Origin of the sequence: Tenacibaculum larymnensis, assembly GCF_028829235.1 — a bacterium.
Classification (GTDB): Bacteria; Bacteroidota; Bacteroidia; order Flavobacteriales; family Flavobacteriaceae; genus Polaribacter; species Polaribacter larymnensis.
On the sequence record NZ_JAIWJY010000002.1, the window covers coordinates 57,279 to 287,964 of the forward strand.

214 protein-coding genes, 4 tRNA genes and 1 riboswitch (2 of these 219 only partly in view) are annotated in these 230,686 nt (G+C 31.8%); of the genes, 108 read left to right on the plus strand and 110 right to left on the minus strand.

Annotated elements, in window-relative coordinates; translation table 11 throughout:
- On the minus strand, nucleotides 1-1,310 hold the 5' portion of the coding sequence (locus tag LCI24_RS03075) for a sensor histidine kinase (RefSeq protein WP_274639119.1). The gene continues 283 nt to the left of window position 1, outside the view; the window shows 1,310 of its 1,593 coding nt (coding positions 1-1,310); it begins with the start codon at nucleotides 1,308-1,310; the stop codon falls past the left edge of the window.
- Between the two features lie 121 nt (nucleotides 1,311-1,431).
- On the opposite strand from LCI24_RS03075, the gene LCI24_RS03080 reads away from it, so the two are divergent.
- Both LCI24_RS03080 and LCI24_RS03085 read left to right on the plus strand, forming a co-directional pair.
- Nucleotides 1,432-2,265, plus strand: a complete 834-nt coding sequence (locus LCI24_RS03080) for a GLPGLI family protein (RefSeq protein ID WP_274639120.1) — start codon at nucleotides 1,432-1,434, stop codon at nucleotides 2,263-2,265.
- Nucleotides 2,266-2,353: 88 nt separating this feature from the next.
- Nucleotides 2,354-5,140 (plus strand): carboxypeptidase-like regulatory domain-containing protein, encoded by a 2,787-nt coding sequence (locus LCI24_RS03085; protein WP_274639121.1) that lies wholly within the window; start codon nucleotides 2,354-2,356, stop codon nucleotides 5,138-5,140.
- A gap of 55 nt (nucleotides 5,141-5,195) precedes the next feature.
- Here LCI24_RS03085 and LCI24_RS03090 read toward each other — a convergent pair whose 3' ends face one another.
- Nucleotides 5,196-8,138 (minus strand): reprolysin-like metallopeptidase, encoded by a 2,943-nt coding sequence (locus tag LCI24_RS03090; RefSeq protein WP_274639122.1) that lies wholly within the window; start codon nucleotides 8,136-8,138, stop codon nucleotides 5,196-5,198.
- An 86-nt stretch (nucleotides 8,139-8,224) separates the two neighbouring features.
- Between LCI24_RS03090 and lipB the strand changes: the two genes are divergently transcribed.
- Entirely contained in the window at nucleotides 8,225-8,929 is a 705-nt protein-coding gene (lipB, locus tag LCI24_RS03095; protein WP_274639123.1) for a lipoyl(octanoyl) transferase LipB, read from the plus strand.
- Between the two features lie 49 nt (nucleotides 8,930-8,978).
- On the opposite strand, the gene LCI24_RS03100 is transcribed toward lipB, so the two are convergent.
- The 12 genes from LCI24_RS03100 to trxA all read right to left on the minus strand — a co-directional run bounded on the left by LCI24_RS03100 (nucleotide 8,979) and on the right by trxA (nucleotide 17,754).
- Nucleotides 8,979-9,623: a YceI family protein gene (locus LCI24_RS03100; RefSeq protein ID WP_274639124.1), complete on the minus strand. Its 645-nt coding sequence runs from the start codon at nucleotides 9,621-9,623 to the stop codon at nucleotides 8,979-8,981.
- A 65-nt stretch (nucleotides 9,624-9,688) separates the two neighbouring features.
- Nucleotides 9,689-10,141: a D-aminoacyl-tRNA deacylase gene (gene dtd, locus LCI24_RS03105; protein WP_274639125.1), complete on the minus strand. Its 453-nt coding sequence runs from the start codon at nucleotides 10,139-10,141 to the stop codon at nucleotides 9,689-9,691.
- Between the two features lie 54 nt (nucleotides 10,142-10,195).
- Nucleotides 10,196-11,137 carry a ribosome small subunit-dependent GTPase A gene (gene rsgA / locus LCI24_RS03110; RefSeq protein WP_121146160.1) on the minus strand — a complete coding sequence of 314 codons (942 nt, stop codon included), beginning with the start codon at nucleotides 11,135-11,137 and terminating at the stop codon, nucleotides 10,196-10,198.
- 41 nt (nucleotides 11,138-11,178) lie between these two features.
- Nucleotides 11,179-11,931 (minus strand): DUF5995 family protein, encoded by a 753-nt coding sequence (locus tag LCI24_RS03115; protein ID WP_274639126.1) that lies wholly within the window; start codon nucleotides 11,929-11,931, stop codon nucleotides 11,179-11,181.
- 78 nt (nucleotides 11,932-12,009) lie between these two features.
- Nucleotides 12,010-13,092: a bifunctional 3-deoxy-7-phosphoheptulonate synthase/chorismate mutase type II gene (locus LCI24_RS03120; protein ID WP_274639127.1), complete on the minus strand. Its 1,083-nt coding sequence runs from the start codon at nucleotides 13,090-13,092 to the stop codon at nucleotides 12,010-12,012.
- A gap of 8 nt (nucleotides 13,093-13,100) precedes the next feature.
- A complete protein-coding gene (locus LCI24_RS03125) occupies nucleotides 13,101-13,967 on the minus strand; it encodes a prephenate dehydrogenase (RefSeq protein WP_274639128.1) in 867 nt (288 codons plus the stop codon).
- Nucleotides 13,967-15,109, minus strand: coding sequence for a pyridoxal phosphate-dependent aminotransferase (locus LCI24_RS03130; RefSeq protein ID WP_274639129.1), 1,143 nt, complete (start codon nucleotides 15,107-15,109; stop codon nucleotides 13,967-13,969). The genes LCI24_RS03125 and LCI24_RS03130 overlap by 1 nt, the downstream gene beginning before the upstream one ends.
- A complete protein-coding gene (locus LCI24_RS03135) occupies nucleotides 15,106-15,930 on the minus strand; it encodes a prephenate dehydratase (RefSeq protein WP_274639130.1) in 825 nt (274 codons plus the stop codon). The genes LCI24_RS03130 and LCI24_RS03135 overlap by 4 nt, the downstream gene beginning before the upstream one ends.
- A 261-nt stretch (nucleotides 15,931-16,191) precedes the next feature.
- Nucleotides 16,192-16,265, minus strand: a tRNA-Asp gene (locus tag LCI24_RS03140).
- A 43-nt stretch (nucleotides 16,266-16,308) separates the two neighbouring features.
- Nucleotides 16,309-16,382 (minus strand) — tRNA-Asp (locus LCI24_RS03145).
- A 55-nt stretch (nucleotides 16,383-16,437) separates the two neighbouring features.
- Complete coding sequence (locus LCI24_RS03150; RefSeq protein WP_274639131.1) at nucleotides 16,438-17,358, minus strand: DUF58 domain-containing protein; 921 nt, start codon at nucleotides 17,356-17,358, stop codon at nucleotides 16,438-16,440.
- 78 nt (nucleotides 17,359-17,436) lie between these two features.
- Nucleotides 17,437-17,754: a thioredoxin gene (trxA, locus tag LCI24_RS03155; protein WP_028892415.1), complete on the minus strand. Its 318-nt coding sequence runs from the start codon at nucleotides 17,752-17,754 to the stop codon at nucleotides 17,437-17,439.
- A gap of 318 nt (nucleotides 17,755-18,072) precedes the next feature.
- On the opposite strand from trxA, the gene metK reads away from it, so the two are divergent.
- Nucleotides 18,073-19,326 carry a methionine adenosyltransferase gene (gene metK / locus LCI24_RS03160; protein ID WP_274639132.1) on the plus strand — a complete coding sequence of 418 codons (1,254 nt, stop codon included), beginning with the start codon at nucleotides 18,073-18,075 and terminating at the stop codon, nucleotides 19,324-19,326.
- Nucleotides 19,327-19,569: 243 nt separating this feature from the next.
- On the plus strand, nucleotides 19,570-20,334 hold the full coding sequence (locus tag LCI24_RS03165; protein ID WP_274639133.1) for a hypothetical protein: 765 nt from the start codon (nucleotides 19,570-19,572) through the stop codon (nucleotides 20,332-20,334).
- A 52-nt stretch (nucleotides 20,335-20,386) separates the two neighbouring features.
- Here LCI24_RS03165 and sppA read toward each other — a convergent pair whose 3' ends face one another.
- A complete protein-coding gene (gene sppA, locus LCI24_RS03170; protein WP_274639134.1) occupies nucleotides 20,387-22,132 on the minus strand; it encodes a signal peptide peptidase SppA in 1,746 nt (581 codons plus the stop codon).
- Between the two features lie 67 nt (nucleotides 22,133-22,199).
- Nucleotides 22,200-22,634: a DUF6146 family protein gene (locus LCI24_RS03175; RefSeq protein ID WP_274639135.1), complete on the minus strand. Its 435-nt coding sequence runs from the start codon at nucleotides 22,632-22,634 to the stop codon at nucleotides 22,200-22,202.
- Between the two features lie 99 nt (nucleotides 22,635-22,733).
- Between LCI24_RS03175 and LCI24_RS03180 the strand changes: the two genes are divergently transcribed.
- The 3 genes from LCI24_RS03180 to LCI24_RS03190 all read left to right on the plus strand — a co-directional run bounded on the left by LCI24_RS03180 (nucleotide 22,734) and on the right by LCI24_RS03190 (nucleotide 26,383).
- Complete coding sequence (locus LCI24_RS03180) at nucleotides 22,734-23,294, plus strand: DNA-3-methyladenine glycosylase I (protein WP_274639136.1); 561 nt, start codon at nucleotides 22,734-22,736, stop codon at nucleotides 23,292-23,294.
- Nucleotides 23,295-23,340: 46 nt separating this feature from the next.
- On the plus strand, nucleotides 23,341-25,374 hold the full coding sequence (locus LCI24_RS03185) for a dipeptidyl-peptidase 3 family protein (protein ID WP_274639137.1): 2,034 nt from the start codon (nucleotides 23,341-23,343) through the stop codon (nucleotides 25,372-25,374).
- A gap of 88 nt (nucleotides 25,375-25,462) precedes the next feature.
- Nucleotides 25,463-26,383, plus strand: a complete 921-nt coding sequence (locus LCI24_RS03190; RefSeq protein WP_274639138.1) for an ion channel — start codon at nucleotides 25,463-25,465, stop codon at nucleotides 26,381-26,383.
- Between the two features lie 2 nt (nucleotides 26,384-26,385).
- Here LCI24_RS03190 and LCI24_RS03195 read toward each other — a convergent pair whose 3' ends face one another.
- Nucleotides 26,386-26,598 carry a hypothetical protein gene (locus LCI24_RS03195; RefSeq protein ID WP_237270910.1) on the minus strand — a complete coding sequence of 71 codons (213 nt, stop codon included), beginning with the start codon at nucleotides 26,596-26,598 and terminating at the stop codon, nucleotides 26,386-26,388.
- A gap of 39 nt (nucleotides 26,599-26,637) precedes the next feature.
- Between LCI24_RS03195 and LCI24_RS03200 the strand changes: the two genes are divergently transcribed.
- Genes LCI24_RS03200 through LCI24_RS03210 form a run of 3 tightly spaced genes read left to right on the plus strand, consistent with a single transcriptional unit; the run spans nucleotide 26,638 to nucleotide 28,446 of the window.
- The gene (locus LCI24_RS03200) at nucleotides 26,638-27,369 is read left to right on the plus strand and encodes an SDR family NAD(P)-dependent oxidoreductase (protein WP_274639139.1); all 732 of its coding nucleotides are present in this window, start codon (nucleotides 26,638-26,640) and stop codon (nucleotides 27,367-27,369) included.
- Nucleotides 27,369-28,049, plus strand: coding sequence for an HAD family hydrolase (locus LCI24_RS03205; RefSeq protein ID WP_274639140.1), 681 nt, complete (start codon nucleotides 27,369-27,371; stop codon nucleotides 28,047-28,049). The genes LCI24_RS03200 and LCI24_RS03205 overlap by 1 nt, the downstream gene beginning before the upstream one ends.
- A gap of 10 nt (nucleotides 28,050-28,059) precedes the next feature.
- Nucleotides 28,060-28,446, plus strand: coding sequence for a pyrophosphohydrolase domain-containing protein (locus LCI24_RS03210; protein WP_028892423.1), 387 nt, complete (start codon nucleotides 28,060-28,062; stop codon nucleotides 28,444-28,446).
- Between the two features lie 45 nt (nucleotides 28,447-28,491).
- Here LCI24_RS03210 and LCI24_RS03215 read toward each other — a convergent pair whose 3' ends face one another.
- The gene (locus LCI24_RS03215) at nucleotides 28,492-29,394 is read right to left on the minus strand and encodes a TlpA family protein disulfide reductase (RefSeq protein ID WP_274639141.1); all 903 of its coding nucleotides are present in this window, start codon (nucleotides 29,392-29,394) and stop codon (nucleotides 28,492-28,494) included.
- Between the two features lie 67 nt (nucleotides 29,395-29,461).
- Nucleotides 29,462-30,511: a branched-chain amino acid aminotransferase gene (locus LCI24_RS03220; RefSeq protein ID WP_274639142.1), complete on the minus strand. Its 1,050-nt coding sequence runs from the start codon at nucleotides 30,509-30,511 to the stop codon at nucleotides 29,462-29,464.
- Nucleotides 30,512-30,631: 120 nt separating this feature from the next.
- Here LCI24_RS03220 and LCI24_RS03225 point away from each other — a divergent pair, with 120 nt between their 5' ends.
- The 5 genes from LCI24_RS03225 to LCI24_RS03245 all read left to right on the plus strand — a co-directional run bounded on the left by LCI24_RS03225 (nucleotide 30,632) and on the right by LCI24_RS03245 (nucleotide 33,167).
- Entirely contained in the window at nucleotides 30,632-31,144 is a 513-nt protein-coding gene (locus LCI24_RS03225) for a DUF4920 domain-containing protein (protein ID WP_274639143.1), read from the plus strand.
- The gene (locus LCI24_RS03230) at nucleotides 31,144-31,563 is read left to right on the plus strand and encodes a hypothetical protein (protein ID WP_274639144.1); all 420 of its coding nucleotides are present in this window, start codon (nucleotides 31,144-31,146) and stop codon (nucleotides 31,561-31,563) included. Before LCI24_RS03225 ends, LCI24_RS03230 begins: the two co-directional genes overlap by 1 nt.
- A gap of 7 nt (nucleotides 31,564-31,570) precedes the next feature.
- Entirely contained in the window at nucleotides 31,571-32,230 is a 660-nt protein-coding gene (gene mnmC2, locus LCI24_RS03235; protein WP_274639422.1) for a tRNA (5-methylaminomethyl-2-thiouridine)(34)-methyltransferase MnmC2, read from the plus strand.
- Between the two features lie 85 nt (nucleotides 32,231-32,315).
- Nucleotides 32,316-32,447, plus strand: a complete 132-nt coding sequence (locus LCI24_RS03240; RefSeq protein ID WP_274639145.1) for a hypothetical protein — start codon at nucleotides 32,316-32,318, stop codon at nucleotides 32,445-32,447.
- Nucleotides 32,448-33,167 carry a tRNA1(Val) (adenine(37)-N6)-methyltransferase gene (locus tag LCI24_RS03245; RefSeq protein ID WP_274639146.1) on the plus strand — a complete coding sequence of 240 codons (720 nt, stop codon included), beginning with the start codon at nucleotides 32,448-32,450 and terminating at the stop codon, nucleotides 33,165-33,167.
- Nucleotides 33,168-33,188: 21 nt separating this feature from the next.
- Here LCI24_RS03245 and LCI24_RS03250 read toward each other — a convergent pair whose 3' ends face one another.
- The 6 genes from LCI24_RS03250 to LCI24_RS03275 all read right to left on the minus strand — a co-directional run bounded on the left by LCI24_RS03250 (nucleotide 33,189) and on the right by LCI24_RS03275 (nucleotide 40,662).
- A complete protein-coding gene (locus LCI24_RS03250) occupies nucleotides 33,189-33,617 on the minus strand; it encodes an acyl-CoA thioesterase (protein ID WP_274639147.1) in 429 nt (142 codons plus the stop codon).
- A gap of 62 nt (nucleotides 33,618-33,679) precedes the next feature.
- Complete coding sequence (gene metE, locus LCI24_RS03255; RefSeq protein WP_274639148.1) at nucleotides 33,680-36,007, minus strand: 5-methyltetrahydropteroyltriglutamate--homocysteine S-methyltransferase; 2,328 nt, start codon at nucleotides 36,005-36,007, stop codon at nucleotides 33,680-33,682.
- 185 nt (nucleotides 36,008-36,192) lie between these two features.
- A riboswitch (cobalamin riboswitch) is annotated at nucleotides 36,193-36,379 on the minus strand.
- Between the two features lie 109 nt (nucleotides 36,380-36,488).
- Nucleotides 36,489-37,244, minus strand: a complete 756-nt coding sequence (locus tag LCI24_RS03260; RefSeq protein WP_274639149.1) for a DJ-1/PfpI family protein — start codon at nucleotides 37,242-37,244, stop codon at nucleotides 36,489-36,491.
- A gap of 7 nt (nucleotides 37,245-37,251) precedes the next feature.
- Nucleotides 37,252-38,526 (minus strand): NAD(P)/FAD-dependent oxidoreductase, encoded by a 1,275-nt coding sequence (locus LCI24_RS03265; protein ID WP_274639150.1) that lies wholly within the window; start codon nucleotides 38,524-38,526, stop codon nucleotides 37,252-37,254.
- A gap of 82 nt (nucleotides 38,527-38,608) precedes the next feature.
- Nucleotides 38,609-39,178 (minus strand): Crp/Fnr family transcriptional regulator, encoded by a 570-nt coding sequence (locus LCI24_RS03270; RefSeq protein ID WP_274639151.1) that lies wholly within the window; start codon nucleotides 39,176-39,178, stop codon nucleotides 38,609-38,611.
- A 113-nt stretch (nucleotides 39,179-39,291) separates the two neighbouring features.
- Nucleotides 39,292-40,662, minus strand: coding sequence for a saccharopine dehydrogenase family protein (locus LCI24_RS03275; protein WP_274639152.1), 1,371 nt, complete (start codon nucleotides 40,660-40,662; stop codon nucleotides 39,292-39,294).
- A gap of 80 nt (nucleotides 40,663-40,742) precedes the next feature.
- On the opposite strand from LCI24_RS03275, the gene LCI24_RS03280 reads away from it, so the two are divergent.
- The 15 genes from LCI24_RS03280 (at nucleotide 40,743) to LCI24_RS03350 (ending at nucleotide 55,161) form a co-directional block, all read left to right on the plus strand.
- Nucleotides 40,743-41,123: a DUF423 domain-containing protein gene (locus LCI24_RS03280; protein ID WP_274639153.1), complete on the plus strand. Its 381-nt coding sequence runs from the start codon at nucleotides 40,743-40,745 to the stop codon at nucleotides 41,121-41,123.
- Nucleotides 41,124-41,209: 86 nt separating this feature from the next.
- Complete coding sequence (gene pckA, locus LCI24_RS03285; RefSeq protein WP_274639154.1) at nucleotides 41,210-42,802, plus strand: phosphoenolpyruvate carboxykinase (ATP); 1,593 nt, start codon at nucleotides 41,210-41,212, stop codon at nucleotides 42,800-42,802.
- A 90-nt stretch (nucleotides 42,803-42,892) separates the two neighbouring features.
- On the plus strand, nucleotides 42,893-44,515 hold the full coding sequence (gene ade, locus LCI24_RS03290; protein ID WP_274639155.1) for an adenine deaminase: 1,623 nt from the start codon (nucleotides 42,893-42,895) through the stop codon (nucleotides 44,513-44,515).
- An 8-nt stretch (nucleotides 44,516-44,523) separates the two neighbouring features.
- Complete coding sequence (gene ruvC, locus LCI24_RS03295; RefSeq protein ID WP_274639156.1) at nucleotides 44,524-45,075, plus strand: crossover junction endodeoxyribonuclease RuvC; 552 nt, start codon at nucleotides 44,524-44,526, stop codon at nucleotides 45,073-45,075.
- A 2-nt stretch (nucleotides 45,076-45,077) separates the two neighbouring features.
- Complete coding sequence (locus LCI24_RS03300) at nucleotides 45,078-45,755, plus strand: hypothetical protein (protein WP_274639157.1); 678 nt, start codon at nucleotides 45,078-45,080, stop codon at nucleotides 45,753-45,755.
- 1 nt (nucleotide 45,756) lies between these two features.
- Nucleotides 45,757-46,917 (plus strand): radical SAM family heme chaperone HemW, encoded by a 1,161-nt coding sequence (gene hemW, locus LCI24_RS03305; RefSeq protein ID WP_274639158.1) that lies wholly within the window; start codon nucleotides 45,757-45,759, stop codon nucleotides 46,915-46,917.
- Nucleotides 46,918-46,929: 12 nt separating this feature from the next.
- A complete protein-coding gene (locus LCI24_RS03310; RefSeq protein ID WP_274639159.1) occupies nucleotides 46,930-47,679 on the plus strand; it encodes a cyclase family protein in 750 nt (249 codons plus the stop codon).
- A 504-nt stretch (nucleotides 47,680-48,183) separates the two neighbouring features.
- Nucleotides 48,184-49,395 carry an MDR family MFS transporter gene (locus LCI24_RS03315; protein WP_274639160.1) on the plus strand — a complete coding sequence of 404 codons (1,212 nt, stop codon included), beginning with the start codon at nucleotides 48,184-48,186 and terminating at the stop codon, nucleotides 49,393-49,395.
- On the plus strand, nucleotides 49,392-49,769 hold the full coding sequence (locus tag LCI24_RS03320; protein WP_274639161.1) for a VOC family protein: 378 nt from the start codon (nucleotides 49,392-49,394) through the stop codon (nucleotides 49,767-49,769). Before LCI24_RS03315 ends, LCI24_RS03320 begins: the two co-directional genes overlap by 4 nt.
- Nucleotides 49,770-49,816: 47 nt before the next feature.
- Complete coding sequence (locus tag LCI24_RS03325) at nucleotides 49,817-50,143, plus strand: nucleotide pyrophosphohydrolase (protein ID WP_073182681.1); 327 nt, start codon at nucleotides 49,817-49,819, stop codon at nucleotides 50,141-50,143.
- Nucleotides 50,144-50,392 (plus strand): hypothetical protein, encoded by a 249-nt coding sequence (locus tag LCI24_RS03330; protein ID WP_274639162.1) that lies wholly within the window; start codon nucleotides 50,144-50,146, stop codon nucleotides 50,390-50,392.
- Between the two features lie 6 nt (nucleotides 50,393-50,398).
- On the plus strand, nucleotides 50,399-51,628 hold the full coding sequence (locus LCI24_RS03335; protein ID WP_274639163.1) for a 3-phosphoshikimate 1-carboxyvinyltransferase: 1,230 nt from the start codon (nucleotides 50,399-50,401) through the stop codon (nucleotides 51,626-51,628).
- Nucleotides 51,629-51,695: 67 nt separating this feature from the next.
- A complete protein-coding gene (queA, locus tag LCI24_RS03340; RefSeq protein ID WP_274639164.1) occupies nucleotides 51,696-52,745 on the plus strand; it encodes a tRNA preQ1(34) S-adenosylmethionine ribosyltransferase-isomerase QueA in 1,050 nt (349 codons plus the stop codon).
- 68 nt (nucleotides 52,746-52,813) lie between these two features.
- Entirely contained in the window at nucleotides 52,814-53,854 is a 1,041-nt protein-coding gene (gene rlmN, locus LCI24_RS03345; protein ID WP_274639165.1) for a dual-specificity RNA methyltransferase RlmN, read from the plus strand.
- Nucleotides 53,855-54,183: 329 nt separating this feature from the next.
- Nucleotides 54,184-55,161, plus strand: coding sequence for a polyprenyl synthetase family protein (locus LCI24_RS03350; RefSeq protein ID WP_274639166.1), 978 nt, complete (start codon nucleotides 54,184-54,186; stop codon nucleotides 55,159-55,161).
- Nucleotides 55,162-55,223: 62 nt separating this feature from the next.
- Here the strand turns inward: LCI24_RS03350 and LCI24_RS03355 are convergent, their stop codons facing one another.
- The 8 genes from LCI24_RS03355 to miaB all read right to left on the minus strand — a co-directional run bounded on the left by LCI24_RS03355 (nucleotide 55,224) and on the right by miaB (nucleotide 63,014).
- Complete coding sequence (locus LCI24_RS03355) at nucleotides 55,224-56,204, minus strand: alpha/beta hydrolase family protein (protein WP_274639167.1); 981 nt, start codon at nucleotides 56,202-56,204, stop codon at nucleotides 55,224-55,226.
- A 226-nt stretch (nucleotides 56,205-56,430) separates the two neighbouring features.
- Complete coding sequence (gene groL, locus LCI24_RS03360) at nucleotides 56,431-58,068, minus strand: chaperonin GroEL (protein WP_274639168.1); 1,638 nt, start codon at nucleotides 58,066-58,068, stop codon at nucleotides 56,431-56,433.
- A gap of 98 nt (nucleotides 58,069-58,166) precedes the next feature.
- The gene (locus LCI24_RS03365; RefSeq protein WP_274639169.1) at nucleotides 58,167-58,442 is read right to left on the minus strand and encodes a co-chaperone GroES; all 276 of its coding nucleotides are present in this window, start codon (nucleotides 58,440-58,442) and stop codon (nucleotides 58,167-58,169) included.
- A gap of 164 nt (nucleotides 58,443-58,606) precedes the next feature.
- Nucleotides 58,607-58,951 (minus strand): preprotein translocase subunit SecG, encoded by a 345-nt coding sequence (secG, locus tag LCI24_RS03370; RefSeq protein WP_047788559.1) that lies wholly within the window; start codon nucleotides 58,949-58,951, stop codon nucleotides 58,607-58,609.
- Entirely contained in the window at nucleotides 58,952-59,698 is a 747-nt protein-coding gene (locus LCI24_RS03375; RefSeq protein WP_274639170.1) for a hypothetical protein, read from the minus strand.
- A gap of 3 nt (nucleotides 59,699-59,701) precedes the next feature.
- Nucleotides 59,702-60,208 carry an LptE family protein gene (locus tag LCI24_RS03380; RefSeq protein ID WP_274639171.1) on the minus strand — a complete coding sequence of 169 codons (507 nt, stop codon included), beginning with the start codon at nucleotides 60,206-60,208 and terminating at the stop codon, nucleotides 59,702-59,704.
- Nucleotides 60,209-60,244: 36 nt separating this feature from the next.
- Nucleotides 60,245-61,477, minus strand: coding sequence for a sigma-54 interaction domain-containing protein (locus tag LCI24_RS03385; RefSeq protein ID WP_274639172.1), 1,233 nt, complete (start codon nucleotides 61,475-61,477; stop codon nucleotides 60,245-60,247).
- 82 nt (nucleotides 61,478-61,559) lie between these two features.
- Nucleotides 61,560-63,014 (minus strand): tRNA (N6-isopentenyl adenosine(37)-C2)-methylthiotransferase MiaB, encoded by a 1,455-nt coding sequence (gene miaB / locus LCI24_RS03390; RefSeq protein WP_274639173.1) that lies wholly within the window; start codon nucleotides 63,012-63,014, stop codon nucleotides 61,560-61,562.
- Nucleotides 63,015-63,213: 199 nt separating this feature from the next.
- Here miaB and topA point away from each other — a divergent pair, with 199 nt between their 5' ends.
- The 7 genes from topA to LCI24_RS03425 all read left to right on the plus strand — a co-directional run bounded on the left by topA (nucleotide 63,214) and on the right by LCI24_RS03425 (nucleotide 72,670).
- Nucleotides 63,214-65,700, plus strand: a complete 2,487-nt coding sequence (gene topA, locus LCI24_RS03395; RefSeq protein ID WP_274639174.1) for a type I DNA topoisomerase — start codon at nucleotides 63,214-63,216, stop codon at nucleotides 65,698-65,700.
- 58 nt (nucleotides 65,701-65,758) lie between these two features.
- Nucleotides 65,759-66,919, plus strand: a complete 1,161-nt coding sequence (locus LCI24_RS03400; protein WP_274639175.1) for a formimidoylglutamase — start codon at nucleotides 65,759-65,761, stop codon at nucleotides 66,917-66,919.
- Nucleotides 66,920-67,015: 96 nt separating this feature from the next.
- The gene (porK, locus tag LCI24_RS03405; RefSeq protein WP_274639176.1) at nucleotides 67,016-68,395 is read left to right on the plus strand and encodes a T9SS ring complex lipoprotein PorK/GldK; all 1,380 of its coding nucleotides are present in this window, start codon (nucleotides 67,016-67,018) and stop codon (nucleotides 68,393-68,395) included.
- 50 nt (nucleotides 68,396-68,445) lie between these two features.
- On the plus strand, nucleotides 68,446-69,087 hold the full coding sequence (gene porL / locus LCI24_RS03410; protein ID WP_274639177.1) for a type IX secretion system motor protein PorL/GldL: 642 nt from the start codon (nucleotides 68,446-68,448) through the stop codon (nucleotides 69,085-69,087).
- A 43-nt stretch (nucleotides 69,088-69,130) separates the two neighbouring features.
- Nucleotides 69,131-70,666: a type IX secretion system motor protein PorM/GldM gene (gene porM, locus LCI24_RS03415; RefSeq protein WP_274639178.1), complete on the plus strand. Its 1,536-nt coding sequence runs from the start codon at nucleotides 69,131-69,133 to the stop codon at nucleotides 70,664-70,666.
- Nucleotides 70,667-70,684: 18 nt separating this feature from the next.
- The gene (gene porN, locus LCI24_RS03420) at nucleotides 70,685-71,545 is read left to right on the plus strand and encodes a type IX secretion system ring subunit PorN/GldN (protein WP_274639179.1); all 861 of its coding nucleotides are present in this window, start codon (nucleotides 70,685-70,687) and stop codon (nucleotides 71,543-71,545) included.
- Between the two features lie 75 nt (nucleotides 71,546-71,620).
- The gene (locus LCI24_RS03425) at nucleotides 71,621-72,670 is read left to right on the plus strand and encodes an NAD(P)/FAD-dependent oxidoreductase (protein ID WP_274639180.1); all 1,050 of its coding nucleotides are present in this window, start codon (nucleotides 71,621-71,623) and stop codon (nucleotides 72,668-72,670) included.
- Nucleotides 72,671-72,725: 55 nt separating this feature from the next.
- Here the strand turns inward: LCI24_RS03425 and LCI24_RS03430 are convergent, their stop codons facing one another.
- A complete protein-coding gene (locus tag LCI24_RS03430) occupies nucleotides 72,726-73,121 on the minus strand; it encodes a DUF983 domain-containing protein (RefSeq protein WP_274639181.1) in 396 nt (131 codons plus the stop codon).
- A 119-nt stretch (nucleotides 73,122-73,240) separates the two neighbouring features.
- On the opposite strand from LCI24_RS03430, the gene LCI24_RS03435 reads away from it, so the two are divergent.
- Nucleotides 73,241-75,157: an ABC-F family ATP-binding cassette domain-containing protein gene (locus LCI24_RS03435; RefSeq protein WP_274639182.1), complete on the plus strand. Its 1,917-nt coding sequence runs from the start codon at nucleotides 73,241-73,243 to the stop codon at nucleotides 75,155-75,157.
- 83 nt (nucleotides 75,158-75,240) lie between these two features.
- Here the strand turns inward: LCI24_RS03435 and LCI24_RS03440 are convergent, their stop codons facing one another.
- Nucleotides 75,241-75,648, minus strand: a complete 408-nt coding sequence (locus LCI24_RS03440; protein ID WP_274639183.1) for a hypothetical protein — start codon at nucleotides 75,646-75,648, stop codon at nucleotides 75,241-75,243.
- 141 nt (nucleotides 75,649-75,789) lie between these two features.
- A complete protein-coding gene (locus LCI24_RS03445) occupies nucleotides 75,790-76,182 on the minus strand; it encodes an SMI1/KNR4 family protein (RefSeq protein ID WP_121146120.1) in 393 nt (130 codons plus the stop codon).
- Between the two features lie 365 nt (nucleotides 76,183-76,547).
- Between LCI24_RS03445 and LCI24_RS03450 the strand changes: the two genes are divergently transcribed.
- From LCI24_RS03450 to LCI24_RS03460, 3 genes are read left to right on the plus strand one after another with little or no spacing between them, the layout of a single operon-like run.
- Nucleotides 76,548-77,411 (plus strand): winged helix-turn-helix domain-containing protein, encoded by an 864-nt coding sequence (locus LCI24_RS03450; protein WP_274639184.1) that lies wholly within the window; start codon nucleotides 76,548-76,550, stop codon nucleotides 77,409-77,411.
- Between the two features lie 31 nt (nucleotides 77,412-77,442).
- The gene (locus LCI24_RS03455; RefSeq protein WP_274639185.1) at nucleotides 77,443-78,384 is read left to right on the plus strand and encodes a 1-aminocyclopropane-1-carboxylate deaminase/D-cysteine desulfhydrase; all 942 of its coding nucleotides are present in this window, start codon (nucleotides 77,443-77,445) and stop codon (nucleotides 78,382-78,384) included.
- Nucleotides 78,384-79,178, plus strand: a complete 795-nt coding sequence (locus LCI24_RS03460) for a glucosaminidase domain-containing protein (RefSeq protein ID WP_274639186.1) — start codon at nucleotides 78,384-78,386, stop codon at nucleotides 79,176-79,178. Before LCI24_RS03455 ends, LCI24_RS03460 begins: the two co-directional genes overlap by 1 nt.
- Nucleotides 79,179-79,353: 175 nt before the next feature.
- On the opposite strand, the gene LCI24_RS03465 is transcribed toward LCI24_RS03460, so the two are convergent.
- On the minus strand, nucleotides 79,354-80,484 hold the full coding sequence (locus tag LCI24_RS03465) for a vWA domain-containing protein (protein ID WP_274639187.1): 1,131 nt from the start codon (nucleotides 80,482-80,484) through the stop codon (nucleotides 79,354-79,356).
- A gap of 244 nt (nucleotides 80,485-80,728) precedes the next feature.
- On the opposite strand from LCI24_RS03465, the gene LCI24_RS03470 reads away from it, so the two are divergent.
- The 4 genes from LCI24_RS03470 to LCI24_RS03485 are packed head-to-tail and all read left to right on the plus strand — an operon-like array spanning nucleotide 80,729 to nucleotide 84,884.
- Nucleotides 80,729-81,442, plus strand: a complete 714-nt coding sequence (locus LCI24_RS03470; RefSeq protein ID WP_274639188.1) for a hypothetical protein — start codon at nucleotides 80,729-80,731, stop codon at nucleotides 81,440-81,442.
- Nucleotides 81,435-83,627 (plus strand): tetratricopeptide repeat-containing sensor histidine kinase, encoded by a 2,193-nt coding sequence (locus LCI24_RS03475; RefSeq protein WP_274639189.1) that lies wholly within the window; start codon nucleotides 81,435-81,437, stop codon nucleotides 83,625-83,627. The genes LCI24_RS03470 and LCI24_RS03475 overlap by 8 nt, the downstream gene beginning before the upstream one ends.
- Nucleotides 83,628-83,629: 2 nt before the next feature.
- Nucleotides 83,630-84,364 carry a LytR/AlgR family response regulator transcription factor gene (locus LCI24_RS03480; RefSeq protein ID WP_274639190.1) on the plus strand — a complete coding sequence of 245 codons (735 nt, stop codon included), beginning with the start codon at nucleotides 83,630-83,632 and terminating at the stop codon, nucleotides 84,362-84,364.
- Nucleotides 84,365-84,368: 4 nt separating this feature from the next.
- Entirely contained in the window at nucleotides 84,369-84,884 is a 516-nt protein-coding gene (locus tag LCI24_RS03485; RefSeq protein WP_274639191.1) for a gamma carbonic anhydrase family protein, read from the plus strand.
- An 80-nt stretch (nucleotides 84,885-84,964) separates the two neighbouring features.
- Here LCI24_RS03485 and LCI24_RS03490 read toward each other — a convergent pair whose 3' ends face one another.
- Nucleotides 84,965-85,429: a Spy/CpxP family protein refolding chaperone gene (locus LCI24_RS03490; RefSeq protein ID WP_274639192.1), complete on the minus strand. Its 465-nt coding sequence runs from the start codon at nucleotides 85,427-85,429 to the stop codon at nucleotides 84,965-84,967.
- A 102-nt stretch (nucleotides 85,430-85,531) separates the two neighbouring features.
- Here LCI24_RS03490 and LCI24_RS03495 point away from each other — a divergent pair, with 102 nt between their 5' ends.
- The gene (locus LCI24_RS03495; protein ID WP_274639193.1) at nucleotides 85,532-86,509 is read left to right on the plus strand and encodes an endonuclease/exonuclease/phosphatase family protein; all 978 of its coding nucleotides are present in this window, start codon (nucleotides 85,532-85,534) and stop codon (nucleotides 86,507-86,509) included.
- A 79-nt stretch (nucleotides 86,510-86,588) separates the two neighbouring features.
- On the opposite strand, the gene LCI24_RS03500 is transcribed toward LCI24_RS03495, so the two are convergent.
- Nucleotides 86,589-86,661, minus strand: a tRNA-Phe gene (locus LCI24_RS03500).
- A gap of 64 nt (nucleotides 86,662-86,725) precedes the next feature.
- A tRNA-Phe gene (locus LCI24_RS03505) sits at nucleotides 86,726-86,798 on the minus strand.
- Between the two features lie 109 nt (nucleotides 86,799-86,907).
- Between LCI24_RS03505 and LCI24_RS03510 the strand changes: the two genes are divergently transcribed.
- From LCI24_RS03510 to LCI24_RS03540, 7 genes are all read left to right on the plus strand, one after another.
- Complete coding sequence (locus tag LCI24_RS03510) at nucleotides 86,908-87,639, plus strand: type III pantothenate kinase (RefSeq protein ID WP_274639194.1); 732 nt, start codon at nucleotides 86,908-86,910, stop codon at nucleotides 87,637-87,639.
- The gene (gene bamG / locus LCI24_RS03515) at nucleotides 87,632-88,900 is read left to right on the plus strand and encodes a BamG family beta-barrel-assembly machinery protein (RefSeq protein WP_274639195.1); all 1,269 of its coding nucleotides are present in this window, start codon (nucleotides 87,632-87,634) and stop codon (nucleotides 88,898-88,900) included. Before LCI24_RS03510 ends, bamG begins: the two co-directional genes overlap by 8 nt.
- Nucleotides 88,901-88,915: 15 nt before the next feature.
- Nucleotides 88,916-90,226 carry a tetratricopeptide repeat protein gene (locus tag LCI24_RS03520; protein ID WP_274639196.1) on the plus strand — a complete coding sequence of 437 codons (1,311 nt, stop codon included), beginning with the start codon at nucleotides 88,916-88,918 and terminating at the stop codon, nucleotides 90,224-90,226.
- A 9-nt stretch (nucleotides 90,227-90,235) separates the two neighbouring features.
- On the plus strand, nucleotides 90,236-90,808 hold the full coding sequence (gene lptC / locus LCI24_RS03525; protein WP_274639197.1) for an LPS export ABC transporter periplasmic protein LptC: 573 nt from the start codon (nucleotides 90,236-90,238) through the stop codon (nucleotides 90,806-90,808).
- A complete protein-coding gene (locus LCI24_RS03530) occupies nucleotides 90,808-91,005 on the plus strand; it encodes a hypothetical protein (protein WP_274639198.1) in 198 nt (65 codons plus the stop codon). The genes lptC and LCI24_RS03530 overlap by 1 nt, the downstream gene beginning before the upstream one ends.
- Nucleotides 91,005-92,297, plus strand: coding sequence for a hemolysin family protein (locus LCI24_RS03535; protein ID WP_274639199.1), 1,293 nt, complete (start codon nucleotides 91,005-91,007; stop codon nucleotides 92,295-92,297). The genes LCI24_RS03530 and LCI24_RS03535 overlap by 1 nt, the downstream gene beginning before the upstream one ends.
- A gap of 105 nt (nucleotides 92,298-92,402) precedes the next feature.
- A complete protein-coding gene (locus LCI24_RS03540) occupies nucleotides 92,403-94,520 on the plus strand; it encodes a peptidylprolyl isomerase (protein WP_274639200.1) in 2,118 nt (705 codons plus the stop codon).
- 54 nt (nucleotides 94,521-94,574) lie between these two features.
- Here LCI24_RS03540 and LCI24_RS03545 read toward each other — a convergent pair whose 3' ends face one another.
- A complete protein-coding gene (locus LCI24_RS03545) occupies nucleotides 94,575-95,207 on the minus strand; it encodes a hypothetical protein (RefSeq protein ID WP_274639201.1) in 633 nt (210 codons plus the stop codon).
- 97 nt (nucleotides 95,208-95,304) lie between these two features.
- On the minus strand, nucleotides 95,305-96,705 hold the full coding sequence (lpdA, locus tag LCI24_RS03550) for a dihydrolipoyl dehydrogenase (protein WP_274639202.1): 1,401 nt from the start codon (nucleotides 96,703-96,705) through the stop codon (nucleotides 95,305-95,307).
- 97 nt (nucleotides 96,706-96,802) lie between these two features.
- Here lpdA and LCI24_RS03555 point away from each other — a divergent pair, with 97 nt between their 5' ends.
- Nucleotides 96,803-97,273 (plus strand): heme-binding domain-containing protein, encoded by a 471-nt coding sequence (locus tag LCI24_RS03555; protein WP_274639203.1) that lies wholly within the window; start codon nucleotides 96,803-96,805, stop codon nucleotides 97,271-97,273.
- Nucleotides 97,274-97,277: 4 nt separating this feature from the next.
- Nucleotides 97,278-98,507: a glycosyltransferase gene (locus LCI24_RS03560; RefSeq protein ID WP_274639204.1), complete on the plus strand. Its 1,230-nt coding sequence runs from the start codon at nucleotides 97,278-97,280 to the stop codon at nucleotides 98,505-98,507.
- A gap of 3 nt (nucleotides 98,508-98,510) precedes the next feature.
- Here the strand turns inward: LCI24_RS03560 and LCI24_RS03565 are convergent, their stop codons facing one another.
- From LCI24_RS03565 to LCI24_RS03600, 8 genes are all read right to left on the minus strand, one after another.
- On the minus strand, nucleotides 98,511-98,984 hold the full coding sequence (locus LCI24_RS03565; RefSeq protein ID WP_274639205.1) for a DUF4625 domain-containing protein: 474 nt from the start codon (nucleotides 98,982-98,984) through the stop codon (nucleotides 98,511-98,513).
- Between the two features lie 55 nt (nucleotides 98,985-99,039).
- Entirely contained in the window at nucleotides 99,040-99,864 is an 825-nt protein-coding gene (locus LCI24_RS03570) for a hypothetical protein (protein WP_274639206.1), read from the minus strand.
- A 19-nt stretch (nucleotides 99,865-99,883) separates the two neighbouring features.
- Nucleotides 99,884-102,244, minus strand: coding sequence for a TonB-dependent receptor (locus LCI24_RS03575; protein ID WP_274639207.1), 2,361 nt, complete (start codon nucleotides 102,242-102,244; stop codon nucleotides 99,884-99,886).
- A 183-nt stretch (nucleotides 102,245-102,427) separates the two neighbouring features.
- Nucleotides 102,428-102,766, minus strand: a complete 339-nt coding sequence (locus tag LCI24_RS03580) for a hypothetical protein (RefSeq protein WP_274639208.1) — start codon at nucleotides 102,764-102,766, stop codon at nucleotides 102,428-102,430.
- Nucleotides 102,767-102,900: 134 nt separating this feature from the next.
- Nucleotides 102,901-104,934: a M3 family metallopeptidase gene (locus LCI24_RS03585; protein WP_274639209.1), complete on the minus strand. Its 2,034-nt coding sequence runs from the start codon at nucleotides 104,932-104,934 to the stop codon at nucleotides 102,901-102,903.
- An 82-nt stretch (nucleotides 104,935-105,016) separates the two neighbouring features.
- A complete protein-coding gene (gene purE / locus LCI24_RS03590; protein WP_274639210.1) occupies nucleotides 105,017-105,496 on the minus strand; it encodes a 5-(carboxyamino)imidazole ribonucleotide mutase in 480 nt (159 codons plus the stop codon).
- A gap of 38 nt (nucleotides 105,497-105,534) precedes the next feature.
- Entirely contained in the window at nucleotides 105,535-106,692 is a 1,158-nt protein-coding gene (locus tag LCI24_RS03595; protein ID WP_274639211.1) for a 5-(carboxyamino)imidazole ribonucleotide synthase, read from the minus strand.
- Nucleotides 106,693-106,758: 66 nt separating this feature from the next.
- Nucleotides 106,759-107,169: a Rieske (2Fe-2S) protein gene (locus tag LCI24_RS03600; protein ID WP_121146101.1), complete on the minus strand. Its 411-nt coding sequence runs from the start codon at nucleotides 107,167-107,169 to the stop codon at nucleotides 106,759-106,761.
- 194 nt (nucleotides 107,170-107,363) lie between these two features.
- Between LCI24_RS03600 and greA the strand changes: the two genes are divergently transcribed.
- The 3 genes from greA (at nucleotide 107,364) to LCI24_RS03615 (ending at nucleotide 109,280) form a co-directional block, all read left to right on the plus strand.
- Entirely contained in the window at nucleotides 107,364-107,837 is a 474-nt protein-coding gene (greA, locus tag LCI24_RS03605) for a transcription elongation factor GreA (protein ID WP_099215937.1), read from the plus strand.
- A gap of 101 nt (nucleotides 107,838-107,938) precedes the next feature.
- Nucleotides 107,939-108,331, plus strand: a complete 393-nt coding sequence (locus LCI24_RS03610) for an HIT family protein (RefSeq protein ID WP_274639212.1) — start codon at nucleotides 107,939-107,941, stop codon at nucleotides 108,329-108,331.
- 67 nt (nucleotides 108,332-108,398) lie between these two features.
- A complete protein-coding gene (locus LCI24_RS03615; RefSeq protein ID WP_274639213.1) occupies nucleotides 108,399-109,280 on the plus strand; it encodes a hypothetical protein in 882 nt (293 codons plus the stop codon).
- A gap of 29 nt (nucleotides 109,281-109,309) precedes the next feature.
- On the opposite strand, the gene LCI24_RS03620 is transcribed toward LCI24_RS03615, so the two are convergent.
- Nucleotides 109,310-110,458: a sensor histidine kinase gene (locus LCI24_RS03620; protein WP_274639214.1), complete on the minus strand. Its 1,149-nt coding sequence runs from the start codon at nucleotides 110,456-110,458 to the stop codon at nucleotides 109,310-109,312.
- A gap of 75 nt (nucleotides 110,459-110,533) precedes the next feature.
- On the opposite strand from LCI24_RS03620, the gene LCI24_RS03625 reads away from it, so the two are divergent.
- Together LCI24_RS03625 and LCI24_RS03630 are read left to right on the plus strand one after the other, a co-directional pair.
- Entirely contained in the window at nucleotides 110,534-111,394 is an 861-nt protein-coding gene (locus tag LCI24_RS03625) for a flavin reductase family protein (RefSeq protein ID WP_274639215.1), read from the plus strand.
- Between the two features lie 7 nt (nucleotides 111,395-111,401).
- Nucleotides 111,402-111,767 carry a DUF3127 domain-containing protein gene (locus LCI24_RS03630; protein WP_125068815.1) on the plus strand — a complete coding sequence of 122 codons (366 nt, stop codon included), beginning with the start codon at nucleotides 111,402-111,404 and terminating at the stop codon, nucleotides 111,765-111,767.
- Between the two features lie 235 nt (nucleotides 111,768-112,002).
- On the opposite strand, the gene LCI24_RS03635 is transcribed toward LCI24_RS03630, so the two are convergent.
- From LCI24_RS03635 to LCI24_RS03645, 3 genes are all read right to left on the minus strand, one after another.
- Nucleotides 112,003-112,251 (minus strand): DUF1456 family protein, encoded by a 249-nt coding sequence (locus LCI24_RS03635; RefSeq protein WP_274639216.1) that lies wholly within the window; start codon nucleotides 112,249-112,251, stop codon nucleotides 112,003-112,005.
- Between the two features lie 12 nt (nucleotides 112,252-112,263).
- Nucleotides 112,264-112,899, minus strand: a complete 636-nt coding sequence (locus LCI24_RS03640; RefSeq protein WP_121146097.1) for a YqaA family protein — start codon at nucleotides 112,897-112,899, stop codon at nucleotides 112,264-112,266.
- An 80-nt stretch (nucleotides 112,900-112,979) separates the two neighbouring features.
- A complete protein-coding gene (locus LCI24_RS03645; protein WP_274639217.1) occupies nucleotides 112,980-114,536 on the minus strand; it encodes an NAD(P)/FAD-dependent oxidoreductase in 1,557 nt (518 codons plus the stop codon).
- 65 nt (nucleotides 114,537-114,601) lie between these two features.
- Between LCI24_RS03645 and LCI24_RS03650 the strand changes: the two genes are divergently transcribed.
- The gene (locus tag LCI24_RS03650) at nucleotides 114,602-115,981 is read left to right on the plus strand and encodes a short-chain fatty acid transporter (protein WP_274639218.1); all 1,380 of its coding nucleotides are present in this window, start codon (nucleotides 114,602-114,604) and stop codon (nucleotides 115,979-115,981) included.
- Between the two features lie 199 nt (nucleotides 115,982-116,180).
- Nucleotides 116,181-116,804 carry a leucyl/phenylalanyl-tRNA--protein transferase gene (aat, locus tag LCI24_RS03655; protein ID WP_274639219.1) on the plus strand — a complete coding sequence of 208 codons (624 nt, stop codon included), beginning with the start codon at nucleotides 116,181-116,183 and terminating at the stop codon, nucleotides 116,802-116,804.
- A gap of 86 nt (nucleotides 116,805-116,890) precedes the next feature.
- Here the strand turns inward: aat and LCI24_RS03660 are convergent, their stop codons facing one another.
- The 6 genes from LCI24_RS03660 to LCI24_RS03685 form a co-directional block, all read right to left on the minus strand.
- Nucleotides 116,891-117,256 (minus strand): hypothetical protein, encoded by a 366-nt coding sequence (locus LCI24_RS03660; RefSeq protein WP_274639220.1) that lies wholly within the window; start codon nucleotides 117,254-117,256, stop codon nucleotides 116,891-116,893.
- A gap of 98 nt (nucleotides 117,257-117,354) precedes the next feature.
- Complete coding sequence (locus tag LCI24_RS03665) at nucleotides 117,355-118,164, minus strand: DUF5677 domain-containing protein (protein ID WP_274639221.1); 810 nt, start codon at nucleotides 118,162-118,164, stop codon at nucleotides 117,355-117,357.
- Between the two features lie 244 nt (nucleotides 118,165-118,408).
- Nucleotides 118,409-119,041 carry a LysE family translocator gene (locus tag LCI24_RS03670; RefSeq protein WP_274639222.1) on the minus strand — a complete coding sequence of 211 codons (633 nt, stop codon included), beginning with the start codon at nucleotides 119,039-119,041 and terminating at the stop codon, nucleotides 118,409-118,411.
- Between the two features lie 22 nt (nucleotides 119,042-119,063).
- Nucleotides 119,064-120,662 carry an alpha/beta hydrolase gene (locus tag LCI24_RS03675; RefSeq protein ID WP_274639223.1) on the minus strand — a complete coding sequence of 533 codons (1,599 nt, stop codon included), beginning with the start codon at nucleotides 120,660-120,662 and terminating at the stop codon, nucleotides 119,064-119,066.
- 164 nt (nucleotides 120,663-120,826) lie between these two features.
- Nucleotides 120,827-122,845 (minus strand): NHL repeat-containing protein, encoded by a 2,019-nt coding sequence (locus LCI24_RS03680; protein ID WP_274639224.1) that lies wholly within the window; start codon nucleotides 122,843-122,845, stop codon nucleotides 120,827-120,829.
- 226 nt (nucleotides 122,846-123,071) lie between these two features.
- The gene (locus LCI24_RS03685) at nucleotides 123,072-123,416 is read right to left on the minus strand and encodes a winged helix-turn-helix transcriptional regulator (protein WP_121146088.1); all 345 of its coding nucleotides are present in this window, start codon (nucleotides 123,414-123,416) and stop codon (nucleotides 123,072-123,074) included.
- 100 nt (nucleotides 123,417-123,516) lie between these two features.
- Between LCI24_RS03685 and LCI24_RS03690 the strand changes: the two genes are divergently transcribed.
- Nucleotides 123,517-124,254 carry an SDR family oxidoreductase gene (locus LCI24_RS03690; protein ID WP_274639225.1) on the plus strand — a complete coding sequence of 246 codons (738 nt, stop codon included), beginning with the start codon at nucleotides 123,517-123,519 and terminating at the stop codon, nucleotides 124,252-124,254.
- Nucleotides 124,255-124,348: 94 nt separating this feature from the next.
- On the opposite strand, the gene LCI24_RS03695 is transcribed toward LCI24_RS03690, so the two are convergent.
- The 8 genes from LCI24_RS03695 to LCI24_RS03730 all read right to left on the minus strand — a co-directional run bounded on the left by LCI24_RS03695 (nucleotide 124,349) and on the right by LCI24_RS03730 (nucleotide 133,560).
- Nucleotides 124,349-125,008 (minus strand): VOC family protein, encoded by a 660-nt coding sequence (locus LCI24_RS03695; protein WP_274639226.1) that lies wholly within the window; start codon nucleotides 125,006-125,008, stop codon nucleotides 124,349-124,351.
- A 53-nt stretch (nucleotides 125,009-125,061) separates the two neighbouring features.
- On the minus strand, nucleotides 125,062-125,721 hold the full coding sequence (locus tag LCI24_RS03700) for an SDR family NAD(P)-dependent oxidoreductase (protein WP_274639227.1): 660 nt from the start codon (nucleotides 125,719-125,721) through the stop codon (nucleotides 125,062-125,064).
- Between the two features lie 120 nt (nucleotides 125,722-125,841).
- Nucleotides 125,842-126,522 (minus strand): aspartate/glutamate racemase family protein, encoded by a 681-nt coding sequence (locus LCI24_RS03705; RefSeq protein WP_274639228.1) that lies wholly within the window; start codon nucleotides 126,520-126,522, stop codon nucleotides 125,842-125,844.
- A gap of 18 nt (nucleotides 126,523-126,540) precedes the next feature.
- Nucleotides 126,541-127,350: an META domain-containing protein gene (locus tag LCI24_RS03710; RefSeq protein WP_274639229.1), complete on the minus strand. Its 810-nt coding sequence runs from the start codon at nucleotides 127,348-127,350 to the stop codon at nucleotides 126,541-126,543.
- Nucleotides 127,351-127,473: 123 nt separating this feature from the next.
- Entirely contained in the window at nucleotides 127,474-128,271 is a 798-nt protein-coding gene (locus LCI24_RS03715; RefSeq protein WP_274639230.1) for a hypothetical protein, read from the minus strand.
- A gap of 128 nt (nucleotides 128,272-128,399) precedes the next feature.
- Nucleotides 128,400-130,322, minus strand: a complete 1,923-nt coding sequence (locus tag LCI24_RS03720) for a CocE/NonD family hydrolase (RefSeq protein WP_274639231.1) — start codon at nucleotides 130,320-130,322, stop codon at nucleotides 128,400-128,402.
- Nucleotides 130,323-130,399: 77 nt separating this feature from the next.
- Nucleotides 130,400-132,898, minus strand: a complete 2,499-nt coding sequence (locus tag LCI24_RS03725; protein ID WP_274639232.1) for a zinc-dependent metalloprotease — start codon at nucleotides 132,896-132,898, stop codon at nucleotides 130,400-130,402.
- Between the two features lie 104 nt (nucleotides 132,899-133,002).
- Nucleotides 133,003-133,560, minus strand: coding sequence for a hypothetical protein (locus LCI24_RS03730; RefSeq protein ID WP_121146080.1), 558 nt, complete (start codon nucleotides 133,558-133,560; stop codon nucleotides 133,003-133,005).
- Nucleotides 133,561-133,703: 143 nt separating this feature from the next.
- Here LCI24_RS03730 and LCI24_RS03735 point away from each other — a divergent pair, with 143 nt between their 5' ends.
- On the plus strand, nucleotides 133,704-135,656 hold the full coding sequence (locus LCI24_RS03735; RefSeq protein ID WP_274639233.1) for a YgiQ family radical SAM protein: 1,953 nt from the start codon (nucleotides 133,704-133,706) through the stop codon (nucleotides 135,654-135,656).
- Between the two features lie 30 nt (nucleotides 135,657-135,686).
- Here the strand turns inward: LCI24_RS03735 and LCI24_RS03740 are convergent, their stop codons facing one another.
- The 15 genes from LCI24_RS03740 to LCI24_RS03810 form a co-directional block, all read right to left on the minus strand.
- Nucleotides 135,687-135,941, minus strand: coding sequence for a hypothetical protein (locus LCI24_RS03740; RefSeq protein WP_274639234.1), 255 nt, complete (start codon nucleotides 135,939-135,941; stop codon nucleotides 135,687-135,689).
- Nucleotides 135,942-136,081: 140 nt separating this feature from the next.
- Nucleotides 136,082-137,554: a nicotinate phosphoribosyltransferase gene (locus tag LCI24_RS03745; protein WP_274639235.1), complete on the minus strand. Its 1,473-nt coding sequence runs from the start codon at nucleotides 137,552-137,554 to the stop codon at nucleotides 136,082-136,084.
- A 71-nt stretch (nucleotides 137,555-137,625) separates the two neighbouring features.
- Entirely contained in the window at nucleotides 137,626-138,351 is a 726-nt protein-coding gene (locus LCI24_RS03750; protein WP_274639236.1) for a metallophosphoesterase, read from the minus strand.
- A gap of 7 nt (nucleotides 138,352-138,358) precedes the next feature.
- Complete coding sequence (locus tag LCI24_RS03755; protein ID WP_274639237.1) at nucleotides 138,359-138,910, minus strand: RNA 2'-phosphotransferase; 552 nt, start codon at nucleotides 138,908-138,910, stop codon at nucleotides 138,359-138,361.
- 52 nt (nucleotides 138,911-138,962) lie between these two features.
- Nucleotides 138,963-139,931: an ADP-ribosylglycohydrolase family protein gene (locus LCI24_RS03760; RefSeq protein WP_274639238.1), complete on the minus strand. Its 969-nt coding sequence runs from the start codon at nucleotides 139,929-139,931 to the stop codon at nucleotides 138,963-138,965.
- Nucleotides 139,932-139,947: 16 nt separating this feature from the next.
- Nucleotides 139,948-140,784 (minus strand): ribose-phosphate diphosphokinase, encoded by an 837-nt coding sequence (prs, locus tag LCI24_RS03765; RefSeq protein ID WP_274639239.1) that lies wholly within the window; start codon nucleotides 140,782-140,784, stop codon nucleotides 139,948-139,950.
- Nucleotides 140,785-140,848: 64 nt separating this feature from the next.
- A complete protein-coding gene (locus tag LCI24_RS03770) occupies nucleotides 140,849-141,532 on the minus strand; it encodes an NUDIX hydrolase (protein ID WP_274639240.1) in 684 nt (227 codons plus the stop codon).
- 47 nt (nucleotides 141,533-141,579) lie between these two features.
- Nucleotides 141,580-141,957, minus strand: a complete 378-nt coding sequence (locus tag LCI24_RS03775; protein WP_274639241.1) for a potassium channel family protein — start codon at nucleotides 141,955-141,957, stop codon at nucleotides 141,580-141,582.
- 40 nt (nucleotides 141,958-141,997) lie between these two features.
- On the minus strand, nucleotides 141,998-142,537 hold the full coding sequence (locus LCI24_RS03780) for a sigma-70 family RNA polymerase sigma factor (protein WP_274639242.1): 540 nt from the start codon (nucleotides 142,535-142,537) through the stop codon (nucleotides 141,998-142,000).
- 255 nt (nucleotides 142,538-142,792) lie between these two features.
- On the minus strand, nucleotides 142,793-143,149 hold the full coding sequence (locus LCI24_RS03785; protein WP_274639243.1) for a DUF3703 domain-containing protein: 357 nt from the start codon (nucleotides 143,147-143,149) through the stop codon (nucleotides 142,793-142,795).
- Between the two features lie 51 nt (nucleotides 143,150-143,200).
- A complete protein-coding gene (locus tag LCI24_RS03790) occupies nucleotides 143,201-144,814 on the minus strand; it encodes an amidohydrolase (protein WP_274639244.1) in 1,614 nt (537 codons plus the stop codon).
- Complete coding sequence (locus tag LCI24_RS03795; RefSeq protein WP_274639245.1) at nucleotides 144,814-145,173, minus strand: DoxX family protein; 360 nt, start codon at nucleotides 145,171-145,173, stop codon at nucleotides 144,814-144,816. Before LCI24_RS03795 ends, LCI24_RS03790 begins: the two co-directional genes overlap by 1 nt.
- A 3-nt stretch (nucleotides 145,174-145,176) precedes the next feature.
- Nucleotides 145,177-146,616 (minus strand): M20/M25/M40 family metallo-hydrolase, encoded by a 1,440-nt coding sequence (locus tag LCI24_RS03800; protein WP_274639246.1) that lies wholly within the window; start codon nucleotides 146,614-146,616, stop codon nucleotides 145,177-145,179.
- Nucleotides 146,617-146,666: 50 nt separating this feature from the next.
- Nucleotides 146,667-148,448 carry a TonB-dependent receptor gene (locus tag LCI24_RS03805; RefSeq protein WP_274639247.1) on the minus strand — a complete coding sequence of 594 codons (1,782 nt, stop codon included), beginning with the start codon at nucleotides 148,446-148,448 and terminating at the stop codon, nucleotides 146,667-146,669.
- Between the two features lie 39 nt (nucleotides 148,449-148,487).
- Nucleotides 148,488-151,508: a tetratricopeptide repeat protein gene (locus tag LCI24_RS03810; RefSeq protein ID WP_274639248.1), complete on the minus strand. Its 3,021-nt coding sequence runs from the start codon at nucleotides 151,506-151,508 to the stop codon at nucleotides 148,488-148,490.
- Between the two features lie 124 nt (nucleotides 151,509-151,632).
- Between LCI24_RS03810 and LCI24_RS03815 the strand changes: the two genes are divergently transcribed.
- On the plus strand, nucleotides 151,633-152,316 hold the full coding sequence (locus tag LCI24_RS03815) for a cell division ATP-binding protein FtsE (protein ID WP_274639249.1): 684 nt from the start codon (nucleotides 151,633-151,635) through the stop codon (nucleotides 152,314-152,316).
- Nucleotides 152,317-152,522: 206 nt separating this feature from the next.
- Here LCI24_RS03815 and mdh read toward each other — a convergent pair whose 3' ends face one another.
- The 4 genes from mdh to gyrB form a co-directional block, all read right to left on the minus strand.
- Nucleotides 152,523-153,449, minus strand: a complete 927-nt coding sequence (gene mdh, locus LCI24_RS03820; RefSeq protein ID WP_274639250.1) for a malate dehydrogenase — start codon at nucleotides 153,447-153,449, stop codon at nucleotides 152,523-152,525.
- 134 nt (nucleotides 153,450-153,583) lie between these two features.
- Entirely contained in the window at nucleotides 153,584-154,339 is a 756-nt protein-coding gene (locus tag LCI24_RS03825; protein WP_274639251.1) for a hypothetical protein, read from the minus strand.
- Nucleotides 154,340-154,460: 121 nt separating this feature from the next.
- The gene (locus LCI24_RS03830) at nucleotides 154,461-155,483 is read right to left on the minus strand and encodes a DUF6588 family protein (protein ID WP_274639252.1); all 1,023 of its coding nucleotides are present in this window, start codon (nucleotides 155,481-155,483) and stop codon (nucleotides 154,461-154,463) included.
- 91 nt (nucleotides 155,484-155,574) lie between these two features.
- Nucleotides 155,575-157,512, minus strand: a complete 1,938-nt coding sequence (gene gyrB, locus LCI24_RS03835; RefSeq protein WP_274639253.1) for a DNA topoisomerase (ATP-hydrolyzing) subunit B — start codon at nucleotides 157,510-157,512, stop codon at nucleotides 155,575-155,577.
- 428 nt (nucleotides 157,513-157,940) lie between these two features.
- Between gyrB and LCI24_RS03840 the strand changes: the two genes are divergently transcribed.
- Nucleotides 157,941-159,119 (plus strand): DUF3103 family protein, encoded by a 1,179-nt coding sequence (locus LCI24_RS03840; RefSeq protein WP_274639254.1) that lies wholly within the window; start codon nucleotides 157,941-157,943, stop codon nucleotides 159,117-159,119.
- Nucleotides 159,120-159,191: 72 nt separating this feature from the next.
- Here the strand turns inward: LCI24_RS03840 and LCI24_RS03845 are convergent, their stop codons facing one another.
- From LCI24_RS03845 to asnB, 3 genes are all read right to left on the minus strand, one after another.
- Nucleotides 159,192-160,274 (minus strand): helix-turn-helix domain-containing protein, encoded by a 1,083-nt coding sequence (locus tag LCI24_RS03845; RefSeq protein WP_274639255.1) that lies wholly within the window; start codon nucleotides 160,272-160,274, stop codon nucleotides 159,192-159,194.
- Between the two features lie 159 nt (nucleotides 160,275-160,433).
- The gene (locus tag LCI24_RS03850; protein WP_274639256.1) at nucleotides 160,434-160,964 is read right to left on the minus strand and encodes a hypothetical protein; all 531 of its coding nucleotides are present in this window, start codon (nucleotides 160,962-160,964) and stop codon (nucleotides 160,434-160,436) included.
- 235 nt (nucleotides 160,965-161,199) lie between these two features.
- Nucleotides 161,200-162,861 (minus strand): asparagine synthase B, encoded by a 1,662-nt coding sequence (gene asnB, locus LCI24_RS03855; RefSeq protein WP_274639257.1) that lies wholly within the window; start codon nucleotides 162,859-162,861, stop codon nucleotides 161,200-161,202.
- A gap of 379 nt (nucleotides 162,862-163,240) precedes the next feature.
- Between asnB and LCI24_RS03860 the strand changes: the two genes are divergently transcribed.
- From LCI24_RS03860 to LCI24_RS03895, 8 genes are all read left to right on the plus strand, one after another.
- The gene (locus LCI24_RS03860; protein WP_274639258.1) at nucleotides 163,241-164,632 is read left to right on the plus strand and encodes an anthranilate synthase component I family protein; all 1,392 of its coding nucleotides are present in this window, start codon (nucleotides 163,241-163,243) and stop codon (nucleotides 164,630-164,632) included.
- Between the two features lies 1 nt (nucleotide 164,633).
- The gene (locus LCI24_RS03865) at nucleotides 164,634-165,212 is read left to right on the plus strand and encodes an anthranilate synthase component II (RefSeq protein WP_274639259.1); all 579 of its coding nucleotides are present in this window, start codon (nucleotides 164,634-164,636) and stop codon (nucleotides 165,210-165,212) included.
- 69 nt (nucleotides 165,213-165,281) lie between these two features.
- On the plus strand, nucleotides 165,282-166,268 hold the full coding sequence (gene trpD / locus LCI24_RS03870) for an anthranilate phosphoribosyltransferase (RefSeq protein ID WP_274639260.1): 987 nt from the start codon (nucleotides 165,282-165,284) through the stop codon (nucleotides 166,266-166,268).
- 139 nt (nucleotides 166,269-166,407) lie between these two features.
- Nucleotides 166,408-167,196 carry an indole-3-glycerol phosphate synthase TrpC gene (gene trpC, locus LCI24_RS03875; protein ID WP_274639261.1) on the plus strand — a complete coding sequence of 263 codons (789 nt, stop codon included), beginning with the start codon at nucleotides 166,408-166,410 and terminating at the stop codon, nucleotides 167,194-167,196.
- Nucleotide 167,197: 1 nt separating this feature from the next.
- Entirely contained in the window at nucleotides 167,198-167,839 is a 642-nt protein-coding gene (locus tag LCI24_RS03880; RefSeq protein WP_274639262.1) for a phosphoribosylanthranilate isomerase, read from the plus strand.
- A gap of 4 nt (nucleotides 167,840-167,843) precedes the next feature.
- Nucleotides 167,844-169,019 (plus strand): tryptophan synthase subunit beta, encoded by a 1,176-nt coding sequence (trpB, locus tag LCI24_RS03885; protein WP_274639263.1) that lies wholly within the window; start codon nucleotides 167,844-167,846, stop codon nucleotides 169,017-169,019.
- Between the two features lie 33 nt (nucleotides 169,020-169,052).
- Nucleotides 169,053-169,823, plus strand: coding sequence for a tryptophan synthase subunit alpha (gene trpA / locus LCI24_RS03890; protein WP_274639264.1), 771 nt, complete (start codon nucleotides 169,053-169,055; stop codon nucleotides 169,821-169,823).
- Between the two features lie 68 nt (nucleotides 169,824-169,891).
- Nucleotides 169,892-173,059, plus strand: coding sequence for a S41 family peptidase (locus LCI24_RS03895; RefSeq protein WP_274639265.1), 3,168 nt, complete (start codon nucleotides 169,892-169,894; stop codon nucleotides 173,057-173,059).
- 84 nt (nucleotides 173,060-173,143) lie between these two features.
- On the opposite strand, the gene LCI24_RS03900 is transcribed toward LCI24_RS03895, so the two are convergent.
- Nucleotides 173,144-173,752 (minus strand): TonB-dependent receptor plug domain-containing protein, encoded by a 609-nt coding sequence (locus LCI24_RS03900; protein ID WP_274639266.1) that lies wholly within the window; start codon nucleotides 173,750-173,752, stop codon nucleotides 173,144-173,146.
- 139 nt (nucleotides 173,753-173,891) lie between these two features.
- Here LCI24_RS03900 and recQ point away from each other — a divergent pair, with 139 nt between their 5' ends.
- The gene (gene recQ / locus LCI24_RS03905) at nucleotides 173,892-175,997 is read left to right on the plus strand and encodes a DNA helicase RecQ (RefSeq protein WP_420802978.1); all 2,106 of its coding nucleotides are present in this window, start codon (nucleotides 173,892-173,894) and stop codon (nucleotides 175,995-175,997) included.
- A gap of 11 nt (nucleotides 175,998-176,008) precedes the next feature.
- Nucleotides 176,009-176,728 (plus strand): hypothetical protein, encoded by a 720-nt coding sequence (locus LCI24_RS03910; RefSeq protein ID WP_274639267.1) that lies wholly within the window; start codon nucleotides 176,009-176,011, stop codon nucleotides 176,726-176,728.
- 38 nt (nucleotides 176,729-176,766) lie between these two features.
- On the opposite strand, the gene LCI24_RS03915 is transcribed toward LCI24_RS03910, so the two are convergent.
- The 7 genes from LCI24_RS03915 to LCI24_RS03945 all read right to left on the minus strand — a co-directional run bounded on the left by LCI24_RS03915 (nucleotide 176,767) and on the right by LCI24_RS03945 (nucleotide 185,248).
- A complete protein-coding gene (locus LCI24_RS03915) occupies nucleotides 176,767-177,387 on the minus strand; it encodes a hypothetical protein (protein WP_099215996.1) in 621 nt (206 codons plus the stop codon).
- Nucleotides 177,371-177,853 carry an RNA polymerase sigma factor gene (locus LCI24_RS03920; RefSeq protein ID WP_274639268.1) on the minus strand — a complete coding sequence of 161 codons (483 nt, stop codon included), beginning with the start codon at nucleotides 177,851-177,853 and terminating at the stop codon, nucleotides 177,371-177,373. Before LCI24_RS03920 ends, LCI24_RS03915 begins: the two co-directional genes overlap by 17 nt.
- Before the next feature lie 130 nt (nucleotides 177,854-177,983).
- A complete protein-coding gene (locus LCI24_RS03925) occupies nucleotides 177,984-178,358 on the minus strand; it encodes a hypothetical protein (RefSeq protein ID WP_273694834.1) in 375 nt (124 codons plus the stop codon).
- Nucleotides 178,359-178,519: 161 nt separating this feature from the next.
- Nucleotides 178,520-179,179: a PQLLE family protein gene (locus LCI24_RS03930; RefSeq protein ID WP_274639269.1), complete on the minus strand. Its 660-nt coding sequence runs from the start codon at nucleotides 179,177-179,179 to the stop codon at nucleotides 178,520-178,522.
- A 211-nt stretch (nucleotides 179,180-179,390) separates the two neighbouring features.
- Nucleotides 179,391-181,109 (minus strand): reverse transcriptase domain-containing protein, encoded by a 1,719-nt coding sequence (locus LCI24_RS03935; protein WP_274639270.1) that lies wholly within the window; start codon nucleotides 181,107-181,109, stop codon nucleotides 179,391-179,393.
- Between the two features lie 304 nt (nucleotides 181,110-181,413).
- Nucleotides 181,414-184,854 (minus strand): methylmalonyl-CoA mutase family protein, encoded by a 3,441-nt coding sequence (locus LCI24_RS03940; protein ID WP_274639271.1) that lies wholly within the window; start codon nucleotides 184,852-184,854, stop codon nucleotides 181,414-181,416.
- 70 nt (nucleotides 184,855-184,924) lie between these two features.
- The gene (locus LCI24_RS03945) at nucleotides 184,925-185,248 is read right to left on the minus strand and encodes a hypothetical protein (RefSeq protein ID WP_274639272.1); all 324 of its coding nucleotides are present in this window, start codon (nucleotides 185,246-185,248) and stop codon (nucleotides 184,925-184,927) included.
- Between the two features lie 297 nt (nucleotides 185,249-185,545).
- On the opposite strand from LCI24_RS03945, the gene LCI24_RS03950 reads away from it, so the two are divergent.
- From LCI24_RS03950 to LCI24_RS03970, 5 genes are all read left to right on the plus strand, one after another.
- Nucleotides 185,546-187,540, plus strand: coding sequence for a urocanate hydratase (locus tag LCI24_RS03950; protein WP_274639273.1), 1,995 nt, complete (start codon nucleotides 185,546-185,548; stop codon nucleotides 187,538-187,540).
- Between the two features lie 11 nt (nucleotides 187,541-187,551).
- Complete coding sequence (locus LCI24_RS03955; protein WP_120186427.1) at nucleotides 187,552-188,079, plus strand: DUF4136 domain-containing protein; 528 nt, start codon at nucleotides 187,552-187,554, stop codon at nucleotides 188,077-188,079.
- Between the two features lie 83 nt (nucleotides 188,080-188,162).
- Nucleotides 188,163-188,327 carry a C1orf53 family protein gene (locus LCI24_RS03960; protein WP_159432107.1) on the plus strand — a complete coding sequence of 55 codons (165 nt, stop codon included), beginning with the start codon at nucleotides 188,163-188,165 and terminating at the stop codon, nucleotides 188,325-188,327.
- A gap of 57 nt (nucleotides 188,328-188,384) precedes the next feature.
- Nucleotides 188,385-189,092 carry a DUF4197 domain-containing protein gene (locus tag LCI24_RS03965; protein WP_099216008.1) on the plus strand — a complete coding sequence of 236 codons (708 nt, stop codon included), beginning with the start codon at nucleotides 188,385-188,387 and terminating at the stop codon, nucleotides 189,090-189,092.
- Nucleotides 189,093-189,227: 135 nt separating this feature from the next.
- Nucleotides 189,228-189,443, plus strand: coding sequence for a hypothetical protein (locus LCI24_RS03970; RefSeq protein WP_237270925.1), 216 nt, complete (start codon nucleotides 189,228-189,230; stop codon nucleotides 189,441-189,443).
- Here the strand turns inward: LCI24_RS03970 and LCI24_RS03975 are convergent.
- The gene (locus LCI24_RS03975) at nucleotides 189,426-190,184 is read right to left on the minus strand and encodes an ABC transporter substrate-binding protein (protein ID WP_274639274.1); all 759 of its coding nucleotides are present in this window, start codon (nucleotides 190,182-190,184) and stop codon (nucleotides 189,426-189,428) included. The two genes, LCI24_RS03970 and LCI24_RS03975, sit on opposite strands and share 18 nt — an antisense overlap.
- Before the next feature lie 35 nt (nucleotides 190,185-190,219).
- The gene (locus LCI24_RS03980) at nucleotides 190,220-190,990 is read right to left on the minus strand and encodes a LytR/AlgR family response regulator transcription factor (protein WP_274639275.1); all 771 of its coding nucleotides are present in this window, start codon (nucleotides 190,988-190,990) and stop codon (nucleotides 190,220-190,222) included.
- A gap of 455 nt (nucleotides 190,991-191,445) precedes the next feature.
- On the opposite strand from LCI24_RS03980, the gene LCI24_RS03985 reads away from it, so the two are divergent.
- From LCI24_RS03985 to LCI24_RS04000, 4 genes are all read left to right on the plus strand, one after another.
- Complete coding sequence (locus tag LCI24_RS03985) at nucleotides 191,446-194,601, plus strand: SusC/RagA family TonB-linked outer membrane protein (RefSeq protein WP_274639276.1); 3,156 nt, start codon at nucleotides 191,446-191,448, stop codon at nucleotides 194,599-194,601.
- An 11-nt stretch (nucleotides 194,602-194,612) separates the two neighbouring features.
- The gene (locus tag LCI24_RS03990) at nucleotides 194,613-196,106 is read left to right on the plus strand and encodes a RagB/SusD family nutrient uptake outer membrane protein (protein WP_274639277.1); all 1,494 of its coding nucleotides are present in this window, start codon (nucleotides 194,613-194,615) and stop codon (nucleotides 196,104-196,106) included.
- A gap of 484 nt (nucleotides 196,107-196,590) precedes the next feature.
- Nucleotides 196,591-199,677 carry a SusC/RagA family TonB-linked outer membrane protein gene (locus LCI24_RS03995; RefSeq protein ID WP_274639278.1) on the plus strand — a complete coding sequence of 1,029 codons (3,087 nt, stop codon included), beginning with the start codon at nucleotides 196,591-196,593 and terminating at the stop codon, nucleotides 199,675-199,677.
- A 13-nt stretch (nucleotides 199,678-199,690) separates the two neighbouring features.
- Nucleotides 199,691-201,355, plus strand: a complete 1,665-nt coding sequence (locus LCI24_RS04000) for a RagB/SusD family nutrient uptake outer membrane protein (RefSeq protein ID WP_274639279.1) — start codon at nucleotides 199,691-199,693, stop codon at nucleotides 201,353-201,355.
- Between the two features lie 108 nt (nucleotides 201,356-201,463).
- Here the strand turns inward: LCI24_RS04000 and pyrF are convergent, their stop codons facing one another.
- Nucleotides 201,464-202,276: an orotidine-5'-phosphate decarboxylase gene (gene pyrF, locus LCI24_RS04005; protein ID WP_274639280.1), complete on the minus strand. Its 813-nt coding sequence runs from the start codon at nucleotides 202,274-202,276 to the stop codon at nucleotides 201,464-201,466.
- Between the two features lie 63 nt (nucleotides 202,277-202,339).
- Between pyrF and LCI24_RS04010 the strand changes: the two genes are divergently transcribed.
- The 9 genes from LCI24_RS04010 to LCI24_RS04050 all read left to right on the plus strand — a co-directional run bounded on the left by LCI24_RS04010 (nucleotide 202,340) and on the right by LCI24_RS04050 (nucleotide 207,814).
- Nucleotides 202,340-203,416 (plus strand): ABC transporter permease, encoded by a 1,077-nt coding sequence (locus LCI24_RS04010; RefSeq protein WP_274639281.1) that lies wholly within the window; start codon nucleotides 202,340-202,342, stop codon nucleotides 203,414-203,416.
- Nucleotides 203,417-203,899 (plus strand): TlpA family protein disulfide reductase, encoded by a 483-nt coding sequence (locus LCI24_RS04015; RefSeq protein ID WP_274639282.1) that lies wholly within the window; start codon nucleotides 203,417-203,419, stop codon nucleotides 203,897-203,899. It abuts the gene before it with no gap.
- 1 nt (nucleotide 203,900) lies between these two features.
- Nucleotides 203,901-204,395, plus strand: coding sequence for a TlpA family protein disulfide reductase (locus tag LCI24_RS04020; protein WP_274639283.1), 495 nt, complete (start codon nucleotides 203,901-203,903; stop codon nucleotides 204,393-204,395).
- 41 nt (nucleotides 204,396-204,436) lie between these two features.
- On the plus strand, nucleotides 204,437-205,195 hold the full coding sequence (gene tpiA / locus LCI24_RS04025; RefSeq protein WP_274639284.1) for a triose-phosphate isomerase: 759 nt from the start codon (nucleotides 204,437-204,439) through the stop codon (nucleotides 205,193-205,195).
- Complete coding sequence (prmA, locus tag LCI24_RS04030; protein WP_274639285.1) at nucleotides 205,195-206,028, plus strand: 50S ribosomal protein L11 methyltransferase; 834 nt, start codon at nucleotides 205,195-205,197, stop codon at nucleotides 206,026-206,028. The genes tpiA and prmA overlap by 1 nt, the downstream gene beginning before the upstream one ends.
- A gap of 5 nt (nucleotides 206,029-206,033) precedes the next feature.
- A complete protein-coding gene (locus tag LCI24_RS04035; RefSeq protein ID WP_121146033.1) occupies nucleotides 206,034-206,309 on the plus strand; it encodes an ATP-dependent Clp protease adaptor ClpS in 276 nt (91 codons plus the stop codon).
- A gap of 2 nt (nucleotides 206,310-206,311) precedes the next feature.
- Complete coding sequence (locus LCI24_RS04040; RefSeq protein WP_274639286.1) at nucleotides 206,312-206,584, plus strand: hypothetical protein; 273 nt, start codon at nucleotides 206,312-206,314, stop codon at nucleotides 206,582-206,584.
- Between the two features lie 472 nt (nucleotides 206,585-207,056).
- Nucleotides 207,057-207,386: a hypothetical protein gene (locus LCI24_RS04045; protein ID WP_274639287.1), complete on the plus strand. Its 330-nt coding sequence runs from the start codon at nucleotides 207,057-207,059 to the stop codon at nucleotides 207,384-207,386.
- Between the two features lie 2 nt (nucleotides 207,387-207,388).
- The gene (locus tag LCI24_RS04050; RefSeq protein WP_121146030.1) at nucleotides 207,389-207,814 is read left to right on the plus strand and encodes a tellurite resistance TerB family protein; all 426 of its coding nucleotides are present in this window, start codon (nucleotides 207,389-207,391) and stop codon (nucleotides 207,812-207,814) included.
- 39 nt (nucleotides 207,815-207,853) lie between these two features.
- Here LCI24_RS04050 and LCI24_RS04055 read toward each other — a convergent pair whose 3' ends face one another.
- The 7 genes from LCI24_RS04055 to LCI24_RS04085 form a co-directional block, all read right to left on the minus strand.
- Nucleotides 207,854-208,114 carry a hypothetical protein gene (locus LCI24_RS04055; protein ID WP_274639288.1) on the minus strand — a complete coding sequence of 87 codons (261 nt, stop codon included), beginning with the start codon at nucleotides 208,112-208,114 and terminating at the stop codon, nucleotides 207,854-207,856.
- A gap of 21 nt (nucleotides 208,115-208,135) precedes the next feature.
- Nucleotides 208,136-208,417, minus strand: a complete 282-nt coding sequence (locus LCI24_RS04060; protein ID WP_274639289.1) for a hypothetical protein — start codon at nucleotides 208,415-208,417, stop codon at nucleotides 208,136-208,138.
- A 4-nt stretch (nucleotides 208,418-208,421) separates the two neighbouring features.
- The gene (locus tag LCI24_RS04065; RefSeq protein WP_274639290.1) at nucleotides 208,422-209,390 is read right to left on the minus strand and encodes a deoxyhypusine synthase family protein; all 969 of its coding nucleotides are present in this window, start codon (nucleotides 209,388-209,390) and stop codon (nucleotides 208,422-208,424) included.
- A gap of 12 nt (nucleotides 209,391-209,402) precedes the next feature.
- Nucleotides 209,403-210,182 carry an RMD1 family protein gene (locus LCI24_RS04070; RefSeq protein ID WP_274639291.1) on the minus strand — a complete coding sequence of 260 codons (780 nt, stop codon included), beginning with the start codon at nucleotides 210,180-210,182 and terminating at the stop codon, nucleotides 209,403-209,405.
- A 1-nt stretch (nucleotide 210,183) separates the two neighbouring features.
- Nucleotides 210,184-211,122 carry an agmatinase gene (gene speB, locus LCI24_RS04075; protein ID WP_274639292.1) on the minus strand — a complete coding sequence of 313 codons (939 nt, stop codon included), beginning with the start codon at nucleotides 211,120-211,122 and terminating at the stop codon, nucleotides 210,184-210,186.
- A 15-nt stretch (nucleotides 211,123-211,137) separates the two neighbouring features.
- Nucleotides 211,138-212,529 (minus strand): arginine decarboxylase, encoded by a 1,392-nt coding sequence (locus tag LCI24_RS04080; protein WP_121146296.1) that lies wholly within the window; start codon nucleotides 212,527-212,529, stop codon nucleotides 211,138-211,140.
- A gap of 405 nt (nucleotides 212,530-212,934) precedes the next feature.
- Nucleotides 212,935-213,462, minus strand: coding sequence for a mechanosensitive ion channel domain-containing protein (locus LCI24_RS04085; RefSeq protein WP_274639293.1), 528 nt, complete (start codon nucleotides 213,460-213,462; stop codon nucleotides 212,935-212,937).
- 95 nt (nucleotides 213,463-213,557) lie between these two features.
- Between LCI24_RS04085 and LCI24_RS04090 the strand changes: the two genes are divergently transcribed.
- The 10 genes from LCI24_RS04090 to LCI24_RS04135 all read left to right on the plus strand — a co-directional run bounded on the left by LCI24_RS04090 (nucleotide 213,558) and on the right by LCI24_RS04135 (nucleotide 228,097).
- Nucleotides 213,558-214,391, plus strand: coding sequence for a universal stress protein (locus LCI24_RS04090; protein ID WP_274639294.1), 834 nt, complete (start codon nucleotides 213,558-213,560; stop codon nucleotides 214,389-214,391).
- 2 nt (nucleotides 214,392-214,393) lie between these two features.
- Nucleotides 214,394-214,771, plus strand: coding sequence for a hypothetical protein (locus LCI24_RS04095; protein ID WP_274639295.1), 378 nt, complete (start codon nucleotides 214,394-214,396; stop codon nucleotides 214,769-214,771).
- 8 nt (nucleotides 214,772-214,779) lie between these two features.
- The gene (corA, locus tag LCI24_RS04100; RefSeq protein ID WP_274639296.1) at nucleotides 214,780-215,844 is read left to right on the plus strand and encodes a magnesium/cobalt transporter CorA; all 1,065 of its coding nucleotides are present in this window, start codon (nucleotides 214,780-214,782) and stop codon (nucleotides 215,842-215,844) included.
- Nucleotides 215,845-215,894: 50 nt separating this feature from the next.
- Nucleotides 215,895-216,314, plus strand: coding sequence for an HYC_CC_PP family protein (locus LCI24_RS04105; protein WP_274639297.1), 420 nt, complete (start codon nucleotides 215,895-215,897; stop codon nucleotides 216,312-216,314).
- A 103-nt stretch (nucleotides 216,315-216,417) separates the two neighbouring features.
- Complete coding sequence (locus LCI24_RS04110) at nucleotides 216,418-220,179, plus strand: efflux RND transporter permease subunit (RefSeq protein ID WP_274639298.1); 3,762 nt, start codon at nucleotides 216,418-216,420, stop codon at nucleotides 220,177-220,179.
- A complete protein-coding gene (locus LCI24_RS04115) occupies nucleotides 220,169-221,404 on the plus strand; it encodes a TolC family protein (RefSeq protein WP_420802979.1) in 1,236 nt (411 codons plus the stop codon). The genes LCI24_RS04110 and LCI24_RS04115 overlap by 11 nt, the downstream gene beginning before the upstream one ends.
- A gap of 10 nt (nucleotides 221,405-221,414) precedes the next feature.
- Nucleotides 221,415-222,125 (plus strand): PepSY domain-containing protein, encoded by a 711-nt coding sequence (locus tag LCI24_RS04120; RefSeq protein ID WP_274639299.1) that lies wholly within the window; start codon nucleotides 221,415-221,417, stop codon nucleotides 222,123-222,125.
- Between the two features lie 2 nt (nucleotides 222,126-222,127).
- Nucleotides 222,128-223,828: an efflux RND transporter periplasmic adaptor subunit gene (locus tag LCI24_RS04125; protein ID WP_274639300.1), complete on the plus strand. Its 1,701-nt coding sequence runs from the start codon at nucleotides 222,128-222,130 to the stop codon at nucleotides 223,826-223,828.
- A gap of 13 nt (nucleotides 223,829-223,841) precedes the next feature.
- Entirely contained in the window at nucleotides 223,842-224,288 is a 447-nt protein-coding gene (locus LCI24_RS04130) for a heavy-metal-associated domain-containing protein (RefSeq protein WP_274639301.1), read from the plus strand.
- Between the two features lie 161 nt (nucleotides 224,289-224,449).
- Nucleotides 224,450-228,097, plus strand: coding sequence for a YobI family P-loop NTPase (locus LCI24_RS04135; RefSeq protein ID WP_274639302.1), 3,648 nt, complete (start codon nucleotides 224,450-224,452; stop codon nucleotides 228,095-228,097).
- 88 nt (nucleotides 228,098-228,185) lie between these two features.
- On the opposite strand, the gene LCI24_RS04140 is transcribed toward LCI24_RS04135, so the two are convergent.
- Nucleotides 228,186-228,593 carry a VOC family protein gene (locus tag LCI24_RS04140; RefSeq protein WP_274639303.1) on the minus strand — a complete coding sequence of 136 codons (408 nt, stop codon included), beginning with the start codon at nucleotides 228,591-228,593 and terminating at the stop codon, nucleotides 228,186-228,188.
- Nucleotides 228,594-228,602: 9 nt separating this feature from the next.
- Complete coding sequence (locus LCI24_RS04145) at nucleotides 228,603-229,013, minus strand: SRPBCC family protein (RefSeq protein WP_274639304.1); 411 nt, start codon at nucleotides 229,011-229,013, stop codon at nucleotides 228,603-228,605.
- Nucleotides 229,014-229,126: 113 nt separating this feature from the next.
- On the opposite strand from LCI24_RS04145, the gene LCI24_RS04150 reads away from it, so the two are divergent.
- The 3 genes from LCI24_RS04150 to LCI24_RS04160 form a co-directional block, all read left to right on the plus strand.
- Nucleotides 229,127-230,098 (plus strand): GlxA family transcriptional regulator, encoded by a 972-nt coding sequence (locus LCI24_RS04150; RefSeq protein WP_274639305.1) that lies wholly within the window; start codon nucleotides 229,127-229,129, stop codon nucleotides 230,096-230,098.
- A 118-nt stretch (nucleotides 230,099-230,216) separates the two neighbouring features.
- Nucleotides 230,217-230,540, plus strand: a complete 324-nt coding sequence (locus LCI24_RS04155; RefSeq protein WP_274639306.1) for an ArsR/SmtB family transcription factor — start codon at nucleotides 230,217-230,219, stop codon at nucleotides 230,538-230,540.
- Nucleotides 230,541-230,543: 3 nt separating this feature from the next.
- On the plus strand, nucleotides 230,544-230,686 hold the beginning of the coding sequence (locus LCI24_RS04160) for an SRPBCC domain-containing protein (RefSeq protein WP_274639307.1). 328 nt of this gene lie beyond the right edge of the window; only the first 143 of its 471 coding nucleotides appear in the window; its start codon is at nucleotides 230,544-230,546; its stop codon lies off the right edge, out of view.

Below are 230,686 nucleotides of genomic sequence, written 5' to 3' on the forward strand. Positions count from 1 at the left end.
TTATCCAATAAGTTTGAAATAGCATTTTCAAAATGAAATATATCAATATCTGTGATTATTTCAGGTTTGTTTGAAGAGAATTGAATTGTTTTTTTTGAGTTGCTAAACTGATGCTTTTTAGCATTGTTTTCTATCAGTTCAACTAAATTAATAGACTCCTTTTTTAAGAGTAATTTTTCACTATCAAGAGTAGCGGTTTCTAATAATTTTTCAACCATTAAATGTAATTTCTCTATCTGTACAGATGAAATAGAAATGTATTTTTTTGTTTTTTCTTTGTCATTTATAGCATTAAAATTATTAATAGCTTCTAATGCGGTTGAAACAGTAGTTATAGGTGTTTTAAATTCGTGAGTAATATTGCTAATTAAATCATTTTTAATCTCAGCTAGTTCTTTTTGTTGATTGATAACTTTTAATAGGTAAAATAGGCTTGTTACAACTGCCAGTGAAAGTAAAAGAGATAGTATAATTCCTGTTGAGCTCCTTTTAAGAATTTCATTTGAAGGATTATCGTATAAAAGGGTTAGTTTTTCGTCACTTTTAACATAAGTAGACTTAGCATTGCTTTGTAGGTCTAGAGTAGGTGTTCCTTCTTTTTTTGAAGAGTAAAATAGCGTATCATGTTTAAAATGGTTTAAGTAGAAAGGAGTTGAAATGCCTTTAGTTGTTAGTTGCTTTTTTATAATTGAATCCAATTTTACATGATCTAAAGAGTCATTTTGAACAGAAATATAAATGGTTTGTAGTCCTTTTATTAATTTAAGACTGTCTGTAGCTTTTTTACCTTTAAAAACTTTTACCTCTTTATTTTCTGAAGAATCAAGATGGATACCAGATGTATGGTCTTTATTAAATTGAGTAATCTGGGTAATTTTAGAATACTTTTTAGTAGTGGAGTCATTAATCTCATGATTCACGTCATTAAGAAGCGAGTCAACAAAATAGGAGTTCATTTTCTTAAACTCTTTTGGGTTGTCAGTTTTAATATCAAAAGAAGAAATTTTAAATTGTATACTATCCTTTTTCTTATCAATCTGGGAAGAGAAAACTTCTCTCCAAATGTTTTTGTCACTCAAATTATTTTTAGAAGTTGTTTCATTAGATTCCACTATTGCAAAAAAGTTTTGCTTGGTTAAAGCAGCATAATACTCTTCAACAGCATTGTCTAAACTCAATTGAATTTCATTTATAACACGTTGCTTGTTTTGTTGGTAATTTTTGAAGTTCCAGTAAAACTGTATCAAAATTGTAACAACAATTGTAGCGCTAATTAAATATAATATCCAGCGGTGTTTTTTTGTATTCATGTTTCAAAGATAAAGTGTTATAGTGAATAAAAAGTATCGGTTAACACTCGTTAACACTCATTAACTCAAAAAGATAATATCACTAAGCATATTTGTAGTGTTGAATATAAAAACTAAAGAAATGAGAAATATCACATTATTAATATTGTTGCTAAGTGCATCAATGTTTTCACAAAACTTCCAAGGAAAAGCTATTTATAAGACACATCAAAAGATTGATCTTAAAATAGATAATGGTAAAGGAGCTTCAAATTCTGAAATGCAAAAAAAATTACAAGCACAATTAATGAAGCAATTGCAGCAAACATATACGTTAAACTTCGATAAGTCAACATCTACATACAAACAAAATAAAAAGCTTTCATCACCACAAGCTCAAGTAGCAGGGATACAAATTCAAGTGATGGGTAGTGGAGGTGGAACTGATGTTTTGTATAAAAATATAAAGGATAAAAGTTACATAAACAAAACGGAGATTAGTGGTAAACGTTTTTTAATAAAAGATAAGTTAGAGAATTTTGATTGGAAAATGACAGAGGAAACTAAGAACATTGGAAATTATACTTGCTATAAAGCTACTAAAACTAGAAAAGAGACCAGAACTTCAATGTCTATGACAGATGGAGAAACAGAAGAGAAAAAAGAAGAAGTAACTATTGAAACCGTAGCATGGTATACACCTGAAATACCTATTAGCAATGGCCCAGGGCAGTTTTGGGGATTGCCAGGATTGATTTTAGAAGTACAAGACGGAAAACAAACGATTGCCTGCACAGAAATTGTTTTAAATCCGTCAGAAAAAGTAGAAATAAAAGAGCCTAAAAAGGGGAAGAAAGTTACTCAAAAAGAGTTCGATAATATAATGGATGAACATACTAAGGATATGATGGAACGCTTTAAAAACAGACGAAAAAGTAAAGACGGAAACTCTTTTCAAATAGAAATACAGGGGTAGTCTTCCTGTATTAAATTTAAATTCTAGCTCTTATTTACTGTAGGGTTATAGTTTTAAAAGACAACCTACTTAATAATAAAATCAAGTAATGAAAAAAATATTGTTCATAGCTATATTCATAGCTACATGGGTTACTAATGCCCAAGTTACACTGAAAGGAGTTGTGAAAGATAGTATTGGAACTCCACTAGAAATGGCGAATGTAATTGCTATTAATAAAACTACTAAAAAACTAGACTCTTATGGTTTTACAGATGCTAAAGGAAATTATAAGTTAAATCTAGCTCAAAATACTACCTATAGCATAAAGGTGAGTTATATAGGTTTGAAAACGGAAGAAGTTGATGTAGAAACAAAAGACAACAATTTATTTAAAGACCTTGTTTTAGAAGAAGATAACAGTTTAGATGAAGTAAATATTACTTATAAAATGCCTGTAACTGTTAAAGGGGATACAATAGTATATGATGCAGATAGTTTTAAAAGTGGAACGGAAAAAAAACTAGGGGATGTACTTCAAAAGTTACCCGGAGTTGAGGTAAACGACGATGGTGAAATTGAAGTAGAGGGGAAAACTGTAAAAAAGGTAATGGTGGAAGGAAAAGACTTTTTTGACGGAGATTCTAAATTAGCTACTAAAAACATTCCTGCAAATGCAGTAGATAAAGTCCAAGTACTCAAAAACCATAGTGAAGTAGGGCAAATGAGTCGTGTTACCGATAATGAGGATAACGTAGTTATAAATATTAAGTTAAAAGAAGGAAAAAAGAACTTTTGGTTTGGTGAAGTTTCGGCTGGTTTGGGATTGGCTATGGAAGATAGTCGATATATAGCTCACCCAAAGTTGTTTTATTATAGTCCGAAGTACAGTTTAAATATTATAACCGATGTAAATAATATTGGAGAAGTACCTTTTACAATGAGAGACTATTTTAAGTTTACTGGAGGCTTTAGGCAATTTGGAGATAATAACGGAACAAACTTTAATGTAGGCTCTAATGATATTGCTTTCTTAACTTTAAGAAATAATAGAGCGAAAGAAATTGAATCAAAATTTGGAGCCTTAAACTTTAGCTATTCTCCAAAAAAAACTTGGGATATTAGTGGGTTTGCCATCTACTCAGGAAATGAAACAGATATGGAAGAAACCACCCAGCGTTTATATTCCAATGCAGGGATTGATAAAAATAGTATATCTGAATATGATCAAAACAATCCATCTTCAATAAAATATATTAATACAGAAAAAACAAAGGATCAAATAAATCAAACAAGTGATTTAGGATTGTTTAAGTTGAGTTCTAGTTATAAGCCTAATGCAAATCATCAATTAGATTACGATATTTTTGCAAAAGCATCTAAACAAGAACAATTGCAATCAACAATGTCATCAAGAACATATTTAAATGCAGATGATGAAATTGTACCAATTAATCAAATTTCAGAGCAAGGTCCTTTTTCTATCAATCAAAATTTAAACTACTATTATACGCTAAACGATAAAAATATTTTTGCTTTTGAAGCACAGCATTTATGGCAAAATGAAGATCCGTTTTATAATGCTGAACTAGAAAAGTTGTCTTTTTATAACTTGTTGTCATTAACCAATGTTAATCCAAACCCAGGAGACCATAATTTATTTAATGTAGGTCAGAATAAAAGAATAAAAACAAATAAACTGGATGCAAAACTAGATTACTATTATGTGTTAAACTTAAAAAGTAATTTAAATGTTACACTAGGATCTACTTTGAGCAATCAGCAATTTAACTCTACCATTTTTGAGGTTTTAGATGGTAATAAAAATGAAGTTTTAGAACCATCAACAATAAATAACGTTGATTTTTCTTTTGATGATTTGTATGTTGGTTTACATTATAAGTTTATTACTGGAATCTTTACCTTTAATCAAGGTTTTACATTACATAACTATGCGTCAAAAAACACTCAGTTAGGGTCGGTTTATGAAAATAGTTTCACTAAATTTTTGCCAGATGCTTCTGTGAAAATTAACTTAAAAAAATCTGAAACACTACGTTTAAACTATGCTATGCAAACTAGTTTTACTGATGTAAATAAGTTAGCAGAAGGTTATGTTTTTAATAATTACAATAGCTTATATTCAGGAAATAGAACTCTTGAAAACTCATTATACCATAATATAAATTTGAATTATTTTAGTTTTAATATGTTTAATTACACCAATGTTTTTGGGTCAATTAACTATAGTAAACGTATTAAAGAAATTAAGAGTAATACAGAGTTTATTGATGTTAATCAAGTAAGAACTTCGGTAAACTCTGCTTTTCCTGATGAGTCTATTTCAGCAAGAGCAAACTTTCAAAAGAGCTTTAGAAAGTTTAAGCTGCGATTAGGAGGAAATGTATCTTATGGAAAATCGAATAGTTTAATTACTGATCGTCAAACGAATGAAACAAGAAATCGATTAGCTAAAACATTTTCACAAACATATATCTCAAAATTTAGTACAAACTTTAAAGAAGCTCCGAATTTTGATGTAGGTTATAATGTGTCTATCAATAACTCAGATATTGGAGGGGTAGAAAATACTTTTACAACACATAGTCCATATATAAATTTCGATGCTTTTTTCTTAAAAGAATTTATTTTTACATCAAAATATACATATAACAGAGTACTTAATAATGGAGAAACAATTGATAATTATAGTTTTTTAAGAGCAGATTTAACATATCAAAAGAAAGATAGTAAATGGGAGTATAAAGTAGGGATAACAAATCTATTAAATTCAACAGGGCTAAATCAGAATAGTAGTAATGATATTTATGTAAGTAATTCTTCGTACGTAATTCAGCCTAGAATAGCCATGTTTACAGTAAAGTATAACTTGTAATACAATAAAAAAAGCAGTCAAATTTGACTGCTTTTTTTATTTAGTTTTTAAAAAATTATCTAATAGCTATTTTTCTAGTTACTAGCTTTCCTGCATTTTCAATTTGTAAAAGATATAGTCCACTAGCAGCTTTTGTTAGTTGTACTATTTCATTAAACTGACTAGAAATAGTTGAGAACTTTTGTGTTTCAATCAATCTACCTCTAAAATCAAAAAGTCTAATAACAGTTAACTCTTTATCTTTTACTTTGAAACTTACTGTAAATTCTCCGTTTGAAGGGATAGGATATGTAAGTAAATCATCAAATAAAGTATTATCGGTGGCAAAACTCTCTTCAACTGTTACAGTATAATCTTCTACTTCACCATTAATATTAGATTCACAAGCATTAGGTGATGAGTTAAGTTTGGTAGAAACTCTTAAAGTTGTTGAGCCTAAAGGAGCATTTTCTGGGACCCTTATAGAAACACTGTTAGATATCACTTCATATGTTTCATTAGTATCAAAAACACAGTTTTGATTCCAGTCTACCCAAGCAAAAGTTTTAATATTACTATTGCCATCTGTATTAATTATAGTTGACAAATCATAAGTTATACCTCTTGCAACTAATGTATTTTCATTTGTAAAGTCAGAATACCCTGTTGTTTTATCAGAGTCATTGTTGATGTTGTTAAAAGTCACATTATTAATGCTGATTTGAGACTCTGTTGTTCCAGTGGATTTACAAATGTTGTTGTTTTTGTTTATGTTAAGGTTTAGTGATTTTGTTATTGAACCAGATGAAGCTATAACATCAATTACATAATCTCCAGTAGGGATATTGTTAATATTATCAATAGTAATTATGATTTTAGAATTAGTATTAACAGTTTTTTTGTCAAAAGAAATAGTTGAATTTTCTGGAGCACCTGAAGCTGAAAAGGTAACATCTTCATTAAATCCGTTAGAGGTTATATAATCTAATTCAAATTTAATATCATTAGAAGCTGTTCCGCAAATTGAAATGTCTCCGTTTAAGTTAGATATAGCAAAATCAGGAGTAGTGTCTATTTTGAATTGTGGTGTAATATTATAAAAGATATTGTCTGCAGCTTCAATCATTAATATAGCATTGTTTGTTGTAGCTATACCTGGAAGAGTTATTGTTTCCGTTCCATCATTAGGAGTGTTTTCAATAAGTACTACATCAAAAGAATCTCCTCCATTTGTAGATAATTTGATGTTTACATTTTGACAATTAATAGGTGAAATATTTGTTTCTCCAACTAACCATTTAATTTCTCTTGTTGTATTAGGTGCCCAAGTAGGCTGGTTATTAACAACAAAAGGTTGAGAATCGATAATGCTAATTTTTACATCATCTCTATCCGAACTACCACCACCAGAATTATTATCTCTTACCGTTAATGCAAAGTCTAGCTCTCTTGCCACAGAAGGTAAAACTTCCCATGTTGTAGAAGTATTACCGCTCAATACGGTAGAAAGTGCAGGCATGTATCTGTCAGGAGATGAAGAAGGAGGTAATGACCTGAACATTGGTCCACCAGTATTAGTAGATAATGGAGACATTGTTGCTGTTTCATTGTCGATTTGCTCCCAAGAGTACGTTAATGAAGATGTTCCGTCAGCATCTGTAGCTTGTCCTTTCAAAATAAATGGAGTAGATTTAGGAATACTTACATTGTTTCCTGCATTAGCAGTAGGAGCATTATTTCCTGTACTTGTTGAAGTAGCACAACTTCCTGATCCTTGCACGTGATTCCACATTTGAGCTATACTAACAGCGTGAAAATAATCATCACTTACATTTTGTATGTTAGGTGAGCAAATACCGGCATAAGCCATAATTGTAGAACCACTCCCAGGTTCAACAGCTGTATTAGTACTTCTATTTCCATCACAAGAATTGTTAAATGTATGAGTTGCTCCAAATTGATGTCCAACTTCATGTGCAACATAATCTATATCAAAGGTGTCACCAATTGGCTGACTTCTACCTGTAACCCCTTGAGCCTTGAAGTTTGTAACACAAACAGAATTTAATTGAGCTAGTCCTCCAGCACCAGTACTAAATGTATGCCCAATATCGTAATTAGAATCTCCAATAATATTATCGCATTTTACCTGACTTTCGTCAATTAAAGTATTAGCATCATCATTGGTTAATTCATCTGTGTCAGCATCTAAAAAAATTAAGGAATCATTATTGTCTACGATAATCATTCTTACTGCTAAATCTCTTTCATAAACACTATTTACACGAGTCATAGTGGTATTCATAGCAGATAACACAGCTGCTTTTTTTTCTGCGTTACTAGCTGTTGATGATACTACTTGATTGTTTATATGGAATTGAGCATATTCACCAGTACAAGCTATCGCCATTCTATAAGTTCTTAAGTTACCATCATTAGCGTTCCTTCTTTGGCGTGGTGATATATTTTCGTTTTGTATAGCGTCTTCAACTTTACACAAAAATTCATCTTTAGAAGGAGATAAGCTACTTTTCTTGTAAACAATATACTCTCTATAATCTTTTGTATAAGGGTTTATGTATGAAGTGCCTTCATTTGCAGAAAAAATAATAGCATGAACCCCGTCTTTTCCAATACTTACTTTAGCAGAAGAAGAAGGATTGTCAATACCTTGAGCAGAAAAAGACTTAATCATTGGGAATTTTTCAGCCAACCCTGAAGCTAAATAAGAGGTTTCTTTTATAGAAAATCTTTCTAATTTTCCATTAGCATTAGGAAGTTGAATGATTTTTGAATTAGAGGTGTTTTTAGATAATGAGTTTGGCAATATGTTTTTAAAGCCATCTAAATCTAAACTCATCAAAATGTATTGCTTAGGTAAAGAATTAGTATTAAAAACTTCTTTTTTCTGCTGAGTAATAGCATCTTTTTGAATTCTTGTCCATAGTTGTTGAGAAAACAAATTAGCTATTGATAAATAGAAAGCAAATAAAAAAGGAAGGGTACTTTTTTTAAACATGATTTTTGTAATTGATATACGTTTAGTTTATAACAGTAAAACTCTAAATTTCCCTACCTTTGTAAGGTAGTTTAGCGGTACAATTTATGAATAAAAAAATAAGAATTAGTGATCTAGGAAGAAAAGATTACAAAGAAACATGGGATTATCAAACTAACCTTTTAGATGAAATAGTATCATTAAAAAGAGAAAGAAGAAATGGAGATAGTGAAATTGTAACTCCTAATTACTTTCTATTTGTTGAACATCCACATGTTTATACCCTAGGTAAATCAGGAGATATTAATAATTTATTATTGAATGAAGAGAAGCTTAAAGAAAAAGAAGCAACTTTTTATAAAATTAATAGAGGAGGAGATATAACTTATCACGGTCCAGGACAAATTGTAGGCTATCCAATTTTAGATTTAGAAAACTTTTTCACTGATATTCATAAGTATTTACGTTTGTTAGAAGAATCAATTATTTTAACAATTGCTGAATATGGGTTGAAAGGAGAAAGAAGTGAAGGAGAAACTGGTGTTTGGCTAGGTGTAGGTACACCATTTGCAAGAAAAATTTGCGCTATGGGAATTAGAGCAAGTAGGTGGGTTACTATGCATGGTTTTGCTTTGAATGTAAATGCCAATTTAGGTTATTTTGATAATATTATTCCTTGTGGAATACGTGGTAAGGCTGTGACTTCAATGGAAGCAGAATTAGGTGAAAAGGTTTCAGAGGAAGAAGTGAAAGAAAAAATTCTAAAACACTTTAAAGAATTATTTGAAGTGGAAGAATTTATAAAATCATAAAAAAAGGGTTGACAATTGTCAACCCTTTTTTAGATCTTAAAAACTAAAATTATTTTTTAGCTTTAACTTCAAAAGAAATTTCCATTAAGTCGTTGATAAACTTATCTTTTAAAGCAGCGTCAATTTTCTTAGACTTGTATGTAACACCAAAGTCAGTTCTGTCAATAGAAAAAATATCACTTTTAAAAGTTACCATATCGTCAGCTTCTGTAACAGTAGCAGGAATAGTAATGCTCTTAGTAACATCTTTAAGAGTTAAGTTTCCTGTAACGTGTACTTTTCCGTCTTTTAATTCAGAACTTGCTACTTCAAATTTAGCAGTTGGGAATTTCTCAACATCAAAGAAATCACCTGCTTTTAAGTGACCTTCTAATTTTTCTTTACCATTTCCAGCTTCTAAATCTTCACAAACAATAGTAGTCATGTCGATAACAAACTCACCAGATTTTACGTTTCCGTTTTCAACCTCTAAAGTTCCTTTTTCTAAACTTACTACACCGTTGTGAGAACCAGTAGGCTTGCTTCCTTTCCAAGTTACAGTTGATTCTGCAACATTAGCTTTATAAGTATTGATGATGTTTTCTGTTTTTGCAACTTCTTTAACTTCGTCGCTAACAGCAGCTTTATTTTTTTCTGTCTTACAAGAAACTGCTCCAATTGCAATAAAAGCAATAGCTAAAATTGTTTTTTTCATTTTTGTGTTTTTAATAATGATTATTAATCAGGTACAAATATAATTAAAAATAATTCCCATGGAAATTATTTTTTATCTTTGGAATCGATAATGATAGTTACAGGACCATCATTTAGTAATTCCACTTTCATGTCAGCTCCAAATTGACCAGTTTGTATTTTTTTTCCTAAATCAGCTTCAACCTGTTGAACAAATTTTTCATATAAAGGAATAGCAATATCAGGTTTAGCAGCTTTAATATAACTAGGACGATTTCCTTTTTTAGTAGAAGCATGTAGAGTGAATTGACTTACAGCAATTATATCTCCATTAATATCTTTAATCGATTTATTCATAACACCTTCATCATCATTGAAAATACGGAGGTTAGTTATTTTGTTTGATAACCACTTAATATCTTCTTGAGTATCTTCATTAACAATTCCAAGTAAAATTAAAAGACCGCTTTGTATTTCGGCTACTTTTTTATTTTCAATGGTAACGCTAGCTTTTGAAACGCGTTGAATTACAATTTTCATTTTATATAGATTGTTGGGGGGCGTAAATTTTTGTAAATGGTAGACTAATTTATATTATTCCCAAATATCAGTTCTGTAGTGTTCATCTTCTCCTTCTAAAATTTGTAGGTAACTTTTATAACGAGACCAAGCAATCTCTTCATTTTCTAAAGCTTCTTTAACAGCACACTGTGGTTCGTTTACATGAATACAATTATTGAATTTACAGTTTTGTTTTAAAGCAAAAAACTCAGGAAAATAATCGCCTAATTCATCTTTATCCATGTCAACTACACCAAAACCTTTAATTCCGGGAGTATCTATAATACGAGCATCAAAACTTAAATCGAACATTTCTGCAAATGTTGTAGTATGTTGTCCTTGCTTGTGTTGTTCAGATATTTCTTTTGTTTTTAGATCTAAGGAAGGTTCAATAGCATTTACTAAGGTAGTTTTTCCAACACCAGAATGACCAGCAAACATACTTACTTTACCAGTCATTAATGCTTTGATTTTATCTATATTGATGTTTTGAGTAGCAGAAACTTCTATACATTCGTAACCAATAGCTTCATAAATGTCTTTTAGATACATTATTTCTGCTCGTTGCTCAATTTCGTATGAATCAATTTTATTAAACACTAAAATTGTTTTGATAGAATAAGCTTCAGCAGTAACTAAAAAACGATCGATAAATGTGGTAAAAGTAGGAGGGTTATCAATAGTAATCAATAAAAATACTTGATCAATATTAGAAGCAATTACATGAGTTTGCTTTGACAGGTTTACTGATTTACGAACAATATAATTTTTTCGTTCATGAATATTGGTAATTAAACCTGTTTCTTCATCATTTTTGGTTTCTAAAGAAAAATCAACAATATCTCCTACCGAAATAGGATTAGTACTTTTAATCCCTTTGATACGAAATTTTCCTTTGATGCGGCATTTGTATAATTCGCCTTCAGACTTTACCCAATACCAACTTCCTGTAGATTTATAAACCGTTCCTGTCATAGAACAAAGATGAGAATAAAAATTGAATGTTTAGGTGTTGTTTAATCTGTTAAATCGTTAATTTTCTGAGCTACTGTTCCTTTTTCTGAAACTCTAATAAATAAAAAAATTAATTGAGGAATAAAGCCTGGAGAAATAACTAAACCTGCTTTTTCGGCTACTTTTGTATCTCTTGCTTGTATAGCCTTGTCAAAATCACTTGCTGGTGTGTTGGCTAATTCTACAGCAAAATCCCAAGCACCATTTCTAGCTAATTCCATGCTAAAATCAACTAAAAAGTCGTCAACATCTTTAGTCCAGATAAGAATTTTCTTTAAAAAAGGATATACTTTGGCTAAATCATCTTGAACATCATTAACTAAAGAGGATAAAATTTCATTAATCTTATTAAAGTCACCATGTAAGTTTTGGATGTTTTGCCCTTTGGAAACTTCTGCTGCTGCTATTCCTAAATCTAAATTAATATGTGCGTTCATGCCAACTAATAAGTGTTGTAAGACTATATACCAATACTTATTAGCTATGCTAAAAGCTTTTTCCCAAGAGGAAGTGATAGGAGTATTGTTTTTGTGATTGTAATAGGCATCTATGTATCTTTTAGCAAAAATTATATCGAGTTTTTCCATTCGTTGGTTATCATCAAAATAGTCGCTTTGTATGCCTTCTTTTACTTTTATTGTTACTTTTTGGTATAAAGCAGCAAAATAGCCTAATGGACTTTTGTTTTCTATAGATTCATTAATGATGTCTTGTAATATGTTTATTACATCATCAATAGTATGGATAGGTTTCATTCTTTTAAGTTTGGTCGGATGAAAATACAATAAATAGAATAAAAAAGACCGCTATTTTGTTAGCGGTCTTTTGGATATTTAACTGTTAATAATTTTCTCTTGGTGATTGATGCTTTCTTGGTGTATTGCTTTGAACATTTTAAGTACAAACTCTTCACTTAAGCCACGCTCATCACCTTCTAAAATCATTTTGCCTAGTATTTCATTCCATCGCTTGGTTTGTAAAATAGCAACGTTTTTCTCTTTTTTCAATTTACCAATTGAATCTGCTATTTTCATACGTTTACCTAACATTTCAATTAATTGATGATCAACTACATCAATTTGAGTACGTAGGGTGTTTAAAGCGTTTCTGTACTCAGTTTCAGTATCGGTAGCTTTTCTAACTTTTAAATCAATCATCATTTGAATTAATGATTTAGGTGTAATTTGTTGTGCGGCATCGCTCCAAGCATTATCAGGATCGTAATGAGTCTCAACCATTAAACCATCAAAGTTTAAATCAAGAGCAGTTTGACAAACATCAAAAATAATATCACGACGACCGGCTATGTGTGAAGGATCACAAATTAGTGGTAAATCTGGAAAGCGATTTTGTAATTCAATAGGAATTTGCCATTCAGGGTTGTTACGGTATCTAGTTTTTTCATATGTAGAGAATCCTCTATGAATAACCCCTAATTTTTTAATGTTTTTAGCATATAAACGTTCAATAGCACCTAACCATAATGGTAAATCTGGGTTTACAGGGTTTTTTACTAATACAATTTTATCAGTTCCTTCTAAAGCATCTGCAATTTCTTGAACGATAAATGGGCTTACGGTGGTACGAGCACCAATCCATAAAATATCTACATCGTGTTCTAAAGCTAGCTTTACGTGGTCTTTGTTTGCAACTTCAGTGGCAATTAACATTCCCGTTTCTTGTTTGGCTTTTTGTAACCATTTTAACCCTAAAGCGCCTACACCTTCAAAATTTCCAGGCCTGGTACGAGGTTTCCAAATACCAGCTCTTAATACAGTAGCATCAGTATTTTTTAATTCGTGTGCAATTTGTAATACTTGTTCTTCAGTTTCAGCGCTACAAGGCCCTGCAATTACTAGTGGGTGTCCTAATCCGAAGGCATCTAACCACGTTCTTAATTCTTTTGTATTCTCCATTTGAGTTTCTATTGTTGAGGTATTCCCTCTAAAATTCCGTTTAAAATCTGTTTTATATAATTTGTGTTTTCCATTTCTGTGTAGATTTCTGGAAAATTCTTTTCTTCTAATAAGGTTTTGAATTGTTGTAAGTTATGAATATATTCATTTAAAGACTCAATAACATTTTCTTTGTTTTGTTCAAAAATAGGAGTCCACATTGCTGGTGAACTTTTAGCTAATCGTACTGTTGAGGCAAACCCACTACCAGCCATATCAAAAATATCACGTTCGTTTTTCTCTTTTTCGATGACAGTTTTACCTAACATAAAAGAACTGATATGTGATAAATGTGATACATATGCAATATGTTTATCGTGCGATTTTGGATCCATATATCGAATACGCATTCCTAATTTTGAAAAAATTTCTAAGGCTTTTTCTTGTAATTTGAATGCAGTTTTTTCTACCTCACAAATAATATTAGTCTTGTTTCTAAATAAATTTATCAAAGCTGCATTGGGGCCTGAAAACTCTGTTCCAGCAATCGGATGCGTAGCTAAAAAATTTCTTCTCTTCGGGTGATTTTTAATAACATTACAAATTTGTTCTTTAGTCGAACCTGCATCAAACACCAAACAATCATCTGAAATAATATCCAATGTTTTCAAAATTACTTCTTGTGAAACATCTACAGGAATGGCGATAATAACAATGTCTGCATTTGATAATTCTGAAAATACCGCTTTTTGATGGATGATCCCTCTTTCTAAAGAAAGATTACCATGTTCTTCATTGGAGTCAATTCCGTAGATAGTTGCATTTTTAAATGCTTGCTGAATATCTAGGGCAAAACTTCCGCCGACTAATCCTAAACCTATGATAAATACATTCATTATATTCTGTTGATTGCTTCTTTTATTTTTTCTTCTGGTACGCATAATGAAAAACGGATGTATCCTTCACCTTGGCTGCCAAAGATGGTTCCTGGAGCCGCAAAAATGTGCTTGTTATATAATAACTCATCAATCATTTCTTCAGACGTTTTTCCTTCAGGAAGTTTACACCAAACAAACATTCCTGAGGTATTTTTATCGTAGGTGCATCCTAGTTTTTCTGCTAATTCAAATACTAGTTTTTGTCTCTTTTTATAGGTGTTGTTTAATTGTACAAACCAATTCTTGTCTAACTCTAAAGCTTTTGTTGCTCCTTTTTGGATTCCGTAAAACATCCCTGAATCCATTTGAGTTTTTACTTTTAAAATTTCAGTTAAGAATTCAGGTTTTCCAAGTAACATTCCAACACGCCATCCCGCCATATTGAATGATTTACTAACCGAATTTAATTCAATAGCAATGTCTTTAGCTCCTTCAATGTGTAAAATACTTTGAGGGTGTTCATTCAGTATAAAGCTATATGGATTGTCATTTACAATAACAATATTGTGCTTCTTTCCAAAGTCAATTAACTTTTGAAAAGTTTCTTTGGTTGCATCTGCACCAGTTGGCATATGCGGATAATTTACCCACATTAATTTTATTTTTGAAGTGTCTAGTTTTTCTAAGGCATCAAAGTTAGGTTGCCAATTAGTAACTTCTTCCAAATCGTAAAAAATAGGTTCTCCTCCCAATAAATTGGTTACAGAACTGTAGGTTGGATATCCTGGGTTAGGAATCAATACCTGATCTCCTTCGTTTAAAAAGGCTAATGAAATATGCATAATTCCTTCTTTGCTTCCCATTAAAGGAAGTACTTCATTGTTAGGATTTATGGAAACTTTATAGTTATTCTGATAAAAGTTAGCAACAGCTTGTCTGAATTCTGGTAAACCTTGATAACTCTGATAGCTATGCGCTCCAGTATCTTGTAAACTATCTTGGATAGCTTTTAATACTGATGTTGGAGGTTGTAAATCAGGGCTACCAATACCAATGTTTATAATTGGTTTACCTTCTGAAATTAATTGACGTACTTCTTGTAATTTTTTTGAGAAGTAGTACTCTTGTACGGTTTGTAATCGATTAGCAAACTGTATCATGATCTTCCGTTTTTATATTCACCTAATATTTTAAATTCTTCTGCCATAATTTGAATTACAGCCTTTGCTTTTTCATAATCTTCGTATTTGTCAAAGGTTACATCAACAAAAAAAGCATATTTCCATGGTGTTTCAATTTTTGGTAATGATTGTATTTTGGTAAGGTTTAATTTACAATCACTCATTACGTTTAACATTGCTGCTAAACTTCCTCTTTTATGGTCTAATTCAAATTTTAATGAAGCTTTGTTAATTTCATTTTTACCGTTTTTAGGAAGGCTTGTTTGAAGAAATACAAAGCGAGTTGCGTTATTTTTAATAGTTTGAATTTCATCTTCAATAATTGATAAACCAAAAATATTAGCTGCCATTTTTGGTGCAATTGCAGCAACACCTTTTAATTGATTTTCTGCAATTCTTTTTGCGACTGCAGAGGTGTCAACGTCTTCAACAAGTTTTATATGTTTATGCTGTTTGAAAAACTCTTTACATTGTAGTAAAGCCATTGGGTGTGAGCAAACTTCAGTAATATCTTCAATTTTTTGGTTAGGTAGCGCCATCAAATGATGATGTATAGGTAGATAATACTCTCCAGAAATATGTAAATCATGTTTATCAATTAAAGCATAATTTGGTATGATTGAACCTGCAATAGTGTTCTCTAACGCCATAACTGCTTGCTCACTTTTTAAGCTTAAAAGACTATCAACTAATATATCAAAAGATAAACATTCGTGTAGGTTGATGTTTTCTCCGTAGTAGTTGTTCGCAACAATATGGTGGTTGCTTCCTTGTATTCCTTGAATGGCTATTTCTTTCATTTTTAATCAAAAAAAAAGCCTCGATAAATTCGAGACTTTGATTGGGTATATGTTTTTTTGTTAGGTTAACAATATGATACAAAGTCTCGTCTCTTACTAAAAAAGTAAAAGTAAAAATAGAAACCTTGCCATACGTTTTGTAACATCATTGTATTTGTGTTCTTTGTACAGGACAAATCTTAGAAATAAATTTAACTAAACCAAACTTTTTTTTGAAAAAATGTAAAAAATAAAAGCTCCTCTAAAAAGAGAAGCTTTTTGCGGTCTGGACGGGACTCGAACCCGCGACCCCATGCGTGACAGGCATGTATTCTAACCAACTGAACTACCAGACCGTTGCTTGAAGCAATATATTGTATGTTTTTAGAGAAACTTTAGCGGTCTGGACGGGACTCGAACCCGCGACCCCATGCGTGACAGGCATGTATTCTAACCAGCTGAACTACCAGACCGTTGCTCTAAGCGGATGCAAATATATAACCTTTTTTTAAATAAAAAAGAGTTATTTTATAAAAAATTCTGTCTACTGATAAGATAAGAGGTAAGTATTTTATCATATCCCTCATTTATGTCTACAGGAACATAATCTATCTTGTATTGTAAGCATTTGTTTTTTAGGTTGTTGAAAAAACCGCTACTCAATTCTTGATATTTTTGCTGTACATTTTCAGCATATAAATTTATTTCTTCTCCTGTTTCAACATCTAAAAATTTTTTTGGTGTATTGTCGAAATCAAACAAGAATTCTGTTTTTTTATCATAGGTATGAAACAAGACAACTTCGTGTTTGTTAAATTTAAGGTGTCGTAACGCGTCAAAAAGCTCTTCTTCATTTTTACTAGTTTGAAACATGTCTGTAAATAAGAAAATCAAAGACCTTCTATGAATTTTTTCAGCTATTTCATGTAAGTATTGGTAGGTTTCTGTAGAAGAGGTAGATTCAGACGACAGTAATTGCTCTAATTGGTGTAATAACATCTTACGGTGACGTTCACTTCCTTTTTCAGGAGCATAATACTCATAAGTGTTTGAGTAAATACTTAACCCAACAGCATCGCGTTGTCTTTTTAAAATATCCATTAAAGCAGCAGCTGCAACTGTAGAAAAACCAATTTTATTCAAATTATCAACTGATTGATTTTTGCTGATAGGATAATGCATAGAAGCTGAGTTATCGATAATTAAATGACACCTAAGATTCGTTTCTTCTTCATATTTTTTAGTGTATAGTTTTTCAGTTTTAGCAAACAACTTCCAATCAATATGCCGAGTGCTTTCTCCTTTATTATAAAGTTTGTGTTCAGAAAATTCAACCGAAAATCCATGAAACGGACTTTTGTGCATACCTGTTATAAAACCTTCTACTACTTGTTTAGCCAATAATTCGAGGTTTTTTAGTTCAGAAGTCGTGTTTTTAAGATCAATCATATAATTTCGAAGATAAAAAAAAGGTTTAGCAATTGCTAAACCTTTTCTATAATATCAAATTAAAATACTATTTATATATTATAAAGCAGCATCAATTTTATCAGTATATGCTTTTTTAGGAGCGGCACCTACTTGTTTGTCAACAACTTCACCATTCTTGAAAATTAATACAGTAGGGATGTTTCTTACACCGTATTTAGCAGCAAACTCTTGATTTGCATCTACATCTACCTTACCAACTACAGCTTTACCGTCGTATTCATTACTAATTTCATCAACGATAGGAGATACCATTCTACAAGGTCCACACCAAGCTGCCCAAAAATCTACTAATACTGGTTTGTCAGATTTTAATACTACTTCTTCAAAAGAAGCATCTGTAATTTCTAATGCCATTTTATTTATGTTTTTATCTAAGTTACTTTCTTATTTGTACAGTACAAATGTAAACAAATATTTTACCAATACAATTTTACAAAAATTACTTTTTATTATCATAATATCAATACTTTCTATTTACTTGTAAGTTTGTTTTTAAGTGTGTAAAATAATCTATAACTTTGCCGAATATTTTTGAGGAAAAATTTGACTGATTGCAACCTCATGGAACAAGAGTTCAGAATAAAAAATGCTAAAGCAGTAATTTTCTACTCCTTTTAGCGACTCAGCAATCCAAGTTTTTTCTTTATAGTTAAATTTTAAAAAGAAGTATTTATGTCATATTTTTTTACTTCGGAAAGTGTTTCTGAAGGACATCCAGATAAGGTAGCAGATCAAATATCTGATGCTTTAATAGACAATTTTTTAGCTTTTGATTCAGATTCTAAAGTAGCATGTGAAACATTGGTAACAACAGGACAAGTAGTATTAGCTGGGGAGGTGAAGTCTTCTACTTACTTAGATGTTCAAAAAATTGCTCGTGAAGTAATTAACAAAATTGGATATACTAAAGGTGAATATATGTTCGATGGAAATTCTTGTGGAGTGTTATCTGCAATTCATGAACAGTCAGATGATATTAGTCGTGGAGTAGATAGAGCATCTAGAGAAGAGCAAGGTGCTGGAGACCAAGGGATGATGTTTGGGTATGCGACAAACGAAACTGAGCATTATATGCCATTAGCGTTAGACTTATCACATATAATTTTAAAGGAATTAGCAGCGATACGTAGAGAAAATAAGGAAATTACTTATTTACGTCCAGATGCTAAGAGTCAGGTAACAATTGAATATTCTGATGATAATGTTCCGCAACGTATTGAAGCAATCGTTGTTTCTACACAGCACGATGATTTTGCTGATGACGAAACAATGTTAGTAAAAATTAGAAAAGATATTGTTGAGGTTTTAATTCCTAGAGTTAAAGCACAATTAACTCCAGAAATTCAAGCGTTGTTTAATGATGATATTAAATATCATATTAATCCAACAGGAAAGTTTGTAATTGGAGGACCGCACGGAGATACTGGATTAACAGGTCGTAAAATCATTGTAGACACTTACGGAGGGAAAGGAGCACATGGTGGTGGAGCTTTCTCAGGAAAGGACCCTAGTAAAGTTGACCGTTCTGCTGCGTATGCAACACGCCATATAGCTAAGAATTTAGTGGCTGCAGGAGTGGCTGATGAAGTATTAGTACAAGTGTCATATGCAATTGGGGTAGTAGAGCCAATGGGAGTTTTTGTGGATACTTACGGAACATCAAAAGTTGATTTAACCGATGGAGAAATAGCTCAAAAGGTTTCAGAAATTTTTGACATGCGTCCACACGCTATTGAAGATCGTTTAAAGTTACGTAACCCAATGTATAGTGAAACAGCAGCTTATGGACATATGGGAAGAACTAATGAAGTAGTTTCTAAAACGTTCACGCAGCCGAATGGTGAAAGTGTAACCTTAGATGTTGAATTGTTTACTTGGGAAAAGTTAGATTATGTAGACAAGGTAAAAGAAAGTTTCGGATTGTAAGAAATTAAAAAAAATAATTTAAAATACCTGTAATTTTTATTGCAGGTATTTTTTTATACAGCTATTTTTGTTACGAAATTAAAAACAATATTAACCGAACTTGTTTTTATATTTTTCAAATTGCTAAAAATTGCTGTTATCTCTTTTATTCTTCTGTAATTTATTTCAAGTATTTTACGTTAGAGGAGGTGTTTAATTTTTACTTGAATAATAAAAATAAGTTCATTTAAAAATTACAAAAAAATGAAAAAATTAAAGTATGTTTTTGCTATTGGATTAGGAATAACCTTGCTAACAGCTTGCAGTAGCACTGCATCTGATGATTTTGATGAAATCAATGGGGAAGCTAAAAAGAAAAGATTAAAAAGTATTGCTGCTACTAACCAAGAAAGCGAAACAATTACTACTCAGTTTATGTATAATGCTGAAAAGGAATTAGTAAGTGTTTCTGGAACAAACGGAACAGATGCTACTTTAATAAACTATAACAATGATGGGAGTACTATCAAAGTAACTGCAGATAACGATCCTTCAGAAAGTCTTTCAATAGAGGAGTTGTATCAATCACCATATAATATTTATGACACAGGAATAACATTAGAATATGATTCTAACAAAAATCCTAGTAAAGTTTTATTTCAAGTAGAGGTTTATGACTGGGAAACTGAAATGAATGTTATTGAAAGTTATACAGCTGAAATGTTTTATGACAATAAGCCAAATATGTATTTTTCTACTTTAGAGGCCGCAGGAGTTATAGAGATTTTAGATGGGGTTGATGTTAGTTTCGGTGTAAACCCTCAAGCTTCAGAAATAATAAAAGCTAGGAAATTATTACCATTAAATAATGTAACGAAAATTATTTATAAAGATGCAGATGATAAAGTTGTAGGTACCTTAACAATAGATTATACTTACGATTCAGATGGTTACCCATTAACGGGAAAAGGATTAGCAGTTGGAGGAGAGGAGTCAATTGCTATAAACACAACTTATAGTTATGAGTAAATTAAACTATTAAAACTAAAAAGCCTCGACATCGTCGAGGCTTTTTTATTTTTTACTTCACTTGAAATATAAAGGGTATTCTAGCTTGAATTCCTTTTAGGTTTTTCATTTTGTGAATATTATAGTATAACTGATAGTTCTCATCACCCAAAGTTTCTTTAAGTATTTCTTCTTTTGAAGCTTTCATAAATGGAGAAAACTTTAGAGCTTCTTTTAAATCAGTCTTGTAATTAGGATAATTACGAACTTTGTAGTTTTCAAGTTCTGCTAATTCAGCAGCAGCTTTAATTGCGTCATTTAATCCCCCTAATTGATCTATTAAGCCATTTTTAATAGCTTCTTTACCAGTCCAAACTCTTCCTTGTGCTATTTCATTAACTTGTTCAAAGGTCATATTACGTCCAGCTGAAACACGGTTTACAAATGTAGTGTACATCTCCTCAATTCCTTCTTTTGTAACATCGTAAAACTTCTTATTCATTGGTTCAAAAACACTGTAAGAAGGACTGTTGTTGGTTGAAACTTGTTCTGCGTTAATACCTATTTTATCTGTAAATTGACTAAAGTTAGGAATGGCTCCAAAAACTCCAATAGATCCAGTAATTGTAGTTGGTTCTGCAAAAATTTTGTTTGCGTTACAAGCAATATAATAACCTCCAGAAGCAGCATAATTCCCCATAGAAACAACTATAGGTTTTTCTTTTTTAGTAAGTTCTAATTCGCGCCATATTAGTTCAGAAGCTAATGCATTACCTCCAGGAGAGTTTACACGTAGTACGATAGCTTTTACATTAGTATCTTTTCTAGCTTTTCTAATGGCTTTATTAATAATTCCTTGACCGATAAAATCTTTGCTACCTTCCCCGTAAATAATATCTCCTTGTGCATAGATTACGGCAATTTTATCTTTAGCGGTTGAAGAAATCCTTCCTTTACCAGAGCTAATATAGTCTTCAATAGAAATTGTATTTACTTTTTTATCAGAACCCATAGCCAACTTTTCTTTGTACTCATCTTCGTAAATAGAAGCATCAATTAAGTTGTTTTCTTTAGCTACGGTAACGTTTCTTCCATTATAATTATCGGCAATAAGGTTTAGTTTTTCAATAGAAATGTTTCTACTTTTACTAATATCATCTGTAATTTCTGACCAAATAGATTTTAAAAATGAAGTAGTTTGTTCACGATTAGCTTCACTCATTTCATTTTCTAAAAATGGCTCTACAGCACTTTTATATTTTCCGTGGCGAACAACTTCCATTTTAATTCCATACTTATCTTCAAAATCTTTAAAATATAAAATTTCGGTAGATAAACCTCTAAAATCAATAACACCAATAGGGTTTAAAAATAAACTATCAGCAACAGAACTTAGGTAGTAATTTTTTTGAGTATAAATATCATTGTAGGCATATACAAATTTACCACTCTCTTTAAACTCTTCAGTTTTGTTTCTTATAGCTTGTATTTGTGCAATACCAGCATTTATAAAAGGTGTTTTAATACTTATTCCTTTTATTTTATCATCTGTTTTTGCATTCTCAATAGCATTTATAATCTTGTTTAAAGCTAATTTTTCATCTGTTAATTCTAAAGCTTCTGCAATAGGGTTGTTTTCTTTTGGGGCATAATCTTTAATAGGAGTTGATAAATCTAATTCTAAAACCGAGTTTGATTTTACAACAACTTTTTCTTCAGCTCCAACGATAGAAGCTATTGCAAAAAAGAATACAAAAAGTAAAAAAATGGCAATAAAAAAGCCAAGAATAGAGGCAAGTAAATTTCTTAAAAACTTCATGTTGTATGGTTAATTTTTTTGAGCAAATATACAGTTTTTAGAAAGACGCCTTTTTACTAAGATTTTGCTAGTTCCAGCGATTTATTCCTACACCTAAATTCATGCGATATTTTCGTTGTGCGAACTCAAAATAATTAAAAAGTTTATAGTTTACATCATAACCATAATCAACGTGTGGACTATAATCAATTATATTTTCATAAATGTTTGAATTAAATTGTAGAGGATTTCTAGCTCGATAATTCCATGTATTTACATAAAGACGGTTTTTATTTTCGAGATATTGTTGTGAATAAAAGCCTTCTGGTTTAGCGATGCTGTTTAAATAGGTAGTAAAACCAGGGTCTATAATTATAATTTCATATTCTAAACTATCATTAGCAATTACAACAGGTTCCTCTTTTTGTTGAGTGTTTGAAGCATTTTTTATAGGAGTAGAACTACAAGACCATAACAAAACTCCGATAATACTAAGAAATATAATGCGTTGTAAGGTTTTCATAATCAGTATGATTTGTAATTATAAAAGTGCAAAAATTATTCCGTTTTTAATTGATTTTTAACTTGTTTAACAGTAATTTTCAGCATTAAATAATAGAAAATGAAGAAAAGGTGTTTTTGGGTTAGTGATGACCCATTATATATTGAGTATCATGATAATGAATGGGGAGTGCCCGTATATGATGATGATAAATTGTTTGAGTTTTTAATATTAGAAACCTTTCAAGCAGGCTTAAGTTGGATTACGATTTTAAAGAAAAGAGAAAATTTTAGAAAGGCGTTTGATAATTTCGACTACAAAAAAATAGCAAAATACTCTGAAGATAAATATGAAGAGTTGCTTCAAGATGCAGGGATTATAAGGAATAAACTAAAGATAAAAGCTACAATAACTAATGCACAATTGTTTATAAAAGTGCAAGAGGAGTTTGGGTCGTTCTCAAAATATATTTGGGATTTTACAAACGGTAAACCAATAACGAATAAGTTTGAAAAGAAAGAAGAGGTTCCGGCTACCACAGAGCTTTCCGATGCTATTTCAAAAGATTTAAAAAAGCGAGGATTTAAGTTTGTTGGCTCAACTGTAATTTATGCGCACATGCAAGCAACAGGAATGGTAAATGACCATACAACGGACTGTTTTAGATACCATGAAGTTTAAATTTCGTAATTTTAGCATTCAAAAAAATAAATTAAAAACTATATAAATGAAACTAAAACAAATGCTTTGTGTGTTTGCAGCAGCAGGAGTATTAACTTCTTGTGGTGTAGATGCAAAAAAAGAGCCTAAAGTAGTAGAAAAAAAGGCAAAAGAGTTTGAGTATGTTGTTGAGCAATTTGCTGATATAAAAGTATTACGCTATCAAATTCCAGGGTTTGATGAGTTAACACTAAAAGAAAAGAAGTTAGTGTACTATTTAACTCAGGCTGGTTTATCTGGACGTGATATTATGTGGGATCAAAACTACCGTCATAATCTTGAAATTAGAGCAGCTTTAGAAAATATCAATAACAACTTTAAAGGAGATAAAGAAAGTGAAGATTTTAAAGCGTTTACAACTTATTTAAAAAGAGTATGGTTTTCAAACGGAATCCATCATCATTACTCTAACGATAAGTTAAAGCCTACGTTTTCTAAAGAATACTTAGAAACGTTATTAAAAGAAACTAATACTGAGTTATCTGCTGAAGCATTAGACGTTATTTTCAATGATAAAGATGTTAAAAAAGTAAACAAAAAAGCAGGAGTAGATAATGTATTAGCATCTGCAGTAAATTTTTACGGAGCTGATATTACTAGTAAAGATGTAGAAGAGTTTTATGCGAAAGCAGATAAAGGACCAGAAGGACAACCAATTGAGGCTGGATTAAATTCTAAATTAGTTCGTGAAGATGGAAAGCTAGTTGAAAAAGTGTGGAAGTCTGGAGGAATGTATGGACAAGCAATCGATAAAATTATTTATTGGTTAGAAAAAGCTAAAGAAGTAGCAGAAAACGAAAAGCAAGCCAGAACATTAGAGTTGTTAATCGAATACTATAAAACAGGAGATTTACATACTTGGGATGAATATGCAATTGCTTGGGTAGAATCTACCGAAGGAAACATTGATTGGATTAATGGTTTTATTGAAGTTTATAATGATCCTAAAGGGTACAGAGGTTCGTACGAAACAATCGTACAAATCAAAGACTTTGATATGTCTAAAAAAATGAAAGTATTATCAGACAATGCACAGTGGTTTGAAGATAATTCTCCGTTAGATCCAAGTCACAAAAAGAAAGATGTTGTAGGAGTTTCATATAAAACAGTAAATGTTGCAGGTGAAGCAGGAGACGCGTCGCCAAGTACTCCAATTGGAGTGAATTTACCAAACAATAACTGGATTCGTCAACAACACGGTTCTAAATCAGTATCGTTAGGAAATATTATAGGTTCATATAATAATGCTGGAGGAACTGGACGCTTAAAAGAATTTGCTAACGATCAAGAAGAAATCGATTTAGAGATTAAGTATGGTAAGTTAGCAGATAAATTACACACAGCATTACATGAGGTAATCGGACATGCTTCAGGTGTAATTAATGAAGGAATTGGGCAGCCAAAAGAAACTTTAAAAAATTATGCTTCTACAATGGAAGAGGGTAGAGCAGATTTAGTTGGGCTGTATTATTTAATGGATCCTAAATTACAAGAATTAGGATTAGTTGATGACTGGCAAAAAGTTGGTAAAGCTGCTTATGACGGGTATATCAGAAATGGATTAATGACTCAGTTAATCAGAATTAACTTAGGAGATGATATTGAAGAAGACCACATGGTAAACCGTCAATGGGTTTCAGCTTGGGCTTTTGAACAAGGAGCAAAAGATAATGTAATTGAAAAAGTTACTAAAGATGGTAAGACATATTATAATATTAATGATTATGAGAAACTTCGTGAGATATTTGGACGTTTATTAAAAGAAGCGCAAAGAATTAAATCAGAAGGAGATTTTGAAGCGGCAAAAGCATTAGTAGAAGGTTACGGAGTAAAAGTAGATCAAGATATTCATAAAGAAGTTTTAGATCGTAATGCACAGTTTACATCTGCTCCTTACAGCGGATTTGTAAATCCTGTATTAGAGCCAGTAACAGATGCTGATGGAAACATCACTGATATTAAGATCAAGCAACCAGAAACTTTTGAAGAGCAAATGAACTTCTATGCTAAAAACTATAATTTCTTACCAGTAAAAAACTAAGAAATTAAGTTTTAAAATAGTTGAAAATATCAAAACCGATTCTGATTAGAATCGGTTTTGTATTTTTAGAGGGATTAATAAAAGATAAATGGCAAAAAAAGTAAAAGATCCTGGTTTAGGTTATAGCTCCAGTAGTAATGCTCAAAGAATAATAAATGCAGATGGTAGTTCTAATGTTGTTCATGCAAACAGAAGATTTGGAGCTGATGACTTGTATGCTTTTTTTATAGAATTACCGTGGTGGCAATTTTTTGTATTTATCCTCATTGGGTATTCTCTATTGAATATTCTTTTTGCATTTGTATATGTGTTTATTGGGATAGAACAAATAACACCTTCAAAAGACAATTTTTTTGACGATCTTTTAAATGGATTTTTCTTTAGTGCACAAACCCTAACAACAGTAGGGTATGGAGGAATCGCTCCTAAAGGTATTGCAGCAAATGTTATTGCAGCTTTTGAGGCAATGATTGGATTGTTGAGTTTTTCTTTTATTACAGGATTGTTATATGGGCGTTTTTCAAAAGCAAAAGCATCTATCCGTTTTAGTGAAATTTTAATTTTAAGAGACTTTAAAGAAGGAAGAGCATTAATGTTTAGGTTAATGAATCGTCGTAAAACAGTAATGATAGAGCCAGAAATAACTGTAACATTATCCCTTTCAGAAAAAAAAATGAATGGAGAATACAAACGACAATTTTATGAGCTCAAACTGGAAAGAAGTAAAATTATGTATTTGCCTACCGTATGGACAGTTGTACATGAAATAGATGAGAAAAGTCCGTTACATAAATATTCAAACAAAGAAATAAGTGAATTAAACGGAGTTCTTTATGTTTTAATGCAATATCATGAAGAATCTTTTGGGCAAAAAGTATATCAAATTACTTCGTACAATTTCTCTTCTCTTGAAGTAGATGTTAAGTATACATCATCATTTTATTTTGATGAAGAAGGTAATACTGTATTAGATCACTCAAAATTAAGTGAAATATCAAAAATGAATTAGAATTACCTTGTTAGTAGTTTTGATAAGAATAATAATGCAATTACTACTGCAATTCCTATTGCCACATAAATAGCTGCATTTTGATAATATTTTTTATTGTTTTTAGCATCCTTTTTGTAGCTAAAAAACATCAAAATAATAAAAGCTATTACAAATAAACTAGCAAAAATGATTCTGCCCGTAGTAAACATTTTAGCAGCAATAAGTATAAACATAAAATTGTATTTTTAGCAAAGTTAAAGAATGATTTTAGAATGGAGAAAACTAAAACAGCAATTATTTTTGGAGGTACTTCAGGTATTGGAAAAGGGCTTGTAGAAAAACTAATACAAGAAAATTATATTGTAGCGGTAACAGGTAGAAGGTTCGAAAAACTAGAAGAACTGAAGAAAAAACATCCAAGTCAAGTACTCATTAAGCAAAATGATATACAGCAAGTAGATGAGGTTGAAAAAGTGTTTAATGAGATAGTAGAAGAATTAGGAGAAGTTCATTTAGTGATACAATCTTCAGGAGTTGGTTTTGTAAATCCAAAGTTGAACTGGGATAAACAAGAACAAACCATAAACACGAATGTTTTAGGAGTAACAAAACTATATGCTTTAGCTTATAAATTATTTAAAAAACAAGGTTTTGGTCATTTAGTGGGAATCTCATCTATAGCATCTATTAGAGGAAATAGAGCAGCTCCAGATTATTTCTCTTCTAAAGCATATCAAAAAGCATATTTAGAGAGCCTGTATATTAAAACAAAATCCATCAAAACAAAGAAAGTTTTTATTACGGATGTACGTCCAGGATTTGTGGATACAGCAATGGCGTTAGGCGATGGTATTTTTTGGATGGTACCTCTAGAAAAAGCGGTTAATCAAATATATTCAGCAATAAAACGAAAAAAACGAGTAGCTTATATCTCAAAAAGATGGAGCTTGATAGCTTGGGTGCTAAAAGTTGTGCCAGCAAGAGTTTTAAAAATGGCAACATAATGAAGAAAGAAAACTTAATAGTGTTTGATATTGATGATACATTAACTAAAAGTGAAAACCATCATCAAGAAGCATATGTAGAAGCAATGAAAAGTTTTGGGATAACTAAGGTTAATCAAGACTGGAAAAGCTATGAGAATGTGACTGATAGTTATATTTTAAAAAAGAATTACGAAGTTAATTTTAATTCAACGTTTAATTTTTCTTTCATTCCTGAGTTTGAGGAAAAAATGACAGAATTATTATTGTCCTTCACAAAAACAGAAGAGATACAAGGAGCGGGAGAAATAGTTGATTTCTTTATGAAAGAAACCGATTATGCTATTTGTTTTGCAACGGGATCTTTATTAAAACCAGCGCTGATTAAATTAGAACAAGCAAATATAAACTTTGTACCAAAGTTAGTAGAATCCTCAAATAATTTGTTTACAAGAGAAGAAATAGTAAACTCAGCAATAAACAAAGCAAAAAACTATTTTCAAGTTCAGGAATTTAAAAATATTATTTCGGTTGGGGATGGTATTTGGGATTTAAGAACAGCAAAAAACTTAGGAGTAAATTTCCTAGGAATTAGAAATAAAAATCTATCAGACTTTAAACAAGAAGGAATTAAGAGTCATATTGAAGATTGGACAAGATTTAATTTTCAAAAAGTAAAAACAGAGTTACAAATCATATAAGTTATAAAAAATGAAAAAAAGAATTGAAGCAGTGCATGAATTTCATTCAGCATTTGGGTTAGGAATAAAAAATGAGCCAACAGCGAATATTGGAGAAGAACGAAACTTACTTCGTTTTAATTTAATGAAAGAAGAAAATGAAGAGTATTTAGAGGCTGCTCAAAATAATGATTTGGTTGAGGTAGCAGATGCTTTAGGAGATATGCTGTATATTTTATGTGGAACTATAATAGAACATGGAATGCAGCATAAAATTGAAGAAGTATTCAATGAAATTCAACGAAGTAATATGAGCAAGTTAGGTGAAGATGGTAAGCCTATTTATCGTGAAGATGGAAAAGTGTTGAAAGGACCTAATTACTTTAAGCCAAACATTAAAGAAATTTTAGATAAATAAAAAAAGCTCCTCATTGAGGAGCTTTTTTACATTTTGTTTTTCTATTTATTTACCCATAATTCTTTCTAATTCTGATGTTAATGTTTTTACATTACTAACCATTTTAATAATAATACCATTAGCATCTACAATTAAATGAGTAGGATATTGTTTTACTTTTAGTTTTTTAGCCATATAATCCTTTTGTTCAGGAATAGTTGGGTATTTAAACTCTTTGGTTTCTAAAAACTCAACAAGCTCATCTTTTTTATCAAAAGCCAAACTAACAAACTCTATTTTATCATCTTTGTACTTGTCTACAAGTTCATTTAATTCAGGAAACTCTTCAACACATACTTTACAAGTAATAAACCAACATTTAATTACTAACAATTTTCCTTTTGTATCCGCTTTATTGTGTGCTTTACCTTTTAAATCAACAAAATTGTAATCAGGAAGTTTTTTACCCTCCATTTTAAAATATTGATGTGCTATTGAAGCTTTACTAACAATTGATTTTTTAATTTTTTCGTCTGCAGAATTATCAATACCTGTAAGTTGATATTGTACTTTACCATCTTTTTCAGATTTAACAGGGATGTAAGCACCAGTACGAAGCAAGGTTAAAAAGATTCCTTTTTCCATAACAGCTTCCTCATCATCTAAAGGAATAAAAGTAGACATTAAATCAATGTTTTCCTTTGTGTAAGATTCCCAGTTGTCAAAACTTTTCTGAATATTTTCAGTGTCAATAGAACCTGAGTTAGCTGAAGATTCATTAACAGTTGAGTTTTCTTCAGGAGCTTCCTCTCCTTCCTCAGAAGAAGTTTCCACAGGAGCAGTAACCTCACTACTTTGAGCTATGATATTATTTTCATTTTCTAATGAATCAGAATAAAAATCTAATCCAAAAAATGAAATAGCAAAACCAACTCCTATCGATAATAAAGCAGGTATAATATTTCTCATTTCTTTAGAATTTTTTGTTAAAATAACCTAATTCTGTTTACTAATATAGCTTTTTTAAATGAAATGATTAAATTTTAACTCTCCAGTTATGCTTGTCCTCTAATTTGTTATACTGAATATTAAGTAGTTTTTCTTTAAAGAAAGAAGCATAAGAATCACTTATTTCAGGTAATTCAAAAGAATCATTTTGATGTTTAAAACCTTTTATAGGGTTAATTACAGCAGCAGTACCAGAACCAAAAATTTCTTTTAGCTCCCCTTTTTTTGCTGCTTCTTTAATTTCAGCAACCGACACTCTTCTTACTTCAGTGTCTATATCATAATCTTTAGCAAGCTGAATGATTGATTTACGAGTAACTCCATCTAAAATACGATCATTAGTTGGGGCAGTTACAAGTTTGTCTCCTATTCTAAAAAAGATATTCATAGTACCAGCTTCTTCAAGATACTCATGTGTATTAGCATCTGTCCAAACAATTTGTTGATACCCTTCTTTATGTGCTAAACTGGTAGGATAAAACTGTGCTGCATAGTTACCAGCAGCTTTTGCGAATCCAACACCTCCATCAGCAGAACGACTATATTTTTCAGCAAAAAGAACACGAACCTCACCAGCGTAATATGCTTGAGCAGGCGAACAAATAATAATAAACTTGTATTCTTCAGCAGGAGAAGCAGCGATTGCACCTTCAGAAGCAATAATAAATGGACGGATATATAATGAGTTTCCAATACCCTTTTTAATCCAAGCATTGTCTAACTCAAGAAGTTTTTTTAACCCTTCAAAAAATACATTTTCAGGAACAGGAGGCATCGCTAAGCGAGCACCAGATTTATTAATTCTATGAAAGTTTTCATCTGGACGAAATAAAAACACATCATCATTATCATCTTTGTAAGCTTTCATGCCTTCAAAAACAGCTTGTCCGTAATGAAAAACTCTAGCCGAAGGTTCGAAAGATAAAGGTCCGTAAGGCATAATTTTAGGTGTTTTCCATTCTCCGTCGGCAAAATCACAGACTAACATATGGTCAGTAAAAGTGCGACCAAATGCTAAGTTGTTAAAATCTACCTTATCTATTTTTGACTCTTTTATAAGCTCAATATCAATATTCATTGTGTTGTTGTTTTTAGAAGTGCCACGAAGATACGAAATCTAGTGGTATATTTTAAGTTTAGCATCTTGCTAGAAGAAATATAAGTATATTTGTTGAATGTTAATTTTAAAATTTTGAAAATGAAAAGACTACTAGTTTTTGCTATGGTTTTGAGCATAGCATTTATTTCTTGTAAGGTTGAAAAAAAGAATGAAACACCTGATGTAAACAATGCTAAAGAACAAAAAGTAGAATATGCATCATTTGGAGAAGAAATTTCAGACGGAGAAGCTATTTCTGCTAAAGAAATGCGAGCTAAATTCAAAAATTTAAAAAAAGGAGATACCCTAAACATAAAATTCGCTTCAACAATTAATGAGGTATGTAAGAAAAAGGGATGTTGGATGAAGTTAGATTTGGGCGAAGAACAAGAATCAATGGTACGTTTTAAAGATTATGGTTTTTTTATGCCTTTAAATGCAGATAATAAAGAGGTGATAGTAAATGGTAAAGCTTTTGTTACTGAGATTTCTGTAGATGAATTACAACATTATGCTAAAGACGCAGGAAAATCGGAAGAAGAGATAGCAAAAATTACAGAACCAAAATATACTTATGCTTTTGAGGCAGATGGAGTATTAATGAAGAAATAATGAAACAATTAATTATTGTTTTATTGATGTCTTTGGCGCTTTTTTCTTGTAAAGAGAAAAAGGAAGAACAAAAAGAAGAACTTATTATGTATCAATCTTCAGAAATGGCAGCTTTAATGAATGCTATGTATGAAGGAAATATGACAATTAAGAATAAGATTCTAGAAGGAGAATCAATAGGTGAATTTCCTGAAAATTACTTGAATATTCACTCTGCAGTTTTAACTGATCCAGCAGATAGGAATGTAAGTTTTGAAGCTTTTTCAAAACAGTATATTCAAAATTTACAGCAAGTGTATTCGGGATCAAAAGATTCTTTAAAACAAAATTTTAACCAAGCAGTAAATAGTTGTATTGCTTGTCATAAAACAACTTGCACAGGGCCAATACCAAGAATTAAAAAGTTACTGATTAAATAGTTTAGTTATAAAACGAGAAATTATCATAACGTCCGATGGTTCTACAACCATTCATTTACCAGATTGGAATGAGCAATATCATTCTAAGCATGGCGCAATACAAGAAGCATATCATGTATTTATTAGAAATGGACTAAAGTATGTAGATACTAAAAGTGTTTCTATTTTAGAAATAGGTTTTGGTACAGGACTCAATTGTTTTATTACGCTTTTAGAAGCAGATAGAAATATTGATTACGTTGGTGTTGAAGCTTATCCAGTAGCCAAGGAAGAAGTAGAGAAACTGAATTATGTTTCAGAGTTAGAGGCAGGTGACAAACAAGACCTTTTTGATAAAATTCACGAAGTTTCTTGGGAAGAAAAGCACAATATTACTCCCAATTTTTCATTGACTAAGCGTAAACAGTTTTTTGCTGAAGTTACTGATGAAAATCAATTTGATTTGATTTATTTTGATGCCTTTGGAGCAAGAGTACAACCTGACTTGTGGACAGAAGATATTTTTAGAATTATGTTTGCTGCGTTAAAACCAGAAGGGGTTTTAGTAACTTACTCAGCTAAAGGAAGTGTACGACGAGCAATGCAAGCAGTAGGGTTTGATGTAGAGCGCTTACTTGGGCCTCCAGGAAAAAGAGAAATGTTACGAGCTACGAAAGTAGGCGAGTAATATTCAGCGTAGCTAAATGCTTTGTAGAACTAAAGTTAGGAAGTAATACTTTAAGTAATCGGGGTAAAAATTAGAAAACAAACAGATGGAGTTTAAAAGACGTTTCGGTAATCGAAAAAGAGGAAATCCTAAAAGAGGATTATTCTTAGGAATTTTATTAATTATTGTATTGTATTTGTTTTTCAATGCAGAAAAAATCCTTGGAAGATTTTTATAAATGAAACCATTTCAATTTAAAGAGTTTGCGGTACATCAAGATAAAACGGCAATGAAAGTTGGTACCGATGCAGTATTGTTAGGTGCATGGTGTAATTTAGGAGATTATCCAGATACAATGCTAGATGTTGGTTCTGGTACAGGTGTTATTTCATTAATGTTAGCACAACGAAGTGACGCCATGACGATTGATGCGGTAGAGGTGGATGGAGATGCTTATGAACAAACTGTAGAGAATTTTGAGCAATCAGATTGGGGGGATAGGCTCTTTTGTTACAATGCTTCTTTTGTAGAATTTGCAGAAGAAATGTCTGAGGAAGAAGAAGAGTATGATATAATTGTATCCAACCCACCATTTTATACCGATAACTACGAAACAGAAGATGTTGCGAGAAATAAAGCACGATTTACGAGTTCGTTGTCTTTTGAAGACTTATTAAAAGGAGTGAGTGAAATATTGTCCGAAAATGGAAGATTTTCAACCATTATACCATTCAAAGAAGAAGAAAGCTTTATTGAACTAGCTAAAAAGTATAAATTATACTTAAACAGAGTTTGTCGAGTAAAAGGAACTCCTACTACTGAAGTCAAACGTAGTTTATTAGAGCTATCGTTTACTGAAAGTTCGATACAAGAAGAAGAATTAATTATAGAAATACAAAGGCACCAGTATACTGATGCCTATATTAATCTTACAAAAGATTTTTATTTGAAAATGTAATTTTTAGCGATTAATTTAATGTTAACTAAACTCTTGTTGTGAATAGTGTAGTTCTTCTTTATCTGTTTTTATAACAGCAATAGGGTTTTTATTTTCGTCAATAGCAACAAAAGTAAATTCACCTTCAATGGCTTTTTCTCTATGTTGAGAGTACATCTGTTCAGTGAAAATTTTAACGGTAACTTTTAAACTTTTGTTACCTATGTAACTCACTTTTCCTACTAATTCAATAATAGTTCCAGCAGGAATAGGTTTTTTAAAATCAATTTTATCACTACTTACGGTTACAACTTTTTGTCTGCAAAATCGTGTTGCAGTAATAAAAGCAACTTCATCCATTAATTGCATGGCAGTTCCTCCGAACAGTGTATCATAATGATTGGTTGTATTTGGAAATACGGCTTTGAAAATTCGTGTTTCCGATTGTGTTATTTTTTCTTCAGTGGTCATTTTTTATTTCTTTAGTATGATTAGTGCCCGAACATGATAGTATTCAGGCACTTTTTAAACCATTATTGATTTACAGTTTCTAAGGTGTTATTATTGTAGCTTAATGAAGCTTCTTTTGCGGATGAAACCATAGCAAGTAATGCTTTTTCAGTTTCGTCCCAATGTCTAGTTTTAAGACCGCAATCTGGATTTACCCAAAGTTGAGAAGCTGGAATAACTTTTTGAGCTTTGTGTAGTAACTCAACCATTTCTTTGGTAGAAGGAACTCTAGGTGAATGAATGTCATAAACTCCTGGACCAATTTCATTTGGATATTTAAAATCAGCGAAAGCATTTAATAGCTCCATTTGAGATCGCGAACATTCAATTGTAATCACGTCAGCATCCATATCAGCAATGTTCTGAATAATGTCGTTAAACTCTGAATAACACATGTGTGTATGTATTTGTGTGGAATCATCTACACCACATGATGAAATTTTAAAAGCTTCAACAGCCCATCTTAAATAATTTTCCCACTCTGATTTTCGTAAAGGAAGTCCTTCTCTTATAGCTGGTTCATCAATTTGGATAATTCGGATACCTGCTTTTTCAAGATCAGCAACTTCATCGCGAATAGCTAACGCAATTTGTTTGCAAGTAACTGAGCGAGGTTGATCATCACGAACAAACGACCATTGTAAAATAGTAACTGGGCCAGTTAACATACCTTTAACCCATTTGTCAGTTAAAGATTGAGCATATTGCGACCAATAAACAGTCATTGGATGAGGTCTGTAAACATCGCCATAAATAATAGGAGGTTTTACACAACGACTACCATAACTCTGAACCCAACCTTTTTGGGTAAAGCTTACCCCAGCAAGTTGTTCACCAAAATACTCTACCATGTCGTTTCGTTCATATTCACCATGAACTAATACATCAAGATCTATTTTTTCTTGCCATTGAATGGTCTTTTGAGTTTCCTTTTTAAGTAAATATCTATATTCCTCACTACTTAAATTTCCCTTTTTATACTGAGCTCTCCAGCTTCTTACCTCTTTGGTTTGAGGGAATGAACCAATAGTTGTGGTAGGGAATAATGGTAAGTTCAATACTTTTTCTTGCGCTTCTTTACGAATTGAAAACTTATTTTTTCTTTGAGAATCTAATTTAGTAACAGCTTTAACACGCTGTTTTACATCATTGTGATGAATTAATGTAGAGGATTTTCTACTAGCTATAGCTTTTTTGTTTTCTTCAAAAGCAGTTAAAACAGTTTCATCAGTCGTACTTTCTGATAACGTTTTTAACAAACTCACCTCTGTAAGTTTTTGTTTAGCGAAGGCAAGCCATTGTTTAATTTGGCTGTCTAAAGATGTCTCTAAATCTAAATCACATGGGGAATGTAATAAGGAACAAGATGGAGCTATAAAAACTCTGTCAGAACCTAATTTATCAGTAGCTTTTTGGATATGTTGCAACGATTTTTCAAAATCATTCTTCCAAATATTTCTACCATCTACAATACCTAATGATAGGGTTTTATTTTCAGGAAGTGTATTCAATACATCATCTAATTGTTCTTCACAACGAACTAAATCGATGTGTAAAGCGTCTATAGGTAGTGTGTTAGCTAATAAGAGATTGTCTTTTAGGCCTTCAAAGTAGGTAGTGACTATAAACTTTAGTTTAGGAAACTTTTTTCTAATCTCATTATAGACAAATTGATATGTTTCTTTGGCTTTTTCGTTTAAATCTAATGCTAAAAAAGGTTCGTCAAATTGAATCCATTCAGCGCCTTGTACTTGAAGCTCTTGTAAAATTTCAATATAAACAGGAAGTAGTTTTGAGGTTAAATCTAATTTATCAAAACCTTCCTCTTTTTCTTTACCTAAAAGAAGGTAACTAACTAAACCGATAATTACAGGTTTGGCATTGATGCCTGCTTGTTTAGCTCCAACAAACTCATTAATAATTTTGTTAGAAAATAGTTTAAATTCCTGATTTTTATAAAACTCTGGAACGATATAATGATAATTAGTGTCAAACCACTTAGTCATTTCCATAGCAGTGATATCAAGTTCATCCTTCTGATACCCTCTTGCCATGGCAAAGTAAAGGTCCAATTCAGAGTTTGAAGTTTTTAAAGCTACTTCATTGTAACGTTTAGGAATTGCACCAACAGTAAGTGTCATATCTAATACCTGATCGTAATAAGAAAAATCATTACAAGGAATAAGGTCTATTCCTGCTTCTTGTTGTGTTTTCCAGTTTTGTTGACAGATGTTTCTTCCTGTTTCAAGAAGTTCCTGTAAACTAGTTTTGCCCGACCAATATTGCTCGCAGGCTTTTTTGAGTTCTCTGTTGCTACCAATACGCGGGTAACCAAGAATGTGCGTTTGCATTTCTTTTAACTTTTATAATTAAACATTAATTTTAAAAGCTCTTTTAGATGCTTCGCAATGCTAAAAAACGATGTGATGTTTGAGGAAAAATAATGACATACCAAAAAAGCACAGCATTTCATAGAAGAAAGTGTGCGTTAAAATATATCATCGGTATGACCCAAAAGCTTCAAATCGCGAAAGCATTGTCAATATCCGAATAGGCAGGTCTCCTGACTTATAACAGTTTTTATCATCCTTCCCGCTTATGGCAGTGGATATACTAGGATAAAAACCTTTGGTGTGTTACTTACAGTTGCGCGACAGTTCGTGATTTGCACACGATTCCCTATTAATCTACAGCTAAGTAAAACCTTTCCGGTTGATGAAGTATGTAAAGAACTTATCGGGGTAAATGTATGTATTATTTTTTTAGAATAGAGAATAAAAAAAGCACCAGTATACTGATGCTTCTTGAGTTTTAACAAGATTTTAAATTTTGTTATTTTTCCCAGTTTTTAAGTTGATCCAGATATAAGTAGCTTTCAATAAATTTTCTATGTTCAGTATTTGTCATGATTTCGAGTAGTTCTAAAGCTGAAATATAACTTGCTAAATTTCCGTTTGAAGATAAAAATTTACCATCTTTAATAAAAGTTACCAAGCTGTCGTTTTGAACTTTTAAATTAGGGTAATCTTTTTGTAGTTGCTCACCACCACCAATCCATGTTACAATTTTATGACCATCAGCTATACCAGATTTACCAATTAAATTAGCACCAGCACAATTACTAACAGTGTATTGGGTCTCTTGATTTTTTGTTTTTATAAAATCTACAACTTTATTGTTGTGTACTTGTGCGTACATGTCGTAAGCGCTTGGTACAAATAAAGCTGCTAGTTTAGGACAATTATCAAAAGTATAGTCAGGAACAAAATGCATTCCTTCTTCAGTAGTAATTGGTTTAGCTGTTTCAGCTATAGTAACTACATTAAAAAGTTGTTTGCCTTTTTTGTCTACTTTACCAAAAACATCAGACGTTGCTATAACTTCTCCTTGTAAAACTCCGTTAAACATTAAAAGTCCAATAGTTGGTAGATCAGGATTAAATGGTTTTAGGTGTTTAGTTAGTGTATCAGTTGGATATAGAACTTGTTCAACTTTTTCAGCTTTGTTATCTGTTTTCGATTTTTCTGAATTACAACTAACAGTAATAATTGTAAAAATTAGTAGTGTGATAATACTTAAATTTTTCATGCGTACTTTATTTAGTATCTCTTTGAGTAGGTTTAATAATCATTCTAAAATATTGGTCTTTGTATATGTAGTAGCCTAACCAGTTGTATAGAGTTCTTACTTTGTTTTTAAAATTTACAAGCCCCATGATATGTACAAAAATCCAAATTAGCCAAGCAACAAAACCTTTTAAGGATTGTTTTTGACCAGGGAAGTCAAGTACAGCCTTATTTCGTCCAATGATAGCTAAAGATCCTTTGTCGTTGTACTGGAAAGTTTTCCATTTGCCATCTTTCCTTTTAAGGTTTTTAGCTAAGTTCTTTGCCTGCTGTAATGCCGGTTGCGCTAATTGTGGGTGTCCGTTAGGATAGTTGTTGTCACCTAAGATTAAGGCGCAGTCACCTAAAGCATAGATGTTATCATATGAGTGTACAAGGTTAAACTGATTTGTTTTTAGTCTTCTACCAGGACCAAAACTTTCTTTTGAAAAGCCATCAAATGTTTTTGCAGATACACCAGCTGCCCATATAAGGTTTTTAGTATGTATTTCTTCTCCGTTTGATAAATACACGGTTTCGCCATCAAAGTCATTAACCATTGTATTCATTGTTAGCTTAACACCTAGTTCACTTAATTTTTTAGAAGTGTATTCTTGTGCTTTTTTAGACATTGGAGCTAAAACAGAATTTTGGCCATCAATAAGATGTATTTCTCCAAAGTCATTTTTGTCTAGTTCGGGGTAATCTTTTATGATGATAGAAGTTTTTATTTCAGACAAAATTCCTGAAAGTTCAACTCCAGTAGGTCCAGCTCCTGCAATTACAAAAGTTAAACACTTTTTTCTTTCCTCTGGATTATGGATTCTAGTAGCACGGTCAAATCGAGTTAAAATTACATTTCTAAGAGATAAGGCATCACTAATAGTTTTCATAGGTAAACTATACTTTTGAATGCTTTTATTTCCAAAAAAATTAGTCTCTGTACCGGTAGCCATTACTAAGATATCATACTCTATATCTCCATTACTTACCACAATTTTGTTTTCTTCTGGGACAACTTTTTCAAGGGTGCCAAGTCGAAAACGGGCGTTTTTAAATTTTCTTAAAATTTTTCTGAATGGATAGCTAATTGCAGATGGCTCCATAAAACCTGTGGATACTTGGTAGATTAAAGGAGGAAAGAAATTGTAGTTGTTACTATCTACTAGAATAATCTGATAATTTTCTGAATTTCCTAATCCTTTTATAAGTTCTAATCCAGCAAAACCGCCGCCAACAACGACGATTTTTTTCATATTTTTCATAATGCTATTATGCCCTTAAATTAATATAAGTACAAAGGTAGTTAAGAAGATTTCAGTAAAAAATAAACTAGCTTAAGAAATGTTACTTTCTTTTAATTTCACTTAAGTATTCAGGGGTTAACCCTAAAAAGCTGGCTAATGAATATTGAGGAACTCGTTGTACAAACTCTGGGAAGTCTTCTCTAAATCTAAAAAACATTTCTTCCTTAGAGTAGCTGTTTATGTATTTTAAGCGCATTAAAGCAGCTCCGTAAGCTGTTTCATAGATGCTTCTAAAATATTTTTCTAGTAATGGGAATTTGCTTAACAATTCATTGTATTTCGAAAAGGAGATTGATAAAATTATAGAGTTTTCAACTGCCTCTATAGTAAAGTTAGAGCGTTTTTGATTTTGAAAAGCTAAAAAGTCAGTTAGCCACCAACTCTCCAAAGCAAATTGTGTAGTTTTTTTGTGACCTAAATCATCAATAAAATATAATTGTAAACAACCTTTAGCAACAAAAAATAGTTTATCACAACGGTTACTTGTTGGTAATAAAGTTTCTTTTTTCTTGTAGGATTGACAGTCAAAAAAAGAAAGTACTTCAGTTAATTCTTCTTCTGAAAGATTTGTGTAACTTTTAATATGATTTTTTAAAATGCTTTCAGCCATATCCTAGTGTAGTATTTAAAGGTAAAAATACTAACTTTATAAAGACTCTATTTAGTCTTAAAAGAAAAAGGCACCAAATACATTGATGCCTTTTGTGTTAGTTTAGAAAGGTTTTACCCTTTTATGCTTTCAGGGTTATATCCTAAGTAAGGCACTTTTTTTTCAACAAAATTAATTCCGTAATCTTCCAGCTCTTTTAAAATTGGTTCGTACACTTCTTTGTTGATTGGTAATTGTACACCAGGAGTTGTAATATCACCATTTAAAATACGCACGGTAGCCATGGCTACAGGTAAACCAACCGTTTTTGCCATTGCAGTATAGGTTTGATCATCACCTTTAATAACCATACTACTTTCTATTTGGAACTTGTCTTCTTTGTATTGGTATCCAAAAATATGGTGCATTACAATCATGTCTTTATCTTCGGCTTCAAGGGTCCAAGAATCCATCAATATTTTTTGTAAAATTTCAGCAGGAGTTGCATTTTTCAATCCTACTTTTTTATTTGGATTGAAGATGTCTAACTCTAAAAATTTATCCCACATTAAATCATCTTGATCAATCTTTGCATACGAACGGAATTTTAACTCTACAGAATCAGAAGGAGAATAAGCTAAGAAAAGATTTGTGAAATCGCGATAGCTCATATTCTCAGAGTCTTCAATAGTATACGTGTCATCAGTCATTCCTAATTGTACAAATACGTTCCAAGCACGAGAAAAACCAACTTTACGAATAGTTCCACGATACATGGTTTTAATATCTTCTAAACCATAAATGCTTCTATACTTTAAAGAGTCTCGGTTAGCATAGGCTTCAAATTTTCCACTACCATTAATAGTTAAAAATTCAGTTCTTCTAAATAACTTTTGGTATGGAATATACTTATAGGTTCCTTCTTGAATAAACATTGAAGCACCACCTTGACCTGCTAATACAACGTTTCTAGGATTCCAAGTAAATTTATAGTTCCATAAATTAGTATCACTTTCAGGAGCAACTAATCCACCACAAAAAGATTCAAATAATAACATTTTTCCTCCTTGTTCCTTTATACGATCAATAACTTGCATAGCACTCATATGGTCAATTCCTGGGTCAAGACCAATTTCATTCATAAACACTAACCCTTTAGCTTTAGCTTGTTCATCTAAAGCTTTCATTTCATCAGAAATATATGAGGCAGTAACCATGTGTTTACCATAAGTAATGCAATCTTTAGCTACTTCAATATGAAAACGAGCGGGTAACATTGAAATAACAATGTCTGCTTTTTGAATTGCATTTGAGCGTTCTTCTGCATTAAAAACATCTAATTGAATTGCTGTAGCGTTTGAATGATTGTTAACTTTAGATTGAGCACTTTCTAATGAAACATCACCAATAGTTATATGTAGGTTCTCTTCTGAAGATTTATCTAATAAATATTTTATAAGTGAAGAGCTTGACCTACCAGCACCAATTATCAATATATTTCTCATTATAATGTATTTTTGTTATCAATAAATTTTGAGGCGACAATATCGCTAAAAAAGTTTAAATTTAAACAAAAACTATAAAAATGTATAAAAATTTAACAACAGCAGGGGTTTTAGGAGTCGTTGCTGTTATTTTAGGAGCTTTTGGAGCCCACGCTTTAAAAACGAAATTAACACCAGAAGCTTTAGAGAGTTTTGAAACCGCTGTACGCTATCAGTTTTTTCATGTACTATTATTACTTTTTGTAAACATGTTTACTGAGTTTACAAACAAAGAAAAGAACAGAATTAGTTATTTCTTGATAGCAGGGATTTTATTGTTTTCAGGATCGATATATTTAATTTACTTAGCTAATGTTCCTGCAAAAGCAATTTGGTTTATAACACCTTTAGGAGGAATACTATTAATTGTGGGTTGGAGCCTATTAACATATAGCTTTTTAAAAAAAGTTATTAAAAGTTAAAGTTGATAAAATCTTTGTATCATTCATCTTTTTAATCAAAAAGAACTATTTTTGTCCAAAATTAAACACAACTAAAATCTTTTAAGATGACAAATCTTGATACGAAAACGATATCGTTAGATAACTTAGGCATAAAAGACGCTACGGTTCGTTATCAATTAACTTCAGACGAGTTACACGACATCACTATTGAAAAAGAACAAGGAGTAGAAACTAGTTTTGGAGCATTGGCTGTTAAAACAGGTGAGTTTACAGGTCGTTCTCCAATGGATCGTTTTATCGTTAAAGACGATATAACTAAAGACCAAGTTTGGTGGGGAGATATAAACATCCCTTTCGATTCAGAAAAATTTGACAAGCTATACGATAAAGTAACAAACTATTTATCAAATAAAGAGGTATTTGTACGTGATAGTTATGCATGTGCAGATGAAGATTACAAACTAAATATTCGTGTTGTAAACGAATATCCTTGGAGTAACATGTTTGCACACAACATGTTTTTACGTCCTACAGCAGAGGAGTTAAAAAACTTTTCTCCAGAATGGACAGTAGTAAACGCTCCAGGTTTTATGGCTGATCCAGAAGTAGATGGGACACGCCAACACAACTTTGCTATCTTAAACTTTACTAGAAAAGTAGCATTAATTGGAGGTACAGGGTATACAGGAGAAATTAAAAAAGGAATTTTCTCTGCGTTAAACTTTATTTTACCAGTATTTAAAAACACGTTACCAATGCACTGTTCTGCAAACGTTGGTAAAGATGGTGATACTGCTATCTTCTTCGGGTTATCAGGTACAGGTAAAACTACTTTATCTACGGATCCAAATCGTAGTTTAATTGGTGATGATGAGCATGGTTGGACTGCTGAAAACACAATCTTTAACTTTGAAGGTGGTTGTTATGCAAAAGTAATCGACTTATCTCAAGAGAAAGAACCAGAAATTTACGGAGCAATTAAAAGAGGAGCAATCCTTGAAAATATTGTGATGGATGATAAAGGAAATGTGGATTTTGCTGATACATCAATTACACAAAATACACGTGTAAGTTATCCAATTTATCACATTGAAAATATTCAAACACCATCTAAAGGTGCAAACCCAAAGAACATCTTCTTCTTAACAGCAGATGCTTTTGGAGTATTGCCTCCAATATCTAAATTAACACCAGGTCAAGCAGCATATCACTTTATTTCTGGATACACAGCAAAAGTAGCAGGTACTGAGGCTGGAATTAACGAGCCATTACCAAGTTTTTCAGCTTGTTTTGGAGCTCCATTTATGCCATTACACCCAACACGTTACGCTGAAATGTTAAGCAAGAAAATGCAAGAAGCAGGAGTAAACGTTTGGTTAATTAATACTGGATGGACAGGTGGTGCTTACGGTACCGGTAGCAGAATGAAATTAAAGTACACTCGTGCTATGATTACAGAAGCTTTACAAGGTAATTTAGAAAATGTTGAGTTTGTACAACACCCAATTTTTGGATTATCAATGCCAACTACTTGTGAAAATGTTCCTGATGAAGTGTTAAATCCAAAGCAAACATGGGCAGATAAAGATGCTTATGATGCAAAAGCTATGGAGTTAGCTAATTCATTCAGAAAGAACTTTGCTCAGTTTGAAGAAATGGCAAGTGAGGAAATTATTAAAGGTGGACCAATAGCGTAACCTTTAAAACATAAATACTAAGAAAGCATCCACTATGGATGCTTTTTTTATGAAAAATACTCAGTATTTTAGCAATAAATAAATTTTAGCATGTTTGTACAGGGAAATATAGTCGATATACAAAATAAACGAATCTTTAAAGGGGAGGTTGAGGTTAAAGAAGGAAAGATTATACAAATTAGAGAAGTAGAAAACACTTCGGATAACTATATTTTACCTGGATTTATAGATGCACATATTCATATTGAAAGCTCGATGTTAGTACCATCAGAGTTTGCAAAAATAGCGGTAACTCACGGTACCGTAGCTACGGTATCTGATCCACATGAAATAGCCAATGTGCTAGGAGTGAAAGGAGTTGACTTTATGGTTGAAAACGGAAAGAAAGTTCCGTTAAAATTCAATTTTGGAGCACCATCTTGTGTGCCAGCGACTTCTTTTGAAAGTGCAGGAGCTGTGATTGATTCAGAAGATATCAAAAAAATGATGCAGAACCCTGATATCAAATATTTAGCTGAGATGATGAATTATCCTGGAGTAATTTATCAAGATGAAGAAGTTTTGAAAAAAATAGCTTGGGCAAAACATTATAACAAACCAGTAGATGGACATGCACCAGGATTAAGAGGAGAGGATCTAGATAAATACATAGCAGCAGGAATTTATACCGATCATGAATGTTTTACCTATGAAGAAGGTTTAGAAAAGCTTCAAAAAGGAATGAAAGTCATCATTAGAGAAGGAAGCGCAGCGAAAAACTTTGAAGCGCTGATTGATTTACTTCCTAAATATTATGAGAACATGATGTTTTGTTCTGATGATAAGCACCCAGATGATTTGTTATTAGGACATATCAACCAATTATGTGAGCGTGCAGTAGCGAAAGGAATAGATGTTTTTAAAGTATTACATGCTGCTTGTATCAATCCGGTAAAACATTATAATTTGGATGTAGGAACTTTAAACGAAGGAGATGATGCTGATTTTATAGTAGTAAAAGACTTACAAAAGTTTAAGGTGTTACAAACCTATATCAATGGGGAATTAGTAGCCGAAAAAGGAGAATCATTCGTACAACATGTAGACTTTGAAGTACTAAATAATTTTGATACTGATAAAAAAAATATTGCTGATTTTGAGTTTCATTCAGCATCTGAAAAAATTCGAGTGATTGAAGCCTTAGATGGAGAATTAGTGACGAATGAAATAGAGGCGGATTCTTTAATAAAAGATGGAAATTTAGTTTCAGATGTAGAGAATGATGTGTTAAAAATGACCGTAGTAAATCGTTATCAAAATACGGAACCTTCAATAGCTTTTATTAAAAATTTCGGATTAAAAGAAGGGGCGATAGCGAGTTCTGTTGGTCATGATTCACATAATATTATTGCAGTAGGAGTATCTGATGAATTGCTTTGCAAAGCAGTTAATTTATTAATAGAAAATAAAGGAGGTGTTTGCGCGGTAACTGCATCCGAAGAAAAAGTAGTTCCTCTCCCAGTAGCAGGAATTATGTCAGATAAGTCAGCTATTGAAATAGGGAAAGCTTATGCAGAGTTAGATGTCATGGCAAAGAAGCAAGGAAGTAAATTACGAGCTCCATACATGACCTTATCTTTTATGGCATTGTTGGTAATTCCATCTTTAAAGCTATCAGACAAAGGACTGTTTGATGGAAACACATTTAAATTTACCTCTTTAGAGGTTAAATAACCTGAAGTTTGAAGACAGAAAAAATTATATTAGGGATTGACCCAGGAACTTCCATTATGGGATTTGGAATTATAAAGGTAGTAGGGAAAAAGATGGAGTTTGTCCAGATGAATGAACTACTCTTAAAAAAGTATGACGATCATTATTTAAAACTCAAAATTATTTTTGAACGTACTATTGAGTTGATTGACACCTATCATCCAGATGAAATAGCTTTAGAAGCTCCTTTTTTTGGTAAAAATGTACAATCAATGTTAAAATTAGGACGTGCGCAAGGTGTTGCCATGGCAGCAGGATTGTCAAGACAAATTCCTGTAACCGAATACGCACCTAAGAAAATTAAAATGGCAATTACAGGAAAAGGGACAGCGAGTAAAGAACAAGTAGCCCTAATGTTAAAGTCGTTATTGAACTTAAAAGAACTCCCTAAAAACTTAGATGCAACAGATGGATTAGCAGCAGCGGTGTGCCATTTCTATAATTCAGGAACTAAAGTAGGAGGTAAGAACTATACAGGTTGGGCAGCGTTTGTAAAGCAGAACCCGAAAAAAATTAGTTAATTATGAAAGAAGTTTTAGAGATTTTTTTGCAGAACCCAATCTTATTTTTGTTAGGTTTAGTTTTGATAGGAAGCTATTTCTTTTTCAAGAAAAAATTTGAAAACTTAGCAGATAAAGATGATATTTCTGATTTGACTAGAGAGGTGGAGAATGTAAAAAAAGAATTTAATGAAGATTTAGAAAAATTAAAAGTAAATTTAGAGATATTGAAGTCTCATAAAGTTAACCTAGTTAATGAAAAGAGAAAAACTATTTATGACTTTTGGAGCAGTATGAATTTGTTGACAGAGAAGTCTATAAATATATTTAACTATAATATTGATGATTTTGACAGTTACAACCATTTTAAAGGAGATATTAATAAATCATATGAGAACTTTACTTTAAATAGATATTCTTTTGAATTAAAACTTCATGAGTTTATAGATGAGGAGTTTAAGAGAATAATTGGAGACTTTTCTAAATTGATAATAAAAAAACATCTTTTACTTTATGAAATAGGTTTAGAAATAGTAGACTTTAAATTCAAACTAAAAAAAGATGAAGTTGAAATCAGTTATTATGATTCTATAGTAGATAAGTACTCGAAGTCTTCTAAAACCTACATGGATGAACTGTATCCAAAATTACAATTGATTAAAGAGAAATTAATTTTGATTACTGAAAGCTTACATAAATAATTTGGCAGGAATTTATCTACATATCCCGTTTTGTAAGCAAGCGTGTTATTATTGCGATTTTCACTTTTCTACCTCTTTAAAAAAGAAAGAAGAGCTGGTATCTTGCTTAGTAAAGGAATTGGAATTGCGAAAAGAGGAGTTGCAAAATGAAAAAATAGAAACAATCTATTTTGGAGGTGGAACTCCAAGTTTATTATCTATTTATGAAATAGAATTATTACTGAATACGATTTACAAAAATTATACAGTAATTGAAGATCCAGAAATTACTTTAGAAGCCAATCCAGATGATTTATCAGAGGAGAAAATAATTCAATTGTCTAGAACTCCAATTAATCGTTTAAGTATAGGAATTCAATCTTTTTTTGAAGAAGATTTACAATTAATGAATCGTGCTCATAATGCACAAGAAGCAAAAAACTGTTTGTCTTTAGCGACACGCTACTTTGATAATATTACCATTGATTTGATTTACGGAGTCCCGAATATGAGTAATGAACGTTGGAGAGAAAACCTACAAATTGCTTTTGATTTTGGAATTAATCATATTTCATCTTATGCATTAACAGTAGAGCCTAAAACAGCCTTAGACTCCTTTATCAAACAAGGAAAATACCCAGATGTTGATGAAGCTGTAGCAAAAGAACATTTTGATATTTTGATAGCGGAAACTGCTAAAAATGGATTTGTACATTACGAAATTTCAAACTTTGGAAAACCCAATTATTTTTCAAAACACAATACAAGTTACTGGTTAGGAAAAAAGTATATAGGAATTGGTCCGTCAGCACATTCGTTTAATAAAACACATCGCAGTTGGAATGTAGCTAACAATGTAAAATATATCAAAACTATTCAAGAAGGAAATCTCCCTTTAGAACAAGAGGAACTCACTAAGGAAGATCAGTTTAATGAATATTTAATGACAGGATTAAGAACCATTTGGGGAGTGTCGTTAGGAAAAATCACGCAAGAATTTGGAGAAGAATTCAGAAAGAGTCTCATTAAAAATGCTGAGAAATTTATTAATCAAGGTCTATTGGTTATAGAGAATGAATTGAACCAACCTGATTCTGACAACAATGTTAAGAAGGTTTTGAAAACAACTTCAAAAGGAAAGTTCTTAGCAGATGGGTTGGCTAGTGAGTTATTCATAATTTAGGTATATTTGAGTATGATAGCAACAATTGAATACAACTCAAGAAAACACAAAATAGATTTATCAAAACCGTTAGATATATCCATAGCTATTGACACTTCCAGGGAAAATGTAAATGCCTGGTATTTAGATGATCCGAAAATTTTCCCCGTTTCCGATGGAGATTGGGTAGGAAGTGTACAAAAAGGCGCTGATGTAAATTTTAATAATATACAGTTTAATCCGCATTCACATATTACACATACCGAATGTGTTGGTCATATAACAGAAGAAGTTTATTCAGTAAATAAAGAGCTATCAAAATTTTTCTTTTTAGCAGAAGTAGTGACTATTGCTCCAGAGCAATTAAAAAATAAGGATTTTGTAATTTCAAAAAAACAATTACAAAATGTTATAGGAAATAAAAAGCGTGATGCAATAGTCATCAGAACTTTACCGAACTTATCAGACAAAAAATCGATGCGTTATTCAAATACAAATCCAACTTATTTGTTAGAAGAAGCAGCGATTTATCTTCGAGAAAAAGGAATTGAGCACTTATTAATAGATTTACCATCGGTAGACAAAGAAAAAGACGAAGGAAAATTGTTAGCACATAATGCTTTTTGGAATACACAAGGAGAAATTAGAATGCAGTCAACTATAACAGAATTTATATATGTGTCCAATAAAATAAAGGATGGAACTTACTTTTTAAACTTGATGGTAGCGCCGTTTGAAAACGATGCTACACCTAGTAAACCTATTCTTTATGAACTACTTTAGTTATTATGATAAAAAACTATTACAGAATTTTAGGTAAGCATACTTATCTAAAATTCTGTAATGTTTTGTTGATATAACTCAGTAAATGTTTCTTTTTAGGGATCTCTATTCGTTCGGCGAGATTTACTTTATGTTTCATTTACATTATCAAAGATAAAGTAGATGTTGAAAGAAAAACAAAAATTAAGATTAAATGAAAGTTACTGTAGATGAACGGTTAAAATAAAGCTTTTAAGAGTATCGATAATTGTAAGAAAAATAAAATATAGAGTCTTTTGTAAAACCTATTTGTTTTTTTTATAGATTTACGACCATAAAATTACAACAATGACAATTTTTAATACATATAAGCAATGTAAATCGACTGTGGTAAGACACAGAAACGATCGGGCGATGTATGTATTATAGCTATGTTTATATAAAATATAATGATTACAAAAAGTCCGACTGAAAAGTCGGACTTTTTACTTTTATAACTAAAAACAACCACTAAACTTTAATTATATGAAAAAACTCTACTTTAACTATTTAAACACCTTTAAAGGGCTCTCAAACGAAGTTTGGTGGCTTTCATTAATAACTCTGATAAACAGAGCAGGAACTATGGTAATTCCTTTTTTATCATTGTACCTAACAAAAAGCTTAAACTTTACTTTAAAAGATGTGGGCTGGATTATGACCTGTTTCGGGTTAGGGTCTGTATTGGGGTCTTGGTTAGGAGGTAAGCTAACGGATAAAATAGGTTTTTATAAGGTGATGAAAACTAGCCTGTTTTTGACAGGAGTTCTTTTTATAGCGTTACAATTCGTAAATACTTTTGCAGGTTTTTGTTTAGGTATTTTCTTAGTAATGTTAGTAGCAGATACATTTAGACCAGCTATGTTTGTTGCATTAAGTACTTACAGTAAACCAGAAAATAAAACACGTTCAGTAACTCTAATTCGTTTAGCAATTAACTTAGGTTTTTCAGCAGGTCCTGCCGTTGGAGGATTAATTATAACCTCGTTAGATTATAGTGGATTGTTTTGGGTAGATGGAGTTACCTGTATTTTGGCAACAGTTTTACTGGTAAATGTATTAAACCCTAAGAAAGCAAAACCGTTAGATGAAACAAAAGTAGAGAATCCACAATCAGTATTTTCAGATAAGGCTTTTTGGGTGTTTTTTGTAGGAATGTTTGTTTTCGGATTTATTTTCCTGCAATACTTTTCTACAATGCCTTTATATTATAAAGACGTTCATCATTTAACAGAGTTAGAAATAGGTTTGTTAATGGGGCTTAACGGGTTCTTTATATTCTTATTAGAAATGCCACTTATTAAATGGTTAGAAGAAAGTAAGTATACCAAAGAGTTTTTAATGTTTTTTGGACTGTTACTAACAGGACTAAGTTTTGTAGTAATAAACTTAACAGGTTGGGTAGGAATTTTAATTGTAGGAATGTTACTGATGACTATAGGAGAAATGATTGCATTTCCTTTTTCAAATGCTTTTGTGATGGAGCGTGCAAAAAAAGGAAATCAAGGAGAATACATGGCATATTATAGCATTGCGTTCTCAATGTCACATATTTTTGGGCATAATTCAGGTATGCAATTAATAGATAATATTGGTTTTGATAATACTTGGAATTTTATGATTGTGTTATCAGCCATTGGAGTATTATTCTTGTTAATGTTAGTAAGAATTGTAAAAAGAGAAAAAGTAATCGCATGAACTTAAATCAAGTAACGATACCTTCTATTGATGTGAATATATCTGTAGAGTTCTATAAAAAACTAGGCTTGCATCTTATCGTAGATGCAAGTCCTAGATATGTTCGTTTTGAAGTACCAGATGGAGAAGCAACGTTTTCAATTCATCAAGTAGAAAAACTGTCTAAAGAAGAGGGAGTTACTCTCTATTTTGAAGATGATAATTTAGATGAGTTAGTAGAAGAATTACAACAAAAAGGAATTCAGTTCACTCAGTTACCAATAGACCAACGATGGTTATGGAGAGAAGCTCATTTGTTAGATCCTGATGGAAATAAATTAATTCTGTATAAAGCAGGCGAACACAGAAAAAATCCGCCTTGGCGAATCAAATAAGAAATAGAAGTTTTTATCTTTGAATATTTAATAAGAAAGTAGAAAGCATGAATATACAAGACGCACAAAAACAAGTAGATGATTGGATTAAAAATCACGGAGTACGTTACTTTAATGAGTTAACAAATATGGCGCAACTAACAGAAGAAGTTGGAGAAGTAGCTAGAATTATTGCGCGTCGTTATGGAGAACAAAGTGAAAAAGAAAGTGATAAAAACAAAGATTTAGGTGAAGAATTGGCCGATGTAATGTTTGTTGTGTTGTGTTTGGCAAACCAAACAGGCGTAAACTTACAAGAAGCCTTTGATAAGAAGCTAGATATTAAAACTAAAAGAGATCACGACCGTCATCACAATAACAAAAAACTACAATAAATGAGTCTCATAAAAAATATACAAAAAGGAAGTTTTTGGATTAATGTTTTAAAAGTAGGAACCCCATTTTTGATAATAGTAGCTGTCTTTTCTTTATTATTTAAAACAGGAGGGGCTATTTTTTCAGGAGACTTTGAAACTGTATACAATGTACATTTCGCGAATAAACAGTGGATTCGCTTTTGGCTAAGTAAAGTTGTAATCGCACTTATTTACAGTATATACATTGTAAATAAAAAAACGAAGTAGTTTTTTATGGATTTAAGATTAAAAACCGAAGAGTTTAAATCGGATACTCATATAACGATTTCAGGGTCAAAAAGTGAATCAAATAGATTACTGATTTTACAGCAATTATATCCCGATTTACAGATAGAAAATTTATCAGACTCTGATGATACACACCATTTACAAGGAGCGTTAACTTCTGATGATACAGTTGCAGACATTGGACATGCAGGAACTGCGATGCGTTTTTTAACTGCTTTTTTTGCAACTCAAGAAGGTGTTACAAAAATATTACAGGGTTCAGACCGTATGCACAACAGACCAATACAAATTTTAGTTGATGCTTTACGCAATTTAGGAGCAGATATAGAGTACGTTGAAAAAGAAGGATACCCGCCACTCAAAATATCAGGGAAAAAACTAACAAAGGATAAAGTTTCAATTAATGGAAATGTAAGTAGTCAATACATTTCAGCATTAATGCTAATTGCTCCAAGCCTGGAAAAAGGATTGGAAATTGAATTGATAGGAGAAATTACTTCGGTTCCTTATATCAACATGACTTTACAGTTACTACATCAATTAGAAATTAAGGCTGAATTTGAAGGACAGCTTATAAAAATCAAACCAAAATTAACTGTAAAAAAGCAAACAGTAGTTGTAGAGTCTGACTGGAGTTCAGCGTCTTATTTTTATTCGATTATAGCATTGAGTAAAGTAGGTTCCTCTGTGAAATTATCAGCTTATAAAAAAGATAGTTTACAAGGAGATAGTTGTTTGTCAGAAATATATAAACATTTTGGAGTAACTACTGTTTTTGAAGAAAATTCAATTCTTTTAACAAAAGAGAAAAAGCATAACTCAGAAGTATTAGAGCAAAATTTAAAAAATGCACCAGATATAGCGCAAACTATTGCAGTTACTTGCTTCGGGTTAGGAATTGCTTGTGATTTGTCAGGTTTGCACACATTAAAAATTAAAGAAACCGATCGCTTAGAAGCATTACGTGAGGAGTTAACAAAATTAGGAGCTGATATTTCTGTAACGAATGAAAGTTTACATTTAAAATCATCTTCAGAAATTAAAGAAAACATTCAAATAGCTACCTATAATGATCACCGAATGGCGATGGCATTTGCACCACTAGCATTAAAAGTTCCTATTGAAATTTTAGAAGCTGAAGTAGTAACTAAATCGTATAGAAATTTTTGGAAAGATATGCTTAGTGTAGGAATTCAGAATGTTACCATAAAATAATACGGTAATCGCTTGACAACCCCTATGTTGAAATTGTATATTTGCGATCGTTAAGAAAATTTTACAAATGAAATTATCAAATTTTAATTTTGAATTGCCAAAAGAATTATTGGCAGAATATCCTTCAGAGCACAGAGACGAAGCACGATTAATGGTATTGCACCGTGACACACAAAAAATCGAGCATAAACTATTTAAAGATTTAATCGATTATTTTGATGAAGGAGATGTAATGATGTTAAACAATACGAAAGTATTTCCTGCCCGTATGTACGGAAACAAGGAAAAAACTGGAGCTCGTATTGAAGTATTTTTATTACGTGAGTTAAATGCTGAAAATCGTTTGTGGGATGTATTAGTAGACCCAGCAAGAAAAATAAGAATAGGTAATAAGTTATTCTTTGGAGATGATGAGAGTTTAGTAGCTGAGGTTATTGATAATACTACTTCACGTGGTAGAACATTACGTTTCTTATTTGATGGTCCTTATGAGGAATTCAGAAAGAAATTAATCGAGTTAGGAGAAACTCCATTACCAAAATACATTAAACGTGAGGTAGAGCCAGAAGATGAAGACCGTTACCAAACTATCTTTGCAAAGCACGAAGGAGCAGTAGCAGCACCAACTGCAGGTTTACACTTCTCTAAACACTTAATGAAACGTTTAGAAATTAAAGGTGTAGATTTTGCTGAAACAACGTTACATGTAGGTTTAGGTACCTTTAACCCAGTTGAGGTTGAAGACTTATCAAAGCATAAGATGGATTCTGAGCAAATTGTTATTCCACAAGCTAGTGCAGATATGGTGAATAATGCTATTGCTAATAAGAAAAGAGTATGTGCAGTAGGTACTACAGTGATGAGAACGATTGAATCATCAGTGTCTTCAAGCAACCAATTAAACGCTTTTGAAGGGTGGACTAACAAGTTTATTTTCCCTCCATATGATTTTAGTATAGCTAATTGTATGGTGACAAACTTCCACACACCAAAATCAACATTGTTAATGATGGTATCTGCATTTGCAGGGCACGATTTTGTTATGGAAGCATACCAAGAAGCAATAAAAGAAAAATATAAATTTTACTCGTACGGAGATGCGATGTTAATTTTATAAAATAGTTTTTTAAACCATTAACAAAACCTCACAAGTAACTTGTGAGGTTTTGTGTATTTTTGTACTAGATGACACTAAAGAAGAAAGACATACGCGCATTAACCAAAGAACAGCTTCGTGATTTTTTTGTAGAAAACGGAGATAAAGCTTTTCGTGGTAACCAAGTATATGAATGGTTATGGCATAAAGCAGCACATTCGTTTGATGATATGACAAGTTTATCTAAAGCAACAAGAAAAATGCTTGATGAGAACTTTGTAATCAATCATATTGAAGTTGATACAATGCAGCGTAGTAATGATGGTACTATAAAAAATGCAATTAAACTCCATGACGGATTAATTGTAGAGTCAGTTTTAATTCCTACTGAAAAACGTACTACTGCTTGTGTATCTAGTCAAGTAGGTTGTAGTTTGGACTGTAAGTTTTGTGCAACAGCTCGTTTAAAACGTATGCGTAATTTGAATGCAGATGAAATTTACGATCAAGTTGTAGCAATTGATAAACAGAGCAGATTATACCATAACCATAAATTATCAAATATTGTTTTTATGGGAATGGGAGAACCTTTAATGAATTACAATAATGTAATTAAAGCTATTGATAAAATAACTTCAGAAGAAGGCTTAGGAATGGCAGCTCGTAGGATTACAGTATCAACTTCTGGTGTACCTAAAATGATTAAAAAGATGGCAGATGATGAGGTGCGTTTTAATTTAGCTGTTTCTTTACATTCTGCTATTGATGAAGTTCGAACATCTATAATGCCATTTAACTCTACTTTTCCGTTAAAAGACTTAAAAGAATCATTAGAATATTGGTATGAAAAAACAAAACGAAAAATAACGTATGAATATGTTGTTTGGAATGGAATTAACGATAGAAAAGAAGATATTGATGCATTGGTTCGATTCTGTAGTTATGTTCCTTGTAAAGTCAATTTAATTGAATATAACCCAATAGATGATGGAGAGTTTCAGCAAGCTTCAGATAGAGCTTTAAATAATTATATTTCTAATTTAGAAATGAACGATATTGTAGTAAATGTACGTCGTTCTAGAGGAAAAGATATTGATGCAGCTTGTGGGCAATTAGCAAATAAATCTTAGGCTTACATAAACAAAAAAACGATAAGAAAAGAGAGTAGCATTAAACTTAAGTTAAAGATAGCTTTGTAAAGTTTTAGTTTTTTTGAGAAAGCTAATACAATTACATCTAATATTCCCAATAAAAATATAGAAGGAACACCTAAAAAAGTATATGGTAAAATAATTGGGTTACCTAAACAAGAACGCTGATTACTGTCAGAAATATAAATACCAAATGATATAAAAGAGATACAGATTATAAGAAAAATAAGTCCTCTTGTCTTTAAATGTTTCATATTTTTTTTAAAATCAAAAGTAAACATTATTTATTCTTATTTTTGTTCACTAATATGAAGCCAGTAGAGCAAATAAAACTTCCGATTGCTAAAGAAATGGAACTCTTTGAAACTAAGTTCAAAGACTCGATGTTGTCTAAAGTTCCATTATTAAATAGAATAACTTATTATATAGTTCGTAGAAAAGGAAAACAAATGCGACCTATGTTTGTGTTTTTAGTTGCAAAAATGGTTTCTAACGGCGGTTTTGATGAGCGTACATATAGAGGAGCATCAGTGGTAGAATTAATTCACACAGCGACCTTAGTACATGATGATGTAGTTGATGATAGTAATCGACGTAGAGGTTTCTTCTCAATTAATGCGCTTTGGAAAAATAAAATAGCCGTTTTAGTAGGTGACTACTTACTTTCTAAAGGACTATTGTTGTCTATAGATAATGAAGATTTCGATTTGTTAAAACTCATTTCTATAGCTGTTCGAGAAATGAGTGAAGGAGAACTATTACAAATTGAAAAAGCTCGAAAACTTGATATTACAGAGGAGGTTTATTTTGAAATCATCCGTCAAAAGACAGCTACGTTAATAGCAGCTTGTTGTGGTATTGGTGCCGCATCGGTTGGAGCAAATAACGAAACTGTTCAACAAATGCGGAAGTTTGGAGAGTATATTGGTATTGCCTTTCAAATTAAAGATGATTTGTTTGATTATACAGAAGATAAAATAGGTAAGCCAACAGGAATTGATATCAAAGAGCAAAAGATGACACTTCCGTTAATTTATACATTGAATACTTGTTCACAAAAAGAAAAATCGTGGTTAATCAATTCGGTTAAAAAGCATAATAAAAACAAAAAAAGAGTAAAAGAAGTTATTGCTTTTGTAAAAGAAAATGGTGGGCTAGAATATACTACTGCCAAAATGCACGATTATAAAAATAAAGCATTGGCTATTCTCAATAATTACCCTGATTCAGATTATAAAGACTCTTTATTACAAATGATAGATTATGTTGTGGAGAGAAAAATATAAAAATAAATAAAAACCCTCAAGATTCTTCTCGAGGATTTTTGGTTAACAAACAAACTAATTACCTAATAAGTACTGTGGTATTTTACCATTTGTAATTGATAGTACCCCGATAAGTTTTTAACCCCAAAATGACCGTATGGAGCAGAACTGTAATATTTTTCTCCATCTTGGGTGTTTATTCTACATGTATTTTCCCCATAAACAATACAACCATAACCAACAACTTGATCGGCAGAACTCCATATAGAATAAACGTTATTCGCTTCTTTTGTAGGGTTATTATTTAATTCTGTTAGGAAATTAGAAACTCCATAAGGACCAGCTCCCCAGAAAATATATCCAGGGTAAAAACCATTAACATCACTACAAGTTGGTACTCCAGTGCCTGAATAATAACATGATGTTAAACCTCTGTTAGCACCTGCAATTCCTACAAAAGTATCGACGTAGTTTAATGAGTTTCCTAAGTTATAGTTACCATAAGCTTGGTCGTAAGCATTACCTCCTTTTATAGATTTTCTACCTAAAGTAACTCCCATAGAATGACCAATTACATCTACTTTTTGAGCACCAGTATAATTTTTAACAGCTTGTATAAAAGTTCTAATCCTTTGTAAAAACTCCTTACTATGATAGTTAGAAGAAGCATTATATGGATTAGCACTTCCCCAAGTTAAGGCATACAATTCACTAGTTTTGTATCCATTATTTAGAAAATAGTTTATGGGTTCTTCCCAGCCGTCAGCTTTATCACTATTACCATGTATAAATATAACAGGTTGATTATTTAGTATTTCAGAACTAGAAGTTTTACCACCATAACTGTAACCTATGCTACCTTTAAAATTATAAAAACCATAACCGTTTTGTTGAAGCCAATTATCAAAGTGAGTGGTAATTTGAAATGTACCAATACTTTTATTTAGTGATGTTGGTGTTTTGTAAGAACTGTTACCTTTAATTAAATCATCTTCACTTTCTGTGGAACAAGCTATTAGGAAAATAGAAAAAACAAACACAATAAAACCATATTTTTTTAACATAATTAATTTAGTTTTTGGGGTTCAATATTCACAATTTAGATAAGAATAAATATTGTAGTTATTTAAAACTAAAGATTTGTTGTACAGACTATTGTGTTGAGCAGAGTTCTTTTCTGTAATATTTTCAGGTTTTTCGACTTGTATTGATAGGGGTGAGACTTTCGGTTATAAAAAAACCTCGAGACATGTCTCGAGGTTTCTTATATCTATCTATGGAGATTCGCCATTACATCATTCCTGGCATTCCACCACCCATTGGAGGCATTCCGCCACCAGCAGGAGCATCTTCTTTAATATCTACTAAAGCACACTCAGTAGTTAAGATCATTCCTGCTACTGAAGCAGCATTTTCTAAAGCCACACGAGTTACTTTTTTCGGATCGATGATACCAGCTTCTAACATGTCTACATATTGTTCAGACTTAGCGTCATATCCAAAGTTTTGGTTTTCTTCTAAAACTTTATTAATTACAACAGAACCTTCACCACCAGCATTTTCAACAATAGTACGTAAAGGAGATTCGATAGCTCTATTTACAATTTGAATACCTGTAGTTTCATCTAAATTCTCTGTAGTAATTGTTTCTAATACTTTTTTAGCACGCACCAAGGCAACACCACCACCAGCAACAATTCCTTCTTCTACAGCAGCTCTTGTAGCATGTAAAGCATCATCAACACGGTCTTTCTTTTCTTTCATTTCTACTTCAGAAGCAGCACCAACATATAATACAGCAACACCACCAGCTAATTTTGCTAAACGCTCTTGTAATTTTTCACGATCGTAATCAGAAGTAGTAGTCTCAATTTGTGCTTTAATTTGGTTTACACGAGCCTTGATTTGTGCTTCGTCACCAGAACCGTTAACAATTGTAGTATTATCTTTATCAATAGTTACTGTTTCAGCAGTACCTAATAAATCTAAAGTTGCATTTTCTAAAGAGAAACCTCTTTCTTCAGAAATCACAGTACCACCAGTTAAAATAGCGATATCTTCTAACATTGCTTTTCTACGATCACCAAACCCTGGAGCTTTTACAGCAGCGATTTTTAATCCACCACGTAATTTGTTAACTACCAAAGTAGCTAAAGCTTGTCCATCAACATCTTCGGCAATGATTAATAATGGCTTTCCTGATTGAGCAACAGGTTCTAAAATTGGAAGAATTTCTTGTAAGTTAGAAATCTTTTTGTCAAATAATAAAATATAAGGATTGTCTAAATCAGCAATCATTTTATCAGCATCTGTTACGAAGTATGGAGATAAATATCCACGGTCAAACTGCATTCCTTCAACAACATCAACATAAGTGTCAGTTCCTTTAGCTTCTTCAACAGTTATAACACCTTCTTTTCCAACTTTACCAAATGCTTCAGCAATTAAATTACCAATTACAGCATCGTTATTAGATGAGATTGAAGCTACTTGCTTAATTTTTTCTGATGAATCACCAACTTCTTTTGATTGTTTTGCTAAATCTTCAGTAATAGCAGCTACAGCTTTATCAATACCACGCTTTAAATCCATAGGATTAGCTCCAGCAGCTACGTTTTTTAAACCTTCTTTTACGATAGCTTGTGCTAATACAGTCGCAGTAGTAGTACCGTCACCTGCTAAATCGTTAGTTTTAGAAGCTACTTCTTTTACCATTTGAGCCCCCATATTTTCTAACTCGTCTTCTAGCTCTACTTCTTTTGCTACAGAAACTCCATCTTTTGTTACATGAGGAGCTCCGAAAGATTTAGAAATAATAACGTTACGTCCTTTAGGACCTAAAGTTACTTTTACTGCATTAGCTAATGCATCTACACCACGTTTTAATCCGTCGCGAGCGTCTACATCAAATTTTATATCTTTTGCCATGTTTGTTTAAGTTTTTTAGCCGTTAGCATATAGCTTTTGGCTTAGTTTTTAAATTTTGTTTAATTGGCTAGTAGCGAAAAGCTAATAGCAAAGAAATTTTAGATAATAGCGAATATGTCGCTTTCTCTCATAATTAAATAATCTTTTCCTTCTAATTTAAGCTCAGTACCAGCGTACTTTCCGTATAAAACAGTATCACCAACTTTTACAGTTAAAGGCTCTTCTTTTGTTCCGTTTCCTACGGCTACGACAGTACCTTTTTGTGGTTTTTCCTTTGCGTTGTCAGGGATGATGATTCCTGATGCTGTAGTAGTTTCTGCTGCAGCTGGTTCAACAAGAACTCTGTCTGCTAAAGGTTTAATGTTTAATCCCATTTTATATATTTTGATTGATTAAATTAATTTTTACTGGTTAAGTTTTGTCAGAAATTATGCCATTAGATTTTTGCTGACAATTTTTCTAATAGATTAGACTAATACATAAAAAAAAATGCCAACGTGTCATTTACGTTGGCATTTTATATTTTTTTTGTGAAAAACTACTGAGCGCTATCTTTAGCAGTATCTGTTGCTGCTGGTGTAGCAGGCGTAGTTGTAGTTTCAATATTGTTTAAAGTTTCATTTAATTGAGGAGCGTCAGCTGCATTACCTCTTGGAATAGCGAAGTTTGCTAATAAAATTAAAGCAAACATAGTAATAGCTAATGTCCAAGTAGTTCTGTCTAAAAAGCTATTTGTATTTTGTACACCTCCAATATTTTGAGCTCCACCGCCTCCAAATGATGAAGATAATCCTCCACCTTTAGGATTTTGAACCATTACAATTAAGATTAATGCTATTGCAACAATCAATATTAAAACTAAAAGTAAAGTATACGTTGTCATCTATTTATTGTTTTGTAAAATTTGTATTCTTTTAATTTGGTCTGCAAAGAAACCACTTTTTTCTGGATATTTCAAACTTAATATTTTATATGCTTGAATAGCACTGTCATATTTCTTTTGTTCTAAATATACCTTAGCTAAGGTTTCGGTAGCTAATTGGTTACTTTGTTGATTTTCGGATATCTTAATATCTGAGGTATTTGTTTTGCTAGGACGAGAAATTTTTGGAGCAGTTTCAATAAAACGATCAATAATAGCATCATGTTCAGATTTAACAGGTACTTCTTTTATTTGCTTTTCTGAAGGTTGATTGTCTAAAGTTCTTACAATAGCTTTCTTTGATGAAAGTTGTAACCATTGATTGAAAGAAAAAGTTTCGTTTTGTGTGAAAGAAAGTGGTTTTCCAATAGCTAAATCTTCCTCCACAGCTGAAACTTTTGTTTGTTTTCTTTTTGGAAGAATTTTATCTTTTAAACTGGTTTTTTCTTCTTTTTTAGGAGTTTCTTTAAAAGCTTTTGAAGTAATAAAATCAAATAAAACAGTTCTATCACTGGTGTGAGATGCCGTTATTTTTAACTCGTTGTTGTATTTATAACTTTCTTGATTTTTTAAAATCTTTAAACGTAGCGCTTTAGCAGATTGAAAATAAGGATATTCTTGAATAATTGCAGAGATGTCCGAAAGATGATGTTCTTGCGAAATCAATTCAGGCTTTTCTAATAACTGTATGTATGTATCCTTATTCAAAAATTACCATTTTGCCACTGAGGCATTAAAAATATCTTGTGTAATACGCTCTAGAATCTCATCCAAGGCAGTTTCTAAAACTCCTCCAGTTAGTTGTTGGTTTGCTCCGTAATCGTAGTAAAAAGAAAAACGTTTTTCAAAATTATCTTTCTCTTCTAAAGCGTTTATAAAGTTTACATTTACTGTAATTGTTAATCGGTTTTGAGCAGCTGTTTGTTGAGCTGTTGCACTCATAGGTGTTATACGATAATCAACAATTTCACCAGAAAAATGTAGATCACCACCAGAATTAACCAAGGTTAAATTAGTTTGACGAGTGAATAAATCTTGTAAGTCTTGTGTGAATTTTTGACTAAGTATTGGTTCTACTAAAGGAGCTTGGTTAGGGAAAAAATCAACCTGAATTGTTTTTGCATTACCAGTATTACCTCCTGTAAAAGAATATGCTCCACAACCAATAATAGTTGTTAAACCAATAAATAACGATATTATATAAAGAGTTTTTTTCATTTAAAATTGGATGAGTTGTAAAAGTAAACAAATAGATTATAAATCATATTGTTTAATTTTTCTGTATAGAGTTCTTTCAGATATTCCTAGCTCCTTAGCGGCTAATTTACGCTTTCCGTTATTTTTTTCAAGAGACTTTTTTATCATTTCAATTTCTTTTTCTTGTAACGATAAGCTTTCATCTTCTTCAATGGTCTCTGCATAATCATACTCACTTTGGTGAGACGTAGATTTTGGTATTTGTACAACCTCTATGTTAGAAGCTTCCGATAAATCTTGATCTTGATATATGCGTTCGATTAAACGATGATTGTCTTCTTGTACTTGTTCAGAGTCTCCGTTTTGCATTAAATCTAGCGTTAACTTTTTTAGATCATTAATGTCATTACGCATATCAAACAAGATTTTATACATGATGTCTCGTTCGTTAGCAAAGTCTGATTGACTTGTAGTTCTGCCACCTACAACAGCAGGTAGATTACTGCGGTTTTCAGGTAAATATTGAATTAGTTTTTCAGGAGTAATTAGCCTATCTTCTTCAACTATTGATACTTGTTCTGCAATATTTTTTAATTGACGAATATTACCAGGAAAATGATAGTTCAATAAAACTTTTACTGCATTTTCATCAAGTCTTATAGTAGGCATTCTATATTTTTGCGCAAAATCTGCAGCAAACTTTCTAAATAATAAGTGAATGTCTTCCCCACGTTCTCTTAAAGGAGGTAGCGGAATTTCTATAGTACTTAAACGATAATATAAATCTTCACGAAACTTCTCTTTAGAAATAGCTTCGTGCATATTCACGTTGGTTGCAGCTACAATACGAACATTTGTTTTTTGTACTTGAGAAGAACCTACTTTTATAAATTCTCCATTTTCCAATACACGTAACAAGCGGACTTGGGTTGTTAATGGTAATTCACCAACTTCATCTAAAAAGATGGTACCACCATCAGCAACTTCAAAATAGCCTTTCCTTGTTTGTGTAGCTCCTGTAAAAGCACCTTTTTCATGCCCGAATAATTCACTATCAATAGTTCCTTCAGGAATTGCTCCACAATTTACAGCAATATATTTTGCATGTTTTCTGTGTGATAATTGGTGAATAATTCTTGGGATATTTTCTTTTCCAACACCACTTTCACCAGTAACAAGTACTGAAATATCGGTAGGGGCAACACGAATCGCTTTTTCAATTGCACGATTTAGTTGCACATCGTTACCGATAATGCCAAAGCGTTGTTTTATAGCTTGTAAATTTTCCATTTCTTTCTTTAGAATAGAAAAAAAAGAATAGAGAGAAAAGATTGTGTCTTTTTTCTTTCCTCTAGACTCTTTTTTCTAAAAATTAATTATTGTCTGAGTACCGAACAGCCTTACCTTTTAAGGTTGTAGAAGTACAATCTTCAATCTTTACATTTACAAAATCTCCCATTTTATAATGTTCCTTAGGGAAAACAACAACGGTATTTTGTGTATTACGACCTTTCCATTCATTTTCGTTTCTTTTTGAAGTTCCTTCAATTAAAACTTCCTGAATTTTTCCTACATGTTCTTTAGCTCTGTATAAACTATGTTCTTGTTGTAGGTCGATAATTTCTTGTAAACGACGTTTTTTTATAGCTAATGGAACATCATCTTCCATTTTTTTAGCAGCTAAGGTTCCTGGTCTTTCTGAATAAGCAAACATAAATCCGAAGCTATATTTTACATAGTTCATCATGTCTAAAGTATCAAGATGGTCATCTTCAGTTTCTCCACAGAAACCAGCAATCATATCTTGACTTAAAGCCATTTCAGGAACAATTTTGTATATGTTGTCAACCAATTCCATGTATTCTTCACGAGTATGTTGACGATTCATAGCTTTTAACATATTGTTACTTCCACTTTGTACAGGTAAGTGAATATATTTACAAATGTTTTGGTGTTTAGCCATAACATGAATTACATCCAGAGTCATATCTTGCGGATTCGATGTAGAAAAACGAAAACGCATTTTTGGAAATTCAGTAGCACACATATCTAATAATTGTGCAAAATCTACAGCAGAAGCTTGTGCTAATTCCGAAGCCTTTTTAAAATCTTTTTTCAATCCGCCACCATACCATAAGTAAGAATCTACATTCTGACCTAGTAAAGTAATTTCTTTGAAGTTCTTTTCTTGCATACTGCGGATTTCTTCAATAATACTCTTTGGGTCACGGCTACGCTCACGACCACGAGTAAAAGGAACCACACAGAATGTACACATATTATCACAACCACGAGTAATTGAAACAAATGCAGAAACTCCATTAGAGTTTAAACGAACAGGAGAAACATCGGCATATGTTTCTTCCTTTGATAAAATTACATTTACCGCATCACGACCTGCGTCAACCTCTTCAATTAAATTAGGTAAGTCTCTATATGCATCAGGACCTACAACTAAATCAACGATTTTTTCTTCCTCTAAAAACTTTTCTTTTAGTCGTTCAGCCATACAACCCAATACACCAACTTTCATCGTTGGGTTTGTTTTTTTAACAGCGTTGTATTTTTGAAGTCTATTACGAACAGTGGTTTCAGCTTTTTCACGAATAGAGCAGGTGTTAACCAGTACAAGATCTGCATCTTCCAGGTTTTGTGTGGTGTTAAAACCTTGTTCAGCTAAAATTGACGCCACAATTTCGCTATCGTTCATATTCATTTGACAACCATAGCTTTCTATAAAAAGCTTTTTGCTGTTTCCTTCTTTGTGTTCTGTAACAAGGGCTTTTCCTTGTTTTTTCTCATCAATTACTTTCTCTACGTGTTCCATAAATCCTTAAATCGTACTAAAATAGGCTGCAAAGATACAACCAAAAAGTGTAATTTGTGACAAATTGACATGGATAGTTTTTTTAAGAAAAAGTAAAATTTTGTTAAAAATAACCCATTAAAAAAAAACTATATACTTTTGCAAACTGAATTATGCCTATATTAATAAGGTGTAAAATGAGATAAGAGATATAAGACGTATGGCAAAAAATTTAGTAATAGTTGAGTCACCTGCTAAAGCAAAAACGATAGAGAAGTTTTTAGGAAAGGACTTTCAGGTTGAATCGAGTTTCGGACACATTGCAGACTTACCATCTAAAGAGTTAGGTGTAGATGTAGAAGGAGATTTCAAACCGAAGTATATAGTTTCTACTGATAAAAAAGCGGTGGTAAAGAAACTTAAAGACTTAGCAAAGAAAGCAGAAACTGTTTGGTTAGCATCCGATGAAGACCGCGAGGGAGAGGCTATAGCATGGCACTTAGCGGAACAATTAAAGTTGAAAGATGAAAACACTAAACGTATTGTTTTTAACTCTATTACTAAAAATGCAATTTTAAAAGCAATAGAAAATCCACGTACAATTAATTATAACTTAGTTGATGCACAACAAGCACGACGTGTGTTAGATAGAATAGTGGGGTATGAATTGTCTCCTGTTTTATGGAGAAAAGTTAAACCAGGTCTGTCAGCAGGTAGAGTGCAATCGGTAGCGGTGCGTTTAATTGTGGAGCGTGAAAGAGAGATAGAAGATTTTACACCAGTAGCTTCTTACAGAGTTGACGCAGAGTTTATAAATGCAGAAGGGAAAAAGTTTAAAGCAAAGCTTGCAAAAAATTTCTCAACAAAAAAAGAAGCAGAAGATTTCTTAAACTCTTGTTTAGGAGCAGAATTCTCTGTAGCTGATTTACAAAAAAAACCTGCAAAAAAATCTCCGGCACCGCCATTTACAACATCTACGTTACAGCAAGAAGCATCAAGGAAATTAGGCTTTCCTGTTGCTAAAACCATGATGGTAGCGCAACGTTTGTATGAAGCAGGGTTAATAACCTACATGAGAACAGATAGTGTAAATTTATCTGATGATGCAAAAAATGCAGCTCAAGCAGAAATTATAGCTTCTTATGGGGAAGAATATAGTAAGCCACGTAATTATGCAACTAAATCAAAAGGAGCACAGGAAGCACACGAGGCGATTCGTCCAACAAACATGGAGAATCACGAAATTACAGGTGAGTATGATCAAACAAGATTGTATAGCTTAATTTGGAAACGCACATTAGCTTCACAAATGAGCGAAGCTCAGTTAGAGCGTACCGTTGTAAAAATAGACAACAATAAGAATAAGAAACAGTTTACTGCAAACGGAGAGGTAATCACTTTTGAAGGTTTCTTAAAAGTATATTTAGAAGGAACCGATAATGAAGAAGAGGAACAGGCAGGAATGTTACCTAGAATGGAGGTTAAAGAGTCATTAATTAATGAGTTAATTACAGCAACTGAACGATATACACGACCACCAGCAAGATTTTCAGAAGCAGCTTTAGTAAAGCGTTTAGAAGAGTTAGGTATAGGTCGTCCTTCTACATACGCACCAACCATTTCAACTATTCAAAGAAGAGATTATATTGAGAAAGGCACCGTAGAAGGAAAAGAAAGAAATTATACGCAGTTAAGTTTAGCAAATCAAGAAGTGTCAGAGCAAGTTTTAACTGAAAAGGTGGGTTCTGATAAAGGAAAGTTAGTTCCAACAGATATTGGAAATATTGTAAATGATTTCCTAGTTGCTAATTTCGATACTATTTTAGACTACGGATTTACAGCTAAAGTAGAAAATGAGTTTGATGAAATTGCTGAAGGAAAAGAAGACTGGACAGCAATGATTAAAGATTTCTATAAAAACTTTCATGTTGTTGTAGAAGATGTTGCTGCAAATGCAGAAAGAGCAAAAGGAGAGCGTTTGTTAGGAGTTGATCCAGAGAGTGGTAAGAATGTTTATGTGCGTTTAGGACGTTACGGAGCAATGGTGCAGATAGGAGAAGCAACGGATGAAGAAAAGCCTCGTTTTGCAAGTTTACAAGGAGATCAAACAATGAATTCCATAACCTATGAAGAAGCGATGGATTTGTTTAAGTTACCAAAAACATTAGGAGACTACGAAGAGAAAGAGGTTGTTGTAGCTAATGGAAGATTTGGGCCTTATATTAAATTTGACGGTAAATATGTATCGTTAGATAAAGGGGAAAATCCAATGTCTGTAGACATGGATAGAGCTATTGAGCTAATTGAAGCAAAAAGGAAAGCAGATGCTCCTATTGGAGAATATGAGGGTATGCCAATTCAAAAAGGAGTTGGACGTTTTGGACCTTTTATTAAATGGAATTCTATTTTTATTAACGTAAATAAAAAATACGATTTTGATAATTTAAGTCAGGCAGATTTAGAAGAATTAATAGAAGATAAAAAACGAAAAGAGCGTGAAAAGCTAATTCACAACTTTGAAGAAGTTGGTATTCGCGTAGAGAAAGCACGTTGGGGACGTTTTAATGTGATAAAAGGAAAGATAAAAGTAGAGCTCCCTAAAACCACAGAAATAGAAAAACTAACACAAGAAGAGGCTGTTAAAATAATAGAGGCAAAAACGCCAAAGAAAAAAGCAACCAAAAAGAAAGCTGCCAAAAAAAAATAAAGAAGCTTTCAGAAAAAAAATAGTTTAGTATATTGCGACACTTAAATTCCCCCTTATAATGAATATAGACTTCTTTACACCTATTGAAGATTCTGTAGCTGCTCACGTAGTTTTACAGCCATCTTCTGCGTTGGGAAGAAATATTCAACTCCATACTGTCCAAGATGGTTTTCCAGACTTGACAGAGGTTTCTATAGCTGTTTTAGGGGTAAAAGATGATAGAGGTGCAGTAGATAATTTTGGTAGCGGTAAAGAACTACATGAAATTCGTAAGCACTTGTATCAACTATTTCCTGGGAATTGGCATACACCAATAGTTGATTTAGGGAATATAGAAAAAGGTAATACTTTAGAAGATACCTATTTTGCTGTTAAATCATCAGTAGCATCCTTACTGAAAAAAAATATACTTCCAGTAATAATTGGTGGAGGACAAGATTTAACTTATGCGAATTATAGAGCTTATGATAAGTTAGAGCAAACAGTGAATTTAGTGGCTGTAGACAGCCGATTTGATTTAGGTACTGTAGAAGAAGAGCTAAGTTCAAGATCATATGTGAGTAGAATTGTTATGGAAGAACCAAACAATTTATTTAATTTTAGTAATATTGGTTATCAAACATACTTTAACTCACAAGAAGAAATTAACTTACTAGATAAGTTGTATTTCGATGCTTATAGGTTAGGACAGGTGAAAGATGTGACGTTGGTTGAACCTATAATGCGTGATGCAGATGTTGTAAGTATAGACATAGGTAGTGTTCGACAAAGTGAAGCACCTGCTAATCAAAATGCCTCACCTAATGGGTTTTATGGAGAGGAAATGTGTGCCATTGCACGTTATGCAGGAATTAGTGATAAAGTAACATCCTTTGGTATATACGAGTACAATAGTAAGTTGGACTCTAATAGTCAAACAGCAAATTTAATAGCTCAAATAATTTGGTACTTCATAGAAGGAGTGAATTCAAGAGCTAAAGATTACCCATTTGCAACAAAAGAAAGTTACCAAAAGTTCACGGTGCTTTTGAATGACGATGACCCAATAAACTTTTATAAAAGTGATAAAAGTGGTCGTTGGTGGATGGAAATAAATTTAATATCGAATAATAAACACAAAAGACATGCGTTAATACCATGTAACTATCGAGATTATGAACAAGCGTTGCAGCAAAAAACACCAGAGAGGTGGTATAAAGCACTGCAAAAGCTTGTTTAGGAGAAAGTTGTATGTTCTGTAAAAAATAATAACTCGTAATTGTTTTTTAATAAAAAAAATAATAGGTTTACGCCTCTTTTATAAGAAAGATATAATATGAAAAAAATAACAGTACTTGCATTGTTAGCATCTATCATCTACTCTTGTGGTTCAAGTGGAGATAGAGGAGAATTGGTAGGAGTAAAGTCTAAAAGAAAATGGTTTGCGGAGAAACCATATGGAATGGCTAAAATCCCAGGAGGATCTTTTACTATGGGTAAACAAGATGAAGATCCTATGGGAGCTATGAACGCTCCAACTAAGACTGTTACTGTACAACCATTTTATATGGATGAAACAGAAATAACGAATAGTGAGTATAAAGCATTTGTTCATTGGGTAAGAGACTCTATTACAAGAACTAAATTAGCCTACCAGGCAGAGTTTGCTTCTTTAGGAGGAGATGATGTAGCTAGTACAGGTAAAAACGCACAAGGAATTCAATTATACGCTTTTGGATCAAAAGATACAGTAAATGAAACTCCGTATGAAAAATATATGCGTGAAAATTACTACGAGTTAGGAGAAGGGTTAGACTCTTTGAAGCCATTAAATTGGGAAGAGGAACTTATTTGGGATTCTCAAGAGTATCCTGATGCAGATTATGTAGAAGTAATGGATTCTCTGTATATAAAGAAAGATGAAGCTTTAAATGGAATTAGAACATTCAATACAAAGTTATTAAACTATAGATACTACTGGTTCGATAATGAAGCTGCAGCTAGAACAGGTAAAAATAGAAAAGACTTCTTAAGAGACGAGGTTATTAATGTTTACCCAGATACAACAGTATGGATTAAAGATTTTAACTATTCATATAATGATCCAATGCATCAAGAATACTTTGGACACAAGGCATATGAAAACTATCCTGTGGTTGGAGTGACATGGAATCAAGCAAAAGCATTTTGTCACTGGAGAACTCAAACAAAAAACAACTTCCAAAGATCAAGAAAAAAATTAGGTTTAGTACCAGCATTCAGATTACCAACTGAAGCTGAATGGGAATATGCTGCCCGTGGTGGTTTAGACTATGGTAAATACCCTTGGGGTGGACCAAGTACAACAAGCGATAGAGGATGTTTCTTAGCCAACTTTAAGCCAGTTCGTGGTGATTATGCTGCAGATGGTGCTTTATATACAGTTGAAGCTATGTCATACAACCCTAATGAGTACGGACTGTTTAATATGGCAGGTAATGTTTCTGAATGGACAAATACAGCTTATAACCAAATGTCTTACTACATGGGATCTACAATGAACCCTAACGTAGAGATAAAAGAAAACAGAAGAAAGATTATCCGTGGAGGATCTTGGAAAGATGTAGCATACTTTTTAGAAGTAAGTTCTCGTGATTGGGAATATGCAGATACAGCAAGAAGTTATATTGGATTTAGAACAGTACAAGATTATTTAGGTACCAATAAAAGTAATTAACAAGAAAACAAGAATAAATATTAATCCCCAAAATTTAAAAATCAAGAATTATGGCACAATCAAAATCAACGAAGAAAATGTTCAATATGGCTTACGGTTTAGGAGCCGCAGTAGTTATCATTGGAGCATTATTTAAAATTTTACACTGGCCTTTTGGAAATGAAGTATTAATGGTAGGTATGATTGTTGAAGCAGCAGTTTTCGCATTGTCAGCGTTTGAAGCAGTTGAAGACGATTTAGATTGGACAAAAGTATACCCAGAGTTAGCAGATGGTCAATCATTAGGAGGTAAAAAAGGTAAAGAAGCATCTCCAGAAGAAGCACAAAGCATGTTATCTCAAAAATTAGATAATATCTTAAGCGAAGCTAAATTAGATGCTCAATTAGTATCTCGTTTAGGAGATAGCATTAAAAACTTCCAAGGAGCAGTAGAGCCATTAGCTTCAGCTTCTCAATCAATTTCAGCTACTAATAGCTACAATGAGCAAATGTCTAGAGCAGCAGCTCAAATGGAGTCTTTAAATAGTTTATATCAAACACAAGTAGAAAATGCTAGTAAACAAGCTGATTTAAATTCTGCTATGGTAGAAAATTCTCAACGTTTACAAGAGCAAATGCAGTCATTAGCAACAAATTTATCTTCATTAAATGGAGTTTATGGAGGAATGTTAACTGCAATGTCTAACAAATAATTAATTAGTTTATCTAATTTATTAACTAAACAAACTAATTAATATGGCAGGAGGACAACTATCACCAAGGCAGAAGATGATTAACCTTATGTACTTAGTGTTTATTGCAATGTTAGCAATGAACATGAGTAAAGAGGTATTATCAGCCTTTGGATTAATGAATGAAAAGTTAACAGTAGCAAACGAAAAGGCTACTGAGAAAAATAAAACAGCTTACGAAACGTTAGCTCAAAAGGCAGCTGAACAAAAGAAGCAGTATGGTGAAGCTAAAGAGAAAACAGATAAGTTAAAAGTAGCTGCAGATGAATTATATGCTTATGTAGGAGATTTAAAAAGTCAGATGACTGGTGATTTAGAAGACAAGCAAGCATATGAAACAATGGATAAGTCTAAGTTTTTAGATGAGTTATTCTTTAAAGGGGGTAAAATATCAAAAGCAGGACAAGAGTTTGTTGCTAAGATAGATGCTTTCAGAAATGATGCAGTAACTGCTTTAGAAGGTACAGAAGTAGCAGGTGTTATAGCTGCTCGTTTTAATACTGACAAAGTAGAAAATAAAGATGGTAAGAAAATTGACTGGTTAAAATATCACTTTGAAGGATTTCCTTTAATTGCATCTTTAACTAAGTTAACTCAAATCCAGGCAGATATTAAAGCAACTGAGTCTGATGCTTTAACAGCATTATTACAAGGAGAGTTACAAAGTGCTGTGTCTATGACCAAGTATGAAGCAATGGTTGTTTTTGACAAGAGCGCTTATTATCCAGGAGAAAACTTATCTGGTAGAATTGTATTAGGTAAGAAAGACCCTAATTTAACTGCAGAGAAAGTTATTATCAACGATGAAGAAGTTGAGCAAGAAAAAATTCAAGCAGGACAAGTTATTTTAGACGGACCAGCAGGAAATGTTGGAGATAAGGAGTTAAAAGGAGAGTTCCAATTTAAAGAAGGAGATTCTATTGTAAAGATAGATATCAAAGGAGCTTATGCAGTAATTCCTAGACCAAATGAGGCTTTAGTTTCTGCAGATAAAATGAACGTAGTATATCGTGGTTTAGCTAACCCGTTAACTATCTCTATTCCAGGAGTACCAGGAAACAAAGTTTCTGCAAGAGCTCCAGGATTAAAAAGAGTTAGAGGAGATAAGTATACTATGTACCCAGGTAAAGGAAGTGAAGTTAACATCGTAGTTACAGGAACTCCAACTGGAGCATCAAAAGGTGTACGTTCTGTTAAGAAATTTAGAATTAAAGACATACCACCAGCAGTTGGTATGGTAAGAGGACAATATGGTACTGTAAAAATGCCAAAAGCAAGTTTAGGAAGAATAAGTGTTGCAGCTGGTTTACCAGACTTCTTATTCGATTTAAAACTAAACGTATCTAGCTTTAAAATTAAAGTACCAGGTCAAGTTGCTATCCCTGTAAGCGGAAGAGGTTTAAACTCTAGAGCAAAAGCAGCAATTAGTAAGGCAAGAAGACATGATGTTATTACGATTTTTGATATCAAAGCATCAGTTTCTGGATCTAATTATAGAATCAAGAAAGTATTGCCTGTTAGTGTAGAAATTACAAATTAATAAGTAAAATAAGAAAGTATGAATTGGAAGCGTTTTTATATGGTTTTATTCGCGTTTGCGGCAACAAGCTATGCAAGTGCACAAGCTAACCTTTTAAATGCTAAAAAGGTAGATGAAATTGGAGTTAAATCTGAAGCTCAAATCGCTTCAGAAGATGACAAACCACTTCCTTATGGCTATATTAGTGATAGAGATGTATTGTGGTCTAAAGTGGTGTGGGAGTATGTAGATTTAAACCAAAAAATAAATCTTCCTTATTACTACCCAATTGATACTATGAATGCTGGGTTAACTAGACGTTCTCTATTTGATACTCTTTTAAAAGGTATTAAAAATGGTGAAATAACAGAGGTTTATAATGACTCTTATTTTACTACCAAAATAGGAATGGAAGAGGTTAAAATGATGACGTATAACGAACGTCAGAATGGAGATTATGTAGACCCTTATTTTGTAAAATCTGAAGATATCAAAGGATACATGTTAAAAGGTATTTGGTATTTTGACAAACGTCAAGGTGAATTAAAGTATCGTTTATTAGCATTAGCACCTATGGGACCAGATGTACAGGTTATGGGAGTAGAAGAAATTGATGACAGCGAAAATGTTTATGAGTTATTTTGGGTGTTTTTCCCAGCAGCTAGACAAACATTGCATGAATCAAAAGTATTTAATCCAGAAAATTCAGCGCAACCACTTTCTTATGATAACTTGTTAAATGCAAGACGCTTTAACTCAACTATTTTGAAGGAAGAGAATATTTATGGAGATAGATCTATAAAAGATTATGTTCGTGGAAACTCTTTATTCCAGTTGTTAGAAGCAAACAGAATTAAAGAAGGTATCCGTAATAGAGAAATGGATATGTGGAATTATTAATATTCCTTTATATATAAACAAAAAAGAGCTTGCATTGCAAGCTCTTTTTTGTTGTAATAATAGTACTTTTGAACTATGAATAAAGAGGTAGATTATATTATTGTTGGTTTAGGCTTATCAGGAATAGCTTTTGCAGAACAATTAATTAAAAATAATAAAAGCTTTATAGTTTTTGAAAACAACTCACAAGTTTCTTCTGTAGTTGCTGGTGGAGTATACAATCCTGTAATTTTAAAAAGATTTACACCGGTTTGGAATGGGCATGAACAACTAGAAAAAGCAATTCCTTTTTATCAAGAGTTAGAAGAAAAGTTACAAGTTACCTTAGATTATAAATTTATCACTAAAAAAGTATTCACCAGTGTAGGAGACGAAAATAATTGGTTCATAGCTTCTGATAAACCTATGTTGTCAAACTATATGAATCCAAAAATTTCAAAAGAAAAAATCAAAGGAATTATAGGTGATTATGGATTTGGAGAACTAAAAGGTACAGGGAGAGTTGACACGCCTTTATTAGTGAAAGCCTATAAAGAATATATCAAATCATTAAAAAGTCTCGTAGAGCAAGCTTTTGACTATTCAAAAGTAGAGATTTCAGAAGATAAAGTCAGCTATGATAACATCACGGCAAAAAGAATAGTGTTTAGCGAGGGTTTTGGTTTGAAGAAAAATCCTTTTTTTAATTATTTGCCTCTAAATGGAACCAAAGGAGAAACCATAACAATTCATGCTCCCGAACTACAAATAGATTTTTTATTAAAAGGAAGTGTTTTTGTTATGCCATTAGGTAATGATACTTATAAAGTAGGAGCAACTTTTAATTGGACAGACAAAACTTCTATTCCAACTGTAGAGGGTAGAAAAGAATTAGAAGAAAAACTACAAAAAATAATATCGGTTCCGTATATCGTTATCGAACAATCAGCAGGAATACGTCCTACGGTAAAAGACAGACGACCTCTAGTAGGAAAACATCCACAATACTCAAAATTAGCTGTTTTAAACGGTTTAGGAACGAGAGGTGTAATGATTGCACCAACTGTTGCTGAAAACTTGTTCAATCATCTAGAAAAGGGTGAAGAATTAGATAATGAAATAAATATAAAAAGGTTCGTTGAATAACGAACCTTTTTATATTCTTATATTTTAGGAAATAGTAAGTTTATCCCTTGTAAAATTATTTTTCTGATTGTAATTCTTTAGCATCCTTTTTATAACTCACAAAAAGGTTTATCCAAATAATTCTTGAAAGTCTTAGTGTAATAGGTGTTAAAATTAATGAAACAACTATAATAGCTATAAAACTATGCAAAATTGATAAGCCAATAAACATTTTAGCAATAATAAAAATAGCAACAAAAAGAGCCACGGCAAGTGCATAATTTACGTACATGGCACCAAAGAAAAAAGAAGGTTCCATCATATATTTTAAATTACATTTAGGGCAATTTTCGTGTAAAGTTGTAACTTTTTTCGGGTTGAAGTTAAGCTTGTATTTAAAAAAATCTCCCTCATGGCAACGAGGACATTTATTATTAAAAATACTATACAATTTACTTCCTTTTCCAAACATTTCTTCTAGGTATTAAGTTCAATTAACTATTTGCTTTTTGTAAGTTTGCACAAATTTCAACAAAAATAAAACTCTCGTTTGTAACTCTAGTTACAAAACCAAAGTAATTTGCTAAAAATATGTTAAACGTACACGATGTATCAGTTTCATTTATGGGAACAGATTTGTTCTCAGGAATCACCTTTAAACTAACAAAAGGAGATAGAATAGGATTGATTGGAAAAAATGGAGCAGGAAAATCTACTTTATTAAAAGTGCTATCAAAAGATATTGAGAGCAGCGGAGGGACGTTAGCGTTTGATAAAGATGTACGTATTGGTTTTTTACGTCAGGATATTGATTTTGTACACGGAAGAACTATTTTAGAAGAAGCTTACCAAGCATTTACTGAAATAAAAGAAATTGAGTTAGAGTTAGACGAGATAAACAGACAATTAGCTGAAAGAACCGATTATGAAAGTGAAGCATATAATCAGCTAATTATTGATTTAAATGAAAAAACTGAACGTTACGAATTACTAGGAGGATACAACTATCAGGGTGAAACTGAAAAGATTTTACAAGGACTAGGATTTCAACGAGAAGATTTTGATAAACTAACAGATACGTTTTCTGGAGGTTGGCGTATGCGTATTGAGTTAGCAAAATTACTTTTACAAAATAATGATATTTTATTACTCGATGAGCCCACTAACCACTTAGATATTGAATCTATTATTTGGTTAGAGAACTTCTTAAAAAACTATGCAGGAGCCATAGTATTAGTATCGCATGATAAAATGTTTTTGGATAATGTAACCAACCGTACTATAGAAATTTCTTTAGGACAAATTTACGATTATAAAAAACCATATACAGAGTTTTTAAAGTTACGAGCTGAAATCAAAGAAAAGCAATTACAAGCGCAAAAAAATCAACAAAAAGAAATAGAACACACTGAAAAGCTGATTGAGAAGTTTAGAGCTAAAGCCAACAAAGCTTCCATGGCACAATCCCTTATTAAAAAACTTGATAAGGTTGAACGTATTGAAGTAGATCAGGACGATAATGCAGTAATGAATGTCCGCTTTGCTATTTCGAAAGAACCTGGTAAAATTATAGTTGAAGCAGAGGATTTAGCTAAAAGCTACGGCGAAAAAGAGGTGTTGAAGGATGTTAACTTATTGATTGAGCGTAATAGCAGAATTGCTTTTGTTGGTCAAAACGGACAAGGAAAATCTACTTTAGCCAAAATGATGGTAGGAGAAATTCCATTTGAAGGAAATCTTAAGCTAGGACATAATGTTGAAATAGGATACTTTGCTCAGAATCAATCGGAAGAATTACCACCTGAGAAGACAGTGCTGGAAATTATGGAAGATGCTGCGAATGATACCAATCGTGTAAAGGTGAGAGACATGTTAGGAGCCTTTTTGTTTGGTGGAGAAGCAGTAGACAAAAAAGCGAAAGTACTATCAGGAGGAGAAAGGAATCGTTTAGCATTGTGCAAGCTGTTATTATCGCCTTTTAATGTGCTAATAATGGATGAGCCTACCAACCACTTAGATATTGCCTCAAAAAATGTACTGAAAAAAGCATTACAAAATTTTGATGGAACCTTAATCGTCGTATCTCACGACCGTGATTTCTTACAAGGATTAACCACTACGGTTTACGGATTTAAAGACCGAGAAATAAAAGAATATTTAGGTGATATTGATTATTTCTTAGAGCAACACAAAATGGAAAGTTTGCGTGATGCTGAGAAAAAAACTGTAGTAAAGGCAGAAAAAGATACATCTAAAAAAGAAGCCTATCAATTATCTAAAGAACAAGAAAAGGAACTTAAAAAGTTAAAAAATAGGCTGAATAAAATTGAAACACAAATCGCAGATTTAGAAGCTGAAATAGAAAAAATAGATTTAGAGTTAGCTCAAAACTATGATGAAGTGTCTTCACGTCCTAATTTCTTTGAAAACTACAAAGCTAAAAAAGCAAAAGTAGACGAACTGATGGAAGAATGGGAGCAAGTAGAGGAGCAGGTTGCTGGGTTTTAGAAGGTGATTTACTTATATACTTAATTTGAATATATTCTAAGTAAGAAAACCAAAGCAATATTTTTTTGGATTGTTATAAGTAGTTATTTTATTTTCTGTTCCAGTAAGTATTTGATTTCTTTAGATAATCGACAAAGATAATCTCTAGCTATTTCCTCAGCCCCATATAAATTATGGAAATCAGTTAGTTTCCGTTTAGGTGTAGTTAATTCATCTTCTATATCTTTAATAAATATTTCAAGATACCTTTTGTCGTGTTGAGCAAAAGCCAAAGCAATTCGATTAACTTTTTCTTGAGATACTTTTTCTTTTTCAAAAATTATATGATATAGAGGGTGGGAGAAAGAAGAGTCTAGTCTACTTTCAATTAAAGATTTACCTTTCAATTTTCCATATCCTTGACCACATTTTTTACACTCGCTCGAAAGAATATTATTTGAGTTTAATAAAAATATTAGGGGAGTTCCACATCTCCAACAAAAATCTTCCATAGTTTTAGATATTATCAATAAAGTTTTTTTAGTGTTTTAAGTACCTAATTTAGCAAATGCTATCATTCAATTGTAATTTCGTTGCTTTCTATTAATAATGGAGTTAACTGATCTTTTAATACACTTTGCTGTGCATAGTTTTTATCCATCCAATTCAGTTATAGATTCTGCTATTTTTTCTACTTGTCCGATTTCGTGGTTCCAAAAGTGAATTTCGTCAGTCAAAATTCCGTTTCCACTATGAGTCAAGATTATTAGATTTCCAAATCCGTCGAACCCGATAACAATTCCATTTTTAGGAAATCCATTCCATTCACGAGCGTTTTTTGTTTCGAGTGCAATGTGATTACAAGTCCGACTTATTCTTTTTCGGTCAGATTTGTCAAAAAAAGGATATAGTTCAAATTCAAATTCGTCTGTAACCAATTCGCCTCCATTTAATTTAATCATTCGGTTTTTAAATTCAGACGGGAATTTTACGTTTAATTCTGATTCAGTTTCTCTAATATATTTTTCGTCTAAGTCAAATGGCATTTTAAATTATTTTTTTTCATCTTGAGAATTACTGAATTATACACAACATGTCATAAAAGAACTAAAAGTACTGTTATTTTGATTTTTGTAGATGATAAAAGAAGGTTTTAACAATTTTATACATTTCAATTTTCGAGTTTCAATATAGTAAAATAATGTCATTTCGAATAAGCGATTTTATGAGCGACTGAGAAATCTTAAGGTTGTGAGTTACTTTTATTAATGAGATTTCTCCTTGCAGTCGAAATGACAGTAAGTGTTTTCCCTCTGGTCGCAATGACGAGAGATAAAAAATGTCAAAAAAGTGTAAAAGAAATGTCAACTCTCGTCTAAAGCAATTGAAAAGTAGGATATTTGTAAATAGTATGAGTAAGAGCTTTAATTTAATAATATCCAAAATAGGGTTAACCCTATTTGCTGTAATAATTTTGTTTACTTCGTGTACGACCAACGAAAATTTTTTACAACGTGTAAAAGTTTCACTTCGAAATGTAGGACACCAGTTATTGCTGAGTAATGCAGATACTACCTCATTAGTTTTACCTGTACAGCAATTGAGTGAATCAACCTTTAAGCTAAGTTTTCAAAACAATTTGAAGATTGAACCAGATGGTTTGGTAGCTTTAGTTAATAGGAGTTTTAAAAAGTCAAGTTTTCCATCAAATTACATTCTAGAGGTTAAAAATTGTGATGATGAGGAAGTAGTGTATAGCTACGAAATGCAGAAAAAAGAAGAAAAAGCAATCATCCCTTGTAAAGGAAGGGCGTTGCCTACCAATTGTTATTTTATAGAAGTTCAATTTCTTAAAATAAGCAGGTCAAATAATAATCAGTTTATTTTTTATGGATTACTGGTTTTAATAGCTGTACTTGTAGGTTTTGTGTTTCAAAAAAAGAGGAAAAATAAAACGGCGACAACTAATAACCTAACGAATGTAGTAAACTTAGGGATTTTTGAGTTTTACCCAGAGCAAAACAAGTTAGTAAAACAAGCTGTAGAAATTAGTTTATCTAAAAAAGAATGTGAGTTGTTAGAAATTCTTATCAGTAAACCTAACGAAATTATAAAACGTGAAGAGTTAACTAAAAGAGTTTGGGAAGATAATGGTGTAGTAGTCGGAAGAAGTTTAGATACATATATCTCTAAACTTCGTAAAAAGTTAAAAGATGATACATCCATAAAAATAACCAATATTCACGGAGTAGGATATAAACTAGAAATAGATTAAAGGCTTATTTTTGCGTTGATAACTTTTTAAAATGCTGTTTCAACTAGAAATTCCCATACCAGAGAATGAACAAATTCATTTGCCTATTTTAAAAACAAAAGGAATTGAACTTTTTGTAAAAAGGGAAGACACTATCCACCCATTTGTTTCAGGAAATAAATTCAGAAAACTGAAGTACAATATTGAAGAAGCAAAACGACAAGGAAAAGAAACCTTGTTAACCTTTGGAGGTGCCTATTCTAATCATATTGCAGCTACTGCTGCTGCAGGAAAAATAGCAGGATTCAAAACCATTGGAATTATCAGAGGAGATGAGCTAGGTAAAGACTTAGTTAAGACGCTTTCTCAAAATGGAACTTTAAGAAATGCATACGAGAATGGTATGCAGTTTAAGTTTATTACAAGAGAAACCTACCGAAACAAAACTTCTGAAGAATTCATCAATGAGTTAAAAAATGAGTTTGGTGATTTTTATTTGGTTCCAGAAGGAGGAACGAATGCATTAGCGGTACAAGGCTGTGAAGAGATTTTAACAAATGAAGATGAAAAATTCGATTATATTTGTTGTGCAGTAGGTACTGGCGGAACAATTTCAGGATTGATAAATTCAGCTAAAAAACATCAAAAAATAATAGGGTTCCCTGCGTTGAAAGGTGATTTTTTAGTAGATGAAATCAAACCTTTTATACTCAAGAATGAGTATTGGAGTTTGCAAAATGAGTATCATTTTGGAGGCTACGGAAAATATACAGAGGAGTTAATCCGTTTTATAAATGAATTTAAAGAGCAAACAGGTGTTTTGCTAGATCCTATTTATACAGGTAAAATGTTATTTGGAATATTAGATTTAGTGGCAAAGGACACATTTCTGAAAAACAGTAAAATACTGGCAATTCATACAGGAGGTTTACAAGGAATAGCAGGAGTAAATCAAAAATTAAAGAATAAAAATCAAGAGTTAATAAAGGTTTAATGAGAATAAAGGTAGTTTTTTTAGCAGTTTGTGCTGTAATATTGACAAGTTGTGGATCAGGTAAGAATGTAGTAAAAAGTACACCAAATGAAGTGGTTTTAGAACCTAGAGAAGAAAAAGCGCCTGAGTTACCACAGTTAGAACAAATACAAAAACCAATATCAACTACTACAAATCATACGGAAGCATATATTCAAAAATTTGCACCAATTGCGGTTAAGAAAATGCACGAACATGGTATTCCAGCTAGTATCACCTTAGCACAAGGGGTATTAGAATCAGGAAGTGGTAGAAGTGCATTAGCTCTTAGATCAAACAATCATTTTGGAATCAAATGTCATAGAGGTTGGCAAGGGCATAGTGTAACTCACGATGATGATGAAAAAGGAGAATGTTTTAGAAAATATAAATATCCAGAAACATCGTATGAAGATCACTCTCAGTTTTTATTAACTCGTAAAAGGTATGCAAGCTTATTCAGGTTGAGACATACAGATTACAAAGGTTGGGCTTATGGGTTAAAAAGAGCAGGATATGCAACGGACAGAAAATATCCTCAAAAATTAATATCTATTATTAGAAAGTACAATCTAGATAAATACGATAGAGTAAGACGAGATGGTTCTCTAGCAGCAAAAACACCAACTTATAAAACAAGTTCTCATAAAGTTCAAAAAGGAGATACGTTGTATTCTATATCCAGACGATATAATATTTCGGTACAACGATTAAAAGAAGTAAATGGGCTAAGTGACAATAACATTAGTATTGGTCAAGATTTGCTAGTAAAATAAACGAAATGTCATTTCGAACTGTAATGTAACGGAAGTGAGAAATCTGAAGGGCTTTGATTCTGTTTATTAAAAATATTTACTGTTTCTTTGAATGAGATTCCTCTCGTTGGTAGGAATGACGACGTAAAAAAGCGGAGTAAAACTCCGCTTCAACTTAACCAAACCCCAATCAAAACTACCAAGAGTAATTTTTCTTTTTTGCTTGTTTTTTAATGGCTTTAATCATAACACTTTCTAATTCATTTTTTTTAGAATTTTCGCGTTGTTTTTTTGCTACATAAGACTTTCTTTTTTTATTTAACTCTTGAATTTTTTGCTGAATTTCAGCACGCTCTTTACGTTTCTTTTCAACATACACTTTAATTTCTTTGGCAGATTTATTTTGTAACTGTTTAGGAAGTTGTTTCTTTTTTAAAGAGCTATAATCAATTTCTTTTTCCTCTGTAGCATCCACCAAATCCCATTCTGCATTTTTATATAATTTAGAACTTTTAGTTACAGCACGTTTAACTACTACAGCTTCATCTAAACTTTCAGCATTCATATCTTGTTTTGCTTGATTACTATATTTAGAATACCCATAAGAACCATAGTGAATGTAGGTGTCATTTAAACGTTTGTTTAAAATAATAATATCGTTATCGTATGGAGTTACAATATGTACAATATGTTTGTTTTGATTAATAGTCATATAATCACCACCTCCATAAATAGCTCCGTCTTGCCATCTTCCAGTAATACCTTGGTTATAATCACCACAAAAAATAGTATTTATGGTAATATCTTTTTCTTTAGCATTTGTAATAGCATCTCTGTAATTAATTTTTCCTTGAGTAAAAGGTTCATTTCCTGCAATAAAAATCATTTTTAAATCACGTTTGTTAGCTCCCCAATCTAATTCGTCTAGCGACGTTTGTATTACTTGACCACAATATTCACTACCACCATTAGTACTCAAAGAAAAAAGATGCTCAGAAATCTCATCTAAATCACTAGTAAACTGTAAAACTTGTCGGATATAACCTTCTCTAGAAGATAAACTTGAGTTTCCGTATTCGTACAAAGCTATTTCTAAGTTAGGAGTGGTACCATTACATTTGGCGTACGATAGTTCGTTTACAATTTCCCATAATTGTGCTTTTGCCTGATTGATAAGTCCATCCATACTATTACTTGTATCTAGTAATAATGCAACTTTAACGGTTTGTTTTTTTACTTTTCTTGTACGTTGATTTTCATTAGCAAACGTAGTTGCTGTTAGTAGTACTAAGCAAAAGAAAAATACTTTGAATGCGTGCGTTTTCATAATTTTTGTTTTTAGTTATTAATTGGGTGAAAAGTTTGATTGGTGTTAATTCCTATTCAAAACTACCTCCAACTTTTTTCTTAAAAAATCAAGAATGAGTAAACGCACTATTTTGTTTAGGGAAATGATAAGTTAAATGAGTAACACCTATTTTTTGACTGTTTTTTGAAGTGTTCTGGTGTAGTAGCCGTTTTTTTGTATGGGTTTAAGTGAGTATGTTTACACAAATAAAAAATTAATAAGTATGAAAAAAGAAGTGATTTTAATATTCCTTTTTTTAGGAATTATATGTGCAAGTTGTAAGTCGAATACCAAAAATGAAGCTAATGAAATAACTGTTTTAGATAAAACTAAGAAAGAGATTAAAGTTGATACTTCTTTAATTAAAATAGCTGATTTACCATTTCATATTGATAGCACATTGTATTTCATTCATCCAATAGGATATGTGAAAAGTAATAAGGATAATGGTTACTTCTTAAAATCTTCAAGTAGTGAAGGAGTTTATCATTTGACTAATTCCTATGAAAATGAGCTTAATGGAATGATGGCAAATCTAAAGTTTCAAAAAATGGGTTCAGATGTATTAACCTCTTTAACAAGAGAGAATATTAAAATTTCTTCTGTAGAGTTTTTAAGAACTATTTTTGATAAAACAAAACAGCAAATTCTTTTATATAAAGTTATTGATGCTGATACAAATGATGATAAAAAGTTAGATTTTAAGGATGATACTAGTTTGTATATTAGTAAAATTAATGGTTCTGGATTTAAGAAGATTTCACTACCAAATCAAAAGCTGTTAAACACACAATTAATGGAGGTTAATAATAGACTATATTTTAAAACAACCGAAAGCTTAAAAACAAAAGAAGATAAACTAGAAATACATTATTTTTATGTTGATTTTAATACTGAAAGCTTTAAGGCTGTTGAATACTATCCTGTAAATGATTAAAAAAATATACATATTATTATTTCTTTTTCTGTCTTTGGGAGTCTTTTCCCAAGAAGATAAAAAACTATCAAAAGAATTTTTAGTAAAAGTTCAAGTGGTGAGTAAGGAAAGAAATCACCCCATTAAAGATGCGAGAGTAGAAGTAAACGGACGAACTTTCCGGTTTTCTGAAATAACGGGAAACTATACTGTAAAAGCAACAGCAGGAAGCCAATTGGAAGTGTCACATCCTAATTTTAATCGTGTTTTTTATACTATTAAAGATGATGAAGATATAAAGGTGGAAGTTGAAGGTTTTACATCCAAAAGAAAATCAAAACTAAGTTCTTATAGTAAAAGAAAGCAAGTAGGTTTATACTCACAATATTTAGATTCAGTTGAATTTTATAAGAAGAAAGATATTGATAAAAGTTTGTCTTTTGTTGAAAAAACGTTATTAACAAACCCTAATAAAAACCAAAGAGCAAATGTATTCAAAGAATTAGCAGATGTATACTTTTATTGGAAACAGTACGATTTAGCGGTTGAAAATTATCAAATTTCTTTACAAGAAGTGAATTCGCCCAGAATTCGTCTGAAATTGGCTAAAGCAGCATTTTTATCTGAAGATTATAGCAGTAGTGAACAGAACTATTTGCAAAGTTTACAAAGCGGAGTGTTAAATAATTACTTGAGTTTAACTGCATATCAAGGGTTAGGAGACGTGTATTTAGTTCAAAAAAACTATAACAAGGCTAAAGCAAACTATGAAAAAGCATTAGCAATTGCGAAAAAGAACTTAATCACTCCTAAAATAACAGATTTAAATTCTAAACTAGCAGAAGTTTTTGCAGCTCAAGGAAACACACAAAAAGCTGATGGATATTTTAAGAATTCTTTAAAATTAGCATCTGAAGAAAATAAGAAGCGTTCGTTAAAGGAACAGCAAAAAGTAGCCGATTTTTATAACAAGTCTCAACGATATGACGAAGAAATTCAATTACGAAAAGAGAGCTTAAAAGAAGCAGATGATATAGTTATTGAGGCTGAAAATAATGAATCATTAGTTGATTCAATTACCTCACAAAAAATCAACTATAAAATTGGTAACGCCTACATGCAAAAATCTGAATATGAAGAAGCAATTCCATATTTAAAAAAGAGTATTGCAGATGCAGATAAAAACAAAGACTTAATCATTCAAAAAGATGCAACCAAGCGCTTATCAGAAGTATATGCAACGGTAGGAGACTATACAGAAGCATTAAAAACCTATCAAGATTATGTAACGCTGGTAGATACGTTGTATTCGAGAAAAGAACAGGAAATTCAGCAGGTAAAACGTTTTAGTAAGCGAATTTCAGACAATCAAAACAGGATAGCGAGTTTAGAAAAAGATAAAAAATTAGCAGATAGTAAAATCAGTTTAGCATATAAAGATCAGCAATTGGTTCAGGAGAGTAACAAGCGACAAAAATGGATTATTTATTCACTAATAGGAGGTTTTTTATTGATGATTCTGTTAGTGTATTTTATGTTTAGAACCAACAAGCAACAAAAATTAGCAAACAATTTATTGGCATTAAAATCGATGCGTTCACAAATGAATCCGCATTTTATTTTCAATGCATTAAACTCAGTAAATAGTTTTATAGCGGTAAATGATGAACGAAGTGCAAATCGATATTTATCAGAATTTTCAGTATTAATGCGTTCGGTATTAGAAAATTCAGATGAAGATTTCATACCATTGACTAAAGAAATTGAGTTGTTAGAATTGTACGTTAAATTAGAACATAACCGTTTTAAGGATAAGTTCGACTACAACATCCATATTGAAGAAAGTATACCGCTGGAGCAATACTCTATTCCACCAATGTTACTACAACCGTATATAGAAAATGCTATTTGGCATGGGCTTCGATATAAAAAAGAAAAAGGAAAACTTCAAATTTCGATGCTTCCTAAAAATAATGAGTCTATCACAATTTTGATAGAAGATGATGGAATAGGAAGGGAGAAATCAATAGAAATGAAGACGAAAAATCAACTTAAACAGAAATCAAAAGGAATGAGTACTATTAAAAATAGAATTGCCATTCTGAACGATATGTATCAAGATAAAATATCTGTGATGGTTTCTAATGTTTATGAGGACGGAAGTGGGACTAAGGTTGAATTGACACTAAAAAAAGACGAAAATTAGCAATGAAAATAAAAGCAATTATAGTTGAAGACGAGAAAATAAGTAGAGATATTCTACGAAATTATATAGCTAAATACTGTCCTAATGTTGAATTGTTAGGAGAAGCAAGCAATATCGGAGAAGCACAAAGATTAATTGAAAAACACGAATTAGACTTGGTGTTTTTAGATGTAGAAATGCCTTTTGGTAATGCTTTTGATTTGTTAGAAAAAGTAGAAAATAAAACTTTTGAAGTAGTTTTTGTAACAGCTTACGATCATTACGCCATTGAAGCATTAAATAATCAAGCAACTTATTATTTGTTAAAGCCAATTTCAATAGATGAGCTAATTAAGGCAGTAAGTATTGTAACGGAAATTAAAGAAAAAGAAAATGAGTTAGAAACTGCTGTGTTAATGCCAAAAGCCATACATCAAGTAAATGGAAAGATAACCATTCCGCAGCAAGATGGGTTTGAAGTAGTAGCAGTAAATGAAATTTTATTTTGTAAAGCAGATGATAACTATACTGAAATATATTTTGAGAACTCTAAAAAATTAGTGAGTAAAACACTAAAATATTTTGAAGAAGCCTTAAAAAATAACTCTTTTGTGAGGGTGCACAAATCGTTTTTAGTGAATATAAACGAAATTTCAAAATATAAAAAAGGAAAAGGAGGAAGCGTAATATTGTCAAACGGAAAAGAGATTATGGTTTCCGCATCTAAAAAAGCAAATTTATTATCATATTTTAAATAAAACTATGCCAATTATAAAATCAGTAAGAGGAAAACACCCACAAATTCCAGAAGATTGTTACATCGCAGAAAACGCAACTATTGTAGGTGATGTACAAATGGGAAAAGAGTGTAGTGTATGGTTCAATGCAGTAATTCGTGGAGATGTACATTATATAAAAATGGGAGATAAAGTAAATGTACAAGACGGAGCAGTAATACATGCAACCTATCAAAAATCACCAACTACTATCGGAAATAATGTTTCCATTGGTCACAATGCTTTAGTACATGGATGTACTATTCATGACAATGTGTTGGTAGGTATGGGTAGTATTATTATGGATGATTGTATAGTAGAATCTAATTCTATAATTGCAGCAGGAGCAGTTGTAACTAAAAATACGCATATTGAAAGTGGGAGCATTTATGCGGGAGTACCAGCAAAAAAAGTAAAAGATATTTCTAAAGAACTTATTTCAGGAGAAATTGACAGGATTGCTAATAATTATGTTAAATATTCAGGTTGGTTTAAAGAGTAATAGAAAAGTAAAAAGCCCGGTTCTGTTTCCAAAACCGAGCTTTTTTTTCAATCAAAAACTAATTTATTAAGAGGTTTAGCTTATTTTTCCTCTTGATGTTTTTTATGGTGTTCTCCTTTTTTAAACTTTTTATGAGTACCTTTCTTTTTATGTCTTTTCATTTTTCTTGCAGTCATTTTCTCATAACGTTCATATTGTTGCTCGTTTAAAATACGTTTCATTTCAGTTTTATGAGCAATTTGCTTATCTAACATTTTACTTTTCATAGCATAACGTTCATCAGCTGTAGCCTTTTTACCGCTTTGTTTCATGGCCTTTCTCTTAGCCCACATTTTTTGTTTTTCAGCAACTTGTTTTGCTATTAAAGGCTTAATTTGCTTTTGTTGAGCTTCAGTTAAATCAAGTTGTAGTGTCATTTTTTTTACAGCTAGTTCTGTTTTTTGCTCAGTACTTAACTCCTCATGTTTTGTCTTATCGCTCTTTTGTGCTTGAGTAGTAACAGTAAAACCTACTGCTAAAATCAAGATTGTTAGTAATTTCTTCATGTTATTAAATTTTAAGGTTCTTTAATTATTTACGCTTCTAAGACCATTCCAGATTAAAAAAGTTTAAATTTGAAATCGTTTTTAACACTTTTTTAATTTTTTATGAAGTCATTTTTTAGAATTGTTTTAAGGTTTTTACTACTAGCTGTAGGATTGTTTGCAATCTTTTTTTTCTGGGCATCGTCCCCAACAATGGATGAAGCAGAATATGCCAAAGTTATTACACACGACTACACTAATACGACTGATAATGATTCAATCTACAGCATAGTAACTTATAATATTGGTTATTTAAGCGGAATGACAAATAACAGAGCAATAGCAAAACCTAAAGAATTATTTGATTCAAACTTAAAAAAGGTGCTTACAGAGGTTAAAAAAGTGAATCCAGATATTATTGCTCTTCAAGAAGTCGATTATAATGCAGCAAGATCTTATGAAGTAAACCAAGAAGAAAAATTAGCAGAATTAGGTTATAATTATGTGGCAAGAGGTGTAAATTGGGATGAACACTATGTGCCGTTTCCATATTGGCCACCAAGCATGCATTTTGGTAAAATAGTTTCAGGTCAATCAATTTTGAGTAAATACGAGCTAAATGATTATAAACGCATAGTTTTAGAGCGAGTAGCTGACAACCCATTTTATAGAGATGCGTTGTATTTAGATAGATTGGTACAAGTGGTAAAAGTTACTTTAGGAGGAAAAGAAGTAGTTGTTATAAATCTACACTTAGAAGCTTTTGATAAAACAACACGAGTACGTCAATTTGAATATGTATTGAATCTTTTTAATAAGTATAAAAAAGAATATCCAACCATTTTGTTAGGAGACTTTAATTCAAAAGCAAGAGAAAAAGAGGCTATTGTTAGAAAAATGTTTGCAATGGATGGAGTAGGAAATGCAGCCTTTTTTGTTGAAAACCCTGAAAATACATTTGACACAAAAAATCCAGTAGAACGTATTGATTATATTTTTTTTACGGAAAATTCTATAGAATATATAGATGGAACTGTATTAAAAGAGTTCGGACAAGCATCAGATCATTTGCCAGTAGAAATGAAATTTAAGTTAAAATAACTATAGAAACTCACTAGTCTATAGAATCGCATAGCTTTAAAAACTAAAAACCCGAACAAATTTGTTCGGGTTTTTATCGTGGTGCCTCCAGGAATCGAACCAGGGACACAAGGATTTTCAGTCCTTTGCTCTACCAACTGAGCTAAGGCACCAGTCATAGCTTAAAAAGTAACATCTTTAAAATAAAACTCGCAACATGCGCTACGAGTTTTATTGTGGTGCCTCCAGGAATCGAACCAGGGACACAAGGATTTTCAGTCCTTTGCTCTACCAACTGAGCTAAGGCACCAGTTGCTACTTTCGTTAAGCGGATGCAAATATACAATCGTTTTTTAATTATACAAAGTAAAAACTTTAAAAAAATGTGACGTAAATTTACAAGCTCTAAGAAATGAAATATGTACCTAATTATTGATGTAGGCAATACAAGAGTTAAAGTAGCTGTTTTTGAAATAGATACTGTTAAAGAAATATTTGTTTTTGAAAAGAAAAATATAATTACAGAGTTAGAAAAAATTATTTCAAAATTTTCAATTTCAAATAGTATTATATCTTCAGTAGCTAATTTAACAGAAGAAGAAAAACAAAAAATAGCAGAACTTTTGAATCCAGTTTTTTTGGATTCAAACACAAAAGTTCCATTTAAAAATTTATATAAAACGCCAAAAACATTAGGAGTTGATAGAATTGCATTAGCATCAGCAGCAATAAATACATTTCCAAATAAAAATGTATTAGTGTTAGATGCAGGTACATGCATAACCTACGATTTTATTACAAAAGAAGGAGCGTACTTAGGAGGTGCTATTTCGCTAGGAATGGCTATGAGATATAAAGCACTACATACTTTTACTTCTAAATTACCGTTACTAGAAACAAGTGAAATAGAAAACTTTATTGGAGTTGATACAAATAGTTCAATTCATTCAGGAGTAATCAATGGAGTTTCTAATGAAATAGACGGAATTATAGCACAATATCAAAAAAAATACCCAGATTTAACAGTAGTTTTAACAGGAGGGGATACATATTTTTTGTCAAAACAATTAAAAAGTGTCATATTTGCCCATCCAAATTTTGTTTTGGAGGGGTTACATACTATTTTGATACACAATTTAGCGAATGATTAAGAGATTTATATTAGGAGTTTTTGTACTAACTACGTCGGCAATATTAGCACAAAGAAACAGTGCTTCACCATATTCTTATTTTGGTATTGGTGAAAATTTTGAGGCAGTAACAGTAGAACAAGCTTCTATGGGAGGTATTGGTGTTGCAATGAAAGATTATCATCACCTAAATTTTACAAACCCAGCGTCAAATGCTGATTTAAGGGCTGCAACCTATGCAATAGGAGGTAGCTTAACTTTTTTAACTGTTAAGGAACAAGATGCTTCTCAAACAGGAAACTCAACAAGTTTAAGATATATTTCATTAGGGTTTCCTATTGGAAAAAAAGCAGGATTATCTGTCGGTTTACAACCTTTTTCATCTGTTGGGTATTCTTTGTTAGATGATGCAAACGCCGATGACGTTACTTTATTTACAGGAGAAGGAGGAGCTAACAAGATATATGCAAGTTTTGGTATGTATGCATACAAAGGCTTGTCTGTAGGAGCAGAAGCAAGTTTTATTTTTGGAAACATAGAAAATAGCGTTTTAAATCAGAGAGCCAATGTAGCTTTAGCAACTAAACATGAAGAATCTTTTAATATTAGAGGTGGGCAGTTTAAGTTAGGGTTACAATATAAAACAGAATTAAAAAATAAATTACAACTATCTACAGGAGCATCATTCACAATGACTACAGATTTATCTGCAAGAGGGTCAGAGAAGATGTACTCATTATCATTTAGTAACTCTGGACAAGAGATTCCAAGAGACGAATTATTTAATAGACCTTTAGACGGAAATATAAATGTACCTTTAAAAAGTGCTTATGGTTTTGGTCTAGGAAAAGAAAATAAATGGTATGTAGGAGTTAACCAAGAATTCCAAAGTGCTTTAGGAAGTAATAGTGTTTTTATAGCTAATGGATCATCACATAAATACGATGACTCAAGTAAGTTTGCAATAGGAGGGTATTATATTCCAAAAATTAATTCAATATCAAGTTATTGGGATAGAGTAACCTATAGAGCTGGTTTACGTTTTGAAGACACTGGTTTATTAGTGAAAACTACTGATAATTTTACTTCTGTAAAAAACTTTGGCATAAATGTTGGATTAGGATTGCCATTGCCGAGACAATTATCAAACGTAAATGTTGGATTTGAGTACGGGCAAAGAGGAACGACTAACAATAACTTAATAAAAGAAAACTACTTCAATGTAAGATTAAGTTTATCTTTGAATAGTATTAATTGGTTCCAAAAAAAACGAATAGATTAACAAAAACTGAGAACGATGAAAAAAATTACGTATTTACTAACAGGATTATTTTTGTTTGTAGCCGTAAATGGAGCGAAAGCGCAAGCAAGCCAAGAATGTCATATCAAGTATAACCTTTTTAAAGGAGATGCTACAACAAAGAAATATGCCCAAGCAAAACCTAATTTAGAGTATTTATTAGATAATTGTGCTTCATTATCTATTAATATCTACAAATATGGTGCTAAAGTTGCTGAAAACTTGAAAGATCCTGTTTTAGCCAAGAAAGTATATGAAACAAGGTTAGCTAATTTCCCAGATAAAGACCCTGCTAAAGCACATAGTGATTATGCAGATTTTTTAATAGAAAACAAATTAGCGTCAGATGATGAAGTTTTTGAAATCTTAAAGAAGGCTTACGATATCTCTCCAAAAGATATGGGAGTAAAAAATATCTTTTTATATTTCCAAATGATATCGGATAAATATCAAGACTCTAATCCTCAAAAAGTTTTTGATACTTATGATGATGTAATGGAATCTGTAGAAGAAAAATTAGAAGACTACAGTAAGAAGATTGCAAAATTACAAGAGAAAGATTCTGTAGGAACAATTACTTCTAGAGAGAAAAGAAACTTAAGAGCTTATACGATTAACTCAGGGTTGTTAGGTAAAGTTGAAGGAGGTTTAGATGCAAAAATCTCTAAGATAGCAACATGTGAAAGATTAATACCTATTTACTCTAGAGACTTCGAAGAAAATAAAACTGATGGTGTTTGGTTAAAAAGAGCAGTATCAAGAATGTATAATAAAGAATGTCAAACAGACCCTTTATTTGAGAAGTTAGCAAATGAGTATGCTAAGGTAACTCAGTCAGCAGATGCATATAACTTCTTAGCAGGAGTTTTAGCTAAAAATGGAGATAACGCTGGTGCTGCTAAAATGAGAAAGAAAGCGTTTGACTTGGAAACTGATCCATTTAAAAAAGCTAAGTATAAGTTAAGAGAAGCTCAAAGTGCTGGAGGAAGTAGAGCTAGAGCTTTAGCTTACGAAGCATTAAAGTACAACCCTAATATGGGTAAAGCATACTTATTCATTGCAAGTTTATACCAAAGAAGTGCTAACTCTTGTGGTAGTGATGAGTTTGAAAAAAGAATGGTGTATGTAGCAGCTTTAAATAAGGCTTTAAAAGCTAAAAAAGTTGATCCAGGATGTGGAGCTGGAAGATATATTTCTAGTTACAAAAAGAATGTACCATCTAAAAAGTTAATTTTCCAAAAAGGTATGTCTTCAGGAGCTAGTTATAGAGTTGGATGTTGGATTGGAGAAACTGTTCGTGTACCTTAATAGAAGTTAATGCTTAAAAGAGCAAAACATATATACAATAGCATTGCTACCATTTGTTTGGTGGCAATGTTTTTTTCTTGTACCAATTCAAAAAAAGAGGTGCGAGATTTTCTTGCTGATAAAAATTTACCAGTAGGTTCAGCAGTAAATATCTATCATGTCCATAAAGATTCAGGAAGAATAAGTTCAAAAACAAAAGCACCTGTTTTTTATGATTACTCTAATAGAAAAGAACACCCATATAGTGAGTTTCCTAAAGGAATTGAAATTGTAACAATTGATAAAACAGGGACAGACTCAACAACAATTTCAGGAAACTATGCTTTAACCTACAACAAAACAAAAGTATCTGAAATAAGAGGAAATGTGGTTATTACGAATCATACGAATCAAACAAAACTAGAAACTAATCAATTATTCTGGGATCAAAACGAACACTACTTTTTTACAGAAGATGGTTTTCGATTTACAACTCCAGAATCTGAAATTAATGGCTTTGGGTTTGAGTCGAGCGAAGATTTGAGTAAGTGGATAGCTAAAGATATTACAGGAGATATAGAAACAACACAAAAAGATATATAATGAACGCACTTTGGAAATATTTACAATACGGATACTTAATTATAGGAGTAATCTTTTTTGTTGAAGGAGTTTTGAAATGGAATTCTGATAGACAAGAAGCGTTTATTATGTTTGGATTTGCTATCTTTATCATATTAATTTTCTTCTTTAAACGACATTTTAGAAGAAAAGTAGAAAAAAGAAACAAAGAACGTTAATGCAACCCGAACTCTTAATTATTCTTACTTCTATTTTATTTTCAGCCTTTTTTTCTGGTATGGAAATAGCTTTTATTTCAGCAAATAAACTTCACATAGAGTTAGAGAAAAAAGGGGATGGAATACTTTCTAAAATTCTAACCAAGTTAACTGAAAAATCTTCAAAGTTTATTACCACTATGCTAGTAGGTAATAATGTAGCTTTAGTAATTTATAGTTACTTCATGGGAGAGCTGTTGATGGGATGGTTCCAATCCTTTTTACCTTCAGACTATACAGTTGTAAATTATGTATTATCTGATATAAGCTTACTAACACAAACACTTATTTCAACAGTAATTATCTTGGTAACAGCTGAGTTTTTGCCTAAGGCTATCTTTAGAATTTATGCAAATGAAATGCTTAAGTTTTTTGCTATACCTGCTTATGTTTTTTATGTTGTTTTTTATGGAGTTACATGGGTAATTACTAAAATTTCAGATTTTTTCTTGCATGTTTTTTTCCGTACAAAAGAAGATGAAATTCAAACCGAATTTAGTAAAGAGGAGCTTGGAAACTATATTTCAGAACAATTAGATGCAGGAAATGATGAAGAACAGGTAGACTCTGAAATTCAAATATTCCAAAATGCTTTAGAGTTTCACAAGGTAAAATCTCGTGAAATTATGGTGCCTAGAACTGAAATTGTAGCGGTTGATTTACACGAGACAGTAAGTAATCTAAAAAAAATATTCATAACAACAGGTTTATCAAAAATTTTGGTTTATAAAAACTCGTTAGATGATATTTTAGGTTATGTAAATGCTTTTGAGCTTTTTAAGAAACCACGAACTATTAAGGCAATTTTGTTACCAGTAGAGTTTGTGCCAGAATCTATGATTATTAACGATGTACTTAATAATTTAATAAAAAAACGTAAAAGTATAGCCGTTGTAGTTGATGAATATGGTGGTACTTCAGGTATTATTACTGTTGAAGATATTGTTGAGGAATTATTTGGTGAAATTGAAGATGAACACGATACACAACAATTATTAGAAGAAAGAATCAGTGAAAATGAGTTTAATTTTTCAGCTCGTTTAGAAGTTGACTACCTTAATGAAGAGTATAACCTAGGCATTCCAAAGGAAGAAGCCTATGAAACAATTGGAGGTTTTATTTTAAACCATACTGAAACAATACCACTACAAGATGAGGTTTTACATATAGAAAACTTTCAAATTAAAATCTTAAAAGTAAGTGCAACCAAGATTGATGACATTTATTTTAAAGTAACTGGTAAAGAAGATTAATTTTCCTCCTTTTGCCTAGAACTCCCTCAAAAACAGCGTAAAAAAACATTGCATTATTTAATGTGAAATTGTATTTTCGCACACTGTTAATAAAATAAATTACGTATGGCAATTTTATCGAAAATTAGAGAACGCTCAATGTTCTTAATTCTTGTAATTGGTTTAGCACTTTTTGCTTTTGTATTAGACCCTTCTACAATATCAGACTTTTTTAGCGCAAGCAAAGTAAACGAAATAGGGCAAGTTGATGGCGAAGCCATTTCTCGTCAAGAGTTTGCTGAAGCTCTAGATGCTTACAAAGCACAAACAGGAAATAACATGTCTGAGATGCAGGCTGCAAAAGCAGTATGGAATAACTTAATCCGTCAAAAAATATACAAAAAGCAATTAGAAGAAGCAGGAATCACAGTTGGGGATGCAGATATCTTAAATGCCTTATACGAAACTCCAGTAATTCAAAACGACGCTAGATTCCAAACTTCAGGGATTTTCGATAAAAATAAGTTAAAAGAGCACTTAGCTACCATTAAAGAAGAAAATGGACAAGAATGGGGTGCTTGGCAAAAATATATGGCTTCTATAAAAAGCAACATAGAAAAAACAACATACGATAACTTAGTTGCTGCTGGCTTAGGAGCTTCTTTAAAAGAGGGAGAATCTAAGTATTTCACTGAAAATACAAAAGTATCAGGTAAGTATGTATATGTACCATATACTACAATTGCAGATAGTTTAGTAACTTTAAAGAAAAGTGATGTTCAAAATTATATAAACCAGCATCAAGACGCTTTTAAAGTAGAAGCTTCAAGAGATATTAACTTTGTAAAGTTTAATATAGAGCCTACTACAGAAGATGAAGAAGCTATTAAAGCTAACGTAGCAAAATTAATTGATGATTCAGTAATAAACAATACTCCTGTAAAAGGATTAAAAAATACTACAAACTATAGTGAGTTTTTAGAAGAAAACGAATCTGATTTAAGATTAGATAATAACTACAAGTTTAAAATTCAAGTACCTCAAGGAATTGCCGAAGAAGTTTTCAACGGTAAAGAAGGAGATGTTTTTGGACCATATAAAGATGCAGGATTCTTTAAATTATCTAAAATTACAGAAGTAAAACAATTACCAGATTCTGCACAAGCAAGTCATATTTTAATTCCTTTTGTTGGTTCTGCAAGTGCTGATGCAACAGTTGTTCAAACTGAAGAAGAAGCTAAGAAGACTGCTGATAGTTTATTAGCTGTTGTTAAAGCTGATAAATCTAAGTTTGCAGATTTAGCTAAAGAAATGTCATCAGATCAAGGTTCTGCAGAAAAAGGTGGATTCTATGATTGGTTTGCTTATAACAGAATGGTACCATCATTTAGAGACTTTGTTTTTGAAGGAAAAGAAGGTGATATGGGAGTTGTAAAATCTCAATTCGGATTTCACGTAATTAAAATAGATGGTCAAAAGAACTTCCAACCAGTAGTAAAGTTAGCTACTTTTGGACGTAAGATAGAAGCTTCAGAAGAAACAGAAAATGCAGTATTCCAAAATGCAGAAACATTAGCTTTAGAGTTAGCAAATGGAAAAGATTTTGAAGAAGCTATAAAAGAAAAAAACTTAACTTCTTTACCAGCGGTAGGATTAAAGTCTTTAGATGAAAACGTACCAGGTGTAGGTCGTGAAAGACAAATCATTACTTGGGCATTTGAAAAAGAAGTAAACGAAGGAGACTTTAAACGTTTTGATGTAGAAGGTGGATATGTAGTAGCTGTATTAACTGCAAAAACTGAAAAAGGATTAATGCCAGTAGATAAAGCAACTGCAAGTGTACGTCCTATCTTAACAAACGAGCGTAAAGCAAAAATGATTGAAGATAAAATTAGTGGTTCAACATTAGATGAAATCGCTAAATCAGTAAGTCAAACAGTTAGAACTGCTACAGATGTAAACTTACAATCACCAACAATTTCAGGTGTAGGTTTCGAACCAAAAGTAGTAGGAGCAATGATTAACGCTAAAGAGAACGAAGTAGTTAAAAATGTAGTAGGAGATAAAGGTGTGTTTGCTTTTGTTGTTGAAAAGAAAGAATTACCAACAGCATTACCAAACTACGATACGTACAGAAAGCGTATTGCTAACGAAAGACAGAATAAAACCTTCCAAATGTATGAGGCGGTTAAAAAAGCGTCTGATATTGAAGATAACATGAGTTCTTTCTACGGAATTCAATAAGAAATAACGTCATACAAATAAAAATCCCGAACTATTTAGTTCGGGATTTTTTATTTAATTGTTGTCTATAAATCTTTCTAAGTCCTTAATTATTGGTGGTGGAGGAAGTATTTCTATTCTTCTGTTTACAAATATATTTAACTTAAGAGAGTCAGATGATTCTTGTTGAATTTCATTAAAAACTTCGGATACTTTTATGATTAAGTTTTCTAATTCATCTATTTCACAAGTTAAAGAAATGATAAGTTTTTCTGGAGAGTCTGAATAGTCATAATCTTTGCCAAAATTTGAAAAGTCTTTTTTAAGAACACTTTTTAAATTTTTGATAGGGTAGTTTTTTTCTTTTCTCAAACTATCTTTTGAAATACTTAAAATATTTTTAAGCTTAATAAATATAGGATAACATTTACCAAAAGTTGTTGATACAAGAACGTTATATCTTTTTTTATTACTATCAATTTTTAAATAAGCTCTTTTTTCGTCATAGTTTAAATTCTCAAGACTATCGACTAATTGGCTAAAATCATTAAATCCATCCAGATCTATATATTGATAATTTTTACTTAATGAGAAATCGGAGGGATTGGGATAATAAAATTCTTTTTCTAAATCTTTTCTGTGAGTTTTACAAGAAGCTAGATTAAATAAGAGAAATACAGAAAATATAAGGTTTATTCTTTTTTGCATTTAAGGTTGTATTTATCAATAACTAAACTAATTTAATTAAAACAAAAAAGCAACCTCAAACGAGATTGCTTTTTTAAGTATATTTTAAAGCTTTTTATTAAGCATTTAATGGTTTACCATCCCAAGCTGCTTTAGCTGCTTCTTTTACAGCTTCAGAGTATGTTGGGTGTCCATGACAAATACGAGCTAAATCTTCCGCAGAAGCTCTGTATTCCATCGCTACAGCTGCTTCCATAATTAAGTCAGCTACACGAGCACCTACCATATGAACTCCTAATACTTCATCTGTATTTTTATCAGCCAATACTTTTACAAATCCATCAGTATCTCCACTTGCACGAGAACGTCCTAATGCACGCATAGAGAATTTTCCAGACTTGTAATCAACACCAGCATCTTTTAATTCTTGTTCAGTTTTACCAACAGCCGCTACTTCTGGCCAAGTGTAAACAATACCAGGAATTAAGTTATAGTCGATGTGAGGTTTTTGTCCAGCTAAATATTCAGCTACAACCACACCTTCTTCTTCTGCTTTGTGTGCTAACATAGCTCCACGAACTACATCACCAATAGCATATATGTTAGAAACGTTCGTTTGTAAATGATCATTTACTTCAACCATTCCTCTTTCAGTAACTTTAACCCCCGCTTTTTCTAAAGCTAATCCTTCAGTATACGGACGACGACCTACTGAAACTAAACAGTAATCACCAGTAAAAGTAACCTCTTCACCTTTTTTATTAGTAGCTTTTACCACAACTTCGTCACCATTTCTTTCAACAGAAGTTACACCGTGGCTAGCATTAATTTTCATACCTTGTTTCTTTAAAACCTTAGTAAGTTCTTTAGAAACATCTTTATCCATAGTAGGCGTAATTGTTGGAGCATACTCGATAACAGTTACGTCAGCACCTAAACGCTTATAAACTGAACCTAACTCTAAACCAATAACACCACCACCTATAACTAATAAGTGCTTAGGAACTTCAGGAAGTTTTAACGCTTCAGTAGAAGTTATTACACGCTCTTTATCAATAGTAATAAAAGGTAAAGAAGATGGTTTAGAACCAGTAGCTATTATAATGTTAGTACCTTCAATTTCTTCTTCAGTACCATCATTTTTAGTGATTTTTACGTGAGTAGCATCTTCAAAAGAACCTAAACCTTCGTAAACCTCAATATTGTTTTTATCCATTAAATATTTGATACCTCCAGTAGTAGTTTCTACTACATTTGCTTTACGAGCTACCATTTTTCCGAAGTCAAAAGAAGGCTTCTCAACAGAGATACCATGCTCTTCGAAATGATTTACTGCATCATAGTAATGGTGCGAAGAATCTAATAAAGCTTTTGAAGGAATACATCCAACATTTAAACAAGTTCCACCTAAAGTTGAGTACTTTTCGATAATAGCAACTTTAGAACCTAATTGAGCGGCTCTGATAGCAGCAATGTACCCTCCTGGACCAGAACCAATAACGATTAAATCGTATTTCATGAGTTGTGTTTTATTTTTTCATAAATAATGAAGCACAAAAATACAATTATTTGTCGATAAAATTAGTTTTCATATCTTTAAAACTTAAATTCGTTGTATGAAAATTTTCAAAAAAATTATAGGATTCTTATTAATACTATTGGTAATAGCGCAGTTTTTTCAACCAGAAAAAAATCAAGGAGAAATAACTACAGTTGAAGCTTTTATAAAAGAAACCAAACCAAATGATCAAGTGCACAAAATATTAAAAACAGCATGTTTTGATTGTCACAGTAATTCAACTCGTTATCCTTGGTATAGTAGTATTACACCAGTTAACTATTGGTTAGCTGACCACGTAAACCATGGAAAAGAAGAATTGAATTTTTCTGAATGGGCTACTTATTCCTTAAAAAGAAAAGAACATAAAATGGAAGAAGTTTGGGAGGAAGTAGAAAAAGGAAAAATGCCATTAGATTCTTATACTTGGACACACGCTGATGCTCATTTAACTAAAGAAGAAGTTGAGCAAGTAATTAACTGGGCTAAAAGTGTACAAGGAGATTACAAAATGCAGCTAGCGAACTAAATTAATGCAACAACTTTTAATAATTGGATATGTTTGGATAGAAAAAACTACAGGAGCTGGTAACCGAATGTTACAGTTACTTAATGTTTTTAAAGACCAAAACTATACCATTACTTTTGCAACACCTGCCCAAAAAACTGAAAACTCTTTAAACTTAGTAGAGTTAGGAGTTGAGGAGAAATCGATTGAATTAAATTCAAGTTCTTTTGATGATTTTATAAAAGAACAGCAACCAGATGTTGTGTTGTTCGATCGTTTTATGATGGAAGAACAATTTGGTTGGCGTGTAGCAGAATATTGCCCGAAAGCTTTACGAGTTTTAGATACAGAAGATTTACATTTTTTACGTAAAACACGTCATCAACAATTAAAAAAAGGAAAACAATTTTCTACAGAAGCATTGTTGAAGTCGGATGAAGCAAAACGAGAAATCGCTGCTATTTTACGTTGTGATATGAGCTTGATTATTTCAACCTACGAAATGCAGTTATTGAAAGACGTTTTTAAAGTTGATGAATCTTTACTATATCATTTACCTTTTTTATTGAGTTCAATTGATGAAAAAGTAGTAAAAAGATGGAAGTCATTTGAAGAACGACAACATTTTGTGTTTATAGGTAACTTTTTTCATGCTCCAAATGTAGATGCTGTTTTACAATTAAAAACAATTTGGAAAACGATAAGAAAGCAATTACCAGAGGCAGAATTACATATTTACGGAGCCTATGCTACGCAGCAAATTCAGCAATTGCATAAACCAAAAGAAGGGTTTATTATAAAAGGTTTTGCAGAAGATGCACTCGAAGTAGTTAAAAGTGCTAGAGTAGTGTTAGCGCCAATTCGTTTTGGAGCTGGAATTAAAGGTAAATTAACCGAAGCAATGGAATGTGGTACTCCAAGTGTTACTACTTCAATAGGTGCAGAAGGCATGCATGGAAATTTACCTTGGAACGGATTTATAGAAGATGATTTTGAGAAGTTTGCCAACAAAGCTATAGAGCTATATACTTATGATATTCTTTGGAAAAAGTCTCAACAAAAAGGAGTTGTAATAATTAATTCGATATACGATAAAGAAAAATTAGCTTTTTCTTTTGTAAACAAAATAAAAGAAATCCAAGAAAACTTTGAAACACATCGTACACAAAATTTTCTTGGAAGTTTGTTGCAACATCAAACCTTACAGGCTACAAAATTTATGAGCAAGTGGATTGAAGAAAAGAATAAGAAATAGAACTTATTCAATTTTAATATCTACTGAGGTTCTACTTTGCCATCCAGTAACATCAATTACAGAAATTTGACAATGGTAATCGCCAGAATCAATATCAGTAGGAATTGTAATGTTTTGCACTACCTCATATTCTTTACGATTGTTATCAATAGTATAGTTTTCCATAAAAATTAAAGGAGAAACAGGATCTTTTATAGGAGATAACTCACAATTAGAGCCTTGATCATCGTGTGTATGATGATCAAAATTATGATGAATGTCTATAGCGTAAGTAGCCAATGCAATGTTATCAGACACTTTTACGCGTATGGTATATTCTTTCCCTTTTTCTAAAACAGTACACGACTTGGGAAAACCTTCGTTGTAATTTATGGTAATAGTTGGCTTTTCAGTGTCTGGTTCTTCAGATTCACTACTACAACCTATATTTAATAAGATTAATAGAAGAAAAGCACTTGTTATTTTTAATAATTTCATAATAGTTTATTGTTACAAAAGACTACTTGAGAAACAAGTAGCCTTTTTGTTATAATTATTTAATTTCGATAGGAATTGACAATTTTACTGTTTCGCTTTCTCCGCTTTCTTTAGCGTAAATATTTAGCCAGTAGCTTCCTACTGGAGCACCAGGAATTAAATCGTAATGATAATGTATGTGCGGGTTTTTAACTCCTTCATACAATTCTTTAGGTAAAACATTAATTACTTTATCCCACTTACCAACTTCAACATTTTGACCTTCTCTCCATTCTTTGAACCAAAATTCGTATTTAATTTCAGTAACAGTATTATTACCAGAAACATATTCAAATTCGGTATGTAACTCATCTTTTCCAAAGGCGATTGAGTTGTTATCACCAATTTCTAAGTCTTTAAATTTTTGAATAATGTGTAACTTTTTAGTAATGGCACTTTTAGTTCCGTCTTCATGTTCAACTGTAATTTTAAACTTATAAACTCCTTCAGCAGGTGTAAAAGAAGGAGTGTATTTGTTCTCTTCATCAAAATATACATGGTAATGTATATGAGGGTTTAATTGACCTTCATAACTATCAACAGGAACTAAATGATTCTTTAATTCCCAAATTAACTCACCTGTCTTGACTTTAGGAACATCAAAAGCTTCAACATCAAAATAAATTTTAGAAACCTTACTAGTTCCTTCGTAGTCAAATTCAATATGAACATCTACGTTTGATTGTGGTAAAACAAAATCAGAATTACCTAACTCCATGCTTTTAAAACGTTCTGTATTGATGTTTTCATCAAAAGTTTCTGGTATGTTATCTTCATCACTACAAGAAATAATTAAAAGGCTTACAAAAAATAAGATTGCTGTTTTAAATGTGTTTTTCATGATTAAAAAAATTAAATGATTAAAATGTTTGTATAATTGTTATTGAAAAGTTTCTTCCAGGCTCAGGAACTTCTATAAGTCTATAGAAACTCGTATGGTCGAATACTTTGTTGTTTAAAATGTTATTTAACCTCCCTTGAATTTTAAGAGGTTGTTTTTTTGAGAAAAGATCTACACTCGTATGCAAACCAATATTTATTAAAGAATACCCTTCTGTCGTTTTTTCAGGGGGTACAATATTGTTTTGATCCGAAACCAATCGTACACTTGAGAATAGTTTAGTGTCGCCAAAAGTTAACCAAGGATTCAATGTATACTCAAGCGAAACAACTCCTGTTAACGGAGGAGAAAAAGGAAGTGTGAAGTTTTTCTTTTTTCCACTTAATTGCCTTGCTTTTACATATTCTAAAGAACCCGTAATCGATAATTTATCAATAGGTTCATATTGAATCATAATTTCACCACCATATCTAAAAACACGACTTTGACTGTATTGGTACTTTTGAAGTGTTTCGTAATACTCAGGGGTTGGACTTAAATAAATATAATTATCAAAATAATTGACAAAAGGAGTAAGCTGGATAGAGGCTTTATTATATTTTGCTTTAAATTCTCCATCTATTTGATAAGAACTTTCAGGCTCTAAATCAAGGTTCCCTTCTTCATATCGGTACATGTGATAGTTTACTCCGTCTGAAGCCAATTCGTTTGCCAGTGGAATTCTAAAACTCTTACCTATATTTATTTTATACGATGTGTTTTTAAGTCCATAACTTAATCCAGCTGAAGCACTAAAACTTCCAAAAGTTAAATTCTTTCTTTCTGAACGCTGTAGTTGTTGCTGAGTAGTATTTCCGTTTTCGTCAGTAACAGGAGATAAGAACCATTCGTAATAGGGTTGTGTTTTTATTACGCCATAATCGTAGCGTACACCACCATCTAAATATAAATTGTTGTTGAGTTTTATTTGATCGTACACAAAAGCCCCAACTGTAAAACGAGTATATTCAGGAATAAGAAATCCCCAGCCATCAATAGTATTATCTTGATACTCTAAGTTTATACCAGTGGTAACTTTATGTTCTTCAAAATAGTGTAATTGACTTTTTGCATTAAGACTGTAGGTGGTCTTCTTAAACAAGCGTTCTATTGTAGATGACGGCTTGGGCATATAACCATGCGGAACAGGTTCTGAATGTTCTTCGCGATGATTATTTTGAAGCCCAAGCTCAACATCTAACGTGTAATTGGGGAATAGAAAACTGGTATTATTCGTTATTTTAAAATGATTGACTTTATGACGGGGTAAATCAATATCTCTATTGTCAGCATCGTACTCTATTTTAGAAGTTCTCACTTCCAGACCATGTGCATTAGCGAAAAAACCATTTTTAGAATTTACATTACTAAAAGAAGTTATAGAGCTAATATTATCTGATACATAACCTATAGAAACTCCAACATTATGATTGTATCCTGCTGTGTTACGTAAGTAATTTTTATGCAAGTCAAAAATGTAATTATCGTATGTAATTTTTTTGGTAGGAACTTTATAGTCACCATAATCTTCATGAGTAATTCTAGCTTTATAATACCAATGATTATAACGTTGTTTAACTCCCAAAGAAACTCCATAAAAATCGTTGTTACTTCTGTTGGTGAGGTTTAGTTCACCTGAAAAAGAATTAACATCAGGTAGTAAGTTGTTTTTCAGGCTAATTACACCTGATATTGCGTCAGAACCATAGAGTAGAGAAGCAGCTCCTTTAGTAACTTCAATATTATCAATATTATATTGGTCTATTTCCAAACCATGATCGGCTCCCCATTGTTGTGCTTCGTGTTTTATACCATTTTCAACAACAACAACTCTATTAAAGCCTAAACCTCTAATGGTAGGTTTGGATTGACCAGAACCAATAGTAATTGTGCTAACCCCTGGAATATCTTTAAGAGTTTGCATTAAACTATTGTCTCTATTTTTCTCTAAAAAACCAACATCAATCCTTTGTGTATTACTGGAGAACTTTGTTAGTGTTTTTTTAGGGTTTTGTGCAATAACCACCTCATTTAACACTGAATTGTCTTGTGTTAAAGGGATAATTATTACTGAGTTAGTAGGAAATATGTTTTCTTGATAACTAACATATCCAACATGAGTAACAGTTAAGAGATACTCTTTGTTCAAAAGTTTGTAAAAACTACTATTTCCTTTAGTGTTTGTGTACGCGTGCTTTGAACCAATACTCACGTGAGCATTGGGTAACTCACTTTGTGTTGTTCCATCAATTACCTTAATAGTAACAGAACTGGTATTCTGACTAAAAATAATTGCGTGAAACAATACACAAAATAAAGCACCTAAGCTTTGTTTTGTCATTGTAAACAGAATTTAAAAACGAATTGTGTTAGCCGAAATAGAAAAAATCGACTATTGATTAAATAAGTTTAGAACACGTTACTATAGTAGGAGTAAACATATGTAATTATAGCGTAAAACCTAGTTTTAGGGTTGCATAAACATATACTCCGATAAGAGTACAAATGTTCTAAAAATAATATGTTACAAGTTTGTAGGGGGTCCTCTAAGTTTTCTATTCAGAGAATGATAAGAAGATAAGATAATCGACTTGTAATTATCTACTATTATCTTACCAGGAAGAATAGCTGAAACTTGTGAGAAATTTTGTGTAGGTACATCAAAAGATGCAAAAGAAAAATAACAAATATCACAATGGTTGTTTACCGATTCGTGTAAGTGAGTAGATTTTTCTTTACAGTTATGATGGTGTGCTTCATTTTCATGATGATGGGTAGCTTTTATAAGAATAGGAAGCATAAGAAGAACCACCAAAGACAAAGAGGCGATTTTACTAAATATGCTATTTTTATTCAAGCTCATTTTTTATAACTGTAGGGAAACAAAAGTAAGGGCTTAGCAAACTTTTTATATGTGAAATTGTGTTAATTTTTTCTAAAAAAAATAGTCCCTTTCTTATAAAAAAGGACTATTTTAAATATTGAAATGTAATTGTATTAATTCTTGTCAATCAATCCAGCACGCCTTAATAAAGCATCTGGTTTTGGCTCTCTTCCTCTAAAACGTTTGTATAATTCCATAGGCTCTTCTGTTCCTCCTTTAGATAATACATTGTTTTTAAATTTATCTGCAACCTCTTTGTTAAAAATACCTTCCTCTTTAAAATATTCAAAAGCATCAGCATCTAACACTTCTGCCCATTTGTAAGAGTAATATCCAGCTGAGTATCCACCTTGAAAAATATGAGAAAAAGAAGTACTCATACAGTTTTCTGCTACATCAGGATATAATTTAGTTTCTGCGAAAGCATTCGTTTCAAATTCTTTAACATTAGTAATTGTTTCAGGAGAATCTCCAGAATGCCAAGACATATCTAATAATCCGAAGCTTAATTGGCGCAGGGTTTGTATTCCTTCATGGAAACTTGCAGATTCTTTAATCTTCTCAACATATTCCATAGGAATAACCTCACCTGTCTCATAATGTTTTGCAAATAATTCCAACGTTTCTTTTTCGTAACACCAGTTTTCTAAAACTTGGCTAGGCAACTCTACAAAATCCCAAGAAACAGAAGTTCCTGATAAGCTTTTATAAGTCGTATTGGCAAGCATTCCGTGTAAGGCGTGACCAAACTCGTGGAATAAGGTAGTAACCTCGTTAAAAGTTAATAAAGAAGGCTTAGTTTGCGTAGGTTTGGTAAAGTTACAAACGATAGATACTTGAGGTCTTTCGTTAGTATCGTTACTCATGTATTGTGATTTATAAGAAGTCATCCACGCACCATTACGTTTTCCTGGTCTTGGATGAAAATCTGCATAGAAATATGAAACAAAATTACCATCAGTATCTTTTACAGCATACGTTTTTACATCTTCATGATACTTGTCAATAGTGTCTATTTCTTCAAACTGTAAATTATACAATTTGTTAGCAACAGTAAACACACCATCAATTACATTTTCTAACTTAAAGTAAGGTTTTAGTAACTCTTGGTCTAAGTTAAATAACTCTTTTTTTAGTTTTTCAGAATAGTAAGCACCGTCCCATTTTTGCAGTTGGTCAATTCCATCCAATTTTTTAGCATACGCTTCTAAGTTTTTAAACTCACGTTGTGCAGCAGGTTTGGCCTTTTCTAATAGCTCATTTAAAAACTCCATAACTTTTTCAGGAGTTTCAGCCATACGCTCTTCTAATACAAAATGAGCGTGGGTTTTATAACCTAATAGGTTTGCTCTTTTATGACGTAGGGTTACAATGTCTTTTACAACTTGTTCATTGTTATATTCATTTTGTTGAAATCCTTTTTTACCAAAAGCGATGGATAACTTTTTTCTCAATTCTCTATTATCAGCATAGGTCATAAAAGGAATATAGCTTGGGTAATCTAAGGTAATCATCCAACCCTCTTTACCTTTAGAGTTAGCGAGTTCTTTAGCAGCTTCTTTAGCGCTTTCTGGCAAACCAGCTAAATCATCTTCATTGGTAATTAATAATTCAAAAGCATTAGTTTCAGCCAACACATGCTCACCAAACTGTAACGATAATTTTGCTAACTCAGCATCAATTTTGCGAAGCTCAGCTTTGTCAGTTTCATTTAAATTTGCTCCGTTACGTGCAAAACTTTTGTATTGTTTATCTAACAACATTTCTTGTTCAGGAGTCAAGTTTAAATCAGAAAGTTGATCGTATACAGTTTTTACACGTTTAAACAATTCTTCATTTAAAATCATGTCGTTTCTAAACTCACTTAACCAAGGCGAAATATCTTTCGCTATTTTTTGAATTTCTTCATTTGTTTCAGCAGAGTTTAAGTTGAAAAAGATAGAAGTAGCTCTATCTAATTTATTACCTGTGTTGTCTAAAGCGACTGTAGTGTTTTCAAAAGTTGGAGCTTCAGAGTTTTCTACAATAGCATCAATTTCGTCTTTAGCTATTTGTATAGCTTCTTTTATAGCAGGTTTATAATCTTCTTCTTTAATTTGAGAAAAAGGGGGCGTATTAAAATCTTGTAAAAGTGGATTTTTAGTCATGAAAATTTTGTTTAAAAAATTGAAGAAACCTCACAAATAAAAAAATCTGTGAGGTCTTCAAGTTAATATTGTACTAAGGTACTTATTTTTTTATTCTTTCAGAAGCTTTTTCAACTTTCAGTTTTAAACCTTCTTTATAAGCGATTATTTTATCTAACACACATTTGTCAGAAGCTCCAATAATTTGAGCAGCTAAGATTCCTGCATTTTTAGCTCCATCTAAAGCAACTGTAGCCACAGGGACCCCCCCTGGCATTTGAAGAATAGATAACACAGAATCCCAACCATCAATAGAATTTCTACTTTTTACAGGAACTCCAATTACTGGTAGCGGACTCATACTGGCTACCATTCCAGGTAAATGAGCAGCACCTCCAGCACCAGCAACAATAACTTGTATACCACGCTTGTGTGCATTGTTAGCGTAATCGAATAATTTTTCAGGAGTTCTGTGTGCAGATACGATATCTACTTCTACTTGAATATCAAAACTCTCTAAAATATCAATTGCTTCTTGCATAATTGGAAGATCTGAATCGCTTCCCATGATAATTCCTACCATAAATTTATGTTTTTGTCATCTCGAACGTAGTCGAGAGGTTATTTTGCTATTACCTTAATAGTTTCTTTTACTTGTTGAGCGACTTTTCTCGCCTCATTTATATCTTCATTCACAATAGTTACATGTCCCATTTTACGGAAAGGTTTGGTTGTCTTTTTTCCGTAGATGTGAGGAGTAACTCCGTCAATCTTTAAAATCTCTTCAATGTTTTCGTATACAACATCACCAGTATAACCTTCTGCACCAACTAAGTTCACCATGATTCCAGCTACTTTACTATTGGTATTTCCTAACGGAAGGTTTAAAATACTACGCAAATGTTGTTCAAATTGACTAGTATAACTTGCTTCAATAGAATAATGCCCTGAATTGTGAGTTCTTGGAGCAGCTTCATTAACTAAAATTTCGTCATTTTCGGTTTGAAACATTTCCACGGCTAACAATCCAACAAAATCAAATGCATCCGCAACTTTTAAAGCAACTTCGCGCGCTTTTTTAGCAACTGCATCTTCAATTCTAGCAGGACAAATTACATACTCTACCTGATTTGCTTCTGGGTGAAATTCCATTTCAACTACAGGATAAGTTTTGGTTTCTCCGCTTGCATTTCTTGCAACAATAACAGCTAATTCATTTTTAAAAGGAACTAGTTTTTCAGAAATACACTCACCAGTAGGTAGGTTTTCTAAATCGCTGATGGCACGAACTATTTTTACCCCATTACCATCATATCCAAATCGAGCAGATTTCCATACAAAAGGAAAACTAACAGCTTCATTACTTATAGCATGTTTTAATTCTTCTAAAGAAGTAAACCTAGAAAAGTCAGCAGTAGGGATGTTATTATCGTGATAAAACACCTTTTGATGTGCTTTGTTTTGAATAGTTCTTAAGTTTTTAGGCTTTGGAAAAATGGTTAGTCCCTCAGCTTCTAAAGCATCTAAAGCATCAATGTTTACGTTTTCAATTTCTATGGTTAACAAATCTACTTGTTTTCCAAAATTGTAAACAGTATCATAATCCAATAAATCTCCTTGATGAAACTCGTTACATATCTGAGCGCAAGGAGCGTCAGCGTTTCCGTCTAAAATAACAGTATAGATATCGAATTTTTGCGTTTCGGTAAGTAACATTCTTCCTAATTGGCCGCCTCCTAGAACACCCAATTTAAAGTTTGAAGAAAAGTAGTTTTTCACGATAAATGTGTTAATTGTGTTGTTGTTGCTGCAAAAATAAGAATCTAATTGTTAGTACAAATAGTATTAACGAGATATTCTTAACTGATTGTTACTAATGGGAGTAACAAAATACATTAATGCATTACAACCTTCACCATCTAAAGGAGCACCACCAGAAAGGTAGTTGTATTTTTTATCATCGCAAGGGCAGGTAATTTCTACTCCGTTAAAAGTCATTAAAGAGTTACAGTTTTGCTCTGGGCATTGCTGGTCAAAAGCTCTGTAACCAGAGGTCCCTGTTCTAAAAATAAAAACATTTCTCCCTTGTATTACATTTTGAGACTCTCCTCCAGGAACTAATAAACCGCTAAATTCTGGAAGCGATAAATCGATGATAGCATTCATTTTTATTCCAGAAAAACAGTTGTTAATAGGAGTGTTATCACTACAGCTAGAACAAATTATAACAAGAAATAAATAAAATATTTTTTTCATTTTTTAGTATAGAAGTTGTTATTGTAACGCAACGAAGTTACAAATATTTTGTACATTTGTAAGACAATCTCATTCCTAACGGCGTGGGATTTTTAAATTTAACCCTCAGGGTTCTAGGAAGAAAAGTTATATGCTTCTTATAAAACGTTAAGGAAAGCGTATAAAAGTTTGTTGATTTTAAAAAGAGAGAAGAGATGAGTAATGTATCATATTATACGGAAGAAGGATTAAAGAAACTTAAAGAAGAGTTAGCACATTTAGAGCAAGTAGAAAGACCACGTGTTTCTCAAGAAATAGCGGATGCTCGTGATAAAGGAGATTTGAGTGAGAATGCAGAATACCATGCTGCAAAAGAAGAACAATCGTTATTAGAAACAAAAATAGCTAAGCTAAAAAATGTAGTAGCTAATGCTCGTGTTATTGATGAAAGTCAGTTGGACATGTCTAAAATCTTAATTCACTCAATAGTTAAGATTAAAAATACAGTTAACGGAATGGAATTTACCTACACACTTGTTGCAGATAGTGAAAGTGATGTAAGAAACGGAAAATTATCTGTAAACTCACCAATAGGTAAAGGATTGTTAGGTAAAAAAGTAGGTGATGTTGCCGAAATACAAGTACCTAACGGAATTATGAAGTTTGAAGTTATGGAGATTTCTCGATAAGAGAAAAGAACAAATATAAAAGAGTAAAGATTTATTCGGGTTTTAGCTTCGCTAGAACCCGATTTCTTTTTTATTTTTACTGTAAAATTAAATAAAAAAACATGGCAAGTATTTTTACAAAGATTATAAACGGAGAAATTCCATCATACAAAATAGCAGAAGACGATAACTATTTTGCTTTTTTAGATATCAATCCAAATGCAAAAGGACATACATTGGTTATTCCTAAGCGAGAAGAAAATAAATTATTTGACTTATCGAAAGAAGAGTACGATGGATTAATGTCTTTTTCTTATAGAGTAGCCAAAGCGATTGAGAAAACTATTCCATGTGAGCGTGTGGGAATGAGTGTAATTGGTTTAGAAGTACCTCATGTACATGTGCATTTAATTCCATTACAAACCATGGAGGACATCCGATTTGTAAAGAAAGAAAAATTAACAAATGAAGAGTTTGTAGCAGTAGCAGAAGAAATTGCTAAGAGTTTTGAATAATTGAGTCATTATTTATTTCAGCGAGATTATAAATATAAAAGATAAAATAACCAAATAAGAAAAATTAATGCAGAAAACTATCATACTAATTTTATTAACATTTACTATACTATTTAGTTCTTGTCAATTTAATCAATCAGCAAATAAAGATTTAATAACAGGAGCATATTCAAGAGGAGACGGATTAGGGTCTGATGATGTACTTATAGAAGTTAATGGTAAAGTTGAAAAGAGAAATGAATTTGTTTTTGGCGAAAAAGTAAATTTAGTTTTTAACAATGTTACTGGATTAACAAAACTGGATGAAAATACTTATCCAGGACTTTCAATGTATATTGTTAAAAATGAAAAAGATACTGTGCTATCTAATCCTGATTTATTAGGGAATATAACTGATGGAACAGCACTTTCTCCTCTTAAGTTACAAGCTAATTTTAGAGCAGCATTAGCATATCAAAATAACGAAAAGTATAAGGCTTATTTACAAATATGGGATAAAAAAGGAGAAGGGAAATTCAACTATGAATTACCATTTACTATAAAGGAAAACGATTTACTTAAAATAACAAATAATGATATTGAGTATACAAATATTTATTTGTGGAATGAGACGCTTAAACAACCAGTTTTCGATAAAAATATAAGCCCTGAACACTTATTTATTTTAATAATTGAAGGGGCAAAAGGATTAGAATTAAGCGATAACAAAGTCTTTCCTGTTTTTTCACTTGAACTTTCAGATAATAAAGGAGGTAAGATCATTTCTAACCCGAACCTATTGAGTGCTTATAAGGAAGGAGTTGACCCTAAAGCTTTAGAAAACCAATTAACAGCAAAAATTAGTTTCTCTAAGGGTAAAATTAGCAATCCATGTAAGTTGGTAGCTAAGTTAAAAGATGAGAATTCATCAAAAGAAATTACAGTAACAACAGAGTTGGTTATTAATTAAGGTAACATTAAATAGGAGAGAAGGAATTACTAAACCTTATTCAATAAGATTTCAAAAGTAGTTCCTTTTCCTATTTCAGATCTTAGCACGTGTATTTTTCCGCTGTGGTAATCCTCAATAATACGTTTAGAGAGCGATAAACCAAGTCCCCAACCGCGTTTTTTTGTGGTAAATCCTGGGTTGAATATTTGTGAAAACTGTGTTTTAGGAATTCCTTTACCAGTATCAGTAATTAGAATTTTTACATTCTTAGAACTTTTACTAATGCTAACAGATAAACTCCCTTTACCTTGCATAGCATCAATAGCATTTTTAATTAAGTTTTCTATTACCCAACCATATAACTCGGTATTTAGGTTGGCGCGAATTTCTTCTGCTTCGGTAGTAAAAGAAAAAGAAATTTGTTTAGAACTTCTATTTTCTAAGTAGTCATAAGCAGCTTTAGTAATGGATACAACGTTGTAAGGTTTTAACTCTGGTAGAGATCCTATTTTAGAAAAACGATTTGCGATGGTATTTAAGCGTCGCACATCTTTTTCAATTTCATCAACATAATCACTGCTAACATCCTCAGCACGTAAAATAGCTATCCAACCTAATAAAGAAGAAAGCGGCGTTCCTATTTGATGCGCAGTTTCTTTAGCCATTCCTGTCCACAACTTATTTTGTTCAGCAACTTTGTTAGACTTGTACACCATGTAAATAATAGTAAGGAATAACCCTAAAATTAGTACTAAGGCGAGCGGGTAGTATTTAAGTTTGTATAAAAGATCAGAGTTTCTGTAGTAAATATGTTCTTTAATACCTAAGTACTCTATAGCAATTGGTTCATTCTGTTTTTTCATAATGCTCAATTGCTGTTGAAGATACTTTGGGTCTGTAGATTTTATAGAATCTAAGTTATGGAACTGCTTTATCTGTCCATCTTTATCAACCAAAATAGAAGGAATATTCTCTATGGTTTCATAAACTTTGTTTACTAAGTTAAAGTTACCATCTGAATTTGGGTTAGATACCACTTCTTTAATAGCAGTGGCATAAATCTCCATCTTAGCGCGTTCATCCTTTTTAAATTTTTGAAAAAACACGTAGGTATTCCATAAAATAAATAAAACGATAAGTAAGGAAATACTAATTGCAATACGTTTTACCCAATAAGTGTTTCTAAAAAAAACCATCAATCAAATATAAACTATTATCTAGAATAACTAAATTTATAAATAGGTAGTATATTTACACTAAAATTATACAGAATGTTATCAATAAACCCTAAAGATATACCAACTTCTAAACTTCATGGATATTTATTAGGAGCTGTAGCTCCAAGACCTATTGCTTTTGCAAGTACTGTAGATGCAGATGGAAACCCAAATTTATCACCATTTAGTTTTTTTAATGTATTTGGGGCAAACCCACCAATTATGATTTTTTCTCCAGCACGTAGTGTACGAGGAAATAAAACCAAACATACTTTAGACAATGCTGAAGCAACCAGAGAAGTGGTTATTAATATTGTAAATTACGATATTGTTCAGCAAATGTCGTTGAGTAGTACGATGTACCCTAAAGGAGTAAATGAGTTTATAAAAGCTGGTTTTACAATGTTACCTTCAGATGAGGTAAAGCCGTTTAGAGTAGCGGAGTCTCCTGTACAATTTGAATGTAAAGTAAAAGACATCATTTACACAGGTGAAGAAGGTGGAGCAGGAAACTTAATTGTATGTGAGGTGGTAAAACTACATGTAAACGAAAATGTATTGGCAGAAGATGGTAGTATAGACCAACATAAAATAGATTTAGTAGCCAGAGCAGGAGGGAATTATTACAGTAGAGCTAGAGATGGTTTTTTTGAAATTCCAAAACCATTAACTACCTTAGGAATTGGAGTAGACCAAATACCTGCTGAAATAAAAAACAGTACAGTATTAACAGGAAACAATTTAGGTATGTTAGGCAATGTAGAACAGCTACCTACAGAAGAAGCTGTTAATAACTTTGCGAAAGAACATTCACAATTTGTGGGTATTTCAACTGAAAAAAAACATACTTTTGCACAAGAGTATTTACAAAACAATGATGTAGAAAGTGCTTGGAAGGTACTTTTAATTAAATAGATAAGAAATGGAAGTAATAGGAAAAATTAAATTAATTAACGAGACACAAACATTTGGGTCTAACGGATTTAGAAAGCGTGAACTAGTAGTAACTACTGATGAGCAATATCCTCAAATGTTATTAATTGAATTTATTCAAGATAAATGTGATTTATTAAACAGTTACCAGGTAGGGCAAGATGTAAAGGTTTCTATTAATTTAAGAGGAAGAGAATGGATTAACCCACAAGGAGAAGCTAAATACTTCAACTCTATTCAAGGATGGAGAATTGAAAACTTAGCACAAGCTGCTTCACAAAACATTCCACCAGCTGATCAATTTGAGCCAGCTCCAGATTTATCTGCTAACGAACCAGATGATTTACCTTTCTAAGAATATTTAGAAAACTATGAATACAAAAAAGAGCGCAAAATTTGCGCTCTTTTTTTGTTTTGCGGAAAACTACATATATACTTACGGATATCCCTTATAATGTATCAAAAGACAGTTATATATTTGTGTCATAATCATTCAATAAATAATTATTGATTGAGAAATTTAAGGGGAAAATAAAAACCTTCTGATTGAATCAGAAGGTTTTTTAATTATATAAGTGTTAGTGGTGTGGTTACTTTTTTGTTGGCTTTTTCTCTGGCATCGGACCTCTTAAATGAATAATTAATCCGTTTAAAAAGTTACGTAAAAACTGATCTCCGCATTCCACATACTTAGGATGATCTTCTTTTCTAAAGATTGCGTTGATTTCCGATTTAGAAACTTTAAAATCTACCAAAGCGCAGATTTTAATAATATCAGTATCTCTTAATTTATGTGCTACTCGTAGCTTTTTAAAAATGTCGTTGTTAGTTAGTCCCATAATTGTTTTAAGTTAATTTACTACCGAAAAAATAGCCCATGCATAAATAGCAAAACGAGCAAAACGAAATAAGCCTACAAAAACTACATTTTTAAAAGGGTATTTAATCATACCAGCAGTTAAACAGCTAATAGCAAAAGGTAGTGGTAATAGTGCACCTACTAAAATTAAAAATCCACCCCATTTACTAGTGTTTTTAAGGTTTTTAGCCATTTTAACTTCTAAGTAATTTCTTACAGAATCTATCTTTAAAGAAGCTCTACCTATAAAATAAGCACACAAACCTCCTAAATAAGATAAGGTAGCTAACAAAGAAATATTTACAATAGGGTCGGCTGTTTTTTTAGACCATGCGATGAAAATTTCTGGCGGAATTAATCCTAAAATTGTTTCAGAAATAAAAAAAGTAACTAAAACTCCCGTTCTAGAAAAAGTTTCGGTCATATGTTGTAAACCATCGTTAATATTATAAACATACTTGTTAAATAATAATATACCAACAACAGCTCCAACAATTGGCCAAAAAGCTTTCTTCAAGCTAATCCAAATGAACATGTAAAAACCAGTGCGATTATAGTAGTTGTGTAAACGTTTATAATGCGGCTTATCTATTTTCTTTTTGTTATTTTTTTTATTCTTTTTACTCATCGCTAAAAAAGCCTCTAATTTTTAGGAATAGCAAAAGTACGAGGTAATTGGAAATTACACCAACAAATATTTGTTAATTATTACAGGTTTGCAATGGCAGCCTCGGCACAGCGTTCACCGTCCATAGCAGCCGAAATAATACCACCCGCATAACCACCACCTTCACCACAAGGAAAGAGTCCTTCAATTTGTGGATGTTCAAGGTTTTCTTTTCTCGGAATATTTACTGGTGATGAGGTTCTAGACTCCACCCCAACAATGTTGGCTTCCGCAGTATAATAACCATGCATTTTTTGCCCGAAAGCAGCAAAACCTTTACGTAATCTACTTCCAATCAATTTAGGGAGTAAGGAATGTAGCGGAGAAGAATTCAATCCAGGTTGATACGAACAATCATTTAAAGAAGAAGATAATCTACCTTCCACAAAATCAGTTAAACGTTGCGCTGGAGCAACCTGACTTTTTCCACCTGCGTTAAAGGCTAACTTTTCTAAATCTTTTTGATATTGTAAGCCTTTTAAAACTCCATATTTCTCATACTTCGGTAAATCTTTATCTACATTGATTTCAACTACAATACCCGAATTTGCAAACTTGTTATTACGACGCGAAGGCGACATTCCGTTTACTACAACTTCACCATTGGCAGTTGCCGCAGGAACGATGAATCCTCCAGGACACATACAGAATGAATACACTCCACGGTTTCCAACTTGATGAACTAAACTATATGCAGCAGCAGGCAATAACTCATCACGTTCACCAGAACAACTATACTGAATTTTATCAATAATTTCTTGCGGATGCTCTACACGAACTCCCATAGCAAACGACTTTGCTTTCAGTAAAATGTCTTTTTTATGCAATAGCTCGTATATATCTCTTGCAGAATGCCCTGTAGCCAAAACAACAGCATTCACAGCCATTTCCGTTCCGTTTTGGAGTTGTATAGCTTGTAGCTTGTTGTTTTTAACGATAAAATCAGTAACACGAGTTTCAAAATGAACTTCTCCACCGTGTTTTAAAATTGTTTCACGAATATTTTGAATAATCTTCGGAAGTTTGTTAGTTCCTATGTGCGGATGTGCATCGACTAAAATTTGATCGGTAGCACCATGATATACTAAGTTTTCAAATATTTTACGAACATCACCACGCTTTAAACTTCTTGTATATAGTTTTCCGTCAGAATACGTTCCAGCACCACCTTCACCAAAACAATAGTTAGAGTCTGGATTTACTTCATGAAATTGGTTAATAGCACGTAAGTCTCTACGACGATCTTGTACATTTTTACCACGTTCTAACACAATAGGTTTGTATCCTAATTCAATACAACGAAGCGCCGCATACATTCCCGCAGGACCAAAACCTACAATATGAATTTCTTTCGCATTTGATACATCTTGATATTCAAAAATATAATCAGGAGTATCTGGTTGTGGTTTGTTAATGTATACTGCTACTTTATAGTTAAAAATAACTTCTTTTTTACGTGCATCTATCGATTTACGTAACACTTTCACGCTAGTAATATCAGCTATATTAATACCTAGCTTCTTAGCAGCTTTTAGCTGTAAAATATTGTCTTTGCGTTCTTCTATTAAATTAACACGTAATTGAAGTTCTTTTACCATACTGCAAAACTAGTTAAAATAAGATTCAGTCTATTTAATTATTTTAGCAAATCAAACCCTATACTATGAAAATTACGCAGGTTATAGAAAATGTTTTTAAAAAATATTTACCCTCACCTTTTACCATCGCTATATTATTAACACTGGTAACTCTTTTATTAGCACTGTTTTTTACAAAACCAGCAGAAAGCTCTGTAGTTACCTATTCTTTAGAGGTGTTACAATTTTGGGAAAATGGAATTTGGTCTAACGGATTACTCGTTTTTGCCTATCAAATGATGTTGATTTTGGTATTAGGGCATGTATTGGTGTTGAGTAAACCTGTGAGTAATTTAATTTTAAAAGCAACAAAATTCTGTACCAACACAGCAAACAGTGCAGCTATTGTAAGTTGTACTACTATGTTGGTAGCTTTCTTTAATTGGGGGCTAGGACTCATTTTTGGTGCTTTGTTGGCACGTAAAGTAGCAGAACATGCGCAACAACATAATATCAAATTAAACTATCCAATTATTGGAGCGGCGGGTTATATGGGATTAATGGTTTGGCATGGTGGAATTTCAGGTTCTGCACCGATAAAAATTAACGAGAGCGGACATATAAAAAGTATTATGCAATCGGTTTCTTCGGATGAGGTTTTAGCTCAAATACCTGATGTGATTGATTATTCTCAAACGATTTTTAGTTGGTGGAATTTGCTGATTTTTTTCGTGGTAGTAGCTGCGGTATCGGCAACCTTTTATTTTTTAGGGAAGAAAGCAACTCCTACAGCGATTAATTTACCAGAATATAAAATGCATACCGATGAAAAGGTTAGCACACAAGCAGAAAAACTAGATAGTTCTCAATGGTTAGCTATTGCTTTTGGTGTGTTGATTTTAGTAGCGTTTGGTTATCGTTATTGGGCAGATATTCAGCAGTTAAAAATTACGCCTAACCTGATTAACTTCTTTATGTTGGGATTAGGAATTATGCTACACGGAAGTTTTAAAAAGTTTACCAATGCTGTGGGAGAATCGATTAGTGATGTTTCTGGAATTTTAATTCAGTTTCCGTTGTATTTTGGTATTATGGGGGTGATGAAAAGTACGGGAATGGTTACTTTAATTTCTGATTTTTTCGTGTCGATAGCAACTGCAACTACTTTACCCATATTCACTTTTTTTAGTGCTGGTTTGGTCAATATTTTTGTGCCGAGTGGAGGAGGACAGTGGGTTGTACAAGGACCTATTGTGGTAGAAAGTGCATTAAAATTAGGGGTTCCGTTGCCTAAAGCAATTATGGCACTAGCATATGGAGATCAAATAACTAACATGTTACAGCCTTTTTGGGCATTACCCTTATTAGGAATTACAAAACTAAAAGCAAAAGAAATTTTACCCTACACGTTAATTGCAATGGTGGTAGGTAGCGTAATTTATTTATTAGGGCTTACCTTGTTTTAGGAATTTATTGAGGAAACCTCAGCGCGTCACGCTGAAGGTTCCGTTGCGTTGAGAAAACGTCAGCGAGCTTCGCTGATGGTTTCATTGTGTTGAGGAAACGCCAGCGAACTTCGCTGATGGTGACTATACTTTGTTTTATTAATAAAACGTTGATGTTGAATTGACGGATATAGTATTTTTGTAAAAAAGAATGTAACGAATGATTTGGCTTTCTGAAAAAATAGAGTTTCCTCCGTATGAGTTGGCTACTGATGATGGTTTACTGGCTTTGGGCGGTGATTTATCGGTTGAGCGATTGGTGTATGCCTACCAACATGGAATTTTTCCATGGTTTAATGAAGGGGAACCGATTGTTTGGTATTCTCCATGGGAGCGTATGGTGTTATTTCCTGAGGAAGTGAAGATTTCAAAATCGATGAAACAGGTATTGCGAAAAGGTGGTTTCACGATAACGGAAAATAAAGTTTTTGACGATGTTATTTTTAATTGTCGACACATCAATCGTTTTGATCAATTAGGTACTTGGATTACCGATGAAATGGAGGATGCTTATATAAACCTACACGATAAAGGCTATGCAAAATCTATTGAGGTTTGGGTTGAAGATAAACTAGTGGCAGGTTTGTACGGAGTAGATTTAGGAAATGGGGTGTTTTGTGGCGAGAGTATGTTTAGCAAAGTAAGCAATATGAGCAAAGTTGCGTTTATCCATTTAGCACAAAAGGGAGGCTACAAACTCATCGATTGCCAAGTATATAACGACCATCTAGCAAGTTTAGGCGCGAGAGAAATTCCTAGAGAGGAGTTTTTGAGGTGGTTGTAGAGTTTTGTTTGAAATATTAATATGAAGTGACAGTTTTTATCTGAAGAGCTTCTCAATTAATGTATAGTTTCCGTTCACAAAGTCTTCTAAATATTCCAAGGATTCATCGAAACTAATAGACCAAATATCATCAACAACCTTTTTTCTTTTTCTCCCAATAATCCGAATAAGATTTTAACTTTTTTGGTTCTATTGTACCACAAAGAGAATTCTAGGTTTTCATTCTCATCATAATCTGTGGTTAAACAAAAACTGTTATCATTTTCAATACAAGTAAAATCGAGAGAAGGATTGTAATAAATACCATGTGGGTCTAAAGAAACAGAAAACCTCAGTTTTTCAATCCAAGGATAATTTTTAGCTATTTCTAGAACTTCATTTCCTGAAATAGGGGTGTTTCTATATTCAATATTTTCTTTTTCTGGATGGCAAATAGAATATGTGTATGTCATTTATAGGGTGTGTACAACGGTCTAGATTATGATTAGTTAAGAGGTTAAGCAGTTAACTTCTTATGTAAGCGAATACTAGCGATTTATTAAACACGGAGTTAATTACTAGTTTGATCTATGTTATTTATCTTTTTTAATGTTTCATCAACTTTTAAATAGTGTAGGCTAAAATCTTCTTTATCTGTTTGTACATACATTAAAAGGCTAAATAGTTTAATAGAATTGCTCATTTGAAAAGCCAGTCCACAAACTCTTTTATATTCTATTAATCTTTTCTCTTCAGTGTTCATTCTCATCATTTCTTTATAAGATTTCATTCCCCCGTGAACAAAAGAGGACAAATCTGAGTATTCAATTATTAACTTCCCAAAAAAATCAGAATTATTTAATTCTTCATTTTTTAATTGATTATTTAAGAATCTAATGATGTTTTTAAAAGAAAACTTTCTAGTTTCCTCTTCAACCTCTTTTCGTGTTTTGTTTTTAAAGTTTGGATGATCTTTTAAAAAGGAATCCCAATCTTTTAATTTATAATTTGGGTCAGAAAGTTGCTGTTCAGAAATTTTTGCTCTAATTAAATCCAAAACTTCTCTAGCATCATTATATTCTAAATAATTTTTAGAGAAATAGTCATCCTTTTCAGCTATCCATTTAGTAAAGATGAATTTAAAACGAATGTAATGTTCAATTAAACATCTGTATAAAATTTTCATTCCATAATAGTCGTCTGTTTCACAATTATCGTAGATTGAATTTTTTATAAAGTTTGCACTAATATCGATAAAATGAATTAAGGTATTTGTATTTGGAAATTCTTCTTTGAAATTAGATGTTGTAGTTTTGAGAAAGTATGTTTGAAATTCTTCAAATATTATATTATCTAAGTATCTTATTTCTTCTATTTCCATTTTTTTAGGTTGTAGACAACTTGTTTATATAAGTGCTTTTAGTGTTTTTATACGAATGATATGGAGGTATAATAGCACTTTTTTACCCAAATATAAAAAAATAAAAAGAGTATAATAAATACATTTAGGTATAGGGGTAAGAAGTTCCTAGATAGGAGTTTTTGAAGTGGTTGTAATTGGTTTTGGCTATGAATAGTGAAGTAGTTTAGCAATTAATTTTATAGTATGTTACATACTGGCTTTTTTATTTCGCTTTTGTCAATGCCATTTTTACAGCAAGTCCAGTTAATACTGAAGTCATAAACCACTTCTGTATTCTTAACCAAATTGGCTTTTTCGAGAACCAATTTGCCATTTTAGCAGCAGATATAACAATCAAAAAATTAATTAAAAAACTTATTAGTATTTGTGTAATTCCGAGTTGAAAACTTTGACCTAAGATAGAACCATGTTCAGGCTTTATAAATTGAGGAAAAAAAGAAAGATAAAATACTGCCATTTTTGGATTTAGGATATTCGTCAAAAGTCCAATATTAAATAGTTTAAGAGGTTTGTCCGATTTCAAGTTTTGGTCAGCGTCAAAAATTTTATTTTTAGATTTAACGGTATTATAAGCTAAATATAATAAGTATCCTACTCCAAGAAACTTAACTACTACAAAAGCATAAGGGACAGCAAAAAATATTGCAGTAAGTCCAAAAGACACCATAAGTATATGGAATAAAAACCCACACATTACTCCCAAAAGAGAAACGATTCCAGCTTTTTTTCCTTGTGACAAAGACCTTGAGATTAAATAAATCATATTCGGTCCAGGTGAAAGTACCATTATTAATGCTGCTAATCCAAATAGTAATAAATCATTAAATGGTATCATATTTCTGTTTTAGTTTTATGTTTTACTTTGTTCCAATTAAGGATATTAACCCATCTGAAAGTGTTCCTCGCCAATTCAAGTAATTGTGTCCTCCTTTAAATTCATGATAATCTACTTTATAACCTTTTATTTCAAGGATATCTCGAAACTGTCTATTCATTCCTAGCATTGATGCACCAGCATCATATAAACCTATATCCATATAGAATTTGATAGGCAATCGTTTACTCTGTTTGTATAAATTGATTAGTTTTCCATTATCTTCTGGATATATCCAATGATTTTCATCTTTAGTTCCTTTAATCCAATAAGACCCTGATTGGGAAAGAACATTCCCTATTACATCTGAATATCTAAACGCGATATAACTAGCAGCAAAGCCACCACGACTTGAACCAGCTAAAATAACTTTGCTTGATTTAGGATGAATGTTGTATTCTGCACGTGCCCAAGGAATGAGTTCAGTGGCAATAAAGTCTCCAAATTTTTCGCTTACCAAATCTTTACTACGGCTACCCATTGACCATACTAAAACAGTGATAGTTGGTGAGATTTTTTTGTCCGCTATTAGATTGTCAATTATAGTTGGAGTAGGTATTCTTGACCTACGATTTGGTCTTGATCCGTATGATTCTCCGTCAAAAACTATTAATAAATTATGAGGCTTCTTTGAATTGTAATTAGCAGGTGTGTGAATAGATATTTTTCGTTCTTGATTTAAAATTTTACTTTTAATTAATGTTGGATACAATATTCCTCTGCTAATATTTTCTCTTTTTGAAATGTAAGTTTGTTCAGGGGCATTTGGCATTTCAATAGTTCCATCATAAGCGTGTTTAACACTTCTAGATTCAATTTCCTTGTTTGGACCATATTTATCTAAATTAAAATAATTGAAACCATAATTGAAACGAGCATCATTAGGAACTTTTTGCGTAACAAAATGGAGTTTTGTGTTTGGTAATCGTTGAAATCGAAGTCCCAAAAAATCAGGGCCACCGCTCAACATTACATATTCTGTATTATTATCTGGCACACAGAAATAGGTGACTAACATATTTACATTGTCACCTTCAATTGGTTCAATAATATGCTTTTCAGTATGGCTGGCTACAAATTTATCAATAGCGTTCTTATCGTTAAGTGTAGATTCCCATAGCTTGTATAGTGTTTCTGTTGGAAGCTCCTTTTTGGTAATACGTTTAGTGTTTTCTGGAAAGCTCAAAATCTGTTCTACTTCTAAAGTGTAGTTACCTTTTTTAGAATCTTTATCGAGAGAATGAACTATAAACTTGTATAAACCAGATTGATTCGCAGTAAGGTCAATCGGTTCTTCTCCTTCTTTTCCATTTGGGCTGTCAACTTGATATAAAAGTTCATCTACAGGGGAATATACATCGATTACCAAATCTATCCCTTTTTGAATAACCTTTCCGGTGATTGCCATACCATTTTCTAATTGAACAGCATAAGTGTGCTGTTCCTTAGTAGAAATGGTGTTCTCGATTATATCATCGGTAGTTAGATTTTTAATGCTTTGATTCTGTGCAAAGACAGTATTGTTAAGATTCAATATTAAAAGTGTCAGGATTGACAAGGCAGGTTTCAAAAAGATCTTCATTAAGTTTTAATTCTATTTCGATTGGTTTGAGTTGTACATAACCTGTTTATATACGTGCTATTTTATCCAAATATAAAGATAAATGAGAAGAAGATTCTAAAAAAGTGTTGAAGAAGTACTAAATAAGCGTCTGTTTTAAAGACGCTTATTTAGTATTATAGGTTTTAAACAGCACTCACAGGACCAGCAAGTGGAGTTTGAGCAGGTTTGGCTATTCCGTAAACAACTACGACCCCAGAGCCACCACCCCAAGTAGAGTAGGCAGGGTCAGGTTTTGCTTCCATTACCGTTTGAGGTAAGTTCCAGTTGTTGGCACACCAAAGGTTTCCTGCTTGGTCAACTACTACATCGGTCAGCATTTGTATACTCCCAGAATGAATGGTGTGAATCACATCGCCTGTAGTAAAATCTTCGGTACGACCAGTTGGTGAAGCACCCGCCATAAACGATACGCCTCTTCCCATAAAGTTGGCAACCCAAACATCATCATTCCCATCAATAGATACTCCCCAAGGTGCGTTTAGTTCACCGTCCCCGTAAGGTGTTAAATTAGATTTGTGGGTAATTTTATCAATCGTGTCTATAGGTGTAGCATCCGCAGGAATCATAAAAACGGAACCTGTTTTATGTTTGCGTCCCACTGTTTGTTGTAAATGCGGATATCCAAGTGCAAACCCTTCAATAATAGAAACACCGTCTGTAGTAGTGGTATGAGGAAAGTCTGGACTCGTATTACAGGCTACCCAACAATTTCCTTTGGAATCTAAAGCAACACCGCGTCCGCCACCTGCAAGAATAAAACGTTCTACAGGTCTGTTTTTTTCAGAAGGAGAATAACGAACTAGCGATACACCATTGGTATTACTAATCCATACACGATTGTTAGTGTCTATGGAAGCCGCAAACGGAGCAGAAAGCGATTCATTGAGTTTTTCATTTATAACAACTCTACCTTTGGTAAGGTCTCCCTCAGGAAAATGTAGCATGATGTTAGATGAGGTTCCAACAATCCAAACATCACCATTCGGAGCTACTCCAATACCTTGCAAGCCTCCAATTTCATTTAAGGCTTCAGCTAAGTGTTCTGGGACTTTTTCAACGATTGGTGAACCGTCTTCTAGTTTATACACACCAATAGCTCCGTTAAAACTAGATACCCAGCAAGTGCCATCTTTGGTAACAGCCGTACCCCAACCAGCACCATCAACATTCATACCTGTGTAACCAGTAACAGGTGGGGATAGTAGTTTTCCTGTAGAGTCCAACTTTACAAGTCCGCCACCGATACCTTGGTATACACCATTTTGAGCTCCTGGCATCCAGTTTAGACCTGTCCATAAGTTACCTTCTTTATCAAGAGAAAGTTTTCCCGGAGCGCAGATTCCCCCTTGACCAAAAGCTAAAATCATGGCAAAATCTTCTGGTGCAAAACTTAAATAAGGTACAAAAGGAGCATTGCGTCTACTTGTAGGAACTTTACTGTTAGGTTTGGCAGGGAAACCATCTTCTGGTGATGGATAGGCTTTGTCAAAAAGATGAAATAAATCCGCTGGATATAACCAAGGAGATTGGGCGACACCAATTATAGCTTCGGCAGTATTTTGTGGTTTTTTACCTCCTAATGGTGTTGTGTACTTCAAGAGATTTTCCTTCCAATTGTATCCTTCAATCTCTACCGTTCCGTAGGCTGCGATTAATGCTGCTAATGTATTTAATCGCGCTAGTGTTTCGTTTTGTGTGATGTTAAAAGGATCCATTAACACCTCACCATACGTTCCTGTTACAGGATTGATAAGGTTAGGAGTGTTTTTAGCGGCAATTCTTATTCCATGTAGATTCCCAGTTAACTGAAGTCCGTTAAAAAACTGAGCACAAGTAAAAGCAGATGCTACTGTAGTTAACTCATTTACAATAATGCCTTTTTTTGTAATGTTTTCTTCAAAATTAGGTGACAGTACAGAGAGTAGTACTACTTTAGAATTTTGTAGTTCGGCAGTGATGTAGAGAACAGTGTCTTTTGATTTAGGAGTTGCTTTTATGGTGAATTTACCTTTTGCTTCTGGAGCAATGATATGCTCACCAATTGTATTTTTATTGTTTGCTTCCCATAATTTTACAATTGCAGTAACATTATTAGATTGGTTAAACGATACATCTCCTTTAATAGTGGTTTGATTAGACATAGCTTTAGTTAGTTTTAATGTTGAAAAAATCGTTTTAGCGATTAAATTGTCAGTAGATTCTAACACGTGAGTTTAATAGCAAAACATTTTCAAATTACTAATAACTAATTTATATATGTACTATTGATGTTCTTATGTAGTAATATTAAGGAATAAAAGTGCTTATTTAAAGTATAAAAATGAAAGCAGTAGTAGGTTGCTTAATAGTATTTTTAGTTTGCGAAGTTTATCTTAGGTTTTTGTTACTCCATTCCATTATCATAGTTAAGTTTTCTTTTAAAGATTTTCCTTTTTTAGTTAGGCTGTATTCAACTTTAGGAGGGATTACTGGATATACTTTCCTATTTACTATGTTTAATTTTTCGAGGTCTTTTAATTGTTGAGATAACATTTTTTGACTAATACCATCAATAGCTTTATCTAGTTCGTTAAATCGCATTACTTCATTTAAAAGTAAAAGCCAAATGATTACAGGTTTCCACTTTCCTCCAATTTGTTCCATAAATATGGTTATTGGACATTCTTTAGCTTGCTGATATTTTTTTTCAATTATTTTTTCTTCTGTTTTCATATAAAAATACATTTTTCCGACTTGTAGGTCAGTTACTTACTAAAAGGTAAGTACTTGTCAAATGTAAAGTTATTCGTCAATTTTGCAAAAAAAACATATGATGAATAATAAAATTATAGTAATTACAGGAGGAACATCAGGGATTGGTTTTGCTTGCGCAGAGTACTTGTTAAGTTTAAATTATAGAGTAATAATAACAGGAAGAACGAAAGAGAATTTAGATAAAGCTGTTGCTGATTTAGGAAATAATTCAGTTGGTATTTTATCAGACACATCTTCATTAGTTGAGATTGATACTTTAGTAGCTAAAGTTAAAAATGAGTTTGGAAAGATTGATGGATTGTTTGTAAACGCAGGTATTTTTAAAGCTTCTAGTTTTGAAGAAACTTCTGAACAACTGTTTGATGAAACAATGAACATTAATTTTAAAGGAGCTTTTTTTACAGTTCAAAAATTTATTCCAATTCTTAAAAATCCTTCAAGTGTTGTTTTAAATACTTCTATTGTTGTTTTTAAATCTTTTTCTAATACAAGTGTGTATACAGCTAGTAAAGCGGCTTTGGAAAGTATAGCAAGAGTTTTAAATATTGAACTTGCAGATAAAGGAATTAGGGTAAATGTGGTAAGTCCTGGAGTTACAGAGAGTCCAATTCAGAAAAAATCAGGAATGAGTGATGAGGCTATTGATAATCTTTTAGAGCATTTTTCAAGTACTTCTCCTATTGGTAGAATTGTTCAGCCAACAGATATTGCTCCAATTGTTGAGTTTCTACTTTCAGATAAATCCCAAGTTTTAAGAAATGAGAAGATTATTATTGATGGCGGAACGTCGCTTTAACTTTTAAATACCAATAATTGCTTGTGCAAGAGGACATATATAAATAGGCTTTTTAGCCTGTTTATATTGTTTATAAGGGAAAATGTTTAGTACGTTACTCTCTTATTTTTAAAATTGTTTCGGTGCCTGAGTTGCTCAATTTAATGTTTGCCCAACTAGCTTTAGAAGGGGTTTCAGTTGGATACCAATTTCGGTTGGTTTTAACGATGATTAATAATCCGTTGTCATCGCCAAGGACGGTGAATATTTCACTGTTATGATTTTTTTCGAATAAACTTAGTCCATAGGTGTCAATTAAATGTTTTCCATACACATCAGGTCGGTCTTTCACAATTCCAAATTCACTGATGTTTAAGATTTGATTACTATTAAATTGTTCTGTAGCTGTATTGTCTAAATCGTGTCGAGCTATAAACTCTAAGACATTTCCAACTACATCAAAAAAGTATACTGAATTGGCGTTCCAATTCTCGAAGTTAGTAATCAATACCTCATTTTCCTTTTTTACAAATTCAAACTTGTTTGTAGACCATTTGATTGCTTCTTGCAATTTGTTTTTGGGGATGTTAAAAGCTAAATGATATGCAGGTAAGTTTTTTTCAGAGTCTTCTATGAATTTTAAATAGGAAGTACCAATTTTAATACGAATTGATTGATCATCACTCTGCGTAGTTGGAAGCTCCATGATATTTTTATAAAAAGCCTTAACAGGTTTTATATCAGTTGTTTTAATTTCAATCTCGTTTAGTGTCATCTTGGTAGCTTTTAAGTTTTGAATTAACTTTAATTAAGTAAAAGCATAGTGTTTTACCATTCTCTGATATTTCCTTGGTGCCAAAAATATCCACTTTTAGAATTGTTAGTTATTAAATTTCTAACATCTGTTGCAACATCGTTAGGTTTTCTAGAAGCTTCATTTCCTCCCATATCGGTTTGTGTCCATCCAGGGTCAAGAGCAGAAACAATTATCTGTTGTTTTTCGAGTCTTTTAGCTAATAACTTTGTGTACATATTCAAAGCAGCTTTTGACATTTTATAATGAGGTTGAAATTCATCAAAATTCTTTTCGCTAAAAGAACCCCAGTCAGATGTAATATTAACTATTTGTCCATCTTTTTTAAAGTTAGGAATTAATTTTTCGGTTATTTCAATTGTTCCAAATAAATTTACATTAAACGTTTGTTTTAATTGTTCAATGTTTATGGATGCATCGTTCCAGTTTTCTAATAAGATACCAGCATTGTTAATAAGAAAGTCAATCTTGGTGTTTTCAATTTTTTTTATAAAATTATCTATGGAATCACTTTTTGAAAGATTTAGCTGATAGGCTTCAAAATTTGACTTTGTAATAGGAGAAGTTCCTGAAGTAGAGGTTCCAATAATTTTATAGTTGAGGTTTTCAGTTAATAGGTTAGCAATAGCAAATCCAATTCCTCTACTGCACCCAGTTATTATTCCAGTTTTCATTATCGGTTAGATTTATAAAGTGTTAGTGTATCAAACCTATTGAAAATTATGCCTATTAGGGAGGTAATAGCATAGTTATTTTATTGTCTTTTATAGCTTTTTCTTATAATGATTAGTAAACTATGTTAAAGCAAAATCAATAATATTTTTAACGTGTATTTTGGTGGTGTCAAATACAGGAAACTCAAAATCGTTTTGTTCAATTAACATAGGGATTTCAGTGCAACCTAAAATAATTCCTTCTGCTCCTTGTTCTATTAAATCATTTGCGTAACGTCTAAATTTCAGCTTTGAATGGGTGGTTACAATTCCTTTCCCAAGCTCATTTTTTACAATATGCTGTATTTCTTCGATGTCTTTTTTTTCAGATGGAATAATGGTTTCAATATTGTTTTCTTTTAGTTTGTTTTTATAGAAGTCCATTTCCATTGTGAACTTTGTTCCTAATAACCCTACTTTACTCAGCTTTTCTTTTTTTATTTCTTTAGCAGTCGCTTCTGCAATATGGATAATTGGAATATTAATTTTTGATTGAATTTCATCAGCAAATAAATGTGCTGTATTTGCGCCTAAAACTATAGCATCTACATTACTAGATGCTAAGTTTGTACAGGCATTATAAATTAGATCAAAAGAGTTTGTCCATCCTTTGTTTTGAACATCTGAAAAGTTTAGTGAGTAAATTAAACATTCAGCAGAACTTAAGCCACCTAACCTTTGGTTGATTCCCTCATTTATGTATTTGTAATAATCTAAGGTTGATGTCCAACTAATACCTCCTACTAATCCTATCTTTTTCATTTTTTATAGTTTAATTAGTTAGTCTACTTTTTTGAAGACTAATAAGGTTTTATCAGGATTTAAAAGCGTTAGTCGGTTGTTTGCTATTTTATAAGAAATGGTACTTGCTAGGGCTTTAGTAAATTCTTGTTCTTTTTCGCCTCCTTTAAGGCATAACATTTCTGTTGAGGCAATATTAGTAAATCGAATTCTTTCTCTTTCAGAAAAAAGTTTACCTGTAACTCTGTTACACCCTGAAGTTCCCATAAAGGTGTTTTTTGCAGCATTTATTTCTATATATGGTAATTCTTTTCCGAAATCTTCTTTACTAACTTTTACGCCATTTAATTCTTCTAATGCCCAGATATCGTGCAATCGATAGTTGGTGATGTATTGCCCACATCCTTCTAAGGTAGTGTAATCAGTATCTTTTCCTTTTTTATAGTTAATAGTTACCGAGTAAGGGAATGATTTACCAGACATAGCATTGATACATTCCATTTGATTAATTTGAATACGAACCTCAGCTAATTCAGTTTGTAAATTATACATTTTTACATTACTGTCTTGAGCATAGATAGGTTCTGTATGCGGTGTAAGAATAGAGTCTGAATCATGAAGTGTTTTTAGCTTAATCATGTTATCAGAAATGGTTAAGTTCCAAAAAGGTTCAACTCCATGTGCTTTAAAGTAAGCATCAGTTATTGTTTTTTTCGAAGTTGCAGTTGATGTTTTTTGAACAGAATCAGTAGTAACTGTTTTGTTTATAGGAGTTTTTTTATCTTTTTTATTAGAACATGCTGAAATTGCTATGCAGGCACTAAGAAGTATTGGTATAAGGTTTTTCATGAGTAAGTTTTTTATAGTATGTTAAATATAGGGGATTATTTTAAATTTAGTATGTGTATAGAAGTTTTAGCGTTAGGGTTTTTGTTTTAAATCAGTTAGTTAGGTTTGTGTTTTGTCAAAAATTTAAAAAGTAGAAAAATCCATTTGATAATTTATGTTGTTGTCTTGTGAATTTTTGAAGACAAAAACCATTGTGTCTTGAGTGAGTTCTAATAAAGTAGCTTCTCTAGTATAATTTCCTTCAATAATCAGTTGCATGTCATCTAAGTTAAGATGCCAAGTTCCTTGTTCATGTATAGTATTATTCCCAGAAGTTATGATGAATGAACCATCGTTATGAAAACTCACTTTTGCGTTTTCATAAAAATCGTTGGTAACCGAACCGTTTCTAATATATTTATAACCATCCATACTAAACAAACGAGCCCACACGAAATCGTATTTCCAATCTTTGGTAATTAAATCGTTTCTATTTATAGTTTCATTATGTTCTTTAATAAAACTATATACTACTTTATGACCAGAAAATGGTTCTATTGAAAACGACAAGCTATCGTTAGAAACATACTCTAGTAAATAACGACGTTCATTTGATAATTCTTTGGCTATAATAATAGAGTCTGCAGTTGCGTTGAGTTCCCAAGTAAATAAATTAATACTACCGTCGTTATTAGATAAGCGAACTGTTTTATCTTCTTTATATAATCTGCGTTCGTAATGTGTGTCGTTTTCTAATCCAGTATGGATATTTCTATCGTATGTTACCTGATTGTTTAGAAGTGTTTGTACGGGCATCCACCTGCCTACTATTTGTTCTTCTATGTTATTTGAGTCTGGTATGTCATCAATAACTTTATTATTGTCTTTGGAGCAAGAGAAAAGAGATACGATGGTTATTAAAAGTAGTAATTGCTTTTTCATCACTTGTTAGAGTTTGTACATTTTAAAATAGATGTATAAAGTGTGAAAAGGTTGCGTAGAAAATTTAGTAATAAAAAAACTCACAACACTTAAAATGTTGTGAGTTTCTAAATAGAAAAAGTTTGCTATTATTTTAAGACCGTAAACTCTATACTAGAGTCTGTAAATACAGAATGTGTCTGTGTTTTAAAGTCTTTTTCGTCTGCCTTATAAATATTGTCTACATAGGTTTGAGGATTCAAATCGATTAAAGGAAACCAAGTGCTTTGCACTTGTATTTGCACTTTGTGTCCTTTTTTAAACGTATGGAAAACATCTTGTAGTTTAATATTTACTGCTGTTTTCTTATTTGGAGTAAATGGTTCAGGGTTAGAAAAACTGTTTCTAAAACGTCCTCGCATAACCTCACTACGTACCATTAAATGATAGTTGCTCAATTTTAAATGTGGTTGCATTTCTTTGTTGTCGTTTTTTAAATCAGCAGGATGTACATCAACAACCTTAACAATCCAATCGGCAGCAGAACCCGTGGTAGCTACTTGCAGTTTTGCCAAAATATCACCAGCAAGTGTAAAGTCTTCGGTTAATACATCTGTTTCATAAACGAGTACATCAGGTCTACGAGCAGCAAAACGCTGATCGTCTGTCATATATTTACGTGGAGTGAATACCGTTTTTATGTCTTCTGAATAAGGTACAGGTCGCTTAATGTCACTAATAAAACTAACCTTGTTATTTCCTTTTTGAGTTGCTGTTAATTCTTGATTTTCTGAAAGGAAAAATGTTTGTTTTTGAGCGTTTTTTGGTGGCCATGCATCGTAAGATTTCCACGTTTTTTTACCTGTATCAAAAACATAAGCTTCTGGTAATCCTGAGTTTTTAGAACCATCACCTTTTAAGAAATGATTGAAGAACTTGGTTTCTACCTCTTTTTGAAATTTTAAAGAGATTGAATCTCCAAAGTAGTAGTTACCAACTTTGTTAGCTACTTTATTTCTAGACCATCCGCCATGATCCCAAGGTCCAAAAACGATTGTATTATAGTTGTTTGGTTGATTTTTTTCAATGTTTTTGTAGGTTTCCAATGGACCATATAAGTCTTCAGCATCAAATTCACCTCCAACAATCATCGTTGCTACAGTAGAAGGAACCTTATCTAAATGTTGAATGATTCCTTTACTTTGCCATACTGAGTCGTAATTAGGGTGCTCTACAATTTCTTTCCAAAAGAAATCATCAATACGTTCTTTATTTTCAACAACTTTGGTATCTAACTTATCGTACTGAAAATATTCGTTTAAGTTTTTAAGAGGTCCTTTATCTAAGAAAAACTGATATTGGTCTTGAGTTTTCATATCAGGAAATGAGTACCAAGCTGAATCGGTAGGTTGATCTTTGTATGTACCAAATAAAGAAATGGCTTTAAAGTAGCTCAATAAGAAAGCTCCGTTATGGTGGAAATCGTCAAAAAAGAAATCTCCAATACAAGCTTGTGGTGAAGCAGCTTTTAAAGCTGGATGTGCATCAATAGTTGAAACAGTAGCGTAGTGACCAGGATATGAAATTCCCCATGTACCTACCTTGCCATTATTGTTTGCTACATTGTTAACTAACCAATCAATAGTGTCATAGGTATCTGTAGTTTCATCGGCTTGTTTTTCTGTTTTATTTGGAATGTATGCACGCATGTTGTCGTATACTCCTTCACTCATCCAACGTCCGCGAACATCTTGATATACGATAATATTACCCTCTTTCATTAAAACTGGGTTTGGACCAATTTTTTTTCTGAATTTATCTTCTCCATAAGGTTGACAACTATACGGAGTACGTTGTAACAAAATAGAGTAGGTTTTACTAGTGTCTTTTGGTGAGTAGATAGTGGCATGAAGTTTTACGCCATCTCTCATTGTAATTTTCACTTCTTTTTTAGTGTAATGGTCTTTTACGTAAGTGTTTTCTGTCTTTTCAGCTTTCTTTGCTGTTGTTTTTTTTGTGCAGCTAGCAAATGAGATTGCTAGTATAAATAATAAAAGTAAGTTTTTTTTCATTATAGTTTTTTAGTAGATGGAAGGTAAATGTAAAAAAAATAACAGCAACCTATTAGATTGCTGTTATTTAAGAAAAATTATTTATTTGGATTTAGAATAGTGTCTATTCTATCTACCGCATCTTGTAAGTGGTAACGAGTTATGGTGTTACGAGCAGAAAGAATACTTCTTTTAATGTCTCTTTGTAAACGTTTTAATTCTCCTCTTACTACAGGTTTAATATCTGATTGATTAATAGTAACGGCTGTTTGCTTAAAGTAACCTCTGTCGCTTTTAGCAGCTTTTTGATCTTTCGCTTTATTTAGTAAAAAGTCTAATCTGTCTAAATGTGCACGTTGTAGGTTTCTACGATACGGATCTATAGTTTTGTTAGCATATACTTCACTCCAAATACCTTTGCGTAAATCTCCCATCATTTGAAGAAGTGTGTAAGCTTTATTACCATTCAGCGTTTCGTTTTCAATCATACGTGTTAATCTTCCAGTTTTTAAAACTCTATTTAACGTTCGTACTTGTAAACCTCTAATACGCTCAATAACACCTGAGTGTTGTGTTTTACTAATAATATTTTCGTCAATTAACCAATTTGGAGTTTTAAATAACTCATCATTTACAAATTGTAACGCTCTTTTTTGGTGTTCTTTTGGAACGTGAATGTATACAGCACCATCTTGATCGGCAGTTTTAAAGTATTCATATACACCACCAATATTAGAACTTACGTGCCCCATGTATCTGTTAAACTGTCCAACTACTTGTCCGTACATAGTTTTAAGTTCTTCGTAGGTTTCACCATCTTCGGTAGTCCACTCTTCTAAACGAGGTAAAATACGTTGTAGGTTTTTAATACCATAAGCACTCGCTTTCATAGCATCGTCTCCTAAATCTTCTGTTTGTGAACTAGGATCAATAATGTTACGAACTTGTTGGTGTCCAAATCTGTAAACAGGATTTCCAGCTTTCTCTTTAATCCACTTATTTAATACAGATTTTTCTTCCTTAGCAGATTTATCTAAGATTGGTCTGTACCCCCAATTGATAGCATACTTGTCGTAAGGACCAATATTAGGCATTAATGCCACACCTTTGTCTTCTGGTTGTGCCACGTAGTTAAAACGAGCATAATCCATAATTGAAGGAGCAGTTCCATTTTTCTTAGTGAATTCAGCTGAACGTAAAGAGTCTACAGGATAAGCAACTGAGCTTCCCATGTTATGAGGGAGTCCTAGTGTATGTCCAACTTCGTGAGAAGAAACGAAACGAATAAGACGTCCCATAATTTCATCTTTAAACTTATTTGTTCTTGCTTCTGGATTAATAGCTGCTGTTTGTACAAAATACCAGTTGTGTAATAAGGTCATTACATTGTGGTACCAGTTAATGTCTGATTCTAAAATCTCTCCAGAACGAGGATCACTAACGTGAGGTCCGTTTGCATTTGGAATTGGAGATGCTAAATAACGAACTACAGAATAACGTACATCTTCAGGGCTCCAATCTGGGTTTTCTTCTTTAGTAGGTGCATCTTTAGCTATAATTGCATTTTTAAATCCAGCAGCCTCAAAAGCAACTTGCCAATCTTCAATACCTTGTTTGATGTACTTACGCCATTTTTTTGGTGTAGCTCTGTCAATGTAGTATACAATTTGTTTTTTTGGTTCTACTAATTCACCTCTTTTAAACTTTTCAAGGTCTTCATCTTTTACTTCTAAACGCCATCTGTCTAAGTAGGTAACTGATTTACTTTTTTGAGCATCTAAACCATAATCTGTTTGAAAACTAGTAAACCATCCAACACGCTCATCAAAATAACGTCTTTTCATAGGGGTTTTAGGAAGTAAAATCATAGAGTTACTTAACTCCATAGTTACAGAACCTACACTTGAATTCGAAGGCGGATTTCCTGCAATGTATGTTTTAACATTTCTAACTTCTATGTTTTGAGGATAACTGCTAATTCTGTCAATATAAGATCTCGTTTTATCCATTTTAGAAATCTTATAACGCTTTCTACTTCTTTGAGGGAAAGCAATTGCTTTTACATCACCTTCAAAAAGTGGACTAGCATCAATTACAGTAGCTGTTGAGTCTTTACTAAATGCTTTGATTGGAAAGGCATATAAGATAGGTTCAAAATTAGAGTTTACAACGGCTTCGTGTACTGGTAAAATAGTGTCTGCTACAACATTGTGAGAAACTACTTTTAGTAAAATTTGTTTCTTGTTTTTTACCCAACGTAACACTTGTGTATTTTGTTTTCCACCTCCAAAACCAATTCCGCTAGCTGTTTTGGCTATTCTGGTAACCATTAGCATTTCTCGGTTTAGAAGAGAATCTGGAATTTCAAATAAATATTTAGAGTCTTTTGAGTGAACTTTAAACAAACCTTCGTCTGTTTTGTGTTTTTTGGTAACAACTTTTTCGTAAGGTTGTATACCGCCCTTTTTAGGTTTGTCTTTTTTAGTGGTAGTCTCTTTTTTTGCGTTTTTTTTCATCTTTCGTTGTGCTTCTGCATTCAAAGAAACTCCTAAAGCAAGAAATACCACTAAAATAGTTGAAAGTATTTTTTTAGTCATTGTAAAAATTAATTGAATAAATAAGGGCGGAAATTAGTAAAACTACTTTCGGTATTATCTTAATTAATTGTTAAAGGGAAGTTAAACTAAATGGAGTGAGTAGTTTATACTTCATAATTCATATTAGGTGATAACTTAGTCGTTTTTTTACGCTCTATTTTTTTTCTCACTTTTTTTAATCCCTTGTTTACAACATCTTTCATTTTTTGTAGTTGTTCTTGTAGAGTTTCTTGAGTAAAAGTTTTAGGTTCTTTTTTTTCTAAAAGCTTATTAATTCTTTTAACTTGATTCTTTTTGTTGAAATCAACCAGTTTAAATTTCGCACCTGCAGAAAAAGCTCCCATTACAGCATTAGTTTCAACTAAATAAACTTTGTCAGCTTCTAAATTAGCTTCTAACACATCAATGTTTTCAGCTTTAATCCAAAATACTTTTTCTCCTGGATCACATTCATAACGTAAATAGTTAACACCATTAAATCTTCCAAGATAATTTTCTTTATCAAAATACCTAATGTTCATTAAAGCTCCTAAACCAGTCGTTCTTAGAAAGTAAATTACAGACTTTCCTTTAGCAGGAGGGATAATTTTTTCAGTTTGTATTTGAGAAAAGGCTTGAAGTGATAAAAATAATAGTAATAGAAAAGTAATGTTTTTTTTCATTTTGGGTTTTTATTTAAATTAATTAGGGAATAAATCTAGTTAAAAATTATGAGTTTATTTTTCTTGTTAGTTGTGTTTATAATGTAGTTTTCAGTTTTTTACTGTATTGTAGTGTAAATAAAACCCCGTACCTTTGCAGCGGCATGAGAATAAGACGACTTTCAGATTGGTTACCGACTACAAAAAAGGAGGTGAAGTTAAGAGGATGGGATGAATTAGATGTAATCCTATTCAGTGGAGATGCATACGTAGATCATCCATCATTTGGTCCTGCAGTAATTGGGCGTATTTTAGAGAGTTACGGCTTGCGTGTGGCAATTGTTCCACAACCAAGTGTACATGACAATTTGCAAGATTTTGAGAAGTTAGGAACTCCAAGGTTATTCTTTGCAGTAACAGGTGGTTGTATGGATCCGATGGTAAGTAATTACACGGCTAGTAAACGTCGTCGTGATAAGGATGCTTATACGCCTAATGGAGATAAAGGGTTCAGACCTGATTATGCAACTTCAGTATATTCTAAAATTTTAAAAGAAAAGTTTCCAGATGTTCCTGTGTTAATTGGAGGAATAGAAGCTTCGCTACGTCGTGTTACACATTATGATTACTGGTCTGATAAATTATTACCAACGATTTTAGAAACTTCTAAAGCCGATATGTTGGTATACGGAATGGGTGAGCAGCCACTAAGAGAAATTGTGGAGTTGTTGCAAAAAGGAGTGCCATTTTCGAGTTTAAAAACTATTAAGCAGACAGCTGTTTTATTAGAAGAAGAAGAGAAAACTCCGAAAAATAAGAACTGGGACGATGTAGAAATTAGTTCGCATGAAGTTTGTTTGAAGGATAAGAAGGCTTATGCTTCTAACTTTAAAGTGATAGAGCAGGAGTCGAACAAATTATATGCACGTCGTATTTTTCAAAAGGTAGGAAATAAAAAACTGATGATTAATCCACCGTTTCCAACAATGACAGAGGAAGAAATTGATGCTTCATTTGACTTGCCTTTTACACGATTACCACATCCAAAGTATAACAAACGTGGACCTATACCCGCGTTTGAAATGATTAAGTTTTCTATTAATATTCACCGTGGATGTTTTGGAGGATGTAGTTTTTGTACCATTTCAGCGCACCAAGGAAAGTTTATTGCAAGTAGGAGTCAAGAATCTGTTTTAAAGGAAGTAGATCAAGTTGCCCAAATGGATGACTTTAAAGGGTACTTATCTGATATTGGAGGACCATCGGCGAATATGTACAAAATGAAAGGTAAAGTACAATCGATTTGTGACAAATGTGTTGCTCCGTCGTGTATTTCACCAGTAATTTGTAGTAATTTAGATACCTCACATAAACCATTAACTGAGTTGTATCAAGCTGTTGATGCACATCCGAAGGTGAAAAAATCATTTATTGGAAGTGGTATTCGACACGATATGTTAGTGCCTGAATTCAATAAAAATGCAGACCCAAAGGAGTTAGATGCATATACTGAAGAGGTAATGACCAAACACGTTTCAGGTAGACTTAAAGTTGCTCCTGAGCATACATCTGATCCAGTATTAAAGTTAATGCGTAAGCCTTCGTTTAAGTATTTTCACTTATTTAAAGATAGGTTCGATCGTATTAATATTAAAAAGAAATTAAAACTTCAGTTAATACCTTACTTTATATCTAGTCATCCTGCTTGTGAGGCGGAAGATATGGCAAATTTAGCTGCTGAGACCAAAGATATGGGCTTCCAGTTAGAGCAAGTACAAGGGTTTACACCAACACCGATGACGGTTGCTACGGTAATTTATTACAGTGGATACCATCCTTATACTTTAAAAGAAGTAAAAACTCCGAAAACTAAAAAGGAGAAGGAAGATCAACATAAGTTTTTCTTTTGGTATAAAAAGGAAAACAAAAAGTGGATTAAAGATACATTGAACAAAGTTGGTCGTACTGATTTATTGAAAAAATTACTTCCAGAAGACACTTCTTGGAGAAAAAATAAAGCAGGAAAAACTAAAAATACATTTGATGATACTGTAACGTATAAACCATCAAAACCTTCTAGAAGAAAGAATAAAGGTTTTAAAAAGAAGAGACGATAAAATAAAAAATCCGCTGTTAGGCGGATTTTTTTATGCTTCGTTTTCCAAACGATTTCGTTTCATTTCAAAAGCTTCGGTAGCTTGTTTTATAATTTTTAAGGTGTCAGAAGCTCTTACCATTACATTTTCGAGTTCTTTGTCTAAATCTTTTGACTGAATATCGAATAGTTGAACCTCAACCATACCAATTTTTTCAATTAAACTTTTTTGCGTGTTTTTAATGTCTTCCATCTTAACTAAAACGGAATTCATTGTATCTAATCTTTTCTGTTCTTGATCTGTCATAAGTTTCTTTTTTAGTTGCATTTAAGATATGAAAAAATCAAGAGTTAAGCAAATTGAATGGTTTTTAATGTGTTGATATTTAGTGTTTTTAGTGGGCGTTCTAATAAAAAAAGCAGGAGTTTAACTCCTGCTTTTTAATACTACTCTGTAAGCTCTAACACACTGTTTTTTGTACGAAGTCTTATTTCACTTAGTTTTTCATCAACTAACAATTTTCCGTCTTTAAAAACTTCTCGTAACTCGCCTTTTTGTTCTTCATCCCAGCTTACCTGATCGTTGAGTTTGTATTCTCCATCTTCTAAAGTTATTTTTAATAATCCTTTGGCAGATTTTTTAGTTCCGTCATCAGTAATTGGATCTTTAAAGATTTCTCTTCCCTCTCCATCTACTTCTCCGTAGGTAGCTTTCATGGCAAATCCAAAAGTATCTCTGGTGTTGTATTGATAAGTGAAAGAACCAATTCCTAAGACTACGTTGGTAGAAGCAAACCCTTTTTGTTTTAAGCGTTCACAAATTTGTGTTGCTCTTTCAAGGGTAATACTATCGCCATAAATAGCTCCAATATGACTATCTAGCTCTTTATATCCTTTTGTATTGGTTGTTCCTCCAAAAACTTCCCAAAGTAGCTGTATAACTCCTTTTTGTTCTTCTTCGGTTTTACCGTTTGAATTTCCACAGATGATGTCCACAGGATCACCGCTATCAGGTCTAATTACCACTTTTCCATCTCTGGCTAAGACTTCTTCTTTTAGATTCGGTAAATATTCGGTAAGAACCTTCCATAAATCCCAAGTATCAGAAACAATAGAAACAATACCGTTTGGATATACTTCAGTAATTAACCTTTTAAAAGTTTCTTCTTCACCAGTGTTAGTTCCCATACACATTACAGAGTGTTCAGTTGCCGCAACAGAACCACCAATTAACTCATTATCAGAATCTGCATTGTAATACTTTTCTAAAAAGTCCACAGCTGGTATAGTATCTGTACCAGTAAAACTTAACAGGTGACCAGCAGCACTCATTTCAGCAGCTTCTAAACCAGCCATTCCTCTCATAGAAAAATCGTGCCCTTGCCAATCTACCATTTCAGGAACAGATGAGGTTTCTTGTGCGTATTTGTCTAATATTTTTCTATACTGTTTTGCGATGGTTGCAGAATTACATGGTAACCAAACTGTGGTAGATAATAAGGTTTCAAAGTAATTGGTTAACCAAAAGAACTCTGGCAAAGTATTATACATGGTAAACATTGGTACTCTGATAGGAACTTCAACACCTTCGGGCAATGCTTTAAAAGTCATAGGAATGTATCCTAAATCGTGTAATGCTGCAATATGTTCAATACCTACTGAGTTTTCACCTAAATAGTTATTAATTCTTCTACTGTATTGTTTGCAAATTTCTTCTTTTGGTTTGTTAAAAAAGTTGGTTTGAAAATCTTCAATTATATATTTTTTGATGAAGTATTGCAGTCCGAAAAAAACAACCTTCTCAACTCCTTGAATTCTACTTTTTCTTGGTGTCCAGTTTGAATATACTAACGTAGTATTGTTAGGGTATTGTCTTCTGTGGTCTACTTTATAACCGTCTGTATATAATAATGGGTTCATAGTTTATTATTTTATTTGTGTCAAATTTACGCAAATTAAATTATAAGCAAAAATTTTTCTTAATTTTTATTTTAATTCCTTCCTTTTTCGTTTGAATACAAAGTTTTTACTTGATCACTTTGCCAAAACTTTTTACTGTCAATATCCATAATTGTTAAATATCCTGTAAATGCAGCGCCAGTATCAATATTCCATAGGTTTAAAGCGTTTATAGGTGTTGATGAATTATAGCGTATAGTTGGTGTGTGACCAATGTATATTTCTGAATAGTGTGTGAACCTCTCAGGGTATAACTCTGATTCTTTAGGCAAATCTTTATCAGTAGCTAAAGCAGTTTCCCATAAGGTTCTATCAAAATGATAATTTAATTTGAAAGTTTCTTTTTCAACTCCATGCATAGAGGTAAAACCAGCATGAATAAACAAACGATTTTTACTATCGATATGGTAAGGTTTCATTTGTTGAAAAAATGCTAGATGTTCATGTTTTTGTTCTTCTGAATAAGATTCATAACTCTTTTTGGTTTCTTCTCCACCATGTACTAGCCAAATGGTTTCACCTTCACCAGTTCTCAACCAATCTTCACACCACAAATCATGATTTCCTTTAATGAAAATACATTTATGCTTTTTGTTTAACTCTATTAAAAAATCAATGACTTGTGCAGACTCACTCCAACCATCTACATAATCACCAAGAAAAATTAAGGTATCTTCTATAGTGATTTTGGTTTTTTTTAAAACTTGGGGTAAGGCTTTTAAGCCTCCATGAATATCACCAATGACAAATGTTTTCATACTATTATTAATCTAAAAATTCAATAAATTCAGCCGGGACAAGGTTGGTTAACCAAACTCCATTTTCAGATAAAAAGAACTCATATCCTTTTTTATGCATATCACCTGACTGAACAGTCAAAATTATAGGTTTACCTCTTCTGCTACCTACTTTTTTAGCAGTTTCTGAGTCAGAACTCAAATGAACATGTTGCCTACTCATTTTTTGTAATCCGTTTTCTTTTATTGAAGGAATAAACTTAGCTACTGTTCCGTGATATAAATATGGAGGAGGAGTCTTTATTTCAGTTACTATTGTTACATTTTTTAAAGAGTGTCCTTGATTTGCTCTTATTTTTGTTTGATTTTCATTTAATGAAAATCGTTGTTTGTCGTTGTTTTTTACGATAAACCCCAATTCTTCTTTTGTAAAAGTAACTCCGTTGTTACTTGATTTGTTCAAAAGTTCTTCTATTGAAGCCCATCCGCTGCTATCTAATTTTAAACCAATTTTTTCAGGTTGATGCCTTAGTATAAGGCTTAAAAACTTACTTATTCTTTTTGTATTTTTCTCATTCATAATTTAGATTTTTAGTCAAAAACGTAAGCAGTGTTTGTTACGTTTTTATCGGTTAATTCTCATAACGATATTTTTTAGCAAATTGTTGACTTAAGAGAATAATATCATCTTTTCTTACCAACGAATCTATCCACTCTTGAGGTATATTATCTATTCCATAGTACATACCAGCAATAGCTCCAACTACAGTAGCTGTTGTATCAGTATCATCACCTAAATTTACAGCTTTTAAAACTGCTTCGCTATAATTAGAAGCGTTGAGTAAAGACCAAAGAGAAGCTTCTAATGTATGAATAACGTAACCACTTGAATTAATATCATTTTCTTTTAAATTTGATATATTTTGCTTTAAAATTCTTGAAAAATGATTTTGCTCGTAAGAAGAAATATTTCTTTCTGTTAAAAAGAGATTAATTTCATTTTGCATTTTTTTATAAGAATCTATAATTGAAAATCCATTTAAAATATATTCAGCTAATTTTAAATATATTAAACAGGAAATAGCCGATCTTATGTGGGGATGTGTTAGTGATGATACATGCCAAATAATATTAAACTGGTCATTTATTTTTTTACCCTTTATGTAAAAGAGTAAAGGAATAATTCTCATTAATGAACCATTACCATTTGTATATTCATCATCAGAATATTTTAAAATTTCTAGTTCTTTATAGTCTTTTTCATTTATGATTTTTGAAAGTTGTTCAATAGCTTTTCGTGTTTGGATTCCAATATCAAAAACATTACCGTGTGGAGTCCATATCTCAGCATTCATCCATTGGATAAATTTATATGAAATATCCACTAAATCGTATCCTTGACATAAACTCTCAGCTAAACAAAAAGTAAGAGAACTATCATCAGACCATGTTCCTTTTGGTTGATGATGTGTTCCAAACTCTCTCATAGTTGTTACAGGGTTTTGCTTTAACTCCTGTCTATTTTTAAATTCTACTGGTACCCCTAGGGCATCAGCCACTGCCAATCCAATAAATGTTGATTTTATAATGTTTTTTTTCATAGCAATTTTTTGGTTTTTATAGCAATTTTCCCAGTTCAATCTGTATACAATTATCGATTTCTATAGTTTTAAAACTATCTGTTGTAAAAATTTTGGTGAAGTGTTTTTCAAGTTCATCAAAACCTTTACTAAATATTCCGTGACTTATCGCTAAGTATAAGTTTCCTGCATTCTTAGCTTTTAGTTCTTTAGCTAGCCCTAAAAAAGTACCCCCTCCATCACAAATATCATCCACAATTAAACAATCTTTTCCTTGTAGGTCATCAGCATATACTTTGAAACCTGTTAGTTGACCAGTCTTAACATTTCGACTTTTTGAACACTCTACTACTTCATAATTTTGAAGATAAGCAGCAACTTTATAAATCTTTTTTAAAGCGCCTCCGTCTGGTGAAATTAGAAGTAAGTTGTCTGATAATTGTTTTGTAATATGCTCTATGAACTTGTGGTTATCGATAACTTTACAGTTATTCAATAGGGCAGGAGTTACTTCAGAATGGGGGTCTAAAACAGTTACCGACTCAAAGTTTTGTGCATTTATAATATCTGCATATACTTTTACCGATAAAGGTTCACCTGATACCATTAATCTATCTTGACGTGCAGCAGGAAAATAAGGAAGTACAACATGTAGTTTTTTTATTCCCATATTTTTGAGCGCATTGGTAGCTAATAATAACGTACCCATGTCATTAAAAGATTGAATGCGATGTGTAATCGTTACTTCTGCTACCTTTTCTAGTTTAGAAATGATTTTAATATGCGGTTCCCCTCCTGAAAAAGTAAAGAAACTATAGTCTATATTGTTTTCTGTTCCGTAAGGAGTAAAGTTTTTATCTAAGTTTAAAATCATATTGCGTAATTTTTACACAAATATAATTCAGTTTTTTAAAATAAAAAATATTTTAGTGTTTTTTTTACGCAAACTTAATTTCGAAGTGGAATCCTTTCTTTTCTAGTTCTTTATACTTCTTAGCATTAAACTTAAAAAGTTTTGCAGGTCTACCACTAGAAGGTTGATATATTTTATCGGTTTCGGTAAGTATTCCAAAGCTCATAATTTTTTTTCTGAAATTACGTCTATCGATTTTTTGATTAAGTATTGTTTGATATAAATTTTCTAAATCAGAAAAAGGAAACTCTTTTTTTAGTAGTTCAAAACCAATAGGTTGGTAGTTTATTTTGTTTTGAAGTCTTTGTAAAGCTGTGGTTAAAATACGATTGTGGTCAAAAGCTAGTTTGGGCAATTCATGAATAGGGAACCATTGCACTTCAGCAGCATCTGTGTTCGCACTGATTTTAAAATGATTGGGGCTTACCAAACCAAAATAGGTGACAGAAACAACTCTGTTTCTTGGGGCTCTTTTGGGAGCTCCGAATGTGTATAGTTGTTCAAGATAATCAATAGTAACTCCTGTTTCTTCTAATAGTTCTCTTTCAACAGCATGTTCTAGTGATTCATTTTCTAAAACCAATCCACCAGGTAACGCCCAAGCTCCTTTAAAAGGTTCAATGCCTCTTTTTATTAATAAAACAGAGAGTTCTTTTTGTTGATAGCCAAAAACAACAGCATCTACAGCAACTTTTATATTTTGTGACATCTTCATTTAGTGTTGAATTTACACAAAGTTACAAAAGTTTTAAAAAATTATGGGTTCTTATTTTTAAACTTAGAAGTCAGTTTATGTAAAGGTGTTGTTTGATGGTTTTTTTGCAACGTAAATTGCACAATTTTGGCGGTAAAGGCTACAAAAGTTCCAATAGACAAAAAAGTGTAAATAATAGTAAATATTTTACTAATGTTATGTGTGGGTACGAAGTCTCCATAACCTACTGTAGCCATTGTCATAACAGAAAAGTATAAAGAGTCTATAAGCTCCCAATGCTCAATTTTGTGATAGAATATAGTAGAGCTTGTTAATAGCAAAGACAGAAAAAAGAAGAGATATCTAAACTCAGTATCTTTTTTGATACCTATAAAAACAAGTTTACAAAAACGATAAAAATTGATAAAGAATGAAACCATAAGTTGAAAAATACGTTAGAAGAAAAGTTGAATATATAACTTACTTACAAACTTTACAATCTTCTTTGTCTTGAATTTCACCTACTAATTTTCCTTCTTCGTTAAGTGAAAATCCACAACAATCCATAAAACCTTGTGCAATTAGTTTACGAGCACGTTGAATTTGAGATTTTGTGGTTGGTAAATTTTGCTGTAAAGTGTCAGCAACTTCTTGCTGTTTTAAGCCTTTGATATCTGATAAAAATAGCGGATCTCTATACTTTTTAGGTAAGCTTTGTAAGATTCCGCGTAAGCAATCTTTTTCGGTATGTTCATGTTCTTTTATGTCTGTTTGAGCTTCAAAATTTTTTAATTCAACTGTTTGATTAGTGTTTTTGAAGTAATCCATCATTGTATTCCGAGCAATCGTAAAAATCCAAGATTTTAGTTTGGTAATATCGTTTAATGTATGAAGTTTCGTATGAACTTTTATAAATGTTTCTTGTAAGATATCATCAGTCACAGAAGAGTCTTTCACTTTACTTAAAATAAAGTGCTTTACATCATCTGCGTATTTTTTCCAAACTTGTTGCGTTGTCATCCTATAAATTTACGAAAAATGCCACGCTGAATAAAATGAACGTTTAATTTTCACTACATTCAGAATGACAAAATATTAAAAAGTTAATTTAACTAACAGTTACAATTGTTACATGTGCAATTTTCACAAGTACAATTTGAACAGTCACCTGTTTTACATCCTTCGCAAGTGCAGGTACATTGATTGTTATTTTTCATGATATTATATGTTTTACGTGTTCATATAATAGACTAGAAAAAGAGTAAAAAGATGCATTTATTGTTGAAAATATTTTCGAAGTTCTTTTCTAACAGGAATAGGTTTAATTGCAGATATGTTAGAACCACCTGTATTTCCTGTAGGTACCCAAACTAAAGTAAATAAAATTGAAGCTATAATTCTGAAAAATTGACCAACAATTTCTTTAAGACTATATGTTTTTATTCCGTAGACTAACATCCAGTAATGAGATAAAGTGTGTCTGTAAACATGTTTTTGTCCTAAAATATGAGCATTCTCTAAATGATAAAAAGACACCTGAAAGTGTTTACTTTTAAGTGCCTTTTTAGCTAAAGTTAATTGTTTGTAAAATTGTTGTTTTCGCTGTAGTTGTGTCATTAGTAGTTGTGTCATTATTTGTTGATTTTATAAATCAGACTACAACGAATAGAAAAAGATGCATTTTTAATTTACTTTTTCTCCGTTTATATAGGTTGCTAAAACCTTTGTATTTGGAATTTCTTTTCCTTCAATCGTCATGATATCTTTATCTAAAATTATAAAATCAGCTACCTTACCAACTTCGATACTTCCTTTTTCTTGTTCTTCAAAGTTTGCATAAGCATTCCAAATGGTCATTCCTTTTAAAGCATTTTCTCTAGATAAAGAGTTTTCCATTTGATAACCTTTTTCAGGATATCCTTTTAAATCTTTTCTGATGGTTGCTGCGTAAAATGTGTATAATGGACTTACGTGTTCAATAGGAAAGTCAGTTCCTAAGGCAACTTTTCCGTATTCTTTTAATAAGTCATTATAAGCATAAGCTCCTTTAATTCTATCTGATCCTACACGGTCTTCTGCCCAATACATATCTGAAGTAGCATGCGTTGGTTGAATAGATGGAAGCACATTTTTAAATAGATTAAAGTCTTTTGTGTCTACTATTTGAGCGTGCTCAATACGCCAACGTCTATCATTTTTGTTTTTCAATACTTCATTATAAGTTTTTAGCATTATATAATTTGCAGAGTCGCCAATAGCGTGTGTGTTCATTTGATATTCAGAAGCGGCAATTCTTTTAGCTACTTTTTGTAAGTTTTCGTAGGAATTAACCAAAGCACCAAAATGTCCTTTTTTATCAGAATATTCGTCTTTAAGAGCAGCTCCTCGTGAACCTAATGCGCCATCAGCATATACTTTTACAGAGCGAACATTTAATCGATATGTTTTAATGATTCCTTTTTTAAGATAATAATCAAGATTTTTTTGATTATTAGAGATCATCGCATATACACGCATTTTTAAATCGCCAGATTGTTGTAGACTATCAATTAGTTCGATTATCTCTTTGTTTAACCCTGCATCGTCAACTGTGGTTAATCCTAAATCAAAACAGATTTTTTCAGCATCTTTTAACGCTTGAACCTGCTCTCTTTTCGATGGTTTCGGATTATTGATAAAGTTCATTGCATTATCAATAAGCACTCCAGTTAATTTTCCATCTTTTTTTATAAATTCACCACCATCAATTTTTGACTCAGTAGTAATTCCTGCTAAATTAATTGCAGCTTGGTTTACTAACATTGCGTGGCCATCAATTCTACGAATAGCTACAGGTATATTAGGAAATATACTGTCTAGTTTTTCTTTGGTAGGGAATTTTTTTACTTCCCAATCGTTTTGATCCCAACCACGCCCAGTTATGTAAGTAGTGTTCTTTTCTTTTTGAAAATCAACTAAACGTTGAAGTACTTCGTCATAACTTTCTGTTCCAACTAAGTCGGCTTTTTGCTGTTGTAATCCTAATCCGTAAAAATGACAATGTGCATCGATAAATCCAGGGTAGACAGGTTTGTTTTTTGCATCGATAAGACTCGTTGCTGTGTATTTTTCTTGTATTTCTTTGTTGGTTCCTAGAGCCACAAATTTTCCGTTTTTTACAGCAAAACTTTCTGTTGTATCAAAATTAGAGTTTACGGTATAAGCGTGAGCATTAATAACAATAGTATCTACTTTTTCTTGCGGTTTGCAAGAGAATAATAAACTAAAAGCAAGTAGAGGGAGCAGTGTTTTTTTCATTAATATGTGTAAATTAAATAAGCAATGTATAATAATAAAAATTGAAGAGGTACTCTAATAATGGCTATTTTCTTAGATCCAATTGCAGGTTTATCTCTGAAAACATCCCAAATATGTATTGGTAAAAAAATCAACATTAGTATAAACATTGCTAGAGCTGCCTGTTTTGTAGTTTGATTAATTAATAATCCAATACCAATGGCTAACTCTAATAAGCCAGCTATATAATTTACAACTAATTTGGGTAGGAAATTAGGTATAAATCGATTGAAAATTTTAGGCTTTATAAAGTGCATAATTCCTGCAAAAGCAAAAAATATTCCGAATATAATCCTTAATATAATTATTACGGTGCCCATGAATTAAGGTTTTAATGTTTCTTTGTTGTATAAGTATTTATCCATTAAATACACAATACTAGCCATGGATGCACTACCTAATTCTAATTCGCGTTTATTTACCTTATCAAATGTATCAGTAGCTGCATGGTGATAGTCAAAATAGCGTTGTGAGTCTGGACGATAACCTACCAAGGTAACATGGTCGTCTTTTAAAGGTCCGATGTCTGCACCTCCGCCTCCGGCAGTAATATCGTGTAAACCGTAAGGAGCTAATAATTTTTTCCAACTTTGTACAAGTTGTAAGTTTCTTTTATTCGCATCAATAGAAAAACCTCTAGGTGTGTGTCCACCTGCATCAGATTCTAAAGCTCCAATATGAAATTCGTTATTTTCCTTGGCTAAACGAGCATATTCAGTTGCACCACGTAAGCCATTTTCTTCATTCATGAAGAATACAATACGGATTGTATTTTTTGGTTGAATATTATTCTTTTTTAATAGATATGCTACTTCTAAAGATTGTACAATCCCTGTTCCGTCATCATGAGCACCGTCACCTAAATCCCAAGAATCTAAATGCCCACCAATTACCATAATTTTATTAGGATATTCAGTTCCTTTAATTTCTCCTACGACATTATGTGAAGGGGCATCAGGTAAGTTTTCACAACTTTGTTTAAAGTAAAATTGTAAAGTTGGATTTTCTTTTAAATGCTTGCTCAAATTTTCTGCAGCACGAGAACTAATAGCAGCAGCAGGAATATATTCTTCTTCAGGAATATCCCCATAGCCCATAGAACCTGTGTGCGGATAATCATCGATTCCGTTAGTCATAGATCGTACGATAACTCCTTTAGCACCAAATTTACCAACTATAGCGGCTCCCCCATAACGTTGTCCTACACAACCACCATAAGCCTGGAAGGTATTGATGAGTGTATTGTCAAAAGCACCGTTAAAAAACACAATTTTTCCGTTGGCTTTATCTCCTAGTTTTTTAGCTTCCTTTATGTTTTTTACTTCAATAATCTCTGCAGTAACTCCTTCATTTGGGGTTGCAATAGAGCCTCCTAAAGCACAGATAGGAACATTAATTTCCTCTCCTTTAAATTTGTAGTTGGCTACTTCTTTTTCTCCACGAACCCAATGTGGTACCATTACAGGTTGTAGCCAAACTGAATCTAAACCAACTTCTTTCATTAGCTTTTCTCCCCAAATAACAGACTTAGCTGCTCCTTCTGATCCTGATAAACGACTTCCAATGTTTTGTGTTAAATCGCGTAACCATTCGTATGATTTACCTTCGGTAAGTGCTTTGCTAAATAGTTTTTTTATTTGTGTAGAATCTTGTTGGTAGTTTACTTCAGTATAGTTTTTCGAAGTAGTTGTAGCCTGTTTTTGTTCTGTTTTACAAGTAACAAAAGCAATACTTGTAAATAATAAAAAGGTTAGTTTTTTCATTTAGGGTATTAGTTTTTAACACCCTAAATGTAAGTTTTATATTTTAATTCTTAGAATAACGTATCAAACTTCCAAGTTAAACCTCCCATTGCCTGAAATCCTTGTACGTTAAAGTTATTGAATCGTTGGTAGCTGTTGTTTAGAACATTATTTAAGTTTAAGAAAACAGAGAACGAATCGTCAAAATGATATCCACCATTAAAATTCACATCAAAATAGCTTTTTAAGTCTATTGAAGTAAAGGTCTCAGCAGGTAAAGTGTCATATACTCTTCCTTTACGATTTCCTACGAAGTATAAGTTAGCACCAGCAAACCATTTATTGGTTTTGTAGGTTCCAAAAACTTCTCCTTTTATCTTAGGCGTGTTCCAAGCTTCTGTTTCGTTAGTTAACGTGAATTTATTGAATTGAGCATTGGCACCAACAGTTAAGTTTTTAATACCATCAAAAGCAACTTCACCAAAAAAGGTCATTAATTTAATATCATCATAAATAACTTTAAAAGAGTTTCCATATTCATATCCGTAGAATGTAAATCCATTAGTTCCAGCAATATTAGAACCATCTGATTTTGATTGATTCAATACAAAAAATGGATTATTTTCAATATCAGCATAACTTACTTTCGCATTATAACTAAATTGATGGTTTAGTTTACCTCTAATTCCTCCAAAAGCATCAAACTTTTTATTAGTTTGTCTCATGTCAAGAGTAGGAGACAAATATGGGTTATCATCTGTGAAAGATTGATACATATTTGTGGTTAAATCACCAGATGCTCCAACAAATACATTTGCTAATTCTTTAATGATAGGATATGAAATCTCTACATCAGGATAGATGAAAAAGTTGTTTTCGCTATTTTCTGTATTCATTGAAAAGTAACTTTTTGCTCCCAATTGAATAGCTAAATCTTGCACATTGAATTTGTATGTTGGATGTACTCCAAGTGTAATGAAGTTATAATCTATAGGAGTAATTGCATCATAAGCATAGGCATAAGAGCCTCCTAAGTAGTTAACCGTTGTGTTTACATACAAATCGTTTAATTGGCGATGAAAATTATCTAAAGGAAAACGAAATTGTGCATTACCATCAACTAAAAATTCAGCAGTTTCAAATGAGTCAGAGAAAAAAGCGATTGATCCATTAGCTTCATCTAAAAAAGAATCATCGGGCTTTATTTGACCAAATATTTTTATATGATTGTAACTTTGGGCTTCTTCAATAGCACTTAAAGTAGCTTCGGTAAATGTAATGTTTGTAGGTAAACCGTACCAGTTATATTTATCTTTTTCAGCATCTAAACCTGCAGACCATTGAAAATAACGTTCTTGTTGAGTGTAGTTTAAGTTTAAGTCAATATTATAAAAAGTACTACTTAATTCAGTGTTTGCTACGGGGTCAGATGATAATAAGAATTTTAAATGAGCCCCCAATTCGCTATTGTAGCTTTCGCTACGTCTTACATAGGCTTCTAAAAAAGGTGAAAGTACGTTTCCAAACCCAACCGATACGTAGTTAGGGTATAGCTTTTCTCTTTTTCCTAAATCTACTTTTTTCATTGTTCCACTTTTAGGAATAAAAGTAGAAGCAACAGGAACTGAAAATATTTGGTATTCTAAAGCTTTTTTCTGAGTTTCTTTTGTGTGTTCAATTACTGGTTTTTGTTTTATTTTAAAGGCATCAGTTATCTTTGGAACATATGAAGTTACAACATTTACAACTTCTGTTTTTATAATAGTGTCTTTAGCTTTATTAGTGACATTTTTTTCTTGTGCATTTGTATATGCTACTACAAATAAAACAAGTAAACTTAAGTGCTTTTTCATCGATCTAGTCATTTAACTTTCGTTTGTTATTAACAAATTTTAGTTTTGGGTAGTTACTGATTCGTTTGTTTTTGCTTCTTTATTCTTAATAGTACGAAGCTCGTTTTTTGCTTCTTCAATAACATCTTTATACTGTGTAAAGTTTTTGATGATATTTTCCAAGATATATGTTGCTTGATACGCATCTTTTAAGGCATAATAATTTTTTGCCATAATTATATAGCTTTTTACTCCCCAGTATTTGTATGATGAATAATTGGCAATTAAATCTTGTACAGCTTTGGTAGAAGCTTCATATTCTTTATTCTCATGTAAAAAGAAAGCATTGTAGTATAAACATTCAGCTTTCAGTTCGCCAGTAGCTTTTTTACTAGCTTCGTTAAAATATTCTTCTGCAGTTAAAAAGTCATTGTTTTTAAACGAAGAGCGAGCTAAAATGATTTTAGCATCTTCAGCAATGTTCGTGTCTACCTTTCCTTTAACTAATACTTTTTCAGCATAGGCAATAGCATTCGTATAATCTTCTTTTTTGTAATATCCTTTCATTAAATTACTTTGAGCAAAAATGATATTTTGCGGATAGTTAGCTTCTTTTTCCAATTGTTGAAGTACTAAAATACCGTTGTTCCAATCTTCTTTTTGTAAATAGATATTAGCTAACTTGGTTAAAGATTCTTCTGTAAACTCACTTTTAGTTTGCTTGTTTACATAAGTATAATGAGGGATAGCTTTATCGAATAGTTTAGAGTTGTTATAGGCTTGTGCTAAGTAAAAATGAGCTTTTAAAGCATTAATTCCGTTAGGGAATTGCTGTAAATATTTATTAAAGCCTTCAATAGCTTTATTGTTGTTGTTTTCTAAGAATTTGTTTTCAGCAGATTGATAAGTTGCATTGTCTAGTTCAGCATTGGTAACATTGGCAAAACTTACATTTTTAACCCAAGCAGCATATTCATCAACTTTACCTATATCAATATATACATTTTTAACGTTACTTACTGCTTGTTTTGCTTCGTTTGAATTTGGATGTTTCGCAACTACTTCTTTGTATTTCTCAATAGCTTTTTTATTATTATTGTTACTATAGTATAATAATCCTTGACGTAACAGTACGTTTGGAACGTAGTTACTTTTTGGGTGATTGGTTAGTAGACATTCATAAGTTTTTTGAGCTTTTGAAGCATTGTTCATAGTTGTATAAGTCGTTGCTAATTGGAATAAAGCATCATCTTTTAACTGAGAACCATCATAATCACTAATTAGGGTTTCAAGGTTTTGAACTTTTACATCGTTTTTACCTAAGAAACCATTACTCATAGCTGTTTGGTATTGTGCATAATCTGATCCTACACCACCTTCTTGAATTACTTTATTGTATGCTTTAATAGCGTTTGTATAACTTTTTGAGGCGTAAAAAGAGTCTCCTAAACGATTTGAAGCATCATCATTCAAATCGTTATCATCAAGATTCTGTTCTAAAAATTGCTGAAAATATTTTGCAGCATTAGGGTAGCTTTTTAGTTTGAAGTTTGTGTATCCAATTTGGTAATTTAACATTTTAGCCTCTTTAATATCTTTATCAGTAACGGATAAGAAGTGTTTAAGAGCGTCTTGATAATTCCCTAAAGAATATTCAGTTTCAGCTAACCAATATGCCCCTTTATTACTCACAGTCATGTTTTCTGATTGTGTTGCATTTATAAAGTATGGTTTTGCTTTGGTTATCTTGTTTTCATTGTATAACTGAATACCTCTGTATAAAGAAACTTCATTTATAATACTTTTACTTTCTGGAGTTTCTGAAGTACTTAAAAAGTCTAGAGCACCTTGGTAATCTCTCTGGTGTAAGTATGAAGTAACTAACAAATTGCTAATTTCAGCAGCGTTAGGAGATGTAGGGTATTTAGCTAAAAAACCTTTTAAAACATCAGGAACACTTTCATATGGATTTCCTTCTTCATAACTCAATTTAGCGTAATTTAAAGAAGAACTTTGTGTAATTAGAGCATCAAAATCCATTTCGCTAGCATTTTTAAATGCGTTTAATGCTTCCGTTTTTTTATCTAATTCTAAATAACATTCTCCTAAATGGTAATAAGCATTTTGTGCTACTTTGTTATTTCCACCAATAATTTTATTGAAATTACTAACAGCAGTTTCGTAATCTTTCTGTTGATAATAAGCATAACCTAAATAATAGTAATCGGTGTTTGTCCAACGACCATTTTTACCTTTATAGGCTTTTAAGTATGGAATAGCTTTTTCATATTTTTTAAGGTTAAAATAACTTTCCCCTACAATTTTAGAAATTTCTGAAATCTCTTTTTTGTCCTTTGTGGTTTTTAATAATTGCTCTCCAATTTGAATTGATTTATCAAATCTTCCAGCCTTAAAACTGATGTCTAATATATAGTAATTTGCTTTTGCTTGGTAAGTAGCATCATTTGCTAGTTGACTTAAGTTGTCTTCTGCTTCACCAAAATTTTCTTGTTTGTAGGCAATATAACCATAGTAGTAACGAGCATCGTTACCATAAATAGGATTCCCTAACAAGGCTTGAAAACGAGATTTGGCATCTCTTAGATAATTAGAAACTAAAAGAGCATATCCCATTTTATAATTGAGTTCATTTTTTTCTTCTGGACTCAATAGTTTTTCATTTACTTTTTGATACCATTTTAGGGCATGGGCAGCTTTTCTATTAGCAAAGTAATAATTACCAACATTTAAAAATGCTTTCTCTTTTTTATTATTGTATGGGTAATTTTCTACAAATTGATTAACTTTATAATCAGCATCGTCTTGTTGCAGCTTAATGGCACACATAGCATCGTAATAGTCGGCATCAGCTTTTAAGTTATGATGTTTTTCAGAGTTTAGAGAAACTCTACGGAAAACTTCTTGAGAAGCAGCGTATGCTTTATTATTGTATAAACGTATTGCTTTATGAAAATCGGCATTTGCATCAGTATTTACAGCCGACTCTTGGGCTATTACCGCTGTTGTAATGGTTAAAAAAAGAAATAAGTAGCAGCTTTTTTTGAAACAGTTAAATCTCATATTTTTTAGTTATCTAGAAACTATAACGTTAGTTTTTTATTTTTGTTGGGAGACTTTTTATCAAAAGTAAGAAATGTTACAGAATTACGTTATAAAATTTTAGATTTGTAAAAAACTATACTCCATGGAAAATCCTGTTTTACACCTTGAAAATGCAGATATTTATCAACAAGACAATTTAGTGTTGTCAAAAGTAAATTTTACCTTGAATAAAGGGGACTTTTATTATTTAATTGGTAAAACTGGGAGTGGGAAAAGTAGTTTGTTAAAAACCTTGTATGGAGATTTACGTTTGCAACGTGGTTTGGGTAGTATAGTTGATTTTGATTTGAAGCAAATGAAGGAGAAGGATATTCCTTTTTTAAGAAGGAAGCTTGGAATTGTTTTTCAGGATTTTAAATTATTAAATGATAGAAATGTTTTTGAGAATTTAGAGTTTGTATTAAAGGCTACTGGTTGGAAAGATAAAAATGAAATGAAAGATAAAATTCATGAGGTTTTAGATAAGGTAGGAATGAAGGAGAAGTACTATAAAAAAACTTTTGAGTTATCAGGAGGTGAGCAACAACGTGTAGCAATTGCCAGAGCGTTATTAAATGATCCTGAATTAATTTTAGCAGATGAGCCAACTGGGAACTTGGATCCAAAAACTTCACTAGAGGTAATGGAATTGTTAAATGAGATCCATCAAAGTGGAAAAACGATTCTTATGGCAACTCACGATTACCAATTAATTGTGAAATTTAAACAAAAGGTGATTAAATGTGAGGGAGGGGAGTTGTTCGAGGTAGTACAGCAAGCTGTATAGCATATAAAAACAAACCCACTTCAAGAATGAAGTGGGAAAATTGCTATGAAAAACTATGAAAAGAAACACTACTAATGCTTCTCTACTATAAAGACGTTTATATTGGCAAAATCTTACACGGTTATCGGAATTTTAACAAAAGTTTATAAAAAAAATCCTGAGTAATAAGACTACTCAGGATTTTTATATTATACAGTGTTAACTTCTTAGAAAGTTAAAGCAGTATTGTTGTTTTTAACAGCTTCAGCTGAAGAAGTTAAAGCAGCTTTTTCTTCTTCGCTTAAGTTAATTTCAACGATTTTTTCAATTCCGTTTCTTCCTAACACAACAGGAACTCCGATGCATAAGTCAGATAAACCATATTCTCCTTCTAATAAAGCAGAACAAGGGTAGATTTTCTTTTGGTCACAAGCGATTGCTTGTACTAACCCAGATACAGCAGCACCTGGAGCATACCAAGCAGAAGTACCTAATAATCCAGTTAAAGTAGCACCGCCAACTTTAGTATCTTGTTTTACTTGTTCTAATCTTTCTTCTGATAAGAATTCAGATACAGGAACAGAGTTACGAGTAGCTAAACGAGTTAAAGGTACCATTCCTTTGTCAGAGTGACCACCAATAACCATTCCGTCAACATCAGAAATAGGAGCTTCTAAAGCTTCTGCTAAACGGTACTTAAAACGAGCAGAGTCTAAAGCACCACCCATACCAATAATTCTGTTTTTAGGTAATCCAGTTGCTTTGTGTACTAAATACGTCATTGTATCCATTGGGTTAGATACTACGATGATAATTGTATTAGGAGATTGTTCAACTAAACTAGCAGCTACTGATTTTACGATACCAGCATTGATTCCTAATAATTCATCACGAGACATTCCTGGTTTACGAGCGATTCCTGAAGTAATTACACAAATGTCTGATCCAGCAGTTTTGCTATAATCTCCTGTAGTTCCTGTAATTTTAGTATCGAAACCATTTAAAGAAGCAGTTTGCATTAAGTCCATTGCTTTACCTTCAGCAAAACCTTCTTTAATATCAACTAAAACAACTTCAGAAGCGAAATTTTTAATAGCAATGTACTCAGCACAACTTGCACCTACAGCACCTGCTCCTACAACCGTTACTTTCATTTTATATATGTTTTTTTGTAATTAATTATGTTTATAAGTGCGGAATCCGCACAAGATGCACAAAAATAGCGATTTGGCTATGGATATAAAAGAAAAACCCGTTGATATTTCAACGGGTTTTTGAATAAATGTTTTTATGCTTTTGATTTCATTTTAGTGTATTCTGAAATGTATTCACTAAAGTATCTCCATTTTAACTTCTTTTTTGGGTATTTCTTTTTAAACTCTTCACAGTCACCGAATAGGTTATCATAATTGTCTTTTAAATTCTTTTTTTGTAACCAAAAAATTTCATCATTTTTTTTAACATAATAAGATTTAGCTAATCCACCAGCGACACTTATAGGACCAATTCCAAGCCTTGTGGTTGATTTTGCCCTTGGATCACCATATACTTCAATATACTTAGCGAAAGCAGGGTTTACCAATTGCATTAAATATTCTTTACTTTTTTTTCGATTTTTAAGAGAAACTTTATTGTTTTGAAAATATATATATCCTTGTCTTAATACATCATTGTTAAGGTCAGAGCGTTCCCATTGTCTAGCATCATAAACATGGTTTAATGTTTTAAAAGCTTTTTGAATTCCACTAGGGTATAAATACATTTCTTTTATTTGGTCTGAATCGAATTTTAATTTTTTACCAGTTTCCTTATTCTTTATTTTGATGTAGTAAATTTGGCCTTTTTTTCTGTCTACATCTCTTTTGTGGCCTATAATTTCAGTACCGTCTTTTAAAGTGATGTAAGAAATTCTTTTTTCAGAATAATGTGTATAAACTTTACTGAATAAATCTTTTCCGTTTCCTGATTTTTCTTTTTCTTCTTCTTGACTATAGCTTAATATGGTAGTTAATAATAAAAAGAATGAAATGATTTTTGTTTTCATAACGCTTAAAAATTGAGAGGTTAAAATTTTGTTAAAATAAAAATTAGGTGCGAATATAAACATTAAAAAAATCCTATTTATCTAAATAGGATTTTTTATTATGCATTTTATAAAGTGAGTTTTATCTAAAGCTAAAAGCAATACCTGCATTTACAGAGTTATACTCTTGTAGGGTATAACTTCCGAAGATTTTAAAGAAACCTAAACTTAAACGAGCTCCTAAAGTAGTGTTAAAACTTCCTGAACTAGAGCTAAGAGATAGTGGATTTGTTCCAAGGTTCTCTCTTTCTGTACCTAAAGGCGTAGAATAGTTCGCATAAAAACTATCTCCTCTCATGTCTAAGCTTGTGTTACCTCCGTTATATCCAACACCTCCATAAATATTGATAATAGGAAAGTTTAAAGAAGCTATAGCTTGAATAGTATATGAATTTAATCTAAATTCTGTAACAGCATTTCTAGCTTCAATGTCTCCATTTACATCACCAATAGTATAATCTACATTCATATTTGTGTAGGCGGCTAATAAAGAAACATGCAAAGGAGTCTTGTCTATTGGACCGAACCAATCTGTGATTTCTTTTTTAACACCAATACCAAATAATCCTCCTTTTACATCATCTGAGCCTACTTTAGGAGAATATCTAAGCATTGCTTCAAATTTAAAAGGAAGCCCTAGTCCTACCTGAACAGATGGTGCGGGTACAGCATTTACTGGTAAGTCTTCTTTAATACCTTCAGGCATAGTAAAGTTGGCTTCAACTTGTTGTCCATCTATAGTAGTTGTGTATGTTAATTCAGCAGGAATTATTGAGTTACTTCCGGCAACTGTAGCTGTAGTGTTTTGGTTATACGTAGTGTTGTTAGATAGTCCTATTTTCGTTAGATTAAACATTTCATCCTCAGAAGGGATAAAAGATGCATTTGCTCCTATAGAAATGTCAAAACCAAATTTTTTATGAACTTTAGCAGTGTGATACCAACCATTGTTCATGCTATAAATAAAACCTTTCATGGCAGGATCTAAATAAGCATTTGTTAATTTGCTAGCATCTTCTTTTGCTAATAAAATAGTTTCTAACTCTTGAGCTTTAACACTAAAGCTTACTATTAAAGTTAAAAGTGGTAAAAGAATTTTTTTCATAATGATGAGGGTGTTGTTTTAAGGGGTAAAAATATAAAATAAAAAAAAGCTCAATAATATTATTGAGCTTTTTTAAAGTTAAGAAAATATTTTATGCATCAATATTCGCATATTTTGCATTCTTTTCTATAAAATCTCTACGTGGAGGAACTTCATCTCCCATTAACATAGAGAAAATTCTATCTGCTTCAGTTAAGTTATCAATAGTAACTTGTCGTAATGTTCTAAACTCAGGGTTCATGGTAGTGTCCCATAATTGTTCTGCATTCATCTCTCCAAGACCTTTATAACGTTGAATAGTTACTGATCCACCCATTTTTTGAGCAATTAAATCACGTTGATTGTCATCCCATGCGTACTCACGTTTTTGTCCTTTTTTAACTAAATATAAAGGAGGAGTAGCGATGTAAATATATCCTTGTTCAACCATTTCACGCATGTAACGGAAGAAGAATGTTAAAATTAAAGTAGCAATGTGAGAACCATCAACATCGGCATCACACATAATAACTACTTTATGGTAACGTAACTTAGATAAGTTTAACTCGCGAGGATCGTCTTCTGTTCCAATAGTAACTCCTAATGCGGTAAACATGTTTTTGATTTCTTCGTTTTCGAAAACTTTGTGTTGCATTGCTTTCTCTACATTTAAGATTTTACCTCTTAAAGGAAGAATTGCTTGAAAGTTACGATCACGCCCTTGTTTTGCAGTACCACCTGCCGAGTCACCCTCTACAAGGAAGATTTCACATTCTTTAGGGTCAGTTTCTGAACAGTCTGATAATTTACCAGGTAAACCACCAATACTCATTACTGTTTTACGTTGCACCATTTCACGAGCTTTACGTGCTGCATGACGTGCTTGTGCTGCTAAGATTACCTTTTGAACAATGGTTTTAGCATCATTAGGGTTTTCCTCTAAGTAATCTGTTAACATTTCAGAAACTGCTTGTGATACAGCAGCACTTACTTCACGGTTACCTAACTTTGTTTTTGTTTGACCTTCGAATTGAGGTTCTGCTACTTTTACAGAAACAATTGCAGTAAGTCCTTCACGGAAATCATCACCAGCAATTTCGAATTTTACATTTTTAAGTAAACCAGACTCATCAGCATACTTTTTTAATGTATGTGTTAAACCACGGCGGAAACCTGATAAATGTGTACCTCCTTCGTGTGTGTTAATGTTGTTTACGTATGAATGTAAGTTCTCAGCATATGAATCATTATAAACCATTGCAACTTCTACAGGGATGCCGTTTTTTTCACCTTCCATAGAAATTACATCTTGAATAATCTGAGTTCTTGTCCCATCTAAGAACTTAACAAATTCAGATAAACCTTCTTCAGAGTGAAATATTTCAATAATATCATTACCTTCATCATCTTTATTACGTTTGTCTGTCAAAGTAATAGTAATACCCTTGTTTAAGTATGCTAACTCACGCATACGAGTAGCTAAGGTATCGTAGTTGTATTCAGTAGTTTGTTGGAAGATTGATCTGTCTGGTAAAAAAGTAACAATGGTTCCTGTAAAATCAGTATCACCAATAGTTTTTACTGGGTATAAAGTCTTTCCTCGTTCGTACTCTTGTTGCCAAATTTTCCCTTCTTTGTGTACGGTTGCAGTTAAATGGTCAGAAAGTGCATTAACACAAGAAACCCCAACACCGTGTAATCCTCCAGAAACTTTATAAGAGTCTTTGTCGAATTTACCACCAGCACCAATTTTGGTCATTACTACTTGTAGTGCAGAAACTCCTTCTTTTTTGTGGATTCCTACAGGAATACCACGTCCGTTATCTTTTACGGTGATTGAGTTGTCTTCATTGATGTCTACAGATATTTCATCACAGTGACCTGCTAAAGCTTCATCAATAGAGTTATCTACAACTTCGTATACTAAATGGTGTAAACCACGCACTCCAACATCTCCAATATACATGGAAGGACGCATACGTACATGCTCCATTCCTTCTAGTGCCTGAATACTATCGGCAGAATAATTATGTTTTTTTTCTTCGCTCATTATAAAGAGAGTTAAATTAAAATCTTTATCATAAAAAAATCGCTCGAAAGCGACTATTGTACCATACAAATTTACAATTTTTAAACCTTAAAATAAAGTTTTTAAGAGGTTTTTGCTAGGATTTATCAACATTGCTTTGAAAAATAAAAAGCTCTTAAAAAGGCTAAAAACCTCTTTAAATTAATTTTTAGAGAAAACGGAGTAACTGTAGTAAGTTTTTCTTTAGTAAAGTAGCTTACAGGTCTTTAAAAGCGTTTTTGTTAGCGGTAAGTTATGAAGTTGTTTATTTAGTGTTAAAAAAATACATTTATATATGTATTTTATTTGGTTATGTTTTTTTTATGTAAAAAATTAACATTTTTTAAGTTTTTTATTGTGTTTTTTGTTAATATTGAATCTAGTATTAATAAATTTAAAATTTTTTAAAAATGAAAAACCCCCGAATTTTATTAGGAGCATTGCTTGTTTCAATGCTGTTTATGAGCTGTAACAATTCAGAAGAGTTAATCGGAAACTCTGAGAATATTGTTCAAGAAGAGTTGTCAAATTCAGTAAACAAGAAAGAAATTACAATGCAGTTTATTGATTTGATGAAAAATCAAAGCTTTAAAGAAAAGACTCTTGAATTGTTGAATAATCAACAACCAAGTGTAGGTATGGCTAAAATTTTAGAACAGACTTCTGATTTTGTGAGTAATGAAGAATCGTATAAAAAACTAAGGTCCAAAACAACGATGTTGGAAGGTAGGGCATCTAAAGAAGCTGCTCCAGAAAAGATAGAGATTTTAGAAGTTTGGATGCACAATGGAGAAAGGGTAGAAAATTTTTCTAATGTGTTGTTTTCTTTTGCTCCAGAAGGAGAAGAGGAAACTTGGAAAAGAGTTGAAGCTTATACGATAGATAAAGAAGTAGTTTATCTTGATCCAAAAGAAGCTCCTAGTCAAACAGTTATAGTTATTGAAACTGATGGTTTTGAAACTTTAAAAAGAGAGGTGATTTATATGAATAAGTACCTTCAAGAAAATGGAGTTCAAAATAACAGATTTTCAAACTCTTCATTAGATTTAAGTGCTAAATCTGCTAGAAATGTAGGGTTAGAAACTACAAAACTAGATAAAATAAGATTAAATGACGATGAAGAGCCATGGATTAGTGGTGCTGCTGAGGTATATGCAGTAACATCAGGGATTAAAGATAATCAAAATAATCCAGAAATAAAGGTAATACCTATGTATTATTTAGATCATGATGACACTGATTATTATCCAAATCAAATATTATTGTTTTGGGATGATTATCAATATCAAGCTGCAAATATTCAGCTGTTTGAAAAAGATGATAACACAAATTATAAAGATTTAGTTTCTGCTATTGTAAATGGAGTTTTTCAAATTATAGGAGCAGTTTCAACTCAGCCTTGGGTAAGTGTTTTAGGTCAAGTTGCAGGAGCTATACTTCAAGCCATGCCAGATAGTTGGTATACTAATAATGATGATTATGTAGATTCATTTTATACAATTGAAAAAAATAAGAGTTACTATAATTATTATGGTGCTAGAAGAAATGCTAAGGTAAACTTATCTCCTTTTTATGTTGCGCCAAATTAAAAAGTAAAGGATAAGTAAATGAAAGAGCATTCTGAATTTTCAGGGTGCTTTTTTTATTTTAAAGTGTTTTGATTATGATAGTTGTATGTTGTGAGGAAAACCTAGAGAGTTTTTTTGTTTTGAAAGCTCTTTTGGAGACATGCCAAACTTTTTCTTAAAACAATTAGAAAAGTAAGAGTTGCTGTTAAAGCCTACATCTGTCGAAATTTGGCCTATAGCAGATGAACTCATTGTTATAGAGTCTATAGATTTTAAGAGTCTAAATTCTTTCAGTAGTTGGTTAATAGATTTTCCAGTAATGTCTTTACAGTTTCTGTACAGTTTAGTTTTAGACATCATCATTAAGTTACAAATGTCAGAAACTTTAAATTTTGGTTTATGATAGTTTTTTGAAAGTATTTCTATTAATGACAATATAAAGGATTCTTTTTCGGGTGTTAGCCAGTAGATTTTTTTTAAGTTAGAAAGTGAAGGATGCATGTTTGTTGCTTTTGAAGAAACAATAAGTTGTTCTTTCTTTTTTATAAGGTAGAGTAGTTTTGTTAGTTTAGGGATTGTTTGAGTAAAGGTAGTTTCTTTATTGTTGTGTAATGATGTGTATAAAATGATTTTAGTGGAAGTGTTATCTGCTCTTTTATTTAGTTTATCTAATATAGAAACAGTGCAGCCTAAAGCATTTTTAAAAGAGTGAAATGAAGCTGTAATGTATTCATTGTCCTCTATTTGATTCCCTTTGTAAGAGGTGATTAAGTTTTGAATAATAGATTTTTTAAATGATATGGACTCAAGGGCTTTTGCTTTGTTTAGTAAGAATGTTTTTTTATTGAATGTTTTAGCTAAAAAAATAACTGAATGTTTTTTGGGAGGATAGAATGATTTAGATTGTATTGCTTTAAGTTGCTGTACACTCTTTAAGAAAGCATAAACTAAATGGTTGTTAACTGAGGTGATTTTGTAGGGACGTAAATTAATAGATTTATAGTATAGTTTTTGTATTGATCTTTTATCAGAAGCTTTTATAAGGTAAAAAACACTATTTTTTTTACGGTCAATCCAACAGTTAATACATCTTTTAAGAAGAGTTTGTTGCAGTTTGGAATAAAAAGCAATAGCTAAGTCAATAGCAGTGCTGTTATTCGTTATATGTTGTATCAAATAAACCGACATATGTAAAGTTAATAAATAGTAACTTGAAAAGTTGCTGGCTTTAAAGGAAAGAAGGAAAATCCCAAATAAAAGGGGAAAAACACTAAAAAAAGTATTTTACAATTTAGTAAAATACTTTTTTATGTCGCTATAAAGGAAACTTATTTCTTAATGAATATTACCATCATAATCTAATTTTAAATTTTTTCGTTTTCCGTCTTTTCTAATTTGAACTTTAAAAACTTTTTTTGATTTACTGTTGTTTCTGTAGGTAACAAGGTAAACATCTTTATGTATTATCCAGCCAGGATACTTGTTTAAAATAGCTGTTCTCACTACTTTAGGTAGTAGTATGTTCTTATAACGTTCAATAGAACTCATAATTTTACCATTAGAGTCGTAAGTAGCTGTTATTAGTCCAGTTGTTCCTCCTTCTTTTTTTGTTCTGAAAATAACTTCATAAGCTTCAAACTCTCTATCAAAAATAGGATCTTCTGTAATGTCATATCTAGCGGCTTCATTTTCTAGATTTTTGACTAATTCAGGTGTGTCCTTGTGTTGAACTTCGTTAAGATAGCTTAGGTTTAAAGGTTTAATGGTAACGGGCTCTAAAATGATATTTTTAGCGATTCCATTACTTTGGGAATGTACTAGGCTGGTTAGACCTAGGAAAAGTAAACCAAATACAAATTTCTTCATAATACTAAGTTTTAGTGGTTGTTAAATAAAACGAGGAGTATGAGTGATAATTCGGTTTTGAGGAAGAACAAAATTACTATCAAAAAAATAAAAGTGTTATCAAAATTGTTCTTATTACTATAAAAAATGATTCAGAGAATTTAGTTTAACAAAGTTTTAAGTTTTTGTATAAAAAAATCCCGCAAAAGCGAGATTTTAATCACAACTAAAATTTGAAAAAAACTAAGAATCTTTCTTAGTATGCGTCTTCATGTACAGCTTTTATAGCTCTACCTGAGGGTTCGTTTTGGTTTTGAAAACTTTTATCCCAAGCTAATGCAGTAGGGGTGCTACATGCAATTGAAGGAACAGACGGTACTGTTAAGGCAGCTGTTTCACTAGGAAAATGTTCTTCAAATATTGAACGATAATAATATTCTTCTTTTGCTCTTGGTGTTTGGATGGGAAAACGATGTGAAGCATTTGCCATCATTTCATCAGTAACAGCAGCTTCAACAACTTCTTTAAGAGTGTCAATCCAGTTGTAGCCAACACCGTCAGAAAACTGCTCTTTTTGTCTCCAAGCTACTTCTTTAGGTAAGTAACTTTCAAAGGCTTTTCGTAACACCCATTTTTCCATACGTTCTCCGTTAATCATCTTGTCTTCTGGATTAATACGCATTGCAACATCCATGAACTCTTTATCTAAGAATGGAACACGACCTTCAATTCCCCAAGCCATTAAGCTTTTGTTAGCACGTAAACAATCGTATTGATATAGCTTATCTAATTTTCTTACAGTTTCTTTATGGAACTCTTCTGCATTTGGTGCTTTGTGGAAGTATAAGTACCCTCCAAAAAGTTCATCAGCACCTTCACCAGATAGTACCATTTTTATTCCCATAGATTTAATAACACGTGCCATTAAATACATAGGGGTAGATGCACGAACTGTAGTTATATCGTAGGTTTCCAAGTTGTAAATTACATCACGAATGGCATCTAAACCTTCTTGAATGGTAAAAGTGATTTCATGATGAATAGTATCAATATATTCAGATACTTTTTTAGCAGCAGCTAAATCAGGAGACCCTTCTAAACCAATAGAGAAAGAGTGTAGTTGTGGATACCAAGCAGCATCTTTATCACCAGATTCTACACGCTTAGCCGCATATTTTTTAGCAATGGCTGAGGTAATGGAAGAATCTAAACCGCCAGATAATAAAACTCCGTAAGGAACATCACTCATTAATTGACGATGTACAGCAGCTTCCAACGCATCACGAACTTCATCGATAGAAGTTTGGTTGTCTTTAACAGCTTCATATTCCATCCAGTCACGAGAATACCATTTTTGTAATCCGTCTTCACGTGTGTAATAATGACCTGGAGGAAATACTTCAATTTTGTTACAAACCCCTTCTAAAGCTTTTAATTCAGAAGCTACATAGAAAGTACCATGCTTGTCCCATCCCATGTATAAAGGAATGATTCCCATGTGATCTCGAGCTACTAGATATTCGTCGGTTATAGAATCGTATACGGCAAAACCAAAAATTCCGTTCAAATCATCTAAAAACTCCACACCTTTTTCTTTATAAAGTGCAAGAATCACCTCACAGTCAGATTTTGTTAAGAACTCATGTTGTTCTTTAAGTTGTTTTCTTATTTCTTTATGATTGTATATTTCTCCATTAGCAGCTAAAACAAATCTACGGTCATGGCTAAATAGAGGCTGTTGTCCAGAGGCAGGGTCAACAATTGCTAATCGCTCATGTGCCATAATTGTCTTCTCATCACTATAAATCCCGCTCCAATCTGGACCTCTATGGCGAATTTTTTTAGCCATTTCTAATAATTGAGGTCTCAGTTTATCTGAAGGTTGTTTTAAATCAAACGCACATACAATTCCACACATAATAATATTTTTTAATTCTATTCTTTTTGGTTTATTTCTGGTACAAATAACAGAGGAATGTTTTTTAATTGTAAGGTAAAAATTAAATATAATTATAAATTAAAACTATAAATATTGTTTTTGTATTAAAATGAAACTTATTGTTAGCTGTTTGCTCAAATAAGCTTACTGTTTTTTAGTTGTAATAAATAATTTGAAAGAAAAGTTTGTAAAATCAAAATCACTTTATACATTTGTAGCATAATGATGAATCAACAATTAAATAACTGGTGGTGGAAAACTCATAACTTACGTTAGTGAGACCATACTGTTATATCTATAATACAACGAAAAGGCTTATCTCATGATAAGCCTTTTTTGTTTTTACAAATTAAATGAAATGAAAAAAATTACTTTTAAAACAATAGCAAAAAAACAATTGGCAGATATGGTTACGCCAGTTAGCTTGTATTTAAGAACAAGAGATAAATATGCAAATAGTTTGCTGTTAGAAAGTTCAGATTATCACAGTAAAGAAAATAGCTATTCATTTTTATGTATAGAACCATTGGTAACAATTAAGGTAGAAGAAGAGCAGCTAGTACTGTCTTACCAAAAAGAAGAATTAGAAAGAGTAGCTATTCAAAGAGATTTTTATGAGAAGTTTGATGCCTATAGTGATGTTATTTCTGTAGATTGTTCAGAGGAGATTAAATCATTTAATGGATTGTATGGTTACACTACTTTTGATGCTGTACAATATTTTGAAACTATTCGATTTAGTTCTAAAAAAGCACCTTCTGAAATTCCATTATTACAATATAGTTTTTTCCGATTTATAGTAGCAATCAATCATTTTAAGAACGAAATGATATTGATAGAAAATATTCCTGAAGGAGAAGAGTCTCGAGTGTCTGAAATTGAAAATTTGGTAAATTCTCAATCTTTTGCAAAATACGACTTTGCTTTTCAAGGAGAAGAAACTTCGAATATAACAGATGAAGAATTTAAGGAAAGTGTAACCAAAGCAAAGGAACATTGTAAAAGAGGAGATGTTTTTCAATTAGTATTGTCACGCCAATTTCAGCAACAATTTAAAGGTGATGAATTTAATGTATATAGAGCATTACGTTCTATAAACCCTTCGCCTTATTTATTCTATTTTGATTACGGAAGTTTTAAGTTGATGGGGTCTTCACCTGAAGCGCAAATTAAAATAGAAGAAGGCCAGGCAATTATTAATCCAATTGCAGGAACCTTTAGAAGAACTGGAGATGACGAGAAAGATAGGGAGTTAGCAAAAGAGTTAGCAAATGACCCAAAAGAAAATGCAGAACATGTAATGTTAGTTGATTTGGCTCGAAACGATTTAAGCAAACACGCTACCAATGTAACAGTTGAAACTTATAAAGAGGTACAGTATTTTAGTCATGTAATTCACTTAGTTTCTACGGTTACAGGTAAAATTACGGGGAACCCTATAGAAATTGTGGGAGATACTTTTCCTGCAGGGACTTTGAGCGGTGCTCCTAAATATAAAGCGATGGAATTAATTGATAGGTATGAAAATCAAACCCGTGGGTTTTATGGAGGTTGTGTTGGGTTTATCGGTTTGAACGGGAATGTAAATCAAGCAATTGCGATTCGTTCTTTTGTAAGTAAAAATAACACCTTGTTTTATCAAGCAGGTGCAGGAATTGTTATCAATTCAAAAGAAGAAAACGAACTACAAGAAGTAAATAACAAATTAGCAGCACTAAAAAAAGCATTAGTGTTGGCAGAAAACATATAAGATGGATATACTAATTTTAGATAACTACGATTCATTTACCTACAACCTGGTACATTATGTAGAAGATATCACAGGGAAGTTACCTGATGTATATCGTAACGACGAAATTTCAGTAGAAGAAATTAAAAAATACGATGCTATTATTCTGTCACCAGGACCAGGAATTCCTGATGAAGCAGGTATATTAAAGGAAACTATACAAACCTATGCAGGTAAAACTCCAATTTTTGGTGTGTGTTTGGGCTTACAAGCAATTACTGAAGTTTTTGGTGGGGAGTTAGAAAACTTAAATGATGTGTTTCATGGAGTTGCTACTGAAATGAAAGTGACTAAAAAAGACACTACAACCTTTAAAGGTATTCCAGAAACATTTGAAGCAGCACGCTATCATTCTTGGATAGCTTCTCATACTAATTTTCCGGAGGAACTTGAAGTAACTGCAACAGATGAAGATGGGAGCATCATGGCGTTACGCCATAAAGAGTTTGCTATTGAAGCAGTACAGTTTCATCCTGAAAGCATTTTAACTCCAGAGGGAAAAAAGATGATTCAGAATTTTATAGAAAGCGTAAATAAATAATGTCATTTCGAACGAAGTGAGAAATCTGTTACAAGAGAACTCTTCATTCTGTAGAAAAATAAAAGAGAAATGAAAAAAATACTAAACACCCTATTTGAACAAAAACGATTGACCAAAGAACAATCGAAAGAAGTGTTGATAAATATCGCACAAGAAAAATACAATGCTTCACAAATAGCAGCATTCATTACTGTGTTTTTAATGCGCCCAGTTTCAGTAGATGAATTGTCAGGGTTTAGAGAAGCTTTGTTGGAATTAGCAATAAAAGTGGATTTGTCAGATTTTAACACCATTGATTTATGTGGAACAGGAGGTGATGGAAAAAACACGTTTAACATTTCAACATTAACCTCATTTATCGTAGCAGGAACAGGGCATAAAGTGGCTAAACATGGAAATTATGGAGTTTCTTCAGCATCAGGATCATCCAATATGTTGGAGTTTTTAGGGTATAACTTCACGAATGATGAAACTACGTTGAAACGACAGTTAGATGAAGCAAATATTTGTTTTTTACATGCTCCATTATTTCATCCAGCGATGAAGGTGGTAGCTCCGATCCGAAGAGAATTAGGAGTAAAAACATTTTTTAATATGTTAGGTCCGTTAGTAAACCCGAGTCAACCACAAAATCAGTTGGTAGGGGTATTTAATTTAGAAGTAGCTAGAGTATACAATTATATGTTACAACAATCTGATGTGAACTATGGAGTGGTGCATGCATTAGACGGTTATGATGAAATTTCATTAACAGGAGATTTTAAATTATTTACAAAAGAAGCAGAGCAACAAGTTTCCCCGTCCGATTTAGGACAACAACAAATTGCACCGTCTGCTATTTTTGGAGGAAATACTGTGAAAGAAGCTGCCGAAATATTTGTGAATATTATAAATGGAAAAGGAACTGAAGCACAAAACAATGTGGTATTAACCAATGCTGCTTTTGCTTTAAAAACCTTTGATAAAGAGAAGAGTTTTGAAACTGCTTTTGAAGAAGCAAAAGACTCTTTATTAGGGTTAAAAGCGAAAGAATCGTTAGAGAAATTAGTAAACTAAGACTGAAGAGTGTCAATTCGATTGAATTTATAAGGAACGAATAAATTAGTACTGAGAACAAGTATTTCTCGATACAATTTCCTACTAAAGTAGAAAATCACTCGAAATGACAAAATATTAAAAAATCATAATTGATTATATGACAATACTAGATAAAATAATAGCCTTTAAAAAACAAGAAGTAGCAAAAATAAAAGCTGAGGTTGCAGTTAAAAAACTGGTGGAGAGTCCAAATTTTAAAAGACAACCAATCTCGTTAAAAAAATCATTGTTAGAGCCATATTCAACAGGAATTATAGCAGAGTTTAAACGTCAATCACCTTCCAAAGGAATTATCAACGATAAGTCAACAGTTGCTGAAGTAACCAACGGGTATTTAGATGCCAATGTAGCAGCGCAATCTATTTTAACCGATACATCTTTCTTCGGAGGAACCATGGCAGATTTGATGGAAGCGAGAGTTATCAACCAACAAAAACCAATTTTGAGAAAAGACTTTATTGTTGACGGATTTCAAATCGTGGAAGCAAAAGCTATTGGAGCCGATGTTGTTTTGTTAATAGCTGTTTGCTTAACCTCAGAGCAGTTGAAAAATTACGGTCAGTTAGCTACAGACTTAGGTTTAGAGGTATTGTACGAAGTACATACCCAAGAAGATTTAGATAAAATTGGAGATTTAGACAATAAAATTATAGGAATTAACAATAGAAACTTAAAAACATTTGAAGTTGATTTAGAACATTCTATAAACTTAGCAAATCAAATTCCTGATACTGTTGTGAAGGTTTCTGAAAGCGGAATTTCTGATCCAAGAATTATTACGGGGTTAAAAGAACATGGTTTTCATGGCTTTTTAATAGGAGAAAATTTTATGAAAACAGATAACCCTGGACAAGCATGTCAAGAATTTATCGATCAAATTAGATAATATGAAATTAAAAGTTTGCGGGATGAAGTTTGTAGAAAATATTCAGCAAGTAGCTGAATTACAACCTGATTATTTAGGCTTTATTTTCTATGAAAAATCTCCAAGAAATTTTGAAGGTATCATTCCGAAACTACCCAAAGGAATCAAAAAAGTAGGCGTTTTTGTAAATGAATATGTAGAAATAGTAGTTTCATTAGTTGAAGAATATCAGTTAGAAGCAGTTCAGTTACATGGAGATGAATCTGTAGCGTATATTAAAGAGTTAAAACAACATCTACCAAAAGTAGAAATCATCAAAGTATTTGGAATTAAAGGAGCATTCAATTTTGAGCTTTTAAAACCGTACGAAGAAGTAGTTGATTACTTTTTGTTTGATACTAAAGGGAAAGAGCGCGGAGGAAACGGAATAACATTTAATTGGCAAGTTTTAAAAGATTATAATTCAACAAAAGGGTACTTCTTAAGCGGTGGAATAGGTTTGGAAGAAATAGATGAGTTAACCACGTTTTTTAAAACGTCAGCATCTAAGTATTGCTATGCCATTGATGTGAACAGCAAGTTTGAAACAAAGCCAGGAATAAAATCAGTAAAAAAAATAGAACAGTTTAAGGCTTATTGCCAAAAGCTAACAGCTAAAAGCTAATCATATGAAATTTCAACCAGATAATAACGGGTATTATGGGCAATTTGGAGGAGCATTTATTCCAGAATTGTTATACCCAAATGTAAAAGAATTAGAAGATAATTATATACAAATTATAGAGTCTGAAGCTTTTCAGCAAGAATATAAAGACTTATTAAAACACTATGTTGGTCGTCCGAGTCCGTTGTATTTAGCAAAACGATTATCAGAGAAATACGGAGCGACTATTTATTTAAAGCGAGAAGATTTAAATCATACAGGAGCGCATAAAGTAAATAATACCATTGGTCAGATTTTAATAGCAAAACATTTAGGGAAAACTAAAATTTTAGCAGAAACAGGAGCAGGACAACATGGAGTGGCTACGGCAACAGTATGTGCTTTAATGGGATTAGAGTGTATTGTTTTTATGGGAGAAACTGATATTAAACGTCAAGCACCTAATGTAGCACGTATGAAAATGCTAGGAGCAACAGTAGTCGCTGCAACCAGTGGAAGTAAAACCTTAAAAGATGCCACCAATGAAGCGATTCGTTATTGGATTCAACATCCAGATACGTATTATTTAATAGGTTCCGTAGTGGGGCCACATCCATATCCAGATATGGTGGCACGCTTACAAGCAGTAATTTCAGAAGAAATGAAAATCCAATTAAAGGAGCAAACAGGGAAAGAGAATCCAGATACCATTATAGCTTGTGTAGGTGGAGGAAGTAATGCTGCTGGTGCTTTTTATCATTATTTAGAGGATGAAGAGGTGGAGTTAATCGCAGTTGAAGCAGCAGGATTAGGAGTGAATTCTGGAGAAAGTGCTGCGACATCACAGTTAGGAGAAGTAGGAGTTATTCATGGAAGTAAAACCATTTTAATGCAAGATGAGTACGGACAAATTGTAGAACCGTATTCGATTTCAGCAGGATTGGATTACCCTGGAGTAGGACCATTACATGCTTATTTACATGAAACAAAACGCGCAACGTTTATGAATGCTACTGATAAGGAAGCTTTAGATGCAGCCTACGAGCTAACAAAAATAGAAGGAATTATTCCTGCTTTAGAAAGTGCACATGCCTTGGCAGTATTACCGAAAATGAATTTACAAAAAGACCAAGTTGTGGTGATAAACTTATCAGGAAGAGGAGATAAAGATTTAGAAACGTATATAAAACATTTAAGCTAATAGCCTCTGGCTAATGGCTAAAAGCTATTAAAAATGAACTCAATTCAAGATATATTCAATCAAAAAGAAAACGATTTACTATCAATTTTCTTTACAGCAGGTTTTCCAAAATTAGACGATACCACAAAAATTATTACCGAATTAAGTAATAGCGGAGTTAATTTTATAGAAGTAGGTTTGCCATATTCTGATCCGTTAGCTGATGGACCAACTATTCAGTATAGTAGTGATGTAGCATTGAAAAATGGCATGAATCTCGATGTTGTTTTTAAGCAATTAGAGTCGATTAAAGATTCAAATACAACGCCTTTGGTATTAATGGGCTATTTGAACCAAATTATTAAATATGGAGAAGATAAATTCTGTAAAAAAGTAAAAGATTGCGGAATTGACACTGTCATTATTCCTGATTTACCTATGGTTGAATACGAGAACCATTATCAACAGTTATTCAAAAACTACGGAATTACGAATGTGTTTTTAATTACACCGCATACTTCAGATGAACGCATCCGTAAGATAGATTCTTTATCAGATGCTTTTATTTATGTAGTTGCTTCAGCATCTATTACAGGTGCTAAAGGCGAAGTTTCCGAAGAACAAATCAACTACTTTAAAAGAATTCAAGCGATGAATTTACAAAGTAAGTTAATTGTTGGTTTTGGTATTTCAGATCATAAAACATTCTCTACTGCCTGTGAATATGCAAACGGAGCAATTATTGGTTCAGCTTTTATAAAAGAGTTAGAAAAAAAGGGAGTTGAAGGAATTGGTGATTTTGTGAAAACTGTTAAGAACTGTTAATATATTCCTAATTTTATTAGAGTTTTAGTCATAATGAAGTAATTTGGGGATTTAAAAAATCAAACAATATGACTAAAAAGATATTCTTAGGGGTGGCTTTAATAGCAAGTAATTTTTTATTTGCGCAACATACGTTAATTCGTAAGCCTGTGATAAGCCCTGATGCTTCTCAAATGGCATTCAGTTATTATGGCGATATTTGGCTATATAACTTTAACAATCAACAAACAAAAAGGTTAACCATTCATAAAGGTTACGAAAGCAACCCTGTTTGGAGTACAGATGGAACTGAAATTGCATTTTCATCAAATAGAAAAGGAAATGATAATGTATTTGTAACCTCAGTAAAAGGAGGAGTTCCTAAACAGTTAACATATTATCCAACAACAAATACACCTACGGATTGGACAAAAGAAGGAGATATTGTATTTACTACTGGTCGTGTATTAAGAGGCCCAGAGTGGGATAAACAAATGTATGTAGTTAATGAAAAAGGAGAAACACCACGTCGTTTATTAACTGCTTATGGAGAAATGGCTTCCGTATCACCAAATGGAAAATTAATTGCTTTTACCAAAGGAGCGTGTCGTATTGCACGTGAGGATTATGCTGGTTCTGCACAACGTGATATTTGGATATACAATACAGAAACAAATAAATATCACCAAATAACAACAAGTAATAAGAACGATCATTCTCCAGCTTGGGATGCAGCCGGAAATTTATATTATATAGGTGCAAAAAGTGGACGTTATAATATTTATAAGCAAGCAATTTCATCAAATGGAACTGCTAACGGTACAGCTACTCAATTAACGAGACAAGCTAAAGATGGTGTACAGACATTTTCGGTAAGTAACAGCGGGGTAATTGTTTATACTAGTGGAGCTGATACGTTCAAATTAGTAAATGGGAAAACTCAAAAAGTTAATTTAGATATTGTTTCAGACAATCGTTTTGAAGAAGAAGAAACCAAAACAGTTTCAGGAAACATTAGTAATTATGCGGTTTCACCGAATGGTAAAAATGTAGCTTTAGAAATTAATGGAGAAATCTTTGTTAAGGAAAACAATAAGGAAAAGAAGCGTTCAAACAATGTAAGCAAGCATCCTTATAGAGATATTAATCCACAGTGGTTAGACGATAAAACAGTTGTTTTTTCTTCTGATAGAGATGGAGTTTATCAATTGTATAGTACAGTTTCTATAGATACTTTAGTGGGGTTACACCGTAGTTTAAAAACAAAAGTTTCTAAACTAACAAATAGTAAAGAAGATATTGAATATTCCTTAGTTTCTCCTGATGGAAAGAAGATAGCTTACCAGGTAGGAAGAGGAATTTTAATGATTGCTGATGTTAAAAAAGGTAAAATAACAAATGCTAAAGAATACTCTAACTCATGGGCAGCAGCAGAGGGAGTTTCATGGAGTCCAGACAGTAAGTATATAGCGTATTCTCAAGAGGACTTAAATTTTGATAGCGAAATTTTTATTCAATCGATTGAAAAACCATCTACCAAAATGAATGTGTCTATGCATCCAAGAAGTGACCGTAATCCAGTTTGGAGTGCAGACGGAAAAAAGTTAGCATTTTTATCAAACAGAAGCGGAATTAATTATGATGTATGGATGGTTTGGTTGGAAAAATCAGATTGGGAAAAGTCAAAATTAGATCACGAAGAAGGATCTTATTATCCTGAGAAGAAAGAAGAACCTTCTAAAGAGAAAGAAGTAAAAAAAGGAAAGAAAAAGAAGAAAAAAGTAGTTGTAAAAATAGATGAAGATAAAATTTATGATCGCTTAGTACAGGTTACTTCTCTACAGGATAATGAGTATAGCCCTGTGTTTAGTGTTGATAGTGATTTTATATATTTTTCAGCAACTAACCCTGCTACAGAAAAAAGAAGTACATATAAAGTTAAATGGGACGGTAGCAAACCAAAATTAGTTAAAGGTGTAGCCAACGCAAGAAACTTTACTGAAAACAAAGGGAAAATTTACTTTACTTCAAAAGGAAGATTAGCTGAATTAAACACTAAGTCAGATAAAGTAACAAATTTACCACACACTGCTACGTATACTACCTATAGAGACGAAGTTTTTCAGCAGGTTTTTGAAGAAGGTATACGAGCATTAACCGCTGGTTTTTACGATCCAGAATTTCATGGTTATAATTGGAATGCCTTGGTGAAAAAATATAAGCCATGGGTATTGTCAGCAACTACACAACAAGATTACACATATATGTTTAATTTGTTGCTAGGACAATTAAATGCGAGTCATATGGGCTACCGTGGAAGTGCGCCAAGAAATACAAATGATAAGGTTGGAGTATTAGGGTTAGAAGTAGAGAATACTAAAAAAGGAGTTAAGGTTTCTTATGTGTTACCAAATTCAGTGGCAGATAAATCTACGAGTAAATTAAAAGTAGGAGATGTTATTACAGCTGTTAACGGACAAGAAATTAAAAAGAACACGAATTTTTATAGTTTACTAAAGAATACACAATCAAAAGAGATTTTATTGAGTTTAGATAATGGTAAAGATGTAGTGTTACGTCCAGAAAGATCGTTAAGAAAGCTGCAATATGAAGAATGGGTAAATTCTAGAAAGAAGTTGGTAGATGAGTATTCAAATGGTCAATTAGGATATATTCACATTCAAGGAATGAACATGCCAAGTTTTGAACGTTTTGAACGTGAACTAAAAGCAAGTGGGTATGGTAAAAAAGGAATTGTAATTGATGTACGTTATAACGGTGGTGGTTGGACTACAGACCGATTAATGGCAGTGTTAAATGTAGATCAACATGCATATACAGTTCCAAGAGGAGCAGCTAAAAGCTTAAAAAATCATCAAAAATTTAAAGGAAATTATCCATTTAATGAGCGAGCTATTTTATCGGTAAACACAAAGCCTATGGTAGCTTTATGTAATGAAAATAGTTATTCAAATGCAGAGATTTTCTCGCACGCGTTCAAAAATTTAGGCTTAGGGAAATTAGTAGGACAACCAACTTTTGGAGCAGTAATTTCTACAGGAGGTAAACGCCTACAGAACGGATATATTCGTATGCCATTCAGAGCGTGGTATGTGAAAAAATCAGGAAAGAATATGGAGAACGAGGCCCCAGCAGTACCAGATTATTTAGTAAAAAACGCACCAGGATGGAAGGATAGAGGAGAAGACGCTCAATTAAAGAAAGCAGTTGAGGTGTTGTTACAAAATGTTGACTAAAAAACTCTAGTATAAAACAAAAAAACCGAGTTTAAACTCGGTTTTTTTGTTTTATACTAGAGTTATACTCGAAACTAGTTTTTCTTATAGGGTTTTTATTACAATTACTCCATTGGCACCTCTTGATCCATAAACAGCAGTTTCAGGACCTTTTAAAATAGTAATAGATTTTATTAAATTAGGTCTAATTCTCCCAAAAGTTTTCTGGTTAATGTTTGTCCCATTTAAAATAAAAAGAGGGGTAGAATTACCGTTTATAGTTCCATACCCTCTAATTGTAATAACATTTCCAGAAGAAACATTTACACCTGGAATATTGCCTCTTAAATAATCGTAGATTGACCAGAATTGTTTTGGATCGATGTTTTTTTTATTTTCATCAATAGTTAATAAATTTTTGTTTCCTTTTAGGATAATTATTTTAACTTTTTTTTGACCATTGTATTTAACGGTTTTAATACCTATTTTGGGTGAGAAAGCACTTATTTTTTCAGGATTTTTTTTTACTTTTATTTTAAAAATACCTTTTGAATTTGTCCAACTTTTCTGTCTCACATTATCAAAAAGAATAACAGCACCAGAAACAGGTTTATTATTTTTATCTGTAACTTGAATAGTTAATTTTTTGGTTTGAGAGTTAGCAAGAAAACTGAAAGCTATTATAGCAATTAGAAGTAATGTAATTTTTTTCATAATTTTTGTTTTTTAATTTATGAATATATGAAAAAAAATGAAAGATCACTTGATTCGTGTCCTTTTTTTGTTTTTTATTGAGTATAGTATAGTTTTAAGAATATGAATTTAAAGCTTTTTTTATTCCTATTTTTGCCAAATGATGCAGATTACAGAACAAGAATTGTTAGAAAAATTAAAGGTAAATTTTGGATACGATAGTTTTCGTTTAGAGCAACAAGCGATTATAGAAAACATCTTAGCAAAAAAAGACACGTTGGTTATTATGCCAACAGGGGGAGGGAAGTCTATTTGTTATCAACTACCAGCCTTATTTTTTGAAGGTGTTACTTTAGTTATTTCTCCGTTAATAGCCTTGATGAAAGATCAAGTAGATAGTTTAAAAGCAAACGGAATTCCCGCAACTTTTTTTAATAGTAGTCAATCTACCCAAGAACAGCAAGAAGTGTTCGATGCAATAGCTTCAAAAAGCATAAAACTATTATATGTAGCACCAGAAAGTTTATCATTACTCCAAAACGTACTAAACCAATCGTATATAAGTTGCATAGCAGTCGATGAGGCACACTGTATTTCTGCTTGGGGACACGATTTCCGTCCTTCCTACAAACAATTAGCATTTTTGAAAAAGTCGCTACCAGAAACTCCAATTGTAGCCTTAACAGCAACGGCTGATAAAGCTACGCAGCAAGATATTTTAGAACAGTTAGCTGTACCTTATGCTACACAGTTTATTAGTTCTTTTAATAGAGAGAACATCGCTCTAGAAGTGCGTCCTGCGAACGATAGAGTGCAGCAGATCATCAAATTTATTCAGAGAAGACCTAATGAAGCAGGAATTATTTATTGTTTGAGTAGAAAGGCTACAGAGCAACTAGCTAGTAAATTACAACAAAATAACATCGATGCAAAAGCGTATCATGCTGGATTATCATTTGAAGAAAGAGCTCAAACACAAGAAGATTTTATCAAAGATGATTGCGAGGTAATTTGTGCTACCATTGCTTTTGGAATGGGAATTGACAAATCGAATGTTCGTTGGGTAATTCATTATAACATGCCTAAAAATATAGAAGGCTATTATCAAGAAATTGGACGTTCAGGTCGTGATGGATTACCAGCAAAGGCTTTATTATTTCATAGTTATGCAGATGTTATTCAGTTACGCCAGTTTATAGAAAATACAGGAAATAAAGAAGTGCAAGAGGCAAAATTAGAACGTATGAAGCAGTTTGCAGAAGCTACAGTTTGCCGAAGAAAGATACTGTTGAGTTATTTTGGTGAACTGATAGAAGAAAATTGTGGAAACTGTGACGTGTGTAAAAACCCGCCTCAGTTTTTTGATGGAACTGTTATTGCGCAAAAAGGACTCTCGGCTATTTATCGATTACAAGGAAAAGAAGCTATGGGAACCGTAATTGATGTATTAAGAGGAGCCAAAAATGCGACTGTCTTAGATAAGAATTACGATAAGCTAAAAACCTATGGTGTAGGGAATGATATTTCTTGGAGAGATTGGCAACATTATTTAATTCAGTTAACCAATCAAGGGTATTGTCAAATTGCTTTTCATTTAAATAATAGTTTGCAACTAACTGAGTTTTCAAATAAAGTGCTTTTTGAGGGTGAAAAAGTACAATTAACAACACCAGTAGAGCTTACAAAAGAAGTAAAAACGGTAACAAAAGAGAAAAAGAAAAAAGCAGTTAAGGATACGTTATTTGAACGTTTGCGAAAGCTACGTTATCGCATTGCTCAAGAAGAAGATATTGCAGCCTATTTGGTGTTTAATGATGCGACTCTTAGAGAAATAGAAAATGAAAGACCAGAATCTGACGAAGAGTTTTTAGCAATTAGTGGAGTAGGGCAACGAAAACTAGAAGTTTATGGGACTGAGTTTATGGAAGAGATTAAAACTTTTTTAAACGAAAAGAAACGAACTAAAAAAGACACTACTTTAGAAACGTTTAAGTTGTATAAAGAAGGGTTTACGGTTGATGAAATAGCTGAAAATCGAGGATTAAAATCTACCACCATTTTTTCTCATTTATCCAAGCTATATTTAGAAGGAAAAGACGTGAGTTTAGATGAATTTATAGAAGCGGATACCTTAACGTTAGTAGCAAACGCAAAAAAAGTTTTGAAAAATGAAACCGCTTTAAAACCCTATTTTGAGTTTTTAGGAGAAAAAGTTCCGTATGAAAAAATACGAGTAGGATTAACTATTTTACAAAGGAAGCGATAAGTTTATTACATATGAGTAAAGAAAACTTTCCTACAGAATCTAAATCAGATGAAGTTTCAAGACTGCAAGAGAGAATTAAAAACCTTGAGACTGAAATTGCTTCCGTTGAAACTAAGTTATTTCCTTTTGAACAATCATTACGTAATGAGATTTCTGATTTACTTGTAGAAGAAAGGGAGTTGGTTATGTTGTTTAAGCAACAAAAAAAAGCTAAGAAAGAAAAAAGGTTAGCACAAAAAAGAAAAGGTAAAAATTATAAGGAAGTTATTCAAGTCGTTCCTGTTTCAAAAGAACGAGTAACACAAGAAAGAGAGCATCAAAAAGAGAAGAAAAGATTGTATAAAGAGGCAATGTTGTATGTACACCCTGATAAATTTTCGATGCAAGAAAACGAACAACAAAAAGCGACAGAAACTACTACAAAACTTATTGAAATATACCAGAACGGAAGTTTAGAAGAGTTAGAAGCTTTTCATGCGCATATTTTTGGAGGTAATACGACTATATGTTTCGATAAAGATATTTCGCTCATTCAAAAAACAACCAATAGTACTTCATATTTAGTAAAAGAAGTTGAGCGATTAGAAAAAGTATTGAATGATTTATTAGAGAGTTATACGTATAAAGTTTTAACAACCTATGAAAATCCAATGTCATTTGTAGCCGAATTGAAAACCTATTACGATGATAGAATTTTTAAACTTCGTAAACGAACCAGAACAAAAAAATAAACCAGAATTATAAAAGAATAATTCTGGTTTATGGTTGATTAAGAATTTTTTAATTCTTCCAATTCTTTAATAATGTCATCGAGCTTTGAAATAAGGCTGTGATATAAAACTTTGGTTGAAATGGTATATACAAAATAACCAATCATTGCAGTAGCTATAGCTACCATAAGTCCAACGCTTAAGATGCCTATAAAGGAAGTTTCGCTAGAAATATAGTTCGATAAAAAGCTTTGCTCTTTTACCCCATAGGCCAATGCGAAAATTGATACAATGGCTAGAGGAATAGCAAAAATAAATAACTTTTTTGTGGCTTTAGATACCGAGTTAATTACACTTCTGTAATTTTTTAAATATGTTAGGTTGTCAGATTTAACATCAATGGTTTTAAATCTTTTTAACAATCTTGTATTAAAAAAGTACAAACTCAAGATTAAAAAAGCGCCGTAAGCTGCAATAATAGTTTCAGATAAAAGGATACCCCCAATAACTACAATTCCTGCCATAGGAAGTAACCCTTTATTGTCAAACTCGTAGGTTCTTCTAATCTTGTTAATGACTGATTTAGACTTCTGGTTGTATATATCGTTAATTTTTGGAGCTATTAATGATTGTTCGTTAACAAAAGCTTCATTCCACCTTTTTTCAATTGATTTTTCCATCTAATAATATTTTTAATTGTTTTTTAATTCTGTTAATACGTACTGCAATATTGTTAGCGCTAGTTCCAATAATTGCAGCGATTTCTTTGTAAGGATTTTCTTCTAAATGCAGTAAAATTATCGCTCTGTCGACTTCAGATAATTTTTTAATAGCATCGTATAACAAGTTTAAATCTTCGTTTTGAAAAGCTTTATTATCCTCTGATAAATTAGGAGTTTTCTCTAAAGAATATTCTTTTTTAGCATTTCTCTTCGCTAAGGTTAAACAAACATTTAGCGTAATCCTGTATATCCAAGTAGACCATTTTGACTTGTGCTGGAAAGCATCTCTACTCTTCCATATTTGTAAACAAGCCTCTTGATAAAAGTCTTCAAAATCTTCTTGAGAGTCCGTATAAGCTCTACATATTTTAATAATAATACCAGCATGTGGTAAAATGGATGTTATATAAAAATCGTTACTCAAAATTTGGTTTTCTTGATATGTATTCTGAAAAGTAAAATTATTACAAGAAAGTTTAATTTTTTTTGAAAATAAAAAACCTTACAAAATTAATTGTAAGGGTAATAAAATGTTTTTCGTGTAATAATAGAATTTAAAAATTGGTAATAGGAAACCTTTTTATATGAAGTGGATTACCTACTGGGCCTTTAACTCCCGATTGAAAATTATCGTTAAGTACAATTTGGTTGTTCATTTTTAATTGAATTTGAGCAGTACCAAACCATCCCCAATCATCACAATCAATAGATACAGTTAACATCCCCATTGAAGGATGTAGGTCTATTAATTCTATAATTCCCCAATCTGTAAAATTATTTGGGTTATTAGAAACTAACTCAAGGCTATGCTGCTTAGTCCCGAAATGTTTAATATTCTTTGTAGGGTCTTTTAAATGTTTACCAAACGCCATTCCGTTTAATTGGATAGTCATTTTACCAGATGTAATAAAATATAATTGTGCACTCATATTTATGTTATTTGATTAGAGAACATTAAAGTATGCTATGCTTATTATTCGTTTTCAAGGAAAAAGACTGTTTTTAGTAGGAGCAAAATCTTTTTATATATAAAAACCTTACTTATTTTTAAGTAAGGCTTTTATAGTTTAAGAAATATTTGTTTTAAGGTTTAGCTTCTTACAAACTTACCTATTGATTCTAAAAGTTGTGGGTTGTCTTCTAGTGCTATTTTAGCTACTGCATAAAATTCACTCATCCAATCGTCTATTTCGCTAAAGGCTTTGTCTTTTGCTTTTGTTGCATCTTGACTTTCTCCTTTTTCTTGTAAATAGGTTGCTCTTGCTAGTTCTAAGTTGGTTATTTGTTGGGTGGTGTTATTTACTTCTTCTATAGTTATTTTTAATCGTAAGAGTTTTGTTTGAATGTCTGTGTCGTTGGTTACGACTGTGTAAAACTTTTTAACTACTTCTAACCATTTAATATAAGCGGTTGGTAAGCTACCTGTTAAGGCTAGTTTGCTTAGTGTGGTTGGGTCTTTTCTAAAAATTACTTTTGCTTTTTTTCTGTGAAGACTGTATGTTTTTGCAAGATTTTCTTTTTGGGTAGCAAAGTCGTTGTAGGCTTCTGAGGTTTCGTCGTCTTCTTTTTTGTTAAAGTCGAAGGCTTCTCTTGTTTTTGTGAGTAGGTTTTTACCTTCTGTTAGGGTTGTTTCGTCGTAACCAAATTCTGCCATAATGGTGGCTATTTCTGTTTGTGTTGTTACGTTTTCGAGTGCTACTCTGTACTGTTCTAAGGTTTCTGCCTCAGAGAATGTTCTTTTTGTTGCCATTTTTGCAAATTTTTTAATTATTAATTTATTGCGTTTTCCTTACGGATGTTTGCCTATTTCTTATAAGTGTTTGAGCGTTCCTTATACTTCTTTTTCTTTTCCTTATGGCTTGTGGTATGCTCCTTATAGTTTATGTTGTGTTCCTTAACGGCTTTTTTGTATTTTCTGTTGTTGGTTTTGAGTGATTTACTGGTTTAGTGGTGTTTTTAGTTTAGTTTAAAGTGTTTATTTGAGTTATTATGTTTTGAATTTCATCAAAAATTATTCTAAAACTATCTACATTGACTCTTTTAAATCGTTCATCTTTATTTAAAATATTTTTAGCAAAATCCTTTTTACTCAAAGCATAGCTTTTATCTTTTTTATCAAAAACCCCACTATCAATTATTGATTGTGAGCTTTTCAATTTTTTAAAGCTTTGCGTGTATTTTAGTTCTGGGTCTTTCTTGTGTAAACCGGTTTCATGGTCAAATTCATTACTTAAAAAAAGTCTTCTATTATTCTTGTCTTTTATTTTTAAGTCATCGTCTTTATAATAATGCTCAATGCATAGTTTGCTAATATTCCTATGCTTAGGTTGAGGTAAGTAAAAACTATAAACAATGTTATTAAAGTTTTTGTAAGTATAGCCAGTATTAGGTCTAAATTGACCTAAGCTGTTTAAATTGTCAGAATCAAAAATTCCAATGATAGGTGTTTTTTCTTTAGATAAGAGGTAAGCCTCTAAGATATGTTTAAGTTTATTGTCTCCTACTGTATAATTTTCATCGTAATCTACAATTTCAATATTTTTTTTAAGGTTGTCTAGTTTGTAATCGTAAACTGATAAAGAATTCAACGCATGTTGTAAATGTATCCAATCTGTATTACCTTCTGTAAAAACTCTAATTTTTTTTCCATCATAATTAAGATACTTATTTAGAGAGTTGTCTGGTTTTAACTTCTCAAACTTTTTGAGTAAACTTAAAAATAAATTGTCTGTTTTTCCTCTAATATCAGAAATAAACAATAGTTTACCTTCTACTATATTTATGAATAGATTAGTGTTATGAGATTTGTTTTTATGAGGTCTTTTTTTGAAATGCTGTATTGTAGCAATTTCGAGTCCATTCACATCCCATGAGTGAAGCATAGCTCTGACTTGTTTTAGAAACCTTTTTTTTACATTTACTTTTTTATTAACAGTTAAACCTGTTACATATTGATGTTGAAAATGTCTTCTTAAAGTTACTTTTTTGGTGTTAATCTTAAAACCATTTTCATCTATAGTTTTTTTAATTAGTTTGCTTAATATAAAATTCCCTTTTTTTATTTTTCCAATTTTCTTAGGAATCCTTTTGAGGTTAGTAGAAAACGTTATGTCATCTGAATAACGACTATAATAACATTTATTTGTCTTAGATATAAACTTCAGTTCATTATCTAACTTCCTTGTAATTAAATTTGAGATTATTGGAGAGCAAGGGCTTCCTTGAGGAAGTTTATTATCATGGCAACATAATTGAGCAAGAATTGTAGACACTTCATCATTGAAATTAAAAGGATGTGACTTGAACATTCCTCTAACTCGACCAAAGTTTATACTTTCAAAAAAATTACATAAATCTATATTTATAACAAATTTTTGTTTAGTGTGTATTTTGGCATTAGTTTTTATTCCTTTCTTTTTGACATAACTATGAACGTGCTTTTTTACTTGATAATTATCAGTTAAAGCAAGAGCAATTTTTTTTTGTATTAATTTAAGAGAAGGTATAGGAGATAATATTATTCTATTACTTCCATTCTTTTTTTTGATTGTAAATTCGTGATACTTTTTTTCAATGCTGTAGGCATTAAAATTTAATTTTTTTATAGAAATACCTAGATAATCTGCTAATTCATTTTTTGAGTTTATATCGAGGAAATTAATTGAAGAAAAAGAGCTCATGGTAATTCTACTTTAGCTACACCAAATGATAAAATAAAGGTGTATTTTAAATAATATATAATTCTATAGAAATAATTAAATATTAAAAGAATTAAAATTAAATGAAAATATAACAGATATAAAAGTTTTTAAATAACTGTTTTAAAGAAGGAAATCCATTCCAAATATGCTGCTGAAACGCGCGCAAAATCAATAGTACCATGAGCAATATTTTTTATAAAAATATAAAATAATTTTACTCTATCAAAAAAACCTCACAGAGATTTCTGTGAGGCTTTAAATATTTATCTAAAGGCATTGCCTTTTACATGTTTCGTCTATATTGACCACCAACTTCAAATAAAGCAGAGGTAATTTGACCTAACGAACAAACTTTGGTAGCATCCATTAATTTTTCAAAAAGATTTTGATTGTTAATAGCAGCAGATTGCATTTCAGATAAAAGTTGTTCTATTTTATCTTCATGTGCTTTGTTTAAGTTTTCTTTCGTTTTGATTTGGAATTGTTTTTCCTCTTCTGTTGCACGAATCACTTCTTGTGGAGTTACTGTTGGAGACCCTTTAGAACTTAAGAAAGTGTTTACCCCAATAATTGGGAATTCACCTGTGTGTTTTAAGGTTTCGTAGTATAAACTCTCTTCTTGAATTTTAGAACGTTGGTACATGGTTTCCATTGCTCCTAACACACCACCACGTTCTGTAATCCTATCGAATTCAGTTAATACCGCTTCTTCAACTAAATCAGTTAATTCTTCAATAATAAATGAACCTTGGATAGGATTCTCGTTTTTAGCCAATCCTAATTCTTTATTAATAATTAGCTGAATTGCCATCGCACGACGTACAGACTCTTCTGTTGGTGTTGTAATCGCTTCGTCATAGGCATTTGTGTGTAACGAGTTACAGTTGTCGTAAATTGCATATAACGCCTGTAATGTTGTACGAATATCATTAAAATCAATTTCCTGAGCGTGTAATGAACGACCAGAAGTTTGAATATGATACTTTAACATTTGAGCTCTAGGGTTTGCACCATATTTATGTTTTAAAGCTTTTGCCCAAATTTTACGAGCTACACGACCAATTACAGCATATTCAGGATCGATACCATTAGAGAAGAAGAATGATAAGTTTGGACCAAACTTATTAATATCCATTCCTCTTGATAAGTAGTATTCTACGTAGGTAAATCCGTTTGCCAACGTTAAGGCTAACTGTGTAATTGGATTAGCACCTGCTTCAGCAATATGATACCCTGAAATAGATACAGAGTAGAAATTACGGACATTTTTCTCAATAAAGTATTCTTGTACATCACCCATTAAACGTAAGGCGAATTCAGTAGAGAAAATACACGTGTTTTGTGCTTGGTCTTCTTTTAAAATATCTGCTTGAACCGTACCACGTACTTGTGCTAAGGTATTTGCTTTAATTTCAGCGTATACATCCGCAGGTAAAATTTGATCACCAGTAATACCTAATAACAATAATCCTAACCCATCATTACCTTCAGGAAGTTCGCCGTTATATCTTGGACGCTCTAAACCTTTATCGTCGTATAATTCTTTAAGTTTTGCTTCTACCTTTTTCTCTAACTTGTGTTCTTTGATGTACTTTTCACAATTTTGATCAATTGCAGCATTCATAAAGAATCCTAATAACATTGGAGCAGGACCGTTGATGGTCATAGAAACCGAAGTCATTGCATGACTTAAATCAAAACCAGAGTATAATTTTTTAGCATCGTCTAAACAACAAATAGATACTCCTGCGTTACCAATTTTACCGTAAATATCAGGTCTGTGTCCTGGATCATTACCATATAAAGTAACCGAATCAAAAGCAGTAGATAAACGCTTTGCAGGCATACCTAAACTTACATAGTGGAAACGACGGTTGGTACGTTCAGGTCCACCTTCACCAGCAAACATACGTGTTGGATCTTCTCCCGTACGTTTAAAAGGATATAATCCTGAAGCATAAGGGAACTCTCCTGGTACGTTTTCTTGTAAATTCCAACGTAATAAATCACCCCAAGCTTGATATTTTGGTAAAGCTACTTTCGGAATTTGTGTGTGTGAAAGTGATTCTGTGTGTGTTTCTATTTTAATCTCCTTATCACGTACTTTAAACGAGTATATAGGGTCTTTGTATTTTTTTACTTTGTCTTGCCAGTTTAAAATAACTTCCCAGTTATACGGGTCAAGATTTAGTTTTACTTTATCAAATTGAGCAAATAATAATTTTACAAATGGTTGCTCTTCCTCTTGAACTTGTTTCTGAATTTCATCTTGGTCAATTCCGTTTTTGGTAAGGAATGATTCTGTTACTTCGTTTGGAATAACAGATAAGATGGTTTGATAGATTCCGTATAGTTTCTGAGCTACTTTTTCTTGCTCATCAACTTTTTTATCGTAAGCGCGGTTGTTTTCTGAGATTTCAGATAAATAGCGCGTTCTACTTGGTGGAATTACAAAAATCTTTTCAGACATTTCTTTTGTAATTTCAAAAGTAGATTGTAAATCAGCTCCAGTTTTTTCAACTAACTTATCCATAATCGCTTTGTATAGCGAATTCATTCCTGGATCGTTGAATTGAGATGCAATCGTACCAAAAACAGGCATGTCATCCATATGAACATCCCATAAATTGTTGTTACGCATGTATTGCTTTTTTACATCACGTAAAGCATCTAAAGCTCCTCTTTTATCAAATTTGTTAATAGCTACTAAATCAGCAAAATCAAGCATGTCGATTTTTTCTAACTGTGTAGCCGCACCAAATTCAGGTGTCATTACATATAACGAAGTATCAGAGTGCTCAATAATTTCAGTATCTGATTGTCCAATACCTGAAGTTTCTAAAATAATTAAATCAAATTCTGCAGCTTTTAAAACTTCAACTGCTTCATTTACATATTTAGATAAAGCTAAGTTTGATTGACGAGTTGCTAACGAACGCATATACACACGTTCATTGTTAATAGCATTCATACGAATACGGTCTCCTAATAAAGCGCCACCTGTTTTTCTTTTTGAAGGATCCACAGAGATTAATCCGATAGTTTTTTCTGGGAAATCAATTAAGAAACGACGAACTAATTCGTCCACTAAACTCGATTTACCAGCACCACCTGTACCTGTAATTCCTAAAACAGGGGTTTTAGAATTTTTATTTTTTTCGTGAATAGCATCTAAAGCGTCTTTAGCAACTTCTGGGAAGTTTTCCGCAGCAGAAATTACACGTGCAATACTACCAACTTCTTTATCTGCTAATTTGTTTACTTCACCATTTAGTGAATCTCCGATAGCAAAGTCTGATTGTTGCACTAAATCGTTAATCATTCCTTGTAATCCTAATTCACGACCATCATCAGGTGAATAAATACGAGTAATTCCGTAGTCCATCAATTCTTTGATTTCCTCAGGTAGAATTACTCCACCGCCGCCACCAAATATTTTAATATGTCCAGCTCCTTTTTCTTGCAATAAATCGTACATGTACTTAAAGTACTCATTATGTCCACCTTGATACGAAGTCATAGCAATAGCATTCGCATCCTCTTGAATAGCACAGTTAACCACTTCTTCCACACTTCTATCATGCCCTAAGTGAATCACTTCAACCCCGGTAGATTGAATAATTCGGCGCATAATATTAATGGCAGCATCGTGTCCGTCAAATAAGGAAGCTGCGGTTACAATTCGTACTTTGTGTTTAGGTTTATAGGGAGTTATTTGTTCCATTCGTAAATTGTCTTAATTTTCGGGTACGCAATTTACGGAAATCTTAAAAAATAGCAGGATGTTTTAACAATTATAAATAGGATAGGAACGCCCACCTTTTTCGAGTAGTGATATAATCTAAATTATGTTCGTTTTGGTAGGCCTCACGTTCAAAACTTAAATTACTATAAGCTTTTGAGGTGTTACGGTAAGTTAATAGCTTGATAAACCATTCTAAAAAATAAAATAGATAGAAGAAAACAATCAATAATTCTAATTGTTGTTTTAAATGAATTTTTTCATGGTTTATTAAAACAGGATCACCTTTTAAATCTTCTCTTTTTAAAAAGATAAAAGGATACAATGTCATTCCAGAAAATCCTTTTGGTATTATATGTTTTGAAATAAATATCATAAACCCGTTCATGCAATAAACTTACCAAAGGTACAATTTATTGTTAGCACAACAGAAAAAATACAAAAAGAAGAAAAATTTATACTTTTTAAAGATGCAGTTTTTAACAGTATAAACTTATATTTGTGCAAACTTCAAAGAAGATGGATTTTTTAACTTTAAAATATAAAAAGAGGATTGAAGCTCAGTATCACAGAGCAGATATCCGTTATCCATAGTTTCTTCATTTTTACGATTATCAACAGATTTAAAATTAATAAGTTTTCATCTTTTACTGGAAACTAAAAACCGTATAAAATGACTTTTAAAGAACAAATAAAACAAGGAATACCAACTGCATTACCTCCAAAAAAGGAGTATGATACTACGATAAACCACGCACCAAAACGTAAGGAAATTTTAACTGAAGAAGAAAAGAAGTTAGCTTTACGTAATGCGTTGCGTTATTTTGATAAAGAACATCACGAAGAATTATTACCTGAATTTGCTGAAGAACTAGAGAAGTACGGACGAATTTATATGTATCGCTTCCGTCCTGATTATAAAATGTACGCGCGTCCTATTGAAGAATATCCAGGGAAATCTGAGCAAGCAAAAGCTATTATGGTAATGATTCAAAACAATTTGGATTATGCAGTAGCACAGCATCCTCACGAATTAATTACTTACGGTGGTAATGGAGCAGTATTTTCTAACTGGGCACAGTACTTATTAACCATGAAGTACTTGTCTGAAATGACAAATAAACAAACCTTGGTAATGTATTCAGGACATCCGATGGGGTTATTTCCATCGCATAAAGATGCGCCAAGAGTAGTAGTAACGAACGGAATGATGATTCCTAATTATTCAAAACCAGATGATTGGGAGAAGTTTAATGCCTTAGGAGTAACACAATATGGGCAAATGACTGCAGGAAGTTACATGTATATCGGTCCACAAGGAATTGTACATGGAACAACGATCACTGTGTTAAACGGATTTAGAAAAATAGGTAAATCACCAAAAGGAAATTTATTTGTTACTGCTGGTTTAGGAGGAATGAGTGGAGCGCAACCAAAAGCAGGAAACATTGCAGGTTGTATTACAGTTTGTGCTGAGGTAAACCCAAAAATAACGCAGGTTCGTTTAGATCAAGGGTGGATTGATGAGAAGATTACCGATTTAGATGAATTGGTAGCGCGTGTTCGCAAAGCAAAAGAGAATGAAGAAGTTGTTTCGTTAGCATACTTAGGAAATGTAGTGGATGTTTGGGAGAAGTTTGCTGAAGAAGATGTGCATATCGATTTAGGTTCAGACCAAACTTCTTTACATAATCCTTGGGCAGGAGGATACTATCCTGTAGATATGTCGTTTGAAGAGTCAAACGAAATGATGGCAGAACAACCAGAGCTGTTCAAAGAAAAAGTGCAAGAAACATTGCGTCGTCACGCAAAAGCGATAAATAAGCATACAGAAAAAGGAACGTATTTCTTTGATTATGGAAATGCCTTTTTATTGGAAGCGAGTAGAGCTGGAGCAGATGTAATGAATCCGAATCCAACTTTAGGAAGAGAGTTTAAATACCCAAGTTATGTACAAGATATTATGGGACCTATGTGTTTTGATTATGGTTTTGGTCCTTTCCGTTGGGTATGTACTTCAGGAAAACCAGAAGATTTAGCTAAAACGGATGCTATTGCTTGTAAGGTGTTAGAGAAAATTATGAAAAAATCTCCTGAAGAAATTCAACAGCAAATGGCGGATAACATTCAGTGGATTAAAGGAGCACAAGAAAATAAATTAGTAGTTGGTTCACAAGCACGCATTTTATACGCAGATGCTGAAGGGCGTATGAAAATAGCTGAAGCTTTTAATAAGGCAATTAAGAAAGGAAAAATAGGACCTGTAGTATTAGGACGTGATCACCACGATGTTTCTGGAACGGATTCACCTTATCGTGAAACTTCTAATATTTACGATGGTTCTCGTTTTACAGCAGATATGGCAATTCATAATGTAATTGGAGATAGTTTTAGAGGAGCTACTTGGGTTTCTATCCACAATGGAGGTGGAGTAGGATGGGGAGAAGTAATCAATGGTGGATTTGGCATGCTTCTTGATGGTTCTAAAGATGCATCAAGGCGCTTAAAATCAATGCTTTTCTGGGATGTGAATAACGGAATAGCAAGACGTAGTTGGGCACGAAATGACGAAGCTGTTTTTGCTATCAAACGTGCCATGGAAGCTGAAAAGAAGTTAAAAGTAACACTTCCTAACTTAGTAGATGATGCATTATTAGAAAACATGTAAATCCTAAGAAAATGAAAAATTTAAAATTACTTTTTTTACCAATAGTAGCTTTACTAATTACTTCATGTAGTTCGGTAAGAGTAGTTACTGATTATGATACTCAAACTGATTTTAATCAGTACAAAACATTTGCGTTTTACAAAACTGGAATAGATAAAGCTCCAATTTCTGATTTAGATAAGAAACGTATTATGCGTGCTATTGAAGCTGAGTTAATGGCTAAGGGAATGACCAAATCAGCAACGCCAGATGTTTTAGTGAGTTTGTTTACCAAATCTCGTGAGCGTATTAATGTAAATGATAATTATTATGGAGGTTTTTATTATCCATGGTATTATGGTCCGAGTCCAGTAACGGTTTCTCAATATACAGAAGGAACATTATTTATTGATTTATTAGATGCTGACAAAAAAGAGTTAGTTTGGCAAGGAATAGGGACAGGAGCTTTGAGTACAAGTAGTGTAGAAAGAAAAGAAGCTCGTATTAAAGAGTTTGTAGCAGAGATAATGGCGGAGTATCCTCCTAATGCTAAAAAGTAAGATTTAGTTTTTTAAGATAAATGTAAATACGTTAGGCAGAAATACAAAGTCTGTTTAACGTATTTTTTTATGATATTTGTAACATGAGAAATAAGATATTAAAGCCTACGCCCGATGAGTATTATACGAATGAACAAGGGTATAGGGTTTTTAAAGAAGCATACCATTTACGACGTGGGTATTGTTGTAAAAGTGGATGTAAACACTGTCCGTATGGATATGATAAAAATACCGACAGCTTCAAATAAATGTGACAATAATTAGTTTATTGTTTCTAAAGTATAGATAAAATCAAACAAGTAAACATGAAAAAAATTACAGTATTCTTTATTGCACTTACTTTTATGGGATGTGCAGAGTTGCAAAAAGTAGTAAATCAATTACCACAAGGTGGGTTATTAACACAAGAACAAATTGGTAATGGTTTACGTCAAGCTCTAGATAATGGTATTCAACATCAGGTAACCAAGCTAACTTCAAAAGATGGTTTCTATAAAAATGATTTGGTAAAAATTTTATTGCCAGAGGAACTACAAGCAGTTGATAAAGGTTTGAGAAAAATAGGTTTAGGTAATTTAGCTGATGAAGGTTTAAAGGCAATCAACAGAACTGCTGAAGATGCTGTAAAAACGGCGACACCAATTTTTGTAAATGCTGTTAAGGAAATTACGTTTGCAGATGCTAAAAATATTCTATTAGGGGCAGATAATGCAGCTACTTCTTATTTAGAAGGAAAAACAACAACAGCTTTATATAGTGAGTTTAATCCAGTAATTAAAAACTCATTTGCTAAGGTTGGAGCTGATAAAATTTGGTCAAACTTAATATCAAAATACAATAGTATTCCATTTGTAAAAAAAGTAAATCCAGATTTAACAGACTACGTAACTACTGAAGCATTAGAAGGAGTATTTACAATGATTGCTGTTGAAGAGAAGGGTATACGTAATAAAGTAGGATTGCGTGATACAGCGTTATTACGACAGGTTTTTGCTTTGCAGGATAATAAATAGAATTAAAGAGCTCTTGAGAAATCAAGAGCTTTTTTTTGTTATTAATAATATTAAAAATAGGAATTTTCCCCATTTTATATTTAATTTATTTTTTTATATAGTTGTAAATCAAATAAATATGTATATTTATAATCCGTGTTAACCCAATTAGAAATGTCAAGAATTAATCAATTACGTAGATATAGAAAACATCTTGAAGAGAGATATCGTAGATTGGTTGAGACAGCTAACGATTATAAATATGAAGATGAGTGTAAAAGTGATCGCTCAGCATTCAAAGCAATGAAGATATTAGAAAAGCTGAATAGAATAAAATATTTAGATGAAGATATGTCAAGTCCTGCTGTGTAATTCCTTGAAGTAATCAAAAGCTTTTAACAGTCTGCTACCGTACCAAGAGAAGTATTCACCGTCAACTAATATAGACGTTGAGTTACTGGTATGTTCTTTAATTTCAGTAATGTGTTTTTCTTTGAAAGGAAAAGGTTCAGAAGAAAGTAAAATTAATTCTGGTTTTTTCTTATGGATATCTTTTATATCAACTTCTGGATACCTTTTTTCGTTAGCATAAACATTTTTAAACATGTTTAATTCTAATAGGTGGTTTATAAATGTATTACTTGCTGCAACCATCCAAGGGTTTCTCCAAATAAAATAAGCTACTGTTCTACTTTTTTTATTTTCAACAAATTTTTTAAAGTCAATTATTTTTGACTCTAATTTATTAATCATTTTTTTAGCTTCAACTTGCTTCTCAAAAAAACTTCCGTATAAAGAAATTAATTCTAAGGAATCGGTAAGTGTAAAAATATCAGAGAGATGTGTAAATGCTATTTGTTGACAGGCTTCAACTATTTCTTTTGTGTTTTCTTCTTTATTACACAATATAATATCAGGTTGAAGATTTTTAATTCTATCAATTTTTATATTTTTCGTCCCACCAACAATAGTTTTAGACTTTAAAAGACGTTTGGGGTGAATACAGAATTTAGTTACACCGACTATATTCTCTTCAAGTCCCAAATCAACTAAAAGTTCTGTTTGACTTGGGACTAACGAAATTATTCTTTTGTTTTTTTTATCAATGCTCATTAAGCAAAAATAAGAATTCAGAAAAAAAAGAGTTATTATTTAACTCCCATTAGTTCTTGAAAATCTTTTTTATAACTCTTGCTTACTCTAAAAGTTTTATTATCGTTGATTTTTACATCTGTTTCACCATAATTGGAAGTGATGATCTCATCAATAAAATTAGAATTGATTATAGTAGATCTATGGATTCTAATAAAAAGGTTAGAGTTTAGCCTTTTAATTATACTAGATAAAGATTCACGTAGTAAATACTTTTTGTTGTCTGTAGTGAAAATTTCTACATAGTACCCTGAGGCAGATATATACTTGATATTGTTTCGTTCTAAGAAAATTATTTTGTTCCCAGATTTGATATTAATCTTAGTCCCTTTCACAGGCATTTCGATAGGAGTTTTTTCTTTTACAAGATCTAAGATGTTATCTAAACTAGAAAGCTTTTCTATTTTTTTATAATCTATCACCTTTTTAATAGAAGCATAAAATCTATCTTTTTCTAGAGGTTTTAAAAGATAGTCAAAAGCAAAATAATCAAAGGCTTTTACAGCATGCTCGTTAGAAGAGGCAGTGAAGATAAAAATAGGTTTTTTTGGTAAGGTTATTTTTTCAATAATATCAAATCCTGTCATATTATTAATCTTTGTGTCAAGATAGACAACATCAGGGGATAAATTATTTATTTTTTTTATAGCGTCCAAACCACTGGAACATTCACCAACAATTTCTACGAAATTATAGTCACTCACTAATTTTTTAAATCTAGATCGAGCAGCTTTTTCGTTGTCAACGATTAGAATTGATATTTTCATATACATTTTGTTTTCTTGTAGCTATAACAGCTTAAACTAGGGGCTACCCTAATTTTTAATTTATTAAAGTTTAGTTAAATGAATATTAAAACTTTAATTATTTGTTAAAGCTTATAGTCTGATTATAATTAGTAAATAGAAGGGGGATTTACTTATTATTTAAATAAAAACGAGCCACAAAAATAAAGAAGAACCTTTCTAAAATTCAATTAAAATAAGAGGTTTTAAAAAAAATTAACACTAATTAACATTTGGTTGTTTTTTGGGGTTTTGTTGCTGACTTCTTAAAAATGTTTTTTCACATCAAATTAAAGGGTGTTAGCTTCAAATGGGTGTTAACAAAAACTTATAGCCTTTAGATTTACAACTGTTAATTAATAAAAATTTAATAATTTATGAATCTACATTTTAAAAATGTGATCTGTGTATTGTTCTTTTTTAGCTTTATGTTAAAAATGAACGCGCAGGAGAAAAAAATCACTGGTGTGGTGTCTGATAGTGCAGGACCTTTACCTGGTGTAAATGTAATTTTAAAGGGTACGACCATAGGTACTGAAACAGACTTTGATGGTAAGTATTCATTAAAAGCAAAGACAGGAGATGTTTTAGTTTTTAGTTTCGTTGGAATGCAAGTTACTGAAAGAGTTGTGGGAGCAGCTTCAGAACTAAATATTTTGATGAAAGAGGACACTAACATATTGGACGAAATAGTAGTTGTTGGTTATGGAACAACTACAAAACAATCTTTTACGGGAACAGCTAAAGTTGTAAAGACTGAAGATTTAGAGGCAAAAAGTGTATCTAACGTTTCTCAAGCATTAGCTGGAGAGGTGGCAGGTGTTAATGTAATCAATACATCTGGTCAACCAGGAACTGTAGCGACTATTCGTATTAGAGGTTTTGGCTCGGTTAATGGAAATAGAGATCCTTTATATGTAGTAGATGGAGTACCTTTTTCAGGTTCAATAAACTCTATTAACCCATCAGATATAGCATCTACTACTGTATTGAAAGATGCTTCTGCAACTGCTATTTATGGTTCTAGAGGAGCAAATGGTGTAATTATGATTACAACAAAGGCTGGTAGATCAGGAGATACATCTGTAGAAATTGATTTAAAAACAGGTGTTAACTTTCAGTTTTTACCGAGGTATGATGTGATTAAATCACCAGATGAATATTTAGAGTTATCATGGCATGCAATGGCTAATAGAGGTTTAGATATTGATCCTACTACAGATGCAGTAGCTTTTGCTAATGCAAATTTATTTTCAGATGGAATAGGAGTACTTCCAGCTTTTAATTATTTCAATACAACAGATGTATCTCAAATTATAGATCCACTTACAGGTAAAGTTAGACCAGGTTTATCAAGAAAGTATACTCCAGAAAGCTGGAGTGATTATGCCTTTCAACCTTCTGTTAGAACTGAAGCTAACATAAAAATGAGTGGAGGAAATGATAAAACTAAATATTTTAGTTCTTTTGGGTATTTAGATGATAAAGGTTACTCTGTAAATTCTGGATATAAAAGATATGCTGCAAGGTTAAATTTAACACATAAGCCTGCAGATTGGTTAACTGCTAAAGCTAATGTAGGTTATACTTTAAGTAAAAGTATTCAAAATGGACAGTCTGAAGATTCTGGAAGTATTTTCTGGTACGCAGATAACATCCCTTCTATTTATCCTTTGTTTAAACGTGATGCTAATGGAAATTTTATTGAAGATTCAAAATATGGAGGTAATCAATTTGATTATAGAGACAGAGGTTTTGGTGGTGGTACTAATGCTATTGGTGATGCGATGTACAATAATGTAGGAGCAGAACGTCACTCTTTAAATGGAAACTTCTCTTTTAAAGTAGATATTGCTGAAGGTTTAGAGTTTGAAACTCAGTATGGTGCTCAACATTATAGTAGGATTTATAATAACGTACAAAATCCTTTTTATGGTTTTGCTAAAGAACAGGGTGGTACACTTTATCAAACGAAGTCAAGTGCTTTAACACAGAACTTTTTAAATATTTTTAGATATAATAAATCATTTGGAGATCATAATATTTCAGCATTAGCAGCTCATGAAACTAATCAGAGAGAGTATGAGATAAGTACATTAAGTAAAAATACTATAGTTAATTTACAAAATGGAATTACAGATGCGAATAACTATATAAATGTATCTTCTCCACCAACAGGATACAAAACAAAAACAGCTTTAGAAAGTTATTTTGGTCAAGTCTCTTATAATTATCTAAGAAAATATTATTTATCAGGAGCTATTCGTAGAGATGGTTCATCTAGGTTTTTCCAGAAAAAATGGGGTACATTTGGTTCTGTAGGAGCTTCATGGGTAATGTCTGAGGAAAATTTTATGAATAATGTTGAGTTCGTTAATTTCTTAAAGTTAAAAGCGAGTTATGGTATTTTAGGAGATCAAGCAGGTGTTGATATTTATTCAGGTCAAGATACTTATACAATTGGTAACTTAGGAGGAGAAATTTCTTTACGTCCAAATGCAATTCAAAACCCTAACTTAACTTGGGAAACATCAAAAATGTTTCAAACTGGTTTAGAGTTTACATTGTTTAACAACATTATAGATGGTTCTGTAGACTACTACATTAAAAATACTGAAGATTTAATTTTTGAAACTAGATTAGCTCCATCTACAGGTAATGCTATTTTAGATGTAAATGACGGTAAATTAAGAAACTCAGGTTTAGAGTTTGATGTTACTGCTCATTTAGTAGAAAAGGAAAGCTTTAAATTAGATTTTGGAGTTAATGGTGAAATGTATGATAATGAGTTAACACAAATGCCAATAGACCCAGCTAATAATGAGAGAAAACTATTAGATATTTCAGATGCTTATGGTAGAGCTAAAGGTAGAGGTATTTACGATTTTTATATGAGAGAATGGGCTGGGGTTGATTCTCAAACAGGTAATCCTTTATGGACACAATATTATCATGATGCGAATAATAATGGAGTTGTAGATAGTGGTGAGGGTATCGGAAGTTTATATGAGTATAAAGCATTAAACCCTGACAAATCTATAAGTAAAACTACAACTAGCAAATATAGTGATGCTACTCAAAAGTATATAAACAAGTCTATTATTCCATCAATTAGAGGGGCGTTTAGATTCAATGCTAAATATCATGATTTTACACTTAGTACATTGTTTGGTTACAGTTTAGGGGGGTATTCTTATGATTATACATATGCAGGTTTAATGGATAATGACCAAGTAGGAGCAAATAACTGGCATACAGATATTAGAAATAGCTGGAAAAACCCAGGTGACATTACAGATGTTCCAAGGTTAATTAGTGATAGAAATGTACAAGTAAATTCACGTTCTTCAAGATTTATAACATCTACAGATTATTTATCTTTAAGTAATGTTAGATTAGGGTATACAATTCCTTCTAACTTAATAGAAAAATCTGGAGTTAAGTCATTAAACTTTTGGGTATCTGGAGACAATTTATTTTTATTAAGTGCAAGAGATGGTTTTAACCCAACTACATCAGAAACTGGTTCTTCAGATGTATATCGTTATCAACCATTAACTACCATAACTTTTGGAGTAAGAGCTAAATTTTAAATAAAAGAAATATGATACTAAAAAAATATATAAAATCAATTGCTATAACAGCTTTAGCCTTTACAATATCTAGCTGTGGCGACGATCTTTTAATAGAAACACCAACAGAAAATGTTTCTGTAGAAGATGTTGGAGAAACAGGAGAGATATATCCCGAAATATTAGAGGGAGCACTCAGAGGTGTATATGAAACTATGTTTCAAACAGAAACTGGAGGTACTGATGCTCATGAAGATTATGGGCAGAAAGGATATGATGTAGTTTCTGATATGTTATCAGGTGACCTTGCTTTGGCTGCTAATGTATACAATAGGTATAGTGGTGTTGCTCAGTTACTAGCTACTGAAGACTTTACTTTTGATACTCCAAATTATATAGCATGGAGATATTACTACAGAATAATCAATAGTAGTAACCTTGTGATAAGGTCTTTAGGAGGGAATGATGCTGCTATCACTGATGCTAATAGAGCTGCAATGGGGCAAGCTAAAGCATTGAGAGCTTACGCGTATTTTTATTTAAGTCAATTGTATATTAAAGAGTATGAACCAAATTCTAAGGTTTTACCTATATATATAGTAGCAAATTCAAGTGCAAAAGAGCAAAGCACCACCGCTGAAGTTTATGAACAAATGATTAATGACTTAGAAGAAGCGGTAGTTTTACTAGATTCTTTTGACTCAAGTGCAAAATATCAAATTAATAAACAAGTAGCAGAAGGTTTATTAGCTTATGTATATGCAGCAAGAGGAGAATCTACAGATATTACAAGAGCAAGAGAGTTAGCAGAAAATGTTATTAAATCTGGTAAGTACCCTATTACATCAAAAGCTAATGTAGTTGGAGGTTTCAATGATGTTTATACCAACCCAAGTTGGATGTGGGGAGTAGACCTTACTTTAGACAATGGTTTAGACCTAATATCATGGTGGGGGCAAATGGATTACTATACCTTTAGCTACCAGTCTTTTGGTGACAAAAAACAAATAGATAAAGGTTTATATGATGTGATTAAAGAAAATGATGTAAGAAAAACCCAATTTGATAATGACCCTGCATCTGGTAGCTATTTAATGCCAATTAATAAATTTTATGATGCTAACAAACAATTTAGAGGTCAGAGAAATATTGAGGCAGATTATATTTATATGAGAGTTGACGAAATGTATCTTTTATCAGCTGAAATGGCAGCAAAAGAAGGCTTAGAAGCCGATGCTAAAAATCGTTTGAAAGATATATTAGCTCAAAGATTTGACAATGCAGCTGATTATGCATACATAGATGCGCTATCTGGTCAAGATCTTTTAGATGAAATTTATTTACAAACTCGTATAGAATTATGGGGAGAAGGTAAAAGCTATTTAGCTTTAAAGCGTAATAAAGAAACATTAATAAGAGGAGAAAACCACGTGTATTTAGCAGGTGAATCGATTAAGTATAATGATAATAGAATTACCTTAGAAATTCCACAATCTGAAGTTCAGAATAATCCATTTATAAATTAATTTCTTTAGGGAAAACAATTTTTTCTTACAAGAATAGACATTCCCCTAAAAAAGAAAGGGCTGAGTTTTAAAACTCAGCCCTTTTCATATTAAAGAAATTGTTTTTCAATTCAAAAAAAAGGTAGTTCAAATCAAAGTTATAAAAACGAAGAGTTAAGCTTAATACATTTGTGCTAACTTATACCAACTTTGTTTTCATTGGTGTAATTATTTGAATTAATTATAAAGTCAGGGAGTCATTAACCTTGACTTTTTTCTTTTTTAAGCACCAGTTATTGTTTAGTTAATTGTTTTTTTGTTGTTTTTTAGTGCTTTTAATGTTTTTTTGTTAATTATTTAACTTTTTATATGTTAAAATAGTTGTTTTCTAGTGTTTGTTTTAATGTTTTGTTAATTTTATAAGATGTCAATTTTAAGGCTCTTGTTATAAGAGTTTTAAGTCTAAAAGATTTAATTTATGAAATTAAAAAACTACCTATTGCTAATGTTCATACTTATAAGTATGTCAATTTTAGCACAAGAAAAAACGGTTACTGGAACTGTAACCGACCAAACGGGGGCATTGCCAGGTGTTAGTATTGTTATTAAAGGTACTGATCGAGGTGTTGAAACAGATTTTGATGGTAAATATACCATAAAAGTAAATCAAGGAGATATACTTGTTTTTAGTTTTGTGGGGCTCAAAACTGTTGAAAGAATAGTTGGAGCTATTTCTGTTTTAAATATTAAAATGGAGGAAGATGCTAACTTGTTAGATGAAGTAGTAGTTGTAGCTTATGGTACGACGACTAAAGAAGCATTTACAGGTTCAGCAAGTGTTTTAGGAGTTAAAGATTTAGCTACACGTAATGTAACATCACCTATCGCAGCTATTGAAGGTCGTGCAACTGGAGTTCAATTCACATCATCATCAGGCCCAGGAGCATCACCGGATATTGTAATTCGTGGTGTAGGTACATTAAATGGAGATACTGATCCATTATTTATAGTTGATGGTATTCAATATGAAGGTGAGTTAAATACAATAAATCAAGAAGATATAGAGTCTTTTACTGTACTTAAAGATGCATCTTCTACATCATTATATGGTTCCAGAGCAGCTAATGGAGTTGTAATTATTACGACCAAGAAAGGAAAAAAAGGAGAAGTAAAAGTCAATCTCACAGCTCAATCTGGAGTTGTAGCAAATGGAGTCCGCACATACGATCAGGTGTCACCTGGTCAGTACTATGAGGTAATGTGGGAAGCTCTAAAAAACTCTAGTGCTGGAGGAGGAGATCCAGCATTTGCTAGTGCAAATATTTATAATCAATTAGGTTATAACCCATTTAATGTACCAAACGATGAAATTGTTGGAGCAAATGGTAGGTTAAATCCTAGTGCGAGAGTTATATATAAGAGCCTTGATTGGTTTGATGAATTGCAGCAAACAGGCTTTAGAAATAATTATAATGTAGGTATATCAGCAGGAGGTGAAGATCATACAGTGTTTTTTTCAGCTTCATATTTGGATGAGGAGAGTTATGTAGTTACTTCAGGTTTTGAGCGTATAACAGCAAGATTGAATGCTGATTTTGATGTGAGTGAAAGTATAAAAATAGGAGGAAGTGCTAATATTGCGCTTACAGAAGCAAGAGGACCAAGTTCTGCAGGAACAGGAAGCATTGTAAATCCATTTAGTTTTGCATTAGGTATGGGGTCAGTTTACCCAGTATATGTAAATGATTTGCAAGGGAACATTGTAAGAGACGAATTTGGAAATCCAGTTTTTGACTCAGGTGAAGGTTTTCCGGAGTATAATATAGGTTCCAGACCAACTAACCAAGGACGTCACGCACTTCAAGAATTGTTACTTAATAATGAAAGCGATAAGGACAATACTTATGGATTTAGGTTTTATGGAGATATAAAGCTTTTAGAAGGGCTTAACTTAAAAGTAACTTACGGTAGAGATATTAATGAATTATTTGAAAGAGAATATGAAAATGCAATTATTGGTGATGCTCAACCAGATGGAAGACTGAGTGAAGATAGAGGAAGAAGAGAAGTAGAAAACTTTAATCAAATTTTAACTTATGTTAAAAGTTTTGGTAGTCACAATTTAGACTTACTTGCAGGACATGAGAGCTTTGAAAGGTCTATTTCTAATATTGAAGGACTTGCTACAATACAAGCAGCTAATGGAATTTTTGAATTTGCTAATTTTTCAAATATTGTAGATTTGGATGGAGCAACTTTTGATAAGGCAATTGAAGGATACTTTTTTAGAGCTAACTACAATTATGATAATAAATATTATCTAAGCGGTTCTGTTCGACGTGATGGATCTTCTGTGTTTGATATGGATAAAAGATGGGGTACTTTTTATTCCGTAGGAGCTTCTTGGCGTATCGACCAAGAAAGTTTTATGAAAGATGTCTCTTTCATAAATGGATTAAAATTAAGAGCATCTTACGGGGAAGTAGGAAATGATGATTTGCTAGATTCTTATCTTTCACAAGCTCGATTTTCAATTACATCCAATGCAGCTAATCCAGCAATTATTTTTACAGATATAGGGAATGCGAATTTACAATGGGAGACCATAGAGAACTTTGATGTAGCACTAGAGTTTGCCTTGTTCGATAATTTTTTAGATGGTTCTATTGAATATTATAAGAAAAATTCAACAGATTTACTTTACCTCTTACCAATTGCGCCAAGTAATGGGTTAAATGAAGTTCCAGTAAATGCAGGTGATATGTTTAACTCTGGTTGGGAGCTGGGCTTAACAACTCATCTTTTCAACAAAGAGAATTTTAAGTGGGATTTAACACTACAGGCTTCTACATTTAAAAATGAGATAACAAAGTTACCAGACCCGTTTATAAATGGATCAAAACGTTGGGCTGAAGGTAGGTCAAGATTTGATTACTTTCTATTAAGAACTGCTGGTGTAGATCCTGATAATGGAGATCAGTTATTTTATATGTATGAGCAAGATGAAAATGGAGAAAGTGTTCCTGTCTTAGATGCGAATGGAAATCATGAAACAACAAATGATTGGCAGGATACAGAAAGAGCATATACAGGAGACTCTTCAGTACCTGATCTTTTAGGTTCAGTTTTAAGTAAGATTACATACAAGGATATCACTTTTGATTTTTTAGTAACTTATGGTGTAGGAGGAAAAGTATTGGATAACGCATATTCATCAATGATGCATAGTGGTAGTTATGGAAGGTCTTTACATCCAGATATATTGAATGCCTGGAAACAACCTGGAGATATAACAAATGTTCCAAGATTGGAAAACGGAAATCCTGATTTGGTTAGAACTCAATCAGACAGGTTTTTAACTGATGCTTCTTTTTGGGCATTAAAAAATGTCAACATAGGTTATACATTAGATAAAAAGGTTGTTGAATCACTTAAAATGGATAATATAAGATTCAATTTATCAGGAGAAAATTTATTCTTAAAAAGTAAGAGAAAAGGATTAGATCCTCAATATAATTTAGCAGGAACGCCATCTGGTGATGATTTCTCTCCTCCAAGAATTATTTCTTTTGGTATAAATGTTTCATTCTAAAAAAAAAATCATTATGTTAAATAAATTAAAATACTTATCAATAGCTGTTATACTTATTTCGATAACATCTTGTAAAGAAGACTTTCTTGAGAGAACTCCAACAGATGCTATTTCTGCATCTGATGCACTAGCGAACGAAACAAATATGCAGTTAGTACTGGATGGAGTGCATAGGGGCTTATACTCTCAGTCACAAACAATATTCCCAGGAGGAGACTCTCAAAGAGCAGGAAATCATTATTGGGTTCCATTAGGAGATAATTTATCTGGAGGATTAATTCATAGTGCTAATGCTAATAATTTAGGTTGGAGAACAGAAATGCAGTGGAATTCACATACACAACCAACATCACTTACGAATGAATTATTATGGTATCATCGATATAACATTATTTTACATGCAAACCTTTTGATTAATGGAATTTTAGAAGGGAACTTAACAGAAACACCAACATTAAATTCAATTTTAGGGCAAGCTTATACATATAGAGCCTATGCATATTTATCTTTAGTACAACATTATGGTAGAGGGTATTTAATTGGTAACCCTAGCACTGATCCAGGTGTACCTTTACTTTTTTCTTCAGAATCACCATTTACTAGCGAACCAAGATCAACAGTTGAAGAAATTTATAATCAAATAGGACTAGATTTAGACGCTGCTATTAGTGCTTTTGAAAATGGAGCTACAAGACCATCAGGAGGACCAGAAGTAAAATCTCAGTTGAATATAGATGTAGCTTATGGATTAAAAGCTAGATGGGCTCTTTCTAAAGGAGATTGGCAAACAGCTGCTGATGCTGCTGTGGCTGCACGTCAAAATTATCCGTTAATGAATGAATCAGAATGGAAGGCAGGGTTTAATTCAAATGATCTTACGGAAGTTATTTGGGGAAGTAATGTTATTCAAACAGAAACAACATTTTTCCGCTCATACTTTTATCTAGCTAGTAATACTTTTAATGGAAGTCAAATTAGAAATAATCCAAAAATAGCTGATAGAAGATTGGTTGATGCAATTCCTGATACAGATTATAGAAAAGATGTATTCATAATTGACGCACCTAATACGAATTTTTCTGCGGCAAACAATGAAGGAGGGCTTGATTCAGATACTGGATTGCCAAGAGACCCTAATTATGCAAGTGATCTAGATGCATATAATGCCAGAAGAGCAGAAATAAATTCAGAGTATGGTATTACGAATAGTTTTAACCAACATCCTTATATGCATTTTAAATTGAAGAATAAGAATCCTGGATCTATTGATCCTGATGATATAATTTATATGCGTGCCTCAGAAATGTATTTAATTGAAGCTGAAGCAAAAGCAATGATGAATGATATTACAGGAGCACAAAATGCTTTAAAACCATTAGGTGAAGAGCGTGATAGTGCTTATGATGTAACAGTTTATAATACACAAGAATCTTTAATGGATCATATTAAGTTTCAAAGAGGAGTAGAATTATGGGGAGAAGGGTTTGGATACACAGATAAAATCCGTTGGGATGAAGGGATAGATCATGGAGCTAATGGAGGTTCAGGTGCTTCAGCGGTACTTTATCAGGGAGCTTATCAGATAGAAAAACCTTCTTTAAATGATGATTGGATTTTTAAAATTCCTCAAGCAGAAATTAATGCAAATCCAAACATAACACCAAGTGATCAAAATTAAAAGAGTTGTGAATAGAATAAGAAGCTAATTACATTAAATTTTTGTTTTCATTTGATGTAGTTATTTGAATTAATTATAAGCCAAGGAGTCATTAACCTTGGCTTTTTTTTATTTTAGAATAGTTTCCATTTGTTGTTGTAGCTCCTCAGCTTTTGTAGCAGCAGCTTCAGCGAAATTAGTTCCGTTAGAAGTATAAATAACTCCACGAGAAGAATTAATTAATAGCCCTACAGTATCAGTCATTCCGTATTTGCAAACTTCTTCTAGATTTCCTCCTTGGGCACCAACACCAGGAACTAATAAAAAGCTTTCAGGAATAATCTTTCTGATGTCAGCTAAATATTCAGCCTTGGTAGCTCCCACGACATACATTAGGTTTTGAGAGTTTTCCCAAGATTTAGAAGTTTCAATGACTTGTTTATATAACTCTTTGCCATCAACTGTTTTTGTTTGAAAATCAAAAGCGCCTTGGTTAGAAGTTAACGCCAACAGAATGGTGTGTTTATCTTTAAAAGCTAAAAAAGGTTCAACAGAATCTTTTCCCATATATGGGGCAACAGTTACTGAATCAAAAGCTAAATCTTCAAAAAAAGCTTTTGCATACATAGTTGAAGTGTTACCAATATCACCACGTTTAGCATCAGCAATTGTGAAAATTTCAGGATATTTTTCGTTTAGGTAATTAATCGTTTTTTCAAGAGATTTCCATCCTTTAATACCATATGCTTCATAAAAAGCAGTGTTTGGTTTGTAAGCTACGCAAAGATGATGCGTAGCATCAATAATAGCTTTGTTAAAGGCAAAAATGGGGTCTTCTTCTTGAAGTAAATGTGCTGGAATTTTGTCTAAATCAACATCTAATCCAATACATAAAAATGATTTCTTTTTTCGGATTTCTGATACAAGTTGTTGTGTTGTCATGTGTTGTTGTAAAAGTTAGGCAAAAGTACATAAATTTAGCAGTTTCTGTTATCTTTGTTACATATGTTTCAATATATCATCAACAAAATTTTTTACGGATTCTTAACACTGTTTGGAGTGGTAACAGTAATTTTTTTACTGTTCAATATCTTACCTGGAGATCCAGCTCGTATGATGTTAGATCAACGAGAAGATACTGAACAACTACAAAATATACGAAAGAAATATGGATTTGATAAACCTGTTTTTACTCAGTACTTGTATTATTTAAATGATGTATCACCATTATCGTTCCATAGTAAAAATAAAGAGAATTATACTTTTTTATCTGAAGGAAAATACAATGCTCAATCCTTATTCTCTATAGGGAATACTGAAGTAGTAATAAAAACTCCGTATTTGCGTCAATCTTTCCAGAAGAACGGTAAAAATGTTTCTGAAGTAATTAAAGAAACCTTACCAAATACTGCAATTTTAGCTATTGTAGCCATAACAATTGCACTGTTTTTAGGGATTGTATTAGGAATATTTTCAGCCTTATTTAAAGATACTTTTTTTGATAGACTTATAGCTGTCGTCAGTACTTTAGGAATGAGTGTACCCTCATTTTTCTCAGCTATATTGTTTGCTTGGTTTTTTGGGTTTGTGTTAAATAAATATACACATCTAGAAATGACGGGAAGTTTATATGAAGTTGATGATTTTGGTGAAGGAATGCATATTCAATGGAAGAATTTAATATTACCAGCAATAGTACTTGGAATTCGCCCGCTTGCGGTAGTAATACAGTTAATGCGTAATTCATTGTTAGAAACCTTAAGTCAAGATTATATTCGAACAGCAAAAGCTAAAGGGTTAACGATGTATCAAGTAATAAAAAAACATGCGTTGAAAAACTCATTAAATCCAGTAATAACAGCAATATCAGGGTGGTTTGCCTCGATGCTGGCCGGAGCAGTTTTTGTAGAGTATATTTTTAACTGGAACGGATTAGGGAAAGAAATAGTAAACTCGCTAAATACACTCGATTTACCTGTAATTATGGGAGCTGTTTTAGTAGTTGCTACACTATTTATAATTATAAATATTTTAGTAGATATATTATATAGTTGGTTAGATCCTCGAATAAGATTACAATAGATGAGAGCATTTTTTTTATTGATTACCATAGTTTTTTTATCAAGTTGTGCTGTGTTTCAACCTAAAGAATTCACGTTAGAACCTCTAAATGAAGAATTACTGACTTTAGATAGAAAACCAATTTTATTCAAAGAAGTTTTAGAGAAAAATAAAGGTAAAAAGGTATTTGTACAAGTATTTGCAACTTACTGTCCTTACAGTCAACGTAGTTTTAAAGATGTACTCAATTTTCAGAAGAAAAATCCAGAACTTGCGTATATTTTTCTATCAGTAGATCATTCATATCATGATTGGAAAAGAGGCTTAGAAAGCATTCCTGTAAAAGGTCAACACTATTACATTCAAAAAAAAGGAAAAGGAGCGCTTGGCGAGTTTTTAAAATTAAAAACGATTCCGAGATTTTTAGTAATTGATGAAGAAGGTAAAATTAGCGTGTATAAATCATCTAAAGTGTCAGATAAGCTCCAAAACAAAGTACAATAGCATGAAAAAAATAATAATAGTAGCTTTTATTGGATTAACGTTATTCGGTTGTTCAAAAGAAAGCCCAAGTCATTTCTCTACAGAAGCGTTGGAGGATGTTTTTACTTCTTTAGAAGGAAAAGAGGTTTCATTCAGTGAAATCTTAGAAAAACACAAAGGGAAGAAGATATTAATAGATATTTGGGCTTCTTGGTGTCCAGATTGTTTAAAAAGTATTCCTGAAGTACAGAAGGTACAAGAAGATTACGGAGGAGCTAGATATATTTTTTTATCCTTAGATAGAAATAAGACCGATTGGAAAAATGGTATTGAACGCCTAAATATAAGAGGAGATCATTATTTTATAGAATCAGGATGGGAAGGCAAGTTTGGTAAGTTTTTAGGTTTAGATTGGATACCAAGGTTTTTAGTTATAGACGAAAATGGAAAAATAATTGTTTTTGATGCTACAAAAGCCACCGATAAATTAATTCGTCAAAGCCTAGAAAAAATGTAATTTTGCAAACACAAAATCAATAACCAGAAAAAATAATACACGTGAGACAAAAAATAGTTGCAGGTAACTGGAAGATGAATAAAAACCTTGATGAAGCAAAAGTATTAATCGAGGGAATAAAGAAAGAAGTACAAGCTGGTTTAGAAGAAGGTACTAGAGTAATAATTGCTCCTAGTTTTGTAAACCTACAATCAGCAGTTAAAAACACTGAAGATTCGGTTGTAGAGGTTGCCGCACAAAACATGCATCAATCTAAAAGTGGAGCGTATACAGGAGAGGTTTCTGCAGATATGTTAACGAATTTAGGTGTTAACATAGTAATTTTAGGACACTCTGAGCGTAGAGAATATTTTGGTGAAACTGATGAGTTATTAGCTCAAAAGGTAGATGCTGCTTTAGAAAACAAATTAGAGGTTGTTTTTTGTTTTGGGGAATTGTTAGAAGATAGAAAGTCTGGAAATCACTTTAAAGTAGTTGAAAACCAACTTAAAAAAGCGTTGTTTCATCTTAAAGAAGCTGATTTTAAAAATATTATTTTAGCGTATGAACCAGTTTGGGCAATTGGTACAGGAGAAACAGCTTCGCCTGAGCAAGCGCAAGAAATACATGCTTTTGTAAGAGAGCTTTTAGCAAAAAAGTATGGAGCAGAAACAGCCAATGCTATTTCAATTTTATACGGAGGAAGTGTAAAGCCTTCTAATGCTAAAGAAATTTTTTCTAAGTCAGATGTAGATGGAGGTTTAATAGGTGGAGCAGCATTAAAAGCTGAAGATTTTGCAGCAATAATTAAATCAATTTAATGGATAATATTTATATAGAATATACTTTTGAAGTAACACCAAAAGAACCAACTACAGAAATTTTAATAGCTGAATTGGGGTCTTTAGGGTTTGAAAGTTTTGTTGAAAACGAAAATGGGGTAGTAGCGTATATTCAAAAAGATGATTGGAGCGAAACTATTTTAGAAGATGTTTTTGTTCTAAATTCAGAAGAATTTTCAATTCAATACGAGCATAAAGAAATAGAACAAACTAATTGGAATGCGGAATGGGAAAAGAACTTCAATCCTATTCAAGTAGATGACTTGGTAAGCATTAGAGCTCCGTTTCATGAGAACCCAAATTTGCCATACGACATTGTTATCGAACCTAAAATGAGTTTTGGTACAGGACACCATGAAACTACACACATGATGGTACAACATTTAATCAATTTAGATGTAACAGATAAAAAAGTTTTAGATATGGGGTGTGGAACAGGTATTTTAGCAATTTTTGCTGAAATGAAAGGAGCACAGCCTATTGATGCTATAGATATAGATGCTTGGTGTTATGAAAACTCATTAGAAAATGTAGAAAGAAATAACTGTAAGTATATTTCAGTTTATGAAGGAGATGCATCACTTTTAGAAGGAAAAAAGTATGATGTTATAATAGCAAATATCAACCGTAATATTTTACTAAATGATATGCAAACGTATACAAATTGTTTAACTGAAAAAGGAGTTTTATTATTAAGCGGATTTTATAGTGAAGATATTCCAGTGATTGATAATGAGGTATCTAAGTACAGTTTAACATTAAAAGATACCATAAAAAGAAATAATTGGGTAGCTTTGCAGTATCAAAAATAAAACAAATGAGTACGATAGAAAAAATTCAAGAAGAGCTTGATGTTTTATTAAATGAAACAAGAAAGCATGAAATTGTTTTACATAATGATGATGTAAATACCTTTGATTTTGTAATTGATAGTCTTGTAACCGTATGTGATCATACATTAGAGCAAGCAGAGCAATGTACTATTTTAGTGCATTATAAAGGGAAATGCTCGGTTAAGACAGGAGAGTATAAAGATTTAGAACCAAGATGCTCTAAGTTATTAGAGTTAGGTTTATCAGCAGAGATAGTGTAAGAATGGAGAACATTTTTAGGTATTACGAATTTTCAGAATTTTTTAAAGATAGCTCAGGAACGTTTCAAGAAAATGAAATAAGCTTTTCGGAACTGAACAAAGAGCATTTTTTAATTTTTGAAAAGAAAGATTCAGAATATAACTTGTACGTATCAAAATACAGCTCAAAAAAGGGTATAGGAAATGAACCTCCAGAAATATTAGAATTATTGGTAGAAAACTATGATAAATCTATACCGGAACACAGAATAGTACTTAGAAAATACTTGTATTAAAAACTCAAAAACTTTTTTGAGTTTTTTTTATGCTTTTAGGTGACCAATTAAAAATAATGGTGTCATAATAGTGTAGGCAAAAGAAAAGAATACAAATTCATTAAAAATATTACCCTTTAAATACAAAACTTCTCTTTTCTGCTTAAAGCTTACAAAGAGAAGTTTTTAAAGGATTAAAAATAGTAGTAGTTAGTTTTTATACTAAGTTTGGTTAGACGAAAAGGCCTTAAGCGGAAGTTTAAGGTCTTTTTTATTGTGTTCTTTTAACTTAAAAATAATTAAGACTTTGTAAAAAAGAATGAAAAAAGATGTATCTTTATATAGATGAAATAGTAATAATAAAAGCCTATGTAACATCATTTTCTTTAAGTGCCACGAGCATAACTAAAAGCTAGTTTTTGCTAAAAGAAACTTGGACTTGTTGTGGTTAATATCCAAGATGAAAGTTTATTAATTAAAATTTTTAAAGAAAATGAAGAGTACATTTATAAAAACAGTTTTTATATTATTTATTGGGGCAAGTTTGGCTTTCACAACTAAACAAAATAAACTTATAGACCCTATAAAAACTGTAGCAATTTTTCAAGGTTATGATGAGTATGGTTATACTTTTTCGTTTGAAGACGAAGAGGGAGATGAAGATGTAATTACTTTTGAAACTATATCAGAGAAAATATTAAAAATTTATAATTTAAAAGATGATAAATTTGTAGAACAGAAGTTTGAAATTACGTATGATTATAAGGTATCAGACGATGAAATTGAAACTCCTGTTTTACAATCAATAAAAAAAATAGAATAATTATGAGTATTGTAGATTTATACGAATCAAGTAAGCATAGAAATAATGTAGCTCACTTTAGTGCTATTGTAAATCTTGCTATTATTGATGGAGATTTAAATGAAGATGAAGAAAAATTAGTAAATCGTTTTGCTAGAAAATTAGACATTACGGAAGCAGAGTACAAAGAAATAGTAGAAAACTCAAAAAAATATCCAGTAGTGCCACAAGCAAAAACTGATGATAGGTTGGAGCGTTTACTAGATTTATTCAAAATAATTTATTCAGATCATGAAATAGATGAGGCTGAGTTAAAATTAATTTTGAGATATGCTATTCAGCTAGGTTTTTCTCAAGAAAGAGCAGAAGAGATAATCTCTAAAACCACAAAGGTTTTTAGTGGTAAGATAGATTTAGATCAGTATAAATCAATACTAAGTATATTATAAAAAGTTAAATCCCATTCTAAAGAGAATGGGATTTGTTTTTTAAAGTGGTTGTATGTTTTCTAACTTAAAAATTACAAGATCTTCATCATCTACATCATCAAAAATTTCTTTATACGTAATTTCAAAACTTTTATTTTTTAGAGATGAAGATTTTAAATCCAAATGTTCAAGATTCTTTTTGTTGATTTGTTCAAAGTCAATAATATCTCCGTTTTCTAATTCAAAAACATAATAGCCGTTTGTGTATCCTTGATAAACGCCGACTAATGTAACTGTTTGTTGTGAGTTATAATAAGCCATGGTTTAAATACAATTTACTATTTATTCATTATCGAAATCATCAGTTATTTCAATTTCATCAAAAGTATCATCATTATCTTCATCATCAGTTTCATGATCTTCCATAGATTGTTGTAACTGAGAACTTATTTTTACTAAAAAAAGAGTGTCTTCAGTATTTACTTCTACAGCTTTTACTGTTTCTCCTTTACTGTTTTTAAAGGAAATAATGTCCGAATGATCATATCCATCAGGATATCTCTCTACTAATAGATCTAAAATATCAGTAGTTAACTTAGCATAGTCTACAATAACTCTTTTCATAAGGTTACATTTTTAATAAATAAGCAAATATTAATGGAGCAACAATAGTTGCATCACTTTCTATAATAAACTTTGGAGTATCAATGTCTAATTTACCCCATGTAATCTTTTCATTAGGAACAGCTCCTGAATATGATCCGTAGCTTGTAGTTGAATCTGAAATTTGACAGAAATAACTCCAGAAAGGAGTGTCTTCTCTCTCTAAATCTTGATACAACATTGGTACTACACAAATAGGAAAATCTCCAGCGATTCCACCTCCAATTTGGAAAAAACCAATTCCATTTTCTGAGTTTTCAGTATACCAATCAGCTAAGAAAGTCATGTACTCAATACCTGACTTCATAGTAGAAGCTTTTAATTCTCCTTTTACTACATAAGAAGCAAAAATATTTCCCATAGTACTATCTTCCCATCCAGGAACAACAATTGGTAAATTCTTTTCTGCAGCTGCATACATCCAAGAATCTTTCAAGTCGATTTCGTAATACTCTTCTAAAACTCCTGATAATAAAAGCTTGTACATAAATTCATGTGGAAGATAACGTTCACCAGCTTCTTCTGCATCTTTCCAAATTTTGAAAATATGCTTTTGTAGGCGTCTAAAAGCTTCCTCTTCAGGAATGCAAGTATCGGTAACACGGTTTAACCCTTTTAATAATAAGTCCCATTCTTCTTGGGGTGTTAAGTCACGATAGTTTGGTACTCTTTTATAATGTGAGTGAGCAACTAGGTTCATAATATCTTCTTCAAGATTTGCACCAGTACAAGAAATGATATGCACTTTATCTTGACGAATCATTTCAGCGAAAATTTTACCCAACTCAGCTGTACTCATAGCTCCTGCTAATGACACTAACATTTTAGAGCCTTGTTCAAGTTGTTCTTCATACCCTTTTGCAGCATCTACTAGAGCAGCTGCGTTAAAGTGTAAAAAGTATTTTTCTATAAAATTGGTTATAGGTTTGTCCATTTTTTTATTTTGTTAAATAAGTTTTTCAACAATTACCTGTACTACTTCAAAAAGAATTAGAAGAATGATAATCCATTCTAGCATGCTACTGTATTTATGTTGTAGTATATCGTTGAATAAATCTAAATTTTCTTTAATTACGTTTAAACTATTTTCAATTCCTTGGTGACGTTTTAAAATGTCTAATTCATCTTTTAGTTTATAGTCTAAATCAGACAAGTCTTTGTTATTCCAAGCAACATCTGGTGAGTCAAAAACAAATAAGTTTTCAGCAATGTTGTTTTTTAAATTTAAGGTTTTACCAATAAATTTTCGCATTTGAATTTTAGAAAGTTTAAAACTTCCAGTTTTTTCTAATTGCTTTGAATACACTAATGTTTTATCGTGTAAATCAGATGTTTTATTTACATAATTCATCAATGCTACAGATTGTGCTAGGTTAAGCATGATAATATGTGCTACGTCATCGTTTAAATTTTTAATTTGAATAGTTCCAAAATCAACTTCTATAGTATCAGAAAAAGTGATGTTGTATTTTTCTGAGGGTAAGTTGTTGACATTTGAATTTTCTTTATTGATTAAAAAACTAACAATTTGACTAATTAAATTATCCGTACAGTTCATGAAAACAACACTTCCATAATCTTTTACATAGATGTATGAGTTGTCAGTAATTTTATATAATAAAAAAGAATGTTCTCTTTTTATTAATTCATACGATTCAAACTGTGAGCGAATAGCACTAAGTGCTATTCGTTTTTCAAGATGATATGCAATTGTTTGTAAGTGCATTCTAATAATCGTCGTCGTCGCTTTTAAACTTTGCTAATTTGTTAAATGCAGAGTTTTCGTCATCATCATAATCTTCTTCATCCTCCATGGTAGAAGAAAACTTATAGCTCAACATTTTATAGTACAATTTTGCTGCTAAAAAATCTGAAGATTTCTCATTTTCGTTAGGGCATAATTCTACAATATCAAAACCAACTACATTTCTTTCGGTAAACACTCTCTTTAAAAACTCTAAAGTTTCATAGTAAAATAATCCTCCTGGTTCAGGTGTTCCTGTACTTGGTAATAATGAAGGATCTATAGCATCTAAATCAAATGTGATAAAAACATTACCTGTTAATTGATCAATAACTTCATCCATCCAATATTCATTTACAGCCATATCATGTGCAAAAAAGACTTTATCCATATTCATAGAAGACTTTTCTGATATGTCCATACTGCGAATACCTACTTGTACTAAGTTGGTAGTTTGACTCGCTTCGTATACAGCACAAGCATGATTGCATGAGCTACCTTCATATTCTTTACGTAAATCGGCATGTGCATCAATATGTAAAACAGTAAGGTTGTTAAAACATTCGTTAAAAGCACGGATTGTTCCTATCGAAATTGAATGTTCTCCTCCAAAAAGAGTTACAAACTTATTTTTGTTAATGAATTTTTTAGTTGTTGCATGTACAGCTTCTACCATAGCTTCAGGAGAAGAGTCTTCAGTAACAGCATCAGCTAAATAAACACCTTCTTTGTATACTTCACTATCAGTTTCTATATCGTATAACTCCATGTTTTCAGAGGCATCTAAAAATGCCTCAGGTCCTTTATCAGCTCCTTTTTGCCAAGTACTAGTTCCATCATAAGGAACAGGTATAAGTACTACTTTCGCGTTTTCTAGTTTTGCGTATTGGTCAGGTATTCCTGCGTAATTTCTTTTTTTCATCTTAATATTTTTTTACTAGTATCCTAAGATAGATAATAGCTCTTCGCTTTTTTGTTGTTCTTTAAATAATTTGGTGGTTAAATCACCATTTTCGTTTATGTCAATTAATATATGTTTTGGAGTTGGGATTAAACAGTGTTGTAATCCGCCAAAACCACCAATAGTTTCTTGGTATGCTCCTGTATTGAAAAAGCCTACGTATAAAGGACTCTCTTTTTCGTATACAGGTAAATAAATTCCGTTTACATGCTGCTCTGAGTTATAATAATCGTCGCTGTCGCAGGTTAAACCTCCTAATAAAACACGTTCGTATCTATGATTCCATTTGTTAAGCGGAAGCATGATAAAGCGTTTGTTTATAGCCCAAGAATCAGGTAAGGTGGTAATGAAAGATGAATTAATCATATTCCATTTTTCACGATCATTTTGTTTTTTTTGGTATAACACTTCATACACAGCTCCTCCTGATTCTCCTACAGTAAAACTTCCAAATTCAGTAAAAATGTTAGGAACTTCTACACCAGCTTCTTTACAAGCAAGATTTATTTGGTTGATGATTTCGTCTACCATATACTCATAATCGTAATCAAACGCTAATGAGTTTTTAATAGGAAACCCTCCACCTATATTTAAACTATCTAAACTTGGACATACTTTTTTAAGTTTTGTATACACTCGTAAACACTTTAATAATTCGTTCCAGTAATAGGCATTATCTCTAATTCCTGTATTGATAAAGAAGTGTAACATCTTTAACTCTACTTGCGGATTATTAGCTATTTCACGTTCATAAAAGGATACAATATTTTTATAACCAATTCCTAAACGGCTAGTGTAAAACTCAAACTTAGGTTCTTCTTCAGAAGCTATACGAATTCCTACATTAAACTTACTTCTAGTTTCGTCTAGTAATAAATTTAACTCCTCATAATTGTCTATTATTGGTATGCAATTTGTATGTCCACCATCAATTAAACTAACAATATTAGCAATGTATTGATCGCGTTTAAAACCGTTGCACAATACATAAGCATCATCACTTAACTTTCCTTCTTTTTTTAGTGATTTTACAATATCTATATCAAAAGCAGACGATGTTTCAATATGTATATCATTTTTTAAAGCTTCATTTAAAACATATTTAAAGTGTGAGCTTTTGGTACAATAACTATAGTTGTAACTGCCTTGATAATTGTGCTTTTCAATAGCTTTATGAAACCAGTTTTTGGCTTTGTTTATATTTTCTGATATTTTAGGTAAATAAGTGAATTTTAACGGTGCTCCGTATTGCTTCACTAATTCCATCATATCAATGTTGTGAAAAAATAAATTATTGTTTTCAGTATGAAATTCCGCTTGCGGAAAATCAAACGTTTGTTCTATTAAGTCTTTATATTTAGTATTCATTATTATTTTAGTTGTATCTGTATATTGTGTACAGAAAATCATTCAAAAAACAGTTGAGGTATACACCAAAACTTTTTTAAATAAATTGTATAACAAGGCTTTGTTGCTGTTTTACAACAAGATGTTAAACCAAAATAAAATGAATAGTTAGACTCTTAAAGCTAAGCAATCACCGCACTGTTTATAAAAATTCAGTGGTAGAGAGTATTGAAAGTAGGAAGAAACCTTAATGTTTCGGTTGTGTTTCTCAAACACTAAATAACTCACTATCTTCCCATAGAAGTTATTGCCGAAATAAGTAAAACGTAACATTTTGACTTATGTAATAAGATGTGGTAAATGTAAACTATTTTTTAATACAACAAACTTTTTTTTATTTTTTTTAATAAATTGAAGTTTAGTTGGTTAGCTTGTTTTTTGTTTCTTTATTAGCTCTATCCCTTTGTATAAAATAGTCGTATTAGGTATAGTAATTTCCCTTTTTTCTTCTGGCATATAGAGTAAAACGTAAAATCCAGTAATGTTTTTTACAACACCTTGTAAATCGAAGTCTTTGTCTATAATTTTTATAGTATCTCCTATACGCATAGGGTGATAAAAAAACAGAATAATGCTAGCCGTTAGGTTTGATAAAATAGACCATTGAGCAAAAAAACCGACTCCTAATACTGCGAGTATTGACGAAGCAAAAACAATTACTTCTTTAAAGTTAATACCAAAAATAATTAATGAAATGAATAAGGCTAAAGTATAGTATAAAAAATAGCTTATGTTTAAAATTAACTTTCTTCTATGAGGTTCAATAGCATTTTTTACAACATAAGACCTAGTTAATTTTTTTGTTACATGAATTAAAAAAAATAACGAAGCTGTTAAAAGCAAGAATTGTAAAAATGGGTTGTAGATAGATAATTCTAGAAAACGATTTTTCATTATTGTGTTTTTTATACAAATATACTTCTGGTTTTGTAAATATAATCTCGAAATAAAAAATTATATTTGATTGAAAATCATAGTTATATATCGTTATGAAGAATGTTTTAATACCCTATAATTTTTCAGAAGCAGCTATTAATGCTTTAAATTACACAAAACAACTGTTTAAAGGTGTTGAGGTAACCATTTATTTATTAGATGTGTATATAAGTCAACCTTCAGAACTATTGAGCGACGAAGAAAATGAAAAATGGTTTAATGAAATGGATAATGAAATTGAAGATGAATTAAAGTATTTAATTGAAGTTTTAAGAAGAGAGAATACTGGTTTTAATTACGAGTATGTTGTAGAGTCAAATTCATTAACAAAGGCAGTTACTAAAACAATTGAAGAAAAGAATATTGATGTAGTAATTGCGGGTACAAAAGGTGCAAAAAGTTTGGCAGAAACATTTATTGGTACAAATACCATGAAAATGATTAATGTAGTTAATAAATGTCCAATACTTGTGGTTCCTATGAATTACAAGTATAAACCATTACATCAAATTGTGTTTTCAACAAACTATAAAAGATTGTTTACAGCAAAAGAATTACAGTTTTTAATTAATTTAAGTAGAGTTAAGAAATGTATGTTGGAAGTTGTAAGTTTATCTGAAGAGAACTTTTTATCTGAGAATCAACAAAGGAATAAGGTAAAATTAAGAGAGTTATTACAAGATGTAAATGTTACGTATAAAAAAATTGATTGGGAAGGCTCTGAAACGTTAACAGTTGAAAAACATATTGAAGAAACAGAAAGTGAGCTGTTGGTTTTAATAAACCATAAGTACAATTTTTTTAATCGTTTGTTGGAAGAAAATGTAATAAAAAAATCAGCATTTAACAGTAAAATCCCTATATTGATATTACCAGAAATAGCTTAATTATGAAATTTACTGAAGGATTCTATAAAAGTATAGCTAATTTATTTTATGCAGTTTCTATGGCAGATAAAAACATGACTGTAGAAGAAAAAAAGAGTATTGTTAAAAGAGTAGAAAAAAACTGGTCTGCATCAGAAAATAAATCAGATAGCGAGTTGATATATGAAACGTTAAGAGAACTTATAAAAGAAAAAGCAACATCAGAAACAGCTTATGAAAGCTTTAAAGAGTATTACTTAGTGCATAAAGAAGAATTCTCAAAAAAAGTAATTCACGATTTATTAGCAGCGTCACATGAGATTTCTAGCTCTTATGCGAGAAAAAATAAATCAGAACTCATAATTTTAGCCAGACTTTACAAATTATTTAATCTCGTATAATTAAACAGATGACAAGGTTTATAACCAAGCAAAAAAACACTAAAAATGTAATTCCTGGAAGCCCAGTTTTTGTAGGAAATCAAAAAGAAGAGAATACAAGGATACGATTAATAGGATATGATGAAAATGAACTTGAAGAAATAGAGCTAGAAACTATAGATGAACTTGAAAATTATATAAATAAATACAAGAGACTTTGGCTTAATATTGATGGTTTACATGATGTTGAATTAGTAGGGAAGGTTGGTGAATTGTTTGATATTCATACACTTGTTCTTGAAGATATTGTAAATACCGATCAGAGACCTAGAGTAGATATTGAGGAACATTACATTTTTACAAGTATTAAAATGTTGTTTTTAAATAAAGAAAAGCATCAATTAGAAGCAGAGCAAATATCTATGTATTTATTAAAAAATGTGCTGATTACTTTTCAAGAAAAGCAAGGAGATATTTTTGAGTCAGTAAGAGAGAGGTTACGTCATAAAAAAGGAAGAGTACGAAATTATAGTGTAACATATTTAAAGTATTGTTTATTAGATGTAATTGTAGATAACTACAATTTTTTAATGGAAACTTTTGGCGAGAAAGTTGAATTCTTAGAAGATAAAATTTTACTACAACCTAATAAAAATACATTACAAGAAATTAATAAATACAAAATAGAACTTAATTATTTTAGAAAAGCAATACGACCAGCTCGTGAGGCAATAAATAGTTTTAGAGCATTAAAAACAGAATTAATAACAAAAAAAGAACAACCTTTTTTTAATGATTTGAATGATTTGGTTCAACGAAGTTATGATTCAGTTGAAAACTATAAGAGTATGTTGAGTGAGCAACTTACAGTATACTCAACAAACGTAAACAATCGTTTGAATGATATTATGAAAATACTAACCATATTTTCGGTAGTATTCATTCCCATTACCTTTATAGCGGGTATTTATGGTACAAACTTTGAATATATTCCTGAGCTTACGTATCGTAGTGGATACTTTGTAATGTGGGGAGTAATTTTGTTCACTGTAATGATAATGTTAGGGTATTTTAAATACAAAAAATGGTTTTAAGGATTGTTTAAGTTTTTGAAAATTAAATTTTTGTATCTTTGTGGCGTAAAATGAAAAAAGCATTTGGTAAAATAGCATCTATTTTAATGTCTTTTGTAGTGTTGTTATCTACAATGTCATTTACCGTTAATAGTCACTTTTGTGGAGACATGTTAGTGGGTACAAGCTATTTTGTAAAGGCTGAATCTTGTGGAATGGAAATGAAGCAGGAATCAAAACCTGAAGAATGTTCAGTAATTAAGAAAAATTGCTGTCAAGATGTTGCATCTGTAGTTGAAGGACAAGACAATTTAAAGCTTACTTCTTTTGACCAACTGTCTTTTGACCAACAAGTTTTTATAGCTTCATTTTACTACAGCTATATTAATTTATTTGAAGGAATTCATAATAAAGTAATTCCTTTTAAAGATTATACACCTCCACTGGTCATCAAGGATATTCATGTACTTGATGAAGTATATTTAATATGATTTTTAAACAATAACTATTTGTCCTTTTGAAAATTTCAATTGGATGATTTGTCGTACTCGATGTTTTTAACATCAATGTTTAATTGTTTAAAATCATTTTTATATGCTAAATAAAAGCATCAAATTTTTAATAGAAAACAAACTGGTAGCAGTTATATTACTCGTTTTATTTGTAGGATGGGGAACTGTAAATGCACCATTTAATTTAGATACGGGTTTTTTACCAAGCAAACCTGTAGCTGTTGATGCAATTCCAGATATTGGAGAAAATCAACAAATTGTTTTCACAAAGTGGGATGGACAATCACCACAAGATATAGAAGACCAAATAACCTACCCTTTAACAACATCTTTATTAGGAATTTCAGGAGTAAAAACCATCCGTAGTTCTTCTATGTTTGGACTTTCAAGTATTTATGTCATTTTTGAAGAAGGAGTAGATTTTTATTGGAGTCGTTCTCGAATTCTTGAAAAGTTAAATTCATTACCAAGTAATTTACTACCAGAAGGAGTAAGTCCTTCATTAGGACCAGATGCTACTGGATTGGGGCAGATTTTTTGGTATACACTTGAAGGACGTGATGAAGATGGGAATGTCACTGGAGGTTGGGATTTACATGAATTACGTAGTGTACAAGACTATTATGTAAAATATGCACTTTCGTCTGCAAATGGCGTGTCTGAAGTAAGTTCTATAGGTGGATATGTTCAAGAATATCAAATAGACGTAAAACCAGAGTTGATGCGTCAATACAATATCAGTTTACAGCAAATTGTAGCAGCAGTAAAGCAAAGTAATCAAGATATTGGAGCACAAACAATAGAAATAAATCAAGCAGAATATCTAGTTCGTGGTTTAGGATATGTAAGGTCAATAGCAGATATTGAAAATGCTGTAGTAACTGCTAAAAATTATACTTCAATACGAGTAAAAGACATTGCAAAAGTATCGTTAGGAGCAGAACCTCGTAGAGGTATCTTAGATAAAGAAGGAGCTGAGGTAGTAGGAGGTGTAGTGGTAGCTCGTTATGGAGCAAACCCTTTAGAAGTAATTACCAATGTAAAGGAGAAGATTAAAGAACTAAGTGCAGGTTTACCAAGTAAAGAGTTAAAAGATGGTAGAACCTCTCAATTAACCATTGTTCCGTTTTACGATCGTACAGAGTTAATTCATGAAACTCTAGATACGTTGAACGAAGCTCTTACGCTAGAAATATTGATAACGATTTTGGTAATCGTAGTGATGGTTTTCAATTTACGAGCTTCTGTACTAATCTCAGGATTATTACCCGTGGCAGTATTGATGGTTTTCATAGCAATGAAAGCCTTTGGAGTTGATGCAAACATCGTAGCCTTATCAGGAATTGCTATTGCTATTGGAACAATGGTAGATGTTGGGGTTATACTTTCCGAAAATATTATAAGTCACTTAGAGAGAGATGAGAGTAAATTACCCATAAATACATTAGTTTACAATGCGACAGCTGAAGTTTCAGGAGCAATTGTAACAGCGGTAATGACAACTATTATTAGTTTTATTCCTGTATTTACGATGATTGGTGCAGAAGGAAAACTATTCCGCCCACTAGCATTCACCAAAACTTTTGCTTTAATAGCAGCGATTGTGGTAGCACTGTTTTTAATACCACCATTTGCAGCCGTATTATTCAAGAAAAAAGAGCTGACAAAAAACTTTAAATATATTGTAAATGGAGTTTTAATCGCTTTAGGTATTACAGCTATTTTTTACGGGCATTGGTTAGGAACTGTATTGGTATCTTTTGGAGCTGTACAAGTTTGGAGTAATTACTCAGGAAAAACAACAACTCATGTTTCGTTTTCTAATTACAATTTTACACTGCCAGTAAACACCATTAATATCATTATATCTGCATTAGCAATTATTGGTTTGTTGGCGGAATATTGGAGGCCTTTAGGAGTTGATAAAAGTATTGTTACCAATCTTTTATTTGTAGCACTTGTTTGTTTCGGCCTGTTAGGTTTTTTTAGTTTACTTCAAAAATATTACAATCAGATATTACAATGGGCATTGAATAATAAACTACTGTTTTTAACCATCCCGTTAACAGTATTAACTTGTGGATTCTTAATTTTTAAAAATACAGGAAAAGAGTTTATGCCTTCGCTAAATGAAGGGTCATTTTTATTGATGCCGACCTCTATGCCACATTCAGGAGTAGAAGAAAACAAGCGAGTATTGCAACAACTAGACATGGCAGTTGCTAATATTCCAGAAATAGGAACGGTTGTGGGTAAAGCAGGAAGAACAGATTCAGCACTAGATCCAGCTCCTTTATCAATGTATGAGAATGTGATTAACTACAAGCCAGAGTATGCGTTAAATTCTGATGGAGAACGTCAACGTTATCGAGTGAATGAAGAAGGGTTGTTTATGTTGAAAAATGGCAAAGCGGTTGCAAATCCAAATATGACAGATAAGACTTCAGAAATTACTTTCTATGAAGTTTCTTCAAATGAATTAATAGAAGATGAAGACGGAGAGTTTTATCGTAATTGGAGACCAAATATTAAGTCTCCTAATGATATTTGGAACGAAATAGTAAAAGTAACTAAGTTACCTGGAGTAACATCTGCACCTAAGCTACAACCTATCGAAACTCGATTGGTAATGTTACAAACAGGAATGCGTGCTCCTATGGGAATTAAAGTAAAAGGACAAGATTTAAAACAAATTGAAGCTTTTGGAGTAGAACTTGAAGGAGTTTTAAAAGAGATTGAGGGAGTTAAAAAAGAGGCTGTTTTTGCGGATAGAATTGTAGGTAAACCTTATTTGTTGATTGATATTAACAGAGAAAAATTAGCACGTTACGGAATAGCTATTCAAACGGTACAAGATGTATTAAAAGTAGCAGTAGGAGGTATGCAATTATCGCAAACGGTAGAAGGAAGAGAGCGTTATGGAATTCGAGTTCGTTACCCAAGAGAATTACGCTCTAGTCCAACGGATTTAGAAAACATTTATGTACCAGTAGCCAAAGGAGCTCCAATTCCGTTGAGTGAATTAGCAACGATTCGTTATGAGCAAGGACCTCAGGTGATTAAGAGTGAAGATACTTTTTTAATCGGGTATGTATTATTTGATAAGTTAGATGGTTTTGCAGAAGTAAATGTGGTAGAAACAGCTCAAAAAGCAATTCAACAAAAAATAGACTCAGGAGAGCTAACTGTTCCTAAAGGAATATCATATCAATTTACAGGAACCTACGAAAATCAATTAAGAGCAGAAAAAACGCTATCGGTAGTAGTACCACTAGCATTGATGATAATCTTTTTAATACTGTATTTTCAGTTCCGTTCTGTAGCTACTTCGTTAATGGTGTTTACAGGAATTACAGTAGCTTTCGCAGGAGGATTTATTATGATGTGGTTATACGGACAAGATTGGTTCCTGAACTTTAGTGTATTTGGAGAAAACTTACGAGAACTATTTCAAATGCATCCAATTAACTTGAGTGTTGCTGTTTGGGTAGGATTTATTGCATTGTTCGGAATTGCAACCGATGATGGTGTGGTAATGGCTACTTACTTAACACAAACATTTAATAGAGATAAACCTCAAACAATCGAAGCTATTCGAACATCTGCATTGCACGGAGGAAATAAGCGTATTAGAGCATGCTTAATGACAACGGCAACAACTATTTTAGCCTTATTGCCAGTATTAACTTCAACAGGAAGAGGTAGTGACATTATGATACCAATGGCAATTCCTGCTTTTGGAGGAATGATTATAGATGTTACTTCATACTTTATAGTACCTGTATTATACAGTTGGAGAGAAGAAATTTTATTAAAAAGAAAAACGAAAAGAGATGAGTTTTAAAATAAATAATAAAAAAGCAACCTTATTTCTGGCTTCTATGTTTTTTACTTTTACAATACAAGGGCAAGATCTACAGGAATATATTAAAATAGCCTTAGAAAACAATCCAGAAGTACAACAGTTTGATATTAAGTATAAGCGTATTTCAGAGAAAAAAGAAGAGGTAAATACATTGCCTAATACAGAGTTTGGAGCAGGATATTTTGTAAGCGAGCCAGAAACGCGTACAGGTCCACAACAATTTAAACTTTCGGTAAAACAAATGATTCCATTTTTTGGAACCATAACAGCACGAGAAAACTATGTGTCTTCATTAGCAGATGCAGCTTATCAAGATATTGTAGTAGTAAAACGTAAACTAGCAACATCAGTAGCGCAGTCGTATTACAAGCTTTATGAAGTTAAAGCAAAACAAAAAGTATTAGACGAAAATATTGCGTTACTTCAAACGTATGAAAAGTTAGCGTTAACTTCTGTTGAAGTAGGAAAAGCTTCTGCAGTAGATGTGTTGAGGTTACAGATAAGGCAAAATGAGTTAGCACAACAAAAAGAAGTATTGCAGGAAACTTTTTTAGGAATGCAGAAAGCATTTAATAAATTATTAAATCAAGATGTTAATACATTAATTTTAGTAATTGATAGTTTGAATATTCCGAAAGAAGCTGATAAAATACAACCAAGTACCTTAAAGTTACATCCAGAATTAGTGAAGTTTGATAAGTTGTATACTTCTATAGAAAAGTCTGAATTCTTAAACCAAAAAGATAAACAACCAATGATTGGTTTTGGGCTGGATTATGTGAATGTTGGTAAACGTACAGATATGAACGTAGTAGATAATGGAAAAGATATTGTAATGCCTATGGTGTCGTTATCAATTCCTATTTTTAATAAAAAAAATAAATCTATAAGCAAGCAAAACAAGTTACAGCAAGAGGAAATTTTATCACAAAAAGAACAACGATATAATACGTTAGAGTCTGTATTATACAGAGCTGTTTCGGATAGAAAAGCATCTGTAATTAGTTACCGAACACAACTTAAAAATTTAGAGCAAGCAAAAAATGCCGAACAAATTTTGGTGAAAAGTTACGAGACTGGAACAATAGATTTTAACGATGTGTTAGATATTCAAGAATTACAATTAAAGTTTCAAACAAATATGATTGTATCAGAAGTAACTTATTATACACAAAGTACCATTATTAATTATTTAATTCAATAAATACAATAAGATGGTAAATAGGCATACATCATTAAAAATTAGAAAAATACATAGATACTTAGGGTTATTTTTAGGAATTCAATTCTTAATGTGGACGATAAGTGGATTGTATTTTAGTTGGACAAATATTGATGAAATTCATGGCGATCATTTAAAAAAAGCTGAATTAAAACCTAAAGCGTTTAATAACTTAATTAGTCCGTCAGAACTTAATATTTCTGAAGGAATTAGAACTATTGAGTTAAGAGATGTTAATAATGTTCCGCATTACTGGGTGAATAAAAAGAGCTTATATAATGCTTTAAATGGAAACTTAAAAGAAAGTATTACAAAAGAAGAAGCATTACATATAGCTAAAAACTATATGAAAAGTAACCTTGAAGTAGCTTCAATAGAACAGGTAAACGACGTAGGAGAGCATCATGAATATAGAGGAAAACTACTCCCGGCTTATGTTATAACATATAAAGCTAAAGGAGATATTAAAGCTTATGTTTCTGTTAATGACGGAAAATTTCAAACGGTAAGACACCAGAGTTGGCGTTGGTTTGATTTTTTATGGATGACTCATACAATGGACTATGAAAGTAGAGATAATTTTAATACCACTGTTTTGAGGGTGTTTTCATTATTAGGTTTAATAACAGTATTAAGTGGTTTTTTATTATGGTATATCACATCTCCCTCTATTAGAAAACTAGTAAAAAAGAAAAACAAATAACAATGAAAAAATATATAATATACATAGTAATTTTAATTGCTGGCTTATTCATGGGGTGGCTATTTTTTGGAGATTCTTCAAGCAATGAAGAGACGCATGATCATACTACAGCAGAAAAAGGTAAGATGTGGACATGTTCTATGCATCCACAAATTATGCAACCAGAACCAGGAGATTGTCCTATTTGTGGAATGGATTTAATCCCTGCGGAAGCAGGAGCTGAAGGACTAGCTGCAAATCAGTTTAAATTGACTAAAAATGCAATGGCATTGGCTAATGTACAAACGACTGTGATTGGTAATGCTATAAGTACAGATAATACAATTACATTATCTGGAAAAATAGCAGAAAACGAAAAATCAAATGCAGTGCAGGTAAGCTATTTTGCAGGAAGGATAGAACGTTTAAATGTGAATTTTACAGGAGAAAAAATAAGAAAAGGTCAGTTGTTGGCAACTGTATACTCTCCAGAACTGGTAAAAGCACAACAAGAATTATTAACAGCAGCGTCAGTAAAAGAAAATCAGCCAGCATTGTATAAAGCAGTTAGAAATAAACTGAAATTATGGAAGCTTTCTGAAAACCAAATTAATCAAATTGAAAAAACAGGAAAAGTAAAAGAAAACTTTCCTGTATATGCTACGGTTTCTGGTACAGTATCTGAAAAACTAGTTGAACAAGGAGATTATGTAAGTCAGGGACAAGCATTGTTAAAAATAGCTAATTTGAATTCAGTATGGGCAAACTTTGATGTATATGAAAATCAAATCAGTAATTTTAAAGTAGGTCAAGACATATCAATAACTACCAATGCGTACCCTAATGAAACTTTTAAAGCAAAAGTTTCGTTTATTGATCCCGTGTTAAATCAAGAAACTCGTACGGTAACTATGCGTGCTGTTCTTAATAATAGTAAAGGGAAGTTTAAACCGGCTATGTTTGTTACAGGGAAAGTGGAGGCTACAGAAAAACAAACAGAACAACAATTAAATATCCCTGCAACAGCAGTTTTATGGACAGGAAAGCGTTCAGTTGTATATGTAAAGCCAGAGGCAAGTAAACCTGTTTTTGAAATGCGAGAAGTGGTGTTAGGAGGAAGAGCAGGGGACAACTATCAAGTAGAAAAAGGATTGAAAGCTGGAGAAGAGATTGTGACTAATGGAGTGTTCACAATAGATGCATCAGCACAATTACAAGGAAAGAAGTCAATGATGAACCACGCAAAAGAAATTATGGAATCTTTTAGTACTCCTAAAGAGTTTAAAGAGCAGTTACAAAAAGCCTATGAAGCTTACATAGACTTAAAAGATGCTTTAGTAAAAACTAATGCAGATGTAGCCAAAACAAGTGCAGAAAATCTACAAAAAGACTTATTGTTAGTTGACATGAAGTTGTTAACCAATGAAGAAGCACATAAACAGTGGATGCAGTTAATCCCTGCGCTAAAATCAAGTAACGAAGAAATTGCAAAAGCTACAGATGTAGCTATACAACGAAAGCATTTTAAAGTATTGTCAGAGCATTTTATTATGGCAGTTCAGTCTTTCGGGATAAATGAGGTGACTTATAAACAATACTGTCCTATGGCTGATAGTGACAAAGGAGCTTATTGGTTAAGTAAAGAAAAACAAGTGTTAAATCCGTATTTTGGTGATATGATGTTAAAATGCGGTGAAGTAAAAGAAACAATTAATAATAATTAAATATCAATTCAAAATGAAAAGAGTAATCTTAGGGGTAGCTATGTTGGCTACTATTGGTTTAGTAAGTTGTAAAAACGAAGCTAAAAAAGAAACAGAAACAAAAGAAGTACAAACAGAACAAACTACTACTAAAGAAGTAGCAATGACTGACGCAACTTTTGGAGTAAGAGGTAACTGTGGAATGTGTAAAAACACAATTGAAAAGGCAGTAAATGGTGTTGATGGAGTAGCATCGGCAGAATGGGATAAATTAAGAAAGCAAATCAACGTATCGTTTGATGATTCTAAGACTAATTTAGGTGCTATTCATAACGCAATTGCAGCATCTGGTTACGATACTGATAAAGTAGCTAGTAGTGAAGAAGCTTATGGTAACTTACCAGGTTGTTGTCAATACGATCACAATATGGAAATGAGTTTAAAAGGTGATGTAAAAGCAGACGAAATGTCTAATCACTAATTGGGAAAAAAATAATAAAAAGTAAAAAACCAGTAATTCAGTTGTCGATTTGCTGGTTTTTTTATGTTCTTTACAGGAGGCATTTGTTGATGTTTAATACTGTAATATATTTGATTATATTAGCTTTTAAAATTGCTTTATAGCGCTAACTTTTATATTCTATGAATAGTTCATCGGCAGAACAAAAGGGTGTCGAAGTGCAAAATGGATTTAAATTAAATGCACTTACACCTTTAGTTTTAGATGAAAATAAATATGGAGTAAAAACATATTTAGATTCTCTAAAGTTTGGAATTGATAATAAAGATATTCACAACATTGCTTTAACAGGAAGTTATGGTTCAGGAAAGAGTAGTATTATTAAAACTTTTCAGTATAAATATCCGAAATATAATTACTTAAATATTTCACTAGCCTCCTTTGTGAAAAATAACAATCTAAATGATGAAGGAGGGGGAAGAATTGACAGATTGATAGAATTGAGTATACTTCAGCAGTTATTTTACAGGGTAAGTCATTCTCAAACACCATATTCAAGATTTAGAAAGATAAAGAATATTGGTTTTAATGAATTAAGTAATAGGGCTTTATTAGTATGTTTTATTTTGGTTGGGCTTTATTTTTTGTTTAATAATTCAATATTATATGAGTTAGCTCCTCAAAATCCTCTGGGAGTAAGGGTTGTTTTATTAATTCTTTTATTGTTTGCATTTCATGAAGTCTTTGTGGAAGTTTTTAAAGCTTTAAACTTTAATAAATTAAGTAATTTAAATTTAAAAGATTTAGAAATAGGTCTCAGCCCCGATGATGAACAGTCAATTTTTAATAAACATTTGGATGAGATAATTTACTTTTTTGAAGTAACAGATTATAACGTTGTTGTAATTGAAGACTTAGATAGGTTTAGAAACACATTAATATTTACTAAACTTAGGGAAATTAATCAATTGATTAATAATTCTGAACAAATAAAAAGACAAGTTAATTTTATATATGCTATTAAAGATGAATTATTTGATGAAAAAGATAGCAGAGTTAAATTTTTTGATTTAATAATACCAGTCATTCCTGTTGTTAATTCTTCAAATTCAGGAGAAAAAGCTATTGAGGTTTTGAAGAGTTATGGTCTTCAATATTTATTAGAGGAGGATTTTTTAAATGTAATCTGTGAATATATTGAGGATATGAGGTTATTAAATAACATATGTAATGAATATGTTATTTATAAAAAAACTTTGGGAGATGGGTTGAATTCAGAAAAATTGTTTTCAATGATTACGTATAAGAATTTATTTCCTGAAGATTTTTCTATGCTTCATAAAAATGAAGGTTTTTTGTATGAAATGTTAAATAGTAATTATGTAGATGAGTTAAAGGAAGAAATGAAAGTAACTATAAAAGATAAAATTAAATTAATTGATAAGAAAATACAACGAATTGAAGAAGAGAAAATTGGTTCATACGAGGATTTAAAAGCACTTTATGTAAATAAATTACATCATTATGAAGATGAAATTGTAGGGGTCGATGTTGATGGAGTAAATGTTAAATTGGGAGATTTAACTAAAGATGAGTATTTCGATAAACTTAAGGGAAATAACGATATTAAAGTATACAAGGTTAAGAATCAATATTATTCTAATGGCTTAATTTATACTTCGGTGAAATTAAATTATGGTTTTGCAGATTTAGAAAAGAAATTGAGTATATATACTTTTGATGAAAGAGTTAAAATGTTGTTTAAGGAAGAATTAGAAGAGTTGCTTTTTGAAAAAGGAGAATTAGAAGATGATATAGATGAAGTAGAAAGAATGAATTTTCAGTTATTGTCTAGAGAAATGAGATTTGAAGGAGAAAGATTTAGAGGTAAGGGTTTAATTCTTTTTCTGTTAAAGAATGGATATATTAATGAAAATTATCACGATTATATTTCCCATTTCCATGGGATAATTATCACCCAAAAAGATAGTGATTATCTAAAACATATTAGAAGTGGGTTTGAGCCTATTTATAATTATCCAATTTCTAAACTTGAAAATTTCGTTAAGAAGATGAATAATGTGGATTTTCAAGAAGATGGTGTGTTAAATATATCAATATTAAATTGCTTATTGGGGAAAAATAAATATTCTTATAAAAGAGATTTAATTCTGAAGAAGATATTGATGTTGGACGATTTGTCAATAGGGTTTATTGATTTGTATTTTGAAAAGGGTCAATACCAGGGCGTTTTGTTGAATTATTTGTGTAGTATTGAAAATGGTGTTTTTTGGAACTCGATTGAGAATGATAGGGAATGGTCTAAGCAAAAAGAATATTATTTAGATTTAATAGTTAAAAATGTAGAAGTTTTAAAAATTAAAGAGATTTCACTTCATACTAATCTAAAAGAATTTATTTCTGAAAGTGATTCTTTTATTTATAGACTTAATTCTAATACAGACAAGGTTATTGAATTAATTTCGGTTTTAGATATAAAATTTTCTAAAGTGAGAAAACCTTTAGAAGATGAATATTCCGTTTATTATCATGTTTTTGAGAATCACTTTTACGAATTAAATGTTCCTAATGTTGAGCTCTATATGAAGGAGGAATTAGGAGATGAGTTTAATGAGGTTGATTTTAATAAATCTAATTATTCTTTTATACATAACTCAGGTTTGAATTATTTAGTAGACTACGTCGAGTCTAAAATTCAAAATTATGTTGATAATGTTTTGTTACTTCTTGATAATGGAGGGGATATTGAGGAAAAATACTTTTTAAAATTATTGAATAATGAATTTTTAAGTCTAGACACAAAACTAGAATTAATAGAGAGGCTAAATTGTAAAATTAAATTGCTTAGTTCTTTAGAAGATAGTTATTTAATAACAAAAGTATTTAATGAAGATAAATTAAAGTATAATTGGCATAATATTGTCTCTATATATAAGTATTTAGAGGAGGATTATAAAGATGAAAGTTTCATAGAAAATATTATTTCTGTGTTAAATGAAGATGAGGTTTATAATGAAATTGAAAGAAACAGGTTGGATAATGAGGAATATGATTATGAAGAATATTCTAGAGTGATAAATAGTATTATAAAAAATGACTCTTTAAGTCATAGTAGCTTTTTTACTTTGTTTCACACGATAGGAGATATTGAGCTTAATTTTGATTTTACTCAACTTTCTGATAACAAGTTGAAATCTTTGGTGGCATTTAAACTTAATTTATCACCAGAGCTATATAGTATTCTTAAGGAGAATTATAGAGAAATGAAGTTAAATGGAGAAGATATAAGTTTGCATATTAGCTTAATTGAAAAAGATATTGATGTGCTTTTAGATAATTATGATGATTATTTTGTTGATTCTTATGATTTGTATGAGTTGGTAAAACGAAAGAAAGTCGATGGCAATAAATTAGTTCTATTGTTAGCGAAAATGGATACTTCAGAAATCATTCAAAATATCGAGTGTTTGAGAGAATTGAGTTTGTTGTTAGTGAAGCATCACTATTCAGGAGGTTATTTATATAAATTATTGATTGGTATTTTTAATTTGTCTAGAGTGTCAGTTGAAAATAAAATGGAGTTAATTAATATATATTTTAATAACTTAAATTTAGATGGTTTAAGGTCTTTGTTTTCATTGTTGCCAGAACCTTATTCAAACATTCTAAAAGAAAGAAGTAGGAGGGTTAAAATAAAGGAAAATGGAGTTAATTATTCAGTAATTAATAAATTAAAAAACAAAAATTACATTTCATCGTATAAATTATTAGTGAACTATATTGAGGTTAATGCTAAGAATAAGTTTTAGCTTGATAAGTAAAAGCAGACGAAACGTCTAACCACTAATTATAAAAAAAGTGTAACGATATAAACTTCGTTACACTTTTTTTCTTGTTTTAATTATTACAACTAAACAGCCAGCGTATTCCATATTCATCGGTTATACTTCCAAATAAAATACCCCAATAATTTCTTTTTAATGGAAGAGATATTGTTTTCTTCTTTGAAAAACTTGAATAGTACTGTCTTATTTTAGTTTCATCATTGCTTTTTAGAAGAATAGAAACATTGTTTCCTTGCAATAATTTATCTTCATCAAACAAATCAGTACCCATTAATAACATATTTTCTTTTTTAAGAAAAGCCTGTACAATGTGTTTTTTATAATTGTTGGGAAGTTTCTTGGTTTTAGGTGAGTCTTCTAAAGTTTGAAAATATAATTCGCCACCCAAACAATTTTGGTAAAAAAGCATCGCTTTTCTACAATTACCATTAAATGTAAGATACGTTATTAGTTGACTCATTATTATCTTTTACAAACTTTCAGTGTATTTTTTAAAATTATCTAAAATAGCTTGCCATCCCTCTTTTTGCATTTCAATAGAGTTTTGAGTTTCGGCATCAAAAACTGTTATAACTTCAGTATAACCTTCTTTTGGTGTAAAGTTTGTTTTTGCCTTTCTACCATCACCCATGGTATAAGCAATACATTTAAGAGGTGTCACTTCATCATAAGTACCAGTAAAATCGAAACTAAAACTTCCATCTTTAGCTTCCATTCTTGATAAGAACTTTCCTCCAACTTTTAAATTGTTTTCAGCTTTAGTTGTATGCCAATCTTCAGATGCCGTATTCCATGTTTTTATATGCTTTGGAGTTGTCCATATATCCCATACTTTGTTAGGAGTTCCTTTAATTGTTGTTTTAACTGTTATTTGTTCCATGATTTTAAGGTGTTAATGTTAATACTACAAAGATGAGGTAAATTTAAAGTTTTGTTTGGGTGGTATAACGGCGTTTTTAAGGGCTAATTACGTCAATTTCTTATATTTGTTTAATGAAGAACGTTTCTATACTTGTTCCAGAGTCAGCTGTAATAGAGTCTGTTGCCGATCCTCAATACATGTTTTCGGCTGCTAATAATTTTTTAATTTCTAATAATCAAGCCCCTCTATTTAAGATAAACCTTGTAGGAAGTAAAAAGGAGATAAGGTTTAATGGTGGTATGTTTTCTGTGCATACAAATAAGCTGTTAGAAGAGGTAACTCAAACAGATCTTATTATAATACCAGCCCTTTTTGGAGATATGAAAACTGCAGTAGAACTTAATAAAGAAGCTATTCCTTGGATTGTAAAGCATTACGAAAAAGGAACTGAAGTAGCTTCCTTATGTGTTGGTGCATTTTTATTAGCTTCAACAGGAATTTTAGATGGAAAAAAATGCTCTACTCATTGGGCTTTTTACAATGAGTTTCAAGAAACGTATCCTAATGTTGAGGTAGTAGACGGTAGTGTTATTACAGAAGAAAACGGAGTTTATTCTAGTGGAGGAGCAAACTCATATTGGAATTTATTGTTATATCTTTTAGAAAAATATACAGATAGAGACACGGCAATTTTAGCATCTAAATACTTTGCGATAGATATTGATAGAGATAGTCAATCAGCATTTACAATGTTCACAGGACAAAAAAATCATAATGATTTGGAAGTTATAAAAGTGCAAGAGTACATAGAAGCAAATTATAAAAACAAAATTACTGTAGATGATATGGCAAGTATAGTAGCTGTTAGTAGAAGAAGTTTTGAAAGGCGTTTTAAACAAGCTACTAATAATACTATTATCCAATATCATCAGCGTGTAAAAGTTGAAGCTGCTAAAAGGCACTTTGAAAGTACTAGAAAAAACATTACAGAAGTAATGTACGATGTAGGATACTCAGACACGAAAGCTTTTAGAAATGTTTTTAAAAAAATTACTGGATTAACACCTATTGAGTATAGAAATAAATATAGTAAGGGCGTTTAAGTCTTTAAAGTATTCTTTTTTTGGTTTGTAGATTACTGGTTGTCAGTTGTATGTTTTTCTGGTTTAAATTTGTGCAGTCAAATAACTTCACTTATTTTAGCAGTTAAATAACTGCGTAATGAAGTTAAGAAGAGATGTTTTTCAAGCCATTGCAGACCCAACTCGTAGAGCTATTATTTCTTTAGTAGCCCTTCAAGCAATGACGCCATCTGCAATAGCCAATAATTTTGAATACTCTAGACAAACAATTTCTAAACACATACAAATACTATCAGAATGTGATATTCTAAAACAGGAACAAAAGGGTAGAGAGATATACTATCATTTAAATCCTGAAGGAATGAAAGAAATAGCGGCTTTTATAGAGCCTTTCAGGAAATTTTGGGATGAACGTTATAATAAATTAGAATCTGTTATGAAGAATTATAAACCTAAAAAATAAACTATGGAACAGAAAACTAAAGTTGTTGCAGAAACAGGAAAACAAGATATTATAATAACACGAATGTTTGATTTGCCTATAGAACATTTGTTTATGGCGTATGTTGAACCTGAAATTATTGAGCAATGGATGGGAACAAAGGTTTT

Excerpts from the sequence above, each read along its gene's own strand:
- LCI24_RS03080 (WP_274639120.1), top strand. The coding sequence starts at position 1,432 with ATGAGAAATATCACATTATTAATATTGTTGCTAAGTGCATCAATGTTT.
- LCI24_RS03085 (WP_274639121.1), top strand. The coding sequence starts at position 2,354 with ATGAAAAAAATATTGTTCATAGCTATATTCATAGCTACATGGGTTACT.
- LCI24_RS03090 (WP_274639122.1), bottom strand. The coding sequence starts at position 8,138 with ATGTTTAAAAAAAGTACCCTTCCTTTTTTATTTGCTTTCTATTTATCA.
- lipB (WP_274639123.1), top strand. The coding sequence starts at position 8,225 with ATGAATAAAAAAATAAGAATTAGTGATCTAGGAAGAAAAGATTACAAA.
- LCI24_RS03100 (WP_274639124.1), bottom strand. The coding sequence starts at position 9,623 with ATGAAAAAAACAATTTTAGCTATTGCTTTTATTGCAATTGGAGCAGTT.
- dtd (WP_274639125.1), bottom strand. The coding sequence starts at position 10,141 with ATGAAAATTGTAATTCAACGCGTTTCAAAAGCTAGCGTTACCATTGAA.
- rsgA (WP_121146160.1), bottom strand. The coding sequence starts at position 11,137 with ATGACAGGAACGGTTTATAAATCTACAGGAAGTTGGTATTGGGTAAAG.
- LCI24_RS03115 (WP_274639126.1), bottom strand. The coding sequence starts at position 11,931 with ATGAAACCTATCCATACTATTGATGATGTAATAAACATATTACAAGAC.
- LCI24_RS03120 (WP_274639127.1), bottom strand. The coding sequence starts at position 13,092 with ATGGAGAATACAAAAGAATTAAGAACGTGGTTAGATGCCTTCGGATTA.
- LCI24_RS03125 (WP_274639128.1), bottom strand. The coding sequence starts at position 13,967 with ATGAATGTATTTATCATAGGTTTAGGATTAGTCGGCGGAAGTTTTGCC.
- LCI24_RS03130 (WP_274639129.1), bottom strand. The coding sequence starts at position 15,109 with ATGATACAGTTTGCTAATCGATTACAAACCGTACAAGAGTACTACTTC.
- LCI24_RS03135 (WP_274639130.1), bottom strand. The coding sequence starts at position 15,930 with ATGAAAGAAATAGCCATTCAAGGAATACAAGGAAGCAACCACCATATT.
- LCI24_RS03150 (WP_274639131.1), bottom strand. The coding sequence starts at position 17,358 with ATGATTGATCTTAAAAACACGACTTCTGAACTAAAAAACCTCGAATTA.
- trxA (WP_028892415.1), bottom strand. The coding sequence starts at position 17,754 with ATGGCATTAGAAATTACAGATGCTTCTTTTGAAGAAGTAGTATTAAAA.
- metK (WP_274639132.1), top strand. The coding sequence starts at position 18,073 with ATGTCATATTTTTTTACTTCGGAAAGTGTTTCTGAAGGACATCCAGAT.
- LCI24_RS03165 (WP_274639133.1), top strand. The coding sequence starts at position 19,570 with ATGAAAAAATTAAAGTATGTTTTTGCTATTGGATTAGGAATAACCTTG.
- sppA (WP_274639134.1), bottom strand. The coding sequence starts at position 22,132 with ATGAAGTTTTTAAGAAATTTACTTGCCTCTATTCTTGGCTTTTTTATT.
- LCI24_RS03175 (WP_274639135.1), bottom strand. The coding sequence starts at position 22,634 with ATGAAAACCTTACAACGCATTATATTTCTTAGTATTATCGGAGTTTTG.
- LCI24_RS03180 (WP_274639136.1), top strand. The coding sequence starts at position 22,734 with ATGAAGAAAAGGTGTTTTTGGGTTAGTGATGACCCATTATATATTGAG.
- LCI24_RS03185 (WP_274639137.1), top strand. The coding sequence starts at position 23,341 with ATGAAACTAAAACAAATGCTTTGTGTGTTTGCAGCAGCAGGAGTATTA.
- LCI24_RS03190 (WP_274639138.1), top strand. The coding sequence starts at position 25,463 with ATGGCAAAAAAAGTAAAAGATCCTGGTTTAGGTTATAGCTCCAGTAGT.
- LCI24_RS03195 (WP_237270910.1), bottom strand. The coding sequence starts at position 26,598 with ATGTTTATACTTATTGCTGCTAAAATGTTTACTACGGGCAGAATCATT.
- LCI24_RS03200 (WP_274639139.1), top strand. The coding sequence starts at position 26,638 with ATGGAGAAAACTAAAACAGCAATTATTTTTGGAGGTACTTCAGGTATT.
- LCI24_RS03205 (WP_274639140.1), top strand. The coding sequence starts at position 27,369 with ATGAAGAAAGAAAACTTAATAGTGTTTGATATTGATGATACATTAACT.
- LCI24_RS03210 (WP_028892423.1), top strand. The coding sequence starts at position 28,060 with ATGAAAAAAAGAATTGAAGCAGTGCATGAATTTCATTCAGCATTTGGG.
- LCI24_RS03215 (WP_274639141.1), bottom strand. The coding sequence starts at position 29,394 with ATGAGAAATATTATACCTGCTTTATTATCGATAGGAGTTGGTTTTGCT.
- LCI24_RS03220 (WP_274639142.1), bottom strand. The coding sequence starts at position 30,511 with ATGAATATTGATATTGAGCTTATAAAAGAGTCAAAAATAGATAAGGTA.
- LCI24_RS03225 (WP_274639143.1), top strand. The coding sequence starts at position 30,632 with ATGAAAAGACTACTAGTTTTTGCTATGGTTTTGAGCATAGCATTTATT.
- LCI24_RS03230 (WP_274639144.1), top strand. The coding sequence starts at position 31,144 with ATGAAACAATTAATTATTGTTTTATTGATGTCTTTGGCGCTTTTTTCT.
- LCI24_RS03240 (WP_274639145.1), top strand. The coding sequence starts at position 32,316 with ATGGAGTTTAAAAGACGTTTCGGTAATCGAAAAAGAGGAAATCCTAAA.
- LCI24_RS03245 (WP_274639146.1), top strand. The coding sequence starts at position 32,448 with ATGAAACCATTTCAATTTAAAGAGTTTGCGGTACATCAAGATAAAACG.
- LCI24_RS03250 (WP_274639147.1), bottom strand. The coding sequence starts at position 33,617 with ATGACCACTGAAGAAAAAATAACACAATCGGAAACACGAATTTTCAAA.
- metE (WP_274639148.1), bottom strand. The coding sequence starts at position 36,007 with ATGCAAACGCACATTCTTGGTTACCCGCGTATTGGTAGCAACAGAGAA.
- LCI24_RS03260 (WP_274639149.1), bottom strand. The coding sequence starts at position 37,244 with ATGAAAAATTTAAGTATTATCACACTACTAATTTTTACAATTATTACT.
- LCI24_RS03265 (WP_274639150.1), bottom strand. The coding sequence starts at position 38,526 with ATGAAAAATATGAAAAAAATCGTCGTTGTTGGCGGCGGTTTTGCTGGA.
- LCI24_RS03270 (WP_274639151.1), bottom strand. The coding sequence starts at position 39,178 with ATGGCTGAAAGCATTTTAAAAAATCATATTAAAAGTTACACAAATCTT.
- LCI24_RS03275 (WP_274639152.1), bottom strand. The coding sequence starts at position 40,662 with ATGAGAAATATATTGATAATTGGTGCTGGTAGGTCAAGCTCTTCACTT.
- LCI24_RS03280 (WP_274639153.1), top strand. The coding sequence starts at position 40,743 with ATGTATAAAAATTTAACAACAGCAGGGGTTTTAGGAGTCGTTGCTGTT.
- pckA (WP_274639154.1), top strand. The coding sequence starts at position 41,210 with ATGACAAATCTTGATACGAAAACGATATCGTTAGATAACTTAGGCATA.
- ade (WP_274639155.1), top strand. The coding sequence starts at position 42,893 with ATGTTTGTACAGGGAAATATAGTCGATATACAAAATAAACGAATCTTT.
- LCI24_RS03300 (WP_274639157.1), top strand. The coding sequence starts at position 45,078 with ATGAAAGAAGTTTTAGAGATTTTTTTGCAGAACCCAATCTTATTTTTG.
- LCI24_RS03310 (WP_274639159.1), top strand. The coding sequence starts at position 46,930 with ATGATAGCAACAATTGAATACAACTCAAGAAAACACAAAATAGATTTA.
- LCI24_RS03315 (WP_274639160.1), top strand. The coding sequence starts at position 48,184 with ATGAAAAAACTCTACTTTAACTATTTAAACACCTTTAAAGGGCTCTCA.
- LCI24_RS03320 (WP_274639161.1), top strand. The coding sequence starts at position 49,392 with ATGAACTTAAATCAAGTAACGATACCTTCTATTGATGTGAATATATCT.
- LCI24_RS03325 (WP_073182681.1), top strand. The coding sequence starts at position 49,817 with ATGAATATACAAGACGCACAAAAACAAGTAGATGATTGGATTAAAAAT.
- LCI24_RS03330 (WP_274639162.1), top strand. The coding sequence starts at position 50,144 with ATGAGTCTCATAAAAAATATACAAAAAGGAAGTTTTTGGATTAATGTT.
- LCI24_RS03335 (WP_274639163.1), top strand. The coding sequence starts at position 50,399 with ATGGATTTAAGATTAAAAACCGAAGAGTTTAAATCGGATACTCATATA.
- queA (WP_274639164.1), top strand. The coding sequence starts at position 51,696 with ATGAAATTATCAAATTTTAATTTTGAATTGCCAAAAGAATTATTGGCA.
- rlmN (WP_274639165.1), top strand. The coding sequence starts at position 52,814 with ATGACACTAAAGAAGAAAGACATACGCGCATTAACCAAAGAACAGCTT.
- LCI24_RS03350 (WP_274639166.1), top strand. The coding sequence starts at position 54,184 with ATGAAGCCAGTAGAGCAAATAAAACTTCCGATTGCTAAAGAAATGGAA.
- LCI24_RS03355 (WP_274639167.1), bottom strand. The coding sequence starts at position 56,204 with ATGTTAAAAAAATATGGTTTTATTGTGTTTGTTTTTTCTATTTTCCTA.
- groL (WP_274639168.1), bottom strand. The coding sequence starts at position 58,068 with ATGGCAAAAGATATAAAATTTGATGTAGACGCTCGCGACGGATTAAAA.
- LCI24_RS03365 (WP_274639169.1), bottom strand. The coding sequence starts at position 58,442 with ATGGGATTAAACATTAAACCTTTAGCAGACAGAGTTCTTGTTGAACCA.
- secG (WP_047788559.1), bottom strand. The coding sequence starts at position 58,951 with ATGACAACGTATACTTTACTTTTAGTTTTAATATTGATTGTTGCAATA.
- LCI24_RS03380 (WP_274639171.1), bottom strand. The coding sequence starts at position 60,208 with ATGAAAAAAACTCTTTATATAATATCGTTATTTATTGGTTTAACAACT.
- LCI24_RS03385 (WP_274639172.1), bottom strand. The coding sequence starts at position 61,477 with ATGGAAAATTTACAAGCTATAAAACAACGCTTTGGCATTATCGGTAAC.
- miaB (WP_274639173.1), bottom strand. The coding sequence starts at position 63,014 with ATGGAACACGTAGAGAAAGTAATTGATGAGAAAAAACAAGGAAAAGCC.
- topA (WP_274639174.1), top strand. The coding sequence starts at position 63,214 with ATGGCAAAAAATTTAGTAATAGTTGAGTCACCTGCTAAAGCAAAAACG.
- LCI24_RS03400 (WP_274639175.1), top strand. The coding sequence starts at position 65,759 with ATGAATATAGACTTCTTTACACCTATTGAAGATTCTGTAGCTGCTCAC.
- porK (WP_274639176.1), top strand. The coding sequence starts at position 67,016 with ATGAAAAAAATAACAGTACTTGCATTGTTAGCATCTATCATCTACTCT.
- porL (WP_274639177.1), top strand. The coding sequence starts at position 68,446 with ATGGCACAATCAAAATCAACGAAGAAAATGTTCAATATGGCTTACGGT.
- porM (WP_274639178.1), top strand. The coding sequence starts at position 69,131 with ATGGCAGGAGGACAACTATCACCAAGGCAGAAGATGATTAACCTTATG.
- porN (WP_274639179.1), top strand. The coding sequence starts at position 70,685 with ATGAATTGGAAGCGTTTTTATATGGTTTTATTCGCGTTTGCGGCAACA.
- LCI24_RS03425 (WP_274639180.1), top strand. The coding sequence starts at position 71,621 with ATGAATAAAGAGGTAGATTATATTATTGTTGGTTTAGGCTTATCAGGA.
- LCI24_RS03430 (WP_274639181.1), bottom strand. The coding sequence starts at position 73,121 with ATGTTTGGAAAAGGAAGTAAATTGTATAGTATTTTTAATAATAAATGT.
- LCI24_RS03435 (WP_274639182.1), top strand. The coding sequence starts at position 73,241 with ATGTTAAACGTACACGATGTATCAGTTTCATTTATGGGAACAGATTTG.
- LCI24_RS03440 (WP_274639183.1), bottom strand. The coding sequence starts at position 75,648 with ATGGAAGATTTTTGTTGGAGATGTGGAACTCCCCTAATATTTTTATTA.
- LCI24_RS03445 (WP_121146120.1), bottom strand. The coding sequence starts at position 76,182 with ATGCCATTTGACTTAGACGAAAAATATATTAGAGAAACTGAATCAGAA.
- LCI24_RS03450 (WP_274639184.1), top strand. The coding sequence starts at position 76,548 with ATGAGTAAGAGCTTTAATTTAATAATATCCAAAATAGGGTTAACCCTA.
- LCI24_RS03455 (WP_274639185.1), top strand. The coding sequence starts at position 77,443 with ATGCTGTTTCAACTAGAAATTCCCATACCAGAGAATGAACAAATTCAT.
- LCI24_RS03460 (WP_274639186.1), top strand. The coding sequence starts at position 78,384 with ATGAGAATAAAGGTAGTTTTTTTAGCAGTTTGTGCTGTAATATTGACA.
- LCI24_RS03465 (WP_274639187.1), bottom strand. The coding sequence starts at position 80,484 with ATGAAAACGCACGCATTCAAAGTATTTTTCTTTTGCTTAGTACTACTA.
- LCI24_RS03470 (WP_274639188.1), top strand. The coding sequence starts at position 80,729 with ATGAAAAAAGAAGTGATTTTAATATTCCTTTTTTTAGGAATTATATGT.
- LCI24_RS03475 (WP_274639189.1), top strand. The coding sequence starts at position 81,435 with ATGATTAAAAAAATATACATATTATTATTTCTTTTTCTGTCTTTGGGA.
- LCI24_RS03480 (WP_274639190.1), top strand. The coding sequence starts at position 83,630 with ATGAAAATAAAAGCAATTATAGTTGAAGACGAGAAAATAAGTAGAGAT.
- LCI24_RS03485 (WP_274639191.1), top strand. The coding sequence starts at position 84,369 with ATGCCAATTATAAAATCAGTAAGAGGAAAACACCCACAAATTCCAGAA.
- LCI24_RS03490 (WP_274639192.1), bottom strand. The coding sequence starts at position 85,429 with ATGAAGAAATTACTAACAATCTTGATTTTAGCAGTAGGTTTTACTGTT.
- LCI24_RS03495 (WP_274639193.1), top strand. The coding sequence starts at position 85,532 with ATGAAGTCATTTTTTAGAATTGTTTTAAGGTTTTTACTACTAGCTGTA.
- LCI24_RS03510 (WP_274639194.1), top strand. The coding sequence starts at position 86,908 with ATGTACCTAATTATTGATGTAGGCAATACAAGAGTTAAAGTAGCTGTT.
- bamG (WP_274639195.1), top strand. The coding sequence starts at position 87,632 with ATGATTAAGAGATTTATATTAGGAGTTTTTGTACTAACTACGTCGGCA.
- LCI24_RS03520 (WP_274639196.1), top strand. The coding sequence starts at position 88,916 with ATGAAAAAAATTACGTATTTACTAACAGGATTATTTTTGTTTGTAGCC.
- lptC (WP_274639197.1), top strand. The coding sequence starts at position 90,236 with ATGCTTAAAAGAGCAAAACATATATACAATAGCATTGCTACCATTTGT.
- LCI24_RS03530 (WP_274639198.1), top strand. The coding sequence starts at position 90,808 with ATGAACGCACTTTGGAAATATTTACAATACGGATACTTAATTATAGGA.
- LCI24_RS03535 (WP_274639199.1), top strand. The coding sequence starts at position 91,005 with ATGCAACCCGAACTCTTAATTATTCTTACTTCTATTTTATTTTCAGCC.
- LCI24_RS03540 (WP_274639200.1), top strand. The coding sequence starts at position 92,403 with ATGGCAATTTTATCGAAAATTAGAGAACGCTCAATGTTCTTAATTCTT.
- LCI24_RS03545 (WP_274639201.1), bottom strand. The coding sequence starts at position 95,207 with ATGCAAAAAAGAATAAACCTTATATTTTCTGTATTTCTCTTATTTAAT.
- lpdA (WP_274639202.1), bottom strand. The coding sequence starts at position 96,705 with ATGAAATACGATTTAATCGTTATTGGTTCTGGTCCAGGAGGGTACATT.
- LCI24_RS03555 (WP_274639203.1), top strand. The coding sequence starts at position 96,803 with ATGAAAATTTTCAAAAAAATTATAGGATTCTTATTAATACTATTGGTA.
- LCI24_RS03560 (WP_274639204.1), top strand. The coding sequence starts at position 97,278 with ATGCAACAACTTTTAATAATTGGATATGTTTGGATAGAAAAAACTACA.
- LCI24_RS03565 (WP_274639205.1), bottom strand. The coding sequence starts at position 98,984 with ATGAAATTATTAAAAATAACAAGTGCTTTTCTTCTATTAATCTTATTA.
- LCI24_RS03570 (WP_274639206.1), bottom strand. The coding sequence starts at position 99,864 with ATGAAAAACACATTTAAAACAGCAATCTTATTTTTTGTAAGCCTTTTA.
- LCI24_RS03575 (WP_274639207.1), bottom strand. The coding sequence starts at position 102,244 with ATGACAAAACAAAGCTTAGGTGCTTTATTTTGTGTATTGTTTCACGCA.
- LCI24_RS03580 (WP_274639208.1), bottom strand. The coding sequence starts at position 102,766 with ATGAGCTTGAATAAAAATAGCATATTTAGTAAAATCGCCTCTTTGTCT.
- LCI24_RS03585 (WP_274639209.1), bottom strand. The coding sequence starts at position 104,934 with ATGACTAAAAATCCACTTTTACAAGATTTTAATACGCCCCCTTTTTCT.
- purE (WP_274639210.1), bottom strand. The coding sequence starts at position 105,496 with ATGGTAGGAATTATCATGGGAAGCGATTCAGATCTTCCAATTATGCAA.
- LCI24_RS03600 (WP_121146101.1), bottom strand. The coding sequence starts at position 107,169 with ATGAAAAAAATATTTTATTTATTTCTTGTTATAATTTGTTCTAGCTGT.
- greA (WP_099215937.1), top strand. The coding sequence starts at position 107,364 with ATGAGTAATGTATCATATTATACGGAAGAAGGATTAAAGAAACTTAAA.
- LCI24_RS03610 (WP_274639212.1), top strand. The coding sequence starts at position 107,939 with ATGGCAAGTATTTTTACAAAGATTATAAACGGAGAAATTCCATCATAC.
- LCI24_RS03615 (WP_274639213.1), top strand. The coding sequence starts at position 108,399 with ATGCAGAAAACTATCATACTAATTTTATTAACATTTACTATACTATTT.
- LCI24_RS03620 (WP_274639214.1), bottom strand. The coding sequence starts at position 110,458 with ATGGTTTTTTTTAGAAACACTTATTGGGTAAAACGTATTGCAATTAGT.
- LCI24_RS03625 (WP_274639215.1), top strand. The coding sequence starts at position 110,534 with ATGTTATCAATAAACCCTAAAGATATACCAACTTCTAAACTTCATGGA.
- LCI24_RS03630 (WP_125068815.1), top strand. The coding sequence starts at position 111,402 with ATGGAAGTAATAGGAAAAATTAAATTAATTAACGAGACACAAACATTT.
- LCI24_RS03635 (WP_274639216.1), bottom strand. The coding sequence starts at position 112,251 with ATGGGACTAACTAACAACGACATTTTTAAAAAGCTACGAGTAGCACAT.
- LCI24_RS03640 (WP_121146097.1), bottom strand. The coding sequence starts at position 112,899 with ATGAGTAAAAAGAATAAAAAAAATAACAAAAAGAAAATAGATAAGCCG.
- LCI24_RS03645 (WP_274639217.1), bottom strand. The coding sequence starts at position 114,536 with ATGGTAAAAGAACTTCAATTACGTGTTAATTTAATAGAAGAACGCAAA.
- LCI24_RS03650 (WP_274639218.1), top strand. The coding sequence starts at position 114,602 with ATGAAAATTACGCAGGTTATAGAAAATGTTTTTAAAAAATATTTACCC.
- aat (WP_274639219.1), top strand. The coding sequence starts at position 116,181 with ATGATTTGGCTTTCTGAAAAAATAGAGTTTCCTCCGTATGAGTTGGCT.
- LCI24_RS03660 (WP_274639220.1), bottom strand. The coding sequence starts at position 117,256 with ATGACATACACATATTCTATTTGCCATCCAGAAAAAGAAAATATTGAA.
- LCI24_RS03665 (WP_274639221.1), bottom strand. The coding sequence starts at position 118,164 with ATGGAAATAGAAGAAATAAGATACTTAGATAATATAATATTTGAAGAA.
- LCI24_RS03670 (WP_274639222.1), bottom strand. The coding sequence starts at position 119,041 with ATGATACCATTTAATGATTTATTACTATTTGGATTAGCAGCATTAATA.
- LCI24_RS03675 (WP_274639223.1), bottom strand. The coding sequence starts at position 120,662 with ATGAAGATCTTTTTGAAACCTGCCTTGTCAATCCTGACACTTTTAATA.
- LCI24_RS03680 (WP_274639224.1), bottom strand. The coding sequence starts at position 122,845 with ATGTCTAATCAAACCACTATTAAAGGAGATGTATCGTTTAACCAATCT.
- LCI24_RS03685 (WP_121146088.1), bottom strand. The coding sequence starts at position 123,416 with ATGAAAACAGAAGAAAAAATAATTGAAAAAAAATATCAGCAAGCTAAA.
- LCI24_RS03690 (WP_274639225.1), top strand. The coding sequence starts at position 123,517 with ATGAATAATAAAATTATAGTAATTACAGGAGGAACATCAGGGATTGGT.
- LCI24_RS03695 (WP_274639226.1), bottom strand. The coding sequence starts at position 125,008 with ATGACACTAAACGAGATTGAAATTAAAACAACTGATATAAAACCTGTT.
- LCI24_RS03700 (WP_274639227.1), bottom strand. The coding sequence starts at position 125,721 with ATGAAAACTGGAATAATAACTGGGTGCAGTAGAGGAATTGGATTTGCT.
- LCI24_RS03705 (WP_274639228.1), bottom strand. The coding sequence starts at position 126,522 with ATGAAAAAGATAGGATTAGTAGGAGGTATTAGTTGGACATCAACCTTA.
- LCI24_RS03710 (WP_274639229.1), bottom strand. The coding sequence starts at position 127,350 with ATGAAAAACCTTATACCAATACTTCTTAGTGCCTGCATAGCAATTTCA.
- LCI24_RS03715 (WP_274639230.1), bottom strand. The coding sequence starts at position 128,271 with ATGAAAAAGCAATTACTACTTTTAATAACCATCGTATCTCTTTTCTCT.
- LCI24_RS03720 (WP_274639231.1), bottom strand. The coding sequence starts at position 130,322 with ATGAAAAAAAACTTACTTTTATTATTTATACTAGCAATCTCATTTGCT.
- LCI24_RS03725 (WP_274639232.1), bottom strand. The coding sequence starts at position 132,898 with ATGACTAAAAAAATACTTTCAACTATTTTAGTGGTATTTCTTGCTTTA.
- LCI24_RS03730 (WP_121146080.1), bottom strand. The coding sequence starts at position 133,560 with ATGAAAAAAAACATTACTTTTCTATTACTATTATTTTTATCACTTCAA.
- LCI24_RS03735 (WP_274639233.1), top strand. The coding sequence starts at position 133,704 with ATGAGAATAAGACGACTTTCAGATTGGTTACCGACTACAAAAAAGGAG.
- LCI24_RS03740 (WP_274639234.1), bottom strand. The coding sequence starts at position 135,941 with ATGACAGATCAAGAACAGAAAAGATTAGATACAATGAATTCCGTTTTA.
- LCI24_RS03745 (WP_274639235.1), bottom strand. The coding sequence starts at position 137,554 with ATGAACCCATTATTATATACAGACGGTTATAAAGTAGACCACAGAAGA.
- LCI24_RS03750 (WP_274639236.1), bottom strand. The coding sequence starts at position 138,351 with ATGAAAACATTTGTCATTGGTGATATTCATGGAGGCTTAAAAGCCTTA.
- LCI24_RS03755 (WP_274639237.1), bottom strand. The coding sequence starts at position 138,910 with ATGAATGAGAAAAATACAAAAAGAATAAGTAAGTTTTTAAGCCTTATA.
- LCI24_RS03760 (WP_274639238.1), bottom strand. The coding sequence starts at position 139,931 with ATGAAAAAAAACATTATAAAATCAACATTTATTGGATTGGCAGTGGCT.
- prs (WP_274639239.1), bottom strand. The coding sequence starts at position 140,784 with ATGATTTTAAACTTAGATAAAAACTTTACTCCTTACGGAACAGAAAAC.
- LCI24_RS03770 (WP_274639240.1), bottom strand. The coding sequence starts at position 141,532 with ATGTCACAAAATATAAAAGTTGCTGTAGATGCTGTTGTTTTTGGCTAT.
- LCI24_RS03775 (WP_274639241.1), bottom strand. The coding sequence starts at position 141,957 with ATGGTTTCATTCTTTATCAATTTTTATCGTTTTTGTAAACTTGTTTTT.
- LCI24_RS03780 (WP_274639242.1), bottom strand. The coding sequence starts at position 142,537 with ATGACAACGCAACAAGTTTGGAAAAAATACGCAGATGATGTAAAGCAC.
- LCI24_RS03785 (WP_274639243.1), bottom strand. The coding sequence starts at position 143,149 with ATGACACAACTACTAATGACACAACTACAGCGAAAACAACAATTTTAC.
- LCI24_RS03790 (WP_274639244.1), bottom strand. The coding sequence starts at position 144,814 with ATGAAAAAAACACTGCTCCCTCTACTTGCTTTTAGTTTATTATTCTCT.
- LCI24_RS03795 (WP_274639245.1), bottom strand. The coding sequence starts at position 145,173 with ATGGGCACCGTAATAATTATATTAAGGATTATATTCGGAATATTTTTT.
- LCI24_RS03800 (WP_274639246.1), bottom strand. The coding sequence starts at position 146,616 with ATGAAAAAACTAACCTTTTTATTATTTACAAGTATTGCTTTTGTTACT.
- LCI24_RS03805 (WP_274639247.1), bottom strand. The coding sequence starts at position 148,448 with ATGAAAAAGCACTTAAGTTTACTTGTTTTATTTGTAGTAGCATATACA.
- LCI24_RS03810 (WP_274639248.1), bottom strand. The coding sequence starts at position 151,508 with ATGAGATTTAACTGTTTCAAAAAAAGCTGCTACTTATTTCTTTTTTTA.
- LCI24_RS03815 (WP_274639249.1), top strand. The coding sequence starts at position 151,633 with ATGGAAAATCCTGTTTTACACCTTGAAAATGCAGATATTTATCAACAA.
- mdh (WP_274639250.1), bottom strand. The coding sequence starts at position 153,449 with ATGAAAGTAACGGTTGTAGGAGCAGGTGCTGTAGGTGCAAGTTGTGCT.
- LCI24_RS03825 (WP_274639251.1), bottom strand. The coding sequence starts at position 154,339 with ATGAAAACAAAAATCATTTCATTCTTTTTATTATTAACTACCATATTA.
- LCI24_RS03830 (WP_274639252.1), bottom strand. The coding sequence starts at position 155,483 with ATGAAAAAAATTCTTTTACCACTTTTAACTTTAATAGTAAGCTTTAGT.
- gyrB (WP_274639253.1), bottom strand. The coding sequence starts at position 157,512 with ATGAGCGAAGAAAAAAAACATAATTATTCTGCCGATAGTATTCAGGCA.
- LCI24_RS03840 (WP_274639254.1), top strand. The coding sequence starts at position 157,941 with ATGAAAAACCCCCGAATTTTATTAGGAGCATTGCTTGTTTCAATGCTG.
- LCI24_RS03850 (WP_274639256.1), bottom strand. The coding sequence starts at position 160,964 with ATGAAGAAATTTGTATTTGGTTTACTTTTCCTAGGTCTAACCAGCCTA.
- asnB (WP_274639257.1), bottom strand. The coding sequence starts at position 162,861 with ATGTGTGGAATTGTATGTGCGTTTGATTTAAAACAACCTTCAGATAAA.
- LCI24_RS03860 (WP_274639258.1), top strand. The coding sequence starts at position 163,241 with ATGAAAAAAATTACTTTTAAAACAATAGCAAAAAAACAATTGGCAGAT.
- LCI24_RS03865 (WP_274639259.1), top strand. The coding sequence starts at position 164,634 with ATGGATATACTAATTTTAGATAACTACGATTCATTTACCTACAACCTG.
- trpD (WP_274639260.1), top strand. The coding sequence starts at position 165,282 with ATGAAAAAAATACTAAACACCCTATTTGAACAAAAACGATTGACCAAA.
- trpC (WP_274639261.1), top strand. The coding sequence starts at position 166,408 with ATGACAATACTAGATAAAATAATAGCCTTTAAAAAACAAGAAGTAGCA.
- LCI24_RS03880 (WP_274639262.1), top strand. The coding sequence starts at position 167,198 with ATGAAATTAAAAGTTTGCGGGATGAAGTTTGTAGAAAATATTCAGCAA.
- trpB (WP_274639263.1), top strand. The coding sequence starts at position 167,844 with ATGAAATTTCAACCAGATAATAACGGGTATTATGGGCAATTTGGAGGA.
- trpA (WP_274639264.1), top strand. The coding sequence starts at position 169,053 with ATGAACTCAATTCAAGATATATTCAATCAAAAAGAAAACGATTTACTA.
- LCI24_RS03895 (WP_274639265.1), top strand. The coding sequence starts at position 169,892 with ATGACTAAAAAGATATTCTTAGGGGTGGCTTTAATAGCAAGTAATTTT.
- LCI24_RS03900 (WP_274639266.1), bottom strand. The coding sequence starts at position 173,752 with ATGAAAAAAATTACATTACTTCTAATTGCTATAATAGCTTTCAGTTTT.
- recQ (WP_420802978.1), top strand. The coding sequence starts at position 173,892 with ATGATGCAGATTACAGAACAAGAATTGTTAGAAAAATTAAAGGTAAAT.
- LCI24_RS03910 (WP_274639267.1), top strand. The coding sequence starts at position 176,009 with ATGAGTAAAGAAAACTTTCCTACAGAATCTAAATCAGATGAAGTTTCA.
- LCI24_RS03915 (WP_099215996.1), bottom strand. The coding sequence starts at position 177,387 with ATGGAAAAATCAATTGAAAAAAGGTGGAATGAAGCTTTTGTTAACGAA.
- LCI24_RS03925 (WP_273694834.1), bottom strand. The coding sequence starts at position 178,358 with ATGAGTGCACAATTATATTTTATTACATCTGGTAAAATGACTATCCAA.
- LCI24_RS03930 (WP_274639269.1), bottom strand. The coding sequence starts at position 179,179 with ATGGCAACAAAAAGAACATTCTCTGAGGCAGAAACCTTAGAACAGTAC.
- LCI24_RS03935 (WP_274639270.1), bottom strand. The coding sequence starts at position 181,109 with ATGAGCTCTTTTTCTTCAATTAATTTCCTCGATATAAACTCAAAAAAT.
- LCI24_RS03940 (WP_274639271.1), bottom strand. The coding sequence starts at position 184,854 with ATGGAACAAATAACTCCCTATAAACCTAAACACAAAGTACGAATTGTA.
- LCI24_RS03945 (WP_274639272.1), bottom strand. The coding sequence starts at position 185,248 with ATGATATTTATTTCAAAACATATAATACCAAAAGGATTTTCTGGAATG.
- LCI24_RS03950 (WP_274639273.1), top strand. The coding sequence starts at position 185,546 with ATGACTTTTAAAGAACAAATAAAACAAGGAATACCAACTGCATTACCT.
- LCI24_RS03955 (WP_120186427.1), top strand. The coding sequence starts at position 187,552 with ATGAAAAATTTAAAATTACTTTTTTTACCAATAGTAGCTTTACTAATT.
- LCI24_RS03960 (WP_159432107.1), top strand. The coding sequence starts at position 188,163 with ATGAGAAATAAGATATTAAAGCCTACGCCCGATGAGTATTATACGAAT.
- LCI24_RS03965 (WP_099216008.1), top strand. The coding sequence starts at position 188,385 with ATGAAAAAAATTACAGTATTCTTTATTGCACTTACTTTTATGGGATGT.
- LCI24_RS03975 (WP_274639274.1), bottom strand. The coding sequence starts at position 190,184 with ATGAGCATTGATAAAAAAAACAAAAGAATAATTTCGTTAGTCCCAAGT.
- LCI24_RS03980 (WP_274639275.1), bottom strand. The coding sequence starts at position 190,990 with ATGAAAATATCAATTCTAATCGTTGACAACGAAAAAGCTGCTCGATCT.
- LCI24_RS03985 (WP_274639276.1), top strand. The coding sequence starts at position 191,446 with ATGAACGCGCAGGAGAAAAAAATCACTGGTGTGGTGTCTGATAGTGCA.
- LCI24_RS03990 (WP_274639277.1), top strand. The coding sequence starts at position 194,613 with ATGATACTAAAAAAATATATAAAATCAATTGCTATAACAGCTTTAGCC.
- LCI24_RS03995 (WP_274639278.1), top strand. The coding sequence starts at position 196,591 with ATGTTCATACTTATAAGTATGTCAATTTTAGCACAAGAAAAAACGGTT.
- LCI24_RS04000 (WP_274639279.1), top strand. The coding sequence starts at position 199,691 with ATGTTAAATAAATTAAAATACTTATCAATAGCTGTTATACTTATTTCG.
- pyrF (WP_274639280.1), bottom strand. The coding sequence starts at position 202,276 with ATGACAACACAACAACTTGTATCAGAAATCCGAAAAAAGAAATCATTT.
- LCI24_RS04010 (WP_274639281.1), top strand. The coding sequence starts at position 202,340 with ATGTTTCAATATATCATCAACAAAATTTTTTACGGATTCTTAACACTG.
- LCI24_RS04015 (WP_274639282.1), top strand. The coding sequence starts at position 203,417 with ATGAGAGCATTTTTTTTATTGATTACCATAGTTTTTTTATCAAGTTGT.
- LCI24_RS04020 (WP_274639283.1), top strand. The coding sequence starts at position 203,901 with ATGAAAAAAATAATAATAGTAGCTTTTATTGGATTAACGTTATTCGGT.
- prmA (WP_274639285.1), top strand. The coding sequence starts at position 205,195 with ATGGATAATATTTATATAGAATATACTTTTGAAGTAACACCAAAAGAA.
- LCI24_RS04035 (WP_121146033.1), top strand. The coding sequence starts at position 206,034 with ATGAGTACGATAGAAAAAATTCAAGAAGAGCTTGATGTTTTATTAAAT.
- LCI24_RS04040 (WP_274639286.1), top strand. The coding sequence starts at position 206,312 with ATGGAGAACATTTTTAGGTATTACGAATTTTCAGAATTTTTTAAAGAT.
- LCI24_RS04045 (WP_274639287.1), top strand. The coding sequence starts at position 207,057 with ATGAAGAGTACATTTATAAAAACAGTTTTTATATTATTTATTGGGGCA.
- LCI24_RS04050 (WP_121146030.1), top strand. The coding sequence starts at position 207,389 with ATGAGTATTGTAGATTTATACGAATCAAGTAAGCATAGAAATAATGTA.
- LCI24_RS04055 (WP_274639288.1), bottom strand. The coding sequence starts at position 208,114 with ATGGCTTATTATAACTCACAACAAACAGTTACATTAGTCGGCGTTTAT.
- LCI24_RS04060 (WP_274639289.1), bottom strand. The coding sequence starts at position 208,417 with ATGAAAAGAGTTATTGTAGACTATGCTAAGTTAACTACTGATATTTTA.
- LCI24_RS04065 (WP_274639290.1), bottom strand. The coding sequence starts at position 209,390 with ATGGACAAACCTATAACCAATTTTATAGAAAAATACTTTTTACACTTT.
- LCI24_RS04070 (WP_274639291.1), bottom strand. The coding sequence starts at position 210,182 with ATGCACTTACAAACAATTGCATATCATCTTGAAAAACGAATAGCACTT.
- speB (WP_274639292.1), bottom strand. The coding sequence starts at position 211,122 with ATGAAAAAAAGAAATTACGCAGGAATACCTGACCAATACGCAAAACTA.
- LCI24_RS04080 (WP_121146296.1), bottom strand. The coding sequence starts at position 212,529 with ATGAATACTAAATATAAAGACTTAATAGAACAAACGTTTGATTTTCCG.
- LCI24_RS04085 (WP_274639293.1), bottom strand. The coding sequence starts at position 213,462 with ATGAAAAATCGTTTTCTAGAATTATCTATCTACAACCCATTTTTACAA.
- LCI24_RS04090 (WP_274639294.1), top strand. The coding sequence starts at position 213,558 with ATGAAGAATGTTTTAATACCCTATAATTTTTCAGAAGCAGCTATTAAT.
- LCI24_RS04095 (WP_274639295.1), top strand. The coding sequence starts at position 214,394 with ATGAAATTTACTGAAGGATTCTATAAAAGTATAGCTAATTTATTTTAT.
- corA (WP_274639296.1), top strand. The coding sequence starts at position 214,780 with ATGACAAGGTTTATAACCAAGCAAAAAAACACTAAAAATGTAATTCCT.
- LCI24_RS04105 (WP_274639297.1), top strand. The coding sequence starts at position 215,895 with ATGAAAAAAGCATTTGGTAAAATAGCATCTATTTTAATGTCTTTTGTA.
- LCI24_RS04110 (WP_274639298.1), top strand. The coding sequence starts at position 216,418 with ATGCTAAATAAAAGCATCAAATTTTTAATAGAAAACAAACTGGTAGCA.
- LCI24_RS04115 (WP_420802979.1), top strand. The coding sequence starts at position 220,169 with ATGAGTTTTAAAATAAATAATAAAAAAGCAACCTTATTTCTGGCTTCT.
- LCI24_RS04120 (WP_274639299.1), top strand. The coding sequence starts at position 221,415 with ATGGTAAATAGGCATACATCATTAAAAATTAGAAAAATACATAGATAC.
- LCI24_RS04125 (WP_274639300.1), top strand. The coding sequence starts at position 222,128 with ATGAAAAAATATATAATATACATAGTAATTTTAATTGCTGGCTTATTC.
- LCI24_RS04130 (WP_274639301.1), top strand. The coding sequence starts at position 223,842 with ATGAAAAGAGTAATCTTAGGGGTAGCTATGTTGGCTACTATTGGTTTA.
- LCI24_RS04135 (WP_274639302.1), top strand. The coding sequence starts at position 224,450 with ATGAATAGTTCATCGGCAGAACAAAAGGGTGTCGAAGTGCAAAATGGA.
- LCI24_RS04140 (WP_274639303.1), bottom strand. The coding sequence starts at position 228,593 with ATGAGTCAACTAATAACGTATCTTACATTTAATGGTAATTGTAGAAAA.
- LCI24_RS04145 (WP_274639304.1), bottom strand. The coding sequence starts at position 229,013 with ATGGAACAAATAACAGTTAAAACAACAATTAAAGGAACTCCTAACAAA.
- LCI24_RS04150 (WP_274639305.1), top strand. The coding sequence starts at position 229,127 with ATGAAGAACGTTTCTATACTTGTTCCAGAGTCAGCTGTAATAGAGTCT.
- LCI24_RS04155 (WP_274639306.1), top strand. The coding sequence starts at position 230,217 with ATGAAGTTAAGAAGAGATGTTTTTCAAGCCATTGCAGACCCAACTCGT.